Genomic DNA, 186869 nt, shown 5'->3' with positions numbered 1-186869 from the left:
CGCCCTCCCCCCCCCCCCCTCCCCCCCCGGGGGGGGGAGAGGGTGGCCGAAGGCCGGATGAGGGGGAGGGTACCGCCGCCGGAGGAAACTCGCGGTCCAAGCCCGGAAGCCCCGTCCCAGGACGCGGTCGCTTCGGGCGAAACCGCCGCATCAACCCCCTCATCCGCCCTTCGGGCACCGTCTCCCCCCCTGGGGGGAGAAGGGGAAGGGGCCGGAAATTCTGTGCCTGCAGCAGAGCAGAATGAGCGTCTCTCTCCCTCCCTTCTCCCCCTGAGGGGGGAGAAGGTGGCCGAAGGCTGGATGAGGGGGAGGGTACCGCCGCCGGAGAAAACTCGCGGTCCAAGCCCGGAAGCCCCGTCCCCGGACGCGGTCGCTTCGGACGAAACCGCCGCATCGCCCCCCTCATCCGCCCTTCGGGCACCTTCTCCCCCCCTGGGGGGAGAAGGGGAAGGGGCCGGTCGGGGGGATTTCGAGGCGGATTCGGATCCTGCGGCCGCGACACGGGACACGGCAACCGGCTTCATGGAACGCGCCTTCGCGCAGGCGCGGGCGGCGGCGGAGCGGGGGGAGGTGCCGGTCGGGGCGGTGGTGGTGCGCGACGGGGTGGTGCTGGCGGCGGCGGGGAACCGCACGATGGCGGATCGCGATCCGACCGCGCATGCCGAGATGCTGGCGATCCGGGCCGCAGCGGCGGCGATCGGGTCGGAAAGGCTGATCGGCTGCGATCTCTATGTCACGCTGGAACCCTGCCCGATGTGCGCCGGGGCCATCGCCTTCGCGCGCATCCGCCGGCTCTATTACGGCGCCGGCGATCCGAAGGGCGGTGCGGTCGATCACGGCGTGCGGCTCTTTGCGCAGCCGACCTGCCATCACGCCCCGGATGTCTATGGCGGGATCGGCGAGACGCAGGCCGGCGATCTCCTCCGGGCCTTCTTTCGGGACAGGCGCTGATCCGGCAGCCGCTGTCCGCTGGGCGGCGGCGCGCTTTTAGAGCGCGGGGCGCCGATCGAATACGGATCGCTGTCGCCGGGCCGGATGGCCGATGATCACGCCTCGTGCCCGGTGGTGACAGCCCGCGTCCGGCGCAACCGCCCGGCCGCTTTCGGCTTCGGCGGCGGCAGGGCGACCGGTTCGGCCGGATGGGCGGCGATCAGGCGTTCCAGCCGGCGCTTGACCTCGTCCTTGGTGGCGTCGGTCGCCTCCAAGATCTCGCGGGCGCGCAGGAAGTCGAGCACGCGGAAGCCGGAAACGGCGGGTCGGATCAGGAGATCGGGCGGGCGCTTCTCGAACTTGCCCTTGGCGACCGCCTGCATCAGGATTTGCGACGCGCCGAAAATGGTCTCGAGAGCGCCCGGCAAAGCCTTACCGTCGACCGGCTCCGGCTGGCCGATGACGTCGACGGCGATCACGAAATCCAGGCCGTCGGGAACATGGTCGACCGGCACCGGATTGTGCACGCCGCCGTCGATCAGGACCCGGCCGTCGTGCAGCACCGGGCGGAACACCACCGGCAGCGCGATCGAGGCCGCGACGGCCTTGCGCAGGTCGCCGGAGCGCAGCGCGATCTCTCCGGAGGCGTAGAAATCCGTCGCCACGATGGCGGTCGGGATGACGAGATCGGCGAAGGTCGGCGCGATCGCGTCGCCGACGAAGACCGACAGGATGCGTTCCGCGTCGAGCTGGCCGAGCGCCAGCCCGCCGGGGGCGAGGATGTCGGCGAAGCGGCGCGGGCGCAGATCCCAGAGCTTGCCGAGGGCGGCCGCGCGGTTGCCGAAAACCTCCAGCGTCCGCTCGCGGATCTCCCGGCCGGTCAGCCCGCTGCCGCGCGATGCCCCCATGATCGCGCCGATCGAGGTGCCGGCGATGGCGGCGGGCACGAGGCCGAGTTCGTCGAGCGCCTCGATCACCGGGATATGGGCGAAGCCGCGCGCGCCGCCGCCGCCGAGCACGAGACCGATCCGGGGATCCGACATGGCATTGTTCCTCGTGGGGGCTCAGGTTCGGGCTACGAAGGCCAAGTCTATGGCGCCCATGTGGCCGTTCGGGCGGCGGGCGCCACGCCCGTGGCCCGGCGATCCGGTCAGGCGACGAACTGCAGGCGCGGTGCGGCCAGCGTCTCGGTCAGGAAGCCGACCAGCGGACCGGCCAGATCGGCGCGCGCGCCGTCCTCGCCGATCAGCACGATCTCGATATCGGGCAGCGGCGGCCAGCCCTCGGCGGCCCCCAAGATGTCCAGGCCCGGCGCCACGAAGGAGCGGCCGAGCACGGTGGCGCCGAGGCCGCCGCGCACCGCCGCCTGGATGCCCATCAGGCTGCTGGCCGTGCAGGTGACCTGCAGGCTGCGGCCCTGGTCGGCAAGCGCCGCCTCGGCGATGCGCCGGTAGCTGCATGGCGCCGGCAGGGCGACCAGCGGCACCGGTCGGTCGGGCTCGGCGCGCCAGCCGGCGGCGGCGATCCAGACCATCGGCTCGCGCCACAGGAGCCGGCCGGTGGCTCCGGTGGCGCCGCGCTGCGCGATGGCGAGGTCCAGTTCGCCCCGAGCCATCGCGGCGACGAGGTCGCAGCTCATGCCGGTGCGCAGGTCGATATGAATGCCCGGATGGTGCCGGCGGAAACGGGCGAGCAGGCCGGGCAACTGATGCGGAATGAAGTCGTCCGCGACGCCGAGCCGGAGCGTGCCCTGCGCCTGCGGCGTGCGGAACAGGCGCACGGTCTCGTCATTCAGATCGAGCAGGCGCCTGGCCGGTTCCAGGAGCCGGCGGCCGTCCTCGGTCAGCGCCAGACTGCGGCTGGTCCGGTCGAACAGACGGGTGCCGATCAGGTCTTCGAGCCGGAGGATCTTCTGGCTGACCGCCGACTGCGTGCGCCCGACCACGTCCGCGGCGGCGGTGAAGCTGCCCGTCTCGGAAACGGCCAGGAAGGCGCGCAGGAGATCGAGGTCCAGGTCGATCCGCATTCATTAGCTCTCCTACTGAATGGGATTAGAGATATTCGCTTCTCAGATGGTCGGCAAGCCGGCATGGTCGCGGTCATGCAACCCCCAGCCGACGGCGCGAAGCGACGACTTGCTGAACCGGCGGCACCATCCAGGAGACGACCCATGCAGGCGATCGGCTATCGCAATCCCGGCCCGCTCGGCGCGGACGGCCCGCTCGTGTCTCTCGACGTGCCGGAACCGGACCTGCGCCCGCGCGACCTCCTGGTGCGCGTCCGGGCGGTCTCGGTCAATCCGGTCGACACCAAGCAGCGCGCCAACGCGGCGCCGCCGTCGGGCGCGGCACGCATTCTCGGCTTCGACGCGGCGGGGATCGTCGAGGCCGTCGGGTCGGAGGTCCGGCACTACCGGGTCGGCGACGCGGTCTGGTATGCCGGCGCCATCGACCGGCCCGGCAGCAATGCCGAATTGCAGGCGGTCGACGAGCGGCTGGTCGGGCACAAGCCGGCCAGCCTGGACTTCGCAGACGCTGCGGCGCTGCCGCTGACCGCCATCACCGCCTGGGAACTGCTGTTCGACCGGCTCGGCCAGCCGCATGGCCGCAAGGCCGCCGGCGGCACGCTCCTGATCGTCGGCGGAGCCGGCGGGGTCGGCTCGATCCTGATCCAACTCGCCCGCCGCCTGACCGGCCTGACGGTGATCGCCACGGCCTCGCGTCCCGAGACGGTCGCGTGGGTGAAGAGCCTCGGCGCCCATCATGCGATCGACCATTCCGGCCCGCTCGACGAGGCGCTGAAGGCGATCGGCGTCGACGGGGTCGAGATGGTCGCGAGCCTGACGCAGACCGAGCGCCATCTCGACGCCATCCTGCGCGCGCTCAAGCCCCAGGGCCGGCTCGCCGTGATCGACGATCCGAAGAGCCTCGACATCGTGCCGTTCAAGCGCAAGTCGCTGTCGGTGCACTGGGAACTGATGTTCACCCGGTCGCTGTTCGGGACGCCCGACATGGACGAGCAGCGGCGGCTGCTCGACGAGGTTTCCGCCCTGGTCGATGCCGGCGTGATCCGCACCACTGCGACCGACCGTCTCGGCGTGCTCTCGCCCGAGACGCTGACCGAGGCGCATCGCCGCGTCGAGAGCGGGCGGACCATCGGCAAGATCGTGCTCGACGGGCTGTGACCGCGGGGCCGGGACCGGCGGGGCGATCCCGCCGGCCGCGGATCAGCGCGCGACGCGGGCCAGGAAGGGCTGCATCAGGGCCAGCGTCGCCTCCGGATTCTCCTCGGCGAGGAAGTGTCCGCCCTCGACCGGGCCGCCCTCCAGGGTCTCGCACCAGTCGCGCCAGACCGTCAGCGGGCCGCTCTCGCGCGCCTTGGCATCCGCCGGCAGGCCGACCGAGCCCCAGATGATCTGGGTCGGCACGGTGATGCGGCGTCCGGCGCGGCGGTCGGCCTCGTCATGTTCCACGTCGATGGTCGCGCCGGCGCGATAGTCCTCGCAGCAGGCGGCGATGCGGGCCGGATCGCGAAAATAGGCCCGGTAGTGGGCGAGCGCGCCCGGATCGAAGGCGGACAGGTCCTTGTCGACGGTCCATCCGGCCAGCGTCTGAAACAGATGCTCGATCGGCGCCTTGGCGATCAGGGTCTCCGGCACCGGGGCGGCCTGGGCCAGGAAGGACCAGTGATAGACCTTGCGCGAGAAGGTCGCGTCCATGCGCTCCCACATCACCGGGGTCGGTACGATGTCGATCAGCACCAGGCCGGTCAGCCGTTCAGGCTGGTCGAAGCCGAGCCGATAGCCGACGCGCGCGCCGCGGTCGTGGCCGACGAAGGCGAAACGCTCGGCGCCGAGTTTCGCCATCAGGGCGACGATGTCGGCGCCCATGCGCCGCTTCGACATCTGGGCGTGGCGTTCCTCCGGCGCGGGCACGGAGGATTGCCCGTAGCCGCGCAGGTCGACCACCACAACCCGCAACGTCTCGGCCAGTTTCGGGGCGATCCGGTGCCACATGGCGTGGCTCTGCGGATAGCCATGCGCCAGCACCACGGCCGGCGCGCCGATCGGCCCGCCGACCCGGGCGAACAACGTCACCTCGCCCACATCGACCGTGACCGTCTCGAAGCCGGGATAGAGATCGGGCAGCGACATCCGTTTCCTCCACGCCGGGTCGGGGCCCTGCGGCTTCGACGGAAACCGCAGGGCCCGGCCGTTCTTCTGAGGCGCCCGGCCGGTCGCGCCGGCCTCCCCGCGCGCCCTGCCCGGCGCGACCGCCCGGAGCGCCGGACAATGGCGAGGCGCGGGCAGGCAGGCAAGCGCTCCCTTCGCCGCAGGTCCGCCGCCCGCACCGGAGCGATCGGCCGGAGGCGTCAATCCTCGCCCTTGAGGAAGGGGACGAGCGCCGCCAGCGTCGCCTCGGGGTTTTCCTCGGGCAGGAAATGGCCACTGTCGATGGGCGCGCCGCGCAGGTCGTCGGCGAAGGACCGCCAGGCCGCCAGGGGCCCGTCCTCGACGGTCCCCCCGTCTTCCATGGTCCCAACGTCCGAGGCGGTCCCGCCATCGGCCGGGATGCCGGACGAGCCCCACAGCACCAGGGTTGGGCAGCCGATCGTGCGCCCGGCGGCGAGGGTCTCCTCGTCGAGCGCCCGGTCGATGGTGGCGCCGGCGCGGTAGTCCTCGCAGGTGGCGTGCAGGCGTTCGGGCACGCCGAAGAAGGCGTGGTAGTGGGCGAGCGCGCCGCGGTCGAAGGCCGACAGGTCGCGCGCCTTGGTCCAACTGGCCAGCGTATGGTCGAGATAGGCGGCATGCCGGCTGCCGATCAGGGTTTCGGGCAGGGGCGCCGGCTGGGCCAGGAACAGCCAGTGATAAACCTTCATGGCCAGCCTGGCGTCCATGCCGGACCACATGGCGGCCGTCGGCACGATATCGAGAAGGGCGAGCCGGGACAGCCGGCCGGGATGGTCCAGAGCCAGCCGATAGCCGACGCGCGCGCCGCGGTCGTGGCCGACATAGGCGAAATGGACATGGCCGAGCTTTTCCATCAGCCTGACGATGTCTTCCGCCATCGTCCGCTTCGAATAGGCGGCGTGGCCGGGCCGGTCTGGGGGGACCGACGACCAGCCGTAGCCGCGCAGGTCCGGCAATACGATCCGGAAATCCTGCGCCAGCGCGCCGGCGATCCGATGCCATTCGACATGGGTCTGCGGATAGCCGTGCACCAGAACCACCGGCGGCGCATCGTCGCGGCCGCCGACGCGGCAGAACAGCCGCGCCTCGCCGACATCGATGGTTTCGGCGGCGAAGCCGGAGAAAAGGTCGGGCAGGTCCATTGTCGATTGCAATTTTTTACCCTCCGAGTTCCAAAACCCGCGAGACAGGATCCGCCTCCGGCTTTATGTTGCCCTAAGGTCAAGGCGTGGGGGCGATTCACGGCGCGGCTGCCGGTCAGCAGGAAGAGTCGAGGCGGAAGACGATGCGAATCCGCGATCTGGAAGCGGTCATTACCGTCTATCAATGTGGCTCGTTTTCCAAGGCCGCCGAGACGATCGGGACATCGCAACCCGCCATTTCGATGGCCGTTCAGCGGCTTGAGCGCGAGCTCGGGGTTCTGCTGTTCGATCGCACGGGTTCAGGCGCGCGGGCCACAAGGCAGGGGGCGGCGGCCATCAAGGCCTTCATGAAGATCGCCCAGATCGTCGACGGGTTGCACGAGACGGCCGAAACGATTCAGGCGCTCAAGATCGCCGTCACGCCGCTCCTCAGCGGTCGGGACGTGGTCAGCATCCTGCAGAAGGCCATCCCGGAGCATGCCGGCGGCTTCGATGTCGAGTTCCTCGAGTCGAGCGAGATCCATCAGCGGCCGGACAACGATGTCCGCATCTCCCTGCCGTCGCTGCGCAAGAAGTCAGCCTTCTGCGTCGAGCTGCCGACCGAGTGGATCGGGGTCGACAACGGCGTCCTGATTCTGTGCAATCAGGAGATGGAGATCTGGCAGCGCGCGCGCTCCGTTCTGATGAACAGCGGTCTGGCGGTGCGCAAGGTGATCACCGTCAACGATTGCGGCTATGCCTACCATATGGCGGTCGCCGGGGCCGGCTTCACGCCCTGCGTGATGACCCGCAACATCGCCTTCCGGGGCTTCGTCCTCGACACCCTGCCGCCGCTGGCGCCGGTGCGGCTCGACATCGTCGCCCCCTACGCGATCGCCGGCGAACTGCGCCGGCTGATGGCCGAAGAGGGTTGACGCCCGTCCGGTGCCGCGCTCAGCGCGCGGCGGCCGCCTCGCGGGCCAGCGCCGCATGGCCGATATCCGTCCGGCAGAAGCCCTCCGGCCAGTCGATCGCCGCCACCGCCGCATAGGCGCGCGCGCGCGCTTCGGCGACGCTCGACCCGCGTGCCGAGACGTTCAGCACCCGGCCGCCGGCGGCGACCAGCTGGCCGTCCTTCAGTGCCGTGCCGGCATGGAATACCTTGACGCCCGGCAGGGCCGCGGCGGCCGCGACGCCGCGGATCGGCGTTCCCTTGGCGTAGGCGCCCGGATAGCCGCGGGCCGCCATCACCACCGTCATGGCCGCCTCGTCGCGCCAGCGGCAGGCGGCGGAGGCCAGCGTGCCGTCGCGCGCGGCCTTGAGCAGGGCGACCAGATCCGCGTCGAGGCGCAGCATCAGCACCTGGGTCTCGGGATCGCCGAAGCGGACATTGTATTCGATCAGCTTCGGGCCGCTTTCGGTGATCATCAGGCCGGCGAACAGCACGCCGCGGAACGGCGCGCCCATTTCGGCCATGGCGGCGACGGTCGGGCGGATGATCTCGGCCATCACCCGTTCGGTCATCGCTTCCGTCATCACCGGAGCGGGCGAATAGGCGCCCATGCCGCCGGTATTCGGGCCGCGGTCGCCGTCGAAGGCGCGCTTGTGATCCTGCGCGGAGGCGAGCGGCAGCGCGAAGCCGCCATCGGCGAGGGCGAAGAAGCTCGCCTCCTCGCCGACCAGGAACTCCTCGACCACCACCTCGGCGCCGGCCGAACCGAAGATGCCGGCGAAGCATTCGGCGACCGCCGCCAGCGCCTCGTCGAGCGTCATCGCCACGGTGACGCCCTTGCCGGCGGCGAGGCCGTCGGCCTTGATCACGATCGGCGCGCCCTGACTGCGCACATAGGCTTCCGCCGCGGCCTGGTCGGCAAAGCGGCCATAGGCGGCGGTCGGGATGCCGTGGCGGGCGCAGAGATCCTTGGTGAAGCCCTTGGAGCCTTCGAGGCGGGCCGCGGCCGCGCTCGGTCCGAAGGTCGCGATGCCCTCCGCCTCGAGCCGGTCGGCGAGGCCGGCGACCAGCGGCGCCTCCGGCCCGACCACGACGAAATCGATCGCCTCGGCGCGGCACAGCGCCACGACCGCATCCTGGTCGGCCGGATCGAGGGCGACGCAGGTCGCCGCCTCGGCGATGCCCGGATTGCCCGGCGCGGCGATGAGGCGGGTGCAGAGCGGGGAGGCCTCGAGCGCGAAGGCGAGCGCATGCTCGCGCCCGCCCGAACCGATCAACAGGATGTTCATGCCGCCCCGCGCTGTGGAATGAGGTCTGGCGCGCGGTTTAGCAGGCATGGCCGGCGGGTCAAGGCAAAGCGGGCTCTGGCGCCTCAGGCCAGCATCCAGACGCCGCGCGCCGCCATCGCAAAGCCGAGCAAGAGCACGATGCCGGCCGACAGATAGGGCAGCCGCGCGCCCCAGCGGTCCAGCCCGGCCCAGCGCGCCCGGGCGGCGCCGGCGCCCCAGGCGGCGGCCACGCCGACCGCCACCATGGTGATCGCCAGCCCGGCGCTGAAGGCGAGCACCATGCCGATGCCGAGCGTGAAGGCGCGCATCTGCAGGCAGATCAGCAGGACCGCGATCGCGGCCGGGCAGGGCAGCAGGCCGCCGGTGAAGCCGAACCACAGGATTTCGCCGGTACCGACCGAGCGACGGCCGGCGAAGCGCGTCCGGATCTCGCGCGCATGGGCCGCCGCGTGGGCATCGAGCCCGGCATCGGGATCGGCGGCCGGGTGATGGTCGTCGTGGGCGTGATGCGGGTCATCGTCGGGGCCGTGACGGGACTCCGGCCGATGCCCATCGTGGTGATGATGGTGGCCATGCCCCGAACGGTCATGCCCCTCGTGGCCGTGCCCGTCGTGCTTATGGCCTTCGTGCCCGTGACCATGCTCGCCTTCCGTCTCGGTGCCGATCAGGCCGACGATGCGCAGGGCGAGGACGGCGACCAGGAGCCCGGAGACGATCAGCAGCCACGGCTCGGCCTTGTCGAGGATCAGCCGGTCGCCGAGCCAGAGGCCGACCAGTGCGATCGCCCAGACCACGATGGTATGGCCGAGCGCCGCCGACAGGCCGAGCAGGATCGCCTGACGGGGCGTGCCGCGCACCGCGATGATGAAGGCGGCCATCATCGACTTGGAATGACCGGGTTCGAGCGCATGCAGGGCGCCGAGCAGGACCGCGAGCGGCAGGTAGAACCAGGGATTGGTCGCGCCCGATTGGATCAGGGCGGTGATGTCGGGCATCGGGGGGCTACCTCAGATAGGTCCGCACCACCTCGACCAGATCCTCGGCGCCCTGCCGGCGCAGGGCGGGATCGTCGACATCGAGCACATGCTCGGTGAGATGGTGCTCGATCAGTTCGGCGGTCAGCCCGTTCACGGCGCCGCGCACCGAGGCGACCAGCTGCAGGACGTCCGCGCAGCCGATCTCGCTCTCGACGGCACGCTCCAACGCCTCGACCTGGCCGCGGATGCGGCGGACGCGGGCGAGCAGCTTCGGCTTGTGGGTGATCGTGTGGCTCATGCCGTTCAGTATAGGGTAGGGGGGTATACTATACAAGTCGACCGGGCGTCGCCGCGATAGGCTCCGCCTTTCGCGCTTGACCGCGCGCCCCCGCCGCGTCACCACCATGGTCATGATCACGACACCGCCGCCCGGGGCGCCCGCCCCCGTCCCGTCCGGATCGCCGGCCCCGACGCCCGACATGACCGTCGCCGACGCGGTCCGGGGCCATTGGGCCGACCGGTTCATTCCGCCCGGCCTGCGCCCCTATGCGCGGCTTTCGCGGTTGGAGCGGCCGATCGGCTGGTGGCTGCTGCTCTGGCCCTGCTGGTGGTCGGCGGCGCTGGCCGCCGGGGCGGCGGGCGCGCGCTGGCCCGACCCCTGGCATCTCCTGCTGTTCATGATCGGGGCGATCGCCATGCGCGGCGCCGGCTGCACCTATAACGACATCGTCGACCGCGATATCGACGACAAGGTCGCCCGGACCCGCTCCCGGCCGATCCCGTCGGGCCAGGTCAGCGTGACGCAGGCCAAGCTGTTCATGGTCGCCCAGGCCCTGGTCGGCTTCCTGGTGCTGATCCAGTTCAATCTCTTCGCCATCCTGCTCGGCATCGCCTCGCTCGGCGTGGTGGCGGTCTATCCGTTCATGAAGCGGATCACCGACTGGCCGCAATTCGTGCTCGGCCTGGCCTTCTCGTGGGGCGCGCTGATGGGTTGGGCGGCGGTGTTCGGCCGGCTCGACGGCGCCGCCTTCGCGCTCTATGCCGGCGCGATCCTGTGGACGATCGGCTACGACACGATCTATGCGCATCAGGACAAGGAGGACGACGCGATCGTGGGCGTGCGCTCGACGGCGCGTCTGTTCGGGCGCGCGACCCGGCCGCTGCTCGCCCTCTTCTTCCTGGCGGCGGTGCTGGCGCTCGGCCTGGCCTGCCGTCTCGCAGGCGCCGGCACGGCGGCCTATCTGGGCCTTGCCCTGTTCGCCGCCCATCTCGCCTGGCAGGTCGTGCGGATCGATATCGACGACCCCGATCTCTGCCTCAGGCTGTTCCGCGCCAACCGCGATGCCGGCTGGCTGTTCTTCCTCGGCCTCGTCGCCGATGCGGCGCTCGGGCGCCTGTGAGCCTCACTCCCAGGCGGTGATCTCGCGGCCGACGACGAAGGTCGGCACCTCCGGGATGACCGGCACGCGCCGGCGGACCAGGAAGCGCGGACGGCGCTGGGCCAGGATCGAACGGCGGCGGCGCGGACGCGTCGGGCGGATGTCGATCGCGCCGAGCCGCGCCTCGACCGGCCGGTAGGAGCCGTCGGCCTCGACCACCAGCAGCGGCAGCGACAGGGCCCGCCCCCAGTTGCGCCAGTCGGCGACGACATCGTCCATGTCGTCGACCACCGCCAGCGGTAGCGACAGGTTCGGGTCGCGGTGCAGCAGTTCGAGCACCACCTTCATGGTGTCGCCGTCGTCGCCGGGTGCGAAGCGCACCGCAACGCCCTCGAAGGCATGCATGGTCATGCGCATCGCCATCGGGATGCCGGACGGCAGGCGGCGGCACACCGTCGCCATGGTGCGGTCGAGTAGCACGGCGGCCTCCGCGGCGTCGCCTTCGAGACCGGTGCGATACTTGTAGCGATGCGGGAGAGCTTGCGGGTCCAAGCGTATCGCCTTGTCGAACGTCTGTTCGTTCGGCTCCAAGTTCGTCGAAAGCTTATTTCCGTTACGTCCCAACACGTCACCCTCCACAAGAGCCAAAGCACTCGTGTCTTTGTTGGGAGGACGATACTCAGTGCCGGTCGGCGTGCGCTTAAGAAAGCTGGTTAATCTTTTGTGCCAGCGGTCACGGTTACCGAAACCTCTCCGAGGCACTGATGAAACGTCAACGTTTCCCCATCGTGGTGCGGGCGCTGGTGGTTCGATCGAGACGGATGGCCCCCTCCGTCTCGTGACTCCGAACCACTCACTTTGGGACCACGAGGCCGTCGTCGCGGCGGTCCTTCGGCCGGGCTGGTTCGCAGCGACCTTGTGCCGGAGGGGCGCACCGCATAAATCGGGGAGGCCCTCCCGCCTGCCGCGAGATCCCGATGACCGATCTGCTCGACCAGTCCGCCCTTCTCGATCAGGCCCACCGCCTGGTCGAAGCCGCCCGGCGCGCCGGGGCGGACGCGGCCGATGCGGTCGCGGTGCGCGGCATCGCGCTCGGCGTCCAGGTCCGGCTCGGTGCCGTCGAGCAGAGCGAGCGCTCGGAGGGCGACGATTTCGGCCTGCGCGTCTTCGTCGGCCGGCGCAGCGCGATCGTGTCGGCCAATACGGTCGGCGATGCCGACCAGCTCGCCATGCGCGCCGTCGCGATGGCGCGCGCCGCCCCGGAAGATCCTTTCGCGGGCCTTGCGGAGGAGCATCTGTTGGCGCGCGAATTTCCCGCGCTCGACCTGGTCGATGCCGCCGTGCCGGATGCCGACCAGTTGCGCTTCGCCGCGCTGGCGGCGGAGGAGGCCGGCCGCGCGGTCGCGGGCGTGACCAATTCCGGCGGCGCCTCGGCCTCCTGGGGGCTCGGCGGCATGGTGCTGGTCACCTCGCACGGCTTCGTCGGTACCTGGCTGCGCTCGTCGCACTCGATCGCCATGACGGCGATCGCCGGCGAGGGCACCGGCATGGAGCGCGACTGGGAGGCGTCCAGCAAGATCCATCGCGCCGAGCTCGAAGATCCGGAAGCGATCGGCCGCAAGGCCGGCGAGCGCGCGGTGCGCCGGCTGAAGCCGCGCCAGGCGGCGACCGGCCACGCGGTCGTGATCTACGATCCGCGCGCGGCGACGAGCCTCGTCGGCCACCTCTCTGGCGCCATCAACGGGGCGGCGGTGGCGCGCAAGACCTCGTTCCTGAAGGATCGGATGGGCGAGCGGTTGTTCGCCGAGGGCATCACCATCTCGGACGATCCGCACCGCCGGCGCGGCCTCGGCTCGCGGCCCTTCGACGGGGAGGGCGTCTCCGGGCAGCGCCTTGCCGTGATCGAGGACGGCATCCTGCGCCACTGGCTGCTCGACAGCGCCTCGGCGCGCGAGCTCGGCTTGGTCACGAACGGGCGTGCCGCGCGCGGCACGGGGCTGCCCTCGCCGAGTTCGACCAATCTGACGCTGGAGCCGGGTTCGGTCAGTCGCGCCGACATGATCGGCTCCGTCGAGAGCGGGCTCTACATCACCGACATGATCGGTTCGGGGGTCAACGGCGTCACCGGCGACTACAGCCGCGGCGCCTCCGGCTTCTGGATCGAGCAGGGCGAACTGACCTATCCGGTCGCCGAGATCACCGTCGCCGGCAACCTCAGGGACATGTACCGGCGCCTGACGCCGGCCGACGACCTGGAATACCGGTTCGGCATCAACGCGCCGACCGTGCGGATCGAGGGTTTGACGATTGCCGGACGCTGACCGGGGCCAGGGGGGCGACCTCGGTCCCGACCTCGGGGCCGACACGGAATTGCTGGCCGCCGCGGTGCGCGAGGCCGGCCAGCTGGCGCTCGGCTATTTCGGCAAGGAGCCGCGCGTCTGGATGAAGGCCGGCGACTCGCCCGTGTCCGAGGCCGACATCGAGGCCGACCGGCTGTTGCGCGGCCGCCTGCTCGGCGCCCGGCCGGACTATGGCTGGCTCTCCGAGGAGACCGCCGACAGCGACGACCGGCTCGAGCGGGACCGCATCTTCGTGATCGACCCGATCGACGGCACCCGCGCCTTCATCGCCGGCAATCCGCTCTGGACCGTCTCGGCGGCGGTGGTCGAAGCCGGCCGGCCGATCGCGGCCGCGCTCTACCAGCCGGCGACCGACGACCTGATGCTGGCCACCGCCGGCCGCGGCGCCTGGCGCGGCCGGCACCGGCTCGGCGCCAGCCGGCGCGAGGGGACGCTGGCCGGCGCCCGCGTCTCCGGGCCGCACGGCTATCTGGACCGCAGCCTGTTCCAGCGCGAGCGGATGGACGTCCGCCCTTCGATCCCCTCGCTCGCGCTGCGCATCGCCCAGGTCGCCGACGCCCGGCTCGATCTGGCACTGGCCAGCGGGCGTGCCCACGATTGGGACCTTGCGGCGGCGGATCTTTTGGTGCAGGAAGCCGGCGGCCGGCTGTCGACCGACCGCGGGCATCCGGTCCGCTACAACGAACGGGTTCCGCGCCATCCGCCGCTGTTCGCGGCGGCGCCGGGCCTGATCGCCGCGACCCGGACCCTGCTGGCGGCGCTGGCCAAGGCCTGACGGCGCCGGCCGTCGGGCGCAAGCCGAAAGGTTCGTGGGTTCGCCTCGGCACTGCTCTTGCATGCCGGGGCGCATCGTCCACCAGAAGGGTCGTCGCCATGGCGAAAGCCGCCAAAGACAAGCAGCTTCTGCATCTCGTGTTCGGCGGGGAACTGACCGATCTCGACAAGGTCGAGTTCAAGGACCTCACCCATCTCGATATCGTCGGCGTGTTCCCGAACTACGCCACCGCCCATGCCGCCTGGAAGGCCAAGGCGCAGGCGACGGTCGACAATGCCCATATGCGCTACTTCGTCGTTCACCTGCACCGCCTGCTCGACCCCGACCATCCGGACAAGGATTGAGACCGTCTCCGCCGGAGATGGTGACCTCGGGGGCGTTCGGCGGTACATGTTCTTCCCCGTTCGCGTGACCGCCGAGGACAAACTGCGCCCATGACTGGCATCTTATTCGACGACCGGTCGGCCGATCGGCGTGAACAAGACGCAGACGGCGGCTTCGCGGTGCCGGACATGTCGACCGTCGCGGTGATGCGGCGGATTCTGCGCGACCATGTCGTGCCCCGGCTCAAGCTGGTTCTGCTCACCGTCCTCGCCATGACCTTCGCGGCGGCCGGTACGGGAGCATTGCCGTTCCTGATGCAGTTCGCGGCCGACGAGATCTTCATCGCCAAGAACGAGACCTTCCTGCTCGGCCTGCCGCCGGTGATCATCGTGGTCATGGTGGCACGCTCCTGGGCGGAATATTTCGCCCGCGTCTCGCAGGGCTATCTGTCCAACCGGATCGTCGCGGATCTGCGCAGCCAGCTCTTCGAGAAGCTGGCTTTCGCGGATGTCGGCTGGTTGCAGTCGACCCATTCCGGCCGCTTCGTGTCGGTCTTCATGAACGACGTGACGACCATCAACACCGCCGCCTCGCAGACCATCACGGCGGTGGTGCAGAATTTCATGCAGGTCGTGTTCCTGTGCGGCGCGATGATCTGGATGGACTGGCGGCTGGCCCTGATCACGCTGGCGGCGCTGCCGCTCGGCGGCTGGTTTGTGCGCCGGCAGAAGACGCGGGCGCGCCAGTCGGTCTCCTCCGCCCTGCAGGAGGTCGGTGCCCTCGGCACGATCGTGTCGGAGACGCTGAAGTCGATCCGCGTGGTCAAGGCCTATCATCGCGAGAGCCATGAGACCAATCGCGCCCGGCACATCATCGAGCGCACCCTGCGCCACATGATGGAGACCGTGCGCACGCGGGCCGCCTCCGGACCGATCACCGAGGCGCTCGGCGGCGTCGGCATCGCGGCGGCGATCTTCTACGGCGGCTGGCAAGGCATCAGCGGCAATGTGACGCTCGGTCATTTTATGGGCTTCATGACCGCCGCGCTGCTCGTCTATCAGCCGGTCAAGGCGCTCGCCTCGCTGCACAACCAGCTGATCGAGGGGACTGTCGCAGCCGCACGGGTCTTCGCCATCCTCGACCAGGACCAGCGCGTGACCGAGGTTCCGGACGCTCGGCCGCTGGTGCTCGCCGGCGGCGCGCTGCGCTTCGAGGGCGTGACCTTCGGCTATGAGCCCGACCAGCCGGTCCTGAAGAATTTCGACCTCGACATCCCGGCCGGGACGCGCGTCGCGCTGATCGGCGCCTCGGGGGCCGGCAAGTCGACCGTGATCAACCTGATCCTGCGCTTCTTCGATCCGCAGCAGGGCCGCGTGCTGATCGACGGCCAGGACGTGCGCACCGCGACGATCGCCTCGGTCCGCCTCGCCTCCGCGCTCCTGACCCAGGAGCCGGTGCTGTTCGACGACACTATCAAGGCCAATATCCGCTACGGCTCGGAGGACGCCTCCGACGAGGCGGTGATCGCCGCCGCCCAGGCTGCCGCCGCCCATGATTTCATCATGGGCCTGCCGAACGGCTACGAAAGCCGGGTCGGCGAGGCCGGCCAACTGCTGTCCGGCGGGCAGAAGCAGCGCATCGCCTTCGCGCGCGCCATGCTGCGGTCGGCGCCGATCCTCCTGCTCGACGAACCGACCAGCGCGCTCGACGGCGAGGCGGAGGCGCGCATCCAGGAGGCGCTCGAAACGCTCCTGGAGGATCGCACCGTCATCGTCATCGCCCACCGTCTGTCGACCATCCGCAAGGCCGACCTGATTTGCGTGATGGATGGCGGCGTGATCGCCGAACTGGGCAGCCATGACGAACTCGTCGCCAGCGGGGGCCTCTATGCGCGCATGATGGCCGGCCAGGGCCATTCGGCCCAAGGCGCCGCCGTCATGCTGGTCGACGATGCGGCGGTCGCGCGCGCGGCGATCGAGAGCGCCGCCGACCGGACCCGGGCGGCGCAGGCCTGACATGATCAAGGCGCTCGCCCGCTCTCCGGCCGGACAGCGCACCATCGGGCGCCTGGTCGCCGGCTGGCTGCGGCTGCTGCGCGCCACCCAGACAGCGGTGATCGATCCGCCCGACGCGATCGCCGAGGCCGACCGGCTCGGCCCCTTCATCCTGGCCATGTGGCACGGCGAGCATTTCATGCTGCCGGTCGCCCGGCCGGACCATTGGCAGGTCAAGGCCATCATCTCGCGCTCCGGCGATGGCGAGATCATCGCCACGGTCTGCGAACGCTTCGGCATCGGCGCGATCCGGGCCTCGGCCGGCGTGACGCCCGAGCAGATCCGGCGGCGTGGCGGCGTGATGGGGCTGATCGCGGCCCTGCGCGAACTCGAGCAGGGCGCGATCGTGGCGCTGACCGCCGACGTGCCGAAGGGACCGCGGCGGCGCGCCGGAGAGGGCATCGTCGCCATGGCGCGTCATTCCGGACGCCCGGTCGTACCCTTCGCGGTCGCCACCACGCACCGCTTCCACCTCGACAATTGGGATCGCGCGGCCATCAACCTGCCGTTCGGCCGCTTCGCCTTCGTGACCGGCGAGCCGATCGTGATCGGTCGCGACGAGGATGTCGCGGCGGCGCAACGCCGGATCGAAGAGGGTCTGGATCGCGTCCATGCCCGCGCCGACCTGTTGGTCAAGGGCCTCGCCGAACCCGCACCGCGCAGCGAGTGGGGGCCGCTGGCCCGCCCCGACTGGGGGATGCCGGCGGCGGAGACATCCGGGGAGGCCGGCCGTGGCTGATGCGGTCGCGCGGAGCGCGCTGGCCTTCTATCGCGGTCTCGGCTGCCTCGCGGCGCCGACCCTGCCGTTTCTGATGCGCGGCCGCCTGCTGGCCGGCAAGGAGGATCGCAACCGTCTCGGCGAGCGCTTCGGGCGGGCCGGCCTCGCTCGGCCGGCCGGGCCGCTGGTCTGGGTCCATGCGGCGAGCGTCGGCGAGGCGCTGTCGGTCATGGCGCTGATCGAGCGGATCGGCGCCGCCGGGCCGCGCGTGCTGCTGACCACCGGTACCGTCACATCGGCGCGCATCGCCGCCGCGCACGCGCCGGCCGGCACCCTGCATCAGTTCGCCCCGCTCGATGTGGCCCCGGCCATCACCCGCTTTCTCGACCACTGGCGGCCGGATCTGGCGATCTTCGTCGAATCGGAAGTCTGGCCCGTGACGATCGGCGAGATCGCCCGGCGCGCCATTCCGCACATCGTCGTCAACGCCCGCCTGTCGGTCCGCTCGGCGCAGCGCTGGTCGCATCTCGCGGGCGTCGCCGGGGACCTGTTCGGCCGGTTTGCGCTGGTGCTGGCGCAATCCCAGGCCGATGCCGAGCGCCTGCGCACGCTCGGCGCCGACCCCGTCGTCGTGACCGGCAACCTGAAATACGACGCCATGGCGCCGCGGGCCGAGGCGCAGGCGGTCGCCGACCTGAAGGACACGATCGGCGACCGGCCGGTCTGGCTCGCCGCCAACACCCATCCGGGCGAGGAGGAACTCGTCGCCGATGCCCATGCCGCGCTGGCCCCTCGGTTCCCCGGCCTGCTGACCATCCTGGTGCCGCGCCATCCCGAACGCGGCGGCGCAATCCGGGCCGCGCTCGCCGAGCGGGGCTTGACGGTGGCGCAGCGTTCGCTCGGCGAGGCCGTCGGGTCCGCGACCGCGGTCCTGCTGGCCGATACGCTCGGCGAAATGGGCCTCTTCTATCGGTTGAGCCCGATCGCCTTCCTGGGAGGATCGCTGGCCGCCCGCGGCGGACACAGTCCGATCGAAGCCGCGGCCCTGAACACGGCGGTCCTGCATGGACCGCATGTGGACAATCAGGAGGACTTCTACCGCGCCTTCGACCGGATCGGCGCGTCGACCCTGGTGTCGGACGGAGCGCATCTGGTCGAGGCGGTCGGTGCGCTCATGGCCGATCCGACTGCGGCGGCCGCGATGGCCGTGGCCGGTGCACGGATTCTCGATCAGAATCGCGGATCGCTCGACCGGGCTTTCGCGGCGATCGAGCCCTTTCTGGCGCCATTGGCCGCCCGCGCGGCCGAGGGCAGGGCGCGCGAGCCGGATTGATGCCGCCCCGGGCCCCCGATTTCTGGATGCAGAACGGGCTGGCGGCCCGCCTGCTCGCCCCGGTCGCCGCACTTTACGGCGCGCTTGCGGCCCGCCGTATGCGCCGCCGGCCCGAGGCACGGTCGTCCGTGCCGGTGGTCGCGGTCGGCAACTTCGTCATGGGCGGTGCCGGCAAGACGCCGACCGCGCTGGCGCTGGCCGGTCTCGCCGCCGGCCGCGGCGCGCATCCGGCGATCGTGCTGCGCGGCTATGGCGGCACGGCGCGCGGCCCCGTGCGGGTCGATCCCGACCGCCACGATGCCACGCAGGTCGGCGACGAGGCGGCCATGATCGCCGCGCGCGGCGTGCCGGCCTATGTGGCGCGCGATCGCCGGGCTGGCATCCGGCTGGCGGCGGCGGAGGGCGCCGATCTGGTCATCCTCGACGACGGCTTTCAGAACGGCACGATCGGCCGCGATCTCGCCCTGGTGGTCGTCGATGGCGGCTACGGGCTCGGCAACGGGCGCGTCTTCCCGGCCGGGCCGTTGCGCGCGCCGATCGCCGTTCAGGCCGGCATGGCCGATCTCGTGCTGCGGATCGGGCAGGGCGCCGGCGTGCCGGCGCTGCCGGGCTTCGCCGGGGCGACCATGCAGGGCCGTTTGGTGGCCCGCGACCCCGCAGGCTGGCGCGGCCGCCGGGTTCTGGCCTTCGCGGGCATCGGACGGCCGGAAAAGTTCGGCGATACGCTGGCGGCCCTCGGCGCGGATGTCGCCGGCCTGCGCCCCTTCCCGGATCATCACGCCTATTCGGAGGGCGAGGCGCGCCGGCTTCTTGTGGAGGCGGCCGCGCTCGGTGCCGAACTGGTCACGACCGAAAAGGATATCGTTCGCCTCGCCGGGTTTCGGTCGGGCGCCCGGGCCGAACTGGCGGCGCGGACGGCCGTGCTGACGGTCGATCTGGCGATCGACGATCCTGCCGCCCTCGTCCTGGCCTTGGATCGGCTGCTCGGTCCCGTTCAGCGCTGACGCTGGCGGTGGCGTTCGAGCGAGGCGGCCGCGTCGATATAGGCCTCCTGGAATTCGACATTCCAGTATTTGAGCTCGTCGATGGGGATTTGCAGCCCCGTCACCGCGCAGCGCACGTAGGAACCCTGGGACAGGACCTTGTAGTCTCCGTCGAGGTATTGGATGCGCGCTTCGCCGAAGGCGCGGGGCAGTTCGATGCGGTTCATGGGGCGTCCGAAGTCGACAAGACCGTTACGATAGCGGGCCGCAGCCGTTTGCGCCACTGCGGCATTGCAGGCCTCGGCACTGCAGATCGCAGCATTTTAAACCCCCGCTCTGCCGGCTGCGGCGGGGCCGACCATCGCGGAGCCCGGGCTCAGGCCGTGCCGGTGCCCTCACGCTCCGGTTTCCAGGCGGTCGCCTCGAGCCGGTCGACGACCCGGTAGGCGACCACGGCCGCTGCGATGCCGAACAGGACGGTGCCGAGCGCCTGCCCGGCGATCACGCCGACCGAGCCGGCCAGCCATGCGCCGGCCGCCGTGAACGGGACGGTGCCGAGCGTGGCGCGCCCCCAGTTGAAGGCGGTCGACAGGGTGGCGAAGCCGAGATTGTTGAAGGCCGCGTTGGCGACGAACAGAGCCCCGAGGAACAGATAGGACGGGGCGATCCAGGTCGCGAAGGCGCGGACCTGGACGGCGCCCTCGCCGGTCAGCGCGAAGGCCCGAATGACCGGTTCGGCGCCGACGAACAGCGCCAGCCAGACGACGAGGCAATAGACCAGCGTGAACAGATGGCAGTCGGTCAACGTCCGCCGCATGCGCGGGAACAGGCCCGCGCCGTAGTTCTGCGCCACGATCGGGCCGACCGCCCCGGCCAGCGCGAACAGTCCGCCATAGGCGAGCGGGATGATTCGGCCGAGCACCGCCCAGGCGGCCAGCGCCGAATCGCCGAACGGGGCGATTTCCGCCGTCACCCAGGCATTGGCGGCCGGTGTCGCCACATTGGTCAGGATCGCCGGCACGGCGATCGCCGACAGCGGGCGCCAGTCGCTGCGGATGCCGTCGAGATTCGGTCGCTCGGCCATGTCGTGCACGATGACGATGCCGTAGAGGCCGACCGTCACCATGGCGAATCGCGCGGCGACGGTCGCAATCGCGGCGCCGGTGACGCCGAGGCCGAGGCCGAAGATCAGAATCGGGTCGAGCACCGCGGAGGCGACCGCGCCGGCGAGCGTCACATACATGGCGCGCCGGGCGTCGCCGCGCGCCCTGAGCAGTCCCGAGGCGACCATGCCGAGCCCCATGATCGGCGTCGACGGCGTGACGATGATCAGGAAGTCGACCGCAATGTCGCGCGTCGCGCCGGTCGCGCCCATCAGGCCGCAGAGCGGACCGAGCAGCGGCATGATCGCGGCGGACAGGATGACCAGCACCAGCGCCGACAGCGTCAGGCTCGAGGTGGTGATTCGCCGCGCCTCCTCGGGGCGGCCGGCGCCGATCGCGCGGGCGCAGAGCGCCGTGGCGGCGATCATCACGCCGACATTGATGGAGATCATGAAGAACAAGAGCGCGCCGGCATAGCCGATCGCGGCGGTCAGATCCTCGCGGCCCAACTGGGCGATATAGAAGAGATTGAGGAAATCGACGACGAAGACCGCGATCAGGCCGATCGAGCCGGTCGTGGTCATGACCACAACGTGGCGTAGCGTCGATCCCGTGGTGAAAACCGCTTTCGGGCGGCCCGGCTTCTGCGCCTCCGCGACCAGATCCTCGCGCGGCTCGCTCATGGGTACCCTGGCTCCAACGCATCTCCGGCAGCCCGCGGCGGCAGGCCTGAAAAACCGAACGGCACCGGTGGGTCAGTCACCGGTGCCGTCGGGAAGCGATTCCGAATTCCGAGTTGAATGCGGTGGGGGCCGCTTTCGCGCGCGCCCCGCCGAAATCAGCCCTTCACGACCGCCGGAGCCGGGGCCGGAGCCTTGGCGCAGCCAGCGACCGAGAGGCCGGCGGCGGCGACGAGAGCGACGAGAGCGATACGAACGATCTTCATGGTGATTTCCCCCAAAAAGCTGGACGACTCGGAGACTAGCATGTCGAACGGCGCTGAAAACAATCCGGCAGCATCGCCCGCACCGCTTTCGCCCCTCGGCTCCCTCTTCGGTAGGGCAAGTTGCATGTATGACACACCTGTGCCGGTCACCGGCTGCCGCTTGCGGCCTTCTCGGTGCGGGCGACGCTCTCGGTCTCGCGGTTGAGCGCCCGGGACGGCCGCTTCGGCTCGATCAGCGGTTCCGGCTCGGGTTCGGCCGGTTTCGACGGTTCGGTCAGCATGGCGCCGCGGCCGGCCATGATTCCGCCGGCCTCCTGGAGGGCGAGGCGGGTCCGGTCGCGCTGGCGGACCTGCTCGGCCAGATCGGAGGCCGCGTCCGGGTCGAGGCCGAGCCCGATCAGGGTGGCGCGGCCGAAGGCGAGCGCTGATTCGTAGGTCTCGCGGATCTCGAATTCGACGTTGCGGGCCTTGAGCGACAGGGTATGGCCGCGGTCGAAGGAGCGCACGAAGAGCCTGGCATTCGGGAATTCCGCCTGGATCAGGTCGACGACGCGGTCGGTCGTCTCGCGCCCGTCGGTCGCCACCACGATCAGTTCCGCCCGCTCGGCACCGGCGGCGCGCAGCACGTCGAGCCGCGTGCCGTCGCCGTAGTAGATCCGGAAGCCGAATCGGGCGGCCGACCGGATCATGTCGGTGTCGTTGTCGATGATGGTGACTTCGGTGCCGTTGGCGAGCAGCAGTTGCGAGACGATCTGCCCGAACCGGCCGAAGCCGACCAGCAGCACTGAGCCTTTCACGTCCGTGAAGTCCTCCTCGATGCTGTCCTCGCCGGGCTTCGGCCTGAGCCGGTCGATGGCCGCGACGACCAGCGGCGTCAGCGCCATGGAAAGCGTGGTCACGGCGACCGCGATCGAGGCCGAGCGCTCGGCGATGGCGCCGGAGACCGCGGCGCTCTGGTAGAGCACGAAGCCGAACTCGCCGCCCTGGATCAGGAGCGCGGAGACTTGCATCGCCTCGCCGCGGCTGCCGCCGAACAGCCGCACGGCCAGATGCACGGTGACGAACTTGGCCATCAAGAGCGCGATCAGGCCGCCCAGGACCAGCCGCCAGTCGGCGGTGATCACCGAGAGGTCGACCGTCATGCCGACCGAGAGGAAGAAGAGCCCCATCAGGATGCCGCGGAACGGTTCGACATCGGCAGCGAGCTGGTGGCGGAAATTCGATTCGGCCAGCATCACCCCGGCCAGGAAGGCGCCCATCGCCATGGACAGGCCGGCGAGCGCCATCGCGGCGGCGGCGCCGAGCACGATCATCAGCGCCGCGGCGGTCATGATCTCGCGCGCCTCGGCCGCCGCCAGGAAGCGGAACATCGGATTGAGCAGATAGCGCCCGGCGACCACGACGACGACGACCGCCCCGACCATCTTGCCGGTGGCCAGCAGGAAGCCGTCGCCGGTGGCACCGGTCTGCGGCGCGACCAGCGTGACGAGGGCGAGCAGCGGTACGATGGCCAGATCCTGCATCAGGAGGATCGCGAAGGCCTTCTCGCCGGCCGGCGTGCGCGTCTCGCCGCGTTCCTCCAGCATCTGCATGACGATGGCGGTCGACGACAGGGCGAGGCCCGCACCGACCACCACCGCCTCCCGCCAGGGCGTGCCGAGCCCGTAATAGAGCGCCGCTCCGACGCCGAGGCCGGCGGCGAGAATCTGCACGCTGCCGAGCCCGAAGATGTTGCGCCGCATGGACCACAATCGTTGCGGCTCCAGTTCCAGCCCGATCAGGAACAGGAACATCACCACGCCGAGTTCGGCGACATGCAGGATCGCGCCCGGATCGCCGAACAGGGCCAGCACCTGCGGCCCGATCGCGACGCCGGCGGCCAGATAGCCGACCACCGAGCCGAGGCCGAGGCGCTTGAAGATGGGCACCGCCACCACGGCGGCGGCGAGCAGGACGAGCGGCGATGTGACGAGGGCAGTTGCGGAGGCTTCGGCGGCCATGCGGTCTCCGGTCTCAGGGGAAACCCGGACTATAGGGCGCCGGCCCCGCTTGCGAAACGCCGATCCGCGGTCGCGGCCCGCCTACGCGGCCCTTGGCCTCAGTCGAACCAGCGGCAGTGGCGGCGCGGGCCCATGCCGCCGGGGTTGGGAATGCAGGTCAGCCGGCCGTAGCGGGTCTGGGCCGAAAGCGTCTGACCCGGCACCTGGCTGAAGGGCGGCCAGAGCACTTTCGAATAGCTGAGCGGATCGGGCCGGCTGCCGGCCTCGGGGCTGCCGGTCCCCCTGGTCGACGTCTTCGGTGCGGCCGGCCGCGTTGCGGCGACCGGCTTTGCCGCCGGTTTGGGGCGGTCGTTCGCGGTCTGGGGCTTCGGCGACCCGGCCGCGTCGGGCCTGGCGAGCTTGGCCCGCTCGGCGCGGGCGAGATCGGCGTAGAAGCCGGACGGATGGCGTTTTAGAAAGATATCCCAGGCGGCGGCGGTGCCGACCGCGCGGGTCCGGTCGAAATCGGCGCGCATGGCCGATTCGGGGTCGGTCACCGGCGGGCGATCTTCGGTGACCGGCGGGCGGTCTGCCGTCGTCGGCGGCGGCGCCGTCTCGGTGGCGGGGGCGAGCGCGACGAGGGCGCCGCCGACCGACCCGGTCTGGTAGGGGATCTGCGGCTCTCCGGTCTGCCGGGTCGCGGCGACCACGTCGTCGCGAACGAGGCCGAGCGCGATCCGCACGTCCAGCCCGGGGGTGACGATGTGCCGGACGAGCGCTTCGGTGAACGGGCTGTTGGCGCCGGTTCCATCTGCGGCGACCTGGCCGGGCGCGGTCGCGTAGGCGATCAGCATGTTGGAGAGCGGCGCCTCGGCGCGGGCGAGCCCCCGGCCGAGCCGGCCGCGCGTGCCGGCGCGCTGCATGGTGGCGACGAAGGGATTGTCCCGGCAGGCGTCCAGGATGACCAGTTTCAGGCGCGAGGCTCCCTCGGTGGCGGCGAGCACGTCGTCGAGCGCGACGGCTTCGTATTTCACGTCGCGGTCGGTCGCCAGCCGCGCGTCGGTCGGCACCAGATAGTTGGACCCGCCGAGTTCGACGCCATGGCCCGAATAGAACACGACCGCGATCTCGGCGCCCCGGGCGCGGGCCTCGAACGCATCCAGGGCGCGCAGCAGGCCGTGCCGGTCGAGGTCGGTCTCGACCTGGACGCTGTCGAAGCCGGCCTTCTCGAAAGCTGCCCGCATGGCGGCGACATCGCGGCCGGTATTGGCGAGAGCGCCGACCGGATAGGCGCCATTGCCGATCAGGAGCGCGACCCTGCCGGCTGCTTCCGCCAAGCCCGACGACAGGCAGAACAACAGGGCGGCGATGGCTGTCAGGCGGCGGGACATCGCGGCTCTCCCGAGCGATTGCGGCAAGTCAGGATTGTCGCGGTGCCGGCGGCCAACGACAAGGGCCTGCGGGTGGATTGGCGCACCGGCATGTCTGCGCGGTGGGCGGGCCACATCGTCAGTCGGGCCACAGCGTCAGTCGAGCCAGCGGCATTGCCGACCCTGGCCGCGACCAGGCAGGCAATAGAGCGTGCCATGAGCTGTCTTGGTCGTCGCCGGTTGGCCTTGAAGCGTGTGTTTGCCCCACACGGAACGGGAGTACATCGTCGGGTCCGGCCGATCCGAACGGCTCGTCGCCTCGACGGATCGCGTCACGGTCCGCGGCTCGCGCAATGCAACCACGCGGGCCGGCGCGGACGGCTTCGGGGCGGCGGCCGGGCGCACCGGCTTGGGAGCCCGGTCGACCGCGGCGAGCTTCTCCCGCTCCGCACGGGCCAGGTCGGCCAGAAGTCCCGTCGGATAGTGACGAAGGAAGGCGTCCCAGGCCGGCAGACTCTTGATCGAGCGGGCCCGGTCGAAATCCTCCCGGGCCATGCGTTCGGGGTCGGGTTTCGGCCGATTGCCCGTTACCTCGGCGTCCGGTTTGGCGGTCTCCCCCGCCGCGGGGGCGACGGACACCGCCGCGCCGCCCACCGTTCCCGATACATAGGGTGTCTGGGGCTCTGGCGAGGTTCGTGTTGCCTCGATGACGTCGTCCCTGACGAGACCCAGGGCCAGGCGCACGTCGAGGCCGGGCGTCAGCAGATGCCGGACCAGGGCGGTGGCAAAGGGGCTGTTGCTGCCGGTTCCGTCCAGGGCGACGCGACCCGGAGCGGTCGCATAGGCAATGATGGTGTTCGGGGTCGCCGCCTCGGTGCGGGCCAGGCCGCGCGCGACCGTGCTGCGCGTCTGGATCCGGCGCATGGCGCCCGCAAAGGGATTGTCCCGACAGGCATCCAGAATGATGAGCTTCAGTTTGGTCGCGCCCTCCGTCGCCGTCAGGATGTCGTCGAGCGCGAGGGCCTCGTACTTCACGTCGCGGTCCGACTGGAGCTGCGCATCCACCGGGACGAGATAGTTGGTGCCGCCGATCTCGATGCCATGACCGGAATAGTAGACGAGCGCCACGTCGGCATTGCGCGCGCGGGCTTCGAACGCGTCGAGGGCCTGCAGCATGCCCTTGCGGTCCAGGTCGACGCGGGCCTCGACCACATCGAAGCCGGCCTTGTCGAACGCCGCCTTCAAGGCCGCCACGTCGCGCGTCGGATTGGTAAGCGCGCCTTGCTGATAGGCTCCGTTGCCGATCAGGAGTGCGACCCGGCCGGCCGCAAGAGCGGGGCTGTCGAGCTGTGCAACAAGCCAGACGGCCATGAAAGCGATGAAACGTCTAAGCATGGAAAGGACTCCGCAGAGGCTGAAACCACGCGGAGTCTGAGGGACATCGAACCACCTCGCCAAGGCGGTCCAAACGCTTTGAAAGCCGACGCCCGCCAGACGTGCAGGCCGCCGCGGGGCCGCCGGTCGCCTCGGGTGGCCTGCCGCCGGCCCTTCAGGCCTGTGTGCCGCCGACCGTGATCGCGTCCATCCTCAGGGTCGGCTGGCCGACGCCGACGGGGACGCCCTGGCCGGCCTTGCCGCAGGTGCCGATGCCGCGGTCGAGGGCGAGGTCGTTGCCGACCATCCGGACCCGGGTCATGGCGTCCGGGCCGTTGCCGATCAGCATGGCGCCCTTGATCGGGCGGCCGACCTTGCCGTTCTCGATCATGTAGGCCTCGGTGCAGCCGAACACGAACTTGCCGGAGGTGATGTCGACCTGACCGCCGCCGAAGGAGACCGCGTAGATGCCGTTCTTGACCGAGCCGATGATCTCCTCCGGCGCATGGGTGCCGGCCAGCATGTAGGTGTTGGTCATGCGCGGCATCGGGATATGGGCGAAGGATTCGCGCCGGCCGTTGCCGGTCGGCTTCATGCCCATCAGCCGCGCATTCTGCCGGTCCTGCATATAGCCGACCAGGATGCCGTCCTCGATCAGGGTGGTGCAGTTGGTCGGCGTGCCCTCGTCGTCGACCGAGAGCGAGCCGCGCCGGGCCGCGAGCGTGCCGTCGTCGACCACGGTGACGCCGGGCGCGGCGACCCGCTGGCCGAGCAGGCCGGCGAAGGCCGAGGTCTTCTTGCGGTTGAAGTCGCCCTCCAGGCCGTGGCCGACGGCCTCATGCAGCATCACGCCCGGCCAGCCCGGCCCGAGCACGACGTCGAAGGTGCCAGCCGGCGCCGGGACGGCGTCGAGATTGGTCAGCGCCTCGGCGAGCGCCTTCTCGACCGCCTCGTGCCAGGAGCCGGAGGCGACGAACTGGCCGAAGCCCTCTCGGCCGCCCATGCCGTGGCCGCCGGATTCCTGCCGGTCGCCCTCGCCGACGACGATGTTGACGTTGAAGCGCACCAGCGGGCGCACGTCGCGCACCCGGTGCCCGTCGGCGCGCAGGATCTCGACCACCTGCCAGGAGCCGCCGAGCGACACCGTCACCTGCCGCACGCGCGGGTCGCGGGCCCGCGCGAAGGCGTCGATCTCGGCGAGGAGCTTCGCCTTCTCCTCGAAGGTGGGCGCGACGAGCGGGTTCTCCTCGCCGTAGAGCCGGACATTAGTCCGCTGCGGGGCGGCCGCGTAGCTGCCCGAATAGCCGCCGCGCACCGCCTTGACGGCGTCGGCGGCGCGCCGCAGCGCGGCCTCCGAGACCTCGCCCGAATGGGCGAAGCCGGCCGCCTCGCCGACCACCGAGCGCAGGCCGAAGCCCTGGGTGGTGTCGAAATTGGCCGATTTCAGCCGGCCATTGTCGAAGACCAGCGATTCCGACTGCCGGTATTCGAGAAACAGTTCCCCGTCGTCTGCCCCCTCGGTCGCCTCAGCCGTCAGGCGGCGGGCGGTTTCCAGATCGAGGCCGGTGGCGGCGAAGAGATCGACGGCGTGAAGGGTCATGGTCGGTCCGTGGCGGGAGGCAGGTCGAGCCAAGATAGGTCTTCGCGCGGCGAATTGCACCCGACCGGCGGCGGCAGCGTTACCGCGCCAGGAGGGCCGGCACCGAGCCGGCCAGCAGCATGGCGCCGGACAGCGTCAGCAGGACCAGGACCACGCGGCGGAAGGCGGTGTCGCTGATCGTGTGATAGAGCTTGGCGCCCAGGAAGGTCGGCACCAGCATGGCCGGGGCGACGACCAGGAACCATTTGGCGGATTCGGCCTTCAGCGTGCCGGTCAGGAAGTAGCCGGTCAGCGTCGCCGAATGCATGGCGATGTTGAAGACCTGCAGGATCGAGCGGCTTTCGTGCCGCTCGCGCCCGGTGATCACGCACCACAGCGTCGGCATCGAGCCTGCCATGCCGGCGATGCCGCCGAGTACGCCGCCGGAGAAGCCGGCCACGCCATCCGCCGCGACGGCGCGCAGCCGCAAGCGCGGCAGGCCGGCGGCGATCAGCATGACCGGGCAATAGGTGACCAGGAAGCCGCCGACGCCGGCCTTGAACCAGACCGGATCGACATGCGGCAGGATCGCCACCCCGAGCGGCACGCCGATCCAGCCGCCGATGACGAAGGGCGCCGTCGCCTTCAGGCTGAAGCCCTTGAGCATGCTCGGCGCGGCCAGCAACTGGCCGAGCAGGGCGCCGAAGACCAGCATCGGCGCCACCAGTTGCGGCGGCACCGCCCAGGCCCAGACCGCCGCCGCGACCAGCGCGAAGGCGAAGCCCGACAGCCCCTGCACGAAGCCGGCGAGCGCCGCCCCGATCGCAATGATCGCGATCATCGTCATGTCGGACACGGGAAGATCCTCGGGATTGCGCACCGGAATGGCGCAAGTCCTGCGACCTACCGCGCCGGACGGCCCCGGCTCAAGGATTTTCCCGTCAGGGCAGCCCCGCGCCGGGTGGGGGCGGGGGCGCGATCAGTCTGTCTGCGCGGCGGGGTCGGCTACGGGCGGCGGCCACTCGGTCTGCTCGATCTCGACGCGCCCGGCGGGTGTCGCAAGAACCCAGGCCCCCACGCGGGCCATCGGCCAGATCGCGTCGGCAGGCTGCCAATCCGGGCAGAAGACCTCTTCCGCTGTGCCGGCTCTTGTGATGCCGTAGTACCTCGAAAGGCGTGGCGGTTCCGAGCGCCGAGCCTTGGTCCAGGCCGCCTCGAACTCTTCTACGGTCGACAGATGCCATCGGGGATCCATCTCGGCCGAACGTTGAATGGGTCCTTCCGCCGGCATGCATCCGGACCAGATCTCGCGGTCGGCGAAAGCCCAGGTCCCGTCTCGAAACCGCTCGGCACGCCGCAACTCCCACCAGTCATCGCCGATTTCGAGGAAGACTTCATCGGCAAAGAAGGGTGCCAAACCGGACGTATCGATCCTCTCGTATCTCGGCATGCAGTCGCACCTTGATGTCCTGAATGCGTCGGTCCTCGCGGCCCTTCGCCGGCGCCATGCGCATTCCGGATTCTACAGAGTCCGGTGTCGGCGACACAACCTTTCCGTGTCAGTTGTCGTCGTCGGGTCCGACTCTGCCGGCGTCTCCAGGCGGCCCGCGGCTCGACGCCGGGATCGTGTTCGCCCTTGCCGGGGCGTCGTCGCGATTCTACGGTGCCGCTCCGATGCGACGGCTTCGGACGGTCCGGCCGGACCGGCGGTGCGGCATCTCATCGGGGACCTGATCTTGCGCTACGTCTCGACGCGCGGCGACGCGCCCATTCTCGGCTTTTCGGAAGTCCTGCTCGCCGGCCTCGCCCGCGACGGCGGTCTCTATGTCCCGGAGACCTGGCCGACCCTGACGCCGGCGACTATTGCCGGCTTTGCCGGGCAGCCCTACTCGGAAGTCGCTTTCCGGGTGATGCATCCCTTCATCGACCCGGAGATCAGCCAGGTCGACCTTCGCCGGATCATCGACGAGGCCTATTCGGTGTTCCGGCATCCGGCCGTGACGCCGCTGATCCAGATCGCCCCCAATCATTTCATCATGGAGCTGTTCCACGGGCCGACGCTGGCCTTCAAGGACGTCGCCATGCAGTTCCTGTCACGGGTGATGGACTATGTCCTCGAGCGGCGCGGCGAACGGGCGACCATCGTCGGCGCGACCTCGGGCGATACCGGCGGCGCGGCGATCGAGGCCTTCCGCGGCCGCGAGCGGACCGACATCTTCATCCTGTTCCCGAAGGGCCGCGTCTCGCCGGTGCAGCAGCGCCAGATGACCACGGTCGACGACCCGAACGTGCATGCGCTCGCGGTCGAGGGCACCTTCGACGACGCGCAGGCGATCGTGAAGGGGATGTTCAACCACTTCTCCTTCCGCGACCGGGTCTCGCTCTCGGGCATCAACTCGATCAACTGGGCGCGCATCGTCGCGCAGGTGGTCTATTATTTCGTCGCCGGCGCCACGCTCGGCGCGCCCTACCGGCCGGTCTCGTTCACCGTGCCGACCGGCAATTTCGGCGACATCTTCGCCGCCTATGTGGCGATGCGCATGGGCCTGCCGATCCGCAAGCTGGTCATTGCCACCAATGTCAACGACATCCTGGACCGGACCCTGAAGACCGGCGCCTACGAGCTGCGCGAGGTGATCCCGTCGACCTCGCCGTCGATGGACATCCAGATCTCGTCGAATTTCGAGCGGCTCCTGTTCGAGGCGACCGGCCGCGATGCCGGGCAGGTGCGCCGCATGATGCACGAGATGGCGCAGGCGCGGACCTTCTCGATCCCGGGTCCGGCCATGGAGCACATGCGTACCGTGTTCGCCTCCGGCCGCGCCGACGGCGCCGTCACGGCGCGCACCATCGCGGAGACCTACAGCCGGCTCGGCTATCTGGCCGACCCGCACACCGCGGTCGGCCTGGCGGTTGCGAACGAGCATCTGGAGCGCGGCGTGCCGATGATCACGCTGGCGACGGCGCATCCGGCTAAATTCCCGGAGGCGGTTCAGCAGGCTTCGGGTATCATGCCGCATCTGCCCAATTGGCTCGCCCACATCATGCGCCGCGAGGAGAACATGGTGCATGTGCCGGCCGAACTGGTCACGATCGAGAAGGTCATCGAATCGAAGACCCGGGCCATCAAGGTCGGGTACTGACGGGCGCGAAGACCCGGCGGAGGAAACGGAGACGATATGGCGGTTGAGGTCTCGAGGCTCCCGAACGGTCTGGCCGTGGTCACGGAGACCATGCCGCATCTGGAATCGGCGACCGTCGGCGTCTGGGTCGGCGCCGGCGCGCGGTCCGAGCGTCCCGAGGAGCACGGCATCTCGCATCTGCTCGAGCACATGGCCTTCAAGGGCACGCGCCGGCGCAATGCGCGCCAGATCGCCGAGGAGATCGAGGCGGTCGGCGGCGAGATCAACGCCGCCACCTCGGTCGAGACGACCGCCTACTATGCGCGCATCCTCAAGGGCGACCTGCCGCTTGCCGTCGACATCCTGTCCGACATCCTGACCGAATCGGTGTTCGATCCCGGCGAGCTGGAGCGCGAGCAGCACGTCATCCTGCAGGAGATCGGCGCCGCCTACGACATGCCCGAGGACCACGTCTTCGACCAGCTGCAGCAGTCGGCCTTTCCGGGCCAGCCGATCGGGCGGCCGATCCTCGGCACGCCGGAGACCGTCAAGGGCTTCACCCCGGAGGCGCTCGCCGGCTATCTCGGCGGCCACTATCGGGGGCCGGTCATGGTGCTCGCCGCGGCCGGCGGGATCGAGCATGCGGATGTGCTGCGGCTCGCCGAGGAGCGCTTCGGCGGGCTCGGCAATGGCGGAGCCCCGCCGGTCGAGACCGCGACCTATCACGGCGGCAGCTGGCGTGAGGAACGCGACCTGCACGAGGTGCAGATCACGCTCGGCTTCGAGGGCCGCCACTATACCTCGCCCGACCACTACGCCGCCCAGGTGCTCGCCGCCACGCTCGGCGGCGGCATGTCTTCGCGCCTGTTCCAGGAGGTGCGCGAGAAGCGCGGCCTCTGCTATTCGATCTCGGCCTTCCACTGGGGCTATGCCGATACCGGCCTGTTCGGCGTCCACGCCGCGACCGGCGAGGGCGATGTCGACGAACTGGTGCCGCTGATGCTCGGCGAGATCGAGCGCATTTCGGGCGATCTGGCCGCCGACGAGGTCGCCCGCGCCAAGGCGCAGATGCGCGCCGGCCTGCTCATGAGCCTGGAAAGTCCGACCTCGCGCGCCAGTTCCCTGTCGCGCCAGATGCTGATCCACGGCCGCCCGCTGACCGCGCGCGAGATCATCGCGCGGATCGACGAGGTCGGCGTCGAGCAGGTCCGGCAGCTTGCCGAGGGCATCTTCGCCGGGTCTCCGCCGACCGTCGCCGTGATCGGGCCGCCCGACGTGTCCGTCGATCCCGATCTGGTCGCACGCCGGATGGGTTCGTCGCGCAAGGCCGCGTGAGGCGGCGGCATGGCCTTCCTGCGGGCGTCCGCCTTCGAACCGGTCCCCATCATCCGGGGGGACGGCTTCTATCTGCGCAGTCCCGCGCTCGGTGATCATGCCGCCTGGGCGTCCTTGCGCGAGCAGAGCCGCAGCTTTTTGTCGCCTTGGGAACCGACCTGGCCGGTCGACGATCTGGACAAGGCCGCCTTCCGGCGCCGCATCAAGCGCTACCAGCAGGAGATCCGCGCGGACCACGGCTATCCGTTCTTCCTGTTCCGCGCCCATGACCACGCCCTGCTCGGCGGTCTGACGCTCGCCTATATCCGGCGCGGCGTGACCCAGTCCTGCTCGCTCGGCTACTGGATGGGGCAGCCCCATGCCGGCCGCGGCCTGATGACCGCGGCCGTGCGGGCTGTGCTGCCCTACGGCTTCCAGACGCTGCGGCTGCATCGGATCGAGGCGGCCTGCCTGCCCTCCAACGCGGCCTCGATCGCGCTCCTCGAAAAGGTCGGATTCACCCGCGAGGGATACGCCCGCCGTTATCTGTGCATCAACGGCTACTGGCAGGACCACCTGCTCTTCGCGATGGTCGACGAGGACTGGTACCAGACGCGGCGCTGAATATCTCCGTCCGGACCGGATCCGAGGCGGCGGCGTCCGACCGGGCCGCTTGTGGTCGATGCGCGGAGCCGGTAACTCTGCACCACGTCTCATCGACGAGCGAACCGGCGCCGGATGCTGATTCGGTTTCGGCTTGGCTCCGATCATCAGGCCGGGAGTTCGAGTGTTTTCAACGTGCGCGACTGAGGCGACGCGAGAGAGCGGCATCCGCACGAGCGGTCCGGTTCTGGGCGTCGTCATCCGTGCCCTGGTCTGGCTGGTCCTGGCGGTGGCCGGGATAGCCGGGACCGCTCCGGCATGGGCGTTGGAGCCGATCGACGTGGCGGGGGACAAGCCGGCACTGGACATTACCGGGCTGGTCGAGTTCCGCATGGACGCCGGCGACCGCCTGCAGGTTTCGACCGCGCCGGGACCCGACGGCATCGTGCGCCGCATCGAGGTGCGCTCCTCGCGCCAGGGCGCCTCCGACACCGACTGGTTCGTCTTTGCGCTGCGCAACAATTCCGACGAGCAGATCGACCGGCTCCTGGTCGCGCCCTTCTTCCGGCTGGCCGGCTCCGGCCTCGTCTCGCCCGATCTCGGTTCGAGCCGGATCGTCAGCATTTCGACCAGCCAGGGCTTCGCGCCGGAACGGCAGGCCTCCAACGAGGCGGACGTCTTTCAGATCACGCTCGATCCGCGCACGGTGGTGACCTTCATCGTGGAAATGAAGACCTCCAGCCTGCCGCGGCTCCTCTTGTGGCAGCCGGACGCCTACAAGGATACCGTCAACGCCTTCACGCTCTATCGCGGCATCATTCTCGGCATTTCCGGCCTGCTCGCGCTGTTCCTGACCATCCTGTTCGTGGTCCGCGGCACCATCATGTTCCCGGCCACGGCCGGCCTCGCCTGGGCGGTGCTGGCCTATCTGTGCATCGATTTCGGCTTCTGGGGCAAGGTGTTCCGGGTCCCTCCGGGGTCCGATCAGGCCTATCGGGCGAGCGCGGAGGTGATGATCGCCACCACCCTGGTGCTGTTCCTGTACGGCTATCTGAATCTCAATCGCTGGCATGTCAGCTACAGCCACGTCGCGGCCGCCTCGATCGTGATCCTGCTCGGCCTGGTCGGCGTCGCGGTGATCGATCCGGTGCTGGCCGCCTCGATCGCCCGGCTCGCGCTCGCCATCGTCGCGGTGGTCGGCGCCGGCCTGATCGCCTATATGGCGGCGCACGGCTTCGACCGTGCCTTCATGCTGATCCCGACCTGGATCCTGCTGATCTTCTGGCTGATCGCCGCCGGCCTGACCGTGTCGGGCAGCCTCGTCAACGATGTCGTGCAGCCGGCGTTGGCCGGCGGTCTGGTGCTGATCGTGATGCTGATCGGCTTCACGGTCATGCAGCATGCCTTCACGGGCGCCGCCATGGGGCCGGGCGTGATCGGCGACGTCGAGCGCCGGGCGCTGGCGCTGGTCGGCTCCGGCGACATGATCTGGGACTGGGATGTCGCGCGCGACCACATCTGGACCAGCCCGGAGACCGAGGACATCCTGGGCGTCGAGCCCGGCACGCTGGAGGGACCCGCGCGCGGCTGGCTCGAAATCCTGCATCCGCAGGATCGCGACCGTTTCCGCACGACGCTCGACGCCGTCGTCGAGCAGCGCCGCGGCCGCGTCTCGCTGGCCTTCCGGCTGCGTTGCGAGGATGGCCATTTCCGCTGGTTCCAGTTGCGCGCCCGCCCCGTGCTCGGCGGCGACGGCGAGGTCGGCCGCTGCGTCGGCACGCTGCTCGACGTGACCGATGCGCGCACCACCGAGGAACGGCTGCTGCACGACGCCGTCCACGACAACCTGACCGGCCTGCCGAACCGCGAACTGTTCCTCGATCGCATCATCGCGGCGCTGGCCCGCTCGCGCGCCGACGGCACCGGCCGGCCGTCGATCCTGGTGCTCGACATCGACCGCTTCAAGCAGGTCAACGACAGCCTCGGCCTGTCGGTCGGCGATTCCATGCTGCTCACGATCGCCCGGCGGCTCGCCCGCCAGCTCAAGCCGCAGGACAGCCTGGCGCGCATCTCCGGCGACCAGTTCGGGATCGTGCTGATCTCCGAGCAGGACCCCGAGCGGGTTGCCGCCTTCGCCGATTCGATCCGCCGCGCCATCCGGGCGCCGATCACCTTCGGCGAGCGCGAGATCTTCCTGACCGCCTCGATCGGCATCGCCGTCTATGACGGCCAGAGCCGCAAGGAGGATGAACTGGTCAAGGATGCCGAGATCGCCATGCACCATGCCAAGCGGCTTGGCGGCGACCGGCTCGAAGCCTTCCGCCCCTCGCTCCGCACCCATGGCGGCGATGCGCTGACCATGGAGGCGGATCTGCGCAAGGCGATCGAGAAGGAGGAGATCCGCATCCTCTACCAGCCGATCCTGTCGATCGCCGAGAACCGCATCGCCGGCTTCGAAGCGCTGGTGCGCTGGGACCATCCCAAGCGCGGCCGCGTGCCGCCGCAGGAGTTCATCTCGATCGCCGAACGCACCGGCCTGATCATCCCGCTCGGCCTGTTCGTGCTCGACAAGACCGCCCGGCAGCTGTCGCAGTGGCAGGAGGAATTCGAGCAGGACCCGCCGCTCTTCGCCAGCGTCAACGTGTCGAGCCGGCAACTGATCCGCCACGATCTGATCAACGACGTGAAGTCGGTCATGTCGCGCGTCGATCTCGCGCGCGGCTCGCTCAAGATCGAGGTGACCGAAAGCCTCGTCATGGAGAATCCGGAATACACCGCCAAGGTACTGATCCGGATCAAGGAGCTCGGCGCCAGCCTGGCACTCGACGACTTCGGCACCGGCTACTCGTCGCTGTCCTATCTGCAGCGCTTCCCGTTCGACACGATCAAGATCGACCAGTCCTTCGTGCGCGGCGACGGCAAGGAACGGCCGCTGCTCCTGAAGACCATCGTCGGCCTCGGCCGCGACCTCGGCATGAGCGTCGTCGCCGAAGGGGTGGAGACCGAGGAGCAGGCCAAGGAGCTGAAGCTGCTCGGCTGCGACTATGCCCAGGGCTTTCACTACGGCCAGCCGATCCCGCCCGAAGAGGTCCGCCGCCTGCTCGACCGTCGGCAGCGCGTCGCCGCGCAGTAGCGCGCATCCGGGCCGTCCCGTCCCGTCCGAAGCGGTCGCGCAGGAAAGCCCGCGCGACCGGCCCCCGCGGGGCCGGAACGGGGCGCCTTCACGGTTGCGGGGGTGTCGGCGACCGGCGACCGGCTACCAGCTTTTCAAGGCCCGCATCGTCGGGGTCTTCTTGGTGAAATGATCGCCCATGCGGCCGATCAGGCGGTCGAGCAGTTCGACGGCCGCGACCACCTCCGGCCCCTTGTTCAGCATGACGCATTCGGCGCGGGCCGCCATGGCGGCATCGGTCATCTCGCCGCGCGACGGCACGCCGTCCTTGACCAGATCCTCAAGGACCTGGGTCGCCCAGATGGCCGGCACCCGGGCGGCCTCGCAGAGCCAGAGGATCTCCTCCTGCATCTCGGCCAGCCGCTCGAAGCCGATCTCCGCGGCCAGGTCGCCGCGCGCGATCATGATGCCGAAGGGCCGGCGGCCGCTTGCGCGCGCGATCAGCGAAGGCAGGTTGGCCACGGCCTCGGGCCGCTCGATCTTGGCGATCAGGCCGAGCGGCTTGGCGCTGGCGTTGCGGGCCGCCAGCATGTCCTCGAGCAGGTCGATATCGGCGGCGTGGCTGACGAAGGAATAGCCGATCATGTCGGCGATCGCGATCACGGCTTCGAGGTCGGCCTCGTCCTTGTCGGTCAGGGGCGACAGGCCGAGCGCGGTGTCGGGCAGATTGAGACCCTTCTCGGGCTTCAGCTTGGCGCCGCCGGTCTTGGCGCGCAGCACATGCAGGCGCGCGCGGTCGCCCGAGACGGCCTCGACCACCGCCTCGACCTTGCCGTCGTCGTAGCGGACCCGGTCGCCGACGGCGAGCCGGCGGACGATCTCCGGCAGCGAGACCGCCGCCACGAAGGGCTCGTGCTTGTTCGCCTCCGGAATGCCCTCGGCGATCAGGACGAAATTCGAGCCGGGCACGAGCCGGCCCTTGTCGTGCACCGCGACCGCGCCGGTGCGGATCTTGGGGCCGGCGATATCCATCAGGATCGGCAGGGCGCGGCCGCTGCGGGCGGCGGCGGCGCGGACATGCCCGGCCATCCGGCGCCAGGTCTCCGGATCGTCATGGGCACAGTTGATGCGTGCCACGTCCATGCCACTGGCGACCAGCCGCTCGATCAGGGCACCGTCCGCGGCGGCCTCGCTCGGCAGGGTGACCATGATCCGCCCGCGCCGATGCGCGCGCGGCGCTCCGAGCAGGGCCTCGGTGTGGGCGGCGAGCTGCGTCTCGCCGGCGAAGAACGTGGCCTCGGTCGGCTCCTCCACCGGCGCGGGGCGCCCGGCCAGGGCCGCGAGCGCGCACACCACCGCATCGAGAGTCGGCAGCACGCGACCCTCCATGCGGCCGAGCGACGACAGGCCGTGCCGCATCAAACGGCGCTGCAGGTCGCGCAGGTCGTGATGACGGACGGCCAGATAGTGGGCGAGGTTGACGACGCCGGGGTCGTTCGCCGCGGCCGATCCGGCGAAGCGTCCGATCAGGCCCGCTGCCTCCTCCAGAACCCGACCGCGCAGGGCCAGGACGTCGTCGAGCAGGCCGGAGAGGGCGCCCGACGGAACCGGCGCGGTCGGCGCGGATGGCGATGCGGCAGGGGAGGGGGCGGCGGAGGATGCGGAGGTGGACTTGCGCGGCATGGGGTCGCCTGGCTCGAACGAAGATGCATCAGCATCCCTGCAGAGCATGACAGGAGCATGGGCGTCATCGTCCCAAACCCGGTCATCCGTATTCGACCCGACCGGCGGGCCGGTCCTGCCCGACGGCACCGTCCGGCCCGATAGTCCCGTCGCGCAGAACGGGCGGGGCGGCGTCTCAGGCGCCGGCGGGGTTCCGCCGCAAGCGGCCGATCACGAAGGCGAACCAGACGCCGGCGAGCGTCGCCGCGAGGCCGTACCAGGTCAGCGCATATTGCCAGTGGTTGTTGGTGAAGGTGACGAGCGTCTCGCCCGCCTGCGGCAGGCCGCCGGGCGGGGTCTGCGCAGCGCCCGCATCGAGGGTCAGCGGAAAGGTGCGGGCCGGGTCCAGACCGGCGGCATGCGCGATCTCGCGGGCGTCGCGGGTGAACCAGACATTGCCGGCGCGGTCATTCGCCGGTGTGAACAGGTTGCTGCCTTCCGGCCGGCGCAGCAGGCCTTCGACGGTGGTCTCGCCGTCGATCTGGCTGCCGGGCCGGCTGGCCGGCGCCTTGCGGTCGAGCGGCACGAAGCCGCGATTGACGATGATCACGCTGCCGTCGTCGCGCAGGAGCGGCGTCACCACGAAATAGCCCTGTCCCGAGAGGCGGCCCTTCGGATTGACCAGGGTGTGGAAGACGTGGACCTCCTTGTCGTTCAGGAAGCGCCCGGTGACGCGCGCGGCGGCATAGTCCTTGGCGTCCGCGTCGATCGCGGGCCAGACCGGTTCCGGCGGCAGGTTCTCGGCGGGCAGCGCGATGCGCGCCTTGACCCGCGCCATCAGCGCCTCCTTCCAGGCCAGCCGGTCCATCTGCCAGTTGCCGAGTGCGATCAGGATCGCAAACACGAAAGCGGCGGCAACGGTCGGCCAGAGCACGAGGCGGAGACGGGACATCGGCATTCCTGCATTGGGCCTGGTCTGAGGCGCATGGCCGGCACAGACAAGCGCCGCGGCAGTCCCGCGGCGCGGCCGGCCGGCTTCAGGGGGCGCGATCAGTCGTCGGCGAGCCGGCCTTCGCGGGCCTTGTTGACATATTGCAGTGCGATCAGGAGCGCCTTCAACGGGCGCAGCATGCCGAGCGACAGGATCAGGATCAGCGGCATCCAGATCGACATGTGCACCCACATCGGAGGCTGGTACTTGACCTCGACCACCAGGGCCGCGCCGACCACGATGAAGCCGACGATCAGGATGACGAAGACGGCGGGTCCGTCGCCGGCATCGATGAATTTGTAGTCCTGGCCGCAGACCGTACAGGCCGGCGCGGTATCGAGGAAGCCGCTGAACAGCTTGCCCTGGCCGCAGCGCGGGCATCGGCAGCGCAGCCCGGTCGAGAAGGGCGAGAGCGGCGGATAGTGGTAGCTCATGCGCGGCTCCTTGCTGCAGCGGCCCGCCGCCGGGTGCGGCGCTGGCGCCGACATACTCCCTTTCCGTCCGGCAGGGGAGGGCGGATCGTTGCGGACCGACCCGGATCGGGCAGGCCTCTAAAGAAATCACCCGGGCGGAGGGTCCGCCCGGGTGCGAAGATCGATCGATGGCGATCCGCGAACCGGATCAGTGGGCCGCGGCGCCGGCGCCCCAGACATAGATGCAGGCGAACAGGAACAGCCAGACCACGTCGACGAAGTGCCAGTACCAGGCCGCCGCCTCGAAGCCGAAATGCTGCTTCGGGGTGAAGTGGCCGAGATAGGCACGGATCAGGCAGACCGCCAGGAAGATGGTGCCGACCAGGACGTGGAAGCCGTGGAAGCCGGTCGCCATGAAGAAGGTGGCGCCGTAGATGTTGCCCGAGAAGCCGAAATGGGCGTGGCTGTACTCGTAGACCTGGCAGACGGTGAAGATCGCGCCGAGGATCACGGTCAGCCACAGGCCGGCCTTGAGGCCCTGGCGGTCATTGTGCAGCAGGGCGTGATGGGCCCAGGTCACGGTGGTGCCGGAGGTCAGCAGGATCAGCGTGTTGAGGAGCGGCAGGTGCCAGGGATTGAAGGTCTCGATGCCGTGCGGCGGCCAGACGCCGCCCGTCGCGGTGACCCGGGCGAACTGCTTGGCCTCATGGGCGAACAGCGAGGCGTCGAAATAGGCCCAGAACCAGGCAACGAAGAACATCACCTCGGAGGCGATGAACATGATCATGCCGTAGCGCAGGTGCAGCGCGACGACGCGGGTGTGATGGCCCTGATGGGCCTCCTTCACCACGTCCGCCCACCAGGCATACATGGTGTAGAGCACCAGGATCAGGCCGATCGCGAAGATCCACGGATTGGCGATGTTGATGCCGAGCAGGGTGACGCTTTCCGCCTTCAGCCAGCGGAACAGGCCGATCGCGCCGAGCGCCATCACGAAGGCGCCGACGGAGGCGACCAGCGGCCAGGGGCTCGGGTCGACGAGGTGGTAATCGTGGTTCTTGGTATGGGCCTCGGCCATGGGTTCCCCCGTCATTCCTGATGGTCGGCAGCGGTTCAGAGCTTTTCCGGCGTCGATCCCGAAAGGGCACCGACAACCGGCTTGGACGTATTCGGCTTCGCCGGGAAGAAGGTGTAGGACAGCGTGATCGTCTTCAGCATGGCGAGGTCCTTGTCGCCGTCGATCTGAGGATCGACATAGAACGTCACCGGCACGACGAGCTTCTCGCCGGCTGCGAGCTTCTGCTCGGTGAAGCAGAAGCAGATCATCTTGGTGAAGTAGCCGCCGGCGAGATCCGGCGTCACGTTGTAGGCGGCGAGCCCGAAGGTCTCGCGGTCGCTGGTGTTCTCGATCACGTAGTTGACGGTCTCGACCGCGCCGGCCTTGACCGTCACGCTCGGCGTCTCCGGCGCGAAGCGCCAGGGCAGACCGTTGACGTTGGCGTCGAACCGGATCTCGAAGCTGCGCTCGATGACGTGATCGGGCGCCGACGACGCGGTCAGCGGCGTGCCGCCATAGCCGGTGGTCTTGCAGAACCATTCGTAGAACGGCACCGCCGCGAAAGCCGCGCCGGTCATGCCGGCGACGAGCGCCGCGCAGGCGATCGCCACCCGGCGATTGGCGCCGTCATGCCGGGACTGGAGGTGTTCGCCCGTCGCCATCTAGAGTGGCCTCGCCAGAATGCCGGGACCCATCTTGAGGATGGTCACCACATAGAAGATCACGACGAGCGACACGAGCACCGCGGCGATCGCGACATTGCGCTGCCGCCGCCGCTTCTGCTGCGCTTCGGTCAGCTTGACGCCGTCCAGTTCGATCTTGTCGTTCTCGCCCATCACTGCACCGCTCATGATCCGCTCCCGCCGTCTAGCCGATGATCGCGCCGGCGATGCGTTCGACCAGGAGCACCGCGTAGAGCAGGAACAGATACAGGATGGAGAAGGCGAACAGACGACCGGCCGCCTTGCGCGCCGGGGCCCCTTCGCGGATGCGCCAGACGCGGGCCGCCAGCCAGACGAAAACCAGTCCGCTCACGCTCGAGACGAGCGCGTAGGCGAGGCCGCCGAAGCCGAGCACGGCCGGCGCCACGCCGACCAGCGCCATCAGCACGGCATAGATCAGGATCTGGTGGCGGGTCGCGGTCTCGCCGGCGACGACCGGCAGCATCGGCACGCCGGCGGTGGCGTAGTCGTTCGATTTCAGCAGCGCCAGCGCCCAGAAATGGGGCGGCGTCCACATGAAGATGATCAGGAACAGGACGATCGATTCGATCGAGATCGAGCCGGTCATGGCGGCCCAGCCGACCATCGGCGGGAAGGCGCCGGCGGCGCCGCCGATGACGATGTTCTGCGGCGTCGAGCGCTTCAGCCACATCGTGTAGACGACGACATAGAAGAGGATGGTGAAGGCGAGCAGGCCGGCAGCCAGGAAATTGGCCGTCACGGCGAGCACCAGCACCGAGAAGACCGACATGGTCGCGCCGAAGGCCAGCGCCTCCTCGGCGGTGACCCGGCCGGACGGCACGGGCCGGCCGCGGGTGCGCGACATCAGACGGTCGATATCGGCGTCGTACCACATGTTGAGCGCGCCGGAGGCGCCGGCGCCGACGGCGATGCACAAGAGCGAGATGGCGGCGAGCACGGGATGCAGGCCGCCGGGGGCCAGCACCATGCCGACCAGCGCGGTGAACACCACGAGCGACATGACCCGCGGCTTCATCAGCTCGAAATAGTCGTGCGGCCCCGCCATCGAAATCGATGCGATGGATACCGGGGTGAAGCCCGGGGCTTCCTGCGACGTGCTCGACCAGTCGGTCATTCCCGATCCCTCCAGCCTGGCCTCGACCCGATGGCCGGCCGGGATTCGTTCCGATCTTCAAGGCGCCGCGCCGATTGGGCTGCGGGGCGCGCCGGTGCGGCAGGCCGGCCGGGCCGCGAAAGGCCCGGCCGGCCGGTTCGGTCTCAGTGGGCGTCGCCCTTGATGCGGGGCAGCGTCTCGAACTGATGGAACGGCGGCGGCGAGGTCAGCGTCCATTCCAGCGTGGTGGCGCCGACGCCCCAGGGGTTGTTGCCGGCGACGCGCTTCTTCGAGAAGGCCTCGAAGATGCCGAAGAAGAACACCAGCGTGCCGAACGCGGAGATGTAGGAACCGATCGACGACACCATGTTCCAGCCCGCGAAGGCATCCGGATAGTCGACGTAGCGGCGCGGCATGCCGGCCAGACCCAGGAAGTGCTGCGGGAAGAAGACGAGGTTGACGCCGACGAAGGTGAGCCAGAAGTGCACCTTGCCGATGGTCTCGCTCATCATGTAGCCGCTGATCTTCGGGAACCAGTAGTACCAGGCCGCGAAGATGGCGAAGACGGCGCCGAGCGACAGCACGTAGTGGAAGTGCGCGACCACGTAGTAGGTGTCGTGCAGGGCGCGGTCCAGGCCGGCATTGGCCAGCTGCACGCCGGTGACGCCGCCGACGGTGAACAGGAAGATGAAGCCGACGGCCCACAGCATGGGAACGCGGAACTCGATCGAGCCGCCCCACATGGTGGCGATCCACGAGAAGATCTTCACCCCGGTCGGCACCGCGATGACCATGGTGGCCGCCACGAAGTAGGCCTGCGTGTCGACCGACAGACCGACCGTGTACATGTGGTGCGCCCACACGATGAAGCCGACGGCGCCGATCGCCACCATGGCGTAGGCCATGCCGAGATAGCCGAAGACCGGCTTGCGCGAGAAGGTCGACACGATGTGGCTGACGATGCCGAAGCCCGGCAGGATCAGGATGTAGACTTCCGGATGCCCGAAGAACCAGAACAGATGCTGGAACAGGATCGGGTCGCCGCCGCCCTGCGGGTCGAAGAAGGTCGTGCCGAAGTTGCGATCGGTCAGCAGCATGGTGATGCCGCCGGCCAGCACCGGGAGCGACAGGAGCAGCAGGAAGGCGGTGATCAGCACCGACCAGGCGAACAGCGGCATCTTGTGCAGCGTCATGCCCGGGGCGCGCATGTTGAAGATCGTGGTGATGAAGTTGATCGCGCCGAGGATCGACGAGGCGCCGGCAATGTGCAGCGAGAGGATCGCGAAATCCATCGCCGGGCCGGGCTGGCCGGAGGTCGAGAGCGGCGGATAGATCGTCCAGCCGCCGCCGACGCCGTTGCTGCCGGCCGGGCCCTCGACGAACATGCTGAGCACGAGGAGCAGGAAAGCCGGCGGAAGCAGCCAGAAGGAGATGTTGTTCATCCGCGGGAAGGCCATGTCGGGGGCGCCGATCATGATCGGGACGAACCAGTTCGCGTAGCCGCCGATCATCGCCGGCATGACCATGAAGAAGATCATGATCAGGCCGTGGGCGGTCGTGAACACGTTGAAGGTGTGCGGATCGGAGAAGATCTGGATATGCGGCGACTGCAATTCCATGCGGATCGCCACGGACAGGGAGAGACCGATCACGCCTGCGATCATGGCGAAAATCAGGTACAGGGTCCCGATATCCTTGTGGTTCGTCGAGTAGAGATAGCGGCGCCACCCGGTCGGGTGATCGTGGTGGCCCGCGTCCGCGGCTGCATGAGCCATTGGTTTCGCTCCTTGATCCTCTTCGCACGGGGCGTCCGCTGCTTCGGCGCCGCCGTCCTCGTCCCGTTATCGATGCCGGCTCAGCGCTGAGCCACCGCGGTGGTCTTCTCGTCAGCCTCGATCATGGCCGCCAGAACCTTGTTGGCGTCCGAGAGGCTCTTCTGCGCGGCCGTCGACCAGGCGGCATACTGCTGCTCGGTCACGACCTGGACGGCGATCGGCATCGCGGAGTGGTCCTTGCCGCACAGTTCCGAGCACTGGCCGTAGAACATGCCGGTCTGGTTGGCCTTGAACCACGTCTCGTTGAGGCGGCCCGGATAGCCGTCGATCTTGATGCCGAAGGCCGGCACCGCGAGGGCGTGGATCACGTCGGCGGCAGTGACCTGGACGCGGACGACCTTGCCGACCGGCACGACCAGATTGTTGTCGACCGCCAGCAGGCGCGGCTGCTTGACCGGATCCTTGCGGTCGGCATCGCCGAGCATGACCGAATCGAACGAGACCGGCCTGTTCTTGGCGTCCTTCAGGTCGGGATACTCGTAACCCCAGTACCACTGGTAGCCGGTCGCCTTCACGGTGATGTCGACCGGCGGAATGATCAGCTCCTTGTAGAGCAGCCGGAAGGACGGGATCGCGATCAGGACCAGGATCATGACCGGTGCGACCGTCCAGATGACCTCGATCAGCGTGTTGTGCGAGGTCTTCGACGGGACCGGGTTGGCCTTGGCGTTGAACTTGACCATCACGTAGATCAGCAGCGCCAGCACGAAGAGCGTGATCACCGTGATGATCACCAGTGTGAAGCTCTCGAAGGCGCGAATATCGGCGTGAACGTCCGTTGCGGCGGGCTGCAGCCCCATCTGCCACGGCACCGGCTGCGCCGCCAGCGCCGCCCCGGTACCGAAGATCGCCGCGATCGCGAGGCCGGCCATCACGGCCAGGGTCCATGCGCTCTGCCGCATCACATGTCGGATCACGTCTCAGCTCCTTGCCCTTGACCAGCCTTCCGGCGGTCGAATTCCTGTTCTGTCGTTCGGCTCGTGCGGCAAGCCCGGTTCTGTCCGGTCTTGCGCTCTCCGTGAGCCTGCCCGCCCGCCTTCGGGATCACCCCGTGCCGACCCCGCGCTGCCGGGGCTCTCCGGCGGCCCCCGGTCGACAGTGCGATGCGGCGCAAATTCGGTTGCACTGCGTCATTTTGTCGATGCCGGTTTGATCGAGATCAAGGCACGAAAACCAAAAGCACAGCCAGCCCCGCCCCGCAACGGGTCGGCCGGCGTAATCGTGCGGCATTTTTGCTTCGGACAGCCTAGCGTCCGGCGCCGCCTCACGAAAAAGCCTTGGTCCGTAGCCAGTTTCCCGTACGCCGCAGCGCGGAATCCGGGAATGTCCCTAGTCGAAAGTACCTAGTGAAAGGGCCTGCCATTCGCAATCTGGCCAAGCCGGGCGCACTGAGGCAATTTGGCGACCATTGCGAATCTTCGGCGCGGACGGCTGTGCGACGCCGCAAGAATCGGCGGCATCGGAAGGCACCGGATCGACCGGACCGCCGGGATGCGGCGCGGCATCCCGGGATGCCGGCAAGATTGGAGGGAATTCCGTGATCGAAGTTCGGTCGAACGTCTCTGGCCGATCCGCCCGGACCGCGCCGATGCGCCGCGCGCTTGCCGTCGCCGCGCTGCTGCTCGGGGCCGCCGGCTGGAGCGTGCCGGCCGCCGCCCAGGGCGCCGTCAAGGGTCAGCATGGGGACTGGCAGATCCGCTGCGATACGCCGCCTGGCTCCAAGTCTGAGCAATGCGCTCTGATCCAGAACGTAACCGCCGAGGACCGGCCGAATGTCGGCCTGTCGGTGATCGTGTTGAAGACGGCCGACAAGAAGTCGCGCATCCTGCGCGTCCTGGCACCGCTCGGCGTCCTGCTGCCGTCCGGGCTCGGCCTCAAGGTCGACCAGGTCGATGTCGGCCGCACCGCCTTCGTCCGCTGCCTGCCGAACGGCTGCATCGCGGAGGTCCTGATGGACGACAAGCTGGTCGAGCAGTTGCGCACCGGCAAGCAGGCGACCTTCATCGTCTTCCAGACCCCCGAGGAGGGCATCGGCATCCCGATCAGCCTCGCCGGCTTCGGCCCGGGCTTCGAATCGCTGCCCTGATCTGCAGGCGGGGCGGATCGACGCCCGCGCCGGAATTGGCTGGGATGGCGGCCCGGGTCCGGCCGCTGCCGTTTCGCCATCCGTTCGAACCTCTTGGGATCGCCATGTCTCGCATCACGTCCGTCGACAGCCTTCGCGCCCTCTACGGGCCGACCCGCGAGCGCAGCGCGAAGAAGCAGCTCGACCGGCTCGACGCGCATTGCCGCCGGCTGATCGGCCTGTCGCCCTTCATGGTTCTGGCGACGACCGGGCCGGACGGCCTCGGCGACGTGACCCCGCGCGGCGACGCGCCGGGTTTCGTGACGATCGAGGACGACCGCACGCTGCTGATCCCGGACCGGCCGGGTAACAACCGGCTCGACAGCCTGACCAACATCCTCGCCCATCCGGGTATCGGGATCCTGTTCCTGATCCCCGGCATGGACGAGACCTTGCGGGTCAACGGCACGGCCGAGATCCACGACGATCCGGACCTGACCGCCCGCTTCGCCATCGACGGCCGCCTGCCGAAGACGGTCCTGCGGGTCGCCGTCCGCGAGGCCTATCTGCATTGCGCCAAGGCGCTGATGCGCTCGCGGCTGTGGGACCCGGCGGTCCAGATCGACCGGGCGACGCTGCCCTCCATGGGCGAGATGATGCGCGACCAGATCGGGCTCGCCACGGCCGAGACCCAGGCGGAAATGCTCGAGCGCTACCGGCAGACGCTGTATTGACCGCCGCCGGGCCTGTCCCTGACCGCCCGGCTTGACCTAGCCGGCCGCGTGGGACCGTCAGCCGAGATGGCGTGCCTGGCCCAGGGGCAGCGGGGCGGCCACTCTGCCTCAGTCGCCTCAGGCGTGGCCGGCTTCGCGCGACAGCATGCCGATATCGATGCCGATCTTGCGCAGGGCGCGGTCGTATTTGGTTTCCAGATCGAGATCGAAGATCAGGTCGGCGTCGGCATCGCAGTTCAGCCAGACATTGGACTGGATCTCGGTCTCCAACTGGCCGGGCTGCCAGCCGGCATAGCCGAGCGCCAGCATGGCGTCCGAAGGCCCTCGGCCTTCCGCGATGGCCTTCAGGATCTCGAGCGTCGTGGTCAGCGAAACGGCGTCGTCGATCGTCAGGGTCGCGTTCTCGATGAAGTAGTCGGCCGAATGCAGAACGAAGCCGCGGCCGGTCTCGACCGGGCCACCGTGATGCACGCGCATGCGCCGGGCGAGTGCCGGCAACCGGATCTGGTCGGCCGCGGGAATCACGTCGAGCTGCACGAGGAGTTCGCCGAAATTGACCGGTGGCGGGGCGAGCTGGTTGAGGATGATGCCCATCGCGCCCTCCGAGGAGTGGGCGCACATATAGACCAGGGCACGAGAGAAGCGCTGATCGTCCATGCCCGGCATGGCGATCAGGATCTGTCCGTCCAGATATTCCCTCCGGATTGCGGAGGCCATGCTTGCACCCTCGTTTCGCGAACCGGATCCCCCGCCCGCGGCGGCGCCGGTTCCAATGCCTCGGCACCCGGCACGACGGTCCCGTTGCGGTTCCCGGCGGGCGCCTCTCCTGCAGCAAGAATAGCAGAGCCGGTCCCCACGGCAATCGCGGGCCGCGCCGATGGGTCTCACGTGATTATGAGCGGTGGGGCCGCGACAGGGGCGAAATCATTGCGTAAGACCGATCCATGAAGACCGCGATCCTGGCCGGACTCCTTTCCCTGCTATTCGCCACCGTGCCGGCGCGGGCCGGGAACGAGGCACTGAACGGTGCCGAAATCCGCCTCCTGACCGGCCCCATTCACGGTGGTTCGGCCCAAATGGGGCTGGAGATCGCCCTGCTGCCGGGCTGGAAGACCTATTGGCGCTCGCCCGGCGATGCCGGCATTCCGCCGACGATCGAGACCGGCGCCTCGCAGAACATTGCCGGCGTCGAGATCGCCTTTCCGGCGCCGGAGCGCTTCGGCGAAGGACACGGCCAGAGTGTCGGCTATACCGCGCCGGTCGTGTTGCCGCTGGCCGTTCGCCTGGCCGATCCCGGCCTTCCGGCGCGTCTGGTCGCCAAGGTGATGATCGGCGTCTGCCGCGACATCTGCCTGCCGGTGGAGGCCGAGGTGGAGGCGCGGATCGATCCCAAGGCCCGACCGGCTCCCGGCGAGGTCGCAGCGATCGAGGAAGCGCTGCGGCAGGTACCGGTCCGCATCGAAGCGACGGCGCCGCTTGCGGTGGCGTCGGTCGCACGCGAGGCGGCACCCAAGACCGGGAACGGTCCCGAGACCCTGGTCGTGACCGTCGTCAGCGACCGGCCGGAGGAACAGCAGGATCTGTTCGCCGAAGGCCCGGAGGGCTGGGCGCTGCCGCTGCCGGTCCGGCTTGGTCGCGAGGGCGGCCGGACCCGCTGGCGTGTCGCCCTCGAAGGCCTGCCGCCCGGCGCTTCGCCGAAGGAGGCCGCCTTGCGCTTCACCGTGGTGACGCCGGATCGCGCCGTCGAACAGGCCTGGCGGCTGGATTGACCGCGCGCGCCCCGCGCGACATGCAGCGCCGGTCTGCACTCGACGCCACCGGCACAGCGCCCTAAGTCAGCATGCGCGCCTGCTTGCGCGCGCACGAACAACATCAGGGGGACCATCCGCATGACCATCGCCGTCGGCTCGGCGCTGCCCGCAGCCAAGTTCCGCATCATGACCGACGAGGGCGCGGTCGACCGCACCAGCGACGAGATCTTCAAGGGCCGCAAGGTCGTCCTGTTCGGCGTGCCGGGCGCCTTCACGCCGACCTGCTCGATGAACCATCTGCCGGGCTTCCTCGACAATCTCGATCACTTCAAGGCCAAGGGCATCGACGAGGTCGCGGTGGTCGCCGTCAACGATCCCTTCGTCATGGCCGCCTGGGCGCGCCATACCGGGGCGAAGGACAAGATCCTGTTCCTGGCCGACGGCAATGCCGACTTCACCAAGAAGCTCGGTCTCGACATCGAACTCGGTGTGATGGGCCTGCGCTCCAAGCGCTTTTCGATGATCGTCGACGACGGCGTCGTGACCGCCCTCAACATCGAGGACAGCCCCGGCACGGCCGATGCCTCCGGCGCCGCCCGCCTGCTGCAGCAGCTCTGATCCCGATTCCTGTGCGCTCCCGGCCGGACTTCGTGTTCCGCCGGGGGCGTGCCCTTACGGCGGCTTTCGCGCCGCCGCGATCGGCCCGGACGTGTGGCCCGACCCGCGCTGCCGTCAGTCCTCGCAGGATTCCTTGATCTTGTAGCGGGCGATCAGTTTCTCGCCGAGTTCGTTGCGGGCTGCGTTGCCATCGGAAGAGGGCTGGTCTGGCGCGTGCAGGACGCAGTTTCGCCAGCCGTAGCTCAGGAGATCGATCCGGTATTTCGCATCGTCGCCGGCGCGGTCGGTGAACTCCTTGCGGCAGCGGGCCGGCGAAGCGTTGTCGGCGCAGGAGGCGGCCGAGAGCGTTTCCAGCGCCTTGGCCTTCGGCACCCGGCCCGCCAAGGCGTCGATATAGAAGGTGCATTTCGGTTCGGCCGTGAAGCCGTTCAGCTGCGTCGGATCGGTGAAGCCGCGCAGTTCAGCCAGGCTCATTCGGCAGGAGAGCTCGGTCTCCGCGCGCAACTGGTCGCGCGCAGCCTCGACCCCCGGGACGGCGAGAAGTTTCAGGCGGCCGATCTCGTCGAGCTTGGACTTGCAGCTCTGCTCGGTGGCGGCGATCTGCTGTTGGAGCCTGGCCGGCTCGGGCTGGTTGAAGAGGTCGGGAACCGGGGCATCGAATAGCAGGCGGAGCGTGTCGCGCAGCTGGGCTTCGTTGACCTTGGCGGGGTCGAAGCGCAGCTTGTAAGAGCAGGCGCCATAGCCATAATCGATCGTCTTGGAGGCGGCGAGGGCCGGCCCGGCGGCGATCGCGGCCAGAAGGGCGGTGGCGATGGCTCGACCGGTCATGGGCTGCGGCCTCCTGCAGGTTGCGTGTTGCCGCAATGTAGCCGAGCCGCGGCCCGCGGCAAAGGACGGCGCACGAAGAAGCACGGTCGCGCGGCCCTCTCCGGCCGTCAGCCCCGCCGGCCGGCCTCCGGCACCACCACGCGCAGCACTTCCGAGACCGTCTCGACCGCGACCGGGGTGAAGCCGAAGGCCTCGCCGTCGATCTGGACCGGGACGGGCGATGCGGCATCGATGCGGCATTCGGTGACCGGGATCACCAGGGCGATCGGCGAGCGGTCGAGCCGGCCCATGATCAGTGCCGCGCCGGCGCGGATCAGCGACCAGGGATCGTCCTTCAGGAGCGCGACCAGATGCAGCCCCGGGCGTGTCGCCCCGGCATCGGGCGCGATCCGGAACGGGCCGCCATAATGGATCGCCTTGGCGACCACGGCCAGCCGGCAGCGGATCGCGCGGCCGTCGGCGACGACCGTCAGGTCGGGCTGGTTTCGTTTGGCGAAACCGCGCTGGAGCGCGGTCGCCACGAAAGCCAGCTGCTTCCAGCGCCGCTTGGCGGCGGGGTCGACCGCATGCACCACATCGGCGTCGAAACCGGCCGAGACCATCAGCATGAAGGCCCGGCCATTGGCCCGCCCGGTATGGAGCGGCGCCGTGCGGCCGGTCGCGACGGCCGCGGCGATGCGGCCCGGGCGGGCCGAGAGGCCGAGTTCATAGGCGAGCACATTGGCGGTGCCGGCCGGGACCAGCGCGAGATGCGGCCGCGCGCCAGGCCGGGCGAGCAGCCCCGTCACCGCCTCGTTGATGGTGCCGTCGCCGCCCGCCGCCAGGATCACGTCGGCGGTCGTGGCGGGATCGGCGGCGATGCGCTCCAGGTCGCCGGGCGCAGCGGTCAGGCGTGTCTCGGTTTCGATGCCGCGGGCCCGCAGCGCGTCGGCGACGGCGGCGATACGGGACGCCCTGTAGCCGCCGGCGGCCGGATTGGCGACCAGGATGGCGCGCTGCCGCCCGGACTGCGCCGAGGCCTCGCCCATGGCTGCCATTTCGCTTCGCTTCATCGCTCGCCGTCCGGTGCCCGTCGCCTCGCCGGCATATAGGGGCGCATGCCCTCGCGGGCGAGGGCGTCGGCGCGCTCGTTCTCGGGATGGCCGGCATGGCCCTTGACCCAATGCCAGACGATCTCGTGGCTGCCGAGCGCCGCGTCGAGGCGCTGCCACAGATCGGCATTCTTGACCGGCTTCTTGTCGGCGGTCTTCCAGCCGTTGCGCTTCCAGCCGTGGATCCAGCCGGTGATGCCGCCGCGCAGATAGGCCGAGTCCGTGTAGATGTCGATCCGGCAGGGCCTGCGCAGCGCCTCGATTGCCGAGATCGCCGCCATCATCTCCATGCGATTGTTGGTGGTGTCGGCCTCGCCGCCCTTCAGTTCCTTCTCGCGCCCGTTCCAGCGCAGGATCGCGCCCCAGCCGCCGGGGCCCGGATTGCCCGAGCAGGCGCCGTCCGTGTAGATCACGACGCCCTGGCCGGCCGTCTCCTCGTCGCTCATGAATCGAGTCCGTAGCCGGAGGGGTCCGCAACCGTGCGGTGGAAGCGCAGCTTGCGCAGATATTCGAGCGGGTCCTTCGGCCGGACCAGCGCGCCCGGCGGCACGTTCAGCCAGTCGTAGAGCCGGGTCAGCAGGAAGCGCAGGGCCGAGCCGCGGCAGAGCAGCGGCAGCGCGGCGCATTCCGCGTCGCTCAGCGCGCGCAGGCCGAGATAGCCGTTCAGCATCGCCCGGCCCTTGGTCAGGTTGAAGCTGCCGTCCGTCTCGAAGCACCAGGAATTCAGGCACACGGCCAGATCGTAGGCCAGGAAGTCATTGCAGGCGAAGTAGAAATCGATCAGCCCGGAGAGCCGGTCCTCGAGGAAGAAGACGTTGTCGGGGAAGAGATCGGCATGGATCACCCCGCGCGGCAGGTCGGTCGGCCAGGCGGCCTCGAGCGCATCGAGCTCGCGCTCGATCTCGCCGGCGAGACCCGCGAAGACCGTGTCGGCCTTCGGCTTGGAGCGCTCGTAGAGCGGGCGCCAGGCATCGACCGTCAGCGCGTTGCGGCGCGTCAGGGCGAAATCGGCGCCGGCCAGATGGAAGCGGGCGAGCGCGGCGCCGACCGCACCGCAATGCTCGGCGGTCGGCCGGCGCACCCAGACGCCATCCAGGAAGGTGATGATCGCCGCCGGCCGTCCCGCCAGCGTGCCGAGCGCGGCGCCGGTGCGGTTGCGCACCGGCAGCGGGCAGGTCACGCCGCCCTGGGCGAGATGCTCCATCAGGCCGAGGAAGAAGGGCAGGTCGCCCGGATCGACGCGCTTTTCGTAGAGCGTCAGGATGTAGAACCCCTTCTCCGTATGGAGCAGGAAGTTCGAGTTCTCGACGCCTTCCGCGATGCCCTTGCAGGCGAGCACGCGGCCGATGTCGTAGGCGGCGACGAACCGCGCGAGATCCTCGTCGGCAACTTCGGTATAGACGGCCATGGCGCTACTCGGCCGCCGGATTGAGCGGGCGGCGTCCGGTCTCGGACGCCGCCTCGGCGGTTTCCCGCAAGCCGCGCGGCAGGTTGAAGGTGATTGATTCGTCGGCGGTGCGCACCGTCTCGACGGTGATGGCGTAGCGTTCGGCGAAGGCGGCGATGACCTCGTCGACCAGCAGATCCGGGGCCGAGGCGCCGGCCGTGATGCCGACCCGCCGCAGCCCGGCGAAGCGCGTCCAGTCGAGTTCGGTAGCGCGCTGGATCAGCACCGCGATCGGACAGCCGGCCCGCTCGGCGACCTCGCGCAGGCGCTGCGAATTGGACGAGTTCGGCGCGCCGACCACCACCAGCCCGTCGACGTCCGGGGCGATCCGCTTGACCGCCATCTGGCGGTTGGTGGTGGCGTAGCAGATGTCTTCCTTGTGGGGTGCCCGGATGTCCGGGAAACGCGCCTGCAGGGCCTCGACGATGCCATGGGTGTCGTCGAGCGACAGGGTTGTCTGGGTCGTATAGGCGAGCGGCCGGCCGGCCGGCGGGACCAGTGCGGCCACGTCGGCGACCGTCTCGATCAGCGTGACGGCGCCCTCCGGCAGCTGGCCCATGGTGCCGATCACCTCCGGATGGCCGGCATGGCCGATCAGCAGGACGTGGAAGCCGCGCTTGTGATGGACTTCGGCCTCGCGATGCACCTTGGTGACCAGCGGGCAGGTGGCGTCGAGATGAAAGAGGTTGCGCGCCCTGGCGTCGGCCGGCACGGATTTCGGCACACCATGGGCGGAGAAGATGACCGGCTGGCCGGTCTCGGGGATCTCGTCCAGTTCCTCGACGAAGACCGCGCCCTTCTGCTTCAGGCTGTCGACGACGTAGCGGTTGTGGACGATCTCGTGGCGCACATAGACCGGCGCGCCGTAGCGCTCCAGCGCCAGTTCGACGATCTGGATCGCCCGGTCGACGCCGGCACAGAAGCCGCGCGGCGCGGCGAGCAGGATCGTGAGCGGCGGTTTCGCGTCGGCCATGGGTCTCGGAGCGTGGTTCGATTCGCGGGCCGGCCTTCGGGGCGCGCGCGCCCCGGCCGGTCGGGACCGGACGCGCCCCGACCGCGGGTTCTGCGGAATAGAGGGAGACGGGGGCGGCAAGTCAAGGGTGCCGGGCGGCGCGCGAACCCGGTCCCGTGCACCACCCCGGCCCCGCTCGGAGACACGGCGGTCGGCTGCCCACCTTCGGCGGGCTGCCTCGATTTCGCCACGCCTTGGGGACAAGCGGGTTTCGCGCCGGGCCGGCCGCCGCGCCCGCCGGGCTGCGGCCGCCCGGCGGCCCCGAGGAACTCCGAGACCCATACCCCCGTGACGGCTGCACCGGGCGGGGCTATAGGTCTCGGCGACTGATCCACCCGCGAGAGGTTCGATGTCGACTCCCATCCGTTTCGCGCCTATCGCCGCCGGGCTTGCGACCGCGCTGCTCCTTGCCGGATGCGGCGGCACGATGGACTCGATCGGCACGACACTGCTGAGCGGGACCAAGACCGACGGCGCCGAGCTCGACGGCGAGGCGATCAAGGCCCGCCCGGTCTGCCCTCTGATCGAGATCCGCAGCGGCACGGAGACCTTGCCGCTCTACGAGACCGGCAAGCAGGGCAATGCCGACTTCCTGCGCTTCCAGATCAGCGTCCAGCGCGTGGCGCGCGAATGCGACATCAACGGCGAGACCATGTCGGTGCGCGTCGGCGCCGCCGGACGCGTCGCCGCCGGACCGAAGGGCGCCACCGGCAAGGTGCAGGTCCCGGTCCGCATCGCCGCCGTCAAGGGCGACCAGGTGCTCTACACCCGCCTGAACACCGTCACGGTCGATGTCGGCGCGCCGGACTATTCGGCGCTCTGGTCGGCGGTCGACGAGGCGATGACGCTGCCGGCCAACATCACCTCCGGCGTGACCATCTATGTCGGCCTCGACGACAAGCCGGAAAAGCCCGCGCCGAAGGGCAAGAAGCCGAAGGCCGGCTAAGGGCGGGCCGGACGATCGGAAGACCGGTGAAGCTCTGGCAGCACAGGGTCGCGTGCCGCCTTCGGCGCGATGCGTCCGGACGAAGCGGCGCCGCCGATGCCGGGCCTTCGCCGAAGCGCGCTTCAAATTCAGGCGCTTGGCGGGCCGCTGCCGAAAAGATCGACCCTATGGCGAATTGACGCACCGGCGGTTCCGACCTAAGGTCTCGCCCGTCGAGCACGACGCGACTCGACGGCCGGAGCGGCAACCCCGCCAGGCCCACGCCCCCGCGGGAGAGCCCGGAAATCCGCCGTGGACGGTAGTCCGCATCGGGTGACCGGCACCGAAGGAGAAACCGCCCCGGAAACTCTCAGGTCCCGAGGACCGCGGGGGGCGAGCGACACTCTGGAAAGCAGCCGCCGGCAACCGGTCGTCGGCTCACCGAAGGAGTAACCGTCGGGTGCGTGGCTGATTGGAGAGCGCGCGCCGGCCGGGAAATCTCTCAGGTCATCGGACAGAGGGGGCGCGACGGTTGGCGGCGGCATCGGTCCGCTTTCGACCGCGCGGCCCAACGCGCCGGTCCGGGACCTGGAATGACCGCCCAACCTTCTGTCGATCCGAGCGAGATCCTCGCCACCCCCCTGCACGACCGTCATGTCGCGCTCGGCGCCCGCATGGTGCCCTTCGCCGGCTATGCGATGCCGGTGCAGTATCCGGCCGGCATCCTCGCCGAGCACAAATGGACCCGCGAGCATGCGGGTCTGTTCGACGTGTCGCATATGGGCCAGGCCGCCCTGATCGGCCCCGACCACGCGACCACCGCGGCCGCCCTCGAGGCCCTGATCCCCGCCGACATCCTCAATCTCGGCCTCGGCCGCCAGCGCTATTCGCAGCTTCTCAACGACGACGGCGGCTGCATCGACGACCTGATGGTCCAGCGCGGCCCGGATGCGGCCGACGACGGCCGCCTCGGTCTCGTCGTCAATGCGGGGCGCAAGGCGGTCGATTATGCCCATATCGCCGCGCGCCTGCCGGCGCAGGTGCGGCTGGAGACCTATCCGGAGCGCGCGCTGCTCGCCCTGCAGGGCCCCGAGGCGCAAGCCGTCATGGTCCGGCTCGGTGCCGCAAGTGCTGCCGGCATGGCCTTCATGGCGGTCGGTGCGGTGACGCTCGCCGGCATCGCCGTCGAGGTCACGCGTTCGGGCTATACCGGCGAGGACGGCTACGAGATCTCGGTGCCGGCGGCCGAGGCCGGCGCGCTCTGGGACGCATTGCTGGCCGATCCGTCGGTCAAGCCGATCGGGCTCGGCGCGCGCGACAGCCTGCGGCTCGAGGGCGGCCTCTGCCTCTACGGCCACGAACTCGACGAGACGGTCAGCCCGATCGAAGCCGGCCTTCTCTGGTCGATCCAGAAACGCCGGCGCGAGGGCGGCGGTTTCCCCGGCTTCGCGCGCATCCGCGCCGAGATCGCCGAGGGCACGAAGCGCATCCGCGTCGGCCTCCTGCCCGAGGGCCGCGCTCCGGCCCGCGAGGGCACCGCCATCACCGCCCCGGACGGTCGCCCGGTCGGCATCGTCACCTCGGGCGGCTTCGGACCGAGCCTGAACGCCCCGCTCGCCATGGGCTTCGTCGAGCCGGCCTTCGCTGCGCCCGGCACGGAACTCGCCTTGATCGTGCGCGGCAAGCCGCTCGCCGCGCGCGTCGCCGCCCTGCCTTTCGTCCCCAATCGCTTCAAGCGCTGACGGAGCCGTCCCATGACCCTCTACACCAAAGACCACGAGTGGATCCGCATCGACGGCAACATGGCCACGATCGGCATCAGCCAGTATGCCCAGGCCCAGTTGGGCGATGTCGTCTATGTCGAGCTGCCCGAGACCGGCAAGGCGATCGACAAGGGCAAGGAGGCGGCGGTCGTCGAGTCCGTCAAGGCGGCCTCCGAGGTCTATGCCCCGATCGCCGGCACCGTCTTCGAGGTCAACGCGGCGCTGACCGACAATCCGGCCCTCGTCAACGAGGATCCGGAAGGCGAGGGCTGGTTCGTCCGGCTGCACGTCCCGCAGGGCACCGACACCGGCGACCTGATGGACGAGGCGACCTACAAGGCCTTCCTCGAGACGCTGTGAGGCCGCGATGCGCTATCATCCCCTGACCGCGACCGACCGGGCCGAGATGCTCGCCCGTATCGGCGTCCCCGGCATCGATGCACTGTTCGCCGACGTGCCGGCCGACAAGCTGCTGACCGACCTGATCGACCTGCCGCGCATGCGCGGCGAGCTGGAGGTCGAGCGCCTGATGGGCCGCATGGCCGCGAAGAATGTGCCGGCCTCGTCGGTACCCTTCTTCGTCGGCGCCGGCGCCTACAAGCACCATGTCCCGGCGACGGTGGACCACCTGATCCAGCGGTCGGAATTCCTGACCAGCTACACGCCCTATCAGCCGGAAATCACGCAGGGCACGCTGCAATATCTGTTCGAGTTCCAGACCCAGGTCGCCGAACTGACCGGCATGGAGGTCGCCAACGCCTCGATGTATGACGGCTCGACGGCGACCGGCGAGGCCGTGCTGATGGCCCACCGGCTGACCCGCCGCAACAAGGCGGTGGTCTCGGGCGGGCTGCATCCGCAATATCGCGCCGTCGTCGAGACCCTGTCCGACATGGCCGAGGATCGCGTGCAGGCCCTGCCGCCCGATCCGCTCGGCACCGAGGACATCCTGGCGGCGATCGACCGCGACACCTCCTGCGTGGTCGTGCAGTCGCCGTCCTTCTACGGGCACCTGATCGATCTCGCCCCGATCGCCGAGAAGGCGCATGCCTGCGGTGCGCTGCTGATCGCGGTCTTCACCGAGGTGGTCAGCCTCGGTCTGATCGAGCCGCCCGGCCGGCAGGGCGCCGACATCGTCGTCGGCGAGGGCCAGTCGATCGGCAATGCGCTCGGCTTCGGCGGCCCCTATGTCGGCCTGATGGCGACGCGGCAGAAGTTTCTGCGCCAGATGCCCGGCCGGCTGTGCGGCGAGACCGTCGACGCCGAGAACCGGCGCGGCTTCGTGCTGACGCTGTCGACGCGCGAGCAGCATATCCGCCGCGACAAGGCGACCTCGAATATCTGCACCAATTCGGGCCTGTGCTGCCTCGCCTTCACCATCCACATGACGCTGCTCGGAAGCGCCGGGCTGGAGCGGCTGGCGCGGCTCAACCACGAGGCCGCGATCAGGCTCGCCGATGCGCTCGGCCGGGTGCCCGGCGTCGAGGTGCTGAACGACGGCTTCTTCAACGAATTCACCGTCCGTGTGCCGGGCAATGCGGCCGCCGTGATCGAGCGGCTGGCCGAACGCGGCATCCTCGGCGGGCTCGCCGTCTCGCGCCTGGAGCCGGGCCGGGGCCTCGACGACCTGATCGTCGTCGCCGCCACGGAAGTGAACACCGACGAGGACCGCGCGGCCTACGCGCAGGCCCTGGCGGCCGTGATCTGAGCCGGGAGAGGACGAACACCATGCTGAACGACCAGGGTCGCCCCACCCGTCCCGAGGGCGCCGCCGCTGCCGAGGGCACGCCGGCGGCCACGCCGTGGACCTTCACCGGCAACCGCGCGCTGCGCGTCGAGGAACCGCTGATCTTCGAGATCGGCCGCGCCGAGACGACCGGCGTCGACCTGCCCGCGCCGGACGGCCTCGCGCCGCGGCTCGGCCGGCTCGCCCGCAAGGCGGCGCCGGACCTGCCCGGCCTGACCGAGCCGGAGGCCATGCGCCACTATGTGCGCCTGTCGCGCTCCAACTATTCGATCGATACCGGGCTCTATCCGCTCGGTTCCTGCACGATGAAGCACAATCCGCGCCTCAACGAGAAGATGGCGCGGCTGCCGGGCTTCGCCGACGTACATCCGCTGCAGCCGGTCTCGACCGTGCCGGGCGCGCTCGACGTGATCGCCGATCTGGGCGGCTGGCTGTGCCGGTTGACCGGCATGGATGCGGTCGCGATGAGCCCGAAGGCCGGCGCCCATGGCGAACTTTGCGGCATGATGGCCATCAAGGCCGCCATCCGCGCCCGCGGCGAGACGCGCAACGTGGTGCTGGTGCCGGAATCGGCCCACGGCACCAATCCGGCCACCGCCGCGCTGATCGGCATGACGGTGCGCGACGTGCCGGCCCGCGCCGACGGCACGGTCGATGTCGAGGCCGTCAAGGCCCTGCTCGGGCCGGACGTGGCGGCGATCATGCTGACCAATCCGAACACCTGCGGCATCTTCGAGCCGGAGGTGGCGGCGATCGCCGAGGCCGTGCATGCGGCCGGGGCCTATTTCTATGCCGACGGCGCGAACTTCAACGCCATCGTCGGCAAGGTGCGGCCGGGCGATCTCGGCGTCGACGCCATGCACATCAACCTGCACAAGACCTTCTCGACGCCGCATGGCGGCGGCGGGCCGGGCGCCGGTCCGGTGGTGCTGTCGTCGCGCCTCGCGCCCTTCGCGCCGCTGCCCTTCATCCACCTGGAGGAAGGCCGGCCGGTGCTGGTCGAGACCGAAGCCGGCACCGCGCCGGGCGAGACCCCGTTCGGCCGCATGACCGCGTTCCACGGCCAGATGGGCATGTTTACCCGGGCGCTCGCCTACATGCTCAGCCACGGCACGGACGGCCTGCGGCAGGCCTCGGAGGATGCGGTCCTGGCCGCCAACTACGTGCGCGCCGGCCTCGCCGACCTGATGACGCTGCCCTTCCCGGACCATCCCTCGATGCACGAGGTGCTGTTCGACGACGGCTTCCTCAAGGAGACCGGGATCACCACGCTCGATTTCGCCAAGGCGATGATCGACGAGGGTTACCATCCGATGACCATGTATTTCCCGCTGGTCGTCCACGGCGCCATGCTGATCGAGCCGACCGAGAGCGAGTCCAAGGCGAGCCTCGATCTGTTCGTCGCCACGCTGCGCGATCTCGTCCTGTCCGCCAAGCGCGGCGAGACCGAGCGCTTCACCCAGGCGCCGCGCTTCGCCCCGCGCCGCCGCCTCGACGAGACCCGCGCGGCCCGCTCGCCGAAGCTGCGCTGGGAGAAGCCGAAGCCCTGGACGGCGGCCGAGGCGGCCGAATAGGCCGTCCCGCCGATCGGCCGGCCGGTCCCGGCGCGAACGGAGCCCGCCGCACGGCGACGGGCCGTCCTCGCGATGGAAGGGATGCGGTCGTCAGGGGCGGGTCGTCAGGGGATGCGCTTGTGCACCACGGCGACCTCGTCGCCATAGATGCGGTGCCAGCCGGGCAGGTGGTCGAGAAGCGCCGCCGCCGGCTGGTCGGGGCGCAGCAGGGTCCAGCCGATCCGGCTGTCCGACAGAACCTTTTCGAGCGTGCCCGGCGTCGAGACGCCGGTCGCGGCGACATAGGTGGTCAGCCGCTCCGGACCGTAAAGCTCGGTGCGGCCGTCGATATAGGTCGGGATGCCGCGCGTGATCAGCGTGCCGCCGAACTCGTATTCGTTGAAGACCTGGCCGGTGACCCCGGCCGCTTTGGCGGCGTCGAGGGCGGCGATCGGCAGGAGATCCGGCCGCGTGGTCAGGGCGCCGAGCGCGGCCATACCGGTGAAGGCGAGCGCGGCGAGCGCCGCCGCGCCGGCCGCGTATAGGCCGAAGCCGGATAGCCGACCGCCCGTCTGATCCCCTTCCGCACGTCCCGCGCCGGCGCGCTCCGCGATCGGTTCGATCAGGATCAGCGGGGCGATCAAGCCCAGCATGGCGAGATGGCGCTCGTGCGAGACCGCCATGTCGAGGAGGCCGATCAGCAGCGCGACGCGGATCGGCGGCAGGCGGCCGGGCGACAACACCAGGGCGGCGATGCCGGCCAGGATGGCGATCTTGCCGCCGCTTAAGCGGCCGAGATCGGTCGGCGCCCATTCGGCCACGAAGGCGGCGGCGCTGCCGAGCCCGAGGACCTTGCCGGCGGCGAAGAGCGCGCCCGGTCCGTAGGCATGCGCCATGGTGGCGGCCGGCGCGAGCACCAGGATCAGCAGCCAGCCGAGCGCCGTCTCGGTGCGCCGGCCGGCGGGCGCGCGCAACAGCGCCTCCAGGCCGAAGGCCGGTATCAGGGCGAGGCCGAACAGGTAGGACCCGTGCAGATTGGCCCACAGCGCCATCAGGATGGCGGCGAAGGGGCTCGGCGCGCGGCCGTCCTCGGCGGCGCGCATCAGCACGATGGTCCAGCCGATCATCACCGGCCAGGCCAGCACATGCGGCCGGGCGAGCGTATGGCCGGCGACCAGCGTGAAGGCCGCCGCGGCGATCAGCGCGGCGATGGCCGGCGGAAGGCGGGTTGCCGCCTCGCGGGCGATCAGGGCCAGTGCGAGCGCGGCGGCGGCGGCGGCGGTCAGCGCGACCAGCGGCCAGCCGCCGGCGCGCTGGGCGGCGGCAAGGATGACCTGCGACAGCCATTCCTTCGCGATCCAGGGCGTTCCCGCCATGGTCCAGGAGGCGGTGTCGACGGTCGGGAAGCGGCCGGTCTCCAGGATGCCGGTGCCGACGAAGACGTGCCAGAGCGTGTCGGCATCCTTCAGCAGCGCCGCACCGCGCACGGTGAGCACGATCAGGGCGACGAAGAAGACCAGCGTGCCGAAGAAGCGCGGCGGCGACCGGCGCGCTGCCGCGGGCGCCATGGTCAGGGCGCGCTTCGCCCATGCCAGCACCGGCGAGCGCTCGACGAGCCCGCCGCCGTTGCCGAGATGAAGGGAACTGTCGGTCATGAAACCCTGCCGGTCGCCGTGGATCGTGGCGATCCTGGCATGGCGGCCTTCACATCACGTGAACGCCGGCGGCCTGCCGATGCGCCGACCGGTGCCGGGGCGTTGCGAATTGCGTATAGGATCGAAAAGGGCCGGCCGGATCGCCGTGCCCCGCGAGATTCGGCGGTCGCCATGCCCTTCCTGAAGATCTATGCCCGCGCCATCCAGCTGCTCGGCCCGGAGCGCGGCTTTGCCTTCGCGCTGACGGCGACCGGCATCGCGCTCGCCTTCCTGCAACTGGCCGAGCCGCTGCTGTTCGGCCGCGTCATCGACGCCCTGTCGACCGGCAAGCCGGCCATGGGGCTGGTCGGCCTGTGGGCCGGCTTCGGCTTCGCGGGTGTGGCGGCCAACATCTTCGTCGCGCTCCACGCCGACCGCATCGCCCATACCCGCCGGGTCGGCGTGATGAAGCAGTTCTTCGAGCATGTCGTCGCGCTGCCGGCCGCGTTCCATTCGCAGGCCCAGTCCGGCCGCCTGATCTCGATCATGCTGTCGGGCGCCGACAACCTGTTCGCCTTCTGGCTCGCCATGTTCCGCGAGCATCTGACCTCGATCGTGATGCTGATCGTGCTGCTGCCGACCGCGCTGTGGATCAATCTCCACATGGGCCTGCTGCTCGCCGCCCTGATGGTGATCTATATCGGCCTGAGCGCGCTGGTCGTCACCAAGACCCATTACGGCCAGGCCGAGGCCTCGCGCCACCACGCCGAATTCTCCGGTCGCGTCGGCGACGTGATCGGCAACGTCACCGTCGTGCAGAGCTTCGTCCGCCTGGCCGAGGAGACGCGCGCGCTGCAGGGGGTGATGAACAACCTGCTCAAGGCGCAGCTTCCGGTCCTGACCTGGTGGGCGCTGACCACCGTCATGACCCGCGGCGCGGCGACCATCACGATCGTCTCGCTGTTCGCGCTCGGCACTTCGCTGCACCAGCAGGGCGCGATCACGGTCGGCGAGATCGTCAGCTTCATCGGCTTTGCCACGGCGCTGATCGGCCGCCTCGACCAGCTGACCTTCTTCCTGTCCCGCCTCGTCTTCGAGGCAGCGGCGATGCGCCAGTTCTTCGACGTGCTCGACCAGAGCTCGACCATCGTCGAGAAGCCCGGCGCGACCGATCTGGCGGTCACCGCCGGTCATGTCGTGTTCGACCGGGTCAGCTTCCGCTATCCGGGCTCGGACACCGGCATCACCGACATCTCCTTCGAGGCGAAGCCCGGCGAGACCGTCGCCATCGTCGGGCCGACCGGTTCGGGCAAGTCGACCGCCGTCGCGCTGCTGCAGCGGGTGCGCGATCCCGATCGCGGCCGCATCCTGATCGACGGCCAGGACATCGCCGACGTGAAGGTCGATTCCGTGCGTCGCGCGATCGGCGTGGTGTTCCAGGATCCCGGCCTGTTCGACCGCTCGATCGCCGAGAATCTGCGCATCGGCAAGCCGGAGGCGACCGAGGCCGAGATCCGCGAGGCCGCCCGGCTGGCCGAATGCGATGTCTTCGTCACCGGCAAGCCAGGCAGCTATGATTTCCGCGCCGGCGAGCGCGGCCGGTCGCTGTCGGGCGGCGAGCGCCAGCGCCTCGCCATCGCGCGCGCCATCCTCAAGAATGCGCCGATCCTGATCCTGGACGAGGCGACCAGCGCGCTCGACACCGAGACCGAGGCCCGCATCAAGCGCGCCCTGGAGCGCCTGTCGGAGGGCCGCACCTCCTTCGTCATCGCCCATCGCCTGTCGACCATCCGCTCCGCCGATCAGATCCTGTTCATGGAGGCCGGCCGCATCGCCGAACGCGGCACCTTCGACGAACTGGTCGCCCGCGGCGGCCGTTTCGCCGCCCTGGTCGCCGCCGGCAGCCTCGACGGCGACCCGACCGCCCAATCCCTCGAAAGCCAGTACCGCGACGGCCTCCTGACCCACGCGGCGGGCGATTCCGAACGGTAAGAAGATCCCGAGCGGGAACTTGGGTTGGTGCACCGGCATCGCCTGGAGAAAATGTTCCCGTTCGGGAACACGGCTCCTGGCCACAGATAACCGCGAAGGTCTGACGGCCCCCCTTACCGCCGCCGACCATGTCGCATCGCGCGGGGCGTGGGGGCGGACTATCGTCCGGCGGCTTGACCGGGGACGGCGTTCGGGTGACACGCTCCGGGACAGGCACCATTCGAAGGATGCGCCGCAGGACCGGGCGCCGGGCAGGACCCGGAAGCCTCTGCGCCAGGGAGGAAGCCCGCTCGTGATCGCCGATCCTCGCGACCTGCTCGACCGCATGTTCCGCGCCGCCGTGGCGGCCGCCGACCCGGCGCTCCTGGTGCCCCGCTTCCTGCCGGCGCGGCCGAAGGGCCGCACCATCGTGATCGGCGCCGGCAAGGGCTCTGCCGCCATGGCGCGTGCCTTCGAACAGGCCTGGGACGGTCCGCTCGAAGGCCTCGTCGTCACCCGCTACGGCCATGGCGTGCCCTGCGATCGGATCGAGATCGTCGAGGCCGCCCATCCGGTGCCGGACGCCGCCGGCCGGGCCGCCGCCGGACGCATCCTCGAGAAGGTCCGCGGCCTGACGGCGGACGATCTGGTCGTCGCCCTGATCTCCGGCGGCGGCTCGGCCCTGCTGGCCGCACCCGCCGACGGACTGACGCTGGAGGACAAGCAGGCGATCAACCGGTCCCTGCTCCGGTCGGGCGCCGATATCGGCGAGATGAACACGGTGCGCAAGCATCTCTCCGCCGTGAAGGGCGGGCGCCTGGCCGCCGCGGCGGCACCGGCGCGCATCGCCACCCTGCTGATTTCCGACGTGCCCGGCGACGAGCCCGGCGTGATCGCCTCCGGTCCGACCGTGCCCGACCCGACCACCTTCGCCGATGCCCGCGCCATCCTCGCCCGCTACGGCATCGACGGCCCGCCGGCCGTGATCGCGCATCTGGAGCGGGCTGCCGAGGAGACGCCGAAGCCCGGCGATCCGCTCTTCGACGGCCACGAGGTGCACATGATCGCGACGCCGCAGCGGTCGCTGGAGGCGGCGGCGGCGGTCGCGCGCGCCGCCGGCGTGACGCCGCTGATCCTGTCGGACTGCATCGAGGGCGAGGCGCGCGAGGTCGCCCGCGTGCTCTGCGGCATCGCCCGCCAGGCCGCGGCCTACGGCCAGCCCGTGCCGGCGCCGGCCGCCATCATTTCCGGCGGCGAGACCACCGTCACGGTGCGGGGCCAAGGGCGCGGCGGGCGCAATGTCGAGTTCCTGCTCGGTCTTGCGGTCGCGCTGCGCGGGCTGCCGGGGGTCTGGGCGGTCGCCGGCGACACCGACGGCGTCGACGGGGCCGAGGAGGTGGCGGGCGCCTTCGTCACCCCGGACACGCTCGCCCGCGCCCGCGCGCTCGGCATCGACAGTGCCGCGAGCCTCGCCGACAATGACGGCCACGGCTATTTCGAAGCCCTCGGCGACCGGCTGGTGACCGGCCCGACGCTGACCAACGTCAACGATTTCCGCGCCCTGCTGATCCTGCCGCGCTGAAGCCCGTCCGGATCCGATCGACGGTCTGCCATGCGGAGGGCGGCGTTCCTTTGCCGACGGCAACCATCGATTCCCGTGATAATCGGGACTGTCGCTGTCGCTCCGGGGCTCCCGTCCGCATGTCCGCCGATCCTCCTCCGATCACCTGGGCCGGATGCCTGATCGGCATGCGGCTGACGCTGCCGCTGCTGCCGGGCATTACCGCCTTCTCGATGGCCTTCGGGGCGCTGGCCATGCAGAAGGGGCTGTCGCTCGGCGATGCCATGCTGATGAGCGGGCTGGTCTTCGCCGGCGCCGCCCAGATGGTTGCCATGGAAATCTGGCACGAGCCGCTGACCCTGCCGGTGGTGGTCGCGGTCTGCGGCGTCTGCGCGGCCATCAACCTGCGCCTCGTGCTGATGGGTGCCGCGCTCAGGCCCTGGTTCGGGTCGTCCTCGGCGCGGTCGGTCTATCCGTCGCTCGGCCTGATGACCGATGCCAACTGGGTGATCGCGCTGCGCTACCATGCCGAGGGCGGCAACGACCGCGGCATCTTCCTCGGCTCCGGCCTGCTGCTCTGGGTCGTCTGGACGGCCGCGACCGTGCCGGCGCATCTGTTCGGCACGTTCCTGCGCGATCCGCGCACGATCGCGCTCGATCTGGTCATGCCGATCTTCTTCGTCGTCATGCTGGTGCCGATGTGGAAAGGCCTCCGGCAGGCCATGCCCTGGCTGGTCTCCGGCCTCGTCGCCACGGCGACCTCGGCGCTGCTGCCGGGCTACTGGTTCATCCTGACCGGCGCGCTCGCCGGCTCCGTCGCCGGTGCCTTGGCTCCTCAACCCGAGCCGGCCGACCGTAGTCGCCGCCCCGAGGACCCGAGCGACAACCGCGCAGACCGGGCCGGCGGCCCGGCAAAGGGGCATTGATGGAGGACGGCCTGACGCCCCTGGTGGCCATCGTCGGTATGGCGCTGGTCACCCTGCTGCTGCGCACCGGCGGCTACCTGATCATGGGCCGGATTCCTTTGACCGGCCGGGTCCGGCGCGGGCTGGAGGCCCTGCCGGGCGCGATCATCATCGCCACCATCCTGCCGGTCGCCCTGCGCGGCGGCGTGGTGGCGATCGTCGGCCTCGCCGTCGCGGCGGTGGCGATGGCGGTGATCCGCAAGGACCTGGTCGCGGTCCTGCTCGGCGTCGGCGCCGCCGCCATGCTTCGCTCATACGGCTTCTGACACCGCCAGCCCGGCGGCCGACAGCGCCTGCCGGGCGATGCCGGCGGTCGCGTCCGGGCCGCCCGAGGCATCGATCCGGATCCAGTCGATCGGTCCGGGATCGTAGTCGGCCTGCATCCGGACCACGGCTGCGCCGGCATCGGAAGCGTCGCCCCGGCGCCCTTCGACCCGGTCCAGCCGCTCATCCGCCGGGGCCTCCAGCCAGAGCCCGAAGAAGGGCGCCTCGGCCGCGGCCGCGATCTGCGCCAGGGCGGCGCGTTCCTCGGGGCGGGCCGCAACGGCATCGACGATCACCGCCGATCCGGCTGCCAGACCGGCCCTCGCCGCCGACCGCACCGCCTCGTAGACATGGTCGCTCTCCGCGCGAGTGTAGCGCTCCGGCGGCAGCGGCGCCGTCTCGTCGACGCGCGCGACCAGCTTGCGGATCACGTCGGATCTGAGATGCAGCGCGCCCGGCCGCCGGCCGAGCCCGGGCGCGAGCGCGCGCGCCAGCGTCGACTTGCCGGTGCCCGACAGGCCGCCGACCGCGACCAGGACCGGTTCGGTCGGATCGAGCCGGGCGCCGGCATAGTCGAAATAGCGGCGCGCCTCGGCCTCGGCGGCCGCCCGGCCGGCGGCATCGAGATGCGCGGCCTTGGCGTGGGTCACCTTGGCGCGGATCGCCGCACGCATCATCAGGAAGAAGGGCAGGGCGGCGAGGCCTTCGGCATGCGAGGCGACCAATCCGGCCGGGTCCGCCGACGGATCGGCCGCCGCCTCGCGCCGGACCGTCTCGACCAGGAGCCGGTTGAGCAGCAGATTGGCCTCGGCCCGGTGGCCGGCCTCGTCGAGGTCCATCACCAGGAAGCCGGCGTCGTAGAGGAGATCGGCGGTCGCGATGGCGTCGTCGAACTCGATGGCGTCGAACGGCACCGGCCGGCCGTCGATCAGCGCCACATTGCCGGTATGCAGGTCGCCATGCAGCAGCCGGATGCGGCCGAGCCGGCCGCGCTCGGCGAGAAGATCGGCGAGCCGGCCATGCCATTGCCGCGCCGCCGCGGTCAGACCCGCCACGGCGGCGGGGGGGAAGAGATCCGGGGCGGCCCGGAAGGCGGCATCGTTCTGCTCGACATAGGCGGCGAGGTCGGCGATCCAGGGTTCGGCGGCACGGCGCGGCGCATCGGCCTCCAGGGCGGCGACGGTCGCGGCCAGGTCCTCGACCAGGGCGGCCGGCAGCGGGCCGGCGTGCAGGCGCCGGTCGAGCGTCGCGGCCTCGTCGAACCGGGTCATGACCACCAGCCATTCGGCCGGCTCGCCGGCGCCGCCGAGCGCGAGCCGGCCGTCGGCGGCCCGGGTGACGGGCACGACGCCGCGATAGATCGTCGCCGAGGGGCCGCGGTTGACCGCGATCTCGCGTCGGCAGGCCGCCTCGCGCAAGGCGAGCGTCGAATAGTCGAGGAACGGGAACCGCACCGCGCGTTTCATCTTGTAGGCGAGGGGGCCGGCCAGGAAGATCATGTTGGCGTGGGTCTCGATCACGTCGACCGGACCGTCGGCGACATGGCTGGCGGGATCGCTCAGAAAGGCCCTGATCGCATCCTGGTCGACGGTCGTCATGGTCCGGTTCCCTCGCTGCCGCGCATTCTGCCCCGGACGTATGCGAATCCGTTGACGGACATCAATGCCGCCGCCTGCCGGTATTCTATCCCGGAGACGACGGGACAGAGGAGATACCCATGAACCTGAAGAAGATCCGCCTCAATCTGGCACGCACCAAGGACCATCCCAACGGCTCCGCGCGGCACGGCTACGAATTCGTCGCCCCGCTCGATGCCGACGGCCACATCGACGCGGAGGGCTGGAAGAAGGCGCGCGAGAAGTGCCGCGTGCGTCGGTTCTGGGGCGGCGAGGAGGAGGATGTCGGCCATCTGGTGCACCGCCCGGGCGGCAGCTGGGCCTTCCGCTACGATATTGCCGGCGACGAGGACGACGAGGCCGGCTACCGCTTCGGCGCCCATGCCTTCAATGTCGGCGAATATGTCTCGATCCGCGACGAGGACGGCGACCTGCACACCTTCCAGGTCGTGACCGTGCAGCCGGTCTGACATCCGGGCCGCCGCCGGACAGATCTGCCCGAACGGCCCATGGTCCGATGGGCGGCAAACGGCTAGGAACCCCGTCGGATGCCGTCACCCCAGGCGGCGTCGGAGGGGGGATGGCCATGGCCGGACTGGAAACGCGCGATCCGAACTGGATCCAGAAGACGCTGCAGACCTTCAATTCGGCAGCCTTCATCCGCGATCTCGGCTGCCGCCTGATCGACATCGAGCCCGGCCGCGTCGTGACCGAGCTCGATCTCGCCGAGCGCCACCTGCAACAGAACGGCTACGTCCATGCCGGCGTCCAGGCGGCCATGGCCGACCACACGGCCGGCACCGCCTGCATCACCCTGACGGCCCCGAATCAGATCATCCTCAGCATCGAACTGAAGCTCAGCCTGATGGTCGCCGCGCGCGGCGAGAAGCTGATCTGTCGCGGCGAGGTGCTGAAGGCCGGCAGCCGCGTCAGCTTCGCCGAGGCCAAGGTCTACGCCGTCGAATCCGGCAGCGAACGCCTGGTCAGCCACGCGACCGTGTCGCTGGCGGTGGTCGAGAAGGAGCGGGGTTGAGGCCATCGGGCCGGTGCCCCGCACGATGAGAGACAGATATCCGACCGGCGGACTTCCGTGATCGCTGCCGCTGACTCAAAAGTCGTGGGGCTGCACCGTCCGGATGCGCCTTTTCAGAACCAACGGGGGCTCGATCGCCGCCAGTCCCCGCCGTTGGTTTCCCAGATGAAGGTTTCCTGCGGACTGAGGAAATCGGGCTTCGGACCCAGGTCGGGCATGGCAAGCCGGATGTCGCTTTCATCCGCGAAGTAAAGGAACAGCCAGACGAGATGCTGCCAGGCCCGCGGTTCTGTGCGGCGCACCTCCGCGATGACGCATCGCAGCTCCAGCACGACGCGAACGACGGCGCCGCGCAAGTTCAAGTGAACGGTTTCGAAATCGAGGTCCGTCTCGTAGCAGCCAACGGCCACGAAGTCCCAATAGTTCAGCAGCCAGTAGGCGTGATCCAAGAACGTATCGGACCCCTCGGGCTTGGGCTTGCGATCTTTCAGGTCGTCATAGTTGAGCCGTCGGGAAAGGGCTCTGCGCAAGTCCAGAATAGCCGCCGAGTGCAGACCGTAGGTTTGACTGTTGAAGCGAGTCTGCGAGATGAACGTGATGGTATGCTGCTTTCTCGCATTGAGTTTGTTCATTCGCGCATTGATGGCAAACGCGATATAGGCGATGAACGCAGCAAGAACCGACGAAATGGAAGACCAATTCGGCTGTGACGCATCCGCCGTGTAATAGCAGACCGTAATCCCGGCCGCGGCCGAGGCGAGGCCGAGAATTATCAGAAAGAGATCAAACTTCCGAGCGGCCCGCGACCGGTAAGGTCCCTGTCGCGCCCTCGGACCACTCACCGGAATCCAACGCCTTCGATCATGATCCACCTCGTTCGGTTGCACCAAAAGTAGGTCTGCGCGATCGAAAGATCAAGAAGCCGCTCCGCCGCCCTCTTCATGGCGGCTGGGGAGAGGTTGTCGAGCGCGTGCCCGATCTGGCCGGTAAGTGCGTCCATGACCGCCGTGGCATGGTACCAGGAGCGCAGGATCCCGATCACGATCCCATCCCGATTCAGATCCGGATCCTGGTTCGGCTCGGCCGCCATCCGCCTCACGACCCGGTGCCGCGGATGGCGGCGCGTTGTCCGGTCGGCTGCGCCAACCGGTCGAGAAAGCCGGCCCACAGGCGCTGGCCGTTCGGGGTGAAGCCGAGGGCCCGGCTGCCCGGCTCGCGGCGCGCCCAGTCGCGCGCGACGACCATCCGGAGCACGGCCGCGCCCAGCGCCCCGGCGAGATGGTCGCGCCGCTCGCTCCAGTCCACGCAGGCCCGGCAGGCCGGGCGGTTCCGCGTCTCCAGCGTGCCGACATCCAAGCCCACCGCCAGGAAGGCGCCGGCGCCGGACGCCGTCAGCGCCAGTCCGTCCGGCCCGAAGGCCAGATGTCCGGCCGCCGCCAGGGTATCGAACAGGTCGGTGCCGGCCTTGCCGGCCAGATGGTCGTAGCAGATGCGCGCCTGCCGCAGGGCCGCGTCGCGCGGTCCGGGCCGGGTCCGCAACTGCCCGAGCCGCGCGGCGGTGCCCATCAGGCTTTCGATCGCCTCCGCCACCGGAGCGCCGGCCAGCCGGAAATAACGGTGCCGCCCCTGCACGGCCATCACCACGATGCCGAGCGCGCGCAGATGGGCGAGATGGGCGCTCGCCGTCGGCGGCGTGATGCCGGCCTCGCGGGCGAGTTCCCCGGCCGACAGGGCCAGCCCCGACATCAGCGCGTCGAGCATGCCGGCCCGCGCGGGATCGCCGATCGCCGCGGCCAGGGTTGCGATATCGGGTCCTTCTCTCATGCTCCCGATCCTACGCCTGGATGCGCCCCGATGCTTCGGGCGCGACCGAACCGTCGCCGGTCGCCGCGGCGCCATGGTGTGCCGGCCGGACCGGATGGGCCGCCCGGCAGCAACGGCGAGGGATTGAGTGATCCATCACCAGACTGCATCCGGGCGCCGAAGGTGCCCGCTATTCCGCCGCCATCATGGCGGCCGGGGAGAGGTTATCGAGCGATTGCACGATGTGGCCGGCAAGCGCGTCCATGACCGGCGAGGTATGGTGCCAGGAGCGCAGGAGCCCGATCTCGATCGGGGCGAGGCGCGGGAAGCCGTCGGCCTCGGTCAGGACGCGCATGCCCGGCCGGAGCGCCGATTCCGGCACCACCGAGACGGCGAGGCCGGCCAGCACGGCCGCGCCATAGGCGGTCGCGTTCCAGCTGACCAGCACCAGCCGGTGCCGGCGGCCGACCGTCTCCAGGGCCTCCAGGGCGGCGCGGCGCCAAGTGCAGATCGGGCGGCCGAGCGCGAGCGGCAGCGGATCGGCCTCGTGGGTGGCGTGGCGCTGCGAGGTGACCCAGAGCAGCGGCTCGCGCCGGACCACCTCGGCCGGTCCGAGCGCGCGCACATGGGTGATGATCGCCACGTCCAGTTCGTCCTCGCGCATCATGGTGACGAGGTCGGTCGTCGGCGCGCAGATGACGGTCACCTCGGCGCGCGGATGCGAGCGGGCGAAGCGGGCCGGGATTTCCGGCAGGAAGCGGTCGGCATAGTCGTCCGGCGTGCCGAGCCGGACGCGGCCGGTCAGCTCCGCCTCGGCGAAGGCGGCGAGCGTCTCGTCGTTGAGCTTGACCATGCGGCGGGCATAGGCGAGCAGCCGTTCCCCGTCCGGCGTCAGCCGCGACTGGCGTCCGTCGCGGGCGAACAGCGCCTTGCCGATCCGCTCCTCCAGCCGGCGGATCTGCATGGAAACCGCCGATTGCGTCTTGTGGACCACGTCGGCCGCCTTGGTGAAGCTGCCGCTCTCGCAGATCGCCACGAAGGTCTTCAACTGGTCGAGATCCAGGATGCCGCCCATGGTGCTGCCTATCCATCAAGTCCGGTGAAGTTTGAGATTAGAAACATTCGTTGGACTAATCAATGCGCGATCCGCATGGTGTGTCCGTCACCCTTAACGCCAACCCCAAACCAGACCCCCGCGCGGATTTCGCCGCCGGGGCCGGAGTCGTCTCGCGATCTCGAAAGGAGCGCATCATGCATATGGCAGAAATCGCAACTCGTCCCCTTCACCGGCTCGGCGGTGGCGCCGCGGCTGTCGTCCGCGGGGCCGTGTCGGTGGTCGCAAGCCTGGTGCGGTCCTGGCGAAACCGTCGGGTCGTCGGCGACCTGCTCGAGTTCGACGACCGGATGCTGGCCGATATCGGCCTGATGCGCGGCGACGTGACCGCGGCCCTGTCCTCGCCGACCGGTACCGATCCGAGCACCCGGCTGCGCATCTTCGCGGTCGAGCGGCGCGCGGGCCTTCGCGCCCAGGCGATCGAGCGCGAGGCGCAGCGCGCCGCCCGGCTCACCGGTGAAGCGGTCGAGTAAACCCCATAAGCGCGGGTCGTTCCCCCGCATCCCGCCGACCCGCGCCAGAGGCCCGTCCGCTCCCCGGACGGGCCTCTATTGCTTTCAGGAAGGACCGGGGCCCGTCCGCTCCCCGGACGGGCCTCTATTGCTTCTCGGTAAGGACCGAGGCCCGTCCGCTCCCCGGACGGGCCTCTCGTGTTTCCAAGAGGGATTGGTGCCTGTCCGAGGGACGGACGGCCTTCCGTCGTTTCGAGGCCACGCCCGTGCCCCGCGGCGCGCTACGAGGCAGACCGCCCGTCGTTGCGTGCCGCCGGCCTGGCGGCGCCCGAGCGCCAGGTTGCGGCCTGGGCGGCCAGGGCGGCGGCGATCGCCGCTGCGAAGCCTCCGGCGAGGCCGAGCGGCTCCAGAAGCAGCGCGGCCGTCGCCAGGAAGGCGGCGAGCGAGACCATGCCGATGATCAGGGCGCGCAGCAGCACGGCCGCCACGGCGCCGCCCTGCCAGAGATGGGATGAGACGCCGAGGATCGCGCTGACCACGGGAAAGAGCGTCATCGGACCGCTCCAGGCCGGTCCGAGCGGCGCCGCGATACCGGTCACGGCGACCGTCAGCGCCGCCCCGGCGATCATCCGAAAGGCCAATGCTCCGGCCGTCAGCGGCGGCGCCGAAAGCGGCACGTCGGGCTTCGGGATCGCGTGCGGCCCCAGAAACAGGGCGCCGAGCGCGATGGCGAGACCGAGCGGCACATGGTGGGGCAGGCCGGAGACCAGAAAGGCGATCACAACCCAGATCACGACCGCACCGGCCAATGCCGTCACCGGGCCGCGCCCGGCCAGCGCCAGGCGGCTGTAGACGGTGTTGAAGGCGACCGTACCGGCCAGAGCCGGCAGTGAGGCCGTCGCCGAGGCCGCGCCGAAGGCGGGTCCGCGCTCGAGGGCGAGCAGGAACAGGATCGGGCCGGCCATGACCGGAAGGCCGGCGAGCCATCCCGACGCGCGCGGTCCGAATCGCATTCCGACCCACGAGACGACGAGCAGCGTGGCCGGGACCAGGACGAGCTTGAGCATCGGACCTTTCAGGGGGAATCGGCAGGTGGGCAGGTAGGCAATGGGCAGAGTGAGCAGTGAGCAGTGGGCCGTGGACAGTAGGCCGTGGGCGTATCGCGCCGGGCGATCGCGGGGTCGCGGCGATCACGGCTGCCGCGGAGACGGCCTCCGGGTCGTCCGCCGGTGACGGGGACGCGGCCTCAAGGCGCCGTGCCATTGCGCCGGCGAACAGGGATCAGCGCTTCTGGCTCCAGAACTGGTCGAAGATCTGCTCGAAGGCCTGGATCTGGCTCGCCTGCGCCTCCTGGCCGGCCTGGAACATCTGGCCGATGAAGGCGCCGAGTTCGTCGGGCGCGGCCTCCGGCTCCGGCTTCTTTTCCGGGCGACCGCGGTTGAAGCCGCGCACGAAGGCGCCGAAGGCCTCCTCCATCAGCGTCTGCGGTCCGGCCGGGTTGGGCGCGCGCTTGAGGAAGTCCTCCATGGTCTCGGTCTCGCCGGTCGGGCGCGGCACGGCCTTGGCAAACTGCTGGACCAGGCTCGCGAAGGCCTCGGTGCCATTGGCGGCGCCGTCGCGCATCCACTTCTGCATCATGTCGCCGAAGCCGGCATAGCTGTCCTGGGCGCGCGCGGGATCGAAAAAGGCGGCGACCATCCGGGCGACCGGATCCTGCGGCAGCGAGGTGCCGAGACCGCCCATCAGCATGGCGGCGACGGCCGGCATCATCGATTGCAGCACCTGCTGGCCGACCCCGCTCATCGCCGCGATCCGGTCGGCGACCGCCTTGGTCACCTCGTTGGACCCGAACATGGCCATGAGCGCATCGTTGCCGGCCTTCATGGCTTCCGGCGTGAAGGCCTGCATGGCGTCGAGATAGGGGTTGCGCGGCTGGGCGGCCTGCCCGGTCATCAGGCCGAACAGCGCCTGAAGCGCCTTCGGATCGGTCATCTGGCGCTGCATGGCCGCGGCGAAGGCCGGCATCATGGCGTCCACGGCCGCCCGCGACTGGTCCGGCGAGATGCCGAACTGCCGCGCCAGGTTGCGCATCGCCTCGCCGCCCTGGGCTTCGAGCAGGATCTTCGTGAAATCGAACATGGATTCGCCCCCCTGACGCCGGGCGTGATCATCGGCCCGGCCGCGGGTCTCGTCAAATCCAGCGAAAGGCGAATCACAGGAGGCCGTCGGCCACCACCTGATCGACGCTCTCGAGCTCACGAATCTGGTCGGCCACCTCGGAATTCGAACGAATCACGAGCGCACCGATGTCGAGCGCATCCTCGAACCGCACCTGGCCGACGAGCTTCTTGGCTTCAAGCACCGACTCGATATCGTGCCGGACGGCCTGCAGCGCAGCCCGCTGCCGCGCCAGCCATTCGCGCGTCCCAAGCCCCGGCTCCTGGTCGGCCAGCTTTGGCAGGACGAGATACAACTCGCCATCCCGTTGGGCCGGACTTCCCGGCAAGGGGCGCACCGTCCCCGCTTTTGCCATTGCGGCCATGAGCCACCATCGGTCCGTTACGGATTCGTTTGGAAAGCGGCCAGTCCCGCTTCCGCTCCTTGTGTCGACTTGCCGAGGTAGATGGCGGTCGACCTTATCATGTCAATGATGGCAGATACCGGTTCGTTCGGATAGGCGGACCGATAGAGGGTCGCGATTCCGGCCACATACGGGGCTGCCATGCTGGTTCCGGACATCCGCGTATAGAGCGAACGGCCGTCCACGTCGCGCTCCACGGCGGATAGGACATTCACTCCGAAGCCCATGATGTCCGGCTTCTTGGTCCCGCCGGTCGTGCACGACCCCGAGAAATCGGCCGTCCTTCCGAAGGCGTCGACAGCCCCAACGGCGAGCACCTCGTCAAATGCGGCCGGGAATCCGCAGGTCCCGGGACCTTCGTTGCCGATCGCGGATACGACCAGAATATCGTTGGCGATCAGGTTCTTGATCATGTACCGGATCGTTGCGAGGCGCGTCTTGTGGCCTTTCTCGTCAACGTTGTCGACAGCCGGAAAGCCCAGGGAAAGATTGAGAACCGCCGGGACCGCAGGGTCCAGCTTGAGATGGCCGAGCATCCAGTTGAGACCATAGACCGTCCGGACCATGCTGGTGCGCATGGTTTCGCTTTCGATGACGCTGGCGCAATGCAGAAGAGCGCCCGGTGCGACCCCCACCTTGCGTCCCGTCAGAATGCCGGCGACATGGGTGCCGTGCCCGTCGGTATCGAATCCCCGGACGATGCGCGGCGCCTCTCCGGCCCCGGGATAGTAGCCGATGTGCCGGAACAGGACGCGTCGTCCGCGGAATTCGACATGGTCCGCGTCGACACCCGTATCCAGAATGCCGACGGCAACATTGTCGCCCCGGATTCCGCTCCTGTGGGCCTGCAGCGTTCCGCTCGCTTCCCGCATCTCCCGGTCGGCTTTCGCGTCGGTCGTCCTGAAATGGCGCTTCTGGAACTCGGTGTAGCGCAGCCCGGCCGATGGCATGGCCAGATCGAAGTCGTCGACCACGACAAAGTCCGAGTCGATGGCGGAGGCTGCATCCTTCAGCTTTTCCATGTCGCGCGATATCACCATCATCGCGTTGATATTGTTCAGAGATTTCACAACCCCGTCAGCTGTGCCTTGCGTCAGCCGGGCGAAAGCGAACTGATCGCCGTCCGCGTCGAGGGCCAGACGACCGAGTGCGCTTTTCATGCGGAGCGCCGATGCCGCCAACTGGGTGGCCGGCTCGATCGCTTGCGCGGCTTTGAAGCGCGCCCCGCCCGTTCCGAAGCTGCCATCACCTTCCAATGCCAGCATCGCCGTTTTGGGCACGATGATGGCGCGCTTCAATCGCGCGGTGTCGGGCTCCATGCCACCCTCGATCTTCCTTTTGGGAAATCACGATATAAGATTGCATGGAGACGGGCAGCAATTCAAGGCTGTGCTTTCGCCTCAATAGGCGTACTCGGCGAAGACCTGGTTCACGTCGCCGTTCCAATCCTTCTCGTACTGGCGCAGCATGCGCTCGGCGAGGGTTTCGCCGGTGGCGACGATCTCCTCCAGGGGGGCGAGATAGACGGTCTCGTTCTCGGAGATGTCGACCGGCGCGCAGGGGCCGAGGCGGTTGCGGCGCGCGAGGCCCTTGCGCGACAGGGCGACGGCCTCGCGCGCCACGTCGAGCAGCGTGCCGCTGCGGAACGGCGTCTTCAGCGCCAGGCGAGGCGCGGCGTCGCGCAGATATTGCCGTTCCTCGGCGCTCCAGTCGGCGACCAGGGCCAGCGCCTCGTCGAGTACGCCCTCGTCGTAGAGGAGGCCGACCCAGAAGGCCGGCAGCGCCAGGAGCCGCCGCCAGGGGCCGGCATCGGCGCCGCGCTGCTCGATATAGCGCTTCAGCCGAACCTCCGGGAACAGCGAACCGAGATGGTTGACCCAGTCGCCGATCTCCGGGACCACGCCCGGCAGACGGTTGCGCAGCGCGCCTTCCAGGAACTGCCGGAAGGTCACGTCGGTCGCGTCGTGGTAGGTGTCTTCCCGCTTGATCAAATACATCGGCACGTCGAGCGCCCATTCCGCATAGGCTTCGAAGCCGAAGCCGTCCTCGAAGGCGATCGGCAGCATGCCGGTCCGCGCCGCGTCGGTATCGCGCCAGACCTCCGAGCGGTAGGAGAGGAAGCCGTTCGGCTTGCCGTCGAGGAACGGCGAGGAGGCGAACAGCGCCGTCGCCACCGGCTGCAGGGCCAGCGAAACGCGCATCTTGTTGCGCATGTCGGCTTCGGAACCGTAGTCGAGATTGACCTGCACGGTCGAGGTGCGGAACATCATGTCGAGCCCCTTGCCGCCGACCTTCGGCATGTAGGCGCTCATGATGCCGTAGCGCGACTTGGGCATGACCGGGGTTTCGGCACGCGACCATTTCGGGCTGGCGCCGACGCCGAGGAAGCCGATGCCGAGCGGATCGCCGATCTCGCGCACCTGGGCGAGATGCGAGAAGGTCTCCCGGCAGGTATGGTGCAGCGTCTCCAGAGGCGCGCCGGACAATTCGAACTGGCCGCCGGGCTCCAGGCTGATGGCGCCGCCGCCGACCGGGTCGGCGAGACCGATGATCGCGTCGCGATCCATGATCGGTTCCCAGCCGAGCAGCCCCTCCATGCCCTCGAGCAGCTTGCGCACGCCGCGCGGCCCCTCATAGGCGACGGGCGACAGGTCGTCCGTATGAAAGCCGAATTTCTCGTGCTCGGTGCCGATCCGCCAGCGGTCCTTCGGCTTCGAGCCCTTCTCGAACCAGGCATAGAGCTGGTCGCGGTTCTCGATCGGGACAGCGTCGACGGTGTCACGCGCCATGGGTCGGCTCCTGGACGACGGCCGGTTCAAGGCCGGCGGTCCTGATGCTGGAATCCGGCGGACGCCGGACGGTCGGGGGCGGCACCATAGCGACAGGGCCGGGAGCCGACAAACGCGTTTTCCTCAACGGCCCGTTTCGCAGCGCTGCAGTATCGGGCCGGCTGCGGCAGGGCCGGGCGGCTGCGGCCATGCTCTTCCAATCGGCTTGGCAGCCTCGGCGCTGGAGCTTCGCGGAGGAGCCCCTTAGAGTGGCGGGCGAACGGTCGCCTGGGGCCGCCCGCCTGCCGACGGATCGGCCCGACCCGTCGAAGGCGAGCGGTTTCGGTCGTGAAGAGATAGAATGCTCCTGCCGCCGGCCGGCATCGGGAGGTTCGAGCGGCCGGGACGGAATGGACGGATCACGCATGGCCATCGTCGGCATCGATCTCGGGACCACCAATTCCCTGGTCGCGGTCTGGACCGCGACGGGACCCGAACTGATACCGAACGCCCATGGCGATCTGCTGACGCCCTCCGTGGTCAGCGTGGTCGACGGCGAGGTGCTGGTCGGCCGGCCGGCCTCCGAACGCCTGATCACCCGGCCGCAATCCACCGTCGCTGCCTTCAAGCGCTGGATGGGCACCGACAAGCTGACCCGGCTCGACGGCCGGCCGTTCCGGGCCGAGGAACTGTCCGCCCTGGTGCTCGGCGCGCTGAAACGGGATGCGGAAGCCCATCTCGGCGAGGCGATCACCGAGGCGGTGATTTCGGTGCCGGCCTATTTCAACGACCTGCAGCGCAAGGCGACCATGACGGCGGCCCGCCTCGCCGGACTGCATGTCGAGCGGCTGGTCAACGAACCGACCGCCGCCGCGCTCGCCTATGGGCTCGGCGAGGTCGAGGAGGCCCAGTTCCTGGTCTTCGATCTCGGCGGCGGCACCTTCGACGTCTCGATCCTCGACAAGTACGACCAGGTCATGGAAGTGCGCGCCACCGCCGGCGACAACTATCTCGGCGGCGACGATTTCCGCGATCTCCTGATGGCGCATCTGGCCGAGCGGCACGGGCTCGACCGGACGAAGCTGGCGGCCGGGGATCTCTCGCGCTTCACCCGCTTCGCCGAGAGCCTGAAGATCGAGCTCAGCGCCAAGACCACCGTCGCCTACACGTTCGAACTGCCCGGCCAGGTGGTCGAGGGGCGCATCGAGCGGTCCGAATATGAGGATGTGGTGCGCCCGCTGCTGCGCCGCCTGCGCACGCCGCTCGAACGGGCCATCTCGGATGCCCGGCTCGATCCGCGCGAGATCGCCCAGGTGGTCATGGTCGGCGGCGCCACGCGCATGCCGGCGGTGCGGTCCCTGGTCGGCCGCCTGTTCGCCCGCCTGCCGCTGACCCATCTCAATCCCGATCATCTGGTCGCGCTCGGCGCGGCCGTTCAGGCCGGCCTGAAGGCCCGCCACGCCGCCCTCGACGACGTGGTGATGACCGATGTCTGCCCCTACACGCTCGGCATCGCCGCCCTGTCGTCTCAGCGCGGATCCGGCGGTGAGCCGGTCACGGTGCCGATCATCGAACGCAATTCGGTCGTGCCGATCAGCCGGTCGCATCCCTTTACCACCGTCCAGGACAACCAGACGCAGATCCGGTTGGAGGTCTATCAGGGCGAGAATCTGAAGCCGGAGAACAACGTCAATCTCGGCGCGCTCGAGGTCGAGGTGACGCGAGCCAAGGCCGGGCACGAAACCGTCGAGGTCCGCTTCACCTACGACCTGAACGGCGCGCTGGAGCTGGAGGCGACCGTGCAGTCGACCGGCAAGGTCTGGCGCCGGGTGTTCCAGAACCGGACCGGGCTCAGCGACGCCGAGATCGACAAGCGCTTCGCCGAACTGGCCGCCCTGAAGCGGCCGCCGCGCGACCAGGCGCCGAACCGGCTCCTGATCGAGCGGGCCGAGCGCATCTATGCCGAATCGCTGGGCGAGCGGCGCGAACTGGTCTCCGGCGCGCTCCGGGAATTCATGATGGCGATCCAGGACCCGACCAACGCCCATCCGGACCGCGACCGGGAGGCCTTCGCCAAGCTGCTCGATCGCTTCGAGACCGACGTGTTCCGGGACATCGACTGATCCATGTGGGCGCACGACCTGCTCGGTCTTCCGGTGGATGCGGACGAACGTGCCGTGAAGCGCGCCTATGCGGCACGGCTCAAGGTCACGCGCCCGGACGACGATCCTGCCGCCTTCCAGCGTCTGGTCGAGGCGCGCGACGTGGCCCTGCAATGGGCGCGCAACGGCTGGGGCCGTCCCGACCCGGACGATGTTGACGAAGATGACGACGACGGCGATGCGATCGCGGCGATGGAATCTGCCGCAGACGCGCCCGGGCCGGTCCCGCAGCCGCCGGCCGCCGATGCCCTGCCGACGGGACCGGACCCGCAAATCCATGGCAGGATCGAGGGGCCGCCTCTGGCGGACGGGCTCGTAGGGCCGCCTTTGGCGGATTGGCTCGAGGGACCGCCTCTGGCGGATCGGGCCGACGACGATCCCGCCGGGTCGGGCCGCCGCCCCGCGCCCGAGGCCGAGGGCACGGTGGTCTCCCGGCTCGGCGACGAGGACGATCGCGCCCCGCCGGAGACCTCCCGGCTGGAGGATCGGATCGAGACCATCGTCCTGCGCATGGCCGAAGCGGGAGCCCCGACGGCTCCGCCCGAGCCGGCGCGCGCCGTTCCGGAGCCGGCCGATCCCGGCCCGGATGCCGACGCCGAACCCGAGTTCGATCCGGAGCCCGATACGAGGGCGGACCGGTTTGCGGCGCTGACCGCCGAAGCCGACCGGCTGCTGAACGATCCGTGGTTCGGGCAGGGCGGCGGGCATGCGCCGGCCTGGGAGGCACTGATCGGGGCGGCGGAAGATCTCGACATCACCCAGCGCCTCGCCTTCGAGACCCAGCTGGCGCGCGGCTTCGACCGTCATCTCGGCCGCGGCCGCAACGGCAGCGGTGCGGCGCCGGTCCTGCCCGAACGGACCCGGACCGTGCTGCGGCTGGCCGCGGAAGCGTTCGGCTGGGATCGCGATGTGCGCCGTCTGGCCCGGATCGTCGGCGGGGCCTCCGAGGTCGGCCCGCTGGTCGCGGCCATCGAGGCGCTGACCGGGCCGCCGCCGACGCCACGCCGCGACGAGACCGGTTTCCCGCTGCTCGAACCCTTCGATCTCGAAGCCTATTTGGGCAGCCTGGATCATCCTCTGGTGCGCTATTACCGCCGCGCCCAGCGGGCGGGCCGGCTGGTTCCGTCCTTCTCGCCGCTCGCCTTCGTCCTGCCGGTCTGGTGGGCCGGCCGCAATCGCTACATGCTTTGGGCGGCGGGCCTCTCGGTCCTGTTCGCCGTCGCCATGTCGATGGCGGTCGATCCGCGCCATCCAGGCGGCAACGGGCCGCTGTTCATCGGCCTGGTCGCGGTGATCCTCGCCGGCCGCACGCTGCTGGCCGTCCATGCGCAACAGCTGGAAATCCTGAACGTCACCGACCTGATCGAGGAGGCCGATCGCGAAGCGCAGGCCCGCAACGACAAGCGCAAGACCTTCCTGGCCGCCCGGCGCCCGACCTGGCGGCTCGTCACGGTGCTGTTCGCCGCCGTCTATCTGGTCATGGTCGACATGTTCATCGTCGCCATGGCGATCGATGCGGCCGTCCTGTCCGAGCCGCGCATCGAGCGGCTGATGCCGGAGGCCAATCCGGCCCGCCTCGATACCCGTCTGGGGGCCGTCCTGTGGCGCGAACATCGCGAACGCAGCCTCGCCAGCATGGTCCGCGTCCTGAAGGAACTCGGTGCCAAGGCGAACAGCCCGGCCGATCATGCCGCCGTCGAGGCGCTTCGGGCCGACCTGCGCACCGTCTATCCCGAGGGCTGGCATCCTGACTATCCGGCACGATCGGCCGATTTCGAGCGCCGCCTGGACGCCTTGCGCACCAGCATCGACCGCGGCACGAACGGGTCCCCAGCACCACCTGATAACGCCGACCGGCCCCCCGGCCCGCCGGCCTGACGGTTCGTCGTCCCGGATGCCCGGCCGCCGGCCCGGCCGGTCTATTCCGCCCAGTCGCCGATCGCGGCCTGGACCAGCGCCATCGCGGCGACCGCGGCGGTGTCGGCGCGCAGGATGCGCGGCCCGAGCGGAATCGGCGTGACGAAGCTCTTCGAGCGCAGCACCAGCCGCTCCTCCTCCGAGAAACCGCCCTCCGGGCCGACCAGCACCGCGACGGGGCCACGCGCCAGCCGCGCCAGGACCGGCGCGGGCGCGGAATTCTCCTCGCCCTCGTCGCAGAACAGGATGCGCCGGCCGGCCTCGGCTCCCGGCCAGGTGTCGACCAGCGCCTTGAACTCGACCGGTTCGGCGATGCGCGGGATCGCCAGGATGCCGCACTGCTCGGCCGCCTCGATGACGTTGGCCTCCATCCGCTCCAGATTGATGCGGGAGACCTGGGTGTGGCGGGTGATGACCGGACGCAGCATGCCGCAGCCCATCTCGACCGCCTTCTGCACCATGTAGTCGAGCCGCGCCATCTTGAGCGGGGCGAACAGATAGTGCAGGTCGGCGGAACTGGTCTGCGGCCGCGTCTGTTCGACGAATTCGAGCACGCCCTGCCGCCGGCCCGTCTCGACGATCCGTGCGCGCCATTCGCCGTCCTGGCCGTTGAAGACCAGCAGTTCGGCACCGACATCGAGCCGCAGCACGTTCAGGAGATAGTTCGCCTGTTCGCGCGTGAGATCGATCCGTCCGCCGGCCCGGAGCGGCAGGCGGATGAACAGGCGTTGGAGGCGGTAGTCCTGGCGAGGCGGCATGACGCGACTGATTCGACTTCAAACTTGCAACGCGGCTTGTCTTAGCCGGGTTCGGCCCGGCAGGCCACTGGCGCCATTCCGGGCCGGCCTGCCCGGTCCGGGCGGATCGCAAGCATGGCGGTCACAGACGGTCCGCAACCGGACCTCGCCCGGTTGCCGGAGCCGGCCCGGCGATCACGGGATCAGGAGGGAACAGCCCGCCGTGACGCCGGTCTCCAGGTCGTGTTGGGCACGCGGCGCGTCCTCGAGCCGGTATTCCCGCCCGATGCGGCCGTCGATCACCCCGTCCCGGATGGCGCCGATGACGTCCCGGGTGGCGGCGCGGTAGGTCTCCGGCTCGGCCGCGTAGGCCATGACGCTCGGCCGCGCCAGCGCGATGGATCGGATCGGCCCCAGATCCTCCGCTCTGATCGGCGGAATGGGGCCGGCAGCCTGGCCGACCGACGCGACCGTGCCGAACTTGCGCACGCAGTCCAAGGTGCGGGCCAGCATGGTGCCGCCGATGCCGTCGATCGCGAAATCGACGCCCGTCCCGCCGGTCAGCCGCCGCGTCTCGCCGACGACATCCGCGTCGCGGCCGACGATGACATGATCGGCGCCGTTCGCCCGCGCGATTTCGGCCTTGTCGGGCGACCCGGCCGTGCCGATCACGACGCAGCCGCTGCGCCTGGCCCAGCGCGTCAGGATGCTGCCGAGGCCGCCTGCCGCCGCATGGACCAGCAGGGTCTTGCCCGGGCCGGCGGAAAACACGCGGGTGAGGAGCATGTGAGCCGTCAGGGCGCGCAGGAACCCGCCCGCCGCCGCTTTCGTGTCGATGTCGCCGGGCAGCGGTACGGCGCGCCAGCCCGGCAGCACCCGCCGCGTCGCATAGCCCCCCGGGAGGCCCGCATAGGCGATGCGGTCACCGACCCTGAGACCCTGCACCGCCTCGCCCAGGGCTTCGACGATGCCGGTGGCTTCGACGCCGAGCACGGCCGGCAGGGGCAGGGGATAGAGCCCGGTGCGTTGATAGATGTCGATAAAATTCACGCCGATCGCGTCCTGGCGGATCAGGATCTCGCCGGCAGCGGGGGCGGGCGGCTCGAACTCTGCCATACGCAGGTTCTCGATGCCGCCGACGGATATCAATTCCACTTTCCGGTCCATGGTCGGGTCCTCCTCAGGGCACGTCTCGCAGCTGGCGACCCGAGAGGAAATCCCCTATGGCTTCCCGTGATCCGTGAGAAAATTCACCGATGGATTGGGACGACCTTCGCCATTTTGCCGCCCTCGCCGAAGCCGGCTCGCTCTCGGCCGCGGCGCGGCGCCTGGGCATCGAACATGCGACGGTGGCTCGCCGGATCCTGTCGCTGGAGCGCACCCTGGCCGTGCCGCTGGTCGACCGGCGCGGCCGCCGCTGGACGCTGACCGAGGAGGGATTGCGCCTGGCCGCCATTGCCGCGCGCATGGAGGCGGAGGCGCAGGCGGCGCGGCGCCTGGCGGAGGCCACGCGCACCGACCTGCAGGGCACCGTGACGGTGAGCGCACCGCCTGCCGTGGCGGCGGCGATCCTGGCGGCCCCGCTCGTCGGCCTGCAGGCGCGCCATCCGGGCCTGACGATACGCATGGTGGGCGAGGCGCGGACCGCATCGCTCGACCGCGGCGAGGCCGACGTGGCCATCCGGCTCACGCGGCCTGAAAGCGGCGATCTGACCATCACCCGGCTCGGCCGGATCGGCTTCCGCCTCTATGCGAGCCCAGGCTACCTCGCCTCCTGCCTGCCGGCCGAATGGCGCTTCATCGGCTACGACGGCGCGCCCACGCTGCCGCCCCAGCAGGCCGCGCTGGAAGCCTTTGCGGCCGGGCGCCCGATGGCATTCATGGCCAGCAGCCTGGAGATCCAGCAGGCCGCCGCGCGCGCGGGTGGCGGCATCGCGGTCCTTCCCGACTTTCTGGGGCGGGCCGATGCGGGGCTGATCGCCGTCCCGCCGGATCGGCTGATCATCGAGCGCGAGGTCTGGTTCGTGGCGCATAGCGACCTGATGCGCTCGGGACCGGTTCGGGCGGTTCTCGCATGCCTGCGCGCGGTGCCGGACCTGTTCACCGCGGTTCCGGGTTGACGGACGGCCGGCGAGCCGGCAACCCTCGCCCGGGAGGAGCCCGCCCTTGGCCGAACCGCTGCCGAACACCCCCGAATTCACCGTCTCCGAGCTCAGCTACTCGATTCGCCGGACGATCGAGGACGGCTTCGGCCAGGTGCGCGTGCGCGGCGAGATCTCCGGCTATCGGGGACCGCATTCCTCCGGCCATGCCTATTTCGCGCTGAAGGACGAGGGCGCCAAGATCGAGGCGGTGATCTGGCGCCAGGCGATGGCGCGGTTGCGCTTCAAGCCCGAAGAGGGGTTGGAAGTGATCGCGACCGGGCGGGTGACGACCTTCCCGGGCGGCTCGAAATACCAGATCGTGATCGACAGCCTGGAGCCGGCCGGCGCCGGCGCCCTGATGGCGCTCCTGGAGGAACGGCGCCGCAAGCTCGGCGCCGAGGGCCTGTTCGATGCCGGCCGCAAGAAGAAGCTGCCGTTCCTGCCGCGCGTCATCGGCGTCGTCACCTCGCCGACCGGCGCGGTGATCCGCGACATCCTGCACCGTCTCGCCGACCGCTTCCCGACCCGCGTCCTGGTCTGGCCGGTGCGCGTGCAGGGCGAGACTTCGGCGCGCGAGGTGGCGGCGGCGATCGAGGGCTTCAACGCGCTCGCCCCGGACGGCCGCATTCCGCGCCCCGACGTGCTGATCGTGGCGCGCGGGGGCGGCAGCCTGGAGGATCTGTGGGGCTTCAACGAGGAGATCGTGGTGCGCGCGGCCGCGGCGAGCCGCATCCCTCTGGTCTCCGCGGTCGGCCACGAGACCGACTGGACCCTGATCGACCATGCCGCCGACCTGCGCGCGCCGACCCCGACCGGGGCGGCCGAGATGGTTGTGCCGGTACGCTCGGACCTGATCGGCAAGGTCGCCTCACTCGACGGTCGGCTCTGGCAGACCACGGTCCGCTCGATGGAGGCCCGCCGCAATGCGCTGCGGTCGGCCGCCCGCGCGCTCGGCTCACCCGAATCCTTCCTGGCGACCCGGCGCCAGCGGCTCGACCTCGCTGCCGGCCGTCTCTCGCAGGCCCTGGGCGAGGCGACCCGCATCCACGCCACCCGCTTCGCCCGCGCCTCGGCGCGCCTGTCGCCCGATCTCCTGGCGCGCGCCCTGCGGCTCGGCCGGGAACGGCTCGATCGGCTCGGCGAACGCGGCCTGCGTGCGGTCGCGGTGCTCGGCGAGCGTCGCACCGCAGCGCTGGCGCGGCTCTCCGGCCGGCTCCGGGCAGAACCCCTGTTCGCGCGTCTCGAACGCGGCGCGGAACGTTCCGATGGGCTCGGCCGCCGGCTCGACGCGGCTTTTCTGCGCCAAGTCGAGCGTCGCCGCGACCGGCTCGACGCGGCCGGACGCCTGCTGGCGACGCTCTCCTACAAGGCGGTGCTGGCGCGCGGCTTCGTTCTGGTCGCCGGACCCGATGGCCGTCCGGTGCGCTCCGCGGCCGCGCTGGCGCCGGGCGACGGCGTTGCGTTGGAATTCGCCGACGGCCGGGTCCGGGCGACCGTCGATGGCGCCGATGCCGGCGGACCCGCGGGACCCGTGGGCTCTGCCGTCGAGCCGCCCGCACCGGCGAAACCGGTCGCGGCCCGGCCGCGCCGGCGTGAGGTCCGGTCGGGCGAGCAGGGCAATCTGTTCTGAGGACGCGAGAAGTCTGGTCCGACAGACACGGCAGTCTGGCCCCGTCCGCAGTCTCCGCTTAGCGGCGGCGCAGCACCAGGACGTTGCCGCAGGCGACCAGTGCCAGCCCGGCCAGCGCCGGCAGGCTCCAGCGATAGCCCTCGAACAGCGTCGAGATGATCAGGGCGAAGACCGGAAACAGCACCGTGGCATAGCCGGCGCGTCCGGCGCCGATGCGGCCGAGCAGGTTCAGATAGGCCCAGAAGGCGACGACCGAGGAGACCACCGACAGCCAGACCAGCGAGACCAAATAGGTCGCATTCGGCTCGACCGTGAAGGTGGCGCCGCGCGCGACCGCCGCGACGGTCAGAAACCCGGTGCCGTAGGCCATCCCCCAGGCATTGGCCGAGAGGACCGGCACGCCGGCCGCCTGGACCCGGCCGGAGACCTGATTGCCCAGGCAGAAGCAGAGCGTTCCGGCGGCGCAAAGACCGAGCCCGAGAGCCGCTTCCGGATCGAAGGTCTGGCCGTGGATTTCCGGCCAGAACAAGAGCGCCACGCCCGCGAAGCCGAGCAGCGCGCCGGCCAGCGCACGCGGACCGGGCCGGGTGCCGTCGATCGCGAAGCCGAGCAGCAGATTGAAGACGGAGGTCAGCGAGAACACCACCGACAGCAGACCGGAGGCGAGGTGCTGGCCGCCATGGTAGAAGAGCGCGAAATTGGTCGAGAACATCAAGAGGCCCATCAGGGCGAAGCGGCCGTGCGTGCGGACCGGGAAGGCGAGCGGCAGGCCGCGGGCGGCGACCCAACCGAACATCAGGATCGCCGCGAGCAGGAAGCGCCAGACCAAGGAGACTTCCGGCGCCACCACGCCGAGCTGGTTGCGCAGCGCGATCCAACTCGTCGACCAGGCGAAGACCGTTACCGCATAGAGGGCGAGTTCGACCCGGCCGAAGGGGCGGCGCTCGGCAGCGGCGCGCGGCATCGGAGCGGCGGCGGAGGTCACGGACAATGGTTTCGTCCCGGATGGCGACAGCCGGACCGGCTCGGCGCGACCCGCCGCCCGGAAACCGGCTCTGGCTCTTGAAACGGGAACCTGCCCCCCGAACGGACGCTTCCACCCGACGGGGACAGGTTCCGGCGAAGCCCGGATCAGTGCGCCGCCCGACACCCGCTGTCCAGTTCATGTTTTGCAGTCGTCCCATCACCTCCGCTGATGGGTCGGCCGAGCCCGAATCCCTATCGTGCTGCAGCCCGATCGGTTAGACATTCGGGAAACGCGCGGCGGCCAGGCACCATGATCATTTCCCATCGACACCGGTTCATCTTCCTCAAGACCGGCAAGGCGGCCGGCACCTCGATCGAGTTGTTCCTGTCCCGGTTTCTCGGTCCCGACGACATCGCCACGCCGGTCAGCGCGGAGGACGAGCCGAAGCGCGCGCCGCACCGGCCCGCCAACTATCTGCGCGCGCCGGGTCCGCTCGGCTGGAAGCGCTGGGGCGCGCGGCTGCCCGGCATGGTCGGGCGCTGGGCCGGCCGGCCGGACCGGCGGTTCGACTACTACAACCACATCCCGGCCCGGCTCGTCCGGCAATATGTCGGCCACGACGTCTGGTCGGGCTATTTCAAGTTCGCCTTCGAACGCAATCCGTGGGACCGGCAGGTGTCCTCCTGGTACTGGGCGACCCGGCACCAGTCGGAGGCGGCCCGCCCCGACTTCAAGACCTTCACGGCGGTGGAGGGACGGCGCGTGCGCGGCTTCCCGATCTATTCGATCGACGGCACGGTCGCGGTCGACAAGATCGGCCGCTACGAGACGCTCGAAGCCGATCTCGCCGACATTCTCGCCCGCGTCGGCATCGATGCGCCCGTCGACCTGCCGCGTTCCAAGGGTGGGTTGCGCCCGGACGGGGACTATCGCCGCCACTATGACGACGCCACCCGCAGCCTGATCGGCCGCCATTGCGCGCGCGAGATCGCCCTGATGGGCTACGAATTCTGAGCGGAGCCGCCGAGCCATGGATTTCGCCCCGACCGAAGAGCAGAGCCTGATCGCCGAGACCGCCCGGCGCATCGCCGCCGACCGGCTGGAGCCGCTCGCCGCCGGCCTCGATCGCGGCGAGGGCCGCGCCGAGTTTCTCGGCAATCTGCGCGAACTGGCCGCCCAGGGCTTCATGGGCCTCAATGTCCGCGCCGAATACGGCGGCTCGGAAGCCGGCACGATCGCCTTCGCGCTCGCCATCCAGGAACTGGCCGCCGGCTGCGCGGCGACGGCGGTGACCACCTCGGTCACCAACATGGCCGCCGAGGTGATCCAGGCGGTCGGCTCCGAGGAGCAGCGGGCGACCCATCTCCCGCGGATTTGCGACGGCACCTATCCGGCCGCGGCCTTCTGCCTGACCGAGGCCGGCGCCGGCTCCGACCCGGCCGGCATGGTCGCGCGCGCCCGCATGGACGGCAACGAATGGGTGCTCGACGGGGCCAAGCTCTACATCACCTCCGGCGAATATGCCGGGCTCTACATCGTCTGGGCGGTGACCGATCCTGAGGCCCCGAAGGGCAAGGGCATCTCCTGCTTCCTGGTCGAGGCCGGCACGCCCGGGCTGGTCGTCGGCAAGGCCGAGACCAAGATGGGGCAGACCGGCTCGGCCACCAATGAGATCCGCTTCGAGGCCTGCCGGGTGCCGGCTTCCGCCCTGATGGGCCGGCTCAACGACGGCTTCCGCACGGCGGTCGGCGAATTGGCCGGCGGTCGCATCGGCGTTGCCTCGCTCGCCTTCGGCATCGCCCGGGCGGCCATGACGGCGGCTGAGCGCTACGTCAAGGAACGCCGTCAGTTCGACCGCACCATCGCCGACATGCAGGGCGTGCAGTGGATGATCGCCGACCGGGAGACCGAGCTGGAGGCCGCCCGGCTCCTGATCCTGCAGGCGGCCTGGCTGAAGGAGAACGGCCGGCCCTTCGCGCGCGAGGCCTCCATGGCCAAGCTCTTCGCCACCGAGGCGGCCCAGCGCGCCACCTACACGGCGCTGCAGTTGCATGGTGGCGCCGGCTATATCCGCGACCTGCCGCTCGAACGCCATGCCCGTGACGCCCGCATCACGACCATCTACGAGGGCACCAGCGAAATCCAGCGTCTGGTCATCGCCCGCGAGGTGCTGAAGGCGGTCGGCTGAACCGCGTTCGGGCAGGGTTCCGCAGCCGGCATCCGGGATGCTATACCGCGTCTCCCCGGAAGGCGGCCACCGGCTTCCGGGAAAAGGTTATGTGCGGAAGGCACTTGGCCAACCCCTGCGCGGGTCTTCCCGCCGCACGGCGTTCGGCCGGGGCACCGGAATCGGACAGTCACGCGAAAAGGAACGGCAAGCCATGGATCTCGGCATCAAGGGCCGCAAGGCGATCGTCTGCGCCGCGTCGAAGGGCATCGGACGGGCCTGCGCCCTGTCGCTGGCGCGCGAGGGCGTCGAAGTGCTGATCACCGCGCGCGGTGTCGAGGCGCTGGAGGCGACCGCCGCCGACATCCGCGCGGCGACCGGCGCGACCGTCCATACGGTCGCCGGCGACGTGACCACCAAGGAGGGCCGCGCCGCCATCCTGGCTGCGATGCCGGACCCCGACATCCTCGTCAACAATGCCGGCGGCCCGCCCGCGGGTGACTTCCACGACTGGGACGAGACGACCTGGACCAAGGCCGTCGAGGCCAACATGATCACCCCGATCATGCTGATCCGCGCCGTGGTCGACGGCATGGCGGCGCGCAAGTTCGGCCGCATCGTCAACATCACCTCCTCGGCCGTGAAGGCGCCGATCCCCGAACTCGGCCTCTCCAACGGCGCCCGCGCCGGCCTGACCGGCTTCGTTGCCGGCATCGCCCGGCAGATGGTCCGGCACAATGTGACCATCAACAACATGCTGCCCGGCCATATCGACACAGATCGGCTGACCGCCAACATCGCCGGCAATGCGGCCCGTTCGGGGCGCAGCGTGGAGGAGACGCGCGCCGCGATGCTCGCCGCCAATCCGGCCGGCCGCTTCGGCACCGCGGAGGAATTCGGCGAGGCCTGCGCCTTCCTGTGCTCCGCCCAGGCCGGCTTCATCGCCGGCCAGAACATCCTGATCGACGGCGCCCGCTACCCGGGCACCTTCTGAGGTGTGTGATTTCAAAGTATGCGCGCTCGGATCGAGCGCGAGGTGGTGCGGGTCTTGTAGCGCTCATGAAGAGTGGCCTACCGCCCTCTGCCTGGACGAAAAAGCTACCGAGATCAGCCCGTGCAAGGGATATCGGCCCGTCCATTTATTGACGTAAGGGCATGTAATCGACCGTTGAGAAGGATCAACGCGGAACCCGTCGAGGCTCGATAGTCTTCCTGTAAGCAACATGGGAGGACATCATGCGACGCGAAACGACTTGGGTTGTGGTCGCCGACGGAGCGCGGGCGCGCATTCTGGAAGCGCTCGGGGTCGGCGCCGGGCTGCGGCAGATCGAGAACGGCACGATGGCCGGCAGCCGGGACCTTGCCTCCGAGATCGGCAGCGACCGGCCCGGACGGACCTACGAGAGCGTCGGCGGCCAGCATCATGCCGTCGAGCCGCACACGCCGGTGCGCGAAAGCCTGGAGCGTGCCTTCATCGAAGCGGTCGTCGACCGGCTGGTCGCGGCAAAGAAGGGTGGGCAGTTCGACCGTTTGGTCTTCGTCGCCGCGCCGCATGCGCTCGGCGTCTTCAGGGCACTGGCGCCGGACGCGCTGCAGCAGAAGGTGGTCGGCACGCTGGACAAGGATCTGACGCGCGAGCCCAACGAGGCGATCGCCGAAGCCGTCCGCGCCTTTGCGCCGGTCTGACGGCCGGCCCGATGCGGCGCCCCGGTGCCGTCCTCCGGGGCTCTGCACTCCGTGCATGGCGCCGATCGGAAAAGACGGGGCTCGATGCGCGTGTCGCGGTCTTAGATTTGACGCGCATCAACGACCGTCATGTGGGTGCGCCTATGGTGCGCGGCGTCGGGGCGGATCCCGGACGGACGGTCCCAACGGCTTCCCGACACGAGGAGATTTTCCATGGCCATCAAGGATATCCTGCTTCTGCTCGATCTCGGACAGAAAGCCGGCCCCTCCGCGGCGGTCGCCGTCGACCTCGCCGCCCGCTTTCAGGCGCATGTCACCGGCGTGGCGCTCGCCATCGATCCGATCGTGCCCGGCTTCGTCGCCGCGCCGATTCCGGTCGAGCTGATCGAGGCGGCGCGCGACGAGGCGATCCGGACGGCGCAGGGCGCGGCCGCCGGTTTCGAGGCGCTGGCCGAGCGGGCCGGCGTGTCGCGCGAGACCCGCATCGTCGAGGTGCTGATGGGCGGCGCGCCCGACAGCCTGCTCGCCAATTGCCGCCTGACCGACCTGGTCGTGGTCGGCCAGCAGGATTCCTCCGCCCCGGAAGCGATGCGCGAGGAGCTGATCGAGGCGGCCCTGTTCGAAGGCACCGCGCCGCTCCTGATCCTGCCCTACATCACCCGTGGCGGCTCGATCCCGACCGGCAAGGTGATGATCGCCTGGGACGGCAGCCGCACCGCCGCCCGCGCGGTGCATCATGCCCTGCCGTTCCTGGCGATCGCCCAGTCGATCACCGTCGTGATGGTCGGCACCGCGCTCGACCAGCCCGGCGAACCGGGCGCCGATCTCGCCACCTATCTGGCCCGGCACGGCTTCTCGGTCGAGGTCGAGACCATCCCGGCACCGGCGACCGGCGTCTCCGACGCGCTGCTCAACCATGCCGCCGACCGCGGCTTCGACCTCCTGGTCATGGGCGGCTACGGCCACAGCCGCGTGCGCGAATTCCTGTTCGGCGGCGCGACCCGCGGCATTCTCGCCAACATGACCGTGCCGGTCCTGATGGCGCACTGATCTCCTGCGGCGGACGGGTCCGGCTCCGGCCGGACGTGCCCGCCGCCAAAAGCCAATAAGGCAGCCCCACGGGGCCGGCCGGCCCGTCCGGGGCGGTCCGGCCACCGATGGGAGGTTCCGGGAACGAAGCGTCCGGTCCATGATGGACGCCGCCCGCCCGCGTCCGCCGGCCGATGCCAGCGGTCGAGACCGGGCCGGAGGGCGAGAGCCGCCGTTCGTGCGGAACGTAGTGCGCCAGCGCCGCGTTTCCGGTCGTGCGGGCATCCTCCCGTTCCTCGATCTCCCGTGGGCGCCATGACGGTCCGCAATCTCGAAGGCCTCTTCACCCCCAAGTCGATCGCCGTGATCGGTCCGGCCCGGATCGGCGCCGATGCCGCGCGCCTGCTGGTCGAGCGGCTGGCCGCCGGCGGGTTCCGGGGGCCGGTCGCGCTGGTCGGGCTGGAGCCGGAGGGCGCGCCCTTTCCGGGCGGATATGCCACGGCAACCTCGCTGGCAGACTTCTCCGGCCCGGCCGATCTGGCCGTGATCGCCGCCGGATCCGAAGGCGCACCGGAGACGGTCGCGCGGCTCGGTGCGCTCGGCACCCGCGCGGTGCTGTTTCTCGGCCGGGGTTACGACGAATGGCCGGCCGACCTGCTGCGGCGCACGCTCGAGGCCGCGCGGCCCTTCACCATCCGCGTCGTCGGCCCCGGCAGCCTGGGGGTGATCGCACCCCATGCCGGGCTCGATGCCAGCCTCGCCGCCCGCACCGTCGCCAAGGGCGATCTCGCGGTGATCTCGCGTTCGGCCGCGATGGTCAATGCCACGCTCGCCTGGGGGGCGGCGCATGGGGTCGGCTTCTCGTCGGTCGTCTCGCTCGGCCAGAAGGCCGACGTCGACGGCGGCGACCTGCTCGATTTCTTCACCCAGGACCCGCGCACCCGCGCCGTGCTGGTGCATCTCGAGACCATCTCCAGCCCGGCCAAGTTCATGTCGGCGGCGCGCGCCTGCGCCCGCACCAAGCCGGTCGTGGTGATCCGTTCGGGCAAGAGCCGGCAACGCCGGCCGGAAGGCCGCACCCATTCGGCGCGCCTCGCCACCACGGACGCCGTCTACGACGCCGCGTTGCGCCGGGCCGGCCTGCTCCGGGTGACCTCGATCGACGAACTGTTCGACGCCGTCGAGACCCTGACCAAGGTCCGCAACGCCGCCTGCCGGGGCGTCGCGCTGGTCGCCAACGGCCGCTCGATCGCGACGGTCGCGGCCGACGAACTCGACCGCCAGGGCGGCCGCCTGGCCACGCTCGGCGAGGCCACCGTGGCGGCGCTCGGCGCCCATATCCGGGCCGGCACGCTGGCGACCGATCCGATCGTGCTCGCCGACGATGCCGCGCCGGAGACCTTCGGGGCGGCCATCGCGGCGCTTCTGGCCGATCCGGCGATCGACACCGTGATCCCGATCCACGCCCCCAACGCCTTCGTGCCGTCGACGGCGGTCGCCCGCGCGGTGGTCGGCGCGGCGGCCGCGCAGGCCAAGAAGCTCGGCCGCAAGAAGGCGATCGTGACCGCCTTCCTGGATGAGAATCCCGAGACCCGCCAGATCGTGACCGGCGCCGGGTTGCCCTACCATCCGACACCGGAGGAGGCGGTCCTGTCGACCGTCCACCTGATGCGCCACGCCGCCGCCCAGGAAAGCCTGATGGCGACGCCGCCGAGCCTGCCGGCCGATTTCACGCCCGATCCCGACGCCGCCCGGCGGTTGGTCGCCCGCGTGCTGGGGGAGGGCCGCCACTGGCTGACCGCCGTCGAGGTCGCGACGCTGCTCGCCGCCTACCGCGTGCCGGTCGCCCCGACCGTCCTGGCGCGCGATGCCGATGCGGCGGTCGGTGCGGCGCGCGCCCATCTCGCCCGCGGCGACAAGGTGGCGATCAAGATCGCCTCGCCCGACATCGCCTTCAAGTCCGATGTCGATGGCGTCCGGCTCGGCCTCGCCGACGAGGACAGCGTGCGCCGTGCCGCCTTCCAGATGATGACGCGCATTGCCGAGGCGCATCCGGACAAGCGTGTCGACGGCGTCGTGGTGATGCCGATGATCGAGCGGACCGGCGCGCTCGAACTGATCATGGGCATCGCCGACGATCCGGTCTTCGGGCCGGTCGCGGTGTTCGGCCGCGGCGGTACGGCCGTGGAGGTTCTGGCCGACCGCGCACTCGATCTGGTCCCCCTCGACATGAATCTCGCCCGGGCGATGATCGCCGAGACCCGCGTCTCGCGCCTCCTCGCCGGCTACCGCAACCGGCCGGCGGCCGATGTCGACGCCATCGCGCTGACGCTGGTGAAGCTCAGCCAGCTTGCCGCCGACATCCCGGAGATGCGCGAACTCGATCTCAACCCGATCCTGGCCGACCAGGACGGCGTGATCGTGCTCGATGCGCGCATCCGGGTCGAGCCGGTCCAGGTGCGGGCCGGCCGGCTCGGCCATCCGCGCCTCGCCATCCGCCCCTATCCGAAGGAATGGGAGCGCGACATGGCGCTCAAGGACGGCAGCCCCGTGCTGGTGCGTCCGGTCCGGCCCGAAGACGAGGCGCTCTATCCGGAATTCTTCGAGCATGTCACCGCGCAGGACCTGCGACTGCGCTTCTTCGCGCCGATCAAGGAATTCACCCACGCCTTCCTGGCCCGACTGACCCAACTCGACTACGGCCGCGCCATCGCCTTCGCGGCGATCCTGAAGGAGACCGGGCAACTGCTCGGCGTCGTCCGTCTGCATGCCGACCCGGATCACCGCACCGGCGAGTATGCGATCATGCTGCGCTCCGACCTGAAGGGGCAGGGGCTCGGCTGGAAGCTGATGAAGCTGATGATCGAGTGGGCGCGCGCCGACGGCCTGGAGACCGTCAAGGGCGAGGTGCTGCGCGAGAACACCACCATGCTGGCCATGTGCACCGCGCTCGGCTTCTCGGTGAAGAGTTCGCCGGACGACGAGAGCATCGCGGTCGTCACCCTGCCGGTCGAGGTCGCCGACCAGCTGGCGGCGGAATAGCGCGGCCGGAGGCGCATCCGCCGAACCGGCGGCGGTCCCTCGGCGGCTGCGCCGGCAGGGCCGTCGATCCGGACGGCGCGCTCACTTCTCGATGCGGTTGAGATAGTAGTCGGCGCCGCCGAGGGTGCCGTAGACATGGGGCTCCTGGGCGTTGGCGGTCAGCGCCAGGACGTCGTCGCGGACCAGCCCGAACAGCTTGCGGACCTCGACGGCCGGCCGCGCCATGGTCTTGGCGAGCGCCGTCGCGAAGGGGCTGTTGGTGGTGCCGGCGCCGTCCTGCGCGGTCTGGCCGCCCTTGGCGGCATAGACCACCAGCGTGCCGCCGGGCGGCTCGATCTGGCGGGCGAGGCCGCGGGTGCCGACCGAGCGGGTCGCGACGCGCTTCATGGATTGGGCGAAGGGATTGTCCCGGCAGGCGTCCAGGATCACGATCCGCATCAGCCGGGCATTCTGGACCGTGTCGAGCACCCGGTTCAGGCTGACCGCCTCGTCGCCGATGCTGCGGTCGCTCTTCAGGCCCGCATCGACGGGAACGAGCCAGTTGATCCCGTCGACCTCGATGCCGTGGCCGGCATAGTAGACGACCGCCCAATCGGCCTTGTCGGCCTCGTCCTCGAACTCGGTCAGGGCGGCGACGAATTTCGAGCGATCGGCATCCGAGACCGTGCGCACCAGGTCGAAACCGGCGGCCTTCAGGCTGTCGGCGACGAGCTTGGCATCCTTGGCCGGGTTGTCCAGCCCCGGCACGCGGGTATAGGCGCTGTTGGCGATGACCAGGGCGACGCGCCGTTCCTTCGCGACCGACGCCGGCAGCAGGGAGACCGGGGCAGGCGGGGGCGGCGGCGGGGCGGCGGCCACGACAACCGGGGCCGGGGCGGGGGGCGGGGCAGCGGCGGGCGCACCACCGGCGCGGAAGGCAGCCTGGATGGCCTCGGCCTCGGCGCGGACGGCCGCATCCGCCGGTGCCAGCTTCTGCGCCTTGCGGATTTCGAGCGTGGCCTGGGCGAGATGCGGGATCGGGTCGGCCGAATCCAGGGCGGCGGTGCGACGGTGCGCCTCGGCGGCGAGGCGGTAGGCCTCCGGCGTCTCTTCAAGCCGTGCCGCGCGACCGGCTTCGGTGATCACCGAACCGACATCGCCGCGGATCCGCAGCGCCTGGGCCTTGGCGAGATAGCAGGCTGCGCAGCGGGGATCCTCGCGCAGCGCGAGGTCGGCCCACCGGATCGCGTCGGCGGGCGCACCGGCGGACAGAGCGACGCGGGCGGCCAGTTCGTAGAGATAGACGTTGAGCGCGGCCTCCTGTGCGGTCGGATTCTTGCCGACCGAGTCGCGAATCATCGCGGAGGCGGCGGCCAGAGCGCCGGCACGATCGCCACCCGCATGCTTCAGCAACGTCCGGCCATAGCCCAGCAGGCTGCGGCCGAGTGAATCGCCCGTGGTGAGCGAGGCTTCCATCGTGGAGATGATGAGTTCGGCGCCGGGCGGCGCCTTGCCGGCCTCCAGCGAGGCCATCAGCCGCATCGCCGCATAGAACTGCTCGTCCTCCGGCCGCCCCATCAACTCGGCCTTCAGATCGGGAAGCTTCTGAAGTTCGGCATCGAAGCGGTCGAGCGCCGCAACCGCCTTCGGCCAGTCGTTCTCGGCGGTCGCCTGCAGGCCATCGAAAACGACCTGGACGATCGTGGGCGGGATCTTGTCCTTGGCAAGGTCCTTCTCGAAGTCGGCGCGTTCCTGCTGGATCACGGCGGTGTTGCCGGTCAGGAGGGCGAACACCGTCACCAATTCGTGCGGACGCTTGTCCGATTCGGTGGCGATGAAATCGGCGATCTCCTTCGGATCGCGCGCCACCGAGGCCAGAATGCCGCAGCAGACATCCGTCCCCTGGACCACCAGGGCGGCATAGATGTTGCGCGGAAAGGTGTAGGCCGGCGACGCCGAGCGCAGCGCCCGGACGGTCTCGACGGAGGCGTCGAACTCGCCGGATGCGGCCTGGGCACGCGCCCGTCCCAATCGCGCGGCGTATTTCTGATGCTCGCTGGCTTCGAGCGTATCGAGGATCGGGTAGGTCTCGCGCGGCCGGTCGAGCGCCAGCAGGGCGTGATACTGGCGCCACAGGATGTCGCTGTTGTCCGGCCAGATCTCCAGCATCTGCTTGATGACCGGAAGCTGGGCGGCCGGTTCGGGCAGCAGGGACAGGAGCGCCTCGCCGGCCTTGATGCGCTGGTCGTAGGTGGCGGAGCGGTTGTCGAGCATCAGCTCGCAGACCCGCGTCCGTAGCGCCGCGGTCTCGCTTGCGCGCTGGCAGGTCGCCAGATCGCGCTCGATAATCTCCTTCGGTCCGAAGGTCGGCGTCGGCGCAGGCGCCGGAGCGGGCGTGGGCGCCGGGCCTGCTGCGGCGGCGGGCGCCGGTGCGGGCTTCGGCTTTGTGGCGCCCAGGGCCGGGCCGGCCAGCGCCAGCGCGGCCCCGATGAGAAGTGCGGGAAAGCGGAAGAGAGACGACCGGCCAACCATCGAAATGCCCCCGGCTGCGGACCGGTAGGCATCATGACAGTCTATATGGAAACCGCAATGTGACGGCGCCGGCCGTCACGCGGATTGCCGCTGCCGGGGCAACGGCCGGGATGGTGGCCCGGCCCCGGGGATACGCTCCCTCAGCGGCTGCCGCGCAGCTTCTCGATGGTGGTGGTCGGCGTAATGCCTTCCGGGTCGACCTTCAGGTACAGCAATGCCGGGCGGTCGGCGGCCGCGCCGCAGCCGACCCGGCGTGGCCTTTGATCCACGCCGCCGGCTCACTTCTCGACGCGGTTGAGGAAATAGTCGGCGCCGCCGAGGGTGCCGTAGACATGGGGCTCCTGGGCGTTGGCGGTCAGCGCCAGCACGTCGTCGCGGACCAGCCCGAACAGCTTGCGCACCTCGACGGCCGGCCGCGCCATGGTCTTGGCGAGCGCCGTCGCGAAGGGGCTGTTGGTGGTGCCGGCGCCGTCCTGCGCGGTCTGGCCGCCCTTGGCGGCATAGACCACCAGCGTGCCGCCGGGCGGCTCGATCTGGCGGGCGAGGCCGCGGGTGCCGACCGAGCGGGTCGCGACGCGCTTCATGGATTGGGCGAAGGGATTGTCCCGGCAGGCGTCCAGGATCACGATCCGCATCAGCCGGGCATTCTGCACCGTGTCCAGCACCCGGTTCAGGCTGACCGCCTCGTCGCCGATGCTGCGGTCGCTCTTCAGGCCCGCATCGATGGGAACGAGCCAGTTGATCCCGTCGACCTCGATGCCGTGGCCGGCATAGTAGACGACCGCCCAATCGGCCTTGTCGGCCTCGTCCTCGAACTCGGTCAGGGCGGCCACGAATTTTGAGCGATCGGCATCCGACACCGTCTGGACCAGGTCGAAGCCGGCGGCCTTCAGGCTGTCGGCGACCAGCTTCGCGTCCTTGGCCGGATTCTCCAGCCCCGGCAGCGGGTATAGGCGCCGTTGGCGATGACCAGGGCGACGCGCCGTTCCTTGGCGACCGAGGCCGGCAACAGGGAGACCGGGGCGGGCGGCGGCGGCGGCGGGGCGGCGGCCACGACGACCGGAGCCGGGGCGGGAGCGGGCGCAGTGGCGGGCGCGCCGCCGGAGCGGAGGGCTGCCTCGATCGCCTCAGCGGAAGGCCGCCTCGATCGCCTCGGCCTCGGCCCTGACGGCCGGATCGGCCGGTGCCAGCTTCTGCGCCTTGCGGATTTCCAGAGTCGCCTGGGCGAGATGGGGGATCGGGTCGGCCGGATCCAGGGCGGCACTGCGCCGGTGCGCCTCGGCGGCGAGGCGATAGGCCTCCGCGGTCTCTTCGAGCCGTGCCGCGCGGCCGGCTTCGGTGATCACCGAACCGACATCGCCGCGCGCCCGCAGCGCCTGGGCCTTGGCGAGATAGCAGGCGGCGCAGCGGGGATCCTCGCGCAGCGCGAGGTCGGCCCACCGGATCGCGTCGGCGGGCGCACCGGCGGCCAACGCGACGCGGGCAGCCAGTTCGTAGAGATAGACGTTGAGCGCGGCCTCCTGTGCGGTCGGAATCTTGCTGACCGAGTCTCGGATCATCGCCTCGGCGGCGGCAAGCGCCCCGGCACCGTCGCCCCGGGCATGTTTCAGCAGGGTGCGGCTGTAGCCGCGCGACCGGCGTAGGACCGGGTCGTCGCTACCGAAAGGGTCTTCGAGCGCGGCCATGACCAGGTCGGCCCCCGGCGGCACCTTGCCGGCCTCGAGCCCAGCCATCAGCCGCATAAAGTCGTAGTCTAGCTCCTCCCCGGGCTCGCGCATCACTTCGGCCTTGAAATCGGGGTTCTTCAGCAACTCCGCATCGTAGCGGTCGAACGCCTCGATCACCTTCGTCCAGTCGTTCGCGACGGTGGCCTGCATGCCGTCGAAGAGCGCCCGGATGGCGCCCGTCGGGACCTTGTCCTTGGCGAGTTCCGTTTCGAAGTCGGTCCGTTCCTGCTGGATCAGCGCCGTATTGCCGGTCAGGAGGGCGTAGACCATGACGATCTCGTGCGGACGCTCGTCCGGCGCAGCGGCGATGTAGTCGTCCATGGTCTTCGGTTCGCGCGTCGCCCAGGCTTGGTAACCGCAGCATATGCCGAGATCCTGCACCACCTTGGCGGCGTAGATGTTGCGCGGAAAGGTGTAGGCCGGCGCCGCCGAGCGCAGCGCGCGGACGGTCTCGACGGAGGCGTCGAAATCGCCCGCCGCCGCCTGGGCGCGCGCCCTTCCCAATCGAACGCCCAATCGAGCGGCGTAATTCTCGTGCTCGTTGGCCTCGAGCGTGTCGAGGATCGGATAGGTCTCGCGCGGCCGGTCGAGCGCCAGCAGGGCGCGATACTGGCGCCAGAGGAGGTCGGTGTTGTCCGGGTTGTCCGGCCAGATCTCCAGCATCTGCTTGATGACCGGAACCTGGGCGGCCGGTTCGGGCAGCAGGGACAGGAGCGCATTGCCGGCCTTGATGCGCTGGTCGTAGGTGGCGGAGCGGTTGTCGAGCATCAGCTCGCAGGTTCGCGTCCGCGATGCCTCCGGTTCACTGGCGCTCTGGCAGGTCGCCAGATCGCGCTTGATGATTTCCTCCGGGCCGAAGGTCCGCGCCGGATCGGGCGCTGGCGCCGGAGCGGGTGTGGGCGCCGGGCTGGCGGCGGGCGCCGGCGCGGGTTTCGGCTTGGTGGCCGCCAGGGCGGGGCCGGCCAGCGCCAGCGCTGCACCGACGACAAGGACGGGAAGGCGGAAAAGAGACGACCGGCCAACCATCGAATTGCCCCGGCTGCGGACCGGGGGCATCATGACAGTCTATGGTGAAACCGCAATGTCACGGGCGGCGGCCGGGATGGCGGGGCGCGCCGGCCCCGGCGGACCCGACCCCAGCGATGCGCCCCTCAGCGGCTGCCGCGCAGCTTCTCGATGGTGGTGGTCGGCGTAATGCCTTCCGGGTCGACCTTCAGGTGCAGGAGTGCCGGGCGGTCGGCGGCGAGCGCGGCATCGAGCGCCGGGGCGATCTGGTCGGTGGTCTCGATGGTGAAGCCGAGCGCGCCGTAGGAGCGGGCCAGCGCGGCGAAATCCGGGTTGACCAGATCGGTGCCGTGGACCCGGCGCGGATATTCGCGCTCCTGGTGCATGCGGATGGTGCCGTAGATGCCGTTGTCGACCAGCACCACGACGATGTTGGCGCCATAGTGCACGGCGGTGCCGAATTCCTGCATCGACATCTGGAAGTCGCCGTCGCCGGCGAAGCAGATCACCGGGCGGTCGGGGAACTGCAGCTTGGCGCCGACGGCGGCCGGCAGGCCGTAGCCCATCGAGCCGGAGGTCGGCGCGGCCTGGGTGGCGTAGCGGCGGAAGCGCCAGAAGCGGTGCACCCAGGTGGCGAAGTTGCCGGCCCCGTTGCAGAAGATCGCGTCGTCCGGCAGCACCGCGCGCAGATGCGCGATCGCGGCGCCGGTCTGGACCGCACCGGGAATCGCCGGCAGGGTCTCCGACCAGGCGCGATAGTCGGCATGGGCGGCGCGCGTCCAGCCCGACCAGGCGATCTCACCATGGGGCGGCTGCAGGCTCTCGGCCGCGCCCGCGAAGGCGGCCGGGCTGGCATTGATGGCGAGCGTCGGCCGGTAGACGCGGCCGAGTTCGTCGGCATCGGCATGGACGTGGACCAGGGTCTTGCCGGTCTCCGGGATGCCGAGCAGCGTGTAGCCCTGGCTCGGCATCTCCGACATGCGCCCGCCGACGATCATCAGCAGGTCGCTCTCGTCGATGCGCGCCTTGAGCTTCGGGTTGAGGCCGATGCCGACATCGCCGGCATAATGCGGGTCGAGATGGTCGAACAGCATCTGGCGGCGGAACGAGCAGGCGACCGGCAGGTCGAAGCGCTCGGCGAAGCGGGCGAACTGGCGCACTGCCTTCTCGCTCCAGCGCGAGCCGCCCAGGATGGCGAGCGGCCGCTCGGCCGCCCAGAGGCGCTTCTGCAGGTCCCACATCAGATTGAGGCCCGGATGGGTCTCGACCTGGACCCAGGGCTCGGCCGCCACGGCGGCGGCGGTCTCGACCAGCATGTCCTCGGGCAGCACCAGCACGACCGGGCCGGGCCGGCCGGAGGTCGCCTGGTGGAAGGCGCGGCTGACCATCTCGGGGACGCGGTCCGGGCTGTCGATCTCGGCGACCCATTTGGCGATCGAGCCGAACACGGCGCCGTAGTCGAGCTCCTGGAAGGCCTCGCGGTGGCGGAAGCTGCGCTCGATCTGGCCGACGAACAGGATCAGCGGGATCGAATCCTGCCGCGCCACATGCAGGCCGGCCGAGGCGTTGGTGGCGCCGGGGCCGCGGGTGACGAAGGCGATGCCGGGCCGCCCGGTCAGCCGCCCGGTCGCGTCGGCCATGAAGGCGGCGCCGGATTCGTGGCGGCAGACGATGGTGTCGATCGGACTGTCGTGCAGGGCATCGAGAACCGCCAGATAGCTCTCGCCCGGCACGCAGAAGACGCGCTCGACGGCATTGGCTTCGAGCGCCTGGACGAGCAGGCGGGCACCGGTGGTCTGGTTCGATGTCATGGAAAGGCGATCCGGGTCGGCAAGGGGAATGGGGTCGAGGCCCTTCTAGCGCCACTCGGCCCGGACGGGAACGCCGAAACGCCGGATTGTTCCCGATAGACGACAAATCGCACGCCGCCCCGCCGGTCCGGACATCCGGGCCGGCGCTCATGTCCCGTGCCCGGCCCGGACATCCGGGCCGGCGCACGTCTCCCGTGCCCCGATCGGCGGCCATCGGCCCCGACGGGACGGGCGGCGCGTGGCGCTCAGACCGATTTGATCGCGATCTTCTCGGCCGTCTTGGCGGCCTCCGGCGGCTTCGGCAGATGCACCTTGAGAACGCCGTTGGCGAAGGTGGCTTCGACGGTCTTGGGATCGGGCGCGAAGGGCAGCGGCACCGCACGCGAGAAGGCGCCGTAGGCGCGCTCGACGACGTGCAGATCCTTGTCCTTGGTCTCGTGCTCGGACTTCTTCTCGCCCTTGATGGTCAGCAGACGGTTGGCGACCGACACGTCGACATCCTTCTCGTCGACGCCGGGCAGTTCCGCGGTCACCTCGATCGCGTCGGCCGTCTCGGCGACATCGAGCGCGGGAAAGCGCGGCGTCGCGAGCCCCTTCAGGCCGGCCGGCAGTCCGCGGCCGAAGCTCTCGAAGACCTGATCGATTTCATCGCGCAGCGACCGGAACGGATCGCGCGCATCCTGACCCCAGAGATTGGGAAGCAGCGATTTCATGGCCATACTCCCGTCACGCAGGTTCCTGTCCGGAGCCCGGATGATCACGGGCTCCGGCACGCGGGACTATTCCAAAGCGCTTCGGGGGGCGCCTTGATGCGCATCAATCGGCCGTCCGGTTCGGTGCGGGAGTGCTCAGGCCGCGGCACTGCCGGGATGGCGGCGGTCGAAGGCCTCGGTCGCCGCGCTCGGATGCCAGACCGGCCGGTAGCCGGCCTTCAGGGCCATCACGGTGGAGGGCGGCGTGACCAGCGTGACGAGGCGGCTCTTGGGCCGCGGCAAGGGCGCGCCCCAGCCATGCGGTGACCAGGGCAGCATGTAGGGACCGCGCACCGCGAAGATCTGACGGTCGGGGCCGTCCGAGGCGATCGCCGCTCCGTCCGGCAGTGTGTCGATGAAGGCGACGTAGAGCCGCTTCTCGCGCCGGTCGCCCGGCTCGGTGCCGACGCGTTCCTGGTGCAGGATCGCGTCCATGTGGCCGGCAGTGGGCGGCGCGGCGAGGCCGTTGCCCCGTCCGAAGGCGGCGGCGAAATCCTGCGCGGCCTGCCGCCGGCATTCGAAGCACGGGCGGTGGCCGGCGGCGAGCGCCGTCACCTCGTCGAGGAAGAAGAGTTCGGTATAGCTCTCGCCCCAGACCGTGCGGCTGCGCTCGCGAAAGGCGATTTCGCAGCAGATCCAGGCCTTCGAGACCCAGCGCCGCGCCGGCACCAGTTCTCGGGTCCCGGGATCGTGGATGCGGCCGCCGCGATTGCCCATGAACAGGCCGCGGGCGGCGCTGCGGAACAGCGCGCCGAGCGGATCGACCCGGTTCTGCAGGTGGCCGTCGCCCCCGTCCTCACCAGCCGCCGGGCGATCCGGCGCCGGAATCGATGGGGCCGCCGCCTGAGTCCCCGCCGTGGAAACCGGCGAAGTCCGGCGCCGACGATCCGTGGGTGTCCGTGCCATGGTGGTCGCCTCCGTCGCTGTCGCCTCCCGGCCCGGCACTTCCGGCGGGCTCCGAGAGTGGGGTGGCCGGCGCGGCGTCGTGCTGGCCATAGGCATCGCCATGCCCGGCATGATGTCCGCCCGCATCGCCCGAGCCGTCATCGCCGGGACCGGCCTGGCCGTCCATGGTGTGATCGCCCGTGCCGTGATCGCCTGTGTCATGTTCGTGCCCGCCGTCCGGTCCGGCATGGGCGGCGGAGCCGGCTTCGCCCCGCTGTCCGTCCTGGTCGCCCGGCGCGTCCGCGCGCGCATCGTGGGTTGCTGCCGGCGTGGCGTGATCGCCGTGGCGGGCGAGAATGTCGGCGCCGATCAGCACGCCGCCGGCCGCGGCGGCCGCCATGGCTGCGGCACTGCCGGACGTTCCTGCGGCCGCAGGCAGCGCTGGTCCCGCCGGAGCCGGAAAGCTGCCCCCGCTCATGGCCGTGGACGGGTCGATCGGACCGCGCGGACCCGACGCCGGCCTGGGCTCCGGTTCTCGATCCCGCCTGCGTCCGAACCAACGCTCGAACCAATTCGCCATGCCGCCAGCCCTGTTCCGGCCGCGCCCCCTGGACGCCGGCCGACCGCGAGACCCCGAAGCCGGCGCCGGCCGCCATGGTGTGGGCGCGGGTGCCGCTCAAGCCTTTGACTTTCGAGCATTTCCCTTTCGCGCCGGTGAATCCAGCGGGATCGGACCTGCTCTCACGCGCAAAGGTTAACGCGCGACTGTGGCCCGACGGAGACTTTTCCCGGTCGCGCGGCGCATTCTTTGGGGCGGCAAACGCATTGCAGGCCGAGGGGCCGGCGCCCCCCATCCGCAACCGCCGCGATTGTGCCATCGTTAACCATACCGCACGCCCGGAAGCGGCGTCGGAGACGAGGGGGTGGCGATGGCAATCACCGAGACCTTCACCTACGGCGCGGCCTGGTTCGCCGTCGCCATCTCGGGCGGCATGGTCCTGCGCACGCTCGGGCGGGTCCGCGACGTCGGCTCCGCCCTGGCCGCGACCAGCCTGGCCTTCGAAATTCTGTTCGGTGCCGGTGCGCTTGGCGTCGCCGTGCATTTCCTGCGCACCGGCGAACCGATGCCGATCGCCTGGCTTGGCGGCGCCGCCGCGGCCGGCCCGGCCAACGGCGCAGGCGGCAGTCCGGCTGCCGTGGATGGAACCCGCCCTGTCGGCGGCGCCGTCGTGCCGGCCTGGCCTCCCGCGGCCTGGCCGACCGGCCATGACGTTCCGGCGCCGACCGGTCGCCCCTGCGGCGCCGCCGCGACCGATGCCGGCCACGGCGTAACGATCTGCCTCGCGCCCTGATCCACGGCCCGGCCGGTGCAGGCCGGCCGCAGCATCGGCCTCCGGTACAGGCCGGCCCGCCGGGGGATCGTCAGTCGGCGGCGCCGACCACGAGGATGTGCAGGCTGCGCGGGCCATGGGCGCCGAGCAGGATGGTCTGCTCGATGTCGCCGGAGCGCGACGGGCCGGTCACCATGTTGACGGTGCGCGGCATCACGCCCTTGCCGTAGACCCGTCGCAGCCGGTCCCAGACCGTCTCGGTGTCGCTCTCGATCTCCTCCGCCCGGACCACCACGATGTGGTATTCGGGCAGGAAGTTGAGCGTAGTCGGGTTGTCCTCGCCGGACACGAGCACCAGCGTCCCGGTCTCCGCCACGCCCGCGAAGGCATGGCTGAGGCCGACCAGGTCCTGCCCGTCCGACGGGCCGACCGAGACGGCGAGCTGCGGCTGGCCGTCCCAGGGCAGGGCGGCGAGGCGCGGATCGGCGCCCCGGCGCAGGGCCGCCGGCAGGTTGCGGCCGCGCAGATAGTCGGCGACCGCTTCGGGGATCGCCTCCGCGTCGGCGACGCGCGCCACCGTGCAGTTGACCCGCTCGGCCATCTCGGCGAAGAGCCGCGTCCGCTCGGCCGGCGGCAACTGTCCGCGCTTGGGGATCAGCCCGCGCGGCGGGCGCATCAGCCGGTCGGAGACCGTGGCGCGGCGGTCGATATCGGTCGCGGCAACGCCGAGCGAGCGGCGGATGCGGGAGAGAATGGCGTCGCGGCTCATCAGTGCCCCTTGGCGGCGGAAGCGGAAGCGGGAGACTTGGCGGCCTTCGCGGCCTGGCGCGCGAGGCGCTCGGCCCAGAGTTCGTGGAAGGTGCGGCCCTCGGGAGCCGGCAGGTCGCGGTATTTGGTCCAGCCGCCGGCCAGAGGCAGGCTCGCGAAGCGGCCGCCGGAGCGTTTGCCGAGCCAGCCGAGCATATTGGCGGCGATCCCGGTGGCGAGCCGGTAGAGCTTCGGCCGGCGGGCGAAGAAGGCCCACAGGCCGAGCCCCCAGCGTGCCGCGGCCGGGTTCAGGTGCCGTTCGAACTCGCGCTCGCGCCAATGCCGCATCATCTTGGGCAGCGGGATGCGCATCGGGCAGACGCTCTCGCAGCGGCCGCAGAAGGTCGAGGCGTTGGGCAGGTGGCCGGCCTTGTCGACGCCGACCAGCGAGGGCGTCAGTACCGAGCCCATCGGGCCGGGATAGACCCAGCCATAGGCATGGCCGCCGACCGAATGATAGACCGGGCAATGGTTCATGCAGGCGCCGCAGCGGATGCAGCGCAGCATGTCCTGGAACTCGGTGCCGAGCATGGCCGAGCGGCCGTTGTCGAGGATCACGACATGGTATTCGCCCGGGCCGTCCGGATCCTCCGGCCGGCGTGGGCCGGTCGAGAAGGTCGTGTAGCAGGACATGTCCTGCCCGGTCGCCGAGCGGGCGAGCACGCGCAGGATCTGCGCCACGTCGTCGAGCGTCGGCGTGATCTTCTCGATCGAGGCCAGCACGATATGCGCCTTGGGCAGGGTCTGGGTCAGGTCGCCGTTGCCCTCGTTGGTGACGATGATCGAGGTGCCGGTCTCCGCGACCAGGAAGTTGGCGCCCGTGATGCCGACATCCGCGGTCAGGAACTCGCGCCGCAGGACCGCGCGCGCCTCGCCGAGCAGGGTGGTCGGCTCGGTCAGGTCGCGGTCGGTCGCCAGATGGGTATGGACCCGGCGGAAATCGGCTTCGACCTGTTCCTTGGTGACGTGCACCGCCGGGGCGATGATGTGGCTCGGCCCCTCATTGCGGATCTGGATGATGTATTCGCCGAGATCGGTCTCGACCGGCCGGACGCCGCGCTCCTCGAGGTACTCGTTGAGGCCGATCTCCTCGGCGATCATCGTCTTGCCCTTGGTCACCGTGCGGGCGCCGAGGCGCCGGCAGATGTCGAGCACGATCGCGCGCGCGTCCTCGGCCGTCTCGGCCCAGTGCACCTGGCCGCCGGAGGCGATCACCTTGCGCTCGTAGGCCTCCAGATAGAGGTCGATATGCGCCAGCGTGTGGTTCTTGATGTCGCGGGCCCGGTCGCGCAGGGCTTCGAATTCCGGCAGGCGGTCGGCTGCGGCCTTGCGCTTGTCGATGAAGCCCTTCTCCACATGCCCGAGCGCCTTCTGCAGGTTCGGGTCGTGGAGCGCGTGGGCGGCATTGTCCTTGAAGGCGGGTGAGGTCAGCTGCATGGCGGCCGTTCAGGTCTCCAGGGGCGGAAGGGAGCGGGGCGAGGGGGCGGGGAGGGACGGCTCAAAGCTCAGCGCCCCTCGCCGATGGCCGGGCCCTTGGCGCCGGCGAGGATCTCGGCGACGTGGCGGGCCTCGACCGGGCTGCCGGCGCGCTTCAGCTTGCCGGCCATGTTCATCAGGCAGCCGAGGTCGCCGGCCACCAGCGTGCCGGCGCCGGTCGCCGCGATGGTGGCGACCTTCTTCTCGACGATGTGGTTGGAGATGTCCGGATACTTGACGCAGAAGGTGCCGCCGAAGCCGCAGCACACGTCGGAATCCTGCATCTCCTTGACGGACAGACCCTCGACACGGGCGAGCAGGCGGCGCGGCTGCTCGCGGATGCCGAGTTCGCGCAGGCCCGAGCAGCTGTCGTGATAGGTGACCGTGCCATCGAAGCGGGCGCCGGTGGTCTCGACGCCGAGCACGTCGGCCAGGAAGGAAACCAGCTCGAAGGTCTTGGCCGAGAGCGCCTCCGCGCGCGCCTTCCAGGCCGGCACGTCGGCGAACAGCTCGGCATAGTGCATCTTGATCATGCCGCCGCAGGAGCCGGACGGCGCGACCACATAGTCGTAGCCCTCGAAGGCCTTGATGACGTCCTCGGCGAGCGCGCGCGCATCGGCCCGGTCGCCGGAATTGAAGGCCGGCTGGCCGCAGCAGGTCTGCGCCGCCGGCACCTCAACGTCGCAACCGGCATCCTCCAGGAGCTTCACGGCGGCGAAGCCGACCGAGGGCCGGAACAGGTCGACCAGGCAGGTGACGAACAGGGCGACGCGCGGCCGGCGGGCGGGGGCGGTGGACATGGGCTTCGGGTTCCTGGTCGGCTTCGGAATGAGGGTGGTGGCGATTGCGAGGTGAAGGATCAGTCGGGTCTGGCGATGGGGCGGCTCGCGCGCAGGCGGCGGCTGTCGAGCAGTTCCAGGCGCAGGGCCGCGCTGTGCGCGCGGGTGTCGATCCGCTCGACCTCGCGCGTGGTCGCCTCGACATAGTCGATATGGGCTTCGGCGGCGCGGCGGGCGCGGTCCGGATCGCCGGCCAGAATCGCGGCATGGATGGCGAGATGCTGGGTCATTAGCTGGGTGCGCGCGGCGTCGCGGCCATAGAGGCGCGAACGATGGTAGAAGACGCCGTCGGCGAGCAGCCGGTAGCAAGAGCGCAGCGTGTGCAGCAGCACGATATTGTGCGCCGCCTCGCCGACGGCGGTGTGGAATTCGAGATCGAGCGCGGCCTCCTCCTCGGCGATGCCGGTCGCATGCGCGGCCTGCATGTCCTCAATGACCCGGGTCAGGATCTGCCGATCCGCATCGGTGGCGCGCGCGGCGGCGAGCGAGGCCGACCAGCCTTCGATCGCGCGGCGGAACTCGAGATAGTCGGCCACCGCCTCGGGATAGCGGCGGATCAGGTCGACCACTGGTTCGGAGAAGACCGCCCCGATCACATCCGCCACGAAAGTGCCTTCGCCGTGACGGGAGACCAGCAGATGCCGGTCCTCCAGCGTCTTCAGGGCCTCGCGCAGGATCGGCCGCGATACGTCGACCTGCGCCGACAGGTCCCGTTCGCCGGGCAGCCGGTCGCCCGGCCGCAGGATGCCTTGCAGGATCAGGAGCTCGATCTGCTCGGCGACTGCGTCGGCAGTGCGGTTGTGGCTGATCTTCTCGAATACCATCGCGTTCCGAAGGCAGGTTTGTTCAGAAAGCAAGCTCGTTCCGAAGGCGATTTCGTTTCATCGGCCGTCGCGTCGGTCGCACCGTCCGGCCCGCAGGTCTGGTCGGAAAACGCGATTGGATGACCATAGCGCCACGGGCCAAGCTGGTCAATTTTTTTGTCCACTATGCTCTGCGGCGATGCGCCTGGCTTGCCGGATGGCGTCGGCGCGATCGGGCGGGTAAACAGGGAACCTGCACCGCATCAGTTCAGGGAATGGCGCCGATGGAGACCGAAGCCACCTCGCTGCCGGCCCGCGATCCGGACCACCGGGCCCCCGATTTCCGCGCGCCGGAAGCCCGGTCCTTCGAGCCGCATCCCTTGCGTGCCGAGATCCTCGGCGAGATCCATGCGCGTCCGTTCCGGCTGGTCAGCGCGCCGCGTGTTTTTTTGCATTATGCCTTCGAAGTCGTTCGAGGCGCCTCCAAACCGGACCGAATTGCTTTCAATGAATTGTGCCGCGCGCAGGGCCAGCCCGGCCCGGGGCCGGACGCCCGCCACCACGTCATTCCCTTCGGCACCGGCACGCTGAAATGGGAGCGGCATGCGGAATTCACGACCTACAGCTGGGACGGTCCCTTGCCCGAAGGCGCGGCCCCCTTCGCCGAGCGGCCGATCGCCCATCCCTTCGGCTCGGGCTTCGTGCCGCCGGGGCCGCTCCTGGTCGCAGTCCGTCTCGACCTGTTGCGGCTCGGCGGCGATGTCGAGGCGGTCGCCCATCTGTTCGATCCGGCCAGCCTGTGCGTCTCCGACTGCTTCGGCGGATCGGCCGTGGCGGTCACCGATTTCCGCCAGGACGGCGACGGCCGTACCCGCATCCTGGCGATCGACCGGGGCCTGAACGACCAGCAGGCCGGCGGGCTGGCGCAGCGGCTCCTGGAGATCGAGACCTATCGCACCATCGCGCTGCTCGGCCTGCCGGAGGCGCAGCGGATCGGTCCGGACATTCGCCGCATCGAGCGCGAACTGGCCGATATCGGCCACCGCATCCGATCGACCGACGGGCTGGAGGCCAACCGCCTGCTGCTCTCGGACATTACCCGGCTGACCGCCGATCTGGAGGCCGGGGCGGCGGAGAGCTCCTACCGGTTCGGCGCCAGCCGCGCCTATGACGATATCGTCAAGGACCGGCTCGGCGCCATTCACGAGCATCATGTGCCCGGCTACGGCACCTGGTCGAGCTTCCTCGCCCGGCGCACCGGCCCGGCCATGCGCACCGTCCGGGCGACCCTGCAGCGCCAGGAGGACTTGTCGGAAAAGCTGAACCGGGCCGCGCAGTTGCTGCGCACGCGGGTCGACATCGAACTGGAGCAGCAGAACCGGGACCTGCTCGAATCCATGAACCGCCGCGCCCGCCAGCAGCTGCGGCTGCAGCAGACCGTCGAGGGTCTCTCGGTGGCCGCCGTCAGCTACTACGTGGTCGGGCTGATCGGCTATCTGTTCAAGGCGATGAAGGAGGCCGGGCGCCTGCCGGTCGACCCGAATATGGCGACGGGCTTTGCCGTGCCGGTCGTCCTGCTGGTGGTCGCCTTGATCGTCCGGCGCATTCGAGCCGCCCATTCGGACGACGATCATGCCGGCCATTGAGCCGGCTTGTCACTCCGTTGCAATGAAATCGGCATGAAAAAGCCGGGTCCCGCGGGGCCCGGCTCCGATTTCGCCAAAGGCGAAACGGTCACTTCTTCTTGCCCGAAGCGTCGAACTGCTTCAGATAGGCGATCACGTCCTTGACTTCCTCTTCCTTCTGGAGGCCGACGAAGGACATCTTGTTGCCCGGCAGATAGGCCTTCGGGTTGGAGACCCACTTGGAGATATGCTCTTCGGTCAGGAGGGTGCCTTCCTCGTTGGCCTTCTTCAGAGCCGGAGAATAGGCATAGCCCTCGACGGCGCCCATCTTGCGGCCGACGACGCCGTTCAGCTGCGGGCCGACCTTGTTGGTCGCGCCTTCACCGACCGCATGGCAGGCCTTGCACTTGTTGAAGACCTTCTCGCCGTTCGCGGCATCGCCGTCGTCGGCCTTGGCAACGGAGATGGCAGTCAGGAAGGCAGCGGCGGCGATGGCCAGGAATTTCGTCATAAGTTCGACTCCCATGAGGCGTTGGGTTCTCGGACACCCGGCCTGATCGCTCCCCGCCCGGAGTGCGATCGCCGGATCATTCATTCGGATCGCCTCCGCGGAGTCCGAGCCCGAAGGCCGGATGCCGCCGCGATCGCGTTCTCTCCCGACATTCAGCGTCCTATCCGAGACGACGAGCGATCGGAACAAGGAATTTAGTCCAATTCCTGTCCAGCGACATTTGGAAGCAGCGGGTTTGCCCCGATGGTTCCGAAAATGTAACCGGCGGTCCGCCTGCCGCAAAGTCAGTTCGCCACCAAGCTTGCAACTGGCTGACCGGCAAGGCGAATCGGTCCCTCCGGACCGGCCGGCCGCTCCGCCGCCGCACCTTCGCCGCCGGCTCCAGCCGGCAGCAGCAGCGCAAGGCCCTGGTCCCAATAGGGCGAAGGTCCGTAGAGCTGAGCCAGAAAGTCGATGAACACGCGGACCTTGGCCGGAAGGAACCGCCGGCTCGGATAGACCGCATGGACGCCGACATGGCGCGAGGCGCGGTAGTGCGGCATGACCAGCCGCAGCCGGCCGGCCGACAGGTCCGGCCCCACGTCCCAGGTCGAACGGAGTGCGATGCCGAGCCCGGCCAGCACCGATTCCCGAACCACTTCGCTCGAATTGGTCTGGATCGGCCCGACCGGCTTGACCATCACGATGCCCTCCGGCCCCTCCAGCCGCCAATGGTCCTGCGGCGCGGCGGTCAGGCAGGCATGGTCGGCCAGATCGGCGATCGTGCGCGGCGTGCCGTGGCGTTCCAGATAGGACGGCGCGGCGCAGAGCACCCGGTGGATCGGCGCCAACCGGCGCGCGACGAGGCTCGAATCCGACAGTTCGGCGATCCGGATCGCGAGATCGAAGCCGCCGCCGACGATGTCGACGAAATCGTCCGACAGGTCGAGATGAATGGCGAGGTCCGGATTTTGGACCAGGAAGGGCCCGAGATGCGGGGCGATGTGCAACCGGCCGAAGGAGGTCGGCGCCGACACCTTGAGGGTCCCGCGGGCCAGCGCCGAGCGGCGCGACACGAAGGCCTCGGCCTCCTCAATCGAGGCCAGGATGGCGATGACACGTTCGTAGAAGCCGTGCCCGGCCTCGGTCAGCGAAATCTGGCGAGTGGTGCGCTGCAGCAGCCGCGTTCCGAGCCGGTCTTCCAGCCGGCGCAGGCGTTTCGAGACCACCGCAGGGGAAAGCCCCATCTCGCGGCCGGCGGCCGACATGCTGCCCGCCGTCACGACCCTGGCGAAGATTTCCATGTCCATGAAGTTGCTCATGGCGACCTCAATTCCATCGAATTCCGGCTTCGACCCCGCCTCGGGGCCGGTTTGCCGTCTCGGTTTTCTGGCGGGTATACGGGGGCGGTTCGGTTTCGGACCATTCCAGCCGGAAAATGTCCCGCGCCGGCGACGACACGAGCGAAATCCATCGCGGGGAGCCTTGCCGGCGCTTGTCCCGGCGCGCGATCTTCCCGTAGATAGGCGCCTGAATGTGGTCAATTAATCAGACCATCGGAGGGGCCATGACCGCGCTGAGAATGCCCGAGCCGGATGCCGGCGTCTTCGCCCGGCGCGCCGAGATCGTCCGCAGGCTCGGCGAGATCGTGCCGGGCGAGGGCGTGATCGCCGACCCGCGCGGCCTCGCACCCTACGAATCCGACGGCGTCACCGTCTATGCCCAGGCGCCGCTGGTCGTCGTGCTGCCGGAGACGGTCGAGCAGGTCTCGGCCGTGCTCGCCTATTGCCACCAGGAGGGCATCAAGGTGGTACCGCGCGGCGCCGGCACCTCGCTCTCCGGCGGAGCGCTGCCGCTCGCCGACGGCGTGCTGATGTCGATGATGAAGTTCAACCGGGTCCTGGAGATCGATTTCCCGAACCGCTGCGCGGTCGTCCAGCCCGGCGTCACCAATCTCGGCATCACCCGCGCGGTCGAGCATGAAGGCTTCTACTACGCCCCCGACCCGTCCTCGCAGATCGCCTGCTCGATCGGCGGCAATGTCGCGGAGAATTCCGGCGGGGTGCATTGCCTGAAATACGGGCTGACCACCAACAACGTGCTCGGCGTCGAGATGGTGCTGATGGACGGCACGGTGCTGCGCATCGGCGGCAAGCATCTCGATAGTCCGGGCTACGACCTGATGGGCCTGATCGTCGGCTCCGAGGGCCTGCTCGGCGTCGTCACCGAAGTCACCGTCCGCATCCTGCGCGCGCCCGAGACCGCGCGCGCCGTGCTGGTCGGGTTCGAGTCGAGCGAAGCCGGCGGCCAGACCGTCGCCGACATCATCGCGGCCGGCATCATCCCGGGCGGCATGGAGATGATGGACCGACCGGCGATCCACGCGGCCGAGGACTTCGTCCATGCCGGCTATCCGCGCGACGCCGAGGCGCTGCTGATCGTCGAATTGGACGGGCCGGCCGCGGAGGTCTCGCACCTGATCGAGCGGGTCGCCGAGATCGCGCGCGGCAATGGCTGCGTCCACCTGCGCGTCTCCAATTCCGATGCCGAGCGACTGGTCTTCTGGGCCGGGCGCAAGGCGGCCTTCCCGGCGGTCGGCCGCATCTCGCCGGACTACCTGTGCATGGACGGCACCATTCCGCGCAAGGAACTGCCGCATGTGCTCGCCCGCATGCGCGAGATGGGCGAACACTACGGTCTGCGCTGCGCCAACGTGTTTCATGCCGGCGACGGCAACCTGCATCCGCTGATCCTGTTCGATGCCAACATTCCCGGCGAGCTCGACAAGGCGGAGGCTTTCGGGGCGGATATCCTGCGGCTCTGCGTCGAGGTCGGCGGCTGCCTGACCGGCGAGCACGGCGTCGGGGTGGAAAAGCGCGACCTGATGCCGGCCATGTTCGACGAGACGGATCTCGCCCATCAGATCCGGGTGAAATGCGCCTTCGATCCGAAACAGCTGCTCAATCCGGGCAAGGTCTTCCCGCAGCTTCACCGCTGCGCCGAGCTTGGCCGCCTGCATGTCCAGCGCGGCGCCCTGCCGCATCCCGACATCCCCCGCTTCTGAAGGCACGCCGCCGATGGCCGAGACCTATGCCCCGCGCGACGCCGACGAGACCCGCACCTTCCTGGCCTGGGCGTTGGCCGAGGAGAAGCCCGTCGAGGTGATCGGCCACGGTTCGAAGCGGCCGATCGGCCGCCCGGTCCAGGCCGAACTGACGCTCGACCTGTCCGGCCTGTCCGGCCTGTCGCTCTACGAGCCGGAGGAACTGGTCCTGTCGGCGCAGGCCGGCACGCCGGTCGCCGAGATCGAGGCGGCGGTGGCCGCGCGCGGCCAGGAACTGGCCTTCGAGCCGATGGACTACGGCCCGGTCTTGGGGCTCCCGGCCGGCCGGGGCACGATCGGCGGGCTGCTCGCCACCAACCTGGCCGGGCCGCGCCGGCTCTCGAAAGGCGCGGCGCGCGACCACGTGCTCGGCATCAAGGCCGTGTCGGGCCGCGGCGAGGCCTTCAAGGCGGGCGGCCGGGTGGTCAAGAACGTCACCGGCTACGATCTCGCCCGCGGGCTGAGCGGGTCCTGGGGCACGCTCGCCGCGCTCACCGAGGTGACCTTCAAGGTGCTGCCGCGCGCGGAGGCGAGCGAGACGATCGTCCTGTCCGGCCTCGACGATCACCGCGCCGTCGCCGCGCTGGCGGCTGCGATGGGCTCGTCGACCGAAGTCTCCGGTGCGGCCCATCTGCCGGCCGATGCCGCTGTCGCGACCGGCGCGGCAACCGGGGGCACGGTCGGGCGCGACGGCCGTGCCGCCACGCTCGTCAGGCTCGAGGGCGTTCCGGTCTCGATCGCCCACCGGGCCGACATGCTGATGGGCCTGCTGGCGCCCTTCGGCCGGATCGAGCGCATCGCCGGCGCGCCGTCGGAGGCCCTGTGGCGGGCTGTGCGCGATGTCGCGGCCTTCACCCCCGACCGGGCGCCCGGCACGGTGCTGTGGCGCGTCTCGGTCGCCCCGAGCGCCGGACCGGTCGTGGCGGCGGCCGTTGCCCGGGCCGTGCCGGACAGCCGCGCCTTCTACGACTGGCAGGGCGGGTTGGTCTGGCTCTGTTTGCCTGCGACGCCAAGGGGCACCGATGCGGCGCCAAGCGGTACCGCGGCCGATGCCGGGGCCGCCACCATCCGGGCCGCTGTCGCGGCGGCCGGCGGCGGTCATGCGACCCTGATCCGGGCCGATGCCGCCACCCGGGCCGCCGTGCCGGTGTTCGAGCCGCAGCCGGCGCCGCTTGCCGCGCTCGGCGCGCGCCTGAAGGCGCAGTTCGACCCGAAGGGCATTCTCAATCCCGGCCGGATGGCGTGAGGCAGAGCCGATGAAAACCAACTTCACCCCGGCCCAGCTCGCCGATCCGGGCGTCGCAGAGGCCGAGTCGATCCTGCGCAAATGCGTGCATTGCGGCTTCTGCACCGCGACCTGCCCGACCTTCGCGCTGCTCGGCGACGAGCTCGACAGCCCGCGCGGCCGCATCTACCTGATCAAGGAGATGCTGGAGAACGACCGGCCGGCCGATGCCGAGACGGTCAAGCATGTCGACCGTTGCCTGTCCTGCCTCTCCTGCATGACGACCTGCCCGTCGGGCGTGAACTACATGCATCTGGTCGATCACGCCCGCGCCCATATCGAGAAGACCTGGAAGCGGCCGCTGGCCGAGCGGATGCTGCGCGGCGTGCTCGCCGCGGTGCTGCCGACCCGCACGGGCTTCCGCGCCGCGCTGCTCGCCGCCTTCTACGCCAAGCCCTTTGCCGGCCTCCTGAAATTCGTGCCCGGCATCGGCCCGAAGCTCGCCGCCATGCTGGCCCTGGCGCCCTCGCGCATGGCCGGCCGTTCGGCGGCGGAGGCACCGGGCGTGCACGGCGCGGCTGGCGAGCGCCGGGCCCGCGTCGCGCTCCTGACCGGCTGCGCGCAGCCGGTGCTGAAGCCCGGCATCAACGAGGCGACCATCCGCCTGCTGACCCGGCTCGGCGTCGAGGTGGTCGTTCCGAAGGGGGAGGGCTGCTGCGGCGCGCTGGTCCACCATATGGGGCAGGAAGAGCGCTCCCATGCGCAGGCCGCACGCAACGTCGAGGCCTGGTGGCGGGAGACGCGGGAAGGCGGCGGCGCCGGTCTCGACGCGATCGTGATCACGGCCTCCGGCTGCGGCACGACCGTCAAGGATTACGGCTTCATGTTCCGCAACGATCCGGTCTGGAAGGACAAGGCGGCGGCGGTCTCGGCGCTGGCCCGGGATGTCAGCGAGCTCCTGGTCGGCCTCGATCTGCCCGCCCGCGCGCCGAACGGGATCGTGGTCGCCTATCACTCGGCCTGTTCGATGCAGCATGGCCAGAAGATCCGCACCGAGCCGAAGTCCCTGCTGCAGGCGGCCGGCTTCACCGTCCGCGACGTGCCGGAGGGCCATCTGTGCTGCGGCTCGGCAGGCACCTACAATATCCTGCAGCCCGAGATCGCGACCCGTCTGCGCGACCGCAAGGTGGCCAATATCGAGAAGACCGCGCCGGACCTGATCGCCACCGGCAATATCGGCTGCATGACCCAGATCGCCGGCGGCACCGCGATCCCGATCGTCCATACCGTCGAACTGCTCGACTGGGTCCATGGCGGCCCCATGCCGGAGGCGCTGGAGGGGCGGCTGCCGGCTTCGATGGCGGCGGCCGAGTAGCCACCTGCCGGCTCGAAGCCGGACGCAGGGCCTGGCCGTCGCTGCAGAGCCGCTGTGCGCACGGCGGTAGCCGGCGCGGTGGGCCAGACTTCCCGAGCCTTTCCCGCCCGCCGGGCAGTCCGCGCGGGGCGCCAAAGGCTTTGGGAGCATCAAATTCCTTTAGAATCCCGGCGCTTTGCAGGCCGGTGCTAGCGTCTCTCATCGCATCCGAGCCGACGATTTCGTCGCAGTGCCGATGGAGAGCGCGTCATGACCGACGACCAGCAGGTCCAGCAGCTGATTTCCGATCTCGTGATCCGGTCCGCCGTGCAGTTCGCGCAAGGCAAGGCGCGCGCCGACATCCTCGCCGATCTGCAGTCGGACGGCTGTCCGGCCGATCTGGCGGCGGCGATCGCCAAGCGCGGGCTGGAGATCAAGCGGCGGGAGTTCCGCATGCGCGGCCTCAAGGCGCTCGGCTTCGGCTGCGCGATGCTGGCGCTCGGCGCGGTGATCACCTTCGGCACCTACAGCGTCGCGGCCTCCGGCGGGGGCGGCGGCACCTATCTGGTGGCGACCGGCCTGTTCGGCATGGGTCTCGTCAGCATCGTGATGGGCGCCTGGCGCAGCGCGGTCGGCTGACCGTCGGGCGGTGCGCAGGGCCGCGGTCCCGAATGCCTGACCCGGCTTTCAGAGATCCGTCCCCTGGTCCGCCCTATTGCAGGTTCGGCTTGGCCGCGGCCGCCGGCTTCGGGCAGCGCAGCAGGGCGTGGACGGTGTCGCCCTGGCGGATCTCGATCCGGTCGCGGCCCTTGACGATCAGGCGGCCGGCCACCGCGTCGGCCTCGCCCTCCGCCTCGCAAGTCTCGTCCATCAGATAGTTGCCGGTCTTGGTCTGGCGTAGCGTGTCGATCCGGCACGAGGCGGCGAAGAACTCGATCCGGTCGCGTGCGATCTCGACGCGGTCGTCGTTGTCCGGCTTGGCGCAGGACGCCGCCTCCGAAGCCCAAAGCCCGGTCAGGGCTTCGGGCAGCCGGGCCTGACCGGCCGACGCCGGCAGCGTCTCCGTGGTGGCCAGGATGGCCGAGACGACGAAGAATATTTCAGGCGTGTTTCGAAGATATTTCATGATTATTTCTTCGCTTATCGGAGCATTCTAGGTTGATAGGTACTTAATAATTCGTTGATCGCGCGTCAATGGTGCTGCCCTTGAAATAATAAGACATGTTCTTCGGCGCGCTTGCTGCGTTCGCCGGAGGCGATTGCGATCGGCGGTCGGCCCAAGGACTGTGTGGCCACAGGCGCGCACCGTCGGCCGGCGACGCGACGGATCGTCGCCGGCCTGTCCGACCTGTCGATTTGGACCGATTGAATCGGGGCAGCCGGGTCGGATTATTTCCCTGGTGGAAAAAGTGATGGATCAAGCGATGTCGTTTACGGCAGGGCTCGATGATTTATGGTCATACCCCGACAGGCGCGCGGCGATCGGCCGCGCCAAGACCTGCTTTGCTTTCCGCTGACGAGGAGACCTTGCGATGAACGCCGCCGAGATGGTTCCGCCCGCCGTCGAGGGTGTCGTGGTGACGGGCCGTATCGGCCCGCGCTACACCGAGATCCTGACCGCCGACGCGCTCGCCTTCGTGGCCGGACTGCACCGCCGCTTCGACGCCCGCCGGCTCGAACGCCTTGCCGCCCGCGCCGCCCGCCAGGCCCGCTTCGATGCCGGCGAACGGCCCGACTTCCTGCCCGAGACCGCCGCGATCCGCGCCGGCGATTGGCGCGTCGCCCCGGCCCCGGCCGATTTGACCGACCGGCGCGTCGAGATCACCGGCCCGGTCGATCGCAAGATGATCGTCAACGCGCTGAATTCCGGCGCCAACGTGTTCATGGGTGATTTCGAGGACGCGACCTGCCCGACCTGGGCGAACCTCATCGACGGCCAGTTGAACCTGAAGGACCGCTGGGCCGGCGCGATCGACTTCGTCGACGCCCGCAACGGCAAGACCTATGCGCTCAAGGCCAATCCGGCCGTGCTGATCATCCGCCCGCGCGGCTGGCACCTGCCGGAGAGCCATGTGACCGTCGACGGCGCGACCCTGTCGGGCGCCCTGTTCGATTTCGGCCTCTATGCCTTCCATTGCGCCAAGGCGGCGCTCGCCGCCGGTTCGGGTCCGTATTTCTACCTGCCCAAGATGGAAAGCCATCTGGAGGCGCGGCTCTGGAACGATGTCTTCGCCCATGCCGAGGCGACCCTCGGCCTGCCGGCGGCCTCGATCCGCTGCACCGTGCTGATCGAGACTCTGCCGGCGGCCTTCGAGATGGACGAGATCCTCTACGAACTGCGCGAGCGGATCACGGGCCTCAATTGCGGCCGCTGGGACTATATCTTCTCCTTCATCAAGACGCTGCGCGCGCATCGGGACTGCCTGCTGCCCGACCGCGCCAAGGTGGTGATGGGCAAGGCGTTCCTGGGCAACTATGCCGAACTCCTGGTCCGCACCTGCCATCGCCGCGGCGCCTTCGCGATGGGCGGCATGGCGGCGCAGATCCCGATCAAGAACGATCCTGAGCGCAACGCCGCCGCGCTCGCCAAGGTCAAGGCCGACAAGGAGCGCGAGGCGCGCGAGGGCCATGACGGCACCTGGGTCGCCCATCCGGACCTGGTCGGCGTCGCCAAGGCGGTGTTCGACGACAAGATGCCGGCCCCGAATCAGCTCGGCTTCCTGCCGGCCGACCGCGTCATCGGCCGCGACGACCTGCTCGCCATCCACGAGGGCAGCCGATCCGAGGCGGGCCTGCGCGAGAATATCCGCGTCGGCGTGCAGTATGTCGAAGCCTGGCTCGGCGGCCGCGGCGCGGTGCCGATCTACAACCTGATGGAGGATGCGGCGACCGCGGAGATCAGCCGCACGCAGATCTGGCAGTGGCTGCATTTCGGCGCGACGCTGGAGGACGGCCGCACGGTCGACGAGGCGCTGTTCCGCACCTGTCTTGGCGAGGAGATGGAGCGGGTGCGCGGCGAGATCGGGGCCGAAGCCTACGATGCGGGCCGCTTCCCGCAGGCGATCGCGCTGTTCGAGCAACTGATCCTGTCCGACCGCCTGGAGGCCTTCCTGACGCTGCCGGCCTATCGCCTGGTCGCCTGAGGCGAACGCCGATCCCTGACGCCGGTCATGCGGATGTCCGTCCCGTGACCGGACCTGCCGGGCCCGGGCCAGTGGTTCGATCGCGACGGATGGTCCCCATCCGTCTCGTGAATCCGAACGACTCTCTCTGTGACCACTACGGCCGAACCGCCGGGTCCGGGCATTTTCTCGATACCGCCCGATCCATCACGCTTTGCTCATGCAAGAGCGTTGCAATCGTCCCGCGACGTGCCATCCTGTCGCAGGAAACCGTCCGGCCGAGGCGGAGGCGAGAATGCCAGGAGAGGAAATCATGAGCGACATGACCGTCGGCCATCTGACCGGACCCGATCTGTCCGCCCCGGGCCGTCGCAGCGATCCCGTGGTGCGCACTGTGACGGTCGACGACATCTCGCTCGCGCTGGCGGCGGGCTTGCGCGACTTCCGCGCCGCGCCGACCTTCGGGCTGGTCTTCGCCGGCTTCTACGTCGTCGGCGGCATTCTGCTGACCCTGGTCAGCATGGAACTCGATCTCGTCTTCCTCGCCTATCCGCTCGCCGCCGGCTTCGCCATCGTGGCGCCGCTGGTCGCCGTCGGGCTTTACGAGGTCAGCCGCCTGCTGGAGCGCGGCGAGACGCCAACCTGGTCGGCGGTGCTGGCCGCGGTGCCGCATCACGGCGCGCGCGAACTCGGCTACATGGCGCTGGTCGCGGTGTTCGGCCTGATCGTCTGGGTCTACAGCGCCGGCTTCCTCTATGCGGTCTTCTTCGGCCTGCACGGCTTCGAATTCTCGCAGATCGTCTCGACGGTGGTGTCGACGCCGCGCGGCATCGCCTTCTTCCTGCTTGGCAACGTGGTCGGCGCGGTGATCGCCCTGGCGCTCTTTTCGGTCAGCGTCGTCTCCTACCCGATGCTGCTCGACCGGGAGGTCGATTTCGTCACCGCCATGATCACCTCGATCCGGGTCGTGCTGGCCAATCCGGGGCCGATGATCGGCTGGGGCATCTTCATCGGCACATTGCTGGGTGTCGCGATCCTGCCGGGCTTCATCGGTCTCTTCGTGGTATTGCCCATGCTCGGACATGCCACCTGGCACGTCTACCGGAAGGCCGTCGCGCCCTGACCGGCAGAAGCCGATCCGCCCGTTGGGGCCGGTCGGATCGAGCCCGACCTTCCGGAGTGCTCCCGAGCGATCGGCCCCGCGGTCGATCGCGATCAGCCCCGGAAGACCGATGCAGACACGCGACTTCACGATCCGCCCGGCAGAGCCCGGCGACCTTCCCGGCATCCTGGCCATCTACGCGCTGGCGGTCGAGACCGGCCTCGCCTCCTTCGAGCTGGCAGCCCCCGATCCCGCCGAGATGACCCGCCGCCACGCCGCGATCGTGGGGGCGGGCTTTCCGTATCTGGTCGCCGAACGCGACGGTGCGGTGCTCGGCTACAGCTATGCCGGTCCGTACCGGCCGCGCCCGGCCTACCGCTTCACCGTCGAGAATTCGGTCTATGTCGCCGAAGCGGCGCGCGGGCAGGGCGTCGGCCGGACGCTGATCGCGGCGCTGATCGAGGCCTGCGCAGCGCGCGGCGTCCGCCAGATGGTGGCCGTGATCGGCGACAGCGCCAACGACGCTTCGATCCGCCTGCACGCCGCTGCCGGCTTCGAGCATGCCGGCCTGATGCGGTCGGTCGGCTTCAAGTTCGGCCGCTGGGTCGACAGCGTCCTGATGCAGCGCGCCATCGGCCCGGGCGATACGACCCTGCCGGAGTAGCCGGCCAAGGACCGGCCGTCGCGGGATGGCGGTGGGGCAATGTCGGGCGTCGGGCCGGCGCCGTCAGGCTGCGGGCGCGACCAGGGTCTCCGTCCTTCGCCGGCCGGACCCGCGCACGGCATCGCCGCAGCGGGCCATGATCAGGCGGACCAGCGGCATGGTCAGGGCGGTCGAGGCGAGCGCCATGACGACGGCGGCCGAGAAGGTCGTCTGGCTGACCACCTGCTCCTTGGCGAAGATGGTCATCACCACGATCGCCATCAGGCCCTTGGTCTGCAGGAGCGAGCCGGCCGCCAGCCCGAAGGCCCAGGTCTCGCCGACCGCGCGCGCCGCCAGCATGGTGCCGGCCACGCGACCGACCGTGCAGGCCAGAAAGCCGACGCCGAACAGGGTCCAGACCGCCGGATCGGCGAAGTTGAAGCTGGTGTTGAGGCCGGTATTCAGAAAGAAGAATGGCATCAGCACCAGCTGGGTCGGCTGGTCGAGCTTGGCGGCGGCGAACTCGCGGATGCGCTCGGGCAGGAAGATTCCGGCCATGAAGGCGCCGATGACCGGGTGCAGACCGGCGACGGCCGTGATCGTGCCGGACAAGAAGATGGTGATGCCGATCACGCTCAGGATCACCCGCTCGGCGGCGCCGACCGCGAGCAGGTGCTCGAAATAGCGTGTCGCGCCGTGGCGCAGGAACAGGTAGTTGAGCCCGGCGCCGCCGACCGCGACGGCCAGGGCCTCGCCGATGCCGGTGCCCTTGGCAAAGGGCAGGATCAGGGCGATCGAGGCCCAGGAGACCACGTCGCCGACGCCAGCCGAGGCCAGCGCCACCTGGCCGACGCGCGCGCGCATCAGGCCGAGTTCGCGCGTCAGGATGACCAGGATCGGCAGGGCGGGGATGGCCACCGCCAGCGCGAAGGCGGCGGCGAACAGGACGAGGCTCGGATTGCGGCCGGTGGCGCAGGACAGCTGCTCCGGGCTGGCGCAGGGATAGCCGCGGGCGATGAAGTAGCCGGCGACGGCGCCGATCGCCGCCGTGAAGGCCATGCCGCCGAGCGAGATGGCGACGACGCTGCGGCCGGCATGGGCGATCTGCTCGCGGTCGGCATCGGTCCCGGCGATGAAGCCGAACAGCGTCACGGCGACCAGCGCCAGCCCTTGCACGCCGCCGGTCAACTCCTTGCCGAACAGGAGTTTGAAGCCGTCCGGGTCGAGCGCACCGAAGACCGAGGGGCCGAGCAGAACGCCGGCCAGGATCTGGATCACGGCGAGCGGCAGGATGCGGTTGCCGCGGAACAGGTGCCAGATCACGAAGGGCACCAGTACGACGACGGCGCCTTGCGGGATGATGATGTATTTCTTGAAATTGAGCGCCAGCTCTTCCATGCCGAAGTCCCTCTCGGGGCCCGCGTGACGGTCCCATGGCGGAGACCTTCGGTCAATCGGCACGACCGCGGCTCGCCCGCCGGGCGGGGCGGGCCGACGCGGGGGCTGAGCCGCCGCCGGGGCTGTGCCGCCACTGCTGGGCGGCCGGCCTTGGCCGTGCCTTTCGTTCCCTCGCTTCAGTCGATCAGCGTCCGGCGCGGCGGCAGGTTGCGGTCGAGAGTGCCGATCCGCATTTCACCGGCGCCGCTGGCGCAGGCGATGCGCAGCGCCTGACCGCCGCTGGAGGGAATGTCGATGCGGCCCGACGGCTGCACGATCAGCGCCATCCGGGCGATCGGATGGGCCAGCGCCTCGTCGCTGGCGGCGGCACGGACCAGGGTGACCGCGCAGCCATGCTCGTCGGTCACGAAGTAGCCGGCGAAGCGATCCTGGCCGACCACCTCGACGAAGGCCTCAATCGGCCGGATCGGATGCGAGCCGGTCGCGTCCGCCGCGCCGTTGGTGACGATCTCGGCGGCGCCCGCGGCACCGGCAAAGAGGGCGATCGACAGGGTGGCGAGGGCGACGGAGCGGATCATGGCGGGTCTCTCGGGTTCTGGTTGGCCGGCGAAGGGCGGCTCGACTTGACGCCCGTTCTAGCCGACCGCGCATGCACCGAGGCTGAGAGCCCGTTTCATGCACCGTTCATCGGTTGAACGCGGGGTCCGGCGCCCGTGCGGAACGGCGGACGCACCGCGATGGCGTGGGCCGTCGCCGCGTCGGGTTAACGGCGCTGCCGCAATCGCCGAAAGGCGCGTTCGCCGCCGCGCCGCCGCGCTGCCGGCCGCATCCCGCCATGCCCGCCCGCAACGCCATAATTCACGGACCGAACCCCCAACGCCCGCCGGACCGACGACCGCCCGTGCGGCGCTCCCACCCCTTGCCGGTGCCCGAGATCGGGCGCACCATCGAACTGCCGACTGCCGACTGCCGACTGCCGACTGCCGACTGCCCACAACCTAAACCACCCCGGAGCCCGCCCATGCCCCTCGACACCTGGCTCGCCTTTGCGGCCGCCTCCGCGGTCCTTCTGGTGATTCCCGGGCCGACCATCCTGCTGGTCGTGTCCTATGCGCTCGGCGCGGGCTGGCGGACGGCCCTGCCGATGGCGGTCGGCGTCGCGCTCGGCGATTTCACCGCCATGACGCTGTCGATGCTCGGCATCGGCGCGCTGCTGGCGGCCTCGGCGACGGTGTTCACGGTGCTGAAATGGATCGGTGCGGCCTATCTGATCTGGCTCGGCGTCAAGCTCTGGCGCGCCGGCGGCCGGCTGGAGGCGGAGCCGCGCCGGGATGCGGCCTCGGCGGCCCGGATGCTGGCCCATGCCTGGCTGGTGACGGCGCTCAACCCGAAGAGCATCACCTTCTTCGTCGCCTTCCTGCCGCAGTTTCTCGATCCGGCCGGGGACTTCCTGACCCAGATGCTGATCTTCGAGGCGACCTTCCTGACGCTCGCCTTCGCCAACGCCTTCACCTACGCGCTGGTCGCCGCCCGGGCGCGCGGCCTCGTTCGCCGGGAAGGTACCATCCGGGCGATCAACCGGGTCGGCGGCACGCTGCTGATCGGCGCCGGGGTGGCCGCCGCGACCGTGCGCAGCGGCCATTGAGTCCGGCCGGGAAGATCACATCACGATGACGCGGGTGCCGACCTTGACCCGTTCGTAGAGATCGGTCACGTCCTCGTTGCGCATGCGGATGCAGCCCGAGGAGACCGCTTGGCCGATGGTCCAGGGCTCGTTGGAGCCGTGGATGCGATACATCGACGAGCCGAGATACATGGCGCGCGCGCCGAGCGGATTGCCGGGGCCGCCCTCCATGAAGCGCGGCAGCTTCGGCTGGCGCTTCAGCATTTCCGCCGGCGGGCGCCAGGACGGCCACTCCGCCTTGCGGGTGACGCGGTGCTCGCCGGCCCATTCGAAGCCCGGCCGGCCGACGCCGACGCCGTAGCGGCGCGCGGTGCCGCCCTCCTGGACCAGGAAGAGATGGCGCGCATTGGTGTCGATCACAATCGTGCCGGGCGTGTGCGGCCCGCGATAGGGCACCACGGTCGGCAGGAATTCGTCGCGCACCTCGCGCACGGCCCGGCGCGCGGCCGGCGCCGGCACCTGCCGGTCGACATGGCTCTCCGGCGTCGGAGCCAGGCCGAAGGCGGCGAAGAAGCCGGTCCCCGGCGCGGGCGCCGACACGGCGACAGGCCCCGGTTCCGGGGTGGCGGCCGGCGCCGCGATGGCGATCGGGGCGGGCGTGGCCACGGCCGCCGGGGCGGGCAGTGCGGCATCGGTCATGTCGCGGTAGCGCGGCCGGAGCTGGAGCATCCAGGGTTCGGTCAGGTTCGGCGACAGCACCACCGGCGGGCGCGGCGCGAAACGGGAGTCCTGGGCGGTCGCGGGGGCGGCCCCGGAAAGGACGAGACCCGCACCCAGTGTGGCGAGGCCCGTCAGGGCAAGGAGGACGGCACGGTCGTGCGGCATGGGCGACACTCTGCAATGCCCGGAACCACGGGTTCCGGGCGACGCTGCGGTTACAAAACGGGAGTCGCGCCACCGCCGATCTCGCGAAGGACACCGGCGGTCGCAGCCGGCATGAGGCCGGCCTTGGTCCCGGAGTCTCGGCGCGAGTTGCCACCGAATGGTGAATGCCGGCATGGTGAACGGACCGGCGTCGGCGGAAACCTTCTCTTATGGTTAAGCGTCGGTTGCGCCTGCGCAGGGTTAATGGTTCACCATACGGAGGCGGCGCCGCACGGCCAGTCACGGGGCTGGACGGGGCGAAGTCTCGCGCCGGATCAACGGGTCGGCGGGGTTCAGCGCACGGGGCGGGACAGGGTCGGGTCGTCCGGCCAGCCCTCGGCGGTCAGGGGCGCCAGCCGCGCGCGGCTGTCCTCAATCACGGCGCCGAGCACGCGGCGGGCTTCGCGGCGGGTCATGCCGGGGCGCACGCGCTCGTCATAGAGCATGTTGAGGATGAACCAGTCGAACACCGTGAAGGTGTCGACCGCATTGTCGTCGTTGTAGATCGAATCGGCGAGCGACGAATGGTCGTTGACCGGGCCGAGGCTCTGGGTCAGCTCCTCGACGAGGCAGTGGCGGAACTTGTCGTCGCCCTCGTCGGCGATGACGAAGACCAGCGCCTGCGACAGGACATGCGGCTTCGGACCGCCGGTCACCGCCGAGCAGTCCTGCCGGACCAGGAAGGCCGCCTCGCGCCGGTCGGTGACGGTGCGGCGGACGAGGGCCTGATAGTCGGCCCTGTCGACCAGGAACAGGAGCAGGCCGGGTCCGCGGCTGCCGGCCGGGGCGGGTTCGAGACGCAGGTTGCGGACGGTCCGGTTGAGGGCGGCGATGAAGGTCTCGGCCGCGGCGACCCGGTCGGTCTTTGAGAGATTGACGATCCGGTAGGCGACCGGCCCGGCCCATTTCTTGACCCGCCGCGCCTCGTCGCCGGATCCGCGCCCGGCGGATTCGACGCCGAACACCGTCTTGTCGAAGCCGTCGATCAGTTCGGCAACCGAATAGCTGCGCGGCTTCGGCTGATGGACCGCCGCAGAGGTGGTGGCGGCACCCGCCGCGATGCTGCCTACCAGAAGTAGTCCTGCAAGCCTTAGACAGAGAAGCAAGGCATTCGTCTCCCTCCCGGACGCGCCCGGCCGGTTCTGGGCCGTCATCGCTACGACGGCCCCGGCGGCAGGTGCAAGCGATTCGAGGAAAATCCGACGGCCGTGCGGGAACCGTTTCTTAAGCGTGATCGATCTATGGTCTTTCGACTGGGATGGAAAGCGCGGGGCGTTGATCAATGGCGGCCAGGAAGGTGTTTCGGATCGAAACGATCGGTCGCGGAGACGTCGCAGCGTCCGATTCCGGTCCCGACCGCCAGTACCGCGACATCATGGCGGAACTGCAGGCGATCCGCCGGATCATGCAGCCGACCCAGGAGCTCAGCGAAAAGGCCATCGAGGCCATGCGCAAGGAGCACACGGAGGCGATGAAGCTGAAGGTCGAGCTCGACTCGATCTATGAGGCGATCCACAAGACCAAGCGCGAGATCGCCACCCTGCACGTCTCCGGCTGCAACGGGCGGGAACTGTCCCGGGTGACCGACGAACTCGACGCCGTCGTGTTCGGCACCGAAGGGGCGACCGAGCAAATCCTCGCCGCCGCCGAGCGCATCGACAACCAGTCCGCCGTATTGGCCTCGACCCTGAAGGGCGAGAACCGGGCGACCGCGACCGACATTCAGGACCAGGTCGTCCAGATCTTCGAAGCCTGCAATTTCCAGGACCTGACCGGCCAGCGCATCACCAAGGTGGTCAACACGCTGCGCTTCGTCGAGGAGCGGATCATCCGCATGATGGAGATCTGGGGCGGCATCGACAGCTTCAAGGATATCGAGGTCGAACTCGAACACCGCATGGGCGACCAGGCGCTGCTCAACGGCCCGGCGCTCGAGACCGACAACGGCATCGCCTCGCAGGACGACATCGATGCCCTGTTCGCCTGACCGGTTCGGGACCGCCCGGACGGGACGATCCGGCCCGGCCGATACCGCGGCCTCCTGACATCGACCGTCATTCCGCCCGTGATAGTCTCCCGGCCTTCGAATCCGGGGAGACGGGCATGATCGCCGAGGAATTGCCGAAAGGTCTGTTGCGCGGCGAGGACGGCCGCTGCCGGTGCTGGTGGCATGGCGGCGAGCCCTTCTATCAGGCCTATCACGACCGGGAATGGGGCCGTCCCGTCGCCGACGACCGCCGCCTGTTCGAGAAGATTGTCCTCGAAGGCTTCCAGTCCGGCCTGTCCTGGCTGACCATCCTGCGCAAGCGCGAGAATTTCCGCGCCGCCTTCGCCCATTTCGACGCCGAAGCCGTGGCGCGCTTCGGGCCCGCCGATGTCGAGCGCCTGCTCGCCGATGCCGGCATCGTGCGCCATCGCGGCAAGATCGAATCGACCATCAACAATGCCCGCCGGGCACTTGAGGTGACCGAGCAGTTCGGCTCGCTCGCTGCCTATGTCTGGCGTTTCGAGCCCGATGCGGCGGCCCGCCCGACGCGGTTCGACCACGCGACGCTGACCGCCAATCCGACCAGCGCGGCCTCCAAGGCCCTGTCCAAGGACCTGAAGGCACGCGGCTGGAGCTTCGTCGGGCCGACCACCGTCTATGCCTTCATGCAGGCGATGGGGATGGTCAACGACCATCTGGAGGGGTGCTACGTCCGCGCGGAATGCGAAGCCGATCGCGCTGCCTTCGTGCGGCCCGGCTGACCGGTCGCGGCGGCGATCCCGGACCGGGCGGATCCATCGCGGCGGTTCAGGCGGTCGCGCGCTCGATGCGGGCGACCAGGCCGTCGGCGAGCGGATTCGCGGCTGCGAAGACGTAGTCGAGCCGGGCGGCGGTGACGACCGAGGCGCCCTGCTCGCGCAGGGCCGCGGCGAGCCCCGGCACCCGAGCGGTCGGCAGATGCAGGACCAGCGGTCCCGGCTGGTCGGCGCCGAACGGGGTCGTGGCGCCGAGGGCTGCGGCGATCGCTGCGGCGGCGGCCGGATCCGGCACCGCGGCACGGACCTCGCTCAGCCCGCGCGCGGCGGCTTCCGCGGCGATCCGGTCGAGGATGGCGCGGGCCTGGGCACGGGCGCGGACGGTCCATGCGGCGGTCAGCGAGGCGACCAGATGCGCCTGGCTCCTCAGGATGACGCCGTCGCCGACGACCTTCAGGTTGTTGGCGGTCAGGGTCGAGCCGGTCGAGGTGATGTCGACGATCGCCTCGGCATTGCCGGCCGCCGGCGCACCCTCGGTCGCCCCGAGGCTTTCCACGATGCGGTAGGCGGCGATGCCCTGCTGGGCGAAGAAGCGGCGCGTCAGATTGATGTATTTGGTGGCCACCCGCAGGTGATGGCCGTGGCGGAGCCGGAACTCCGAGGCGATGTCGGCCAGATCCGCCATCGTCGCCACGTCGATCCAGGCCATCGGCACGGCGACCACCACGTCGGCATGGCCGAAGCCGAGCTCGGTGACCAGATGCACCTTGTCGGACCAGGCCGGGATGGTCTCCTGGACCAGATCGAGCCCGGTGACGCCGAAATGGATATTGCCGGCGCCGAGTTCCTTGGTGATCTCGGAGGCCGACAGGAAGGCGACCTCGACGCCCTCGATGCCGCCGAGCCGGCCGCGATAGTTGCGCGCGCCGCCTGGCTGCAGGATCGACAGTCCCGAGCGCTTGAAGAATTCGGCGGCATTCTCCTGCAGCCGCCCCTTGGACGGTACGCCGATGACGAGATCGCCCTCGCTCACGCCAGCCCCCCGTCCAGTTCCACGCCGGCCAACCGGTCGAGCCACATGGAGAAGCCGACCGCCGGCACCGAGACCCGGGCGCCCAGCCGCTCGATCAGTCCGTCGTAGCGTCCGCCGCCGACCACCGGCTTGCCGTCCTTGCGGGCCGGGTCGCGGATCTCGAAGACGAAGCCGGTGTAATAGTCGAGGTTGCGGCCGAAATCGGCGCGGAAGGCCAGCGACGCAAGATCGATGCCGAGCGCTTTCATGGCCTTGGAGCGTCCCCGGAAGGTCGCGACCGCCTCGGCGATGTCGATATGCATCTCGCGCTGGAAGCGGTCGAGCTCGCGCGCGGCCTTGACCGGATCGCCCGAAATGGTGAGGAAGCGGCCGATCGTGTCGGCCTTCTCGCGCGTCAGGCCGCCTTCGGCCTTGAGTGCGGCCTGCTGCAGGAAGCGGTCGGCGATCTCGTGGGCGGTGCGCCCGCCGACCGCCGTGATGCCGGCGATGGCCAGCAGGTCCTCGACCACCGCGCGGGCCGCCTCCGGATTGGCGCCGGCCAGCGCGCCGAGAAAGCCGGCATGGGCGACGATGTCGCCGCCGTCGCGTGCGACCAGCTGCTCGAGGCCGGCTTCGAGCTTGGCGCGGTCGCCGAACAGGGAGCGCAGGCGCCGGCGGACGGGCAGGGGCAGTTCCAGCGCTTCGAGCAGCGCCGTGAACAGGCCCTCGTCGCCGATCTCGATCTGCGGATCGAGCACGTCGAACAGCTCGGTCGCCTCGATCGCCATCCGGAAGATCTCGGCATCCGCGCGCGGCCGCTCGGTCTCGCCGAATCGTTCGATGCCCGCCTGCTGGAACTCGCCGCTCTCGCCGGGGCGCTGGCGGAAGACCGAGCCCATATAGGCCATGGCGGAAACCCGGCCGGGCACGCCGCGGGCGAGATACTCCCGGCACACCGGGATGGTGAAATCCGGCCGCAGGCAGAGTTCCTCGCCGTCCGCGCCGGTGGTCACGAACAGGCGTCGGCGGATGTCCTCGCCGGCGGTATCGAGGAACACGTCGGCCGGCTGCAGGATGGGCGGCGAGACGATCTCGGCCTCGGCGGCGACGAACAGGTCGATCAGTTCGGAGATCGGGTCCTCGTCCGGAAGGGCGTCCGGATCGGGCCACTCGTCCATCGGCGCACCGACCATCTCCTCGAACATGCGGGTGATCTCGCCGGGCGCGGGGGGCTTCTTCGGCGTCCTGGCCATGGGGCCTCCTCAGCCTTTCTCGCCCTGGAGCAGGGCCAGGATGGCCGGCACCAGTGCCTCGGGCGCCTCCGACACCTCGAACTGCGCCGGACGGCTTTCGCGCCATTCCTTGTTGTCGGTGATCGTGCCGGACAGGCGCTTGCCCTCGATCAGATCCTTGACCTGCACGACGCCGCGGTCGCGTTCGTCCGATCCCTGGATGACCACGCAGGGCGCGCGGCGGCGGTCGGCATATTTCATCTGCGCCTTCATGCCGGAGCCGCCGAGATAGAGTTCGGCGCGGATGCCGGCGGCGCGCAGGCGCGCCACGATCGCCTGATAGCGGGCGGTCTCGCTGCGGTCCATGACCAGCACGACGACCGGGCCCGGCGCGGTCTGGCCGCCGATCAGGCCGCGGCTCTTCAGCGCGGCGGTCAGCCGCGAGACGCCGATCGAGAAGCCGGTCGCCGGCACCGGCTCGCCGATGAAGCGCGATACGAGGCCGTCATAACGCCCGCCGCCGGCGACAGAGCCGAAGCGGACGGTCTGGCCGTCGTCGTTGACGATTTCGAAGGTCAGTTCGGCCTCGTAGACCGGGCCGGTATAGTATTCGAGCCCGCGCACCACGGAAGGGTCGATGCGGACCCGGCCGTCATCGTAGCCGGCGGCGGCGACGAGACGGCCGATTTCGGCCAGTTCCTCGACGCCCTCGGAGCCGCGCGCGCTGGAGCCGACCACGCGGCGGAGCGTGTCGAGCGTCGCCTCGGTCGTCGCCGCGCCGGCGCCGACGAAGGCCAGCACCGTGTCGATCGCCTCCGGCGTCAGCTTGGCGCCGGGGGTGAAGTCGCCGGATTCGTCCTTGCGGCCGTCGCCGAGCAGATAGCGCACGCCCTCGGCGCCGAGCCGGTCGAGCTTGTCGATGGCGCGCAGCGCGGTCAGCCGGCGATGCGCGGCGTCGTCCCCGGCCAGCCCGATCACCTCGAGCACGCCGTCGAGAACCTTGCGGTTGTTGACCTTGACGACATAGTCGCCGCGGGCGATGCCGAGATTTTCCAGCGTGTCGGCGGCCATCATGCAGATTTCGGCATCGGCGGCGACCGAGGGCGCGCCGACCGTGTCGGCGTCGAACTGCATGAACTGCCGGAAGCGGCCGGGGCCGGGCTTCTCGTTGCGGAACACCCAGCCGGCGCGATAGCTGCGATAGGGCTTCGGCAGCTTCTCGTAGTTTTCCGCGACATAGCGGGCGAGCGGCGCGGTCAGGTCGTAGCGCAGGCTCAGCCACTGCTCGTCGTCGTCCTGGACCGAGAAGACGCCCTCGTTGGGGCGGTCCTGGTCGGGCAGGAACTTGCCGAGCGCGTCGGTATATTCGACCAGCGGCGTCTCGACGGGCTCGAAGCCGTAGAGTTCGTAGGTCTCGCGGATCTTCGCCAGCATCGCATCGACGGCGCGGATCTCGTCGGGCATACGGTCGACGAAACCGCGCGGGAGCCGCGCCTTGAGCCTGTCGCCGCCTGTCATGGTTCTGCCTCGAATGCCGATCATCAACGCCGAAAGCCCGCCTTGCGGGGCGGGCACCGCGTTCCTAGACCATGGCGCGCGACGGGGCAAGCGCGGGCGGGCCGCGTGACTTGCCTCACTGTCCGGCTGGAATTAACGGAAGCTTCAGGCTGCCGCTTGACGCGGCGATCGGATCGGTCTCAATGCGCTGTCTCGCCCGCCCTCCCGGGTTCGTGATCGACGCTCACTGGCGGAAAGCGTCCCGCGCTAACCCGAGAGCAACCGATCCCGTGCAGAATGCCGATCGTCAAGGGCTTGCGAGCATAGCAGGATCGATGGTGGCGCCGGCCGGCAAGGTGCGGGTGCCGCTCCAAGGCCCGGGCGGCGCATCTGGTGCGGCCTGGTGACCGGTCGCGAAGGGTGGACGGGAATGGAGCCGCGCATTTCGATCGTGCCTGCCGCCTCGCTGGCACCGGAACTTTCGGTCGTGGTTCCGACCTATAACGAGAGCCAGAACGTTCCCGTCCTGGTCGACCTGCTGTCCAAGGCGCTCGAAGGGGTCGCCTGGGAGATCATCGTCGTCGATGACGACAGTCCGGACGGCACGGCGGGCGTGGTCAAGGCGATGGCCGCCAAGGACACGCGGGTGCGCTGCATCCGCCGCGTCGGCCGGCGCGGCCTGGCCGGGGCCTGCATCGAGGGCATGCTGTCCTCCTCCGCCCCGATCGTGGCGGTGATGGATGCCGACCTGCAGCATGACGAGGCCTTGCTGCCGCAGATGCTTCAGGCGATCCGCGACGGCGCTGACCTGGCCGTCGGCAGCCGCTATGTCGGCGGCGGCTCTTCGGGAGAGGGCCTGTCCTCGATCCGGAAATGGGGCAGCGAGACCGCGACGCGGCTCGCCAAGCAGGCGCTCGGCGTCGAACTGTCCGATCCGATGAGCGGCTTCTTCATGATCCGCCGCGAGAAGGTCGAGGGCGTCGCCGGCGAACTGTCGCGCGAGGGCTTCAAGATCCTGCTCGACATCGTCTCGGCGATCGAAGAGCCGATGAAGATCGTCGAGCTGCCCTTCACCTTCCGCAGCCGCCATGCGGGCGATTCCAAGCTCGACAGTCTGGTCACGGCCGAGTATCTGGGCCTGCTCTTCTCCAAGATTTCCGGCGGCGTGCTGCCGGTGCGCTTCCTGATGTTCGCCGCGGTCGGCGCCAGCGGCGTCATCGCGCATATCATGGCGCTCTATTTCGCGCTCGACATGCTCGGATACGGCTTCGAATGGAGCCAGTTCTTCGCCGTCATGACGGCGATGACCTGGAACTATATTCTCAACAACCAGCTGACCTATCGCGACCGGCGCCTGACCGGCATCCGCTTCTTCTCCGGCCTGCTGACCTTCTATCTGGTCTGCAGCATCGGCACGGTCGCCAATGTCGGCGTCGCCAGCTGGATCCACGGCTTCCACCCGGTCCCCTGGATCGCCGGCCTGACCGGCGCCGTGATGGGCGCGGTGTTCAACTACGCGGCCAGTTCCGTGCTGACCTGGCGCAGCGCCTGAACCGGTCGCCCGCCACCCGAGCGGATCGGGCGGTCACGGTTGCGATCCGGTTCCCGTGCGGCACCGCCAGGCGGCGTCGAAGCGTGCCGACAGCGCGGCGAATTGCGCCGGCGTGCCGTCGGCGGCGGCCTCGTCGCGGCTGGCGGCGACATCTTCGGGGTCCGGCGGCTCATCGAACTGGGATTCGGTGAAGTCGATCCGGCGCCCCGCGATCTCGTTGTAATAGTGGAAGCTGGACCCGATCCGGGTCTTCAGGATGCGGCCGCCGAAGCGGTCGTGGACCAAGGCCGCCGTCAGGCCGCATTGGCCGGCCGCCGGATTGTGCGGGCTCCACTGCGACGAACTCTCCGCCGACCAGGCCTCGGTCAGGCAGGTCAATACGCGCATTTCATCCTCGAAGGTCATCTCCGGCTCCTCCCGCCGCCATGATGGCAGAGCGGCACGGTGTGCGAAAGCCTGGCATTTGAAATGCCAGCGAGCGTCGTATCGAACGCCGGCCGCGGCAGCCCCAGCCCTCTCAGCGTACCCTGGCGCGTCCCGTGATCGGTCCGTGTCGCCGACAGGGCCTGAGATAGGGCCCCGAAATCTGGCCGGAAAACGAAGACGGGGAGCGGTTGCCCGCTCCCCGTCTCGAACTCAGTCAGCGCGCTGACTTCTCGATCAGAAGTCCATGCCGCCCATGCCGCCGCCACCGCCGGCCGGCATCGCGGGCTTGTCCTTGGGGAGCTCCGCGACCATGGCTTCGGTGGTGATCAGCAGGCCGGCGACCGAGGCCGCGTCCTGCAGGGCGGTGCGCACGACCTTGGCTGGGTCGATGATGCCCGCCTCGACCATGTCGACATAGGTCTCGCTCTGGGCGTCGAAGCCGGCCGTGGCGCTCTTGGACTCGAGCAGCTTGCCGACCACGATCGAGCCTTCCACGCCGGCATTCTCGGCGATCTGGCGGATCGGGGCTTCGAGAGCCTTCATCACAATGTTGATGCCGGCCTGCACGTCGGCCACGTCGGACTTGACCTTGGCGACGGCCGCCTTGGCGCGCAGCAGGGCGACGCCGCCGCCCGGGACGATGCCTTCCTCGACCGCGGCGCGGGTGGCGTTGAGCGCGTCATCGACGCGATCCTTGCGCTCCTTGACCTCGACCTCGGTCGCGCCGCCGACGCGGATCACCGCGACGCCGCCGGCGAGCTTGGCCAGACGCTCCTGCAGCTTCTCGCGGTCGTAGTCCGAGGTGGTCTCCTCGATCTGCGCCTTGATCTGCGAGACGCGAGCCTCGATTTCCTTCTTCTTGCCGGCGCCGTCGACGATCGTGGTGTTTTCCTTGGCGATCGTGACCTTCTTGGCGCGGCCGAGGAACTCGACGCCGACATTCTCGAGCTTGATGCCGAGATCCTCGGAGATCACCTGGCCGGAGGTCAGGATGGCGATGTCCTCGAGCATGGCCTTGCGGCGATCGCCGAAGCCCGGCGCCTTGACGGCCGCGACCTTGAGGCCGCCGCGCAGCTTGTTGACCACGAGGGTGGCGAGCGCCTCGCCCTCGATGTCCTCTGCGATGATCAGCAGCGGCTTGCCCGACTGCACGACCGCTTCGAGGATCGGCAGCATGGCCTGCAGCGAGGACAGCTTCTTCTCATGGATGAGAATGTAGGGGTCTTCCAACTCGGCAATCATCTTGTCGGCGTTGGTGATGAAGTAGGGCGACAGGTAGCCGCGGTCGAACTGCATGCCCTCGACCACGTCGAGCTCGGTCTCGAGGCTCTTGGCCTCCTCGACCGTGATCACGCCCTCGTTGCCGACCTTCTGCATCGCCTCGGCGATCATCTCGCCGATGGCCTTCTCGCCATTGGCCGAGATGGTGCCGACCTGGGCGACTTCGGCCGAGGTCTTGATCTTCTTGGCGCGCTTCTGCAGGTCCTTGATGGCCTCGGCGACGGCGAGATCGACGCCGCGCTTCAGGTCCATCGGGTTCATGCCGGCGGCCACCGCCTTGGCGCCTTCCTTGACGATCGACTGGGCCAGCACCGTGGCGGTGGTGGTGCCGTCACCGGCGAGGTCGTTGGTCTTCGAGGCCACTTCGCGCACCATCTGGGCGCCCATGTTCTCGAACTTGTCCTCGAGCTCGATCTCCTTGGCGACGGTGACGCCGTCCTTGGTGATGCGCGGCGCGCCGAACGACTTCTCGATGACCACGTTGCGGCCCTTCGGGCCGAGCGTCACCTTGACGGCATTGGCGAGGATGTCGACGCCGCGCAGCATCCGGTCGCGCGCGTCGCCACCGAACTTCACGTCCTTGGCAGCCATGGGATTTCTCCTGGAATGGGTTTCAATCGGGGTCGCCGCCCTGGTCGCGATCCGAGCGCAGGCGCTCTGCGATCCGCCGGGCGATGCGGAAGAGGATCCAGGCCACCGACATGATCGTGACCGTGGCGAGGGCGATCTGCCATTCCTCGGTCAGAAGCGGTTGGCCTGGGGATCCGGGCATGGTCTCGTTCCGTGGGCGCGGGCGCGCGCCCGAGGCTCAAGCGCCGATCGGAGGTGGTCCGGCAGGGCCGGACGACCGGCTGATCAGGCGATCACACCCATGATGTCGCTTTCCTTCATGATCAGGAGGTCCTGGCCGTCGAGGCGGACCTCGGTGCCCGACCACTTGCCGAAGAGGACCTTGTCGCCGACCTTCACGTCCAGGGCGACGATCTTGCCGCTCTCGTCGCGCGCGCCGGGGCCGACGGCGACCACCTCGCCCTCCTGGGGCTTTTCCTTGGCGGTATCCGGGATGATGATCCCGCCCGCGGTCTTCTGCTCGGCTTCGATCCGCTTGACGACGATGCGGTCGTGCAGCGGGCGGAACTTGGTCTTGGTGGCCATTGGCTTTGAACCCTTGGGATTACTGAAATCGAGGGGGCTCGCGCGGCAGCCGCGGTGCCCGGCCGGTTTGGCACTCACCAAAAGGGAGTGCTAGCAGCCGAGGCGGAGATAGGCTGGGATCGGCGTGAAGTCAAGATTTCCCGCCGCCGGGAGGCTGATCAGAGTGAAAATTTCGGTTCCGCCGCCGCGCCGGGCGCCGGAGATCGCCGTGCCTCACGGTCCAAAGTTCGAAGGGCCGCTGCCCTTACCAGACCAGCCGCGGCATCACGGCGGCGGCGCCGAGCCCCTCGGAGCGCAGGCGGGCGGCGACCAGCGCCAGGTCGGGGGCCTCAGGGTCGCCGAAATCGGCGGCGTGGATGCCGCCGGTGACGAACAGCACGTCGAAGCCCTGGGCGTCGGCGCCGCGGATGTCGGTCGGCAGGCCGTCGCCGATGGCCAGGATGTCGCGGGTCTCAATGGGGCCGCACAGGGTCTCGATCCGGGCGCGCGCCGCGTCGTAGATCGGCCGGAACGGCTTGCCGAGCATGATCACCTCGCCGCCGAACTCCTCGTAGAGGCGGGCGAGCGCCCCGGCGCACCAGACCAGTTTGTCGCCGCGCTCGACCACGATGTCCGGATTGGCGCAGACCATCGGCAGCCCGCGGGCGGCCAGGGCGGCGAGGCGGTCGCGATAGTCGTCCGGGCTCTCGATGTCGTCGTCGAGGAGGCCGGTGACCGAGACGATCTCGCCGGCCGCGTCGTCGGCGAGCCGGCCGGGCAGGCCGTCATAGAGGGTCAGGTCGCGGTCCGGACCGATATGGATCACGGCCCGCTCGGGGCGCGTCGCCAGGAGGTCGCGGGTCACGTCGCCGGAGGTGACGATGTCGTCATAGGCGTGGCGCGGCACGCCGTAGCCGGCGAGCTGCTGGTGGATCGGCCCCGCCGGACGCGGCGCATTGGTGATCAGCACGACCTTGCCACCGGCGGCGCGATAGGCCGACAGCGCCTCGTGGGCCGGACGGAACGCCGTCATCCCGTTATGCAGCACCCCCCAGACATCGCTCAGCACGGCGCGGTAGCGCGGCGCGAGCACGGACAGGCCGGAGACCAGAGGCGGATGGACGTCTTTCATGGGGTCGGCGCGTTCCGTCGGGAGGGCAGGGCGCCGGATCAGTAGCGGGGGGCGGCGCGCGAGGCAATGGCACTGTTGGCGGCAGAGCCGCAGGCCGGCGGAGCCGCGAGGTCGGCGAGCGGTGGAGCGACGGAGGCTGCCGGGGCCGCGCCGACCGTGACGACCCGCCGCGAATCCGCGATAAGAGGGGCGGAGGTCTTCCCGCCCATGTCGTCTGCGCCGTCCGTCGTCCGCCAGCTTTCCGACGATACGATCAACCGCATCGCCGCCGGCGAGGTGATCGAGCGGCCGGCGAGCGTGGTCAAGGAACTGGTCGAGAATGCCGTCGATGCCGGCGCCGGGCGGGTCGAGATCGTCACGGCGGGCGGCGGCAAGACCCTGATCCGGGTGACCGACGACGGTTCGGGCATGAGCCGCGACGATCTCGCGCTGGCGGTCGAGCGGCACTGCACTTCGAAACTGCGCGCCGACGACCTGCTCGACATCCACACGCTCGGCTTCCGCGGCGAGGCGCTGCCGTCGATCGGCGCGGTGTCGCGGCTTGCCATCGCGACCCGGCACGCCGGCGAACCGCACGGCTGGGAGATCACGCTCGAAGGTGGGCTGAAGGGCGAGCCGCGCCCGGCCGGCCTCGCCCGCGGCACGCGCGTGGAAGTGCGCGACCTGTTCTTCTCGACGCCGGCGCGGCTCAAATTCCTGAAGACCGAGCGCGCCGAGGCGGCGGCGATCACCGAGGTGGTCAAGCGGCTGGCACTGGCCCGGCCGGACGTGCGCTTCTCGCTGTCCGGCGCCGACCGCACCGCGCTGGACCTGCCGGTGGCGCGCGGCACGGACGCCCGGCTGGTCCGCATCGCCCAGGTGGTCGGCGCGGATTTCCCCGACAATGCGGTGCCGATCGATGCCGAACGCGAGGGCGTCGAACTGATCGGCTATGCCGGCCTGCCGACCTATCATCGCGCCGCCTCGACCTGGCAATATCTGATGGTCAACGGCCGTCCGGTGCGCGATCGGCAGCTGTTCGGCGCCCTGCGCGGCGCCTACCAGGACCTGATGCGTTCGGACCGCCACCCGGTCGTGGTGCTCGACATCCGGCTCGACCCGCACGAGGTCGACGTCAACGTGCATCCGACCAAGGCCGACGTGCGCTTCCGCGAACAGGGCCTGGTGCGCGGACTGGTGGTCGGCGCGATCCGAGAGGCCATGGCGCGGGCCGGCCACCGCGCCTCGACCACCGTCGGCGCCGCCACGCTCGCCGCCTTCCGCACCGGCCTCGGCCCCGACGCCGCGCCGCCGGCCGGCCACCATCAGGCCGCGACCGCCCCGCGCGGTTTCGGCCGGCCCGAAAGCCCCGGCGCTGCGGCCGGCCGGCCGTCCTCCTATGGCCGCGACCCGCTCCGCCCGTCCGGCGGGGTGTCGCGCGAAGCCTGGGACTGGCGCGTCTCGCCCTTCCGTCCCGATCCGATGGACCGCGCCCAGGATCCGGCGGACGGGGATCCGGGCCTTCCCGAGAGGGACCCCGCCCTGCACGAGCCGCAGGGCGGCGCGCCGCTGCCCGGCTTCGGCGAGGCGGCGCAGGCCGGCTTCGCGCCGGGCTTCGGCGTCTCGGCCGACATCCGGTCCGCCGACCCGGCGATCGATGCCGAGCGCGCCGCCCGCCCGCTCGGTGCGGCGCGGGCGCAGCTGCACGAGAACTACATCGTCGCCCAGACCCGCGACGGCTTCATCCTGGTCGACGCCCATGCGGCGCATGAGCGGCTGACCTACGAGCGGCTGAAGCGCCAGCGCGCCGAGACCGGCATCGCGCGCCAGATGCTCCTGGTGCCGGAGATCGTCGAGCTGCCCGAGGAGGATGCCGGCCGGCTCGCCGATCATGCCGCCGCGCTGGCCGAGGCCGGGCTGGTGATCGAGCCCTTCGGCCCGGTCGCGATCGCGGTGCGCGAGACGCCGGCCCTCTTCAAGCGCCTCGACATTGCCGGCCTCGTCCGCGACATCGCCGACGATCTCGCCGACCGCGACGCCTCGTCCCGGCTCGACGAGCGCATCAACCATATCCTGTCGACCATGGCCTGCCACGGCTCGGTGCGCACCGGCCGCCGCCTCCGCCCCGAGGAGATGGATGCGCTCCTGCGCGAGATGGAGGCGACCCCCAATTCCGGCCAGTGCAACCACGGCCGCCCGACCTGGGTCGAACTGAAGCTGACCGACATCGAGCGCCTGTTCGGGCGCAGCTGAGGGCGCGCCGTCAGGCCGCCGCGCCGATCCGCTTCCAATAGATCCGCGTGCCGGTCAGGCCGCCATGGGGCTTCAGGGCGTAGTCGGGGATCTCGCCGGCGAAGTGGAAGCCGGCCTTCTCGTAGAGCCAGGCGGCGCCCTCGTCGGTGGCGGTGTCGAGCACCAGGAGCGTGCGCCCGCGCGCCACGGCGACCTGCTCGGCCGCGTCGAGCAGGGCGCGGCCGATGCCGCGGCGGCGGTGGGCGACGGCGGTCATCATCTTGGCGATCTCGCCGCGATGCGGTTGGTTGGGCGGGCAGTCGAGCAGGAGCGTCACGGTGCCGGCGAGCCGGTCGCCCACGAAGGCGCCGAACACGACCCGCTCGCCCCGCCCGGCCGCGGCGAGCGAGCCCGACCAGAAAGCTTCCGCATCGGCCCGCGCCAGCGGATGCATGAAGCTGACCGAGCCGCCACGGGCGACGGTCTCGATCAGGAGATCGGCCAGTGCCGCGACGGTCTCGGGCGTGGCATCGAGCGGGCGGATCGCGATGGCGCTGCGGGCTTCATCGACGGGCATGGGCGAGGGGAGGGGCGTGGGCATGGGTTCAGGTCCGGGCGAGGGCGACGACATAAAGGCAGGGCCGGTCGGTTTCGTTGGCGAAGGTGACCTCGGCCGGCGGGCCGAAGCCGAGGCAGTCGCCGGCTTCCAACTCGTGGCGCGTGCCGCCTTCGGTCAGCACCAGCCGGCCCGACAGCACCCAGAGCGCCTGCCGGATGCGGGCATAGGAGTCCGACGGCAGCGTCACCCGCCCGCCGGCCGGCATCTCGACCTCGACGATCTCGACCGGATGGTCCGGCCGCGAGAAGACCTGCCGGCGCCGGTAGCCGGTCTCCGGATCGCGCCAGACCGGCTGGTCGGCCGCGCGGATCAGCCGTCCGCCGCCATCCTCGGCGCGCAGCAGGAGCCCGGCCAGCGTCAGGTCGAAGGCCCGCGCCAGCCGCACCAGCACCACCGCCGTCGGGCTCGCCTCCTCGCGCTCGATCTTGCTGATCGTCGCCTTGGCAACCCCGGCCCGCTCGGCCAGATCCGCCAGCGACCACCCCCGCGCCTCCCGCTCCAGCCGGATGCGGCGGGCGAGACGGGTGCCGGTGTCGTCTACTGTTGTGTCCATATGTAAAGTTTAGTGGATGAGCGGGCCCTGTCAAGGTCGCCCGGCGCGACGTGGTCAGGTCGGCGCGCGGCTATGCAGGCCTGCGCCGGAGGTGGCCGTCATTCTGAGCCCGTCGCGCATGTTGAGGCCGAGTAGGACCAGATTGCAGGCGCCCGCGGCGAGTTCGAGCGCCTGGACCGCATAGAAGGATGCGTCGAATGTCCCGGCTTGTGCCTTCCAGGCCAGGTACAGGGCCGACGGCACCAGGATCAGGACGCCATTGGCGGCGATCCATGGCATGCGCCCGATCTTGGCCGGAACCAAGCCGATGCGCCGTCCGCCGGCGCGCTTGAAGCCGGTGCCGGCGGTCAAGGCGAGGGCCGGGACGAGGACGAGAAGCCCCCAGGGGACGGCCGACTTCACGGCGACCACGGTCGCCGGCGCACCGAACAGTTCGGACAGGGTTGTCGACAGCCAGAAGGTTGCGATCATCAGGATCGCGATGGCGCCTGCGACGGGATGAAGCCGTTTCAGCATGGTCAGTTCCAGGGTGAGCGAAGAGAGGGCGGCTGCGCTTCCGGCGTTGCGGGTCGCATCACGCGACGCAGACGCCCGGTACGGCGACCTTTTCGAAAAGATGCGGCGATGCGATGCAGGACGACGGATAGGCGGCGAGCTTGGCCTGGAATTCGGGATTGCCGAACGCGGCCCTGAAATGGGCGTTGGACTCCCAGACCGCATAGTTGAGATAGGTCGGACTGTCGCCGAGGGCGCGATGCAACTGGGTCGAGATGAAGCCCGGCAGGGCCTTCATGACCGCCGCATCCTCCGCCCAGATGGCCAGGAAGGCCGGTTCGTCCGCCCTGTCGAGCGTGAACAGGTTGACCAGGACAACCGGTCCGGTTTCGAGCGGAAGCTGGTCTTGAATGGGACAGGCCGGATCCAGAGGACGGAATGCGAGCATGGCGAGCTTCCTTCGGATCGCGTGTATGGTGTCAATGCCGCCAATCATAATAAGTTGACATCATGATGTCAAAAGGAAAGCATGATGCCATCGCGCGACCAGGACCGCTCCGACGCCGGTGCCGCCTTGACGGAACTCATTCTCGACCTGTTCCGGCTCAGCAACCGGATGCTCGCCTCCGGCGATCGGCTCGTGGCCGGGCTTGGCCTGACCAGTGCCCGCTGGCAGGTGTTGGGTTCCATCGTCGCGACCGAACGCCCGCAGCCGGTCGCCTGGATCGCCCGCGACATGGGCGCCAACCGCCAGAATGTGCAGCGGATCGTCAACGATCTGGAATCCGAGGGGCTGGTCGAATTCCAGGCCAATCCCCATCACCGCCGCGCCCATCTGGTCGTGCTGACGGCCCGGGGCAGGGACATTTTCGAGGCCGCGATGCGCTTGCAGGCCCCGTGGATCAACCGGCTCTCCGAGGGCCTTTCGGTGGAGGAGATCCAGACGACCCATGGGGTGGTGGCTGCCCTTGAACGGAAACTGGGTTTGGACGCGAAGGACTGACAGGGCTCCGACGGAGCTTCACCCCACCCCCAGCATCAGCCGCTTCTCGGCCACCGCGACCGTGGCGATGCGGCCCCAGGGGAAGGGCAGGCGGTCGGATTCGATGCCGTCGGCGAAGATGGTGCCGTCCTCATCCATCTCGGAGGTGATCGCGACGGGGGTGCGGGTGACGGTGCCGGCGACCAGGTCGGCGCCGGTCGCCGGGCTCGCCCAGGCCTCGCGCACCAGGAACTGCAGCTTGGCGTCGGTCGGGGCGAGGTCGAGGCGGCGGCCGGTGGCGCGGGCGATCGAGGAGGCCCAGCCGGTCGCGCCGGTGCCGGTCGCCACGATCAGGCCGGAGGAGGACTGCCGCTCGCTGGCGCCCTCGAAGGCGATCCGGTAGCGCGCCGACTGGTGGGTGCGGTGGCCGAGATAGATCTCGTTGAGGGCCGTCAGGCTCTCGCCGGAGTCGAGCCGGACCTCCGCCATGGTGCGCGCCTCCAGCGTCAGCCGGCCCGCGGCCGCCGCGGCGATCGCCTCCCGGGCGGCTTCGACGCGGAAGCGCACCAGCACGCCGGCATTGCGGCCAGGCCGCGGATCGATGCCGACCACGGTCTGGCCGGTCAGATACTTGGCCACATTGGCGACCAGCCCGTCCTGACCGACCGCGACCACGACATCCTCCGGGCCGAACACGAAGCGCTCGACCTCGGCGCGCATCAGCATGGCCTGGCGCCAGTCGGCCGGAATCGCGGCGCGCACCCGGCGCAGCACCTCCGTGAAGGCGGCATGCTCGGCCTCGACCGCATCGAGCGACAGACCGCGCCGCTCCAGCACGAAGCGCGCGGTGGCCATCGACGCATGGGTGGCGCGGACGCGATCGAGATCCGTCTCGCGACGCACGATGACGATCCGGGGCATGAGCACGGCCATGACGGCCTCCTGATGGCGGGCGGTCCGCTGGTGCGGACCGGGATGGGGTGTGGGGACATGGGCCTTCGGGGCGAAGCCGGGCCTCGGGTTGACGGGGTTCCTGGGGGGTAAGTTATTGTCAGATAATGGTACTTCAGGTCCAAGGCCCCTCGATTCCTCCCCTTCTCCCCTTTGCGGAGGGATAAGGGATAACCCGTCGACGGATTGCGGAATTTCGGTTGCAAGATCTCCCTTCCCCTTCCCCTTCGCCCCCTGCCAAGGGGGAGAAGGTGGCCGAAGGCCGGATGAGGGGGCCTCGATGTCGCAGCCTCCACCGGGCCCCCGGTTCGGGGATCGCGGCCGTGCGGCTCGGACCGCCAGCAACTCCCGTCGCCGCGAGATCGTCCCCCTCATCCGCCCTTCCGGCACCTTCTCCCCCCTGCGGAGGGAGAAGGGGTAACCCGTTGACGGATTGCGGAATTTCGGCTGCCGAAATCTACCGGTCCCTTCCCCTTCGCCCCCTGCCAAGGGGGAGAAGGTGGCCGAAGGCCGGATGAGGGGGCTTCGATGTTGCGGCCTCCACCGCGCCCTCGGTTTGGGGATCGCGGCCGAGCGGTCCGGACCGCGAGCCGGCCCCGTCGCCGCGAAACCGTCCCCCTCATCCGCCCTTCGGGCACCTTCTCCCCCCACGGGGGGAGAAGGAGATAACGCGTTGATGGATCTGCGGAACCGACTCCCAGGGTGCTTCCCCTTCGCCCCCTCGGAAGGAGGGCGAAGGGACCGACGTTCAGGGCTTGCCGGCGACCGCCTTGGCGAAGGTCTGGCCGATCAGTCCGACGGCATCCGGGCCGAGATTGAGCGTGCCGATCTTGGCGGCGGCGAGCCCGGTTTCCAGCGCGTGGGCGAGGGTGACGACCGGCGGCAGGCCCTTGGCGATCTCGGCGCGCGTCTGCTCGGTGGCGAGCCGGACGGCATCGGTCCGTTCGAGCGCGCGGGCCTCGGCCTCCGACGAGGTGGCGAGCGCGGCCGCGGCCGCGAGGGATTGGATTTCGCGTACATGCGCCTCGCCCTCCGCCTCGATGCGGGCGGTTTCCTGAGCGATATGCGCACGCGCCAATTCGTTATCCCTTTCCTTGGCGATCAGCCGGCCGCGCTCGTCCTCGAGCCGGATCTTGGCGCGGGTCTCGTTCTCGGCGATGGCCGCCTCCTTCTCGACAGCGGCCGCGCGGCGGGCAAAGGTCGCCTCGTCGGCGCCCTGCTGAAGTTTTTCGATCGTCGGCTGGCGCAGCGCGCGGACCAGTTCGGGCGCCGGCGACAGGTCGGTCAGCCGGATGCCGGCGATCTCGATGCCGATCGCGGCGAGCCGGCCGGTCGTCGCGAATTCGCGCTCGACCGCGGCCAGCAGCGCACCGATGCCCTCGTCGAGTAGTCGCGCGACGGTGCGGGCGGCGACGAAACGCTCGACCGCCGAGGCGACCAGGCCGTCGATCAGGCTTTCGACCTGGGCGACCGGCTCGCCGCGATGCTGGCCGGTCTTCGGTTCGACCGTGAAGTCGATGCGGCCGGCCAGGAGGACCGGGTCGACCGCCCGCCAGGTCGCCAGGCCGAGCGCACTGACGGTCTGGAAGTCGGCCGTGGTGGCCGAGATGGTCAGGACATGGTCGCGGTCGTCGGCCGGGATTTCGACCAGCGAGGTCGGTCCGCCGGTCGCGAACCAGGCGGCGATACCGCGGCCCGAGCGGACCAGCCGCCCCTGGCGGAACACCGCCAGGAAGGAGGAGGCCTCGACGCGGGCCTGGGTGAGAAAGGGATAGCGGGTGATGATGGCCATGATGGGCCTCTTGCGGGTCAACGCCGACCGGACCCCGATCGGCTCATGGCGTTAGATTTATATTGCAAAGTGCGAAATGCAAGTTGAAATTCTGACCTTCACCGGGACGTGATGGCGTCGCCGCTCGCCGGTCCTACACGCCGCGAGGAGCGGGGCGACCCTCGATCTCCCGGCGCATCCCCGGACAAGGCCCGTGAGGGCCGCCGATCCGGGGCCCACGCGCATCGCAGCAGGCGTCGGGATCTCCATTTATATCAAAGTCTTGCGGCAGGTCGCCAACAGAGTGGGTCCCGGCTCTGCGCTCCGCTCCGGCCGGGAATGCGGCCCTTCGGGGCATCGTTCCAGCGGGTGCGGGGCAGTGCGGATTCGGGATTGGGCAGCGGACAGTAGGCAGTGAGCAGTGAGCGGTGAGCAGTGGAGCGTCTGATGCTGGAGCCCCTGCCGCAATCTCCCAGCGCATCCCCGGACAAGGCCCGTGAGGGCCGCCGATCCGGGGCCCACTCGCAGCGCAGCAGGCGTCAGGATCTCCATTTATATCAGAGTCTTGCGGCAGGCCGCCAACAGAGTGGGTCCCGGCTCTGCGCTCCGCTCCGGCCGGGAATGCGGCCCTTCAGGGCATCGTTCCAGCGGGTGCGGGGCAGTGCGGATTCGGGATTGGGCAGCGGACAGTAGGCAGTGAGCAGTGGGCAGTGGGCAGTGGAGCGTCTGATGCTGGAGCCCCTGCCGCAATCTCCCAGCGCATCCCCGGACAAGGCCCGTGAGGGCCGCCGATCCGGGGGCCTACTCGCATCGCAGCGGGCGTCGGGATTGCCATTTATATCAAGGTCTTGCGGCAGGTCGCCAACAGAGTGGGTCCCGGTTCTCCGCTGACGCTCCGGCCGGGAATGCGTCGGGAGATTCTCGTTCAGCGACTGTACCCCCTGCTCTCCGAACGAGAGCCGCGTCCCCGCGGCCGGGGGATCCGGCCGCGGGGATGGGCTACCGGTTGACCTGGGTCAGGGCGAAGCCGGCCTTGCCGGCATAGCCCTTGACGATCATGTCGCGTTCGGTCGGGCTCATCACTTGCTCGATATAGTCGAAGCCCGACGGGGCGCGGCGCTCGACCTCGTCGATGACCCGCTCCGGGCCGCCGGTGCGATTGAGGCGGACGATCTCAGCGGTCTTCGGCAGGCGCTCCTCCTCGTAGAGCGACAGCGCCAGCATGGGATGCTCCGAACGCGCCAGCATGTCGGCCAGGTGGCGCGCGTCGAGGATCGCCTGGGCGGCGCCGTTGGAGCCGACCGGATACATCGGATGGGCGGCGTCGCCGAGCAGCGTCACCCGGCCGAAGCTCCAGCGCGGCAGCGGATCGCGGTCGCACATGGGATATTCCCAGCAGGTCGAGGTGGCGCGAACCAGCGCTTCCACATCCACGCCCGGCACCTTGAAGCGGGCCGCATAGGGCACGACCTCGTCCATGCGGCCGGTGCGCGACCAGCTGTCGACCGGCGGGGTCGTCGCGGCCGGGTCGGCGACGCGGATGCCGATCGCCCAGTTGGTCAGGCGCGTTTCCGGCGTCGAGCCGGGCGCGATCGGATAGAGCGCGAGCTTCGCCCCCATGCCGCCGCCGATATACATCGACCGGCCGGAGAGGAATTTCGGCCACTCGGTGGCGCCGCGCCACAGGAGCACGCCCTGCCAGCTCGGCCGGCCCTGCTCGGGATAGAAATAGCGTCGCACGACCGAATGGATGCCGTCGGCACCGACCAGCACTTCGCCGCGCACGGTCTCGCTCGACGTGCCGAAGCGGCTGTCGACGAAATGCGCGGTCACGCCGCCCTCGTCCTGGAAGAAGCCGCCGAGCCGGAGCCCGGTGCGCACCGCATCCGGGCCGAGCCGCTCGATCACCGCGTCGTGGACCAGCTTCTGCAGCCGGCCGCGGTGGATCGAGAATTGCGGATAGTCGAAGCCGCCGTCGAGACCGCGCGGTTCGGCCCAGATCTTCTGGCCGAGCCGGTTGATGTAGATGAGTTCCTTGGTGCGCAGCGCGACCGCGTCGAGGGCCGGCAGCAGGTCGAGCGCGGCCAGTTCCTTGATGGCATGCGGCAGCACGTTGATGCCGACGCCGACCTCGCGGATCTGCGGCGCCTGCTCGTAGACGACCGAACGGATGCCCTTGCGATGCAGCATGAGCGCGAGCGTGAGCCCGCCGATGCCGCCGCCGACGATGAGAACCGTCATGTCACTCTCCTGAATACGCGGAGGAAGGCGCCGTCACGCCTGCGCGTCCGGCGGCGGCAGGAAATCGACTTCGTGCTTGGCGGCCAGCGCGACGACCTCGGCCGGCGTCTGGCTGGGCATGTTGTGGATCGCCCAGAACAGGTCGTAGAGCCGGCGGGTCGGCGCGACCCAGAACAGGCATTTCGCCGTGGTGCCGGACTTGTTGAAGATGCCGTGCGGGATGCCCATCGGCATGCGCACCAGGTCGCCCGACCGGGCGACCGCCTCGCGGCCGTCGAGGATCAGGTCGAGCCGGCCCTCGAGCATATAGATAAACTCGTCCTGGGTCGGATGGATATGCGGCGGCACGAAGGTCTCGGCCGGGAAGGTGGCGTGCCAGCCGAACGAGGCCTCGCTGACCTCCTTCGGCACATAGGTCTGACCGAGGATGTTCCAGCGGATGTTGTCGAGGCCTTCACCCGCCTTGGTGATGCCGGGAGCCAGGATCATCGGGGCTTTCCTTTCATACGCAATACGATTTCCGGCACCGAGACGGGCGGCCGCCCGGCGGATCAGATGCGCCAGCGATTTCAGATCGCAGACTGTCCGCACGCTCATGGCGACCGCCTCGTCCCGGCGGGCGTCACTTCATCGGACAGTCGCCGGCATGGGCGTCGACATAGTCGGCGAAGACCTTGTCGGCGATCTCAGTCTGGTACTTGCCGTCGGCGCGCTTGGCGACCTTGACCAGGTAGAAGTCCTGGATCGGATAGTTGTTGTTGCCGAAGCGGAACTTGCCGCGCAGCGAGGTGAAGTCGGCCTTCTTCATGGCCGCGGTCAGGGCGGCGCGGTCGCCGACCTTGCCGCCGGCACCCTTGATGGCGCTGTCGATCAGCAGTGCGGCGTCATAGGCCTGCATGGCGTAGGTGCCGGGCACCGAGCCGTAGGCGGCCTCGAAGGCGGCGACGAAAGCCTTGCTCTGCGGGTTGTTCATGTCCGGCGCCCAATTGGCGCCGCCGAGGAAGCCGATCGCGTCGTCCTTCTGCGCCGGCAGGGTCGATTCGTCGGTCGTGAAGGCCGACAGGAACGGGATGGCGGCGAGGCCGGCCTGGCGATACTGGCGGACCAGATTGACGCCCATGCCGCCCGGCATGAAGGTGAAGAAGGCTTCCGGCTTGGCGGCGGCGATCTTGGTCAGCTCGGCGGAGAAATCCAGTTGGCCGAGCGGGGTGAACATCTCGTCCAGCACCTGGCCCTTGTAGTGGCGCTTGAAGCCGGCCAGCGAGTCCTTGCCGGCCTGGTAGTTCGGCGCCATCAGGACGACGGACTTGTAGCCCTTGTCCTGCGCATACTTGCCGAGAACCTCGTGCACCTGATCGTTCTGGTAGGAGGTGACGAAGAAGTTCGGATTGCACTGCTTGCCGGCGAAGTTCGAGGTGCCGGCATTCGGGCTGATCAGGATGGCGCGGGCGGAGTCCGTCACCGGCTTGTGGATCGCCTGCAGCACGTTGGAGAAGATCGGACCGACCACGAAGTCGACATTGTCGCGGTCGATCAGGCCCTTGACCTTGGTCACCGCCACGTCCGGCTTCAGTTCGTCGTCGGCGACGACGACCTCCGCCTCCAGGCCGCCGAGCTTGCCGCCGAGCGTCTTGACCGCGAGGTTGAAGCCGTCGCGCGCCTGGGCGCCGAGCACAGCGGACGGGCCCGACAGGGTCACCACGACGCCGATCTTGACCTTGTCCTGGGCGCTCGCCGGAACGGCGGCCAGAAGGGCGGCGGCAAGCAAGGGAAGGACAGCGGACGCTCTCAACATGGCTCGGATCTCCGGTTCGGCGCCGGCGGGCGACATGCCCGCGTATCCGGTACCCCTCGGCCACCGGAGGACGCATGCGGGAAACTGCGCACAGCATGCTTGGAAAATTAGGTGGAAGTCAACATAATATACGGGTTCTCCCGAAGGGCGCCGACAACCGGTGCCCACCCCGCACCGGAGCGACCGTGACCGCCCCCGCCCCGACCGACCACGCCCCGCCCGACCCGAAAGTCAGGCCGCCCGCCGTGTCCCCCGCCGCCGCCAACTTGCACACCGCGGCAAGCCCCGCCGGTGCGCCGGCCGAGGGCGCCGACGCCTTCCCGCTGCACGGTCACCTGTTCTTCTATTTCAGTCAGATCATGGCGCATCGGAACCGGCGCCTGAATGCGGAGCTCAAGCCCTTCGGCGTCGACTATGCGCGCTGGCGGATCATGGCCGTGCTCAACGACCAGCCGGGCTGCTCGATGCAGCAGCTCGCCGACACGACGTCGGTCGACCGGACCTCGCTGACCCATACGCTGAAGCTGATGGAAGCCGAGGGGCTGGTCTCGCGCACGCCGCGGGCGACCGACCGGCGCAGCGTCGTGCTCGGACTGACCGAGGCCGGCAGCCGGCTCTTCGTCGACATCCTGCCGACGGTGCGCGCGCAGACCGACCTGGCGCTGACCGGCATCGGCGCCGGCGAGGCGGACACCCTGATGCGGCTGCTCGCCCGGATGGCGGAGAATCTTCGCGACGAAAGCTGACCGTTCGCTGACTTTTCGGTGCGGGCGCCAAGTTTCAGCCGTGATTGCAGCGCATCCGACCGCGGTCCCGCCGGGAACGGCAAGGCGAGGCTGCCGCAGTGTTTTTCGAGCGGCGGCGACAGCCTTCCGCGTTCGCGTGCGGCACCGGTTCCGTGTCGGCCGGCCGTTTCCGTCCCGACCGAACATGCGCTAGAAGACTTGCGACAGCCCCTCCCGCTCCGGACCCCATCGATGACCAAGCGCCTTTCCCGTCGTGACCTGCTGCAGGCCTCCTTCGCCACGGCCTTCGCCGCCGGCCTCGGCCTGATCCCGACCGACGCCCAGGCCATCCCGCTGAAATTCGGCGCTGCGAAGCCCTTCTCCTGGGACAGCCTGGTGAAGCGGGCGCGCGAGATGGCCGCCAAGCCCTACAAGGCGCCCTACCGTCCCGCCCCGCAGATCGTCGAGCAGATCGACTACACCGCCCACGGCAAGATCCGCTTCAAGACCGACTACGCGCTCAACGTGGATTCCGGCGGCTATCCGATCAGCTTCTTCCCGATCGGTCGCTACTTCCCGAAGGCCATCCGGATGCACGCCATCGACGCCGACAAGGCGCGCGAGGTGCTCTACGAGCCGGAATATTTCGACATGCCGGAGGACAGCCCGGCGCAGAAGCTGCCGGAGGATTCCGGCTTCGCCGGCTTCCAGATCAAGGAGGCCAAGAGCCGCGCCGACTGGCGCACCCAGGATTGGGCCGCCTTCCTGGGCGCTTCCTATTTCCGCGCCATCGGCGCCAACGGCGAATACGGACTTTCGGCGCGCGGCGTCGCCATCGACACGGCGAGCCCGACCCCGGAGGAGTTCCCGGACTTCACCGAATTCTACATCCAGCCGGCCACCGCCGAGCGCCAGCCGGTGGTGATCTACGCGCTGCTCGACGGCCCCTCGATCGCCGGCGCCTACAAGTTCGTGCTGCGCCGGGCCGAGGGCGTGGTGATCGATGTCGAGAATGCGCTGTTCATGCGCAAGGCGGTGGGCAAGCTCGGCATCGCGCCGATGACCTCGATGTTCTGGTTCAACGAGGCCAACAAGGGCTATCAGCTGGAATGGCGCCGTGCCGCGCATGATTCCGACGGGCTGGCCATGTTCACCGGAACCGGCGAGCGCATCTGGCGCCCGCTCGTCAATCCGCCGCGCGTCTCCACCTCGGCCTTCGTCGACAACAATCCGCGCGGTTTCGGTCTGATGCAGCGCAGCCGCGACCCCTCCGCCTATCTCGATCGCTGGCTCAACTACGAGCGCCGGCCGTCGCTGTGGATCGAGCCGATCGGCGCCTGGGGCGCAGGCTCGATCCAGTTGGTCGAGATCCCGACCGACCACGAGGATTTCGACAACATCGTCTGCCTCTGGGTGCCGAAGGAGCCGATCAAGGCCGGCGATGCGCTCGACTTCCGCTACCGCCTGCACTGGAATGCCGACGAACCGCAGCCGGCAACCAACCTCGCCCGCGCCATTTCCACCCGCATCGGCCGCGGTGGCTTCCCCTATACCCGCAAGAACCCGCCCGAGATCAAGCGCGTCGTGATCGAGTTCGGCGGCGGCACCAATCTGGAGGCCCTGCCCAAGGACGTGAAGCCGGAGGCGGTGATCACGCCTTCGCGCGGCACGCTCAGCGCGGTCTTCGTCGAGACCACGTCGTGGAACAAGAACTGGCGCGTGCAGTTCGACATCCAGGCCGACGGGCCCGAGCCGGTCGACATCCGCTGCTTCCTGAAGAACGGCGAGACCGCGCTTTCCGAGACCTGGCTCTACCAGCTGCACCCGCAGCAGATGGGCTGACGTATCGGCCGGGCGGACAGCACGTGTGCGCCGCCCTGCCGCCCTTCCCCTGATCGGCGCGAGGCCCTATGAAGGCCGCGGCCAAGAACAGGGGAACGTCCATGCTGAAGACCATCGCGGGTTTCGACCGGATCGGCGAGGAAAACGCCTTCGCGGTGCTGGCGCGCGCCACCGCGCTGGCCGCCTCGGGCCGCGACATCATCAATCTCGGCATCGGGCAGCCGGATTTCCGCACGCCCGAGCATATCGTCGAGGCGGCCGTGAAGGCGCTGCGCGACGGTCATCACGGCTATACGCCGGCGACCGGCATCCTGCCCTTGCGCGAGGCGGTCGCCGCCGACATTCATCGCCGGCTCGGCACCGAGGTCAGCCCGGAACGGATCACGATCGTGCCGGGCGGCAAGGTCACCATGTTCATGGCGATCCTGATGTTCGGCGAGCCGGGCGCAGAGATCCTCTATCCCGATCCCGGCTTCCCGATCTACCGCTCGATGATCGAGTTCACCGGCGCCAAGGCCGTGCCGGTGCCGATCCGCGAGGAGAACGGCTTCGCCTTCTCGGCCGACGAGACCCTGGCGCTGATCACCCCGGCGACGCGGCTGATCATCGTCAATTCGCCCGCCAACCCGACCGGCGGCGTCACCCCGAAGGCGGAGATCGACACGCTCGTCGCCGGCCTCGCCCGCTTCCCCGACGTGGCGATCATGTCGGACGAGATCTACGGCCAGATGGTCTATGACGGCGAGGCCCATGTCTCGCTGCTCTCCTACCCGGAGATCCGCGACCGCCTGATCCTGCTCGACGGCTGGTCCAAGACCTACGCCATGACCGGCTGGCGCATGGGCTTCTCGGTCTGGCCGGACCGGCTCTTCGAGATGGCCCGCAAGCTGGCGGTCAATTCCTATTCCTGTGTCAACGCCCCGGCCCAGTTCGCCGGCATCGCCGCGCTGACCGGCCCGCAGGACTGCGTCGCCGACATGGTCGCCGAGTTCGACCGCCGTCGGAAGGTGGTCGTCGAGGGGCTGAACGGGCTGCCGGACGTGACCTGCGCCACCCCGAAAGGCGCCTTCTACGCCTTCCCGAACGTCTCCAAGACCGGCTGGAAGGCCAAGGCGCTCGCCTCCGCCCTGCTCGAGGATGCCGGCGTCGCCACCATCGGCGGCCCGGATTTCGGCGTCCATGGCGAGGGCTACATCCGCCTCTCCTACGCAAACTCGACCGAGAACATCCTGAAGGCGCTCGACCGCATCCGCGCCTTCCTGGAGCGCCGCAACGCGGCCTGACCGCCGAAATCCCGATCGGGACAAAGCCGCCGCCCGACCGGACGGGTCACACCGTCCGGTCGAACTCGACCAGCCGGTCCGCGGCCAGCCGCCAGAGCTGGGCCGGGCGGCGGCTGCCGGCCGTGGCGCCGCGCTTTTCCGGCACCTCCTCCAGGATGCGCATCTCCATTACCTTGCGGCGGAAGGCGCTGTCGTTGAGCGCGGTGCCGAGCACCGCCTCGTAGACCGCCTTCAGTTCGGGCAGCGTGAAGGTCTTCGGCAAGAGGAAGGCCGGCAGGGTCGAGTAGGAGGCCTTGCCGCCGAGCCGGGCGAGCGCCGCGGCAGCGATCCGATCGTGATCGAACGCCAGCGGCGGCATCCGGCCGACCGGCCAAACCGCCAGCCCCGGCGTGGCCCCGGCGAGACGCCCGAAGGGCACCAGCGCATAGTAGGCGATCGAGACCGACCAGCCGCGCGGGTCGCGATCGGGCCCGGAAAAAGTCATCAGCTGTTCGACGAAGACATCCTTCAGCCCCGCCTTCTCGGACAGGAGACGATGCGCAGCGTCGGTCGCGCTGCCGTCCGAGCCGGGCCGGAGAAAGCCGCCGAACAGAGCGGGCCGCCCCGCGAAGGGCTCCCGGTCGCGCGTGCCGAGCACGATGGCGAGGCCCTCCTCCGGCAGGAGCGTGAACAGCGCCACGTCCACCGTCACGATCGGCCGGCCCTCGGTCTCAACGGTGGCGGCATGCGGCATGGGCTCTCCTGGTGTTGACGAGGGGCGCGGCGCAGAGCCGGACCCGCTCCCCCGGCGACTTGCCGCAAGACCTCGGTCGACATCATGATCTTGACGCAGTCAAGATGCGAGTGGGCCCCGGATCGGCGGCCCTGCGGGCCTTGTCCGGGGATGCGCTGGGAGATAGCGGCAGCCCCGCTCCGCACGACGCGTAGGACCGGCGAACTGAAGGTTCGGGCAGCGGTGGCCCCGCCCCCGAAGGGCCGCATTCCCGGCCGAAGCGGAGCGGAGAGCCGGGACCCACTCTGTTGGCGACCTGCCGCAAGACCTTGATATAAATGGAGATCCCGACGCCTGCTGCGATGCGAGTGGGCCCCGGATCGGCGGCCCTGCGGGCCTTGTCCGGGGATGCGCTGGGAGATTGCGGCAGGGGGGCCGCGTCAGACGCTCCAGGGCCCACTGCCCACTGCCCACTGCCCGCTGCCTACTGACGACCGTCCACGCCCGCTCTCGAACGCCCCGCCCACCGGAACGGTGCCCCGAATGGCCATCTCCCCCGCCTCACGTCTCGAAGCGCAATAGCCGTTGCGGGTCGGGGGCGGTCAGGATGCCGTGGTCGGTCTGCACGACGCCGCGCCGTTCGAGCACCTTGAGCGCCTCGTTGGTGCTCTGGCGCGACAGGCCGCAGAGGAGCGCGATCTCCTCCTGGGTGATCTCCAGGTCGGGCGCCGGATTGGGATAGAGCACCGGATCGTAGAGCCAGCCGAGCGTGCGGGCGACGCGCGAGGGTGCGTCGAGGGTGCGGTCATATTCGACCAGCGCCATGAACTGACCGAGCCGCTCGTTAAGCTGGCGGACGAGGAAGCGGTTGAAGCCGACCGAATGGTCGAGCAGCCAGGCGAAGGTCGCCTTGTTCATCAGGGCGATGCGGGTGTCGCGCAGGGCAACCACGTCGTATTGGCGCGGCTCGTCCTTCAGCATGGTCCCCTCGCCGAACCAGCCGCCGGTCCTGACCCCCGTGAAGGTCATCGCCTTGCCGGACTTGGCGATGGTCGAGACCTTGACCAGGCCGCGCGAAACGCCGGTCCAATGGTCGAAGCGATCGCCGCGATGCCACAGATAGGCGCCGCGCGGATAGGCCTTCTCGACGATGCCGCGGCGCGCACGCTCGAACTCGTCGTCGGCGAGTTCGCGCGACCAGGCCGCGATGGCCAGAAACGTCTCCCCAGTGATCAACCCTTTGCCCCGCCGCTGCGCTCGGGGGACCATAGACGAGGCCGGTCGGCAGGGAAATCCGGGGGCCTGCGATCCGGCCGTTCGGTCGCGCCCACCGGTCCGTCCGCGAAAAGGTAAGTCTTATTGACATAAATTTCCGGAGGTCTAAGGTCGCTGTCCCACGCCAGAAGGGGCCACGTCAAAAGGGGAAGGTCATGGACTGGGAGAAACGCTTTGCACGGCGCGCCGAACGGATGCGCGCCTCCGAGATCCGCGAGTTGTTGAAACTGCTGGATCAGCCGGACATCATCTCGTTTGCGGGCGGCATTCCGGATCCCGCCTTGTTCCCTGCGACGGCCTTCGCCGACGCCTATCGCGACGTGCTCGGCGCCGAGACGGCCGGCACGGCGCTGCAATATTCGGTCAGCGAGGGCTATCAGCCGCTCCGCGCCTGGATCGTCGAGCGCATGGCCGAGATCGGCGTGCCCTGCGGCGTCGACAACATCCTGATCACGTCGGGTTCGCAGCAGGGGCTCGACTATCTCGGCAAGCTGTTCCTGTCGCCGGACGACACGGCTCTGGTCACCTGGCCGACCTATCTGGGCGCCCTGCAGGCCTTCAACAGCTACGAGCCGCGCTATGACCGGCTCAATCCGGACGGCGGCAACATGACGCCGGCCGCCTATCGCGACGCGGCCGCGGCGGCCGGCGGCAGCGTCAAATTCGCCTATCTGACGCCGGATTTCGCCAACCCGACCGGCGAAACCATCGATCTCGCGCAGCGCGAAGGGCTGCTCGATCTCGCCGAGGCGCTGGACATCCCGGTCATCGAGGACACCGCCTATCTGCCGCTGCGCTACGACGGCGCGGCGCCACCGTCGATCCTGGCGCTCGACATCGCCCGCTCCGGCGGCATCGAGGACAGCCGCACCATCTTCTGTGGCAGCTTCTCCAAGACGCTTGCGCCCGGCTTGCGGCTCGGCTGGATCTGCGCGGCCGAGGTCCTGATCCGCAAGCTGGTGCTGATCAAGCAGGCCTCGGATCTCAACACGCCGACCATCAACCAGATGGTCATGCACCGGGTCGCGGAGGCCGTCTATGCGACCCAGGTGCCGCGCCTCGTCGCCGCCTACCGCGCCAAGCGCGACGCCATGCTGGCCGCGCTCGAACGGCACATGCCGGCCGGCGTCACCTGGACGCGGCCGGAGGGCGGCATGTTCGTCTGGGTCACCCTGCCGGAGGGCTTCGACGGCGCCGCCTTGCTGGCCCGGGCCGTGGAGACCGCCCGCGTCGCCTTCGTGCCCGGCCGCGCCTTCTTCGCCGACGGTTCGGGCGCCAACACCATCCGGCTGAACTTCTCGATGCCGCCGGTCGACCGCATCGACGACGGCATCGCGCGTCTGGCCGGCGTGATCCGCGAGGGCGGCCGGTCGTAGCGCCGGTCTCAGGCCCGGGCGCCGCGCTTCTTGAGCGTCTCGCTCGGGCTCTCGCCGAACATGTCGCGGTAGAAGGCCGAGAAGCGGCCGAGATGCCAGAAGCCCCAGGCCATGGCGATGTCGGCGACGGTCGCGTCGGTGCCGGCCGCGGCCTTGAGGTCGCGCCGGGCACCGTGCAGGCGGACATTGCGGATATAGGCCGAGGGCGACAGGCCGAGCGTCTCCGAGAAGCAATATTCCAGCGTCCGTACCGAGACGCCGAGCCGGCGGGCCAGCACCGTCAGGGGCGGCGGTTCCGTCTCGGCCGCCTCGACCAGCGCGCGCGCCTCGGCGACGATCCGGTAGCGCTGGCTCGGACTGAGATCGGCTGCGGGCCGCTCGTCGGCGGCGAACAGGGACAGGCAGCGCCCGGCGATCAGGGCCGGCAGGCTGGCCAACGCCGTCTCGTCGGCGATCATCGGGCCGGCCGCGACCAGATCGCCGACCAGGCCCATCACCCAGGCGCCGAGCGCCTGGGCGGCCGGTCCGCCGACGATCGGCGGCATCTTCGCCCGGGAGAAATCCTCCGCGTCGAGACCCCAGGCGGGGCAGCGGTCGAGCTCCAGCACGACGGCGGAGAGATGCATGCGTTCGTGGCAGATGAACTCATGCGCCTCGCCGTGGCGCAGCGTGAGCGCGGTGCCCTCGGCGGCCGGACAGCCGTGGAACAGGCCCGGCGCGCTGCTCGGCAGGGGAAAGCCGAGCACGAAGCTGTTCGGCGGCGGGGCCACGTCCTGGCGCAGCTTCAGATTCGTGGTCTCGGCAAAGAGGGTGATGCCGGGCAGCCCGACCTGCGTCAGCAGTCCGCGGAACGGACCGGCATCGAGCTGGGTGTAGCACTGGTCCCAGCCGGCGAGGGCGGCGGCGTGTTCGTCGATATCGGACGAGCGCGTTTCCCGGCGCTCGACGCCGGCGGACAGGGCGGCAGTCACGGCGGCATCCGGCCCGGGTTCGGCGCCGTGTGCAGGGTTGCTGATCGGGACCCCCATGGGCCGCTCCCCTCGAGGCGGTCGGTCGGGACCGCTATCGTCTTCTCTTTCACCGAGACGAGGCAAGCACAAAGACGCGCCGCCGGACGCTGAAAATTGGTGCGCTGCAACAAGTGTCGGTTTGCGCAAAGCGGATAGACCGCGACGGCAGGGCGATACTAGCCTTCGACGATCCGAAATCGGGCCCGCTCGAGGTGACCATGCGTCAGAACTCGCGAGAAGTCTTCGCCACGTTGCTGCTGGCGTCCGCCGCCGTCTTGCCGACCGTCGCGGCGGCGGAAGATCTACGTCCCGAAAAGGTCACGGTCACCAGACTCGACTCTGCAACGCCCCGTATCTATGCGGTCGACATTGCCATCAACCATATCGTCGACGGCCGGGCCTACGTGCTCAATCCCGAAACGTTGGAGATGATCGGTCTGATCGGGACCGGTTTCGCCGGCCAGTTCTACGTGCCGAAGGGGCGCGACGAGGTCTATGTCGCGACCAGCTACTATCCGAAACTGACGCGCGGCGACCGGTCCGACTGGCTCGAGGTCTACGATACGCAGACCCTGGAGCTGAAGAAGGAGATCCGGATCGTCTCCCGCCGGGCTCAGGCGCTGAACTACCGGCCGCTGATGCAGGCCTCAACGGACGGCCGCTTCATGTTCGTCCAGAACGCGACCCCGGCCACCTCGGTGACGGTGGTCGACATGAAGGCCGGCAAGCAGTCCGGCGAGGTGCCCAATCCCGGCTGCTACGGCATCTATCCCTCGGCCGCCAAGGTGAACGTGTTCTCGACGCTGTGCGGCGACGGCACCATGCGCAGCTTCACGCTCGACGCGAAGGGCGCCAAGGCGACCGCCAAGGCGAGCGCGAAATTCTTCGATGCCGACAAGGACGCCTTGTTCCTGCATGCCGAGCAGGACGGCGACACGCTGTGGTTCGTCTCCTTCCAGGGCGTCGTCCACAAGGTCTCGATTGCCGGCGAGACCGCGATCGTCGAGGACAGCTTCGCGCTCGCCAAGGATGTCGAGGGCGACTGGCGGCCCGGCGGGTACCAGCCGATGGCGCTCGATGCCAAGGCCGGCATGCTCTACGTGCTGATGCACAAGGGCGGCGCGGAAGGCAGCCACAAGAATCCGGCCGAGGAGATCTGGGCGATCGACCTCAAGGCCAAGACGGTTGCCGGCCGCTCGCCGACCCAGCCGGCCACCACGCTGGCCATCCTGGGCGGCGCCAAGCCGGCGCTGTTCGGCGTCAACCCGATCGACGCGGCGGTGATCCGCTACGACATCGAAGCGGGCGGGGCGGTCAAGGAAGTCAAGACCGCCAAGGTCGGCGAGGCCGTCATCCAGCTCGAGGGCAAGTGACATGGCGGCCGTTCTGATGCCGCTGGATCCACTCCTAGTCGCCGCCGCGATCGGCCTGACCGTGCTGGTCTTCGCGCGCGCCCTCCTGCACAAGGCCTCGGATTTCGAGACCTTCCGGCAGCAGGTCGAGGACTACCGCCTGCTGCCGGCGGCGCTGTCGGGTCCGGTCGCGCTGCTGCTCGGCCTCGCCGAGGCGGCCGTGATCGCCGCGCTGCTCTGGCCCGCCGCCCGGGTCGCCGGCGGCCTCGGCGCGATGGCGGTGCTCCTCGCCTATGCGGGCGCCATGGCGCTCAACCTCGCGCGCGGGCGGACCACGATCGATTGCGGCTGCGGCGGTCCCGGCCAGGCCATCTCCTGGACCCTGGTCGTGCGCAATCTGGTGCTCGCGGCCGTCGCCGGGCTGGTCCTGCTGCCGGCTGCGACCCGCCCGCTCGGCGTCCTCGACATGATCGCCCTGCCGGTCATGGTCCTGACCACCTGGCTGGTGCTGGTCGTGATCGAGCAGCTGGCCCGCACCTTCGCGCATATCCGCGCCCTGCGCGAGAACGGCTTCGACTGAACTGCAGCATTCCCGCATGGCGCTCGCCCTGGGTGCCGATCGCCGCCGATGGAAAGGGAGTTTCGCGTGATGGAAGGTCTCGTCGTCGCCGTCGGGCTGCTCTGGGTCCTGGTCGTGATCCTGGCCGTGGTGGTCTTCGCGCTCGCCCGTCAGGTCGGCGTTCTGTTCGAGCGGGTCGCCCCGATGGGCGCGCTGATGACCGATGCCGGCCCCAAGATCGGCGAGGCCGCGCCGCGCATGGACTTGGTCACGCTCGCCGGCAAGCGCCTGGCACTCGGCGGGCCGTCGCCGCGCTCGACGCTGGTCTTCTTCCTGTCGCCGACCTGCCCGGTCTGCAAGAAGCTGCTGCCGGTGCTGAAATCCGCGCGCAGCGCGGAGGCCGCCTGGATGGACGTGGTGCTGGCGAGCGATGGCGATCGTCCCGCCCATGACGTGTTCGTGCGCGAGAAGGGGCTGGAGAGCTTCCCCTACATCCTGTCGACCGAACTCGGCATGACCTTCCGGGTCAGCCGGCTGCCCTTCGCCATCCTGATCGACGGCACCGGCGTGGTCCGCGCCAAGGGGCTGATCAACAACCGCGAACAGCTCGAGAGCCTGTTCAACGCCAAGGAACTCGCCGTGCCGTCGATCCAGGACTACCTGGACCGTCCGGCCGTCTCGTGATCCGACCGTTCCGCCGTCTTCCGGAGGCCCGCCCATGCTGAGCCTGTTCAATCGTCTGATGTCCAAGATCGACGGCGCGACCGAGATCGTGGTCCGCCGCTCCGCCCAATTGCATGGCCGGCGCAGTGCGCTCGCCCATATCGGCAAGGTGATTGTCGGCGGTGCGGTCCTGCCGATGCTGCCCTTCGATCGCAGCGAGGGCCTGCGCGCGCATGCGGCCGATGCCGAGCCGACCGACCAGGCCTGCGAATACTGGCGCTACTGCGCGCTGGACGGCTTCCTGTGCACCTGCTGCGGCGGCACCGTCTCGTCCTGCCCGCCGGGCGCCTCGGTCTCCAAGGTCACCTGGGTCGGCACCTGCCAGAACCCGAAGGACAACAAGTCCTACCTGATCAGCTACAATGACTGCTGCGGCAAGACCTCCTGCGGCCGCTGCCTGTGCAACTTCAACCTGCGCGAACGGCCCGGCTACCGGATGGGCGTCCACAACGACATCAACTGGTGCATGGCCGAGAAGCACGGCATGTATCATTGCACCGTCGCCGCCGTGGTGGGCATCTCGGATGCGGGCTAAGGCCGCATCGGTCGCCGCCCGGGCGATCGGTCAGGACGTGCCGCTTGCCTTCGTCCTGGTCCGCCTGTCGGCCGCTGTCGGTCTGGCGGCCGCGGGTCTGGCCGGCTTCGGCTTGGCCGCCGGCGGTCCGGCCTGGGCGGTCGACGGCAAGTCGGTCTATGCCGATGTCTGCCAGGCCTGCCATCAGGAGGCCGGCAAGGGTGCGGCCGGGGTGGCGCCGCCCTTGAAATCGGCGGTCGTCAAGGCCGCCGCCGCCAAGTCGCCGGACTATGTCCCGCTCGTGGTGCTGAACGGCCTGTCCGGTCCGATCGAAAGCGAGGGGCTTTCCTTCCAGACCGTCATGCCGCCGCAGGGGCACCTCTCCGACCAGGAGATCGCCGCCGTGACCAGCTACGTCTACCAGACCCTGAACGGCGCGAAGGGCGTCCGGGTCGACGCCAAGGCGCTGGCCGTCCTGCGCGCCGGCAAGGCGCCGACCGCCGCCGAACTGCGCGCCATGCGGAGCCGACCGTGACGCCGCGTCCGTCCTTTCCGCACCGCGCCGTCCCGCAGGTTCCGGCCCGGCATCCCGCGGCCCGGCATCCCACCGGCCGGCGCTGGACCGTGCTCGCGCTCGTTCTCGCCGCCTTTGCGGGGCTGGCCGCGCCCGCCGCCGGCCCCGCCCGGGCCGGTCAGGACACGCCGTCGACGCTGTTCATGCTGCATTGCTCGGGCTGCCACCTGCCGGACGGCTCGGGATCTGTGATCGGTCGCATCCCGCCCTTCCCGAACATCGTCGGCAAGCACCTGCACCACCGCGACGGCCGGCTCTATCTTGCCAACGTGCCGGGCGTGATCAATTCCGGCCTGCCGGACGAGGATACCGCCCGCCTGCTCAACTGGGTGCTCGACACCTGGGGGGGCAGGGACCGGCCCAAGGACTCGGCCCCCTTCACGGGCGAGGAGATCGGCCGCCTGCGCGGCAAGACCGTCGACGACATCTTCGTGCTGCGCAATCGGATCTCCGTCGATCTGAAGCGCCGCGGCATCGATGTCGGGCGCTATCCCTAAGCCGTCCATCCCGCAGGGAGAACGCCGGTCCGGCCCTTGGCGACCGCCCCAAAGACGCCTGCCCCAAAGAAGCGGGGCTTACAGCCGCCCCGCGCCGAGGCCCTCAATCGTCTCGATCGGGGCTGGCGGCCGGCGGGGCGTCGGGCCGCCCGCCGCCGGCCCGTTCAGAGCAGGCCGCGCCGGGCGCGTTCGGCATCGTCCCAGGCGGTCAGGGCCTGGAAGTCCGGCACGAAGCCGAGGCCCTTCTTGGCGTCCGACGACACGGCCGTCTGCGTCGTCACCACGTCGACCACCGCCGGCGCGTTGGCGATGGCGCGCTTCAGCGCGGGGATCAGGTCGGCCGGGTCCTCGACCCGCTCGCCATGGGCGCCGAGCGCGCGCGCCATGCCGGCATAGTCGGAATGGCGCAGGGTCGTGCCGACGACGCGGCCGCCATAGTTGACCGCCTGGTCGAAGCGCTCGATGTTCCAGGCGGCGTTGTTGGAGACGATGACGACGATCTTGGCGCCGTGGCGCACCGCGGTGTCGATCTCCATGGCGTTGATGCCGTAGGCGCCGTCGCCGGTGACCGCGATGACCTGCCTTTCCGGCAGCGCCAGGGCGGCCGCGATGGCATAGGGCACCGAGATGCCGAGGCAGCCGAAGGCGCCGGCATCCATGTAGGTCTTGGCCTGCAGGCCGACGCGCGCGAAGCTCAGGAGATCGCCGCCGTCGGCGATGGCGACGAAATCCGGATCGGCGACCGCCGCCAGCGCCTCGAAGATCGCGGCCGGATGCACCTTGCCGTCGCTGCCGCGGCTTTCCGCCGGCCCGCGCGGCCGGCTGCGCTCCTCATGCTTGCGGCGCAATCCGCCGGTCCAGTCGCGATCGACCGCCGGCGCGCGGTTGCCGGCGGCGGCCACGATGGCGTCCAGCGCCAGTGCCGGGGTGGCGAGCAGTTCCGGGTCGCCGCGGCGGTTGTCGAGAAGTTCGCCGGCATTGTCGGCCAGCCGCAGGAAGCGGGCATGCGGGAAGACCGCCGGCGAACCGTAGCCGAGCTGGTAGTCGAGCTTGCGGCCGATCACCAGGACCAGGTCGGCCTCCGACATGGCGTTGGCACGCACCGCCCCGACCACGGCCGGATGATCCGCCCGGACCAGACCGCGGCTCTCCTGGGTGTCGAGATAGAGCGCGCCGGAGGCATCGAGGAAACGTTGCAGCGCCGGCCCGGCCGCGCACGCGCCGCGGCCGGTGACGACCAACGGCCGGCGCGCCGACCAGATCGCCTGCATGGCGGCCTCGACCGCGCCGGCCTCGGGCGGGATGATGCGCTGCGGCTTCGGCCGCATCCAGTCGTCGAGGACGAGATTCGGGGCGACGCGGGTCCGGAGCACGTCGGTCGGGATCTCGATATAGACCGGTCCCGGCTCGCCCATGTCGCCGAAGGCACGCGCGACGGCCTCGTCCAATTCGCGGATCACCTGGTCGGCGACGCGGGCGGTGCGCGCGGTCCGGGTCACGGGCCTCAGAATGTCGACATGCGGGATGTCCTGCAGCGGACCCATATTGGCCTGCGGGCGCGAGGTGCAGCCGCCGATCAGCAGCACCGGCATGCGCGCCAGGGAGGCGTTGGCGATGGCGGTGACGCAATTGGTCACGCCCGGGCCGGCCGTCACCATGGCGACGCCGAGCGTGCCGGTCAGTTCGGCATGGGCGTGGGCCATGTGGACCGCCGCGCCCTCGTCGCGCACGTCGATGATGCGGATGCCCTCGCGGGCGACGAAGTCCCAGATCGGCTGGATATGGCCGCCCTGCAGGCCGAACAGGCGGTCGACGCCGCGCGCCTTCAGGAACTTGGCGATCCAGGCCGCGCAGCTTTCGGGATCGGAATTGAGGTCGATGACGGTTTCGGCCATGGGCGTGTCCTCGGATCGTTCTGATTGTGGGGGGAGCGGCCGGTCGCTTCGGCTCGCCGTCACGACGGCTCGGAATAGCGGCTGCGCAGCATGCGGTGCAGGATCTTGCCGGTGGCGGTGCGCGGCATCTCGGCCTCGCCGATCACGCTGACCGATTTCGGCCGCTTGTAGCCGGCGATCCGGTCGCGGCACCAGGCGACGATCTCGTCGGCATCGGCGGCCGCACCGTCATGGGGCACGACCACGGCATGGACGCGCTCGCCCCAGACCGGGTCGGGCAGGCCGATCACCGCCACATCCTTGACGGCCGGATGCTGGCCGAGCAGCGTCTCGACCTCGGACGGGTAGACGTTCTCGCCGCCCGAGATGATCATGTTGGACTTGCGGTCGACCAGCCAGATGTAGCCGTCGGCATCGCGCCGGGCCATGTCGCCGACGCTGCAATAGTCGCCGTGGATCGCCTCGCGGGTCTTCTCCGGCAGGTTCCAATAGCCGTCGAAGGTGTAGGGATTGGACGAGAACAGCTCGCCCGGCTCGCCGTCCGGCACCTCGTTGCCGTCGGCGTCGAGGATGCGGATCGGCTTCGAGCCGACGCATTCGCGGCCGACCGAGCCGAGCTTGTCGAACTGCTCGTGCGGGTGGAGCATGGTCACCCAGCCGGCCTCGGTGGAGCCGTAGAGCTCGAACAGGCCGGATTTCGGGAACAGCTCCATGATCGCCCGCTTGGTGTCCGGCCGCGCCGGCGCCGAGGAGATCATGAGTTTCGAGACCCGCTCCTGCGCGTATTGCGCCCGCACCGCGTCGGGCAGGCCGAGCATCATGATGTAGTGGGTCGGCACCAGGGAGGTGAAGGTCGCCCCCGACTGCGATAGCGTCCGCAGCATGTGCTCGGGATCGAAGCTGCGGCGCGAATAGACCGTGACCGGCGCCCCGCAATAGGCGAAGGCGCCGAAGAAATAGAGCGAGTTGGCGTGGCACATCGGCATGACCAGCAGCGCATGGTCGAAGCGGTTCGCGCCGAGATGGATGTCGGTGACCAGCGACAGCAGCGCGCCGCCGCGATGGCTGCGGATCGCGCCCTTCGGCTTGCCGGTCGTGCCCGAGGTGTACATGAACATCCAGGGATCGTCGGGCGAGACCGCGATGCCGGGCTCGGCGCCGGAGGCCGCCGCCAGCAGGTCCTCGTAGCCGCGCCAGCCGGCCGGCACACGCGCAGCGCCGAACTGCACGATCCGGTCGTCCGGAAGGCCGAGATCGGCGCGGATGGTCTCGATCACGCCGGCCAGGTCGTCCTGCACGATCACCGCCGCAGCGCCGCAGTCGCGGATGATGTAGAGCGCTTCCGGGGCGGTTAGCCGGAAATTGACCGGCACGCCGATCAGGCCCGCCTTCGCCATGGCGGCGTAGATCTCGACCCATTCGAGCGCGTTATAGGCAAGCACCGCGATCCGGTCGCCCGGCTTCAGGCCGAGGCCGAGGAGGCCGTTGGCGAGCCGGCAAGCCCGCTCGTTCCAGAGCCGGAAGCTCATCGAGCGGTCGAGATCGGCGGCGCCGGTCTCCTCCGGCCTGAGCCGCGCCTGTGCGGACAGAATCTGCCCGATGGTCAGCAATGTCTCCAAGCGCACCTCCCGCGTATCCGGCTCTTGCGACCGGCTTTCGAAGGCCATCAAGCCACGGATGGGGCTTCGGGACAACGCATCGCGGACGACGGACAGGCCGTCGCCGGGACCGCTTGCCCCGACGCGCCGGATCGTCTTTTATGCGCGATTTGCTGGTCTGTCCGACAAATCGACGAACGGGGCTGCGGGGCCGAACCCTCGATCCCGGCGTCGCGCGTCCGCTACTCCGCGGCGAGCGGCTGCGGCAGGCGGGCCGCGGCTTCTGCCCTGACCGCCGCGCCGAAGGCCTGGAACAGGCGCGAAGAGGCGTTGTCGGAGCCGACCCAGTATTCCGGATGCCACTGGACGCCGACCGCGAAGCCGGCCGCGTCCGCGACCCGGACCGCCTCGATGGTGCCGTCCGGCGCGGTCGCCTCGATGGCGAGGCGCGGCGACAGTTCGGCGATGCCCTGGCGGTGCAGCGAGTTCACCGCGATCTCGTCGGACTCCATGATCCGCCCGATGCAGCTTCCCGGCACGATCTCGATCCGGTGGCGGATCGCGTAGCGTTCGTCCTGGTGGTCGGAGATCGGCGCACGATGGTCCATGCGACCGTCGAATTCCTGGATCTCGGTATGCAGCGAGCCGCCGAGCGCGACGTTGAGCTCCTGGTAGCCGCGGCAGATGGCGAGCAGCGGCTTGCCGCGTGCGATCGCCAGGCGGATCAGCGGTAGCGTGGTGGCGTCGCGCGCCTCGTCATAGGGCTCGTATTTCACGTCCGGTTCGACGCCGTAGAGGCTCGGATGCACGTTGGAGCGCGAGCCGGTCAAAAGCACGCCGTCGACCCGGTCGAGGATCGTCTCCAGGTCGAGCGCGCCGCCGAGCGACGGCAGCATCAGCGGGATCGCGCCGGAGCCGTAGAGCACCGCCTCCAGATACTGCGCCGGCGTGGCGTGCCAGCGGACATGGTCGAAGACGCGGTTGTCGGAGGAGACGAGAACGATCGGCGTGGCTGACATGGAGGGCAGGCTCGAAGGGCTGGTGCGGGCGCGTCGGCGCGGCACGGGAGCATGATGCAGGCAACGGGCCGGAAGGAGTGCCGACCGCGTCGAAGCTTCAGATTTGCACGAATTCGCGTCCGATTCGAGGCATGGCGTTGCATGTCGGCCCTCGACCCTGCGGGCCGCGGCCTGTATTCGGAGCCTCCCTGGTCCGGGCCCCGCCATGCTCCGTCTCGCCTGCCTCATCGATCGCCTCAACGACCGCCTCGGCGCCGGGCTTGCCTGGGCGACGCTGGCGATCGTGCTGATCCAGTTCGCGGTGGTGATCCTGCGCTATGCCTTCGGCCTCGGCTCGGTCTGGATGCAGGAGGCGCTGACCTATCTGTTCGCCTCGCTGTTCATGCTCGGCAGCGCCGATGCCCTGCGCCGCGGCGCCCATGTCCGCGTCGACATCTGGTATCGCGAGGCGCCGGCGCGGGCGAAGATCTGGGTCGACGTGATCGGCGTCGTCGGCCTCCTGTGGCCGACCATGCTGGTGCTCGGCTGGCAAGCCTGGCCCTATGTGGCGAAGTCGGTCGCGATCCTGGAGGGCTCGGCGGAGACGGCCGGCCTGCCGGCGGTCTGGCTCCTGAAATGCGAGATCCTGGCCTTCGTGCTGCTGCTCGCCCTGCAGGGGCTGGCCTTCGTGATCCGTGGCGTCGACGCGCTGTCGCGGCCCGCACCGGCCGTCGAGGGGACCTGACCGGATGGCGTCGCTCGCCCATTCCCTCGATATCGGCATGTTCGTGGCCGCCTGCCTTCTGGTCATGGCCGGCTATCCGGTCGCCTTCACGCTCGCCGGTACGGCGATCCTGTTCGCCGGCCTCGGCCTCGCGCTCGGCGTGTTCGACCCGGCGTTTCTCGGCGCCCTGCCACAGCGCGTCTTCGGGGTGATGACCTCCGGCGTGCTCCTGGCCGTGCCGCTGTTCGTGTTCATGGGCGTGATGCTGGAGAAGTCGCGCGTCGCCGAACTGCTGCTCGAGACCATGGGCCGCCTGTTCGGGCCGATCCGCGGCGGGCTCGGCTTCTCGGTCACCATCGTCGGCGCGCTGCTCGCCGCCTCGACCGGCATCGTCGGCGCCACGGTCGTGACCATGGGGCTTCTGTCACTGCCGACCATGCTGCGCTGGGGCTACGACCCGAAGCTCGCCACCGGCACGATCGCGGCGGCCGGCACGCTCGGGCAGATCATCCCGCCCTCGATCGTGCTGGTCGTGCTCGGCGACGTGCTCGGCAACGCCTACCAGAAGGCCCAGACCGACCAGGGCATCTTCGCGCCCGAATCCGTCTCGGTCGCCGATCTCTTCGCCGGCGCGCTGATCCCCGGGCTGACGCTGGCCGGGCTCTATCTGGTCTATCAGGCCGTGGTCGCCTGGCTGAGGCCGGAGACCTCGCCGCCCGCCCCGGAGGCGCTTGGCCGGGTGACGCTGGGCGAGGTCGCCGGCGCGCTGATGCCGCCGGTGGCGCTGGTCCTGTGCGTGCTCGGCTCGATCCTGGCCGGCATCGCGACGCCGACCGAGGCGGCCTCGGTCGGGGCGGTCGGCACGCTGCTGCTCGCCGGCCGGCGTCAGGCGCCGCGTCTGGCACCGCTGTTCTCGGCCGCCTGGATCGCGCTCGGCGCGATCGTCGTGCTGACGCTCGCCTTCGACCTGCGCATCGGGCGGGCGAGCCGGAGCCCGGCCGAGGCGGTCGCGCTGGCGGCTGCGTTGGCTGCTGTGGCGGTCGTGGCGGCCGGCATCCTGGCGGCGGTTCTGGTCACGCTCAGCGCCGAGGTGCTGCGCCCGGTGATGCGCGGCACCGGCGAGATCACCGCCATGGTCTTCGCCATCGTCATCGGCGCCACCATGTTCAGCCTGATCTTCCGCGGGCTCGGCGGCGAAGAGATGGTCACCGGGGCGCTCGCCGACCTGCCCGGCGGCACGATGGGGGCGGTCTTCGTCGTGATGGCGGCGATGTTCCTGCTCGGCTTCTTCGTCGACTTCCTGGAGATCTGCTACATCGTCGTGCCGATCGCCGCGCCGGTGCTGCTCAAGATGCCGATGCCGGACGGCTCGCCGATGAGCCCGGTCTGGCTCGGCGTGATGATGGGGGTCAATCTGCAGACCAGCTTCATGCACCCGCCCTTCGGGGTCGCGCTGTTCTATCTGCGCGGCGTCGCCCCGCCGGAAGTGAAGACCTCGGACATCTACCGCGGCATCATTCCCTTCGTGATTCTGCAGCTCTTGTCGCTGGTCGTGTTCTGGAGCTTCCCCGGCCTGTCGACTTGGCTGCCCAACCGGATGCTCGGCCGATGACGGGTGAGCGAACCCCCATCGCGACGGTTTTCGTTCGCCCCCGAGACGCGATAGGCTGTCGCCCGTCAGCGGAGACCCCATGACCGAACTCTTTCTGCATATCGGCATGTCCAAGACCGGATCGACCTCGATCCAGGGCGCCTTCCACGCCGCGCGTGGCGCGCTGATCGGCCATGGCTACGACTATCTGGACATGGGCCAGAACCATTCGCGCATCATCAAGATGGTGGTGAAGGGCCGCTCCAAGCGCGTGAAGGGCGCGGCGGCCGACCAGCTCGGGCTCGCCCGCAATGTCGGCGGCTTCGATGTCGGCCGCGTCGCCGGGCCGTTCCTGGAGCTGATCCGCCACCCCAAGGCGCCGCGGATGATCATGTCCGGCGAGGGCCTGTTCCGCGTCGAGGATCGGGAGGCCGACGGCCTCCACGACATTCTGTCGCGTCATTTCGAGCGCGTGCGCATCGTCGCCTATCTGCGCGATCCGATCTCCTGGGCGTCGAGCCGCGCGCAGGAGAACATCAAGCACGGCCATCCGGTCTCCGAACTGGCCGAGACCGTCGCCGACGATCCGGCGTCGAGTCCGATCGTGCCGAACTATCGCCGGTCGCTGGAGCGCTTCATCGAGCGGTTCGGCCGCGATGCGCTGGATCTGCGCCTGTTCGACCGGCGCCGCATGGTCGGCGGCGACCTGATCGCCGATTTCGCCGCCGCGATCGGCGCCGGCCCGGAGGTTCTCGCGCTGCTGCCGCGGCCGTGGAACAACCCGCGCACCAGCGCGGAGGCCGCGCAACTGATCGAGCAGCACTATATCGCGCTGCGCCGCCGCTGGGCCGGCCCGCTCAAGCGCGGCCTGTTCAAGGACTATGACATCACCTCGCTCGAATATTGGTTCCGCAAGAACCTGCGCGAGCGGCCCGGCCCGGCCTTCACGCTGCCGCGCCCGCTTCTGGAGCGGATCTGGCAGGCCTCGCTGTCGGATGTCGAATGGCTGCGCGGTCAGATGAACGATCCGAGCGTGTTCGCCGACTGCCGCCCGCCCGACGACGCGCCGGCGGTCTGGTCCTCCGAGGAGAAGGCCGGCGAGATCGCGCGGCTGGAACGGGAGATCGGCCGCCGCCGGCGCAGCGAGGCGGCGCTGATGCTGCGCCACGCCCAAGAGCGCCGCTTCGGCACCGTCCTGGCCGATCTCGGCGGCATGCTGCGGCCGTAAAGGCCGTGCGGCCGTGACGGCGAGCCGCAGGCCGGATCGGTCCCGCACGGCTGGTCCGCGCTGATCCCGACGCGAGAGCGCTTGAAAGCCGCACCGCAATCCTCATACAATTTGCATCTACGAAGCAGCCGAAATCCTAGGGAGGCCCAGCATGTCCGCGTCACCGTCGAAGAAGCTCCGTTCGCAGCTCTGGTTCGACAACCCCGCCAATCCGGACATGACTTCGCTCTATCTGGAACGCTACCTAAATTTCGGCCTGACCCGCGAAGAGCTGCAGGGCGGCAAGCCGATCATCGGCATCGCCCAGACCGGGTCGGATCTGTCGCCGTGCAATCGCGGCCATATCGATCTCGCCCACCGCGTCCGCGACGGCATCCGCGCCATGGGCGGCGTGCCGCTGGAATTTCCGGTCCATCCGATCCAGGAGACCGGCAAGCGTCCGACCGCCTCGCTCGACCGCAACCTCGCCTATCTGGGCCTGGTTGAGGTCCTCTACGGCTATCCGCTCGACGGCGTCGTGCTGACCACCGGCTGCGACAAGACCACGCCGGCCTGCCTGATGGCGGCCGCAACCGTCAACATCCCGGCCATCGTGCTGTCCGGCGGGCCGATGCTGAACGGCTACTGGAAGGGCCAGCTGGCCGGCTCCGGCACGGTGGTCTGGAACGCGCGCGAGCAGTTCGCCCGCGGCGAGATCAGCTATGACGAGATGATGGACATGGTCGCCTCCTCGGCGCCCTCCGTCGGCCACTGCAACACCATGGGCACGGCCTCGACCATGAACGCGCTCGCCGAGGCGCTCGGCATGTCGCTGCCCTTCTGCGCGGCCATCCCCGCGCCCTATCGCGAGCGCGGCCAGATCGCCTACGAGACCGGCCGGCGCATCGTCGACATGGTGCACGAGGACCTGAAGCCGTCCGACATCATGACCCGCGAGGCGTTCGAAAACGTCATCGTCGCCTGTTCGGCGATCGGCGGCTCGACCAACGCGCCGATCCACATCAACGCCATCGCGCGCCATATCGGCGTCGAACTCTCCATCGACGACTGGGAGACGATCGGCCACAAGGTGCCGCTGCTGGTCAACATGCAGCCGGCCGGCCACTATCTCGGCGAGGAATATCACCGCGCCGGCGGCCTGCCGGCGGTGATCGCCGAATTGATGAAGCACGGCCTGATCCACGAGGGTGCCAAGACCGTCAACGGCAAGTCGATCGGCGAGAACTGCCGCGCGGTCACGATCGGCGATGGCGACGTGATCCGCAGCTTCGAGGCGCCGCTCAAGGCCGAGGCCGGCTTCATCGTGCTCAAGGGCAACCTGTTCGACAGCGCGATCATGAAGACCAGCGTGATCTCGCCCGAGTTCCGCGACCGCTACCTGTCCGATCCGAACGATCCGGAGGCCTTCGTCGGCCGTGCCGTGGTGTTCGACGGGCCGGAGGACTATCACCACCGCATCGACGATCCCGAACTCGGCATCGACGAGAACACCATCCTGTTCATGCGTGGCACCGGCCCGATCGGCTATCCGGGCGCCGCCGAGGTGGTCAACATGCGCGCCCCGGACTATCTCCTGAAGCGCGGCATCAAGGCGCTGCCCTGCATCGGCGACGGCCGGCAGTCGGGCACCTCGGGCTCGCCCTCGATCCTCAATGCCAGCCCGGAAGCGGCGGCGGGCGGCGGTCTCGCCGTGCTGAAGACCGGCGACAAGGTCCGCATTGACCTGCGCAAGCGCACCGCCGACATCCTGATCTCCGACGCCGAGCTCAACCAGCGCCGCGCCGACCTGCAGGGCCATGGCGGCTATGCCTTCCCGGCCAGCCAGACCCCCTGGCAGGAGATCCAGCGCTCCATGGTCGACCAACTCTCCGACGGCATGGTGCTGAAGCCGGCGATCAAGTACCAGCGCATCGCCGAAAAGGGCGTCCCGCGCGACAACCACTGAGCCCGGATGGACAATCGGGCGGCCCCGGGTTGGAGCCGCCCGATTCAATCTCTGCGGTGGGGCGATGCGGCCGCCGTCTCCCGGCCGAACGCGATCCGATCAGGCGGCGCCCGGATCCCGGACCGGGGTGAAGACATTCGCCGTGAACTCGAACACCTTGTCGCCGTTCTGGTTGAAGCCCTCGTTCAGTTCCTGGAACAGGCCCCATCCGGCGCGCGTCGCCGACAGGCGCTTGGAGAGGGTGGTCGAGCGGTAGGTCACCGTGTCGCCGGCGAGCACCGGGCGCGGCCAGCGCATGTTGTCGAAGCCGGGCGACGGACCGAGCGCCGGCGGGGTCTCGCCGCGCGCGGCGTAGGCGGCCTTGTTGCGCTCGATCCGCTCGACATTGAGCTTCATGAACACCGAGGCGGTCTGCCAGCCGGAGGCGGCGAGCCGCCCGAACAGCGAATTGCGCGCCGCCTCGTCGGAGAGGTGGAATGGCTGCGGGTCGAACTGGCGCGCGAAGCCGACGATGTCGTCCGCCGTGAAGGTGTAGCTGCCGAGTTCGCTGACCCGGCCCGGCTCGATATCTTCGTACCACATCAGGCGGCGGCCTCCCGGGTCGCGAACATGATCGGGTTTTCCATGGTCATCACCGCCTCACCGGCCTGGTTGGAAACGGTGAAGCGGAACCGCACGATGCCCAAGTCCGGCCGGCTCTTCGAGGCGCGGGTCTCGACCACCTCGGCCACGGCGGTCAGGCGGTCGCCGGGGAAAACCGGCCTGAGCCAGCGTACCTTGTCGATGCCGGGCGAGCCGAGCGAATGGGCCTTGAGCAGCAGGTTGTCGCACAAGAGCCGCATGAACATGGCGATGGTGTGCCAGCCGGAGGCCGACAGGGCGCCGAGCATGCCGTCCCGTGCGGCGCTGTCGTCGAGATGCATCGGCTGGGCGTCGTAGACCGCCGCGAAGGCGATGACCTCGTCGCGCGTCACGTCCTTGCTGCCGAGTTCGATGCGCCGGCCGACCTCGAAATCGTCGAAGCTGATCTTATTGTCCGTCATGATCCCCCTTCGTTTCCTCTGTGGGCGACAGTTCAGGCCCTCGCCTTCCGTGTCGCGAGATGGTAGCGGTCGGCGGCGGGAATCTGTACCACTCAGCCGTCACGGCGGTGGTGCAAATTCGCATTGCTCGATGGTCGGGGTGAAACGCTCCGGACGCGGACCTTGGGCGGACGAAAGTCCGGGCGGGAAGGTCCCGAAATTGAAGGGCTTCGGGTTGGCAGGGCGGTTGCGCCGGGCCATATCCGGTGTCGGCGATCCGGCGCCTGGCTGCATTCCGAATGAAGAGGGTCTCGATGCTTAACAAATTCCTCTCGCTCGACGAGTTCGTCACGCCGAGCCTGATCAAGCCGCTCTATCTTCTGGGCCTGGCCCTGATCGGGCTCAGCGCCGTTCTCGGCGTGCTGGGATCGCTCGCGCTTCTCATCAGCGCGCCGGCGGCCGCCCTGTTCGGGCTCCTGTCGACCGTGATCTGGTCGACCATGGCGGCGATCGGCCTGCGCATCTTCGTCGAGCTCTATCAGGCGGTGTTCCGCCTGCACGACCGCTTCGTCGGCGGCCATCCGAAGGACGGCATTCCGGAGTGATCCGGCAGGCCCGGGCAGCGGCCGGCGGGAGCCGGCCGCGTCGCCTCAGGCATTGAACTTGAACAGCATCACGTCGCCGTCGGCGACCACATATTCCTTGCCTTCGTCGCGCGCCTTGCCGGCCTCCTTGGCGCCGACCTCGCCGAAGCTGACGAAATCGTCATAGGCGATGGTCTGGGCGCGGATGAAGCCGCGCTCGAAGTCGGTGTGGATCACGCCGGCGGCCTGCGGCGCCCGGGTGCCCTTGACGATGGTCCAGGCGCGCGTTTCCTTCGGCCCGGCGGTGAAATAGGTGATCAGGCCGAGCAGTTCGTAGCCGGCCCGGATCAACCGGTCGAGGCCGGGTTCGGTCAGGCCGATCGTTTCCAGGAACTCGTGCTCCTCCTCGTCGGAGAGCTGCGCGATCTCCGCCTCGATGGCGGCCGAGATGACCACGCTCTTGGCGCCCTGGCGCGCGGCCATGTCGGCGACCGCGGCGGAATGGGCATTGCCGGTGGCGGCCGAGGCCTCCTCGACATTGCAGACATAGAGCACCGGCTTCGCGGTCAGCAGCATCATGCCGTCCAGCAGGGGCTTGTCGTCGGCCGGCAGCGACAGTGTGCGCACCGGCTTGCCGTCCTGCAGCACCTTCAGGGCGGCTTCCATGACCGGCAGCAGCGCCTTGGCGTCGCGCTCGCCGCCCGCCGCCTTCTTGCGCAGCGGCACGACGCGCCGCTCCAGGCTGTCGAGATCGGCGAGCATCAGCTCGGTCTCGACCGTCTCGGCATCCGCGACCGGATCGACCCGGCCCTCGACATGCGTGATGTCGCCGGATTCGAAGCAGCGCAGCACATGCACGATGGCGTCGACCTCGCGGATATTGGCGAGGAACTGGTTGCCGAGGCCCTCGCCCTTGGAGGCGCCGCGGACCAGGCCGGCAATGTCGACGAAGGTGATACGGGTCGGCACGATATTGGCCGACTTCGCCGCCTTGGCGATCTTGTCGAGGCGGGGATCCGGAACGCCGACCTCGCCGGTATTCGGCTCGATCGTGCAGAACGGATAGTTCGCGGCCTGGGCGGCCGCGGTGCGGGTCAGCGCGTTGAAGAGGGTCGACTTGCCGACATTGGGCAGGCCGACGATGCCGCATTTGAAGCCCATGGGGAGGGGTCTTTCCGGTCCGGTTCGGGAAGGATTTGGCCGGTGTTAGACGGAATGGCGGGCGCCCCGTCAAGTCCCGTGCCGAGGGGCGCGTGCGGCGGGGCGGTGCGTGCGGGGCAGGCGCCGCCGCCGCCGTGCCCGGCCCGCCGTCGACGGGTTCCGCTCAGTGCTTGCGCAGGAACTCGGCGCGCAGAACGAGGCCGCGGATGGTCTCGTGCCGGCAGTCGACCTCCTGTGCGTCGCCGGTCAGCCGGATCGACTTGATCACGGTGCCGCGGCGCAGTGTCTGCGTGGTGCCCTTGACCTTCAGATCCTTGATCAGCACCACGCTGTCGCCGTCGGCCAGCCGGTTGCCGACGGAATCGCGCACCTCGACCTCGTCCGCGCCGGCACCTGCGGCCGCCTTGGCCTTGGCTTCGGCGGGCGAGATCCATTCACCGGTGGCTTCGTCATAGACATAGTCGTCGTCGGACATGGGCTCGGTCCTTCCAGGTTGCGTAGACCTGCCGACAAGGCAGGGAAATTGGGTGGGCGGGCGGCCGGCCGCCCGGAGGCGCGATCGGCATGGTGGGCGGCGCGCGGTCGGAACCGGGCAGGGCGGCGAACCGAAACGGATTTCGGTTGCGGCGTTCTCCCGGCGACGCCCCCCCCGGCGTCCCTCGGGCGGCTACCGCCGGTGGCAGGACCATGACGCCTCAGCGCTTCTTCTGCGCCAGGAGACGGCGCAGCGTCTCCGCCATCGCGTTCTTGGAGGCCTCGCTCGGGCCGGTCGGCTTCGCCGCCTCGGCGGGCGGCGGCGCCTTGGGCTCCTTCGCCTTCCTCTCGGGCTGGAGCGCCAGCGCGATATCGCTCTGGTAGGCGGCATCCTCGCCGGCGACGAGCCGGGGCAGATGGTCGGCGAGCGCGTCGAGAAGCGCCTGCAGCCAGTCGGAATCGGCCTTGGCGAAGTCGCCCAGCACCCAGTTGGTGACCAGCTCCTTGGCGCCGGGATGGCCGATGCCGAGGCGGACGCGGCGGAAATCGGGGCCGAGATGGGCCTGGATCGAGCGCAGGCCGTTATGGCCGGCATGGCCGCCGCCGGTCTTCATGCGCATCTTGGCGGGCGGCAGGTCGAGTTCGTCGTGGAAGACCACGATGTCCTTCGGCTCGATCTTCCAGAATTGCGCGGCGGCGGCAACCGAGCGGCCGCTCTCGTTCATGTAGGTCAGCGGCTTCAGCACCGCGACCTTCTCGCCGGCGACGCTGCCTTCGGCGATCTCGCCGGAGAATTTCTGCCGCCAGGGCGAAAAGGAATGGCGGCGGACGATCGCGTCCGCCGCCATGAAGCCGATATTGTGCCGGTTGCCGGCATAGTCGCGGCCGGGATTGCCGAGGCCCACCAGGAGCAGCATGACAATCGCCCCGGCCGCTCTAGGTCACGCCGAGGCGGTGGCGGGCTCGTCGAAGCCGGCCGGCGCCGCGATGGTGACGACGGTGAAGTCGCGGTCCTGGATGACCGGCTTCACGCCCTCGGGCAGCTTGACGCCGGAGATGTGCAGCGAATCGTTGATCTCGAGCGCCGACACGTCGGCCACGACATGCTCGGGGATCTGGTCCGCCTGGCACTCGAACTCGATTTCGTGGCGCACGACGTTGATCGCGCCGCCGCGCTTGATGCCGGGCGACTTGTCCTGGCCGACGATGTGGACCGGCACCCAGACGGTGACCTTCGAGCCGGCGCCGATGCGCAGGAAATCGATATGGGTCAGCGAGTCCTTGACCGGATCGAGGTGGTAGTCCTTCGGGATCACCAGGATCTTCTCGCCGCCGACCGCGATGGTCGCGACGGTGGTCATGAAGCCGCCGGCGCGCAGCCGCTTGTCGGCCTCGCGATAGTCGATCGCGATGGCGATCGGGGGCTTCTTGTCGCCGTAGATCACGGCCGGAATGTTGCCAGTACGACGCAGCAAACGCGCGGCCCCCTTGCCGACGCGGTCACGCACGGACGCCTGGAGCTCGTAGGATTGACGGCTCATGGGTCTGTTCCTTCAATGCAAAAAGGGCCGGTCAGACCGGCCCAGCCTCGTCCTCGCGTTGCCTCCAGGGGTGTCGGCGCGAAAGGACGCGGCCGATATACGGGAAGACGGCCGCCGGCGCAATCCCGGGCTTCGACGATCGGTCGGCCACCCCCGCGGCAGACTGGCCGGCCGTCAGCGCAGGACGAAGGGCTTGCGGCCTTTTTCCAGATCCCGCTCGATCATCGCATTGAGCCGCCGGCTGGTGCGCCGCTCCAGGGCCCGGGTCAGCTTGCGCGCGATCTCGGGCGGCAGGTCCGGTCGCGACGACAGCGCCTCGTCCATCTCGGCGCCCTCGACGGCGATGTCGGACAGGATCTCGAAGGCCGCATAGGAGAGTTCGGCTTCGACGTTGCGCGCCAGGGCGACCAGCACCTTGGGCTGGCCGGCCGCGATCAGCTTGTCAGCCACGTCGACGCTGAGCGGCTGGCGCCGGGCGACCGACAGGCAGACCGTCTCGTTCTTCGGATCGATCAGGCGGACGAGATCCGCATCGCTCAGCGCCGCATGCTCGATGATCGGCGCCGCCACCATGGTGGTGTCGGTCAGCAGGCGCCGGCGCAGACGGTCGGGCAGCCGTGGCGAGCGCGCCACCGCCTTGGCGAAGGTCACCCGGTCGAGCAGCGCAGTCTGGTCCATGACCTTGGTCATGACCTCGTCGAACAGTTCGAGCTGGTCCTGCGGCAGGACGGCGGCATTCTGCAGGAAGGCGTCCCGGACCCGGCGCACGCATTCGCCACGCTTCTCGGCCGGCGCTTCCTGCGCCGCCGACAAGAGTTCCACGAAACCCGCATCGCCCATCTACGTTTCCCCCATCGGCGGCAGTGTCGCCGAAAAGGTGTAAACGAATTGCGCAAGACGGCATATGACGCAGCGTATTCCGAAGCTTTCGCGGCGCGACGGCACTCAGCCGGCCAATTCGCGCGAACGCCGGGCGGCGGCGGCGACGGCCGCATCCATAATCGGCTGCAGGCCGGTCTCGCCCATCAGGACGGCCAGCGCCGCCGCCGTGGTGCCGTTGGGCGAGGTCACGTTCTTGCGCAGCGTCGCCGGATCGAGCGGGGACTGGTAGAGCAGTTCGCCGGCGCCCTCGACGGTGGCGCGGGCGAGCTTCTCGGCAAGCGCGTCCGGCAGTCCGGCGCGGCGCCCGGCCTCCGCCAGGGCCTCGACCAGATGGAACACATAGGCCGGCCCCGATCCGGAGACCGCCGTGACCGCATCGATGAGCGCTTCTTCGGCGACCCACTCGACCTTGCCAACCGCGGCCAGAAGGGCGGTGACCAGCACCTTCTGAGGGGTGGTGACCCGGCTGTTGGCGACCGCCACCGTGATGCCGCGGCCGACCTGGGCGGGCGTGTTCGGCATCGACCGGACGATGGCGGCCGGGCCGATGCCGGCCTCCAGCCGCTCCAGCGTCTTGCCGGCGGCGACCGAGACGACCACCGTGCCGGGTCCGACCAGACCGGCAAGGCCGGGCAAGACGGCATCCGCCACCTGCGGCTTGACCGCCAGCACGATCACGGCGGCCTTCAGGTCGGACGGCGGCGCCGTGACATGCGTCATGCCGCGGGCGGCGATCAGCGCGGCCATTTCCGGCGGGGGCCCGGGATCGATCAGCACGACGCCTTTCGGATCGAGCCCGTTCTCCAGCCAGCCCGCCAGCATGGCGCCGCCCATCTTGCCGGCGCCGACCAGAACGAGCGGCGTCGCCGCGCGAAGATCCGTCATGTCGTCCTCCCTCCGGGCTCAAGCCGTCCCGGACGGGACCGTGCCGCTCAAGCCTCCCCGGCCGTTTCGAACAGCGCGCCTTCGAGCGCCTCTCGGGCCGTCTTACCCGCCCAGACCACGAACTGGAAGGCCTGATAGTAGCGGTCGCAGGCCTCGATGGCGTTGGCGAGCAGGCCTTCGACCTGGCGGTTGGACGGTGCCGCGCCGCCGGCGAGCAGCTGCGCGTGCCGGAACACGACCGCGTTCTCGTGGGTCCAAAGGTCGAAATGACCGAGCCACATCTGTTCGTTGGCGGCGACCAGGAGGCGCATCACCTCGATCCGGCGCGCTTCGGTCACCTTGAGGTCGAACGCGCAGGCGACGTGGAGGGCTTCCACATCCTCCATCCATGAGAAGGAGACGTGGTAGTCGGCCCAGCGCCCGCTGACCGAGATGGTGATCTCGTCGTCCCCCGAACGCTCGAAGGACCAGTCCTCCAAGGCCGCGACGTGTTCGATCACGTCGACAGGGTTGGCGTGCTGTTCGATTTCGTATTCGATCAGGCTCATAGGCCAAGTCCTCGGGGTGAGAGACGGACCATACGCGGGCGTGCGACGCAACTTCTGACGCTACTCGTCCGACGAACGACCCCCGCCGCCGGAAAACCTCCGAGCCATCGCCCGAGGTCGTCCGGCCGCCGCCGAATCAATTCCGAGGCCGGCGCGAATCTCTCTTGCGATTCAGTATACGTATCCGTGACTCCTGCGCGACAGTCGCGTGCGCCTCCCGAACGATCGGCTGTGGACGTCCGCTCTTTTCCCGATCCGAAGACGCGAAAAGGCGCGCCGGCCGGCGCGCCTTCGGGACGGTCAGGGACGGGGGATCGGGCCGCGCCGGGTCGGCTGCGGTCAGATCGACGGGTCGGCTCCCGGCGCCGGTTCGGCGGCCGCCGTCTGCACGGCAGCGGGCATGTCCGGTTCCGGGGCGATGCCGAGCCGGGCTTCGAGCACGGCGACCCGGGCCGACAGGCGCTCGTTCTCCTCCCGGGCGCGCACGACCATGTCGCGCAGCACCTCGACATCCTCGCGGCGGACCACGTCCATGTCGGCCAGGAAGCGCTCCGCCTGGGCGCGGAACGCGGTGTCGACCTCGCGGCGCACGCCCTGAGCCACGCCGGCAGCATCGGTCATCAGCTTGGCGAACTCGTCCAGGAGGCGGTTCGAAGTCTGCGTCATGGCTCTCGTCTCCGCTCATGCCTATCGGGCGGGTCCCGCCGCGGGACCCCGAACTCTCACCGTCGCCGGTTGGCGGGCGGCCGTTCCTCTGCCGGCTCTTATGGGTACTCCCGGTGTCACCCGCAAGTCGGCAGCGCTTCGTACCGGGGGCAGGGCGGGACGGCATGTGCGACGGTATGGCCGGCCGGCCGCCGCTTGTCGGGCTTGACAGAAGCCGGCCTCATCCCATCATGCGATATCAATCGATTGAAACGAGCCTGGTTCCGGAGAAAGTCCATGTCGGTCGTGTCGCGCGCCCTGAAGAGCCTGTTGGCTGGCCTCACCGTGGCGGCCGCTCTCGCGGGCGCCGTCGCGCCGGCCGCGGCGGGATCGAGCTGGGACGACATCCGGCCGATGTTGTTCGGCGAGCGCAAGATCGCGAGCGGGCTGGGCATCGTGACCTTCACGGCGCCGTACCGCGCCGAGGATGACCGGCGCGTGCCGGTCTCGGCCGTCGCGGCCTTTCCGGACGGCCGCTCGGTGAAGTCGGTCGCCTTCATCATCGACGAGAATCCGATGCCGATGGCGGCGACCTTCCGGTTCGACCGCGGTCGCGACAAGGTCGGCCTCGGCATCGACATCCGCCTGAACGGTCCGTCGATGGTGCGGGCCGTGGTCGAGGCCAGCGACGGCCAGCTCTATATGGCGGAAAGCCTCGTCAAGACCTCGGGCCTCGGCGCCTGTGCGGCGCCGCCGGTGGGGGATGCGGCGGCGGCGCTCCGGACGCTCGGCAACATGGAACTCGCCGCCCTGCCGACGGCGGCCGACAGTCCCTTCACCCGTTCGGCGCGGCTGAAGATCAGGCATCCCCAGAACACCGGGATGCAGATGAACCAGATCACACTGCTTTATATCCCGGCCCGCTATGTCGACGAAGTCGAAGTGCGCCATGGCCAGGAGCGGCTCTTCACCGTCGAGACCGGCTTCGCCCTCTCGGAGGACCCGCGCATCGACTTCGACTATCAGTCGAATGGCGGCGATGTCCTGACCGTGCGCATGCGCGATACCGACGGCGCGATGTTCCAGCGCAGCTTCCCGCACGGCGTCGGCGGCTGACGCTGCGGCCCCGGCGGATCGCGGGGGCTGAGTCCTCGGCGGATCGTGGGTTGAGGCTGATCGGGAGGTTCAGGCGACCGGGGCGAGTACCCCATTGCCCTATCTGCGATCCCGCAATCTTCCCTTCTCCCCCTCGAGGGAGAAGGTTCAGGAGTCGTGGTGTCGGGAGTGGTTGAGGTTGCGATGCCCCGGCGGAGTCGGGGCGTGGGGGATAGGCGCCGCGTCGCCCGATCCCGCAATCTCCCCTTCTCCCCCAAGAGGGGAGAAGGGGAAGGCACCGGGGGATGGGGGTGGTTGAGGGGGCGATGCCCCGGCGGAGTCGGGGGATCGGGGGTGGCTTGCCCCATCAGAGCCGGGGGAGGGGGCGCTGAGGCAGTCGCCCTGGCGGAGTGTGGGCGGCCGAGGCTGCGGCCCACGTCTCGGAGGCCCATGCTCGATCCCGTAACATCGCCTTCGAACTCACGCGCGAAGCCGCGGTCCTTCTGCCGAGTGGCTTCGTAGCGTCGGGAAAACCCCTCAAACGGTGACCCAAAAACAAACAGGCCCGGACGCGAGGTCCGGGCCGAGTTGAGGCACGCTCTTTACGCGCTGTACTGCACCACGAACGGCGGTGTCAGGGCCGCCGTTCCTTCGCGATCGGCCGGGAGGGGGAGCCCGCCGCGGCGAAGCGAAAGGTCGGAGAATCGTGACGGCCGCCGGGCGGCCGTCACGGGAAGCGGGACGGTCAGGCCGCCTTGAAGGTCTTGGAGACAGCGTCCTTGACCGGCTGGGCGGTCTCGGTGGCCACCTTCGTGGCGAGCGACTGCAGGTCCTTGGCCTGGGCGGTCACCGATTCGAACTGGTGACGCACGAAGGCGGTCTGCAGCTCGATGGCTTCCGCGAAGGTCTTGGCGCCGGCCAGATCTTTGGCGAAGGCGAAGGCGGCGTCGGTGTTGGCCTTGAGCGCGTCGAGGGTCTTCAGATTGTACTCGACGGCGCCGGCGCGGGCGGTCTCGAAGGTGTCCTCGATCAGGTCGGTGGTCTCTTCGGCCGCGACCTTGATCTTCTCGTAGTTGGCCTTCACCTGCGCCACGGTCTTCTCGGCCACGTCGCGCAGCGCCTGCGGCACCTCGACCTGCGGCATCTTGGCGAAATCGACCTTCGGCATCTCGAACTTGGGCATCTCGAACTTCGGCATCTCGATCTTGGGGAGCTCGAAGGGGACGACCTTGTCGGTCGAGGCGGTCTTCGGGGCGGTCTTCTTCGCGGTCGGCTTGGATTCGATATCGGTCATTGTCATGCCTCCTGGGTTTCGGTCTGTCGGCCGCGTTGCGACCGCCGGAAATCCACCTTTGATGGGGCATCTCCGTTCGACTGAAACCAATATAGGATGGCTTTTGCTGCAGTGCAACATGATTTGCGCACTGCAAACGGCTTAGGGGGTTATACGTATATGATTATCACGATGTGGCCCCCGGGACCAGTTCGTATCCGGTATCGACGATCGTTGCCGGGGCCTGGGCCAGCAGAAGGCCCGCCGCCACTTCGCCGGCGCGATAACGCGGCGTGCGGATGGTCGACAGGGGTTGGGGCAGGGCCTGGCCGACCTCAAGGCCGTTGAAGCCGAACAGGGCGAGATGGTCCGGCACGGAGATGCCCTCGGCGAGGCAGTGGAAGTAGCCGCCGATCGCCATGTCGTCGTTGACGAAATAGACCGCGTCGAGGTCCGGCGTGCGCGCCAGCAGGGTGGCGAGCCCGATGCGGCCGGCTTCGGCCGAGGAGGGGGCGGGTACGAATTCCTGATCGGCAGGCGACAGCCCCGCTTCCGCCAGTCCGGCCAGGAAGCCCTCGTGGCGCTTGCGCGCCCGACTGTCGCCCGGCAGCCGGATGCCCAGATAGGCCAGACGGCGCCGGCCGCGCCCGACCAGGTGGCGGGCCGTATCCCGACCCGCGGCATGCTGGCTGAACCCGACCACATGGTCGATGCCCTGGCCGTCGAGATCCAGGACCTCGGCCACGCGAACGCCGCTCGCCGCGATCATGGCCCGTGAACGGTCGGTATGCTCGAGCCCGGCCAGGATCAGGGCGCGGGGCCGCCAGGCGAGCACCGAGGCGATCAGATCCTCCTCGCGCGCTTCCTCATAGTCGGTCACCCCGATGACCGACTGGAAGCCGCTCGACTCCAGCGCGACGGAGGCGCCGCGCAGGACGTCCGGAAAGACGATGTTGGCCAGCGACGGCACGATCAGCGCGACCAGATCCGACTCGGTCGACGCCAGCGCCCCGGCGATTCGATTGGGAACGTAGCCGAGCGCCGATACCGCACGCAGAACCTTGTCGCGCGTCTCCTCCGAATAGGAACCGCTCCGGCGCAGCACGCGCGAAACGGTGCTCTCGCCGACCCCGGCCAAGCGGGCCACGTCGGCGATGGTCACGGCAGGAACCGGCCGCTCCCGGTCGTTGATCACCATTCGATCGTCCCTCCCTCGCGCCCGATCTCACGTCGGGTCGCGCTGCGGTCGGCGTCTCCTGAGCCCACAACGGATTCTACCGCAAGGGGCTTGGCGCCAATCCAACGGCATGTTAACAGCATTGGCAGCGCTGCCAACTTATAAAAAGAAAAAGGCGGCAATCGAATGCCGCAGCCAGGCGGCACGGGAGGAGACTTTCGGCAATGGCTTCCGTTCAGATCCGCGACGTGCGGAAATCCTTCGGCGCGGTCAGCATCATCAAGGGTGTCGACGTCGAAATTCGCGAAGGTGAATTCGTCATTCTTGTCGGCCCATCGGGCTGCGGGAAGTCGACGTTGCTGCGCATGATCGCAGGACTTGAGCACATCACCTCCGGCGACATCCTGATCGGCGACCGCGTGGTCAACAACGTGCCGCCGAAGGAACGCGACATCGCCATGGTGTTCCAGAATTATGCGCTCTATCCGCATATGAAGGTCGCCGACAATATGGCCTTCTCGCTCAAGTTGCGGAAGGCGCCGCAGTCCGAGATCGACCAGCGCGTCAAGCGCGCCGCCGAAATTCTCTCGCTGACCCCGCTGCTCGACCGCTATCCGCGCCAGCTGTCCGGCGGCCAGCGCCAGCGCGTCGCCATGGGCCGTGCCATCGTGCGCGATCCGCAGGTCTTCCTGTTCGACGAACCGCTGTCCAATCTCGACGCCAAGCTGCGCGTGCAGATGCGCACCGAAATCAAGGAACTGCACCAGCGCCTGAAGACCACGACGGTCTACGTCACCCATGACCAGATCGAGGCCATGACCATGGCCGACAAGATCGTGGTCATGCATGACGGCATCGTCGAGCAGGTCGGTGCCCCGCTCGAACTCTACGATCGCCCGGCCAATCTGTTCGTTGCCGGCTTCATCGGCTCGCCGGCCATGAACATGCTCAAGGGCAAGATCAAGGCCGGCAATCCGGCAACCTTCGTGGCCAATGACGGCACCACCCTGCCGCTCGCCATGGTGCCTGCCGGGTCGGACGGCCGTCCGGCCGTGTTCGGCATCCGGCCCGAACATGTCCGCCTCGACCCGAACGGCCAGCCCGCCAAGGTGGTGGTGACCGAGCCGACCGGCGCGGAGACCCATGTGGTGGTCCATTTCGCCGGTCAGGAAATGACCTGCGTGTTCCGCGAGCGGATCGCGGCGCGGCCGGGCGACACGCTGACGATCTCGGTCGATCCGAGCATCACGCATCTTTTCGATGCCGAAAGCGGTCTGCGACTCTAGTCCACCGTCCGATCCGAAGGCATCGGACCTTGTGTCGTAAATAATTTTTTACGCACGATTTGTCCGTTCAGGGTGGATGGCTCTGATCGGACTTTACTCCCAGTCGGAATACCGCTCTGTCGGACCGTCCGATCGGTCGGCCGCCGGAAAGCGGAAGTCCCAAAACACAAAGCGGAGGAAATATCCATGTCGGTCAATCGTCGCGAACTTCTCCTCGGCGCCGCCGTCGGTGCGGCCGGTCTGCCGCTCCTCGGCGCGATGCCCTCCTTTGCGCAGACTGCGTCGAGCTTCACCCCGGAGAAGGGCGCCTCGCTGCGCGTCCTGCGTTGGGCGCCCTTCGTCAAGGGCGACGAGGACGCGTGGCTCGCCAACACCAAAAAGTTCACCGAGAAGACCGGCGTCGAAGTCCGGATCGACAAGGAATCGTGGGAGGACATCCGTCCGAAGTCCGCGGTGGCCGCCAATATGGGCGCCGGTCCGGACATGGTGTGGGTGTGGTTCGACGACGCCCAGCAGTATCCGGACAAGCTGGTCGACGTGTCCGCTCTCGCCAACAAGCTCGGCGCCGACGGCGGCGGTTGGTATCCGGGCCTCGAGGGCTACGCCAAGCGTGACGGCAAGTTCGTGGCCATGCCGCTCGCGGCGATCGGCAACGCGATCTGCTATCGCGAAAGCCACATGAAGGCGGCCGGCTTCTCGGAATTCCCGAAGGACACCAAGGGCTTCCTGGAACTCTGCAAGGCCCTCAAGGCCAAGGGCACCCCGGCCGGCTTCCCGCACGGTAAGGCCGTCGGCGACGGCAACAACTATGCCCATTGGCTGCTCTGGAGCCATGGCGGCAAGACCGTCGACGAGAACGGCAAGGTGGCGATCAACAGCCCCGAGACGCTCGCCGCCATCAACTATGCCAAGGAGCTCTACGGGACCTTCATCCCGGGCACCGAGAGCTGGCTCGACATCAACAACAACCGCGCCTTCCTGGCCAACCAGATCTCGCTGACGGCGAACGGCGTGTCGCTCTATTACGCGGCCAAGAACGATCCGAAGCTCGCCGAGATGGCGGCCGACATCCGCACGACCAACTTCCCGGTCGGCCCGGTCGGCCAGTCGATCGAGCTCCATCAGACGACCTCGATCGCCACCTTCAAGCACACCAAGTTCCCGCAGGCCTGCATGGCCTACCTGGAATTCATGTACCAGCCCGAGCAGATGAATGCCTGGCTGCAGGGCTCCTCGGCCTATTGCTGCCAGCCGCTCAAGGCCTTTGCCTCGAACCCGATCTGGACTTCGGACAAGAACCACGCGGCCTACGCGAAGGCCTCGGAGACCCTGCGCCCGAACGGCTATGCCGGCCCGCTCGGCTATGCCTCGGCCGGCGTCATGGCCGACTACGTGCTGGTCGACATGTTCGCCGAGGCCGTGACGGGTGCCCAGACGCCGGAGAACGCGATCAAGCGGGCCGAGGCCCGCATCAACCGCTACTACCGCGTTTGATCGGCTGAGAACGGATGCGGCGGGGCCGCGTCCGTTCCCATCCCGAAATGAGAGCCTGCCGGTGCGCAGTCCATGCGCGCCGGGGTTTGTTTTGCGTGCCTTGCGCCCTTCGGGCCGAGGTGCCCGCAACGGAGCCAGACCATGACGGATCACGCCGGCACGGCCGGACGCGCGCCCGCACCCCCTTCATTCCTGTCGCGCCTCGGGCAGAGCCGCAATGCGCTCGGCCTGGCCTTCATGCTGCCGGCCGGCGTCTTCCTGATCTGCTTCCTGGCCTATCCGCTCGGGCTCGGAGTTTGGCTCGGCTTCACGGACGCCCGCATCGGCCGGACCGGTCAGTTCATCGGCCTGGAGAACTATCAGTTTCTCTGGATCGACGCCGTCTTCTGGCTCTCGGTCTTCAACACGCTGCTCTACACGATCACGGCGTCGATCCTGAAATTCGGCCTCGGGCTCTGGCTGGCGCTGATCCTCAATCAGCACCTGCCGTTCAAGGCCTTCTTCCGCGCCATCGTGCTGCTGCCTTGGGTCGTGCCGACGGTCCTGTCCGGCATTGCCTTCTGGTGGATCTACGACAGCCAGTTCTCGATCGTCAGCTGGTCGCTGATCAAGCTCGGCGTGATCGACCACTACATCAACTTCCTGGGCGAGGCGAACATGGCGCGCGCCTCGGTGATTGCCGCCAATGTCTGGCGCGGCATCCCGTTCGTCGCCATCTCGCTGCTGGCCGGCCTGCAGACCATCTCGCCGTCGCTGCATGAGGCCGCGACGCTGGACGGCGCCACGCCGTGGCAGCGCTTCCGTTATGTGACGCTGCCGATGCTGTCGCCGATCATTTCGGTGGTGATGACCTTCTCGGTCCTGTTCACCTTCACCGACTTCCAGCTCATCTACGTGCTCACCAAGGGCGGGCCGGTCAACGCGACCCACCTGATGGCCACGCTCTCGTTCCAGCGCGCCATTCCCGGCGGCCAGCTCGGCGAGGGTGCCGCGATCGCGGTCGCCATGATCCCGTTCCTGCTCGCCGCCATCCTGTTCAGCTTCTTCGGCCTGCAGCGCCGCAAGTGGCAGCAGGGCGGCTCGGACTGAGGAGAAAGCCCATGACCTCCGCGCCCCCCGCCTCCGCAACCGCCGCGACGGCCTCCGACGACACCGTCGGCATGGACTATCTCGACAGCCTGCCGCGGCGCATCCTGGTGACCTATCTGCCGCTGGCCTGCTTCATCTTCGTGCTGCTGTTCCCATTCTACTGGATGGCGATCACGGCGGTGAAGCCGAACGACCAGTTGACCGACTACGAGCACTATTCGCCCTTCTGGGTGGTCGAGCCGACGCTGCAGCACATCAAGTATCTGCTGTTCGAAACCTCCTATCCGGGCTGGCTCTGGAACACGGTCGTCGTGTCGGTCTGCGCGACCGCGCTCGCCCTCGTCGCCTCGGTCTTTGCGGCCTATGCGATCGAGCGTCTGCGCTTCTTCGGCTCGCGCTGGGTCGGCCTCGGCATCTTCCTCGCCTATCTGGTGCCGCCGTCGATCCTGTTCATCCCGCTGGCGCTGCTGATCTTCGGGCTCGGCATCTACGACACCAAGCTGGCGCTGATCTTCACCTATCCGACCTTCCTGATCCCCTTCTGCACCTGGCTGCTGATGGGCTACTTCCGCTCGATCCCCTACGAGCTTGAGGAATGCGCCCTGATCGACGGCGCCTCGCGCTGGCAGATCCTGACCAAGGTCCTGCTGCCGCTCGCCGTCCCGGGTCTGATCTCCGCCGGCATCTTCGC

The 186869-nt window shown here is 69.5% G+C and carries 175 protein-coding genes and 1 riboswitch (1 of these 176 running past the window's edge); of the genes, 76 read left to right on the top strand and 99 right to left on the bottom strand.

Annotation, left to right across the window (positions count from 1 at the left end; translation table 11 throughout):
• Window positions 1-522: 522 nt before the first annotated feature.
• Complete coding sequence (locus KL771_RS08355) at window positions 523-951, top strand: nucleoside deaminase (protein WP_261968078.1); 429 nt, start codon at window positions 523-525, stop codon at window positions 949-951.
• Window positions 952-1046: 95 nt separating this feature from the next.
• Here the strand turns inward: KL771_RS08355 and KL771_RS08350 are convergent, their stop codons facing one another.
• Window positions 1047-1973, bottom strand: coding sequence for a patatin-like phospholipase family protein (locus KL771_RS08350; protein ID WP_261968077.1), 927 nt, complete (start codon window positions 1971-1973; stop codon window positions 1047-1049).
• Between the two features lie 107 nt (window positions 1974-2080).
• On the bottom strand, window positions 2081-2956 hold the full coding sequence (locus KL771_RS08345) for a LysR substrate-binding domain-containing protein (protein WP_261968076.1): 876 nt from the start codon (window positions 2954-2956) through the stop codon (window positions 2081-2083).
• A gap of 144 nt (window positions 2957-3100) precedes the next feature.
• On the opposite strand from KL771_RS08345, the gene KL771_RS08340 reads away from it, so the two are divergent.
• Window positions 3101-4114 (top strand): zinc-binding alcohol dehydrogenase family protein, encoded by a 1014-nt coding sequence (locus tag KL771_RS08340; protein ID WP_261968075.1) that lies wholly within the window; start codon window positions 3101-3103, stop codon window positions 4112-4114.
• A gap of 42 nt (window positions 4115-4156) precedes the next feature.
• Here the strand turns inward: KL771_RS08340 and KL771_RS08335 are convergent, their stop codons facing one another.
• Complete coding sequence (locus tag KL771_RS08335; protein WP_261968074.1) at window positions 4157-5083, bottom strand: alpha/beta fold hydrolase; 927 nt, start codon at window positions 5081-5083, stop codon at window positions 4157-4159.
• A gap of 218 nt (window positions 5084-5301) precedes the next feature.
• A complete protein-coding gene (locus KL771_RS08330) occupies window positions 5302-6273 on the bottom strand; it encodes an alpha/beta fold hydrolase (RefSeq protein ID WP_315901488.1) in 972 nt (323 codons plus the stop codon).
• Window positions 6274-6404: 131 nt separating this feature from the next.
• Between KL771_RS08330 and KL771_RS08325 the strand changes: the two genes are divergently transcribed.
• Window positions 6405-7175 carry a LysR family transcriptional regulator gene (locus KL771_RS08325; RefSeq protein ID WP_261968073.1) on the top strand — a complete coding sequence of 257 codons (771 nt, stop codon included), beginning with the start codon at window positions 6405-6407 and terminating at the stop codon, window positions 7173-7175.
• A gap of 19 nt (window positions 7176-7194) precedes the next feature.
• Here the strand turns inward: KL771_RS08325 and purD are convergent, their stop codons facing one another.
• The 3 genes from purD to KL771_RS08310 all read right to left on the bottom strand — a co-directional run bounded on the left by purD (window position 7195) and on the right by KL771_RS08310 (window position 9756).
• Window positions 7195-8481, bottom strand: a complete 1287-nt coding sequence (purD, locus tag KL771_RS08320; RefSeq protein WP_261968072.1) for a phosphoribosylamine--glycine ligase — start codon at window positions 8479-8481, stop codon at window positions 7195-7197.
• 83 nt (window positions 8482-8564) lie between these two features.
• A complete protein-coding gene (locus KL771_RS08315; protein ID WP_261968071.1) occupies window positions 8565-9476 on the bottom strand; it encodes a nickel/cobalt efflux transporter in 912 nt (303 codons plus the stop codon).
• 7 nt (window positions 9477-9483) lie between these two features.
• On the bottom strand, window positions 9484-9756 hold the full coding sequence (locus KL771_RS08310) for a metal/formaldehyde-sensitive transcriptional repressor (RefSeq protein WP_261968070.1): 273 nt from the start codon (window positions 9754-9756) through the stop codon (window positions 9484-9486).
• A gap of 181 nt (window positions 9757-9937) precedes the next feature.
• On the opposite strand from KL771_RS08310, the gene ubiA reads away from it, so the two are divergent.
• Window positions 9938-10858 (top strand): 4-hydroxybenzoate octaprenyltransferase, encoded by a 921-nt coding sequence (gene ubiA / locus KL771_RS08305; RefSeq protein ID WP_261968069.1) that lies wholly within the window; start codon window positions 9938-9940, stop codon window positions 10856-10858.
• 3 nt (window positions 10859-10861) lie between these two features.
• Here the strand turns inward: ubiA and KL771_RS08300 are convergent, their stop codons facing one another.
• Window positions 10862-11389 (bottom strand): DUF6101 family protein, encoded by a 528-nt coding sequence (locus KL771_RS08300; protein ID WP_261968068.1) that lies wholly within the window; start codon window positions 11387-11389, stop codon window positions 10862-10864.
• A 425-nt stretch (window positions 11390-11814) separates the two neighbouring features.
• Between KL771_RS08300 and KL771_RS08295 the strand changes: the two genes are divergently transcribed.
• From KL771_RS08295 to lpxK, 7 genes are all read left to right on the top strand, one after another.
• On the top strand, window positions 11815-13158 hold the full coding sequence (locus KL771_RS08295) for a TldD/PmbA family protein (RefSeq protein WP_261968067.1): 1344 nt from the start codon (window positions 11815-11817) through the stop codon (window positions 13156-13158).
• Window positions 13145-13972: a 3'(2'),5'-bisphosphate nucleotidase CysQ gene (locus KL771_RS08290; protein ID WP_261968066.1), complete on the top strand. Its 828-nt coding sequence runs from the start codon at window positions 13145-13147 to the stop codon at window positions 13970-13972. The genes KL771_RS08295 and KL771_RS08290 overlap by 14 nt, the downstream gene beginning before the upstream one ends.
• 98 nt (window positions 13973-14070) lie before the next feature.
• Window positions 14071-14316 (top strand): DUF4170 domain-containing protein, encoded by a 246-nt coding sequence (locus KL771_RS08285; protein ID WP_054360403.1) that lies wholly within the window; start codon window positions 14071-14073, stop codon window positions 14314-14316.
• Window positions 14317-14406: 90 nt separating this feature from the next.
• Window positions 14407-16311, top strand: a complete 1905-nt coding sequence (locus KL771_RS08280) for an ABC transporter ATP-binding protein (RefSeq protein ID WP_261968065.1) — start codon at window positions 14407-14409, stop codon at window positions 16309-16311.
• 1 nt (window position 16312) lies between these two features.
• Window positions 16313-17089, top strand: a complete 777-nt coding sequence (locus KL771_RS08275; RefSeq protein WP_261968064.1) for a lysophospholipid acyltransferase family protein — start codon at window positions 16313-16315, stop codon at window positions 17087-17089.
• Window positions 17082-18401 carry a 3-deoxy-D-manno-octulosonic acid transferase gene (locus KL771_RS08270; protein WP_261968063.1) on the top strand — a complete coding sequence of 440 codons (1320 nt, stop codon included), beginning with the start codon at window positions 17082-17084 and terminating at the stop codon, window positions 18399-18401. The genes KL771_RS08275 and KL771_RS08270 overlap by 8 nt, the downstream gene beginning before the upstream one ends.
• Window positions 18401-19405, top strand: coding sequence for a tetraacyldisaccharide 4'-kinase (lpxK, locus tag KL771_RS08265; RefSeq protein ID WP_261968062.1), 1005 nt, complete (start codon window positions 18401-18403; stop codon window positions 19403-19405). The genes KL771_RS08270 and lpxK overlap by 1 nt, the downstream gene beginning before the upstream one ends.
• On the opposite strand, the gene KL771_RS08260 is transcribed toward lpxK, so the two are convergent.
• The 8 genes from KL771_RS08260 to KL771_RS08225 form a co-directional block, all read right to left on the bottom strand.
• A complete protein-coding gene (locus KL771_RS08260) occupies window positions 19396-19611 on the bottom strand; it encodes a DUF2093 domain-containing protein (protein ID WP_261968061.1) in 216 nt (71 codons plus the stop codon). The genes lpxK and KL771_RS08260 overlap by 10 nt on opposite strands.
• Before the next feature lie 149 nt (window positions 19612-19760).
• Entirely contained in the window at window positions 19761-21170 is a 1410-nt protein-coding gene (locus KL771_RS08255; protein WP_261968060.1) for an MATE family efflux transporter, read from the bottom strand.
• Between the two features lie 409 nt (window positions 21171-21579).
• Complete coding sequence (locus KL771_RS08250) at window positions 21580-23433, bottom strand: monovalent cation:proton antiporter-2 (CPA2) family protein (RefSeq protein WP_261968059.1); 1854 nt, start codon at window positions 23431-23433, stop codon at window positions 21580-21582.
• 98 nt (window positions 23434-23531) lie between these two features.
• The gene (locus tag KL771_RS08245; RefSeq protein ID WP_261968058.1) at window positions 23532-24803 is read right to left on the bottom strand and encodes a caspase family protein; all 1272 of its coding nucleotides are present in this window, start codon (window positions 24801-24803) and stop codon (window positions 23532-23534) included.
• 135 nt (window positions 24804-24938) lie between these two features.
• Window positions 24939-26177 carry a caspase family protein gene (locus KL771_RS08240; RefSeq protein WP_261968057.1) on the bottom strand — a complete coding sequence of 413 codons (1239 nt, stop codon included), beginning with the start codon at window positions 26175-26177 and terminating at the stop codon, window positions 24939-24941.
• A gap of 154 nt (window positions 26178-26331) precedes the next feature.
• Complete coding sequence (tldD, locus tag KL771_RS08235) at window positions 26332-27756, bottom strand: metalloprotease TldD (protein WP_261968056.1); 1425 nt, start codon at window positions 27754-27756, stop codon at window positions 26332-26334.
• Window positions 27757-27835: 79 nt separating this feature from the next.
• A complete protein-coding gene (locus KL771_RS08230; RefSeq protein ID WP_140942640.1) occupies window positions 27836-28582 on the bottom strand; it encodes a sulfite exporter TauE/SafE family protein in 747 nt (248 codons plus the stop codon).
• 132 nt (window positions 28583-28714) lie between these two features.
• Complete coding sequence (locus tag KL771_RS08225; RefSeq protein ID WP_261968055.1) at window positions 28715-29185, bottom strand: hypothetical protein; 471 nt, start codon at window positions 29183-29185, stop codon at window positions 28715-28717.
• A gap of 286 nt (window positions 29186-29471) precedes the next feature.
• Between KL771_RS08225 and thrC the strand changes: the two genes are divergently transcribed.
• The 4 genes from thrC to KL771_RS08205 all read left to right on the top strand — a co-directional run bounded on the left by thrC (window position 29472) and on the right by KL771_RS08205 (window position 35907).
• Entirely contained in the window at window positions 29472-30878 is a 1407-nt protein-coding gene (thrC, locus tag KL771_RS08220) for a threonine synthase (protein ID WP_261968096.1), read from the top strand.
• Between the two features lie 36 nt (window positions 30879-30914).
• Window positions 30915-32192, top strand: a complete 1278-nt coding sequence (locus tag KL771_RS08215; protein WP_261968054.1) for a M16 family metallopeptidase — start codon at window positions 30915-30917, stop codon at window positions 32190-32192.
• A gap of 9 nt (window positions 32193-32201) precedes the next feature.
• Window positions 32202-32795 (top strand): GNAT family N-acetyltransferase, encoded by a 594-nt coding sequence (locus tag KL771_RS08210; protein ID WP_261968053.1) that lies wholly within the window; start codon window positions 32202-32204, stop codon window positions 32793-32795.
• A gap of 226 nt (window positions 32796-33021) precedes the next feature.
• Window positions 33022-35907 (top strand): EAL domain-containing protein, encoded by a 2886-nt coding sequence (locus tag KL771_RS08205; protein WP_390866565.1) that lies wholly within the window; start codon window positions 33022-33024, stop codon window positions 35905-35907.
• A gap of 123 nt (window positions 35908-36030) precedes the next feature.
• On the opposite strand, the gene KL771_RS08200 is transcribed toward KL771_RS08205, so the two are convergent.
• The 9 genes from KL771_RS08200 to coxB all read right to left on the bottom strand — a co-directional run bounded on the left by KL771_RS08200 (window position 36031) and on the right by coxB (window position 44543).
• Complete coding sequence (locus tag KL771_RS08200; RefSeq protein ID WP_261968052.1) at window positions 36031-37569, bottom strand: pyruvate kinase; 1539 nt, start codon at window positions 37567-37569, stop codon at window positions 36031-36033.
• 175 nt (window positions 37570-37744) lie between these two features.
• Window positions 37745-38500 (bottom strand): SURF1 family protein, encoded by a 756-nt coding sequence (locus KL771_RS08195; RefSeq protein ID WP_261968051.1) that lies wholly within the window; start codon window positions 38498-38500, stop codon window positions 37745-37747.
• A gap of 98 nt (window positions 38501-38598) precedes the next feature.
• Window positions 38599-38973: a DUF983 domain-containing protein gene (locus KL771_RS08190; RefSeq protein WP_261968050.1), complete on the bottom strand. Its 375-nt coding sequence runs from the start codon at window positions 38971-38973 to the stop codon at window positions 38599-38601.
• Window positions 38974-39160: 187 nt separating this feature from the next.
• Complete coding sequence (locus KL771_RS08185; protein ID WP_261968049.1) at window positions 39161-40030, bottom strand: cytochrome c oxidase subunit 3; 870 nt, start codon at window positions 40028-40030, stop codon at window positions 39161-39163.
• A 35-nt stretch (window positions 40031-40065) separates the two neighbouring features.
• The gene (locus KL771_RS08180) at window positions 40066-40671 is read right to left on the bottom strand and encodes a cytochrome c oxidase assembly protein (RefSeq protein ID WP_261968048.1); all 606 of its coding nucleotides are present in this window, start codon (window positions 40669-40671) and stop codon (window positions 40066-40068) included.
• A complete protein-coding gene (locus KL771_RS08175; RefSeq protein ID WP_140939921.1) occupies window positions 40672-40860 on the bottom strand; it encodes a hypothetical protein in 189 nt (62 codons plus the stop codon).
• A gap of 16 nt (window positions 40861-40876) precedes the next feature.
• Entirely contained in the window at window positions 40877-41758 is an 882-nt protein-coding gene (locus KL771_RS08170) for a heme o synthase (protein WP_261968094.1), read from the bottom strand.
• Window positions 41759-41970: 212 nt separating this feature from the next.
• Complete coding sequence (gene ctaD, locus KL771_RS08165) at window positions 41971-43581, bottom strand: cytochrome c oxidase subunit I (protein ID WP_261968047.1); 1611 nt, start codon at window positions 43579-43581, stop codon at window positions 41971-41973.
• A gap of 80 nt (window positions 43582-43661) precedes the next feature.
• On the bottom strand, window positions 43662-44543 hold the full coding sequence (gene coxB, locus KL771_RS08160; protein ID WP_390866564.1) for a cytochrome c oxidase subunit II: 882 nt from the start codon (window positions 44541-44543) through the stop codon (window positions 43662-43664).
• Window positions 44544-45229: 686 nt separating this feature from the next.
• On the opposite strand from coxB, the gene KL771_RS08155 reads away from it, so the two are divergent.
• Window positions 45230-45727: an invasion associated locus B family protein gene (locus KL771_RS08155; RefSeq protein ID WP_261968046.1), complete on the top strand. Its 498-nt coding sequence runs from the start codon at window positions 45230-45232 to the stop codon at window positions 45725-45727.
• Window positions 45728-45831: 104 nt separating this feature from the next.
• The gene (locus KL771_RS08150) at window positions 45832-46440 is read left to right on the top strand and encodes a pyridoxamine 5'-phosphate oxidase family protein (protein ID WP_261968045.1); all 609 of its coding nucleotides are present in this window, start codon (window positions 45832-45834) and stop codon (window positions 46438-46440) included.
• Window positions 46441-46557: 117 nt separating this feature from the next.
• On the opposite strand, the gene KL771_RS08145 is transcribed toward KL771_RS08150, so the two are convergent.
• Window positions 46558-47157 (bottom strand): YqgE/AlgH family protein, encoded by a 600-nt coding sequence (locus KL771_RS08145; RefSeq protein WP_261968044.1) that lies wholly within the window; start codon window positions 47155-47157, stop codon window positions 46558-46560.
• 227 nt (window positions 47158-47384) lie between these two features.
• On the opposite strand from KL771_RS08145, the gene KL771_RS08140 reads away from it, so the two are divergent.
• Window positions 47385-48209, top strand: a complete 825-nt coding sequence (locus KL771_RS08140) for a protein-disulfide reductase DsbD domain-containing protein (RefSeq protein ID WP_261968043.1) — start codon at window positions 47385-47387, stop codon at window positions 48207-48209.
• Between the two features lie 120 nt (window positions 48210-48329).
• Window positions 48330-48809 (top strand): peroxiredoxin, encoded by a 480-nt coding sequence (locus KL771_RS08135; RefSeq protein WP_261968042.1) that lies wholly within the window; start codon window positions 48330-48332, stop codon window positions 48807-48809.
• A gap of 114 nt (window positions 48810-48923) precedes the next feature.
• Here KL771_RS08135 and KL771_RS08130 read toward each other — a convergent pair whose 3' ends face one another.
• The 5 genes from KL771_RS08130 to ispH form a co-directional block, all read right to left on the bottom strand.
• Complete coding sequence (locus KL771_RS08130; RefSeq protein ID WP_261968041.1) at window positions 48924-49637, bottom strand: hypothetical protein; 714 nt, start codon at window positions 49635-49637, stop codon at window positions 48924-48926.
• Between the two features lie 107 nt (window positions 49638-49744).
• Window positions 49745-50689, bottom strand: a complete 945-nt coding sequence (locus tag KL771_RS08125) for a diacylglycerol/lipid kinase family protein (RefSeq protein ID WP_261968040.1) — start codon at window positions 50687-50689, stop codon at window positions 49745-49747.
• Complete coding sequence (gene rnhA / locus KL771_RS08120) at window positions 50686-51174, bottom strand: ribonuclease HI (protein WP_261968039.1); 489 nt, start codon at window positions 51172-51174, stop codon at window positions 50686-50688. Before rnhA ends, KL771_RS08125 begins: the two co-directional genes overlap by 4 nt.
• Window positions 51171-52136: a homoserine kinase gene (locus KL771_RS08115; protein ID WP_261968038.1), complete on the bottom strand. Its 966-nt coding sequence runs from the start codon at window positions 52134-52136 to the stop codon at window positions 51171-51173. The genes rnhA and KL771_RS08115 overlap by 4 nt, the downstream gene beginning before the upstream one ends.
• 4 nt (window positions 52137-52140) lie before the next feature.
• Window positions 52141-53148 carry a 4-hydroxy-3-methylbut-2-enyl diphosphate reductase gene (ispH, locus tag KL771_RS08110; RefSeq protein WP_261968037.1) on the bottom strand — a complete coding sequence of 336 codons (1008 nt, stop codon included), beginning with the start codon at window positions 53146-53148 and terminating at the stop codon, window positions 52141-52143.
• 388 nt (window positions 53149-53536) lie between these two features.
• Here ispH and KL771_RS08105 point away from each other — a divergent pair, with 388 nt between their 5' ends.
• From KL771_RS08105 to gcvPB, 5 genes are all read left to right on the top strand, one after another.
• The gene (locus KL771_RS08105) at window positions 53537-54133 is read left to right on the top strand and encodes a hypothetical protein (RefSeq protein WP_261968036.1); all 597 of its coding nucleotides are present in this window, start codon (window positions 53537-53539) and stop codon (window positions 54131-54133) included.
• 259 nt (window positions 54134-54392) lie between these two features.
• Window positions 54393-54509: riboswitch (glycine riboswitch) on the top strand.
• 196 nt (window positions 54510-54705) lie between these two features.
• Window positions 54706-55854, top strand: a complete 1149-nt coding sequence (gene gcvT / locus KL771_RS08100) for a glycine cleavage system aminomethyltransferase GcvT (protein WP_261968035.1) — start codon at window positions 54706-54708, stop codon at window positions 55852-55854.
• A gap of 12 nt (window positions 55855-55866) precedes the next feature.
• The gene (gcvH, locus tag KL771_RS08095) at window positions 55867-56235 is read left to right on the top strand and encodes a glycine cleavage system protein GcvH (protein WP_054360431.1); all 369 of its coding nucleotides are present in this window, start codon (window positions 55867-55869) and stop codon (window positions 56233-56235) included.
• Between the two features lie 7 nt (window positions 56236-56242).
• Window positions 56243-57583 carry an aminomethyl-transferring glycine dehydrogenase subunit GcvPA gene (gene gcvPA / locus KL771_RS08090; RefSeq protein ID WP_261968034.1) on the top strand — a complete coding sequence of 447 codons (1341 nt, stop codon included), beginning with the start codon at window positions 56243-56245 and terminating at the stop codon, window positions 57581-57583.
• 20 nt (window positions 57584-57603) lie between these two features.
• Window positions 57604-59196 (top strand): aminomethyl-transferring glycine dehydrogenase subunit GcvPB, encoded by a 1593-nt coding sequence (gene gcvPB / locus KL771_RS08085; protein ID WP_261968033.1) that lies wholly within the window; start codon window positions 57604-57606, stop codon window positions 59194-59196.
• 104 nt (window positions 59197-59300) lie between these two features.
• On the opposite strand, the gene KL771_RS08080 is transcribed toward gcvPB, so the two are convergent.
• Window positions 59301-60830 carry a hypothetical protein gene (locus KL771_RS08080; protein ID WP_261968032.1) on the bottom strand — a complete coding sequence of 510 codons (1530 nt, stop codon included), beginning with the start codon at window positions 60828-60830 and terminating at the stop codon, window positions 59301-59303.
• 171 nt (window positions 60831-61001) lie between these two features.
• Between KL771_RS08080 and KL771_RS08075 the strand changes: the two genes are divergently transcribed.
• The 4 genes from KL771_RS08075 to KL771_RS08060 all read left to right on the top strand — a co-directional run bounded on the left by KL771_RS08075 (window position 61002) and on the right by KL771_RS08060 (window position 65572).
• Window positions 61002-62801: a glucan ABC transporter ATP-binding protein/ permease gene (locus KL771_RS08075; RefSeq protein WP_261968031.1), complete on the top strand. Its 1800-nt coding sequence runs from the start codon at window positions 61002-61004 to the stop codon at window positions 62799-62801.
• Between the two features lie 295 nt (window positions 62802-63096).
• Window positions 63097-64362, top strand: a complete 1266-nt coding sequence (locus tag KL771_RS08070) for a glycerate kinase type-2 family protein (RefSeq protein WP_261968092.1) — start codon at window positions 63097-63099, stop codon at window positions 64360-64362.
• Between the two features lie 119 nt (window positions 64363-64481).
• Complete coding sequence (locus tag KL771_RS08065; protein WP_261968030.1) at window positions 64482-65267, top strand: AzlC family ABC transporter permease; 786 nt, start codon at window positions 64482-64484, stop codon at window positions 65265-65267.
• Window positions 65267-65572, top strand: coding sequence for an AzlD family protein (locus tag KL771_RS08060; protein ID WP_261968029.1), 306 nt, complete (start codon window positions 65267-65269; stop codon window positions 65570-65572). The genes KL771_RS08065 and KL771_RS08060 overlap by 1 nt, the downstream gene beginning before the upstream one ends.
• Here the strand turns inward: KL771_RS08060 and KL771_RS08055 are convergent.
• Window positions 65558-67168, bottom strand: a complete 1611-nt coding sequence (locus tag KL771_RS08055; protein WP_261968028.1) for a bifunctional aminoglycoside phosphotransferase/ATP-binding protein — start codon at window positions 67166-67168, stop codon at window positions 65558-65560. The genes KL771_RS08060 and KL771_RS08055 overlap by 15 nt on opposite strands.
• 119 nt (window positions 67169-67287) lie before the next feature.
• Between KL771_RS08055 and KL771_RS08050 the strand changes: the two genes are divergently transcribed.
• Entirely contained in the window at window positions 67288-67656 is a 369-nt protein-coding gene (locus KL771_RS08050; RefSeq protein WP_261968027.1) for a hypothetical protein, read from the top strand.
• Between the two features lie 116 nt (window positions 67657-67772).
• Window positions 67773-68219, top strand: a complete 447-nt coding sequence (locus KL771_RS08045; RefSeq protein WP_261968026.1) for a PaaI family thioesterase — start codon at window positions 67773-67775, stop codon at window positions 68217-68219.
• A 113-nt stretch (window positions 68220-68332) separates the two neighbouring features.
• Here KL771_RS08045 and KL771_RS08040 read toward each other — a convergent pair whose 3' ends face one another.
• The 4 genes from KL771_RS08040 to KL771_RS08025 all read right to left on the bottom strand — a co-directional run bounded on the left by KL771_RS08040 (window position 68333) and on the right by KL771_RS08025 (window position 71097).
• Window positions 68333-69061, bottom strand: coding sequence for a DUF4760 domain-containing protein (locus KL771_RS08040; RefSeq protein ID WP_449301120.1), 729 nt, complete (start codon window positions 69059-69061; stop codon window positions 68333-68335).
• Window positions 69058-69309, bottom strand: a complete 252-nt coding sequence (locus KL771_RS08035) for a hypothetical protein (protein ID WP_261968024.1) — start codon at window positions 69307-69309, stop codon at window positions 69058-69060. The genes KL771_RS08040 and KL771_RS08035 overlap by 4 nt, the downstream gene beginning before the upstream one ends.
• A gap of 5 nt (window positions 69310-69314) precedes the next feature.
• Window positions 69315-70043 carry an ArsR/SmtB family transcription factor gene (locus tag KL771_RS08030; protein WP_261968023.1) on the bottom strand — a complete coding sequence of 243 codons (729 nt, stop codon included), beginning with the start codon at window positions 70041-70043 and terminating at the stop codon, window positions 69315-69317.
• Between the two features lie 169 nt (window positions 70044-70212).
• Window positions 70213-71097 (bottom strand): LysR family transcriptional regulator, encoded by an 885-nt coding sequence (locus tag KL771_RS08025; RefSeq protein WP_261968022.1) that lies wholly within the window; start codon window positions 71095-71097, stop codon window positions 70213-70215.
• Between the two features lie 62 nt (window positions 71098-71159).
• On the opposite strand from KL771_RS08025, the gene KL771_RS08020 reads away from it, so the two are divergent.
• The gene (locus KL771_RS08020) at window positions 71160-71609 is read left to right on the top strand and encodes a DUF1127 domain-containing protein (protein ID WP_261968021.1); all 450 of its coding nucleotides are present in this window, start codon (window positions 71160-71162) and stop codon (window positions 71607-71609) included.
• 260 nt (window positions 71610-71869) lie between these two features.
• On the opposite strand, the gene KL771_RS08015 is transcribed toward KL771_RS08020, so the two are convergent.
• The 5 genes from KL771_RS08015 to KL771_RS07995 form a co-directional block, all read right to left on the bottom strand.
• On the bottom strand, window positions 71870-72655 hold the full coding sequence (locus KL771_RS08015; RefSeq protein WP_261968020.1) for a hypothetical protein: 786 nt from the start codon (window positions 72653-72655) through the stop codon (window positions 71870-71872).
• A gap of 214 nt (window positions 72656-72869) precedes the next feature.
• Window positions 72870-73727, bottom strand: coding sequence for a DUF937 domain-containing protein (locus tag KL771_RS08010; RefSeq protein ID WP_261968019.1), 858 nt, complete (start codon window positions 73725-73727; stop codon window positions 72870-72872).
• 73 nt (window positions 73728-73800) lie between these two features.
• Complete coding sequence (locus KL771_RS08005; RefSeq protein WP_261968018.1) at window positions 73801-74061, bottom strand: hypothetical protein; 261 nt, start codon at window positions 74059-74061, stop codon at window positions 73801-73803.
• An 86-nt stretch (window positions 74062-74147) separates the two neighbouring features.
• On the bottom strand, window positions 74148-75488 hold the full coding sequence (locus tag KL771_RS08000; protein WP_261968017.1) for a S8 family peptidase: 1341 nt from the start codon (window positions 75486-75488) through the stop codon (window positions 74148-74150).
• A gap of 81 nt (window positions 75489-75569) precedes the next feature.
• Window positions 75570-76958 (bottom strand): glutamate--cysteine ligase, encoded by a 1389-nt coding sequence (locus KL771_RS07995; protein WP_261968016.1) that lies wholly within the window; start codon window positions 76956-76958, stop codon window positions 75570-75572.
• A 404-nt stretch (window positions 76959-77362) separates the two neighbouring features.
• On the opposite strand from KL771_RS07995, the gene KL771_RS07990 reads away from it, so the two are divergent.
• Entirely contained in the window at window positions 77363-79060 is a 1698-nt protein-coding gene (locus KL771_RS07990; RefSeq protein ID WP_261968015.1) for a molecular chaperone HscC, read from the top strand.
• A gap of 3 nt (window positions 79061-79063) precedes the next feature.
• Window positions 79064-80977, top strand: coding sequence for a hypothetical protein (locus KL771_RS07985; RefSeq protein ID WP_261968014.1), 1914 nt, complete (start codon window positions 79064-79066; stop codon window positions 80975-80977).
• Between the two features lie 41 nt (window positions 80978-81018).
• Here KL771_RS07985 and KL771_RS07980 read toward each other — a convergent pair whose 3' ends face one another.
• Window positions 81019-81774 carry a 16S rRNA (uracil(1498)-N(3))-methyltransferase gene (locus tag KL771_RS07980; protein ID WP_261968013.1) on the bottom strand — a complete coding sequence of 252 codons (756 nt, stop codon included), beginning with the start codon at window positions 81772-81774 and terminating at the stop codon, window positions 81019-81021.
• A 174-nt stretch (window positions 81775-81948) separates the two neighbouring features.
• Window positions 81949-82920, bottom strand: a complete 972-nt coding sequence (locus tag KL771_RS07975) for a quinone oxidoreductase family protein (RefSeq protein WP_261968012.1) — start codon at window positions 82918-82920, stop codon at window positions 81949-81951.
• A gap of 89 nt (window positions 82921-83009) precedes the next feature.
• On the opposite strand from KL771_RS07975, the gene KL771_RS07970 reads away from it, so the two are divergent.
• Both KL771_RS07970 and xseA read left to right on the top strand, forming a co-directional pair.
• On the top strand, window positions 83010-83873 hold the full coding sequence (locus KL771_RS07970) for a LysR family transcriptional regulator (protein WP_261968011.1): 864 nt from the start codon (window positions 83010-83012) through the stop codon (window positions 83871-83873).
• A 46-nt stretch (window positions 83874-83919) separates the two neighbouring features.
• Window positions 83920-85527: an exodeoxyribonuclease VII large subunit gene (gene xseA, locus KL771_RS07965; RefSeq protein WP_261968010.1), complete on the top strand. Its 1608-nt coding sequence runs from the start codon at window positions 83920-83922 to the stop codon at window positions 85525-85527.
• Window positions 85528-85585: 58 nt separating this feature from the next.
• On the opposite strand, the gene KL771_RS07960 is transcribed toward xseA, so the two are convergent.
• Entirely contained in the window at window positions 85586-86512 is a 927-nt protein-coding gene (locus tag KL771_RS07960; protein WP_261968009.1) for a DMT family transporter, read from the bottom strand.
• Between the two features lie 291 nt (window positions 86513-86803).
• Between KL771_RS07960 and KL771_RS07955 the strand changes: the two genes are divergently transcribed.
• The 6 genes from KL771_RS07955 to KL771_RS07930 all read left to right on the top strand — a co-directional run bounded on the left by KL771_RS07955 (window position 86804) and on the right by KL771_RS07930 (window position 94418).
• Window positions 86804-87508, top strand: coding sequence for a sulfotransferase family protein (locus KL771_RS07955; protein ID WP_261968008.1), 705 nt, complete (start codon window positions 86804-86806; stop codon window positions 87506-87508).
• A gap of 16 nt (window positions 87509-87524) precedes the next feature.
• Window positions 87525-88682 (top strand): acyl-CoA dehydrogenase family protein, encoded by a 1158-nt coding sequence (locus KL771_RS07950; RefSeq protein WP_261968007.1) that lies wholly within the window; start codon window positions 87525-87527, stop codon window positions 88680-88682.
• 193 nt (window positions 88683-88875) lie between these two features.
• Window positions 88876-89655: an SDR family oxidoreductase gene (locus tag KL771_RS07945; protein WP_261968006.1), complete on the top strand. Its 780-nt coding sequence runs from the start codon at window positions 88876-88878 to the stop codon at window positions 89653-89655.
• A gap of 242 nt (window positions 89656-89897) precedes the next feature.
• On the top strand, window positions 89898-90347 hold the full coding sequence (locus tag KL771_RS07940; RefSeq protein WP_261968005.1) for a host attachment protein: 450 nt from the start codon (window positions 89898-89900) through the stop codon (window positions 90345-90347).
• Between the two features lie 213 nt (window positions 90348-90560).
• The gene (locus KL771_RS07935) at window positions 90561-91397 is read left to right on the top strand and encodes a universal stress protein (RefSeq protein ID WP_261968004.1); all 837 of its coding nucleotides are present in this window, start codon (window positions 90561-90563) and stop codon (window positions 91395-91397) included.
• A gap of 294 nt (window positions 91398-91691) precedes the next feature.
• Window positions 91692-94418 (top strand): bifunctional acetate--CoA ligase family protein/GNAT family N-acetyltransferase, encoded by a 2727-nt coding sequence (locus KL771_RS07930; protein WP_261968003.1) that lies wholly within the window; start codon window positions 91692-91694, stop codon window positions 94416-94418.
• Window positions 94419-94499: 81 nt separating this feature from the next.
• On the opposite strand, the gene KL771_RS07925 is transcribed toward KL771_RS07930, so the two are convergent.
• The 8 genes from KL771_RS07925 to KL771_RS07890 form a co-directional block, all read right to left on the bottom strand.
• On the bottom strand, window positions 94500-96929 hold the full coding sequence (locus tag KL771_RS07925) for a caspase family protein (protein ID WP_261968002.1): 2430 nt from the start codon (window positions 96927-96929) through the stop codon (window positions 94500-94502).
• 140 nt (window positions 96930-97069) lie between these two features.
• Window positions 97070-97198, bottom strand: a complete 129-nt coding sequence (locus KL771_RS07920) for a hypothetical protein (RefSeq protein WP_261968001.1) — start codon at window positions 97196-97198, stop codon at window positions 97070-97072.
• Between the two features lie 9 nt (window positions 97199-97207).
• Complete coding sequence (locus KL771_RS07915) at window positions 97208-97822, bottom strand: caspase family protein (RefSeq protein ID WP_261968091.1); 615 nt, start codon at window positions 97820-97822, stop codon at window positions 97208-97210.
• 234 nt (window positions 97823-98056) lie between these two features.
• Window positions 98057-99682 (bottom strand): hypothetical protein, encoded by a 1626-nt coding sequence (locus KL771_RS07910; RefSeq protein WP_261968000.1) that lies wholly within the window; start codon window positions 99680-99682, stop codon window positions 98057-98059.
• Between the two features lie 125 nt (window positions 99683-99807).
• Window positions 99808-101472: a thiamine pyrophosphate-binding protein gene (locus KL771_RS07905; RefSeq protein WP_261967999.1), complete on the bottom strand. Its 1665-nt coding sequence runs from the start codon at window positions 101470-101472 to the stop codon at window positions 99808-99810.
• 245 nt (window positions 101473-101717) lie between these two features.
• The gene (locus tag KL771_RS07900; protein WP_261967998.1) at window positions 101718-102185 is read right to left on the bottom strand and encodes an Hsp20/alpha crystallin family protein; all 468 of its coding nucleotides are present in this window, start codon (window positions 102183-102185) and stop codon (window positions 101718-101720) included.
• 135 nt (window positions 102186-102320) lie between these two features.
• Window positions 102321-103130, bottom strand: a complete 810-nt coding sequence (locus tag KL771_RS07895; RefSeq protein WP_261967997.1) for a hypothetical protein — start codon at window positions 103128-103130, stop codon at window positions 102321-102323.
• Window positions 103021-103509: a hypothetical protein gene (locus KL771_RS07890; protein WP_261967996.1), complete on the bottom strand. Its 489-nt coding sequence runs from the start codon at window positions 103507-103509 to the stop codon at window positions 103021-103023. Before KL771_RS07890 ends, KL771_RS07895 begins: the two co-directional genes overlap by 110 nt.
• A gap of 523 nt (window positions 103510-104032) precedes the next feature.
• On the opposite strand from KL771_RS07890, the gene KL771_RS07885 reads away from it, so the two are divergent.
• Complete coding sequence (locus KL771_RS07885; protein WP_261967995.1) at window positions 104033-104461, top strand: hypothetical protein; 429 nt, start codon at window positions 104033-104035, stop codon at window positions 104459-104461.
• Between the two features lie 70 nt (window positions 104462-104531).
• Here KL771_RS07885 and KL771_RS07880 read toward each other — a convergent pair whose 3' ends face one another.
• The 4 genes from KL771_RS07880 to KL771_RS07865 form a co-directional block, all read right to left on the bottom strand.
• On the bottom strand, window positions 104532-105209 hold the full coding sequence (locus tag KL771_RS07880; protein ID WP_315901487.1) for a LutC/YkgG family protein: 678 nt from the start codon (window positions 105207-105209) through the stop codon (window positions 104532-104534).
• Entirely contained in the window at window positions 105209-106684 is a 1476-nt protein-coding gene (locus KL771_RS07875; RefSeq protein WP_261967994.1) for a LutB/LldF family L-lactate oxidation iron-sulfur protein, read from the bottom strand. The genes KL771_RS07880 and KL771_RS07875 overlap by 1 nt, the downstream gene beginning before the upstream one ends.
• Window positions 106685-106752: 68 nt before the next feature.
• The gene (locus tag KL771_RS07870; protein WP_261967993.1) at window positions 106753-107523 is read right to left on the bottom strand and encodes a (Fe-S)-binding protein; all 771 of its coding nucleotides are present in this window, start codon (window positions 107521-107523) and stop codon (window positions 106753-106755) included.
• A 59-nt stretch (window positions 107524-107582) separates the two neighbouring features.
• A complete protein-coding gene (locus tag KL771_RS07865) occupies window positions 107583-108386 on the bottom strand; it encodes an FCD domain-containing protein (protein ID WP_261967992.1) in 804 nt (267 codons plus the stop codon).
• 263 nt (window positions 108387-108649) lie between these two features.
• On the opposite strand from KL771_RS07865, the gene KL771_RS07860 reads away from it, so the two are divergent.
• On the top strand, window positions 108650-110011 hold the full coding sequence (locus tag KL771_RS07860) for a DUF3422 family protein (protein WP_261967991.1): 1362 nt from the start codon (window positions 108650-108652) through the stop codon (window positions 110009-110011).
• A gap of 88 nt (window positions 110012-110099) precedes the next feature.
• Here KL771_RS07860 and KL771_RS07855 read toward each other — a convergent pair whose 3' ends face one another.
• Entirely contained in the window at window positions 110100-110501 is a 402-nt protein-coding gene (locus tag KL771_RS07855; protein WP_261967990.1) for a c-type cytochrome, read from the bottom strand.
• Between the two features lie 284 nt (window positions 110502-110785).
• Entirely contained in the window at window positions 110786-111802 is a 1017-nt protein-coding gene (locus KL771_RS07850; protein ID WP_261967989.1) for a LysR family transcriptional regulator, read from the bottom strand.
• Window positions 111803-112047: 245 nt separating this feature from the next.
• On the opposite strand from KL771_RS07850, the gene KL771_RS07845 reads away from it, so the two are divergent.
• The 4 genes from KL771_RS07845 to KL771_RS07830 all read left to right on the top strand — a co-directional run bounded on the left by KL771_RS07845 (window position 112048) and on the right by KL771_RS07830 (window position 116801).
• Window positions 112048-113544, top strand: a complete 1497-nt coding sequence (locus tag KL771_RS07845; RefSeq protein WP_261967988.1) for an FAD-linked oxidase C-terminal domain-containing protein — start codon at window positions 112048-112050, stop codon at window positions 113542-113544.
• A 13-nt stretch (window positions 113545-113557) separates the two neighbouring features.
• Complete coding sequence (locus tag KL771_RS07840; protein ID WP_261967987.1) at window positions 113558-114829, top strand: FAD-binding protein; 1272 nt, start codon at window positions 113558-113560, stop codon at window positions 114827-114829.
• 10 nt (window positions 114830-114839) lie between these two features.
• Window positions 114840-116183 carry a glycolate oxidase subunit GlcF gene (glcF, locus tag KL771_RS07835; RefSeq protein ID WP_261967986.1) on the top strand — a complete coding sequence of 448 codons (1344 nt, stop codon included), beginning with the start codon at window positions 114840-114842 and terminating at the stop codon, window positions 116181-116183.
• 249 nt (window positions 116184-116432) lie between these two features.
• On the top strand, window positions 116433-116801 hold the full coding sequence (locus tag KL771_RS07830) for a hypothetical protein (protein WP_261967985.1): 369 nt from the start codon (window positions 116433-116435) through the stop codon (window positions 116799-116801).
• A 73-nt stretch (window positions 116802-116874) separates the two neighbouring features.
• Here KL771_RS07830 and KL771_RS07825 read toward each other — a convergent pair whose 3' ends face one another.
• On the bottom strand, window positions 116875-117288 hold the full coding sequence (locus KL771_RS07825; RefSeq protein WP_261967984.1) for a hypothetical protein: 414 nt from the start codon (window positions 117286-117288) through the stop codon (window positions 116875-116877).
• A gap of 406 nt (window positions 117289-117694) precedes the next feature.
• Between KL771_RS07825 and aceB the strand changes: the two genes are divergently transcribed.
• The 3 genes from aceB to KL771_RS07810 all read left to right on the top strand — a co-directional run bounded on the left by aceB (window position 117695) and on the right by KL771_RS07810 (window position 121050).
• Entirely contained in the window at window positions 117695-119305 is a 1611-nt protein-coding gene (gene aceB, locus KL771_RS07820; protein ID WP_261967983.1) for a malate synthase A, read from the top strand.
• A 292-nt stretch (window positions 119306-119597) separates the two neighbouring features.
• Window positions 119598-120407, top strand: coding sequence for a DUF2189 domain-containing protein (locus KL771_RS07815; RefSeq protein ID WP_261967982.1), 810 nt, complete (start codon window positions 119598-119600; stop codon window positions 120405-120407).
• 109 nt (window positions 120408-120516) lie between these two features.
• Window positions 120517-121050: a GNAT family N-acetyltransferase gene (locus KL771_RS07810; RefSeq protein WP_261967981.1), complete on the top strand. Its 534-nt coding sequence runs from the start codon at window positions 120517-120519 to the stop codon at window positions 121048-121050.
• A 63-nt stretch (window positions 121051-121113) separates the two neighbouring features.
• Here KL771_RS07810 and KL771_RS07805 read toward each other — a convergent pair whose 3' ends face one another.
• Together KL771_RS07805 and KL771_RS07800 are read right to left on the bottom strand one after the other, a co-directional pair.
• Window positions 121114-122427: a cation:proton antiporter gene (locus KL771_RS07805; protein ID WP_261967980.1), complete on the bottom strand. Its 1314-nt coding sequence runs from the start codon at window positions 122425-122427 to the stop codon at window positions 121114-121116.
• Between the two features lie 176 nt (window positions 122428-122603).
• Window positions 122604-123005: a hypothetical protein gene (locus KL771_RS07800; protein ID WP_261967979.1), complete on the bottom strand. Its 402-nt coding sequence runs from the start codon at window positions 123003-123005 to the stop codon at window positions 122604-122606.
• A 443-nt stretch (window positions 123006-123448) separates the two neighbouring features.
• Here KL771_RS07800 and KL771_RS07795 point away from each other — a divergent pair, with 443 nt between their 5' ends.
• Window positions 123449-124072 (top strand): LysE family translocator, encoded by a 624-nt coding sequence (locus KL771_RS07795; RefSeq protein WP_261967978.1) that lies wholly within the window; start codon window positions 123449-123451, stop codon window positions 124070-124072.
• A 15-nt stretch (window positions 124073-124087) separates the two neighbouring features.
• Here the strand turns inward: KL771_RS07795 and KL771_RS07790 are convergent, their stop codons facing one another.
• Window positions 124088-124936 carry a L,D-transpeptidase gene (locus KL771_RS07790; protein ID WP_261967977.1) on the bottom strand — a complete coding sequence of 283 codons (849 nt, stop codon included), beginning with the start codon at window positions 124934-124936 and terminating at the stop codon, window positions 124088-124090.
• Window positions 124937-125268: 332 nt separating this feature from the next.
• Window positions 125269-126081: a DUF2927 domain-containing protein gene (locus KL771_RS07785; RefSeq protein ID WP_261967976.1), complete on the bottom strand. Its 813-nt coding sequence runs from the start codon at window positions 126079-126081 to the stop codon at window positions 125269-125271.
• Window positions 126082-126257: 176 nt separating this feature from the next.
• Here KL771_RS07785 and KL771_RS07780 point away from each other — a divergent pair, with 176 nt between their 5' ends.
• Both KL771_RS07780 and KL771_RS07775 read left to right on the top strand, forming a co-directional pair.
• Entirely contained in the window at window positions 126258-126962 is a 705-nt protein-coding gene (locus KL771_RS07780; protein WP_261967975.1) for a protein phosphatase CheZ, read from the top strand.
• Window positions 126963-127078: 116 nt separating this feature from the next.
• Entirely contained in the window at window positions 127079-127723 is a 645-nt protein-coding gene (locus KL771_RS07775) for a DNA-3-methyladenine glycosylase I (RefSeq protein WP_261967974.1), read from the top strand.
• A 46-nt stretch (window positions 127724-127769) separates the two neighbouring features.
• On the opposite strand, the gene hisG is transcribed toward KL771_RS07775, so the two are convergent.
• The 3 genes from hisG to hisS are packed head-to-tail and all read right to left on the bottom strand — an operon-like array spanning window position 127770 to window position 131479.
• Complete coding sequence (gene hisG, locus KL771_RS07770) at window positions 127770-128750, bottom strand: ATP phosphoribosyltransferase (RefSeq protein WP_261967973.1); 981 nt, start codon at window positions 128748-128750, stop codon at window positions 127770-127772.
• Complete coding sequence (locus tag KL771_RS07765) at window positions 128747-129982, bottom strand: ATP phosphoribosyltransferase regulatory subunit (protein WP_261967972.1); 1236 nt, start codon at window positions 129980-129982, stop codon at window positions 128747-128749. The genes hisG and KL771_RS07765 overlap by 4 nt, the downstream gene beginning before the upstream one ends.
• A gap of 9 nt (window positions 129983-129991) precedes the next feature.
• A complete protein-coding gene (gene hisS, locus KL771_RS07760; RefSeq protein ID WP_261967971.1) occupies window positions 129992-131479 on the bottom strand; it encodes a histidine--tRNA ligase in 1488 nt (495 codons plus the stop codon).
• A gap of 409 nt (window positions 131480-131888) precedes the next feature.
• Between hisS and KL771_RS07755 the strand changes: the two genes are divergently transcribed.
• On the top strand, window positions 131889-133010 hold the full coding sequence (locus tag KL771_RS07755; RefSeq protein WP_261967970.1) for a glycosyltransferase: 1122 nt from the start codon (window positions 131889-131891) through the stop codon (window positions 133008-133010).
• 33 nt (window positions 133011-133043) lie between these two features.
• Here KL771_RS07755 and KL771_RS07750 read toward each other — a convergent pair whose 3' ends face one another.
• From KL771_RS07750 to KL771_RS07730, 5 genes are all read right to left on the bottom strand, one after another.
• Window positions 133044-133415, bottom strand: coding sequence for a YunG family protein (locus tag KL771_RS07750; RefSeq protein WP_261967969.1), 372 nt, complete (start codon window positions 133413-133415; stop codon window positions 133044-133046).
• Window positions 133416-133670: 255 nt separating this feature from the next.
• On the bottom strand, window positions 133671-135308 hold the full coding sequence (gene groL, locus KL771_RS07745; protein WP_261967968.1) for a chaperonin GroEL: 1638 nt from the start codon (window positions 135306-135308) through the stop codon (window positions 133671-133673).
• 22 nt (window positions 135309-135330) lie between these two features.
• A complete protein-coding gene (locus KL771_RS07740; RefSeq protein WP_261967967.1) occupies window positions 135331-135489 on the bottom strand; it encodes a hypothetical protein in 159 nt (52 codons plus the stop codon).
• Between the two features lie 83 nt (window positions 135490-135572).
• Window positions 135573-135872 carry a co-chaperone GroES gene (gene groES, locus KL771_RS07735; protein ID WP_054360483.1) on the bottom strand — a complete coding sequence of 100 codons (300 nt, stop codon included), beginning with the start codon at window positions 135870-135872 and terminating at the stop codon, window positions 135573-135575.
• Between the two features lie 244 nt (window positions 135873-136116).
• Complete coding sequence (locus KL771_RS07730) at window positions 136117-136983, bottom strand: TIGR01459 family HAD-type hydrolase (RefSeq protein ID WP_261967966.1); 867 nt, start codon at window positions 136981-136983, stop codon at window positions 136117-136119.
• A gap of 207 nt (window positions 136984-137190) precedes the next feature.
• Between KL771_RS07730 and mutL the strand changes: the two genes are divergently transcribed.
• Entirely contained in the window at window positions 137191-139215 is a 2025-nt protein-coding gene (gene mutL / locus KL771_RS07725) for a DNA mismatch repair endonuclease MutL (protein ID WP_261967965.1), read from the top strand.
• Between the two features lie 10 nt (window positions 139216-139225).
• On the opposite strand, the gene KL771_RS07720 is transcribed toward mutL, so the two are convergent.
• The 4 genes from KL771_RS07720 to KL771_RS07705 are packed head-to-tail and all read right to left on the bottom strand — an operon-like array spanning window position 139226 to window position 141309.
• On the bottom strand, window positions 139226-139795 hold the full coding sequence (locus KL771_RS07720; protein WP_261967964.1) for a GNAT family N-acetyltransferase: 570 nt from the start codon (window positions 139793-139795) through the stop codon (window positions 139226-139228).
• A 4-nt stretch (window positions 139796-139799) separates the two neighbouring features.
• Window positions 139800-140366, bottom strand: a complete 567-nt coding sequence (locus tag KL771_RS07715; RefSeq protein WP_261967963.1) for a helix-turn-helix domain-containing protein — start codon at window positions 140364-140366, stop codon at window positions 139800-139802.
• Between the two features lie 54 nt (window positions 140367-140420).
• Window positions 140421-140882: a hypothetical protein gene (locus KL771_RS07710; protein ID WP_261967962.1), complete on the bottom strand. Its 462-nt coding sequence runs from the start codon at window positions 140880-140882 to the stop codon at window positions 140421-140423.
• Between the two features lie 58 nt (window positions 140883-140940).
• On the bottom strand, window positions 140941-141309 hold the full coding sequence (locus tag KL771_RS07705; RefSeq protein WP_261967961.1) for an antibiotic biosynthesis monooxygenase family protein: 369 nt from the start codon (window positions 141307-141309) through the stop codon (window positions 140941-140943).
• 84 nt (window positions 141310-141393) lie between these two features.
• Here KL771_RS07705 and KL771_RS07700 point away from each other — a divergent pair, with 84 nt between their 5' ends.
• Window positions 141394-141864: a MarR family winged helix-turn-helix transcriptional regulator gene (locus KL771_RS07700; protein ID WP_261967960.1), complete on the top strand. Its 471-nt coding sequence runs from the start codon at window positions 141394-141396 to the stop codon at window positions 141862-141864.
• Window positions 141865-141882: 18 nt separating this feature from the next.
• On the opposite strand, the gene KL771_RS07695 is transcribed toward KL771_RS07700, so the two are convergent.
• The 5 genes from KL771_RS07695 to KL771_RS07675 all read right to left on the bottom strand — a co-directional run bounded on the left by KL771_RS07695 (window position 141883) and on the right by KL771_RS07675 (window position 148601).
• On the bottom strand, window positions 141883-142776 hold the full coding sequence (locus tag KL771_RS07695) for a hypothetical protein (RefSeq protein ID WP_261967959.1): 894 nt from the start codon (window positions 142774-142776) through the stop codon (window positions 141883-141885).
• Window positions 142777-143542: 766 nt separating this feature from the next.
• Complete coding sequence (locus KL771_RS07690; protein ID WP_261967958.1) at window positions 143543-144586, bottom strand: SPFH domain-containing protein; 1044 nt, start codon at window positions 144584-144586, stop codon at window positions 143543-143545.
• 978 nt (window positions 144587-145564) lie between these two features.
• Window positions 145565-146806, bottom strand: a complete 1242-nt coding sequence (locus KL771_RS07685; protein WP_261967957.1) for a flavin-dependent oxidoreductase — start codon at window positions 146804-146806, stop codon at window positions 145565-145567.
• Between the two features lie 33 nt (window positions 146807-146839).
• Window positions 146840-147295, bottom strand: a complete 456-nt coding sequence (locus KL771_RS07680) for a cupin domain-containing protein (protein WP_261967956.1) — start codon at window positions 147293-147295, stop codon at window positions 146840-146842.
• A gap of 133 nt (window positions 147296-147428) precedes the next feature.
• Entirely contained in the window at window positions 147429-148601 is a 1173-nt protein-coding gene (locus KL771_RS07675) for an ABC transporter substrate-binding protein (protein ID WP_261967955.1), read from the bottom strand.
• 185 nt (window positions 148602-148786) lie between these two features.
• Between KL771_RS07675 and KL771_RS07670 the strand changes: the two genes are divergently transcribed.
• The 3 genes from KL771_RS07670 (at window position 148787) to KL771_RS07660 (ending at window position 152451) form a co-directional block, all read left to right on the top strand.
• A complete protein-coding gene (locus KL771_RS07670; protein WP_261967954.1) occupies window positions 148787-149347 on the top strand; it encodes a MarR family winged helix-turn-helix transcriptional regulator in 561 nt (186 codons plus the stop codon).
• A 231-nt stretch (window positions 149348-149578) separates the two neighbouring features.
• Entirely contained in the window at window positions 149579-151168 is a 1590-nt protein-coding gene (locus KL771_RS07665; RefSeq protein ID WP_261967953.1) for a glucan biosynthesis protein, read from the top strand.
• A 101-nt stretch (window positions 151169-151269) separates the two neighbouring features.
• On the top strand, window positions 151270-152451 hold the full coding sequence (locus tag KL771_RS07660) for a pyridoxal phosphate-dependent aminotransferase (RefSeq protein ID WP_261967952.1): 1182 nt from the start codon (window positions 151270-151272) through the stop codon (window positions 152449-152451).
• A 46-nt stretch (window positions 152452-152497) separates the two neighbouring features.
• Here the strand turns inward: KL771_RS07660 and KL771_RS07655 are convergent, their stop codons facing one another.
• Window positions 152498-153184, bottom strand: a complete 687-nt coding sequence (locus KL771_RS07655; RefSeq protein ID WP_261967951.1) for an NUDIX hydrolase — start codon at window positions 153182-153184, stop codon at window positions 152498-152500.
• Window positions 153185-153724: 540 nt separating this feature from the next.
• Window positions 153725-154399: a Crp/Fnr family transcriptional regulator gene (locus tag KL771_RS07650; protein ID WP_261967950.1), complete on the bottom strand. Its 675-nt coding sequence runs from the start codon at window positions 154397-154399 to the stop codon at window positions 153725-153727.
• Between the two features lie 194 nt (window positions 154400-154593).
• Between KL771_RS07650 and KL771_RS07645 the strand changes: the two genes are divergently transcribed.
• The gene (locus tag KL771_RS07645; RefSeq protein WP_261967949.1) at window positions 154594-155814 is read left to right on the top strand and encodes an aminotransferase-like domain-containing protein; all 1221 of its coding nucleotides are present in this window, start codon (window positions 154594-154596) and stop codon (window positions 155812-155814) included.
• An 8-nt stretch (window positions 155815-155822) separates the two neighbouring features.
• On the opposite strand, the gene KL771_RS07640 is transcribed toward KL771_RS07645, so the two are convergent.
• On the bottom strand, window positions 155823-156785 hold the full coding sequence (locus tag KL771_RS07640) for a helix-turn-helix domain-containing protein (RefSeq protein ID WP_261967948.1): 963 nt from the start codon (window positions 156783-156785) through the stop codon (window positions 155823-155825).
• 257 nt (window positions 156786-157042) lie between these two features.
• Between KL771_RS07640 and KL771_RS07635 the strand changes: the two genes are divergently transcribed.
• The 6 genes from KL771_RS07635 (at window position 157043) to KL771_RS07610 (ending at window position 161043) form a co-directional block, all read left to right on the top strand.
• Window positions 157043-158197, top strand: a complete 1155-nt coding sequence (locus KL771_RS07635) for an amine dehydrogenase large subunit (protein WP_261967947.1) — start codon at window positions 157043-157045, stop codon at window positions 158195-158197.
• Window position 158198: 1 nt separating this feature from the next.
• Window positions 158199-158756: a MauE/DoxX family redox-associated membrane protein gene (locus KL771_RS07630; protein WP_261967946.1), complete on the top strand. Its 558-nt coding sequence runs from the start codon at window positions 158199-158201 to the stop codon at window positions 158754-158756.
• A 69-nt stretch (window positions 158757-158825) separates the two neighbouring features.
• Complete coding sequence (gene mauD / locus KL771_RS07625; RefSeq protein WP_261967945.1) at window positions 158826-159419, top strand: methylamine dehydrogenase accessory protein MauD; 594 nt, start codon at window positions 158826-158828, stop codon at window positions 159417-159419.
• 34 nt (window positions 159420-159453) lie between these two features.
• Window positions 159454-159993 carry a methylamine dehydrogenase light chain gene (locus KL771_RS07620; protein ID WP_261967944.1) on the top strand — a complete coding sequence of 180 codons (540 nt, stop codon included), beginning with the start codon at window positions 159454-159456 and terminating at the stop codon, window positions 159991-159993.
• On the top strand, window positions 159983-160507 hold the full coding sequence (locus tag KL771_RS07615) for a c-type cytochrome (RefSeq protein WP_261967943.1): 525 nt from the start codon (window positions 159983-159985) through the stop codon (window positions 160505-160507). The genes KL771_RS07620 and KL771_RS07615 overlap by 11 nt, the downstream gene beginning before the upstream one ends.
• Window positions 160504-161043, top strand: coding sequence for a c-type cytochrome (locus KL771_RS07610; protein WP_261967942.1), 540 nt, complete (start codon window positions 160504-160506; stop codon window positions 161041-161043). The genes KL771_RS07615 and KL771_RS07610 overlap by 4 nt, the downstream gene beginning before the upstream one ends.
• Window positions 161044-161207: 164 nt before the next feature.
• Here the strand turns inward: KL771_RS07610 and KL771_RS07605 are convergent, their stop codons facing one another.
• The 3 genes from KL771_RS07605 to KL771_RS07595 form a co-directional block, all read right to left on the bottom strand.
• Window positions 161208-162938: a thiamine pyrophosphate-binding protein gene (locus tag KL771_RS07605; RefSeq protein ID WP_261967941.1), complete on the bottom strand. Its 1731-nt coding sequence runs from the start codon at window positions 162936-162938 to the stop codon at window positions 161208-161210.
• A 59-nt stretch (window positions 162939-162997) separates the two neighbouring features.
• A complete protein-coding gene (locus KL771_RS07600) occupies window positions 162998-164557 on the bottom strand; it encodes an AMP-binding protein (RefSeq protein WP_261967940.1) in 1560 nt (519 codons plus the stop codon).
• Window positions 164558-164778: 221 nt separating this feature from the next.
• Complete coding sequence (locus KL771_RS07595; RefSeq protein ID WP_261967939.1) at window positions 164779-165555, bottom strand: gamma-glutamyl-gamma-aminobutyrate hydrolase family protein; 777 nt, start codon at window positions 165553-165555, stop codon at window positions 164779-164781.
• 205 nt (window positions 165556-165760) lie between these two features.
• Here KL771_RS07595 and KL771_RS07590 point away from each other — a divergent pair, with 205 nt between their 5' ends.
• The 4 genes from KL771_RS07590 to KL771_RS07575 all read left to right on the top strand — a co-directional run bounded on the left by KL771_RS07590 (window position 165761) and on the right by KL771_RS07575 (window position 171022).
• Entirely contained in the window at window positions 165761-166279 is a 519-nt protein-coding gene (locus KL771_RS07590) for a TRAP transporter small permease subunit (protein ID WP_261967938.1), read from the top strand.
• 4 nt (window positions 166280-166283) lie between these two features.
• On the top strand, window positions 166284-167870 hold the full coding sequence (locus tag KL771_RS07585; protein ID WP_261967937.1) for a TRAP transporter large permease: 1587 nt from the start codon (window positions 166284-166286) through the stop codon (window positions 167868-167870).
• Between the two features lie 79 nt (window positions 167871-167949).
• Window positions 167950-169077: a hypothetical protein gene (locus tag KL771_RS07580; protein WP_261967936.1), complete on the top strand. Its 1128-nt coding sequence runs from the start codon at window positions 167950-167952 to the stop codon at window positions 169075-169077.
• Between the two features lie 151 nt (window positions 169078-169228).
• Window positions 169229-171022: an IlvD/Edd family dehydratase gene (locus tag KL771_RS07575; protein WP_261967935.1), complete on the top strand. Its 1794-nt coding sequence runs from the start codon at window positions 169229-169231 to the stop codon at window positions 171020-171022.
• 99 nt (window positions 171023-171121) lie between these two features.
• Here KL771_RS07575 and KL771_RS07570 read toward each other — a convergent pair whose 3' ends face one another.
• Together KL771_RS07570 and KL771_RS07565 are read right to left on the bottom strand one after the other, a co-directional pair.
• A complete protein-coding gene (locus KL771_RS07570; RefSeq protein WP_315901486.1) occupies window positions 171122-171604 on the bottom strand; it encodes a MaoC family dehydratase in 483 nt (160 codons plus the stop codon).
• Window positions 171604-172065, bottom strand: coding sequence for a MaoC family dehydratase (locus KL771_RS07565; protein WP_261967934.1), 462 nt, complete (start codon window positions 172063-172065; stop codon window positions 171604-171606). The genes KL771_RS07570 and KL771_RS07565 overlap by 1 nt, the downstream gene beginning before the upstream one ends.
• Window positions 172066-172358: 293 nt before the next feature.
• Here KL771_RS07565 and KL771_RS07560 point away from each other — a divergent pair, with 293 nt between their 5' ends.
• Window positions 172359-172649: a DUF4282 domain-containing protein gene (locus KL771_RS07560; RefSeq protein ID WP_261967933.1), complete on the top strand. Its 291-nt coding sequence runs from the start codon at window positions 172359-172361 to the stop codon at window positions 172647-172649.
• Between the two features lie 45 nt (window positions 172650-172694).
• Here KL771_RS07560 and ychF read toward each other — a convergent pair whose 3' ends face one another.
• The 8 genes from ychF to KL771_RS07520 form a co-directional block, all read right to left on the bottom strand.
• A complete protein-coding gene (gene ychF, locus KL771_RS07555; protein ID WP_261967932.1) occupies window positions 172695-173789 on the bottom strand; it encodes a redox-regulated ATPase YchF in 1095 nt (364 codons plus the stop codon).
• A gap of 163 nt (window positions 173790-173952) precedes the next feature.
• On the bottom strand, window positions 173953-174264 hold the full coding sequence (locus KL771_RS07550) for an alkylphosphonate utilization protein (protein WP_261967931.1): 312 nt from the start codon (window positions 174262-174264) through the stop codon (window positions 173953-173955).
• A gap of 220 nt (window positions 174265-174484) precedes the next feature.
• Complete coding sequence (gene pth, locus KL771_RS07545) at window positions 174485-175180, bottom strand: aminoacyl-tRNA hydrolase (protein ID WP_261967930.1); 696 nt, start codon at window positions 175178-175180, stop codon at window positions 174485-174487.
• A 24-nt stretch (window positions 175181-175204) separates the two neighbouring features.
• On the bottom strand, window positions 175205-175804 hold the full coding sequence (locus KL771_RS07540; RefSeq protein ID WP_261967929.1) for a 50S ribosomal protein L25/general stress protein Ctc: 600 nt from the start codon (window positions 175802-175804) through the stop codon (window positions 175205-175207).
• Window positions 175805-175978: 174 nt separating this feature from the next.
• On the bottom strand, window positions 175979-176644 hold the full coding sequence (locus KL771_RS07535; RefSeq protein ID WP_261967928.1) for a DUF2336 domain-containing protein: 666 nt from the start codon (window positions 176642-176644) through the stop codon (window positions 175979-175981).
• Between the two features lie 105 nt (window positions 176645-176749).
• On the bottom strand, window positions 176750-177571 hold the full coding sequence (gene proC, locus KL771_RS07530; protein WP_261967927.1) for a pyrroline-5-carboxylate reductase: 822 nt from the start codon (window positions 177569-177571) through the stop codon (window positions 176750-176752).
• A 47-nt stretch (window positions 177572-177618) separates the two neighbouring features.
• Window positions 177619-178119 carry a type III secretion system chaperone family protein gene (locus KL771_RS07525; protein WP_054360522.1) on the bottom strand — a complete coding sequence of 167 codons (501 nt, stop codon included), beginning with the start codon at window positions 178117-178119 and terminating at the stop codon, window positions 177619-177621.
• Between the two features lie 339 nt (window positions 178120-178458).
• Window positions 178459-178785 (bottom strand): accessory factor UbiK family protein, encoded by a 327-nt coding sequence (locus KL771_RS07520; RefSeq protein ID WP_261967926.1) that lies wholly within the window; start codon window positions 178783-178785, stop codon window positions 178459-178461.
• Window positions 178786-179061: 276 nt separating this feature from the next.
• Between KL771_RS07520 and KL771_RS07515 the strand changes: the two genes are divergently transcribed.
• Window positions 179062-179880: a quinoprotein dehydrogenase-associated SoxYZ-like carrier gene (locus KL771_RS07515; RefSeq protein WP_261967925.1), complete on the top strand. Its 819-nt coding sequence runs from the start codon at window positions 179062-179064 to the stop codon at window positions 179878-179880.
• Between the two features lie 724 nt (window positions 179881-180604).
• Here the strand turns inward: KL771_RS07515 and KL771_RS07510 are convergent.
• Together KL771_RS07510 and KL771_RS07505 are read right to left on the bottom strand one after the other, a co-directional pair.
• Window positions 180605-181153, bottom strand: coding sequence for a phasin (locus KL771_RS07510; RefSeq protein WP_261967924.1), 549 nt, complete (start codon window positions 181151-181153; stop codon window positions 180605-180607).
• A gap of 166 nt (window positions 181154-181319) precedes the next feature.
• Window positions 181320-182330 (bottom strand): LacI family DNA-binding transcriptional regulator, encoded by a 1011-nt coding sequence (locus tag KL771_RS07505; protein ID WP_261967923.1) that lies wholly within the window; start codon window positions 182328-182330, stop codon window positions 181320-181322.
• Between the two features lie 203 nt (window positions 182331-182533).
• Between KL771_RS07505 and KL771_RS07500 the strand changes: the two genes are divergently transcribed.
• The 4 genes from KL771_RS07500 to KL771_RS07485 all read left to right on the top strand — a co-directional run.
• Window positions 182534-183595 carry an ABC transporter ATP-binding protein gene (locus KL771_RS07500; protein WP_261967922.1) on the top strand — a complete coding sequence of 354 codons (1062 nt, stop codon included), beginning with the start codon at window positions 182534-182536 and terminating at the stop codon, window positions 183593-183595.
• Window positions 183596-183781: 186 nt separating this feature from the next.
• Entirely contained in the window at window positions 183782-185089 is a 1308-nt protein-coding gene (locus KL771_RS07495) for an ABC transporter substrate-binding protein (protein WP_261967921.1), read from the top strand.
• Window positions 185090-185326: 237 nt separating this feature from the next.
• Window positions 185327-186178: a carbohydrate ABC transporter permease gene (locus tag KL771_RS07490; protein WP_390866563.1), complete on the top strand. Its 852-nt coding sequence runs from the start codon at window positions 185327-185329 to the stop codon at window positions 186176-186178.
• Between the two features lie 11 nt (window positions 186179-186189).
• A protein-coding gene (locus KL771_RS07485; RefSeq protein ID WP_054360530.1) for a carbohydrate ABC transporter permease crosses the window boundary here: on the top strand, window positions 186190-186869 show its 5' portion. The gene runs 226 nt beyond the window's last position; only the first 680 of its 906 coding nucleotides appear in the window; its start codon is at window positions 186190-186192; its stop codon lies beyond the right edge, outside the window.

The organism is Prosthecodimorpha staleyi, from assembly GCF_018729455.1.
GTDB classification, from domain to species: Bacteria; Pseudomonadota; Alphaproteobacteria; order Rhizobiales; family Ancalomicrobiaceae; genus Prosthecodimorpha; species Prosthecodimorpha staleyi.
The sequence above is the reverse complement of the archived record's forward strand: the minus strand, read 5'-3'. Positions and strand labels throughout refer to the sequence as shown.

Excerpts from the sequence above, each read along its gene's own strand:
- KL771_RS08355 (WP_261968078.1), top strand. The coding sequence starts at position 523 with ATGGAACGCGCCTTCGCGCAGGCGCGGGCGGCGGCGGAGCGGGGGGAG.
- KL771_RS08350 (WP_261968077.1), bottom strand. The coding sequence starts at position 1,973 with ATGTCGGATCCCCGGATCGGTCTCGTGCTCGGCGGCGGCGGCGCGCGC.
- KL771_RS08345 (WP_261968076.1), bottom strand. The coding sequence starts at position 2,956 with ATGCGGATCGACCTGGACCTCGATCTCCTGCGCGCCTTCCTGGCCGTT.
- KL771_RS08340 (WP_261968075.1), top strand. The coding sequence starts at position 3,101 with ATGCAGGCGATCGGCTATCGCAATCCCGGCCCGCTCGGCGCGGACGGC.
- KL771_RS08335 (WP_261968074.1), bottom strand. The coding sequence starts at position 5,083 with ATGTCGCTGCCCGATCTCTATCCCGGCTTCGAGACGGTCACGGTCGAT.
- KL771_RS08325 (WP_261968073.1), top strand. The coding sequence starts at position 6,405 with ATGCGAATCCGCGATCTGGAAGCGGTCATTACCGTCTATCAATGTGGC.
- purD (WP_261968072.1), bottom strand. The coding sequence starts at position 8,481 with ATGAACATCCTGTTGATCGGTTCGGGCGGGCGCGAGCATGCGCTCGCC.
- KL771_RS08315 (WP_261968071.1), bottom strand. The coding sequence starts at position 9,476 with ATGCCCGACATCACCGCCCTGATCCAATCGGGCGCGACCAATCCCTGG.
- KL771_RS08310 (WP_261968070.1), bottom strand. The coding sequence starts at position 9,756 with ATGAGCCACACGATCACCCACAAGCCGAAGCTGCTCGCCCGCGTCCGC.
- ubiA (WP_261968069.1), top strand. The coding sequence starts at position 9,938 with ATGACCGTCGCCGACGCGGTCCGGGGCCATTGGGCCGACCGGTTCATT.
- KL771_RS08295 (WP_261968067.1), top strand. The coding sequence starts at position 11,815 with ATGACCGATCTGCTCGACCAGTCCGCCCTTCTCGATCAGGCCCACCGC.
- KL771_RS08285 (WP_054360403.1), top strand. The coding sequence starts at position 14,071 with ATGGCGAAAGCCGCCAAAGACAAGCAGCTTCTGCATCTCGTGTTCGGC.
- KL771_RS08280 (WP_261968065.1), top strand. The coding sequence starts at position 14,407 with ATGACTGGCATCTTATTCGACGACCGGTCGGCCGATCGGCGTGAACAA.
- KL771_RS08275 (WP_261968064.1), top strand. The coding sequence starts at position 16,313 with ATGATCAAGGCGCTCGCCCGCTCTCCGGCCGGACAGCGCACCATCGGG.
- lpxK (WP_261968062.1), top strand. The coding sequence starts at position 18,401 with ATGCCGCCCCGGGCCCCCGATTTCTGGATGCAGAACGGGCTGGCGGCC.
- KL771_RS08260 (WP_261968061.1), bottom strand. The coding sequence starts at position 19,611 with ATGAACCGCATCGAACTGCCCCGCGCCTTCGGCGAAGCGCGCATCCAA.
- KL771_RS08255 (WP_261968060.1), bottom strand. The coding sequence starts at position 21,170 with ATGAGCGAGCCGCGCGAGGATCTGGTCGCGGAGGCGCAGAAGCCGGGC.
- KL771_RS08250 (WP_261968059.1), bottom strand. The coding sequence starts at position 23,433 with ATGGCCGCCGAAGCCTCCGCAACTGCCCTCGTCACATCGCCGCTCGTC.
- KL771_RS08245 (WP_261968058.1), bottom strand. The coding sequence starts at position 24,803 with ATGTCCCGCCGCCTGACAGCCATCGCCGCCCTGTTGTTCTGCCTGTCG.
- KL771_RS08240 (WP_261968057.1), bottom strand. The coding sequence starts at position 26,177 with ATGCTTAGACGTTTCATCGCTTTCATGGCCGTCTGGCTTGTTGCACAG.
- tldD (WP_261968056.1), bottom strand. The coding sequence starts at position 27,756 with ATGACCCTTCACGCCGTCGATCTCTTCGCCGCCACCGGCCTCGATCTG.
- KL771_RS08230 (WP_140942640.1), bottom strand. The coding sequence starts at position 28,582 with ATGACGATGATCGCGATCATTGCGATCGGGGCGGCGCTCGCCGGCTTC.
- KL771_RS08225 (WP_261968055.1), bottom strand. The coding sequence starts at position 29,185 with ATGCCGAGATACGAGAGGATCGATACGTCCGGTTTGGCACCCTTCTTT.
- KL771_RS08215 (WP_261968054.1), top strand. The coding sequence starts at position 30,915 with ATGGCGGTTGAGGTCTCGAGGCTCCCGAACGGTCTGGCCGTGGTCACG.
- KL771_RS08210 (WP_261968053.1), top strand. The coding sequence starts at position 32,202 with ATGGCCTTCCTGCGGGCGTCCGCCTTCGAACCGGTCCCCATCATCCGG.
- KL771_RS08200 (WP_261968052.1), bottom strand. The coding sequence starts at position 37,569 with ATGCCGCGCAAGTCCACCTCCGCATCCTCCGCCGCCCCCTCCCCTGCC.
- KL771_RS08195 (WP_261968051.1), bottom strand. The coding sequence starts at position 38,500 with ATGTCCCGTCTCCGCCTCGTGCTCTGGCCGACCGTTGCCGCCGCTTTC.
- KL771_RS08190 (WP_261968050.1), bottom strand. The coding sequence starts at position 38,973 with ATGAGCTACCACTATCCGCCGCTCTCGCCCTTCTCGACCGGGCTGCGC.
- KL771_RS08185 (WP_261968049.1), bottom strand. The coding sequence starts at position 40,030 with ATGGCCGAGGCCCATACCAAGAACCACGATTACCACCTCGTCGACCCG.
- KL771_RS08180 (WP_261968048.1), bottom strand. The coding sequence starts at position 40,671 with ATGGCGACGGGCGAACACCTCCAGTCCCGGCATGACGGCGCCAATCGC.
- KL771_RS08175 (WP_140939921.1), bottom strand. The coding sequence starts at position 40,860 with ATGAGCGGTGCAGTGATGGGCGAGAACGACAAGATCGAACTGGACGGC.
- KL771_RS08170 (WP_261968094.1), bottom strand. The coding sequence starts at position 41,758 with ATGGCGGGGCCGCACGACTATTTCGAGCTGATGAAGCCGCGGGTCATG.
- ctaD (WP_261968047.1), bottom strand. The coding sequence starts at position 43,581 with ATGGCTCATGCAGCCGCGGACGCGGGCCACCACGATCACCCGACCGGG.
- coxB (WP_390866564.1), bottom strand. The coding sequence starts at position 44,543 with ATGCGGCAGAGCGCATGGACCCTGGCCGTGATGGCCGGCCTCGCGATC.
- KL771_RS08155 (WP_261968046.1), top strand. The coding sequence starts at position 45,230 with ATGCGCCGCGCGCTTGCCGTCGCCGCGCTGCTGCTCGGGGCCGCCGGC.
- KL771_RS08150 (WP_261968045.1), top strand. The coding sequence starts at position 45,832 with ATGTCTCGCATCACGTCCGTCGACAGCCTTCGCGCCCTCTACGGGCCG.
- KL771_RS08145 (WP_261968044.1), bottom strand. The coding sequence starts at position 47,157 with ATGGCCTCCGCAATCCGGAGGGAATATCTGGACGGACAGATCCTGATC.
- KL771_RS08140 (WP_261968043.1), top strand. The coding sequence starts at position 47,385 with ATGAAGACCGCGATCCTGGCCGGACTCCTTTCCCTGCTATTCGCCACC.
- KL771_RS08135 (WP_261968042.1), top strand. The coding sequence starts at position 48,330 with ATGACCATCGCCGTCGGCTCGGCGCTGCCCGCAGCCAAGTTCCGCATC.
- KL771_RS08130 (WP_261968041.1), bottom strand. The coding sequence starts at position 49,637 with ATGACCGGTCGAGCCATCGCCACCGCCCTTCTGGCCGCGATCGCCGCC.
- KL771_RS08125 (WP_261968040.1), bottom strand. The coding sequence starts at position 50,689 with ATGAAGCGAAGCGAAATGGCAGCCATGGGCGAGGCCTCGGCGCAGTCC.
- rnhA (WP_261968039.1), bottom strand. The coding sequence starts at position 51,174 with ATGAGCGACGAGGAGACGGCCGGCCAGGGCGTCGTGATCTACACGGAC.
- KL771_RS08115 (WP_261968038.1), bottom strand. The coding sequence starts at position 52,136 with ATGGCCGTCTATACCGAAGTTGCCGACGAGGATCTCGCGCGGTTCGTC.
- ispH (WP_261968037.1), bottom strand. The coding sequence starts at position 53,148 with ATGGCCGACGCGAAACCGCCGCTCACGATCCTGCTCGCCGCGCCGCGC.
- KL771_RS08105 (WP_261968036.1), top strand. The coding sequence starts at position 53,537 with ATGTCGACTCCCATCCGTTTCGCGCCTATCGCCGCCGGGCTTGCGACC.
- gcvT (WP_261968035.1), top strand. The coding sequence starts at position 54,706 with ATGACCGCCCAACCTTCTGTCGATCCGAGCGAGATCCTCGCCACCCCC.
- gcvH (WP_054360431.1), top strand. The coding sequence starts at position 55,867 with ATGACCCTCTACACCAAAGACCACGAGTGGATCCGCATCGACGGCAAC.
- gcvPA (WP_261968034.1), top strand. The coding sequence starts at position 56,243 with ATGCGCTATCATCCCCTGACCGCGACCGACCGGGCCGAGATGCTCGCC.
- gcvPB (WP_261968033.1), top strand. The coding sequence starts at position 57,604 with ATGCTGAACGACCAGGGTCGCCCCACCCGTCCCGAGGGCGCCGCCGCT.
- KL771_RS08080 (WP_261968032.1), bottom strand. The coding sequence starts at position 60,830 with ATGACCGACAGTTCCCTTCATCTCGGCAACGGCGGCGGGCTCGTCGAG.
- KL771_RS08075 (WP_261968031.1), top strand. The coding sequence starts at position 61,002 with ATGCCCTTCCTGAAGATCTATGCCCGCGCCATCCAGCTGCTCGGCCCG.
- KL771_RS08065 (WP_261968030.1), top strand. The coding sequence starts at position 64,482 with ATGTCCGCCGATCCTCCTCCGATCACCTGGGCCGGATGCCTGATCGGC.
- KL771_RS08060 (WP_261968029.1), top strand. The coding sequence starts at position 65,267 with ATGGAGGACGGCCTGACGCCCCTGGTGGCCATCGTCGGTATGGCGCTG.
- KL771_RS08055 (WP_261968028.1), bottom strand. The coding sequence starts at position 67,168 with ATGACGACCGTCGACCAGGATGCGATCAGGGCCTTTCTGAGCGATCCC.
- KL771_RS08050 (WP_261968027.1), top strand. The coding sequence starts at position 67,288 with ATGAACCTGAAGAAGATCCGCCTCAATCTGGCACGCACCAAGGACCAT.
- KL771_RS08045 (WP_261968026.1), top strand. The coding sequence starts at position 67,773 with ATGGCCGGACTGGAAACGCGCGATCCGAACTGGATCCAGAAGACGCTG.
- KL771_RS08035 (WP_261968024.1), bottom strand. The coding sequence starts at position 69,309 with ATGGCGGCCGAGCCGAACCAGGATCCGGATCTGAATCGGGATGGGATC.
- KL771_RS08030 (WP_261968023.1), bottom strand. The coding sequence starts at position 70,043 with ATGAGAGAAGGACCCGATATCGCAACCCTGGCCGCGGCGATCGGCGAT.
- KL771_RS08025 (WP_261968022.1), bottom strand. The coding sequence starts at position 71,097 with ATGGGCGGCATCCTGGATCTCGACCAGTTGAAGACCTTCGTGGCGATC.
- KL771_RS08020 (WP_261968021.1), top strand. The coding sequence starts at position 71,160 with ATGCGCGATCCGCATGGTGTGTCCGTCACCCTTAACGCCAACCCCAAA.
- KL771_RS08015 (WP_261968020.1), bottom strand. The coding sequence starts at position 72,655 with ATGCTCAAGCTCGTCCTGGTCCCGGCCACGCTGCTCGTCGTCTCGTGG.
- KL771_RS08010 (WP_261968019.1), bottom strand. The coding sequence starts at position 73,727 with ATGTTCGATTTCACGAAGATCCTGCTCGAAGCCCAGGGCGGCGAGGCG.
- KL771_RS08000 (WP_261968017.1), bottom strand. The coding sequence starts at position 75,488 with ATGGAGCCCGACACCGCGCGATTGAAGCGCGCCATCATCGTGCCCAAA.
- KL771_RS07995 (WP_261968016.1), bottom strand. The coding sequence starts at position 76,958 with ATGGCGCGTGACACCGTCGACGCTGTCCCGATCGAGAACCGCGACCAG.
- KL771_RS07990 (WP_261968015.1), top strand. The coding sequence starts at position 77,363 with ATGGCCATCGTCGGCATCGATCTCGGGACCACCAATTCCCTGGTCGCG.
- KL771_RS07985 (WP_261968014.1), top strand. The coding sequence starts at position 79,064 with ATGTGGGCGCACGACCTGCTCGGTCTTCCGGTGGATGCGGACGAACGT.
- KL771_RS07980 (WP_261968013.1), bottom strand. The coding sequence starts at position 81,774 with ATGCCGCCTCGCCAGGACTACCGCCTCCAACGCCTGTTCATCCGCCTG.
- KL771_RS07975 (WP_261968012.1), bottom strand. The coding sequence starts at position 82,920 with ATGGACCGGAAAGTGGAATTGATATCCGTCGGCGGCATCGAGAACCTG.
- KL771_RS07970 (WP_261968011.1), top strand. The coding sequence starts at position 83,010 with ATGGATTGGGACGACCTTCGCCATTTTGCCGCCCTCGCCGAAGCCGGC.
- KL771_RS07955 (WP_261968008.1), top strand. The coding sequence starts at position 86,804 with ATGATCATTTCCCATCGACACCGGTTCATCTTCCTCAAGACCGGCAAG.
- KL771_RS07950 (WP_261968007.1), top strand. The coding sequence starts at position 87,525 with ATGGATTTCGCCCCGACCGAAGAGCAGAGCCTGATCGCCGAGACCGCC.
- KL771_RS07945 (WP_261968006.1), top strand. The coding sequence starts at position 88,876 with ATGGATCTCGGCATCAAGGGCCGCAAGGCGATCGTCTGCGCCGCGTCG.
- KL771_RS07940 (WP_261968005.1), top strand. The coding sequence starts at position 89,898 with ATGCGACGCGAAACGACTTGGGTTGTGGTCGCCGACGGAGCGCGGGCG.
- KL771_RS07935 (WP_261968004.1), top strand. The coding sequence starts at position 90,561 with ATGGCCATCAAGGATATCCTGCTTCTGCTCGATCTCGGACAGAAAGCC.
- KL771_RS07930 (WP_261968003.1), top strand. The coding sequence starts at position 91,692 with ATGACGGTCCGCAATCTCGAAGGCCTCTTCACCCCCAAGTCGATCGCC.
- KL771_RS07925 (WP_261968002.1), bottom strand. The coding sequence starts at position 96,929 with ATGGTTGGCCGGTCGTCTCTCTTCCGCTTTCCCGCACTTCTCATCGGG.
- KL771_RS07910 (WP_261968000.1), bottom strand. The coding sequence starts at position 99,682 with ATGGTTGGCCGGTCGTCTCTTTTCCGCCTTCCCGTCCTTGTCGTCGGT.
- KL771_RS07905 (WP_261967999.1), bottom strand. The coding sequence starts at position 101,472 with ATGACATCGAACCAGACCACCGGTGCCCGCCTGCTCGTCCAGGCGCTC.
- KL771_RS07900 (WP_261967998.1), bottom strand. The coding sequence starts at position 102,185 with ATGAAATCGCTGCTTCCCAATCTCTGGGGTCAGGATGCGCGCGATCCG.
- KL771_RS07895 (WP_261967997.1), bottom strand. The coding sequence starts at position 103,130 with ATGGCACGGACACCCACGGATCGTCGGCGCCGGACTTCGCCGGTTTCC.
- KL771_RS07890 (WP_261967996.1), bottom strand. The coding sequence starts at position 103,509 with ATGGCGGCCGCCGCGGCCGGCGGCGTGCTGATCGGCGCCGACATTCTC.
- KL771_RS07880 (WP_315901487.1), bottom strand. The coding sequence starts at position 105,209 with ATGAGCCGCGACGCCATTCTCTCCCGCATCCGCCGCTCGCTCGGCGTT.
- KL771_RS07875 (WP_261967994.1), bottom strand. The coding sequence starts at position 106,684 with ATGCAGCTGACCTCACCCGCCTTCAAGGACAATGCCGCCCACGCGCTC.
- KL771_RS07870 (WP_261967993.1), bottom strand. The coding sequence starts at position 107,523 with ATGTCCACCGCCCCCGCCCGCCGGCCGCGCGTCGCCCTGTTCGTCACC.
- KL771_RS07865 (WP_261967992.1), bottom strand. The coding sequence starts at position 108,386 with ATGGTATTCGAGAAGATCAGCCACAACCGCACTGCCGACGCAGTCGCC.
- KL771_RS07860 (WP_261967991.1), top strand. The coding sequence starts at position 108,650 with ATGGAGACCGAAGCCACCTCGCTGCCGGCCCGCGATCCGGACCACCGG.
- KL771_RS07855 (WP_261967990.1), bottom strand. The coding sequence starts at position 110,501 with ATGACGAAATTCCTGGCCATCGCCGCCGCTGCCTTCCTGACTGCCATC.
- KL771_RS07850 (WP_261967989.1), bottom strand. The coding sequence starts at position 111,802 with ATGAGCAACTTCATGGACATGGAAATCTTCGCCAGGGTCGTGACGGCG.
- KL771_RS07845 (WP_261967988.1), top strand. The coding sequence starts at position 112,048 with ATGACCGCGCTGAGAATGCCCGAGCCGGATGCCGGCGTCTTCGCCCGG.
- KL771_RS07840 (WP_261967987.1), top strand. The coding sequence starts at position 113,558 with ATGGCCGAGACCTATGCCCCGCGCGACGCCGACGAGACCCGCACCTTC.
- glcF (WP_261967986.1), top strand. The coding sequence starts at position 114,840 with ATGAAAACCAACTTCACCCCGGCCCAGCTCGCCGATCCGGGCGTCGCA.
- KL771_RS07830 (WP_261967985.1), top strand. The coding sequence starts at position 116,433 with ATGACCGACGACCAGCAGGTCCAGCAGCTGATTTCCGATCTCGTGATC.
- KL771_RS07825 (WP_261967984.1), bottom strand. The coding sequence starts at position 117,288 with ATGAAATATCTTCGAAACACGCCTGAAATATTCTTCGTCGTCTCGGCC.
- aceB (WP_261967983.1), top strand. The coding sequence starts at position 117,695 with ATGAACGCCGCCGAGATGGTTCCGCCCGCCGTCGAGGGTGTCGTGGTG.
- KL771_RS07815 (WP_261967982.1), top strand. The coding sequence starts at position 119,598 with ATGAGCGACATGACCGTCGGCCATCTGACCGGACCCGATCTGTCCGCC.
- KL771_RS07810 (WP_261967981.1), top strand. The coding sequence starts at position 120,517 with ATGCAGACACGCGACTTCACGATCCGCCCGGCAGAGCCCGGCGACCTT.
- KL771_RS07805 (WP_261967980.1), bottom strand. The coding sequence starts at position 122,427 with ATGGAAGAGCTGGCGCTCAATTTCAAGAAATACATCATCATCCCGCAA.
- KL771_RS07800 (WP_261967979.1), bottom strand. The coding sequence starts at position 123,005 with ATGATCCGCTCCGTCGCCCTCGCCACCCTGTCGATCGCCCTCTTTGCC.
- KL771_RS07795 (WP_261967978.1), top strand. The coding sequence starts at position 123,449 with ATGCCCCTCGACACCTGGCTCGCCTTTGCGGCCGCCTCCGCGGTCCTT.
- KL771_RS07790 (WP_261967977.1), bottom strand. The coding sequence starts at position 124,936 with ATGCCGCACGACCGTGCCGTCCTCCTTGCCCTGACGGGCCTCGCCACA.
- KL771_RS07780 (WP_261967975.1), top strand. The coding sequence starts at position 126,258 with ATGGCGGCCAGGAAGGTGTTTCGGATCGAAACGATCGGTCGCGGAGAC.
- KL771_RS07775 (WP_261967974.1), top strand. The coding sequence starts at position 127,079 with ATGATCGCCGAGGAATTGCCGAAAGGTCTGTTGCGCGGCGAGGACGGC.
- KL771_RS07765 (WP_261967972.1), bottom strand. The coding sequence starts at position 129,982 with ATGGCCAGGACGCCGAAGAAGCCCCCCGCGCCCGGCGAGATCACCCGC.
- hisS (WP_261967971.1), bottom strand. The coding sequence starts at position 131,479 with ATGACAGGCGGCGACAGGCTCAAGGCGCGGCTCCCGCGCGGTTTCGTC.
- KL771_RS07755 (WP_261967970.1), top strand. The coding sequence starts at position 131,889 with ATGGAGCCGCGCATTTCGATCGTGCCTGCCGCCTCGCTGGCACCGGAA.
- KL771_RS07750 (WP_261967969.1), bottom strand. The coding sequence starts at position 133,415 with ATGACCTTCGAGGATGAAATGCGCGTATTGACCTGCCTGACCGAGGCC.
- groL (WP_261967968.1), bottom strand. The coding sequence starts at position 135,308 with ATGGCTGCCAAGGACGTGAAGTTCGGTGGCGACGCGCGCGACCGGATG.
- KL771_RS07740 (WP_261967967.1), bottom strand. The coding sequence starts at position 135,489 with ATGCCCGGATCCCCAGGCCAACCGCTTCTGACCGAGGAATGGCAGATC.
- groES (WP_054360483.1), bottom strand. The coding sequence starts at position 135,872 with ATGGCCACCAAGACCAAGTTCCGCCCGCTGCACGACCGCATCGTCGTC.
- KL771_RS07730 (WP_261967966.1), bottom strand. The coding sequence starts at position 136,983 with ATGAAAGACGTCCATCCGCCTCTGGTCTCCGGCCTGTCCGTGCTCGCG.
- mutL (WP_261967965.1), top strand. The coding sequence starts at position 137,191 with ATGTCGTCTGCGCCGTCCGTCGTCCGCCAGCTTTCCGACGATACGATC.
- KL771_RS07720 (WP_261967964.1), bottom strand. The coding sequence starts at position 139,795 with ATGCCCACGCCCCTCCCCTCGCCCATGCCCGTCGATGAAGCCCGCAGC.
- KL771_RS07715 (WP_261967963.1), bottom strand. The coding sequence starts at position 140,366 with ATGGACACAACAGTAGACGACACCGGCACCCGTCTCGCCCGCCGCATC.
- KL771_RS07710 (WP_261967962.1), bottom strand. The coding sequence starts at position 140,882 with ATGCTGAAACGGCTTCATCCCGTCGCAGGCGCCATCGCGATCCTGATG.
- KL771_RS07705 (WP_261967961.1), bottom strand. The coding sequence starts at position 141,309 with ATGCTCGCATTCCGTCCTCTGGATCCGGCCTGTCCCATTCAAGACCAG.
- KL771_RS07700 (WP_261967960.1), top strand. The coding sequence starts at position 141,394 with ATGCCATCGCGCGACCAGGACCGCTCCGACGCCGGTGCCGCCTTGACG.
- KL771_RS07695 (WP_261967959.1), bottom strand. The coding sequence starts at position 142,776 with ATGGCCGTGCTCATGCCCCGGATCGTCATCGTGCGTCGCGAGACGGAT.
- KL771_RS07690 (WP_261967958.1), bottom strand. The coding sequence starts at position 144,586 with ATGGCCATCATCACCCGCTATCCCTTTCTCACCCAGGCCCGCGTCGAG.
- KL771_RS07685 (WP_261967957.1), bottom strand. The coding sequence starts at position 146,806 with ATGACGGTTCTCATCGTCGGCGGCGGCATCGGCGGGCTCACGCTCGCG.
- KL771_RS07680 (WP_261967956.1), bottom strand. The coding sequence starts at position 147,295 with ATGATCCTGGCTCCCGGCATCACCAAGGCGGGTGAAGGCCTCGACAAC.
- KL771_RS07675 (WP_261967955.1), bottom strand. The coding sequence starts at position 148,601 with ATGTTGAGAGCGTCCGCTGTCCTTCCCTTGCTTGCCGCCGCCCTTCTG.
- KL771_RS07665 (WP_261967953.1), top strand. The coding sequence starts at position 149,579 with ATGACCAAGCGCCTTTCCCGTCGTGACCTGCTGCAGGCCTCCTTCGCC.
- KL771_RS07660 (WP_261967952.1), top strand. The coding sequence starts at position 151,270 with ATGCTGAAGACCATCGCGGGTTTCGACCGGATCGGCGAGGAAAACGCC.
- KL771_RS07655 (WP_261967951.1), bottom strand. The coding sequence starts at position 153,184 with ATGCCGCATGCCGCCACCGTTGAGACCGAGGGCCGGCCGATCGTGACG.
- KL771_RS07645 (WP_261967949.1), top strand. The coding sequence starts at position 154,594 with ATGGACTGGGAGAAACGCTTTGCACGGCGCGCCGAACGGATGCGCGCC.
- KL771_RS07635 (WP_261967947.1), top strand. The coding sequence starts at position 157,043 with ATGCGTCAGAACTCGCGAGAAGTCTTCGCCACGTTGCTGCTGGCGTCC.
- KL771_RS07630 (WP_261967946.1), top strand. The coding sequence starts at position 158,199 with ATGGCGGCCGTTCTGATGCCGCTGGATCCACTCCTAGTCGCCGCCGCG.
- mauD (WP_261967945.1), top strand. The coding sequence starts at position 158,826 with ATGGAAGGTCTCGTCGTCGCCGTCGGGCTGCTCTGGGTCCTGGTCGTG.
- KL771_RS07620 (WP_261967944.1), top strand. The coding sequence starts at position 159,454 with ATGCTGAGCCTGTTCAATCGTCTGATGTCCAAGATCGACGGCGCGACC.
- KL771_RS07615 (WP_261967943.1), top strand. The coding sequence starts at position 159,983 with ATGCGGGCTAAGGCCGCATCGGTCGCCGCCCGGGCGATCGGTCAGGAC.
- KL771_RS07605 (WP_261967941.1), bottom strand. The coding sequence starts at position 162,938 with ATGGCCGAAACCGTCATCGACCTCAATTCCGATCCCGAAAGCTGCGCG.
- KL771_RS07595 (WP_261967939.1), bottom strand. The coding sequence starts at position 165,555 with ATGTCAGCCACGCCGATCGTTCTCGTCTCCTCCGACAACCGCGTCTTC.
- KL771_RS07590 (WP_261967938.1), top strand. The coding sequence starts at position 165,761 with ATGCTCCGTCTCGCCTGCCTCATCGATCGCCTCAACGACCGCCTCGGC.
- KL771_RS07585 (WP_261967937.1), top strand. The coding sequence starts at position 166,284 with ATGGCGTCGCTCGCCCATTCCCTCGATATCGGCATGTTCGTGGCCGCC.
- KL771_RS07580 (WP_261967936.1), top strand. The coding sequence starts at position 167,950 with ATGACCGAACTCTTTCTGCATATCGGCATGTCCAAGACCGGATCGACC.
- KL771_RS07575 (WP_261967935.1), top strand. The coding sequence starts at position 169,229 with ATGTCCGCGTCACCGTCGAAGAAGCTCCGTTCGCAGCTCTGGTTCGAC.
- KL771_RS07570 (WP_315901486.1), bottom strand. The coding sequence starts at position 171,604 with ATGTGGTACGAAGATATCGAGCCGGGCCGGGTCAGCGAACTCGGCAGC.
- KL771_RS07565 (WP_261967934.1), bottom strand. The coding sequence starts at position 172,065 with ATGACGGACAATAAGATCAGCTTCGACGATTTCGAGGTCGGCCGGCGC.
- KL771_RS07560 (WP_261967933.1), top strand. The coding sequence starts at position 172,359 with ATGCTTAACAAATTCCTCTCGCTCGACGAGTTCGTCACGCCGAGCCTG.
- ychF (WP_261967932.1), bottom strand. The coding sequence starts at position 173,789 with ATGGGCTTCAAATGCGGCATCGTCGGCCTGCCCAATGTCGGCAAGTCG.
- KL771_RS07550 (WP_261967931.1), bottom strand. The coding sequence starts at position 174,264 with ATGTCCGACGACGACTATGTCTATGACGAAGCCACCGGTGAATGGATC.
- pth (WP_261967930.1), bottom strand. The coding sequence starts at position 175,180 with ATGCTGCTCCTGGTGGGCCTCGGCAATCCCGGCCGCGACTATGCCGGC.
- KL771_RS07540 (WP_261967929.1), bottom strand. The coding sequence starts at position 175,804 with ATGAGCCGTCAATCCTACGAGCTCCAGGCGTCCGTGCGTGACCGCGTC.
- KL771_RS07535 (WP_261967928.1), bottom strand. The coding sequence starts at position 176,644 with ATGGGCGATGCGGGTTTCGTGGAACTCTTGTCGGCGGCGCAGGAAGCG.
- proC (WP_261967927.1), bottom strand. The coding sequence starts at position 177,571 with ATGACGGATCTTCGCGCGGCGACGCCGCTCGTTCTGGTCGGCGCCGGC.
- KL771_RS07525 (WP_054360522.1), bottom strand. The coding sequence starts at position 178,119 with ATGAGCCTGATCGAATACGAAATCGAACAGCACGCCAACCCTGTCGAC.
- KL771_RS07520 (WP_261967926.1), bottom strand. The coding sequence starts at position 178,785 with ATGACGCAGACTTCGAACCGCCTCCTGGACGAGTTCGCCAAGCTGATG.
- KL771_RS07515 (WP_261967925.1), top strand. The coding sequence starts at position 179,062 with ATGTCGGTCGTGTCGCGCGCCCTGAAGAGCCTGTTGGCTGGCCTCACC.
- KL771_RS07510 (WP_261967924.1), bottom strand. The coding sequence starts at position 181,153 with ATGACCGATATCGAATCCAAGCCGACCGCGAAGAAGACCGCCCCGAAG.
- KL771_RS07505 (WP_261967923.1), bottom strand. The coding sequence starts at position 182,330 with ATGGTGATCAACGACCGGGAGCGGCCGGTTCCTGCCGTGACCATCGCC.
- KL771_RS07500 (WP_261967922.1), top strand. The coding sequence starts at position 182,534 with ATGGCTTCCGTTCAGATCCGCGACGTGCGGAAATCCTTCGGCGCGGTC.
- KL771_RS07495 (WP_261967921.1), top strand. The coding sequence starts at position 183,782 with ATGTCGGTCAATCGTCGCGAACTTCTCCTCGGCGCCGCCGTCGGTGCG.
- KL771_RS07490 (WP_390866563.1), top strand. The coding sequence starts at position 185,327 with ATGCTGCCGGCCGGCGTCTTCCTGATCTGCTTCCTGGCCTATCCGCTC.